This is a genomic window from Mucilaginibacter sp. 22184, assembly GCF_052045695.1.
Taxonomy (GTDB): Bacteria; Bacteroidota; Bacteroidia; order Sphingobacteriales; family Sphingobacteriaceae; genus Mucilaginibacter.
In genome coordinates this window covers 403700-581150 of the sequence record NZ_JBQEPI010000003.1, presented here as the reverse complement: position 1 = coordinate 581150, position 177451 = coordinate 403700, and the positions used below count along the sequence as shown (strand labels likewise).

Annotated in this window: 167 protein-coding genes, 3 tRNA genes, 2 pseudogenes and 1 riboswitch (1 of these 173 only partly in view); of the genes and pseudogenes, 78 read left to right on the top strand and 94 right to left on the bottom strand. The window is 42.4% G+C overall.

The window, feature by feature from the left end:
* Positions 1-298 precede the first annotated feature (298 nt).
* Positions 299-1297 (top strand): annotated as a pseudogene (locus tag ACTJKG_RS10050) (recombinase family protein); the annotation flags it as partial.
* A 538-nt stretch (positions 1298-1835) separates the two neighbouring features.
* Here the strand turns inward: ACTJKG_RS10050 and ACTJKG_RS10045 are convergent.
* From ACTJKG_RS10045 to ACTJKG_RS10035, 3 genes are all read right to left on the bottom strand, one after another.
* Positions 1836-1920: transfer RNA gene (locus tag ACTJKG_RS10045), tRNA-Leu, on the bottom strand.
* 51 nt (positions 1921-1971) lie between these two features.
* Positions 1972-2044 (bottom strand) — tRNA-Gly (locus ACTJKG_RS10040).
* A 68-nt stretch (positions 2045-2112) separates the two neighbouring features.
* Positions 2113-2595, bottom strand: coding sequence for a regulatory protein RecX (locus ACTJKG_RS10035; RefSeq protein WP_172335293.1), 483 nt, complete (start codon positions 2593-2595; stop codon positions 2113-2115).
* A gap of 59 nt (positions 2596-2654) precedes the next feature.
* Here ACTJKG_RS10035 and ACTJKG_RS10030 point away from each other — a divergent pair, with 59 nt between their 5' ends.
* Entirely contained in the window at positions 2655-5117 is a 2463-nt protein-coding gene (locus tag ACTJKG_RS10030; RefSeq protein ID WP_172335292.1) for a bifunctional UDP-N-acetylmuramoyl-tripeptide:D-alanyl-D-alanine ligase/alanine racemase, read from the top strand.
* Positions 5118-5209: 92 nt separating this feature from the next.
* Complete coding sequence (locus ACTJKG_RS10025; RefSeq protein ID WP_172335291.1) at positions 5210-5806, top strand: DUF502 domain-containing protein; 597 nt, start codon at positions 5210-5212, stop codon at positions 5804-5806.
* 10 nt (positions 5807-5816) lie between these two features.
* Here the strand turns inward: ACTJKG_RS10025 and ACTJKG_RS10020 are convergent, their stop codons facing one another.
* The 4 genes from ACTJKG_RS10020 to ACTJKG_RS10005 form a co-directional block, all read right to left on the bottom strand.
* On the bottom strand, positions 5817-7091 hold the full coding sequence (locus tag ACTJKG_RS10020) for a TCR/Tet family MFS transporter (protein ID WP_172335290.1): 1275 nt from the start codon (positions 7089-7091) through the stop codon (positions 5817-5819).
* A 93-nt stretch (positions 7092-7184) separates the two neighbouring features.
* Positions 7185-8447: a TCR/Tet family MFS transporter gene (locus tag ACTJKG_RS10015; protein ID WP_440739101.1), complete on the bottom strand. Its 1263-nt coding sequence runs from the start codon at positions 8445-8447 to the stop codon at positions 7185-7187.
* 642 nt (positions 8448-9089) lie between these two features.
* Positions 9090-9797 carry a TIGR00730 family Rossman fold protein gene (locus ACTJKG_RS10010; protein ID WP_172335287.1) on the bottom strand — a complete coding sequence of 236 codons (708 nt, stop codon included), beginning with the start codon at positions 9795-9797 and terminating at the stop codon, positions 9090-9092.
* Between the two features lie 125 nt (positions 9798-9922).
* The gene (locus ACTJKG_RS10005; RefSeq protein ID WP_172335286.1) at positions 9923-11437 is read right to left on the bottom strand and encodes a sodium:solute symporter; all 1515 of its coding nucleotides are present in this window, start codon (positions 11435-11437) and stop codon (positions 9923-9925) included.
* A 379-nt stretch (positions 11438-11816) separates the two neighbouring features.
* Between ACTJKG_RS10005 and ACTJKG_RS10000 the strand changes: the two genes are divergently transcribed.
* The gene (locus ACTJKG_RS10000) at positions 11817-13250 is read left to right on the top strand and encodes a glycoside hydrolase family 76 protein (RefSeq protein ID WP_440739100.1); all 1434 of its coding nucleotides are present in this window, start codon (positions 11817-11819) and stop codon (positions 13248-13250) included.
* 340 nt (positions 13251-13590) lie between these two features.
* On the opposite strand, the gene ACTJKG_RS09995 is transcribed toward ACTJKG_RS10000, so the two are convergent.
* The gene (locus ACTJKG_RS09995) at positions 13591-14487 is read right to left on the bottom strand and encodes a DMT family transporter (RefSeq protein WP_172335285.1); all 897 of its coding nucleotides are present in this window, start codon (positions 14485-14487) and stop codon (positions 13591-13593) included.
* Between the two features lie 101 nt (positions 14488-14588).
* On the opposite strand from ACTJKG_RS09995, the gene ACTJKG_RS09990 reads away from it, so the two are divergent.
* The 3 genes from ACTJKG_RS09990 (at position 14589) to ACTJKG_RS09980 (ending at position 16834) form a co-directional block, all read left to right on the top strand.
* On the top strand, positions 14589-16001 hold the full coding sequence (locus ACTJKG_RS09990) for a PLP-dependent aminotransferase family protein (protein WP_440739099.1): 1413 nt from the start codon (positions 14589-14591) through the stop codon (positions 15999-16001).
* A 77-nt stretch (positions 16002-16078) separates the two neighbouring features.
* Positions 16079-16624, top strand: coding sequence for a hypothetical protein (locus ACTJKG_RS09985; protein ID WP_440739098.1), 546 nt, complete (start codon positions 16079-16081; stop codon positions 16622-16624).
* A gap of 3 nt (positions 16625-16627) precedes the next feature.
* On the top strand, positions 16628-16834 hold the full coding sequence (locus ACTJKG_RS09980; protein ID WP_090464456.1) for a helix-turn-helix domain-containing protein: 207 nt from the start codon (positions 16628-16630) through the stop codon (positions 16832-16834).
* A 45-nt stretch (positions 16835-16879) separates the two neighbouring features.
* On the opposite strand, the gene ACTJKG_RS09975 is transcribed toward ACTJKG_RS09980, so the two are convergent.
* A complete protein-coding gene (locus tag ACTJKG_RS09975; RefSeq protein WP_440739097.1) occupies positions 16880-17083 on the bottom strand; it encodes a hypothetical protein in 204 nt (67 codons plus the stop codon).
* 257 nt (positions 17084-17340) lie between these two features.
* Between ACTJKG_RS09975 and ACTJKG_RS09970 the strand changes: the two genes are divergently transcribed.
* Positions 17341-17772 carry a hypothetical protein gene (locus ACTJKG_RS09970; RefSeq protein WP_440739096.1) on the top strand — a complete coding sequence of 144 codons (432 nt, stop codon included), beginning with the start codon at positions 17341-17343 and terminating at the stop codon, positions 17770-17772.
* Between the two features lie 75 nt (positions 17773-17847).
* Here the strand turns inward: ACTJKG_RS09970 and ACTJKG_RS09965 are convergent, their stop codons facing one another.
* Both ACTJKG_RS09965 and ACTJKG_RS09960 read right to left on the bottom strand, forming a co-directional pair.
* Complete coding sequence (locus tag ACTJKG_RS09965; RefSeq protein WP_440739095.1) at positions 17848-18486, bottom strand: hypothetical protein; 639 nt, start codon at positions 18484-18486, stop codon at positions 17848-17850.
* Positions 18487-18740: 254 nt separating this feature from the next.
* A complete protein-coding gene (locus ACTJKG_RS09960) occupies positions 18741-19574 on the bottom strand; it encodes an alpha/beta fold hydrolase (protein ID WP_440739094.1) in 834 nt (277 codons plus the stop codon).
* An 87-nt stretch (positions 19575-19661) separates the two neighbouring features.
* On the opposite strand from ACTJKG_RS09960, the gene ACTJKG_RS09955 reads away from it, so the two are divergent.
* The 7 genes from ACTJKG_RS09955 (at position 19662) to ACTJKG_RS09925 (ending at position 25999) form a co-directional block, all read left to right on the top strand.
* On the top strand, positions 19662-20459 hold the full coding sequence (locus ACTJKG_RS09955; protein ID WP_440739093.1) for a helix-turn-helix domain-containing protein: 798 nt from the start codon (positions 19662-19664) through the stop codon (positions 20457-20459).
* Between the two features lie 235 nt (positions 20460-20694).
* Positions 20695-21141, top strand: a complete 447-nt coding sequence (locus ACTJKG_RS09950) for an SRPBCC family protein (protein WP_440739092.1) — start codon at positions 20695-20697, stop codon at positions 21139-21141.
* A 119-nt stretch (positions 21142-21260) separates the two neighbouring features.
* Positions 21261-22262, top strand: a complete 1002-nt coding sequence (locus ACTJKG_RS09945; protein ID WP_440739091.1) for a GlxA family transcriptional regulator — start codon at positions 21261-21263, stop codon at positions 22260-22262.
* Between the two features lie 408 nt (positions 22263-22670).
* Positions 22671-23693: an alpha/beta hydrolase family protein gene (locus ACTJKG_RS09940; RefSeq protein WP_440739090.1), complete on the top strand. Its 1023-nt coding sequence runs from the start codon at positions 22671-22673 to the stop codon at positions 23691-23693.
* A 49-nt stretch (positions 23694-23742) separates the two neighbouring features.
* Positions 23743-24360 (top strand): recombination mediator RecR, encoded by a 618-nt coding sequence (recR, locus tag ACTJKG_RS09935; protein WP_172335275.1) that lies wholly within the window; start codon positions 23743-23745, stop codon positions 24358-24360.
* 3 nt (positions 24361-24363) lie between these two features.
* A complete protein-coding gene (locus ACTJKG_RS09930) occupies positions 24364-25197 on the top strand; it encodes a glycosyltransferase family 2 protein (protein WP_440739089.1) in 834 nt (277 codons plus the stop codon).
* Positions 25184-25999: an SDR family oxidoreductase gene (locus ACTJKG_RS09925; protein WP_440739088.1), complete on the top strand. Its 816-nt coding sequence runs from the start codon at positions 25184-25186 to the stop codon at positions 25997-25999. Before ACTJKG_RS09930 ends, ACTJKG_RS09925 begins: the two co-directional genes overlap by 14 nt.
* A gap of 76 nt (positions 26000-26075) precedes the next feature.
* On the opposite strand, the gene ACTJKG_RS09920 is transcribed toward ACTJKG_RS09925, so the two are convergent.
* Positions 26076-27023, bottom strand: coding sequence for an ion channel (locus ACTJKG_RS09920; RefSeq protein ID WP_440739087.1), 948 nt, complete (start codon positions 27021-27023; stop codon positions 26076-26078).
* A gap of 272 nt (positions 27024-27295) precedes the next feature.
* On the opposite strand from ACTJKG_RS09920, the gene trpD reads away from it, so the two are divergent.
* From trpD to trpA, 4 genes and pseudogenes are all read left to right on the top strand, one after another.
* Entirely contained in the window at positions 27296-28285 is a 990-nt protein-coding gene (trpD, locus tag ACTJKG_RS09915; RefSeq protein ID WP_440739086.1) for an anthranilate phosphoribosyltransferase, read from the top strand.
* A 2-nt stretch (positions 28286-28287) separates the two neighbouring features.
* Positions 28288-28875, top strand: a pseudogene (locus tag ACTJKG_RS09910) (phosphoribosylanthranilate isomerase); the annotation flags it as partial.
* A 39-nt stretch (positions 28876-28914) separates the two neighbouring features.
* A complete protein-coding gene (gene trpB / locus ACTJKG_RS09905; protein ID WP_440739108.1) occupies positions 28915-30096 on the top strand; it encodes a tryptophan synthase subunit beta in 1182 nt (393 codons plus the stop codon).
* Between the two features lie 52 nt (positions 30097-30148).
* The gene (gene trpA, locus ACTJKG_RS09900) at positions 30149-30919 is read left to right on the top strand and encodes a tryptophan synthase subunit alpha (RefSeq protein WP_440739085.1); all 771 of its coding nucleotides are present in this window, start codon (positions 30149-30151) and stop codon (positions 30917-30919) included.
* Positions 30920-31004: 85 nt separating this feature from the next.
* Here the strand turns inward: trpA and ACTJKG_RS09895 are convergent, their stop codons facing one another.
* Positions 31005-31625, bottom strand: a complete 621-nt coding sequence (locus tag ACTJKG_RS09895; protein ID WP_172335268.1) for an L-threonylcarbamoyladenylate synthase — start codon at positions 31623-31625, stop codon at positions 31005-31007.
* Positions 31626-31889: 264 nt separating this feature from the next.
* Positions 31890-32432 (bottom strand): YceI family protein, encoded by a 543-nt coding sequence (locus tag ACTJKG_RS09890; RefSeq protein ID WP_172335267.1) that lies wholly within the window; start codon positions 32430-32432, stop codon positions 31890-31892.
* A 164-nt stretch (positions 32433-32596) separates the two neighbouring features.
* Here ACTJKG_RS09890 and ACTJKG_RS09885 point away from each other — a divergent pair, with 164 nt between their 5' ends.
* Entirely contained in the window at positions 32597-34237 is a 1641-nt protein-coding gene (locus ACTJKG_RS09885; RefSeq protein ID WP_172335266.1) for an FMN-binding glutamate synthase family protein, read from the top strand.
* Positions 34238-34470: 233 nt separating this feature from the next.
* On the opposite strand, the gene mgtE is transcribed toward ACTJKG_RS09885, so the two are convergent.
* Complete coding sequence (gene mgtE, locus ACTJKG_RS09880) at positions 34471-35841, bottom strand: magnesium transporter (RefSeq protein WP_172335265.1); 1371 nt, start codon at positions 35839-35841, stop codon at positions 34471-34473.
* A gap of 201 nt (positions 35842-36042) precedes the next feature.
* Here mgtE and ychF point away from each other — a divergent pair, with 201 nt between their 5' ends.
* Together ychF and ACTJKG_RS09870 are read left to right on the top strand one after the other, a co-directional pair.
* Complete coding sequence (ychF, locus tag ACTJKG_RS09875; RefSeq protein WP_440739084.1) at positions 36043-37146, top strand: redox-regulated ATPase YchF; 1104 nt, start codon at positions 36043-36045, stop codon at positions 37144-37146.
* Between the two features lie 96 nt (positions 37147-37242).
* On the top strand, positions 37243-37638 hold the full coding sequence (locus tag ACTJKG_RS09870; RefSeq protein WP_440739083.1) for a nuclear transport factor 2 family protein: 396 nt from the start codon (positions 37243-37245) through the stop codon (positions 37636-37638).
* A 183-nt stretch (positions 37639-37821) separates the two neighbouring features.
* Here the strand turns inward: ACTJKG_RS09870 and ACTJKG_RS09865 are convergent, their stop codons facing one another.
* Complete coding sequence (locus ACTJKG_RS09865) at positions 37822-39252, bottom strand: MATE family efflux transporter (protein WP_440739082.1); 1431 nt, start codon at positions 39250-39252, stop codon at positions 37822-37824.
* A 355-nt stretch (positions 39253-39607) separates the two neighbouring features.
* Between ACTJKG_RS09865 and ACTJKG_RS09860 the strand changes: the two genes are divergently transcribed.
* Entirely contained in the window at positions 39608-39826 is a 219-nt protein-coding gene (locus tag ACTJKG_RS09860; protein WP_172335261.1) for a hypothetical protein, read from the top strand.
* 53 nt (positions 39827-39879) lie between these two features.
* Here ACTJKG_RS09860 and ACTJKG_RS09855 read toward each other — a convergent pair.
* The 6 genes from ACTJKG_RS09855 to ACTJKG_RS09830 form a co-directional block, all read right to left on the bottom strand.
* Positions 39880-39951: transfer RNA gene (locus ACTJKG_RS09855), tRNA-Arg, on the bottom strand.
* Positions 39952-40056: 105 nt separating this feature from the next.
* Complete coding sequence (locus ACTJKG_RS09850; RefSeq protein ID WP_440739081.1) at positions 40057-40428, bottom strand: DUF1801 domain-containing protein; 372 nt, start codon at positions 40426-40428, stop codon at positions 40057-40059.
* On the bottom strand, positions 40428-40823 hold the full coding sequence (locus ACTJKG_RS09845; protein ID WP_440739080.1) for a hypothetical protein: 396 nt from the start codon (positions 40821-40823) through the stop codon (positions 40428-40430). Before ACTJKG_RS09845 ends, ACTJKG_RS09850 begins: the two co-directional genes overlap by 1 nt.
* A 62-nt stretch (positions 40824-40885) precedes the next feature.
* Positions 40886-41536, bottom strand: coding sequence for a hypothetical protein (locus tag ACTJKG_RS09840; protein ID WP_440739079.1), 651 nt, complete (start codon positions 41534-41536; stop codon positions 40886-40888).
* An 88-nt stretch (positions 41537-41624) separates the two neighbouring features.
* Positions 41625-42428, bottom strand: a complete 804-nt coding sequence (locus ACTJKG_RS09835) for a helix-turn-helix domain-containing protein (RefSeq protein ID WP_440739078.1) — start codon at positions 42426-42428, stop codon at positions 41625-41627.
* A 19-nt stretch (positions 42429-42447) separates the two neighbouring features.
* A complete protein-coding gene (locus tag ACTJKG_RS09830) occupies positions 42448-43260 on the bottom strand; it encodes an oxidoreductase (protein WP_440739077.1) in 813 nt (270 codons plus the stop codon).
* 186 nt (positions 43261-43446) lie between these two features.
* Here ACTJKG_RS09830 and ACTJKG_RS09825 point away from each other — a divergent pair, with 186 nt between their 5' ends.
* On the top strand, positions 43447-44202 hold the full coding sequence (locus ACTJKG_RS09825) for a hypothetical protein (protein ID WP_440739076.1): 756 nt from the start codon (positions 43447-43449) through the stop codon (positions 44200-44202).
* 110 nt (positions 44203-44312) lie between these two features.
* Here the strand turns inward: ACTJKG_RS09825 and ACTJKG_RS09820 are convergent, their stop codons facing one another.
* The 10 genes from ACTJKG_RS09820 to ACTJKG_RS09775 all read right to left on the bottom strand — a co-directional run bounded on the left by ACTJKG_RS09820 (position 44313) and on the right by ACTJKG_RS09775 (position 53929).
* Positions 44313-44711 carry a response regulator gene (locus tag ACTJKG_RS09820; RefSeq protein WP_440739075.1) on the bottom strand — a complete coding sequence of 133 codons (399 nt, stop codon included), beginning with the start codon at positions 44709-44711 and terminating at the stop codon, positions 44313-44315.
* 80 nt (positions 44712-44791) lie between these two features.
* The gene (locus ACTJKG_RS09815; protein ID WP_172335253.1) at positions 44792-45400 is read right to left on the bottom strand and encodes a TetR/AcrR family transcriptional regulator; all 609 of its coding nucleotides are present in this window, start codon (positions 45398-45400) and stop codon (positions 44792-44794) included.
* A gap of 127 nt (positions 45401-45527) precedes the next feature.
* The gene (locus tag ACTJKG_RS09810; protein WP_172335252.1) at positions 45528-46274 is read right to left on the bottom strand and encodes an SDR family oxidoreductase; all 747 of its coding nucleotides are present in this window, start codon (positions 46272-46274) and stop codon (positions 45528-45530) included.
* Positions 46275-46462: 188 nt separating this feature from the next.
* Entirely contained in the window at positions 46463-47056 is a 594-nt protein-coding gene (locus tag ACTJKG_RS09805; protein ID WP_440739074.1) for a LutC/YkgG family protein, read from the bottom strand.
* Positions 47053-48438, bottom strand: coding sequence for a lactate utilization protein B (locus ACTJKG_RS09800; RefSeq protein WP_440739073.1), 1386 nt, complete (start codon positions 48436-48438; stop codon positions 47053-47055). The genes ACTJKG_RS09805 and ACTJKG_RS09800 overlap by 4 nt, the downstream gene beginning before the upstream one ends.
* A complete protein-coding gene (locus ACTJKG_RS09795; protein WP_440739072.1) occupies positions 48431-49171 on the bottom strand; it encodes a (Fe-S)-binding protein in 741 nt (246 codons plus the stop codon). Before ACTJKG_RS09795 ends, ACTJKG_RS09800 begins: the two co-directional genes overlap by 8 nt.
* 296 nt (positions 49172-49467) lie before the next feature.
* Entirely contained in the window at positions 49468-50115 is a 648-nt protein-coding gene (locus tag ACTJKG_RS09790; RefSeq protein WP_440739071.1) for an START domain-containing protein, read from the bottom strand.
* Between the two features lie 131 nt (positions 50116-50246).
* Entirely contained in the window at positions 50247-52925 is a 2679-nt protein-coding gene (locus ACTJKG_RS09785) for a family 78 glycoside hydrolase catalytic domain (protein WP_440739070.1), read from the bottom strand.
* Between the two features lie 266 nt (positions 52926-53191).
* Positions 53192-53746: an arylesterase gene (locus ACTJKG_RS09780; protein ID WP_440739069.1), complete on the bottom strand. Its 555-nt coding sequence runs from the start codon at positions 53744-53746 to the stop codon at positions 53192-53194.
* An 18-nt stretch (positions 53747-53764) separates the two neighbouring features.
* Positions 53765-53929, bottom strand: a complete 165-nt coding sequence (locus ACTJKG_RS09775; protein ID WP_440739068.1) for a hypothetical protein — start codon at positions 53927-53929, stop codon at positions 53765-53767.
* A 376-nt stretch (positions 53930-54305) separates the two neighbouring features.
* Here ACTJKG_RS09775 and ACTJKG_RS09770 point away from each other — a divergent pair, with 376 nt between their 5' ends.
* The 5 genes from ACTJKG_RS09770 to ACTJKG_RS09750 all read left to right on the top strand — a co-directional run bounded on the left by ACTJKG_RS09770 (position 54306) and on the right by ACTJKG_RS09750 (position 58687).
* Positions 54306-55061: a YdcF family protein gene (locus ACTJKG_RS09770; protein ID WP_440739067.1), complete on the top strand. Its 756-nt coding sequence runs from the start codon at positions 54306-54308 to the stop codon at positions 55059-55061.
* Positions 55062-55097: 36 nt separating this feature from the next.
* Positions 55098-55799, top strand: coding sequence for a response regulator transcription factor (locus tag ACTJKG_RS09765; protein WP_172335245.1), 702 nt, complete (start codon positions 55098-55100; stop codon positions 55797-55799).
* Positions 55783-57150, top strand: a complete 1368-nt coding sequence (locus ACTJKG_RS09760; RefSeq protein WP_172335244.1) for a HAMP domain-containing sensor histidine kinase — start codon at positions 55783-55785, stop codon at positions 57148-57150. Before ACTJKG_RS09765 ends, ACTJKG_RS09760 begins: the two co-directional genes overlap by 17 nt.
* Before the next feature lie 105 nt (positions 57151-57255).
* A complete protein-coding gene (locus tag ACTJKG_RS09755; RefSeq protein WP_440739066.1) occupies positions 57256-57735 on the top strand; it encodes a hypothetical protein in 480 nt (159 codons plus the stop codon).
* 25 nt (positions 57736-57760) lie between these two features.
* Positions 57761-58687 (top strand): bestrophin family protein, encoded by a 927-nt coding sequence (locus tag ACTJKG_RS09750; protein WP_172335242.1) that lies wholly within the window; start codon positions 57761-57763, stop codon positions 58685-58687.
* Between the two features lie 166 nt (positions 58688-58853).
* Here the strand turns inward: ACTJKG_RS09750 and ACTJKG_RS09745 are convergent, their stop codons facing one another.
* Positions 58854-59942 carry an acyltransferase family protein gene (locus ACTJKG_RS09745; protein WP_440739065.1) on the bottom strand — a complete coding sequence of 363 codons (1089 nt, stop codon included), beginning with the start codon at positions 59940-59942 and terminating at the stop codon, positions 58854-58856.
* 227 nt (positions 59943-60169) lie between these two features.
* Between ACTJKG_RS09745 and ACTJKG_RS09740 the strand changes: the two genes are divergently transcribed.
* On the top strand, positions 60170-60910 hold the full coding sequence (locus ACTJKG_RS09740; protein WP_172335240.1) for a peptidase: 741 nt from the start codon (positions 60170-60172) through the stop codon (positions 60908-60910).
* A gap of 291 nt (positions 60911-61201) precedes the next feature.
* Positions 61202-61310: riboswitch (SAM riboswitch) on the bottom strand.
* Positions 61311-61442: 132 nt separating this feature from the next.
* Here ACTJKG_RS09740 and ACTJKG_RS09735 read toward each other — a convergent pair.
* On the bottom strand, positions 61443-62798 hold the full coding sequence (locus ACTJKG_RS09735; RefSeq protein ID WP_172335239.1) for a hypothetical protein: 1356 nt from the start codon (positions 62796-62798) through the stop codon (positions 61443-61445).
* 166 nt (positions 62799-62964) lie between these two features.
* On the opposite strand from ACTJKG_RS09735, the gene argH reads away from it, so the two are divergent.
* The 3 genes from argH (at position 62965) to ACTJKG_RS09720 (ending at position 65410) form a co-directional block, all read left to right on the top strand.
* Positions 62965-64299: an argininosuccinate lyase gene (argH, locus tag ACTJKG_RS09730; protein WP_440739064.1), complete on the top strand. Its 1335-nt coding sequence runs from the start codon at positions 62965-62967 to the stop codon at positions 64297-64299.
* 45 nt (positions 64300-64344) lie between these two features.
* Positions 64345-64548 carry a YwbE family protein gene (locus tag ACTJKG_RS09725; protein ID WP_172335237.1) on the top strand — a complete coding sequence of 68 codons (204 nt, stop codon included), beginning with the start codon at positions 64345-64347 and terminating at the stop codon, positions 64546-64548.
* Positions 64549-64714: 166 nt separating this feature from the next.
* Positions 64715-65410, top strand: coding sequence for a DUF1345 domain-containing protein (locus ACTJKG_RS09720; RefSeq protein ID WP_440739063.1), 696 nt, complete (start codon positions 64715-64717; stop codon positions 65408-65410).
* On the opposite strand, the gene ACTJKG_RS09715 is transcribed toward ACTJKG_RS09720, so the two are convergent.
* From ACTJKG_RS09715 to ACTJKG_RS09675, 9 genes are all read right to left on the bottom strand, one after another.
* On the bottom strand, positions 65407-66333 hold the full coding sequence (locus ACTJKG_RS09715) for a DUF72 domain-containing protein (protein WP_440739062.1): 927 nt from the start codon (positions 66331-66333) through the stop codon (positions 65407-65409). The two genes, ACTJKG_RS09720 and ACTJKG_RS09715, sit on opposite strands and share 4 nt — an antisense overlap.
* Before the next feature lie 270 nt (positions 66334-66603).
* On the bottom strand, positions 66604-67362 hold the full coding sequence (locus ACTJKG_RS09710) for an SDR family NAD(P)-dependent oxidoreductase (RefSeq protein WP_440739061.1): 759 nt from the start codon (positions 67360-67362) through the stop codon (positions 66604-66606).
* Between the two features lie 163 nt (positions 67363-67525).
* Positions 67526-67930, bottom strand: a complete 405-nt coding sequence (locus ACTJKG_RS09705; RefSeq protein WP_172335233.1) for a helix-turn-helix domain-containing protein — start codon at positions 67928-67930, stop codon at positions 67526-67528.
* Positions 67931-67941: 11 nt separating this feature from the next.
* Positions 67942-69567, bottom strand: a complete 1626-nt coding sequence (locus tag ACTJKG_RS09700) for an amidase (RefSeq protein WP_440739060.1) — start codon at positions 69565-69567, stop codon at positions 67942-67944.
* Positions 69568-69698: 131 nt separating this feature from the next.
* Positions 69699-70241 (bottom strand): YbhB/YbcL family Raf kinase inhibitor-like protein, encoded by a 543-nt coding sequence (locus tag ACTJKG_RS09695; protein WP_172335231.1) that lies wholly within the window; start codon positions 70239-70241, stop codon positions 69699-69701.
* Positions 70242-70530: 289 nt separating this feature from the next.
* Positions 70531-71376, bottom strand: a complete 846-nt coding sequence (locus tag ACTJKG_RS09690) for a helix-turn-helix domain-containing protein (protein WP_440739059.1) — start codon at positions 71374-71376, stop codon at positions 70531-70533.
* Positions 71377-71393: 17 nt separating this feature from the next.
* A complete protein-coding gene (locus ACTJKG_RS09685; protein ID WP_440739058.1) occupies positions 71394-71903 on the bottom strand; it encodes a hypothetical protein in 510 nt (169 codons plus the stop codon).
* 6 nt (positions 71904-71909) lie between these two features.
* Positions 71910-73178 (bottom strand): alkaline phosphatase family protein, encoded by a 1269-nt coding sequence (locus ACTJKG_RS09680; RefSeq protein WP_440739057.1) that lies wholly within the window; start codon positions 73176-73178, stop codon positions 71910-71912.
* 102 nt (positions 73179-73280) lie between these two features.
* On the bottom strand, positions 73281-74861 hold the full coding sequence (locus ACTJKG_RS09675) for a GDSL-type esterase/lipase family protein (protein WP_440739056.1): 1581 nt from the start codon (positions 74859-74861) through the stop codon (positions 73281-73283).
* A 174-nt stretch (positions 74862-75035) separates the two neighbouring features.
* Between ACTJKG_RS09675 and ACTJKG_RS09670 the strand changes: the two genes are divergently transcribed.
* Positions 75036-75497 carry a hypothetical protein gene (locus ACTJKG_RS09670; protein WP_172335226.1) on the top strand — a complete coding sequence of 154 codons (462 nt, stop codon included), beginning with the start codon at positions 75036-75038 and terminating at the stop codon, positions 75495-75497.
* 175 nt (positions 75498-75672) lie between these two features.
* Here ACTJKG_RS09670 and ACTJKG_RS09665 read toward each other — a convergent pair whose 3' ends face one another.
* The 15 genes from ACTJKG_RS09665 to spt form a co-directional block, all read right to left on the bottom strand.
* A complete protein-coding gene (locus tag ACTJKG_RS09665; protein WP_172335225.1) occupies positions 75673-76098 on the bottom strand; it encodes a BLUF domain-containing protein in 426 nt (141 codons plus the stop codon).
* 144 nt (positions 76099-76242) lie between these two features.
* Complete coding sequence (locus ACTJKG_RS09660) at positions 76243-77004, bottom strand: MBL fold metallo-hydrolase (RefSeq protein WP_440739055.1); 762 nt, start codon at positions 77002-77004, stop codon at positions 76243-76245.
* On the bottom strand, positions 77001-77273 hold the full coding sequence (locus tag ACTJKG_RS09655) for a hypothetical protein (protein ID WP_440739054.1): 273 nt from the start codon (positions 77271-77273) through the stop codon (positions 77001-77003). Before ACTJKG_RS09655 ends, ACTJKG_RS09660 begins: the two co-directional genes overlap by 4 nt.
* A gap of 148 nt (positions 77274-77421) precedes the next feature.
* Positions 77422-77988, bottom strand: coding sequence for a CAP domain-containing protein (locus ACTJKG_RS09650; protein WP_172335222.1), 567 nt, complete (start codon positions 77986-77988; stop codon positions 77422-77424).
* A 169-nt stretch (positions 77989-78157) separates the two neighbouring features.
* Positions 78158-78949: a hypothetical protein gene (locus tag ACTJKG_RS09645; RefSeq protein WP_172335221.1), complete on the bottom strand. Its 792-nt coding sequence runs from the start codon at positions 78947-78949 to the stop codon at positions 78158-78160.
* 332 nt (positions 78950-79281) lie between these two features.
* Entirely contained in the window at positions 79282-80112 is an 831-nt protein-coding gene (locus ACTJKG_RS09640; RefSeq protein ID WP_440739053.1) for a Kelch repeat-containing protein, read from the bottom strand.
* Between the two features lie 149 nt (positions 80113-80261).
* Positions 80262-81269, bottom strand: a complete 1008-nt coding sequence (locus tag ACTJKG_RS09635) for an IPT/TIG domain-containing protein (protein WP_440739052.1) — start codon at positions 81267-81269, stop codon at positions 80262-80264.
* 95 nt (positions 81270-81364) lie between these two features.
* Positions 81365-82303, bottom strand: a complete 939-nt coding sequence (locus tag ACTJKG_RS09630; protein WP_172335219.1) for a phosphatase PAP2 family protein — start codon at positions 82301-82303, stop codon at positions 81365-81367.
* A 2-nt stretch (positions 82304-82305) separates the two neighbouring features.
* Entirely contained in the window at positions 82306-82932 is a 627-nt protein-coding gene (locus ACTJKG_RS09625) for a sterol desaturase family protein (protein ID WP_172335218.1), read from the bottom strand.
* A 237-nt stretch (positions 82933-83169) separates the two neighbouring features.
* Positions 83170-83889 carry a CDP-alcohol phosphatidyltransferase family protein gene (locus ACTJKG_RS09620; RefSeq protein WP_172335217.1) on the bottom strand — a complete coding sequence of 240 codons (720 nt, stop codon included), beginning with the start codon at positions 83887-83889 and terminating at the stop codon, positions 83170-83172.
* Positions 83890-83914: 25 nt separating this feature from the next.
* Positions 83915-86476 (bottom strand): DUF5686 and carboxypeptidase-like regulatory domain-containing protein, encoded by a 2562-nt coding sequence (locus ACTJKG_RS09615; RefSeq protein ID WP_172335216.1) that lies wholly within the window; start codon positions 86474-86476, stop codon positions 83915-83917.
* Between the two features lie 643 nt (positions 86477-87119).
* The gene (locus tag ACTJKG_RS09610; protein WP_440739051.1) at positions 87120-88436 is read right to left on the bottom strand and encodes an inositol-3-phosphate synthase; all 1317 of its coding nucleotides are present in this window, start codon (positions 88434-88436) and stop codon (positions 87120-87122) included.
* A gap of 238 nt (positions 88437-88674) precedes the next feature.
* Positions 88675-89661, bottom strand: coding sequence for an NAD-dependent epimerase/dehydratase family protein (locus ACTJKG_RS09605; protein WP_440739050.1), 987 nt, complete (start codon positions 89659-89661; stop codon positions 88675-88677).
* Complete coding sequence (locus tag ACTJKG_RS09600) at positions 89658-90776, bottom strand: hypothetical protein (protein WP_172335213.1); 1119 nt, start codon at positions 90774-90776, stop codon at positions 89658-89660. The genes ACTJKG_RS09605 and ACTJKG_RS09600 overlap by 4 nt, the downstream gene beginning before the upstream one ends.
* 104 nt (positions 90777-90880) lie before the next feature.
* A complete protein-coding gene (gene spt, locus ACTJKG_RS09595) occupies positions 90881-92092 on the bottom strand; it encodes a serine palmitoyltransferase (RefSeq protein WP_172335212.1) in 1212 nt (403 codons plus the stop codon).
* Between the two features lie 367 nt (positions 92093-92459).
* Here spt and ACTJKG_RS09590 point away from each other — a divergent pair, with 367 nt between their 5' ends.
* The 4 genes from ACTJKG_RS09590 to ACTJKG_RS09575 all read left to right on the top strand — a co-directional run bounded on the left by ACTJKG_RS09590 (position 92460) and on the right by ACTJKG_RS09575 (position 99678).
* Entirely contained in the window at positions 92460-93812 is a 1353-nt protein-coding gene (locus tag ACTJKG_RS09590) for a TolC family protein (RefSeq protein ID WP_172335211.1), read from the top strand.
* Positions 93813-94009: 197 nt separating this feature from the next.
* Positions 94010-95215, top strand: coding sequence for an efflux RND transporter periplasmic adaptor subunit (locus tag ACTJKG_RS09585; protein ID WP_172335210.1), 1206 nt, complete (start codon positions 94010-94012; stop codon positions 95213-95215).
* 27 nt (positions 95216-95242) lie between these two features.
* A complete protein-coding gene (locus ACTJKG_RS09580; RefSeq protein WP_172335209.1) occupies positions 95243-98422 on the top strand; it encodes an efflux RND transporter permease subunit in 3180 nt (1059 codons plus the stop codon).
* A 704-nt stretch (positions 98423-99126) separates the two neighbouring features.
* Complete coding sequence (locus ACTJKG_RS09575) at positions 99127-99678, top strand: hypothetical protein (RefSeq protein ID WP_172335208.1); 552 nt, start codon at positions 99127-99129, stop codon at positions 99676-99678.
* Between the two features lie 144 nt (positions 99679-99822).
* Here ACTJKG_RS09575 and ACTJKG_RS09570 read toward each other — a convergent pair whose 3' ends face one another.
* On the bottom strand, positions 99823-101016 hold the full coding sequence (locus ACTJKG_RS09570; protein ID WP_440739049.1) for a pyridoxal phosphate-dependent aminotransferase: 1194 nt from the start codon (positions 101014-101016) through the stop codon (positions 99823-99825).
* A gap of 90 nt (positions 101017-101106) precedes the next feature.
* Here ACTJKG_RS09570 and ACTJKG_RS09565 point away from each other — a divergent pair, with 90 nt between their 5' ends.
* From ACTJKG_RS09565 to ACTJKG_RS09550, 4 genes are read left to right on the top strand one after another with little or no spacing between them, the layout of a single operon-like run.
* A complete protein-coding gene (locus ACTJKG_RS09565; RefSeq protein ID WP_172335206.1) occupies positions 101107-102081 on the top strand; it encodes a cation diffusion facilitator family transporter in 975 nt (324 codons plus the stop codon).
* Complete coding sequence (locus ACTJKG_RS09560; protein ID WP_440739048.1) at positions 102081-102527, top strand: NUDIX domain-containing protein; 447 nt, start codon at positions 102081-102083, stop codon at positions 102525-102527. The genes ACTJKG_RS09565 and ACTJKG_RS09560 overlap by 1 nt, the downstream gene beginning before the upstream one ends.
* Positions 102524-103789: an adenosylmethionine--8-amino-7-oxononanoate transaminase gene (gene bioA / locus ACTJKG_RS09555; RefSeq protein WP_172335204.1), complete on the top strand. Its 1266-nt coding sequence runs from the start codon at positions 102524-102526 to the stop codon at positions 103787-103789. The genes ACTJKG_RS09560 and bioA overlap by 4 nt, the downstream gene beginning before the upstream one ends.
* 2 nt (positions 103790-103791) lie before the next feature.
* Entirely contained in the window at positions 103792-104394 is a 603-nt protein-coding gene (locus ACTJKG_RS09550; protein ID WP_216650545.1) for a hypothetical protein, read from the top strand.
* Between the two features lie 165 nt (positions 104395-104559).
* Here the strand turns inward: ACTJKG_RS09550 and ACTJKG_RS09545 are convergent, their stop codons facing one another.
* The 4 genes from ACTJKG_RS09545 to ACTJKG_RS09530 form a co-directional block, all read right to left on the bottom strand.
* On the bottom strand, positions 104560-106437 hold the full coding sequence (locus ACTJKG_RS09545; RefSeq protein ID WP_440739047.1) for an LTA synthase family protein: 1878 nt from the start codon (positions 106435-106437) through the stop codon (positions 104560-104562).
* Between the two features lie 210 nt (positions 106438-106647).
* Positions 106648-107292 carry a hypothetical protein gene (locus tag ACTJKG_RS09540; RefSeq protein ID WP_172335202.1) on the bottom strand — a complete coding sequence of 215 codons (645 nt, stop codon included), beginning with the start codon at positions 107290-107292 and terminating at the stop codon, positions 106648-106650.
* Positions 107293-107366: 74 nt separating this feature from the next.
* Positions 107367-109469 (bottom strand): ComEC/Rec2 family competence protein, encoded by a 2103-nt coding sequence (locus ACTJKG_RS09535; protein WP_172335201.1) that lies wholly within the window; start codon positions 109467-109469, stop codon positions 107367-107369.
* A 164-nt stretch (positions 109470-109633) separates the two neighbouring features.
* Positions 109634-109969: a MerR family transcriptional regulator gene (locus tag ACTJKG_RS09530; protein WP_172335200.1), complete on the bottom strand. Its 336-nt coding sequence runs from the start codon at positions 109967-109969 to the stop codon at positions 109634-109636.
* A gap of 198 nt (positions 109970-110167) precedes the next feature.
* Between ACTJKG_RS09530 and ACTJKG_RS09525 the strand changes: the two genes are divergently transcribed.
* Together ACTJKG_RS09525 and alaS are read left to right on the top strand one after the other, a co-directional pair.
* Positions 110168-110788, top strand: coding sequence for a hypothetical protein (locus tag ACTJKG_RS09525; protein ID WP_172335199.1), 621 nt, complete (start codon positions 110168-110170; stop codon positions 110786-110788).
* A gap of 414 nt (positions 110789-111202) precedes the next feature.
* Complete coding sequence (gene alaS, locus ACTJKG_RS09520) at positions 111203-113863, top strand: alanine--tRNA ligase (protein WP_440739046.1); 2661 nt, start codon at positions 111203-111205, stop codon at positions 113861-113863.
* Between the two features lie 286 nt (positions 113864-114149).
* On the opposite strand, the gene ACTJKG_RS09515 is transcribed toward alaS, so the two are convergent.
* Entirely contained in the window at positions 114150-115256 is a 1107-nt protein-coding gene (locus ACTJKG_RS09515; protein ID WP_172335197.1) for a fatty acid desaturase family protein, read from the bottom strand.
* Between the two features lie 358 nt (positions 115257-115614).
* Between ACTJKG_RS09515 and gatB the strand changes: the two genes are divergently transcribed.
* The 3 genes from gatB (at position 115615) to ACTJKG_RS09500 (ending at position 118997) form a co-directional block, all read left to right on the top strand.
* The gene (gene gatB, locus ACTJKG_RS09510; protein WP_440739045.1) at positions 115615-117084 is read left to right on the top strand and encodes an Asp-tRNA(Asn)/Glu-tRNA(Gln) amidotransferase subunit GatB; all 1470 of its coding nucleotides are present in this window, start codon (positions 115615-115617) and stop codon (positions 117082-117084) included.
* A 1-nt stretch (position 117085) separates the two neighbouring features.
* Positions 117086-118210, top strand: coding sequence for a TlpA disulfide reductase family protein (locus tag ACTJKG_RS09505; RefSeq protein WP_172335195.1), 1125 nt, complete (start codon positions 117086-117088; stop codon positions 118208-118210).
* 97 nt (positions 118211-118307) lie between these two features.
* Entirely contained in the window at positions 118308-118997 is a 690-nt protein-coding gene (locus ACTJKG_RS09500; protein ID WP_172335194.1) for a response regulator transcription factor, read from the top strand.
* Between the two features lie 76 nt (positions 118998-119073).
* Here ACTJKG_RS09500 and ACTJKG_RS09495 read toward each other — a convergent pair whose 3' ends face one another.
* Together ACTJKG_RS09495 and ACTJKG_RS09490 are read right to left on the bottom strand one after the other, a co-directional pair.
* A complete protein-coding gene (locus ACTJKG_RS09495) occupies positions 119074-119301 on the bottom strand; it encodes a hypothetical protein (protein WP_172335193.1) in 228 nt (75 codons plus the stop codon).
* Positions 119302-119472: 171 nt separating this feature from the next.
* Complete coding sequence (locus ACTJKG_RS09490) at positions 119473-119934, bottom strand: hypothetical protein (protein WP_172335192.1); 462 nt, start codon at positions 119932-119934, stop codon at positions 119473-119475.
* Between the two features lie 141 nt (positions 119935-120075).
* Here ACTJKG_RS09490 and ACTJKG_RS09485 point away from each other — a divergent pair, with 141 nt between their 5' ends.
* From ACTJKG_RS09485 to ACTJKG_RS09460, 6 genes are all read left to right on the top strand, one after another.
* Positions 120076-120795, top strand: a complete 720-nt coding sequence (locus tag ACTJKG_RS09485; protein ID WP_440739044.1) for an RluA family pseudouridine synthase — start codon at positions 120076-120078, stop codon at positions 120793-120795.
* A gap of 57 nt (positions 120796-120852) precedes the next feature.
* Entirely contained in the window at positions 120853-121770 is a 918-nt protein-coding gene (locus ACTJKG_RS09480; RefSeq protein ID WP_440739043.1) for a hypothetical protein, read from the top strand.
* Between the two features lie 50 nt (positions 121771-121820).
* Complete coding sequence (locus tag ACTJKG_RS09475; RefSeq protein ID WP_440739042.1) at positions 121821-122309, top strand: hypothetical protein; 489 nt, start codon at positions 121821-121823, stop codon at positions 122307-122309.
* Between the two features lie 373 nt (positions 122310-122682).
* On the top strand, positions 122683-123693 hold the full coding sequence (locus ACTJKG_RS09470; RefSeq protein ID WP_172335189.1) for a glutamine synthetase beta-grasp domain-containing protein: 1011 nt from the start codon (positions 122683-122685) through the stop codon (positions 123691-123693).
* Between the two features lie 371 nt (positions 123694-124064).
* Positions 124065-125072, top strand: a complete 1008-nt coding sequence (locus ACTJKG_RS09465) for an NAD(P)-dependent alcohol dehydrogenase (RefSeq protein ID WP_440739041.1) — start codon at positions 124065-124067, stop codon at positions 125070-125072.
* Position 125073: 1 nt separating this feature from the next.
* On the top strand, positions 125074-125712 hold the full coding sequence (locus tag ACTJKG_RS09460; protein ID WP_172335187.1) for a class I SAM-dependent methyltransferase: 639 nt from the start codon (positions 125074-125076) through the stop codon (positions 125710-125712).
* A 15-nt stretch (positions 125713-125727) separates the two neighbouring features.
* On the opposite strand, the gene ACTJKG_RS09455 is transcribed toward ACTJKG_RS09460, so the two are convergent.
* Positions 125728-126126, bottom strand: coding sequence for a gamma-glutamylcyclotransferase family protein (locus ACTJKG_RS09455; protein WP_440739040.1), 399 nt, complete (start codon positions 126124-126126; stop codon positions 125728-125730).
* Between the two features lie 119 nt (positions 126127-126245).
* Here ACTJKG_RS09455 and ACTJKG_RS09450 point away from each other — a divergent pair, with 119 nt between their 5' ends.
* From ACTJKG_RS09450 to ACTJKG_RS09430, 5 genes are all read left to right on the top strand, one after another.
* Complete coding sequence (locus tag ACTJKG_RS09450) at positions 126246-127604, top strand: glutamine synthetase family protein (RefSeq protein WP_172335185.1); 1359 nt, start codon at positions 126246-126248, stop codon at positions 127602-127604.
* A 78-nt stretch (positions 127605-127682) separates the two neighbouring features.
* A complete protein-coding gene (locus ACTJKG_RS09445) occupies positions 127683-128720 on the top strand; it encodes a hypothetical protein (RefSeq protein ID WP_440739039.1) in 1038 nt (345 codons plus the stop codon).
* An 84-nt stretch (positions 128721-128804) separates the two neighbouring features.
* Positions 128805-129674 carry a TIGR01459 family HAD-type hydrolase gene (locus ACTJKG_RS09440; protein WP_172335184.1) on the top strand — a complete coding sequence of 290 codons (870 nt, stop codon included), beginning with the start codon at positions 128805-128807 and terminating at the stop codon, positions 129672-129674.
* A 621-nt stretch (positions 129675-130295) separates the two neighbouring features.
* On the top strand, positions 130296-131351 hold the full coding sequence (locus ACTJKG_RS09435) for a UDP-glucose--hexose-1-phosphate uridylyltransferase (protein WP_172335183.1): 1056 nt from the start codon (positions 130296-130298) through the stop codon (positions 131349-131351).
* Between the two features lie 60 nt (positions 131352-131411).
* Complete coding sequence (locus ACTJKG_RS09430; RefSeq protein ID WP_172335182.1) at positions 131412-132572, top strand: aldose epimerase family protein; 1161 nt, start codon at positions 131412-131414, stop codon at positions 132570-132572.
* Positions 132573-132717: 145 nt separating this feature from the next.
* Here ACTJKG_RS09430 and ACTJKG_RS09425 read toward each other — a convergent pair whose 3' ends face one another.
* Complete coding sequence (locus ACTJKG_RS09425) at positions 132718-133332, bottom strand: nucleotidyltransferase family protein (protein ID WP_440739038.1); 615 nt, start codon at positions 133330-133332, stop codon at positions 132718-132720.
* A gap of 155 nt (positions 133333-133487) precedes the next feature.
* Between ACTJKG_RS09425 and moaA the strand changes: the two genes are divergently transcribed.
* The 5 genes from moaA to ACTJKG_RS09400 all read left to right on the top strand — a co-directional run bounded on the left by moaA (position 133488) and on the right by ACTJKG_RS09400 (position 138568).
* On the top strand, positions 133488-134489 hold the full coding sequence (gene moaA / locus ACTJKG_RS09420; protein WP_440739037.1) for a GTP 3',8-cyclase MoaA: 1002 nt from the start codon (positions 133488-133490) through the stop codon (positions 134487-134489).
* A 100-nt stretch (positions 134490-134589) separates the two neighbouring features.
* Positions 134590-135786: a molybdopterin molybdotransferase MoeA gene (locus ACTJKG_RS09415; protein ID WP_440739036.1), complete on the top strand. Its 1197-nt coding sequence runs from the start codon at positions 134590-134592 to the stop codon at positions 135784-135786.
* Positions 135787-135892: 106 nt separating this feature from the next.
* Positions 135893-136363, top strand: a complete 471-nt coding sequence (gene moaC / locus ACTJKG_RS09410; protein ID WP_440739035.1) for a cyclic pyranopterin monophosphate synthase MoaC — start codon at positions 135893-135895, stop codon at positions 136361-136363.
* On the top strand, positions 136344-137513 hold the full coding sequence (locus ACTJKG_RS09405) for an NTP transferase domain-containing protein (protein ID WP_440739034.1): 1170 nt from the start codon (positions 136344-136346) through the stop codon (positions 137511-137513). The genes moaC and ACTJKG_RS09405 overlap by 20 nt, the downstream gene beginning before the upstream one ends.
* The gene (locus ACTJKG_RS09400) at positions 137513-138568 is read left to right on the top strand and encodes a ThiF family adenylyltransferase (protein ID WP_440739033.1); all 1056 of its coding nucleotides are present in this window, start codon (positions 137513-137515) and stop codon (positions 138566-138568) included. The genes ACTJKG_RS09405 and ACTJKG_RS09400 overlap by 1 nt, the downstream gene beginning before the upstream one ends.
* A gap of 34 nt (positions 138569-138602) precedes the next feature.
* Here the strand turns inward: ACTJKG_RS09400 and ACTJKG_RS09395 are convergent, their stop codons facing one another.
* From ACTJKG_RS09395 to ACTJKG_RS09385, 3 genes are all read right to left on the bottom strand, one after another.
* A complete protein-coding gene (locus ACTJKG_RS09395) occupies positions 138603-139025 on the bottom strand; it encodes a molybdenum cofactor biosynthesis protein MoaE (protein ID WP_440739032.1) in 423 nt (140 codons plus the stop codon).
* Positions 139018-139449, bottom strand: coding sequence for a GNAT family N-acetyltransferase (locus ACTJKG_RS09390; RefSeq protein WP_440739031.1), 432 nt, complete (start codon positions 139447-139449; stop codon positions 139018-139020). Before ACTJKG_RS09390 ends, ACTJKG_RS09395 begins: the two co-directional genes overlap by 8 nt.
* A gap of 118 nt (positions 139450-139567) precedes the next feature.
* Positions 139568-139810 (bottom strand): MoaD/ThiS family protein, encoded by a 243-nt coding sequence (locus ACTJKG_RS09385; protein WP_076373395.1) that lies wholly within the window; start codon positions 139808-139810, stop codon positions 139568-139570.
* Between the two features lie 209 nt (positions 139811-140019).
* Here ACTJKG_RS09385 and fdhD point away from each other — a divergent pair, with 209 nt between their 5' ends.
* From fdhD to ACTJKG_RS09365, 4 genes are all read left to right on the top strand, one after another.
* Positions 140020-140889, top strand: coding sequence for a formate dehydrogenase accessory sulfurtransferase FdhD (fdhD, locus tag ACTJKG_RS09380; RefSeq protein WP_440739030.1), 870 nt, complete (start codon positions 140020-140022; stop codon positions 140887-140889).
* Positions 140873-141229, top strand: coding sequence for a DUF7009 family protein (locus ACTJKG_RS09375; protein WP_440739029.1), 357 nt, complete (start codon positions 140873-140875; stop codon positions 141227-141229). The genes fdhD and ACTJKG_RS09375 overlap by 17 nt, the downstream gene beginning before the upstream one ends.
* A complete protein-coding gene (locus ACTJKG_RS09370; protein ID WP_440739028.1) occupies positions 141226-143550 on the top strand; it encodes an FdhF/YdeP family oxidoreductase in 2325 nt (774 codons plus the stop codon). The genes ACTJKG_RS09375 and ACTJKG_RS09370 overlap by 4 nt, the downstream gene beginning before the upstream one ends.
* 349 nt (positions 143551-143899) lie before the next feature.
* Complete coding sequence (locus ACTJKG_RS09365) at positions 143900-144151, top strand: hypothetical protein (RefSeq protein ID WP_172334893.1); 252 nt, start codon at positions 143900-143902, stop codon at positions 144149-144151.
* Positions 144152-144164: 13 nt separating this feature from the next.
* Here ACTJKG_RS09365 and ACTJKG_RS09360 read toward each other — a convergent pair whose 3' ends face one another.
* The 5 genes from ACTJKG_RS09360 to ACTJKG_RS09340 all read right to left on the bottom strand — a co-directional run bounded on the left by ACTJKG_RS09360 (position 144165) and on the right by ACTJKG_RS09340 (position 146856).
* Positions 144165-144293, bottom strand: coding sequence for a hypothetical protein (locus ACTJKG_RS09360; protein ID WP_440739027.1), 129 nt, complete (start codon positions 144291-144293; stop codon positions 144165-144167).
* A complete protein-coding gene (locus ACTJKG_RS09355; RefSeq protein WP_440739026.1) occupies positions 144266-144880 on the bottom strand; it encodes a hypothetical protein in 615 nt (204 codons plus the stop codon). The genes ACTJKG_RS09360 and ACTJKG_RS09355 overlap by 28 nt, the downstream gene beginning before the upstream one ends.
* A 97-nt stretch (positions 144881-144977) precedes the next feature.
* Entirely contained in the window at positions 144978-145862 is an 885-nt protein-coding gene (locus tag ACTJKG_RS09350; RefSeq protein ID WP_172335170.1) for a hypothetical protein, read from the bottom strand.
* A gap of 2 nt (positions 145863-145864) precedes the next feature.
* Positions 145865-146221: a hypothetical protein gene (locus ACTJKG_RS09345; RefSeq protein WP_440739025.1), complete on the bottom strand. Its 357-nt coding sequence runs from the start codon at positions 146219-146221 to the stop codon at positions 145865-145867.
* Between the two features lie 77 nt (positions 146222-146298).
* Complete coding sequence (locus ACTJKG_RS09340; RefSeq protein ID WP_440739024.1) at positions 146299-146856, bottom strand: Crp/Fnr family transcriptional regulator; 558 nt, start codon at positions 146854-146856, stop codon at positions 146299-146301.
* A gap of 135 nt (positions 146857-146991) precedes the next feature.
* On the opposite strand from ACTJKG_RS09340, the gene ACTJKG_RS09335 reads away from it, so the two are divergent.
* The 6 genes from ACTJKG_RS09335 to ACTJKG_RS09310 all read left to right on the top strand — a co-directional run bounded on the left by ACTJKG_RS09335 (position 146992) and on the right by ACTJKG_RS09310 (position 152726).
* Positions 146992-147306 carry a ferritin family protein gene (locus ACTJKG_RS09335; RefSeq protein ID WP_172335167.1) on the top strand — a complete coding sequence of 105 codons (315 nt, stop codon included), beginning with the start codon at positions 146992-146994 and terminating at the stop codon, positions 147304-147306.
* 12 nt (positions 147307-147318) lie between these two features.
* On the top strand, positions 147319-147840 hold the full coding sequence (locus tag ACTJKG_RS09330; protein ID WP_440739023.1) for an O-acetyl-ADP-ribose deacetylase: 522 nt from the start codon (positions 147319-147321) through the stop codon (positions 147838-147840).
* Between the two features lie 81 nt (positions 147841-147921).
* Positions 147922-148491: a Crp/Fnr family transcriptional regulator gene (locus ACTJKG_RS09325; RefSeq protein ID WP_440739022.1), complete on the top strand. Its 570-nt coding sequence runs from the start codon at positions 147922-147924 to the stop codon at positions 148489-148491.
* Positions 148492-148559: 68 nt separating this feature from the next.
* Complete coding sequence (locus tag ACTJKG_RS09320) at positions 148560-149573, top strand: alpha/beta hydrolase family protein (RefSeq protein WP_440739021.1); 1014 nt, start codon at positions 148560-148562, stop codon at positions 149571-149573.
* A 204-nt stretch (positions 149574-149777) separates the two neighbouring features.
* Entirely contained in the window at positions 149778-152195 is a 2418-nt protein-coding gene (locus ACTJKG_RS09315) for a glycoside hydrolase family 3 N-terminal domain-containing protein (protein ID WP_440739020.1), read from the top strand.
* Between the two features lie 96 nt (positions 152196-152291).
* On the top strand, positions 152292-152726 hold the full coding sequence (locus ACTJKG_RS09310; protein ID WP_172335162.1) for a DUF695 domain-containing protein: 435 nt from the start codon (positions 152292-152294) through the stop codon (positions 152724-152726).
* A 59-nt stretch (positions 152727-152785) separates the two neighbouring features.
* Here the strand turns inward: ACTJKG_RS09310 and ACTJKG_RS09305 are convergent, their stop codons facing one another.
* From ACTJKG_RS09305 to ACTJKG_RS09290, 4 genes are read right to left on the bottom strand one after another with little or no spacing between them, the layout of a single operon-like run.
* Positions 152786-153688 (bottom strand): hypothetical protein, encoded by a 903-nt coding sequence (locus tag ACTJKG_RS09305; RefSeq protein WP_440739019.1) that lies wholly within the window; start codon positions 153686-153688, stop codon positions 152786-152788.
* A gap of 22 nt (positions 153689-153710) precedes the next feature.
* A complete protein-coding gene (locus ACTJKG_RS09300; RefSeq protein ID WP_172335160.1) occupies positions 153711-154595 on the bottom strand; it encodes a hypothetical protein in 885 nt (294 codons plus the stop codon).
* Positions 154596-154638: 43 nt separating this feature from the next.
* Entirely contained in the window at positions 154639-155550 is a 912-nt protein-coding gene (locus ACTJKG_RS09295) for a hypothetical protein (RefSeq protein ID WP_172335159.1), read from the bottom strand.
* Positions 155551-155570: 20 nt separating this feature from the next.
* Positions 155571-156461: a hypothetical protein gene (locus tag ACTJKG_RS09290; protein ID WP_440739018.1), complete on the bottom strand. Its 891-nt coding sequence runs from the start codon at positions 156459-156461 to the stop codon at positions 155571-155573.
* Positions 156462-157208: 747 nt separating this feature from the next.
* On the opposite strand from ACTJKG_RS09290, the gene ACTJKG_RS09285 reads away from it, so the two are divergent.
* The gene (locus tag ACTJKG_RS09285; RefSeq protein ID WP_172335157.1) at positions 157209-158444 is read left to right on the top strand and encodes an ROK family transcriptional regulator; all 1236 of its coding nucleotides are present in this window, start codon (positions 157209-157211) and stop codon (positions 158442-158444) included.
* 110 nt (positions 158445-158554) lie between these two features.
* Here ACTJKG_RS09285 and ACTJKG_RS09280 read toward each other — a convergent pair whose 3' ends face one another.
* From ACTJKG_RS09280 to ACTJKG_RS09250, 7 genes are all read right to left on the bottom strand, one after another.
* Positions 158555-159406 carry a hydroxymethylglutaryl-CoA lyase gene (locus ACTJKG_RS09280; protein ID WP_172335156.1) on the bottom strand — a complete coding sequence of 284 codons (852 nt, stop codon included), beginning with the start codon at positions 159404-159406 and terminating at the stop codon, positions 158555-158557.
* Positions 159407-159508: 102 nt separating this feature from the next.
* The gene (locus ACTJKG_RS09275; RefSeq protein WP_440739017.1) at positions 159509-160822 is read right to left on the bottom strand and encodes an NAD(P)/FAD-dependent oxidoreductase; all 1314 of its coding nucleotides are present in this window, start codon (positions 160820-160822) and stop codon (positions 159509-159511) included.
* 126 nt (positions 160823-160948) lie between these two features.
* Positions 160949-163942 (bottom strand): protein translocase subunit SecDF, encoded by a 2994-nt coding sequence (gene secDF / locus ACTJKG_RS09270; RefSeq protein WP_440739016.1) that lies wholly within the window; start codon positions 163940-163942, stop codon positions 160949-160951.
* 115 nt (positions 163943-164057) lie between these two features.
* Positions 164058-164540 carry a dihydrofolate reductase gene (locus ACTJKG_RS09265; protein ID WP_172335153.1) on the bottom strand — a complete coding sequence of 161 codons (483 nt, stop codon included), beginning with the start codon at positions 164538-164540 and terminating at the stop codon, positions 164058-164060.
* Positions 164541-164586: 46 nt separating this feature from the next.
* Entirely contained in the window at positions 164587-164967 is a 381-nt protein-coding gene (locus ACTJKG_RS09260; RefSeq protein WP_172335152.1) for a type II toxin-antitoxin system death-on-curing family toxin, read from the bottom strand.
* The gene (locus tag ACTJKG_RS09255; protein ID WP_166093936.1) at positions 164964-165152 is read right to left on the bottom strand and encodes a hypothetical protein; all 189 of its coding nucleotides are present in this window, start codon (positions 165150-165152) and stop codon (positions 164964-164966) included. Before ACTJKG_RS09255 ends, ACTJKG_RS09260 begins: the two co-directional genes overlap by 4 nt.
* A 46-nt stretch (positions 165153-165198) precedes the next feature.
* Positions 165199-166020 (bottom strand): thymidylate synthase, encoded by an 822-nt coding sequence (locus ACTJKG_RS09250; RefSeq protein ID WP_440739015.1) that lies wholly within the window; start codon positions 166018-166020, stop codon positions 165199-165201.
* A 187-nt stretch (positions 166021-166207) separates the two neighbouring features.
* On the opposite strand from ACTJKG_RS09250, the gene ispE reads away from it, so the two are divergent.
* Positions 166208-167014, top strand: coding sequence for a 4-(cytidine 5'-diphospho)-2-C-methyl-D-erythritol kinase (gene ispE, locus ACTJKG_RS09245; RefSeq protein WP_440739014.1), 807 nt, complete (start codon positions 166208-166210; stop codon positions 167012-167014).
* A 107-nt stretch (positions 167015-167121) separates the two neighbouring features.
* On the opposite strand, the gene ACTJKG_RS09240 is transcribed toward ispE, so the two are convergent.
* The 5 genes from ACTJKG_RS09240 to tgt all read right to left on the bottom strand — a co-directional run bounded on the left by ACTJKG_RS09240 (position 167122) and on the right by tgt (position 172574).
* A complete protein-coding gene (locus tag ACTJKG_RS09240; protein ID WP_172335149.1) occupies positions 167122-168009 on the bottom strand; it encodes an NAD(P)-dependent oxidoreductase in 888 nt (295 codons plus the stop codon).
* Between the two features lie 16 nt (positions 168010-168025).
* Positions 168026-168304 (bottom strand): hypothetical protein, encoded by a 279-nt coding sequence (locus ACTJKG_RS09235; protein ID WP_440739013.1) that lies wholly within the window; start codon positions 168302-168304, stop codon positions 168026-168028.
* Between the two features lie 1025 nt (positions 168305-169329).
* The gene (locus tag ACTJKG_RS09230; protein ID WP_440739107.1) at positions 169330-170238 is read right to left on the bottom strand and encodes a DMT family transporter; all 909 of its coding nucleotides are present in this window, start codon (positions 170236-170238) and stop codon (positions 169330-169332) included.
* A complete protein-coding gene (locus ACTJKG_RS09225; protein ID WP_440739012.1) occupies positions 170235-171338 on the bottom strand; it encodes an LptF/LptG family permease in 1104 nt (367 codons plus the stop codon). Before ACTJKG_RS09225 ends, ACTJKG_RS09230 begins: the two co-directional genes overlap by 4 nt.
* 105 nt (positions 171339-171443) lie before the next feature.
* Positions 171444-172574 carry a tRNA guanosine(34) transglycosylase Tgt gene (gene tgt / locus ACTJKG_RS09220; protein WP_440739011.1) on the bottom strand — a complete coding sequence of 377 codons (1131 nt, stop codon included), beginning with the start codon at positions 172572-172574 and terminating at the stop codon, positions 171444-171446.
* A gap of 273 nt (positions 172575-172847) precedes the next feature.
* Between tgt and ACTJKG_RS09215 the strand changes: the two genes are divergently transcribed.
* From ACTJKG_RS09215 to rsmG, 3 genes are read left to right on the top strand one after another with little or no spacing between them, the layout of a single operon-like run.
* On the top strand, positions 172848-173966 hold the full coding sequence (locus tag ACTJKG_RS09215; protein ID WP_172335144.1) for a glycosyltransferase: 1119 nt from the start codon (positions 172848-172850) through the stop codon (positions 173964-173966).
* A complete protein-coding gene (locus ACTJKG_RS09210) occupies positions 173957-174562 on the top strand; it encodes an RNA polymerase sigma factor (RefSeq protein ID WP_076375015.1) in 606 nt (201 codons plus the stop codon). The genes ACTJKG_RS09215 and ACTJKG_RS09210 overlap by 10 nt, the downstream gene beginning before the upstream one ends.
* Positions 174552-175178, top strand: a complete 627-nt coding sequence (gene rsmG / locus ACTJKG_RS09205; protein ID WP_172335143.1) for a 16S rRNA (guanine(527)-N(7))-methyltransferase RsmG — start codon at positions 174552-174554, stop codon at positions 175176-175178. The genes ACTJKG_RS09210 and rsmG overlap by 11 nt, the downstream gene beginning before the upstream one ends.
* Positions 175179-175265: 87 nt before the next feature.
* Here the strand turns inward: rsmG and ACTJKG_RS09200 are convergent, their stop codons facing one another.
* Both ACTJKG_RS09200 and ACTJKG_RS09195 read right to left on the bottom strand, forming a co-directional pair.
* On the bottom strand, positions 175266-176786 hold the full coding sequence (locus tag ACTJKG_RS09200) for an energy transducer TonB (RefSeq protein ID WP_440739010.1): 1521 nt from the start codon (positions 176784-176786) through the stop codon (positions 175266-175268).
* Positions 176787-177130: 344 nt separating this feature from the next.
* A protein-coding gene (locus ACTJKG_RS09195; RefSeq protein ID WP_172335141.1) for a BlaI/MecI/CopY family transcriptional regulator crosses the window boundary here: on the bottom strand, positions 177131-177451 show its 3' portion. Its footprint extends 57 nt past the window's final position; only the last 321 of its 378 coding nucleotides appear in the window; its start codon lies beyond the right edge, outside the window — the gene reads right to left on this strand; it ends in the stop codon at positions 177131-177133.

Sequence of the window (177451 nt, the reverse complement as noted above, 5' to 3'; positions counted from 1 at the left end):
GGACAAAAACATCCGCTCCCAGGAGCCTATCTGTACAACAACTTTACTCTCTTTCAAACCCTAACTCAGAGGGGTCACTTTAGATTGGCGAAGAGGGGTCAATATCATTGGTATATCCACTTTAGCGAAGGATGGAACTTATATGAAAGTTGAGAAAAGAGGAGTGACCCCGGAAATGGCGGTTAGAATTTTGGAAAAGCACGGCACAATTGTAACCTTAGAAGAAGCCAGAATGATTTTAGAATTTATGTATAAAATTGGTAAATTATCTGTAAATCAATACGTTAAAATTTAGGAAATGATGCGGATAGCGGATTTGTATATTAGGGTAAGTACCGACGAACAAGCCGATAAAGGGTATTCACAACGAGATCAGGACGAGCGTTTGCACAAGTATTGTGAGATCAATGGAATTACGGTAAGGAAGGTAATCTACGAGGATCATTCGGCCAAAACGTTTAATCGGCCGCAATGGAACAAATATCTTACAGAAATCCGCAGGCAAAAAGGCACGGGTGTTAATCTGGTGCTCTTTACAAAATGGGACCGGTTTAGCCGTAATGCCGGGGATGCCTATCAAATGATCTCTACCCTGCTCAAATTAAGCATTGAACCACAGGCTGTTGAACAGCCGCTTGACCTCGAAATTCCTGAAAATAAAATTATGCTGGCCTTTTACCTGGCTGCCCCGGAGGTTGAAAATGATCGGCGGGCTTTGAATGTTAAACACGGCATGCGCCGGGCGAAGAAGGAGGGCAGGTATATGGGTGTTGCACCTGTTGGCTATGATAATAAGATGCGCGAAGATGGTTCGAAATATATTGCGCCTAATCCCGTTGAAGCGCCTTTTATGCAATGGATTTTTCAAACAATAGGTGATGGCGTATTTGCGCCTGATCAAATCCGCAAAATGGCCAATGCCCAGGGTTTTCCCATCAGTCGGATGAATTTCTATCGGGAGGTAAGAAACCCGGTGTACTGCGGGAAAATTGTCGTAAGCCAATTTAAAGACGAGGATGAACAATGGGTGCAAGGGTTGCATGAACCGCTCATTTCGGAAAGCTTGTTTTATAAAGTTCAAGATATACTTAATGGACGTAAGAGGGTGTTAAGGGTGCAAGCTGTGAAGGTTCACGAGGGCTTGCCCCTACAAGGCTTCCTGGAGTGTGCAACCTGTGAGCGTCAGCTAACCGGTAGCGCGTCTAAAGGTAGGAACGGCTTTTATTATTACTACCATGCACAACACGCCTATGGTTGCGGGTGCAGGTACAAAGCTGATGTACTTAACGAAGCTTTAGAGAAGGAATTAAAAAAGTTTATACCAATCGATGGCATGGCAGAGCTGTATCAGCTGGTCATAATAGATATTTATAAGGCACATAAGGGCAGCACGCGCGACGAACGCAAGAAGATTAATGAACAGATCGTTAAACTTCAAAGTAAATTAGCCAAAGCAAGGGAGATGGTTTTCGATGAAAAACTGGATGCGGAGGACTATGGAATAATGAAGAAAGATTGTGATGAAAAGATTAAAAGGCTGGAAATACAATTGATGGAGGCGAAGGTACAAAAATCGAACACTATCAGTATTGATAGAATGGTTTTAAAGGCCGTAGAGGTACTTTCTAAGCTGGAAATGCTCTATAAAGATGGCGATGTCTTGAAGAAAAGGGAGATAATTGGTTCGATATATCGAGAAAAACTGTGTTTTGACGGAACGGAATATCGAACCGGTAGATTGAATGATGTTGTTAGGCTTATCTTTCAGATTAACAAGAAGTTATGTGTAAATAAAAACGGGAAAGATCGATTGCCAAATCGTCTTTCCCGTCAGGTACTCAGAGCGGGAATCGAACCCGCACTCCGTTTACGGGAACAGGATTTTAAGTCCTGCGTGTCTACCAGTTCCACCATCTGAGCAGGTGTTAACCTTTTAAAAATAAAGCCCATCTTTTTGAAGGAAGGGCTTTGAGCGAAAGACGAGATTCGAACTCGCGACCCCGACCTTGGCAAGGTCGTGCTCTACCAACTGAGCTACTTTCGCGTTGGGAGTGCAAATATAGACAGAAAACCATATTCTGCAAATAGAAAAATTTATTTTTTTAAAGTTTTTTATAAGTCGTTGTTTTTCAAAACTTCAACTATAAGGTCGGCTTCATATCCGCGGCCCATAGCGTATTGTTGTAGTTTGTAACGGCGTTTAAACTCATTTTTTTCGGTTACCGATGTCGCTTTCTTTTCCAGCAAACGAGTCAACGAAGCCATATAATCGTCAAGATCAATGGTTAAGAGTGCCTTTTTGATAAGTACATCCGGAACACGTTTCAGTTTCAGGCCTTGTTTTATTTTGATTTTGCCCCAGGCTTTCTGGCTGAATTTACCTTTTACATAAGCTTTAGCAAAGCGGTCTTCATTCAAAAAGTTTCCTTCTATTAACCGGCTGATGGTTTGTTCAACAGCATCGGGCCAAAGGCCCCATTCATACAGCTTATCACGTACTTCCTGTTGCGAACGTTCCTGGTAGGCGCAAAAATGTTCGGCCTTGGCCAATGCTACTTCCGGGTTGCTTATCTTGATCTTTTTGGGCTCGTCCATTAATGTCAAAATTCGTTAAAAATTCTGCTATTGTTAGATAATATACTCAAATTCGTGGCATGCATAATAATCAATACACCATCACTGAGGTAAAGGTCATCATTAACGCCGAAGGTAATATTGTAAATGACAGTGTTATAAGTACCCTGCTTACCGATAGCCGCAGGATCAATAACGCGGCCGAAGGATTGTTTTTTGCATTGAGTGCCCGCCGCAACGGTCATGAATTTGTGGCCGAAGCTTATGCCGCTGGTGTGCGTAATTTTGTGGTTAAACATGGGCCCGAATTTAACCTGCCCGGGGCCAATTTTTTACGGGTTGATGATCCGCTGACTGCTTTACAGGCGCTGGCTGCTGCTCATAGGTGTCAGTTTAAGTTACAGGTAATAGGCATAACCGGGAGTAATGGCAAAACCATTGTAAAAGAGTGGCTGTACCAATTACTTACCGCCGATAAAAATATTGTACGTAATCCTAAAAGTTACAACTCACAAATTGGCGTGCCACTATCGGTATGGCAAATCAACGGTCGTAACGATCTGGGGATTTTTGAGGCGGGTATTTCCACGGTAAACGAGATGGAAAAACTCTGGGCTATGATCAGGCCACAGATAGGTGTGTTGACACATATTGGTTCGGCCCATGACGAGGGGTTTACCAACAGGCGCCAAAAAGTACTGGAGAAGCTGTTGCTGTTTAAAAAGAGCAAGCAGTTGATCTATCATTACGATGATCTGCTGGATTATCAGAAGGATATCCCGGTAAAAAATACTTTTACCTGGAGCCGCAAGTTCAAGGTGGCCGATCTGTATGTTTTCAGCGAAACCGTGATCTCCAAAAAGTATTACCTGAGGGCCTATTATCAAAAAAAAGAAATTGAATGCCTCATCCCGTTTTCAGATCAGGCTTCGGTAGAAAATGCCATTACCTGCTGGGCCGTTATGCTGGCCATGGGCTATAGTCCGGCCGAGGCTGATAGGCGCATTGAACGCCTTAACCCGGTAAGTATGCGCCTGGAGCTGAAAAACGGCATCAATAATTGTTCGGTTATTGACGATACCTATAACTCCGATCTGCAATCGCTGGAGATAGCGCTCAATTTCCTGGGGCAGCAAAACCAGCATCAGAAAAAAACACTTATCCTGTCGGATATTTTGCAATCGGGCTTGCAGCAGGATGTGCTGTACTGCCAGGTGGCCACGCTCATCGGTACCCAAAAAATAGATAGGTTTATTGGCGTTGGCCCGGCGCTAATGAACAACCAAACCTGCTTTGCACTGCCCGAACAGCATTTTTTTGCTGATACTACTGCATTGGTACAACAGCTCAAGGCGCTTAATTTTAAAGAAGAGACTATCCTTATCAAAGGTTCGCGTAGCTTTGAGTTTGAGCGTATCAGCAGTGCCCTTACGCAAAAGGCGCATGAAACCATCATGGAGATCAACCTGAATACGCTGTTGGGTAACCTCAATTTTTACCGCTCCAAATTAAAGCCGGGTGTAAAAGTGATGGCCATGGTCAAAGCGTTTTCGTACGGCAGCGGCACTTTTGAGGTGGCCAATATGCTGCAATACAACAAAGCCGACTACCTGGCCGTGGCTTATATTGACGAAGGCGTGGCCCTGCGTCAGGCAGGTATTAATCTGCCGTTGGTGGTACTTAATCCGGAGGCATCTGCATTTGATAAACTGGCCGAGCATAAACTGCAGCCAGTGATTTATAGTTTTGGTCTGCTGGATGATTTTGTATCCTATAGCCGTGATCACGGTCTGTCTGGCTATCCGGTACACCTGAAGATCGATACGGGCATGCACCGCCTGGGTTTTGAGGGCTTTGAGATAGATATGCTGTGCGATATGTTGGAGCAAAACCGGTATATCCGGGTCGAATCGGTATTTTCGCACCTGGTAGCCAGTGAGGCGCCGCAACATGATGAATTTAGCAAAACGCAGATCAAACGTTTTGAAAAGGCTTTTAAAGAGATCGAGAAAACATTGGGTTATAAGGTGATCAAACATATCTGCAATACCTCGGGCATTATCCGTTTCCCAGGTGCACACTATGATATGGTGCGATTGGGCATAGGCTTGTACGGTATAGATTCGTCGGTACAGGCTTCGGAGCAGGCTCTGCAGCCTGTTGCCCGCTTAAAAACCAGTGTGGCCCAGGTGAAAAAAATACCAGCAGGAGATACGATTAGTTATGGTCGTAGTGGAAGCTTGCCAAAAGATGGCAAAATAGCCACTGTACGTATTGGCTATGCCGATGGTTACTTACGCGCTTTTGGTAATGGCATTGGTAAAATGCTGGTAAAAGGTACGCTGGTGCCTACTGTTGGTAACATTACCATGGATATGTGTATGCTGGATGTAAGCGGCCTGGATGTAAGCGAAGGCGATGAGGTGATCATTTTTGATGATAAGCACCGCATTGAAGAACTGGCCAAGCAAATAGGCACTATTCCGTACGAAATATTAACTAATGTTTCACAACGGGTAAAAAGAGTGTATTTTTATGAATAGAGTATCAAGTAGATAGTATCAAGTATCAAGATATCTTGCTTCTTCAATGTCAAAAGGAAAAAGTCGTGATACTTGATACTAAAAAAATAGATATGAACAGATTAGCGGGTGCGTTATTAAGGTATTTTGTAAAAGGGTTATTGGTAGTAGTACCTATAGGCGCCGCATTCTTTTTGATTTACTGGGCGGTGTCAACCATTGATAAAGCGCTGAATCTGAGTGATGTGTTGTGGGTTGATAAGGAGGGTAAGCACGTGTACATTCCCGGTTTGGGTATCCTGAACGTGGTGGTAGTGATCCTGATAGCAGGCATATTGGTAACCAATGTGATCACCGATCCTATAAAGCGATGGTTTAACCGCTGGCTTAACCGGTTGCCGCTTATCAAATTCCTGTATTCATCTATTAAAGATCTGACCGAAGCCATTGTAGGGGAGGAGAAGAAGTTTAACGAACCTGTTATTGTGGAGGTGAATGAATTTGGGTTAAAAAAAATAGGCTTCATTGTGCAAAAGGACTTGGAGACACTTGGTTTACCTGGCGAAGTTGCCGTTTACTTTCCATATTCTTACTCCTTTGCCGGGCAGGTGGTGATCATATCGGCCTCCAAAGTAAAACACCTCGACAAAAACGCTGCCGACATGATGAAATTCGTTATCTCAGGCGGAGTAAGCGGTTTGGATCATTAAGCTGAAAACCTTAGGCATTCGACTCTAAACTTTTTTCAAGGTTTTCTGCTTTCGGCTTTAAGCCTTGGGCTCTTTTAAAGCTTCTGATGGCTAAAAATGTGCTGATCAGCATGAGTAAAGCGCCCAGGATATAAGGCGCCCCCGGAAAATAGGTGGCTGTATTGCGATGGGTGAACAGGTGGAAAACCGAGCTCATTAATAAGGGGCCAATGATAACAGCCACACTGGTTAAACTGGTTAAGGAGCCCTGCAATTCGCCCTGTTCTTTGGGCGATACGGTACCGGTGATCAATCCCTGCAATGCCGGGCCGGATATGCCACCCAGGCAATAAGGTATCATATACAAATACATGAGCCAACCATGATTTGCAAAAGCTATCAGTGTTAAACCAAGCGTATAAAAAAGCAGGCCTGCCACAATGTTTTTTTCCTGCCCGAATTTAGGGATGGTATAGCGAATCAATCCGCCTTGTATGGCCACCAGCACTACGCCTATAAAAATACCCAGCGTTCCGATATTGGGCAGTGTCCAGTTAAATTTTTCGATCAGGAAAAAGGATAACACATATTCAACAGCTTTTTGGGCTACATATACCAGTGAAAATGATGCCACCAGACCAATAAGTGCCGGATATTTACCAAGGTTGCGTAAAGAACTGATAGGGTTTGATTTTTTCCACTCAAATCTTCTTCGATTTTTGACGGCCAATGACTCGGGCAGCACAAAATAGCCGTAAGCCGCGTTGATAAGCGCGAAAGCGGCTGCTGCCATAAAAGGGAATTTTACATTGAGCTCTCCCAGGTAAGCACCAAGCCCTATCCCGATGATAAAGCCCAGGCCTGATGCCGCACCCACCAGCCCGAAGTTGGCCGCCCGGTTTTTGCCGGTACTGATGTCGGCTATATAAGCGGTTGCGGTGGAGTTGCTGGCACCCGTGATACCCGCGATGGTACGCCCCACAAAAAGCCAGCCTATGGTAGGTGCAAAAGCCATAAAAATATAATCGATGCCAAAACCAAGTAGCGAGCTTAGCAGCACTGGTCGCCGGCCATACCTGTCGCTCAGGTTACCCAGCACCGATGAAAACAGGAATTGCATGGAAGCGTAGGTGAACGTTAAATAGCCATTGTACTGGGTAGCGGTACTTACGTCAATATGGCCCAATGTTTCCAGTAATTTGGGCATTACCGGTATGATGATCCCCAGACCAAGCACGTCTACAAATAAGGTAACAAATATAAATCCCAGCGCGGCCGAGTGCTTTTTTTTAGGTTTGTCGGTCATTAAAAGTATAAAGCATTAAAAGGGGGTAAAAGTTTTTGCACTGCGCATTTTACACTTTTACCCCGGGTATCTTATTTTAAAAATAGACAAATTTTATGGTATCGATTCTACTTTTAATTCCTCTTCCCCCACTGGTGTGGTTTTAACGTTCCTGAAGCTTCGTATTACCAGTACTGTGCTTAGCAACATCAACACAGCCCCTGCCATAAAAGGTGCCCCGGCAAATTGTACGGGCGCGTTCTTGCTGGTGAAATAAGCAAACAGGGTGGTCATCATCGGTGGTCCAATGATGGTTGTAGCACTCATTAAACTGGTTAAGCCACCCTGCAGCTCTCCCTGTTCGTTGGGAGGCACTTCCTGGCTGATAATGCCCTGTAAAGCCGGACCTGCTATACCACCCAGGCAGTAAGGAACCAATATGGCAAACATCATCCAGCCTTTGGTGGCAAAGGCAAACAGGAACAAGCCGAGGCTATAAAGCAACAGGCCCATCCATATACTTTTTTGCTGACCAAACTTAGGAATGATGATCCGGATAAGCCAGCCCTGTACCAGTGCCGACATCACCCCAACAAAACCCAGTGAATAACCTACCCAAGCCTCGTTCCAGCTGAATTTCTCCATGGTGAAAAACGTCCATGTACTTTGTACAGCCTGGGCTGCAATGTATATCAATATCAACGATACTACCAGCCCGCTAATAGTTGGATATTTTCGTAATTGTATCAGTGAGCCCATAGGGTTGGCTCTTTTCCACTCAAATTCACGGCGATGATCCATTGACAGCGACTCCGGTAGAATGAAAAAGCCGTATAAGGCATTGATCAAAGCCAATACCGCAGCTGCTATAAAAGGCAGCTTGGTGCTGTATTGTCCCAGTATACCACCTAATACCGGACCTATGATAAAGCCCAGGCCAAAGGCTGCGCCAATGAGCCCGAAATTTTGCGCCCGCTTTTCAGGTGTGCTGATATCGGCAATATAAGCCGAGGCGGTAGTAAAACTGGCTCCGGTAATACCGGCAATGAGCCTGCCTACAAAGAGCCAGCCTATAGATGGTGCAAAAGCCAGGAAAGTATAATCGATACTAAAACCCAGTAATGATGCCAGCAACACCGGCCTGCGACCGTATTTGTCACTTAAATTACCCAGCAGCGGGGCACAGATAAATTGCATAATGGCATAAGCAAATGCCAGCCAGCCTCCATAACGCGAAGCATCGCTCAAATTACCGTGAATGAGATGCTGTATCAATTTAGGCAGTACAGGTATGATGATGCCAAAACCAATAATATCTATCAGCAGGGTAACAAAAATAAATCCTAAGGCGGCCTGGGGTTTAACTTTAGTGCTCATGAGTATATGTTTTTGCAAATTGTTTACAGGTCAAATTTACCACCGCATACCCAAAGCTGAAAGGGGCTATTACGACACATTGAGGGGTACATCGTGACATAATGTGATCTTCCGGATAATAAAATCAGTATAGGGGGAGCGGCTTAAAGATAGAAAAGACTCATTAAGGTACTATTTGTTACAAATGATTTTAAAAATAAATGTATTAGCCCCCTTTCCTGGTTAGGTAAATGTGTGCACAGTGATAAATAAATAGCTAATAAATAAAAAGCAGTATTAATTGTTGGATAATATTTGGAAATATTGTTCCTGAATCTTTAAATTAGGATAGTTTACTTATTTCCTGTTACATTTTTAATCACATAATATTTATTAAAAACTTCACAACTATGAAAAAATATGATACAAACAAACTTTCAAGAAAACAAATGAAAGGGGTTATGGGAGGGGTACTTCAGATGGATTGTTACTGTTTAACCAGTCACGGTGAACCGACTTCGACAGGATATGGCTGTGTTACTGTTGATGGTTGTACAGCGACAGCTGCTGAGGTGTGCTCTTCGGGCCAAGCTAAGTGCTTTTCTATAAACCCATCATAAATAAAAAGCCCCGGTTAACCGGGGCTTTTTATGTGCTTGAATATTAAAAGTTCGGTTTCAATACGTACTTGTTGTAGAAACGGGTTATATGTTCTACGGCTTCTTCGGCGGTATCAACTACACGGTACAGGTTCAGATCGTCGGGGTTGATGTTGTGCTGTTCGGCAAGCATTTTTTCTTCTACCCAGTTAAACAGGCCTTTCCAGTATTCCACCCCAACAAAAATGATGGGGAAACGGGCAATTTTACCGGTTTGTATCAGGGTGATGGCCTCAAATGATTCGTCCATAGTACCAAAACCGCCGGGCAAAATGATAAAGCCCTGCGAGTATTTCATGAACATCACCTTGCGGATAAAGAAATAATCAAACTCCAGAATCTTATCCCTGTCGATATATTTGTTATGAAACTGCTCAAACGGCAGTTCGATATTTAAACCTACCGATTTGCCACCCGCTTCATAAGCGCCTTTATTAGCAGCTTCCATAATACCTGGCCCGCCACCTGATATTACGCCGTAACCATGCTCGGTAAGCAGGCGGGCGGTATCCTCGGCCAGTTGATAATACCGGTTATCATTATGGGTGCGTGCCGATCCGAATATGGATACGCAAGGACCTATCTTAGCTAGTTTTTCAAAGCCGTCAACAAATTCGGCCATTATTTTAAATATCTGCCAGGAGTCGGTAACCTTTATTTCCTGCCAGTTCTTGTTCTCAAACGCTTGTCTTATCTTTTCTTCGCCTGTCATTGTTTTTTATTATTAGTCCGGAAGATTGTTTCTTCTATTAGTCCAGAAGATTAATAACGTAAAAATATAATTATGTTTCGCTTTGCAGGATAAATTATTGTTCAAATTGTAGTGCGGTCACTCATTCACGCAGCTATTGGGCTTTTGGGTTTTCTCGGCTTTTTTTTCCTTTGCGGTTTTTCTACCGATGTGATCCAGAGTCCCACAAAAGTAATGAATCCGTTTACAATGATCAGTTCGTTACTGAAAACATAACCCTCTAAAAATTTGGCCGATTCGGTGCTTAAAAAATAGCATATCGCTGGTGATATCAAACAAATAAAAGGCACCAGCTTGTCGCGTACCTGCATATTGCTCATAAACAGGCCAAAGGAATATAAACCCAGCAGTGGCCCGTAGGTATAAGAAGCTACCGCGAATATGGCACTTACCACGGCATCATTATTAATAGCATTAAATATGATAATGGTCAAAAACATGAGCCCCGAAAAGGCGATGTGAACCCCATGCCTGATGCCCACCATTTTTTTGCTGTTAAGGTCGCCCTTTTTATTAAAGTTGAGGAAATCGACACAGAATGAGGTTGTTAATGCGGTGAGAGCCGAATCGGTAGTGGCAAAGGTGGCGGCAGTTAGGCCCAGCATAAACACCATGGCCGGTACTATACCCAGGTATTTGAGGGCGATAGTAGGGTACAGGTAGTCGGTTTTATCTACATGGATACCGTATTTGTTGGCATACAGCCATAGTAAAGCACCCACGCTTAAAAAGAAAATATTGATCACTACAAATACCCCCGTAAAGCTGAACATGTTTTTCTGCGCCTCTTTGATGTTTTTAAGGCTCAGGTTCTTTTGCATCAAATCCTGGTCAAGTCCCGTCATACCTACGGTAATAAACAAACCACCCAGGAAAGCTTTGGTAAAATGGAGCTTGCTGCTCAGAAAATCATTAAAGAAAAATATCTTGGAATAGCTGCTGTCTTTAATAGCATTAGCAGCTTCAAAAATATTCATGTGCAGGCTCTGGCAAATAAAATAGATCGACAGAAATACCGAGAGCACCAGGAAAAAAGTTTGCAAACTATCGGTAATGATAATGGTTTTTAAGCCACCCTTAAACGTGTACGACCAAATAAGCAGCAAACAAATAAGCACTGTGACAGCAAAAGGGATATGATAACTATCAAAAATGAATTTTTGCAGAACGATAACTACCAGGTAAAGCCTGAATGCCGAGCCAATAACCCTGCTGATGAGGAATATGCCTGCCGCAGTTTTATAGCTCCAGGTACCCAGGGCGCCCTCAATATAACTGTAAATAGAGGTGAGTTTGAGCCGGTAATACAACGGCAGCAGCACGGTGGCAATAATGATAAAGCCAGCTGCATTACCCAATACAAATTGAAAGTAAGAGAACTGATCGCCGGATGGGGCACCAACTTTGCCCGGTACCGAAATAAAAGTAACACCACTCAAGGCTGTGCCGATCATCCCGAAAGCCACCAGGTACCACTTGGAATTGCGGTTGGCTACAAAAAAAGTATCGTTATCTGATGATTTTTTGGACGTGAGCCATGATATGATCAGCAATACCAAAAAATAACCAATAATGAATGAAAGTAGAATTCCGGGCGACATATGTTTGTTTTAAGTCTGTAAGACCGAAAGCCGGGGAAGTCCGTGTCTCGGTTTATTCCGAAAGTCGGAAACTTTTTTTACAAAAGATAATTTTGAATTCGGAATTCGGATGTTTGAATTCGGTTGTTTTTGTTTGAACCGGGTTAAAACCTCCCTTGCCTCCCGTTCACTCGTTGCAAACGAGCGCAAGTAGATTGCAAACCGGCTCAGTCAGAAAACATTCACTAAATCAATAATACACTAATTAAACAAAGGTTAACGTCGCGGTTAATAAACGGGTTAACGATTTTTTTATGAGGCTTAACCTCAGTTTAAGTATTGGTTCGCCTTATTATTGTTATCAATAATAACCAATTATTAAACCTTAATACCGAAATCTATGAATGTACAAAAAACTTTCTTTTTTGTGGTTTGGGGCGCGTGCGCCACATTGCTGAGTTGTAGTAAAGCCAGGGTTATCCCTCCAGATACAGCTGGTACCGATGCAATCGGCAAACAGCAACAGGTCAACGTACTCAACCTCGCCAACTCCAATGAATCTATTGCCGACCTGGCTTATTCGGCTTTTGACGCAGCCTGTTTTAACCCCAATACTAACCTGTATTACAGCACCACTAATAAGGATGGTATAGCTGCGATATGGACGCAGGCTATCTATTGGGATATGGCCATGGATGTGTATAACCGCACCCGGAAGCCTGCTCAACTGGCCCGGGTAAACGCCATGTACCAGGGCGGCTTTAACCAGTACGATGGTTATAACTGGAACAATACCACCACCTGGTTTATCTACGATGATATGATGTGGTGGGTAATGGCTCTGGCCCGTGCTCATCAGCTTACCGGTAACCCTGCTTACCTGCAAAATGCCAAGGCTGGTTTCGATCGGGTTTGGGCTGGCTCTTATGATCCGGTTGATGGCGGCATGTTTTGGGATTTTAATCATAGCGGTAAAAATTCCTGCATCAATTTCCCAACCGTTATAGGGGCCATGCGCCTGTACAATATCACGCATGATAAAGCCTATTTAACCAAAGCGCAATCCATTTATACCTGGGCTAAAACCAACCTTACGGATGCCGGCACCGGCCAGGTTTATGATAATAAGATAGGCAGTAACCCTCCGGGTGGACAGGCTTATACTTATAATGCGGGCACTGCCATTGGCGCTGCTTATTTGCTGTACAAACAATCGCATAATGCTGCTTACCTGGCCGATGCCAAAAGATATGCCGATTATGTAAAAAATAACCTGTGTACCGATGGTATACTGCCTGCCGAAGGCGATTTTAACGAGCAGGGTGTTATGAAAGCCATATTTGCCGATTATATGATGCAATTGGTTAACGAAGGAGGTCAAACCCAATACCTGGACTGGATCAAACAAAACTTAACCACCGGTTGGCTCAACCGCGACAGGGCACGCAATCTTACTTACCGCAATTATGCGGTGACCTGTCCAACAGGTTATATCCAATCGTACGAGGCCAGCAGCCTGGTTACCTTTTTGCAGCTGTTCCCTAAAAACGTTTGCCTGTTTCCACCGGGAGTAACATTTTATGCCAATACCATGTATGGTGGCACCGCCACCAAGCCTATCCCGAAGGGCAGTTATACGTTAGCGCAATTGCAACAGTATGGTTTTGTAGATAACTGGGCATCATCTGCAAGCATACCTGATGGCTGGACGGTGACCATGTACAGCGATGATAATTTCCAGGGTACTTCCTGGCAGCTCGATGCCGATACCCCGCATTTTCCGAATCTTTCGCCCACGGCTAATGATGTAGTATCGTCGATTAAAATACAATAACCTTTACTTATTAATCACAAGGCCCCCGTTGCAAAGCGGGGGCTTTTGTTTGATGATGGTTTTCAACCCGCGGTTGGTGCTATCATTGCACCATTAAGGCCACATTTGTATTGTGGGGAGCGATGATAACACTGATCACGGCTGAATAGTGTAAAGAAAGAGAAATACCCCCTATGCGCGAAGCGGAGATAGGGGGCGAGCGTGGTGATGTCGGGGTAAGTCGAATTATTATATTTACATACAACCGTATTTCATATTCAGCACATAGCCAAACTCATGTTTATCAGTAGCGGTAGATATATTTGGTTTTTTATAAATAATGCTTTTGTAGATTAATGAGTTACCTGGCAAATTTTTTTGAACCGGCGACACAAAGGATTACCCCAATGGTAACGCCCACCATACCCAGGCTCACCTTTTCGTGTAGCAAAGTGGCCGCCAGGGCTAAACCAAAAAATGGCTGTAATAGCTGTAGCTGTCCCACGGCGGCTATACCTCCCTGCGCCAGTCCGCGGTACCAGAACACGAAACCAATAAGCATGCTGAACAGGGAAACGTAAGCCAGCCCGGTCCATGCCGCTGTATCAACTCCGGCGAATGATTTGGGCAATAAAAAGAACATCGTAGGTATCACAAAAGGTAACGATAGCACCAGGGCCCAGCAGATCACCTGCCAGCCACCCAATATTTTGGAAAGTTTTGCCCCTTCGGCATAACCAAGTCCGCATAAGATGATGGATAACAGCATCAGGATATCGCCAACGGGCGATGCAGAAAGCCCCTGGATAACCGCGAAGCCTACCACAAACAAACTCCCCAATACCGAGAAGATCCAGAATACCGGCTGAGGTCGCTCACCGCCACGCAATACGCCAAATATGGCTGTAGTGAGCGGTAAAATCCCCAGGAATACGATGGAATGGGCCGAAGTAATATGCTGCAGGGCCAGGGCACTTAATAAAGGGAAGCCGATAACACAGCCTATGGCTACAATAACCAACGAAAAAATATGCCCCCTCGCCGGGCGCTTCTCTTTAAAGATCAGTAGTACACAAAGAGCAAGCAGCCCCGCGATGGTGGCACGGGCAACTGTTAAAAATAAAGGATTAAAACCCAGTACAGCCACCCGTGTTGCAGGCATCGAACCGCTGAATATGAGTATACCGATGAATCCGTTGATCCAACCGCTGTTACTGTTTGCTGCTAATTTGTCGGGTAATGCTTTACTGCTGATCATGATATGATGGTTAATTATTATGGTTACAAAAATAAATAGCACATAATAAAGGTTACAGACTCAGTTTTGTGTATTTTGATGGATACAGTTATATTTACAGCATGAGCAAGGATTTTATTTACAGTGAAATTGCAAACGGAATTGCCGCCCAGATCAGCAGTGGGGTTTTGCAGGCGGGCGACAAACTGCCTTCTGTACGCCTATTATGTAAGGAGCATGGCATCAGCATGAACACCGCCAAGCGGGTTTTTCTGGAGCTGGAAGCACAATCGCTGGTCGATTCCAAACCGCAATCGGGTTATTTTGTGAGCAGCTTGCCTTATCTCAAACTTCCGCTGCCCGAAGTAAGCCGGCCATCGGCCTTGGCTACTAATAGCGAACCTAACGAATTGATCAGCAAGGTATATGGTAATATGGGGAATAGCGGGCTCACGCTTTTTTCCATCAGCGCGCCATCTGGTGATCTGCTGCCGCTGGCCAAGCTGAAAAAGGAAATTGTACATGCCACGCGGGAGCTTAGGGAAGGTGGTACGGCCTACGAGCCCTTACAGGGTAATATAAAACTGCGCAGGATGATAGCCGTCCGTTCCCTGGCCTGGGGAGGGAACTTGCACGAAAATGACCTGGTTACTACCGGTGGCGCCATGAACGCGGTTTCCCTTTGCTTGATGGCCCTCACAAAACCGGGCGATACAGTTGCCGTGGAAAGTCCTTGTTATCCGGGCATTTTGCAACTGGCCATAAGCCTGGGCTGTAAGATACTGGAATTGCCAACACACCCGGTTACTGGCCTGGAGATTGAGGCCTTAAAACAGGCTATCCCCAAAATTGATATCTGTTTGCTGGTGCCCAACTTTAATACACCGCTGGGCAGCTGCATGCCCGATGAACATAAAAAAGAAGTTGTTGAGCTGTTGGCCAGACATCATATTCCGCTGATTGAGGACGACATCTATGGCGATCTATATTTCGGTACGCAGCGACCGAAATGCTGCAAAGCTTTTGACCAGGGAGGCAATGTTTTGTGGTGCGGCTCCGTATCCAAAACCTTGGCGCCGGGTTACCGGGTAGGCTGGGTAGCCCCGGGCAAATACAAGGAAAAATTACTCAAGCTAAAACTCATCCATTCCATATCCTCCTCATCTATTGTACAGGAAGCCGTAGGTAATTTTGTGACCACGGGCAAGTACGAAAATCACCTGCGCCAGCTTCGCCGCGTGATACAGGATAATTATCAGCGTTATATACCGGCCATAGCCCAGTACTTCCCGGAAGGCACCAAAACCAGCCGGCCACAGGGCGGGCTTTCGCTTTGGGTAGAATTCCCCAAAGGAATTGATACTGCCAAACTGTACGATCTGGCTATTAAACAAGGCATCAGCATTGCCCCCGGACGGATGTTTACCCTGCAGGATCAGTTTGAAAACTGTATGCGGCTCTGCATCGGCCTGCGTTGGACGAACGAGCTCCAATTTAAGCTAAAACAGCTGGGCAATTTGGCCAGGATGATTTGATATTTCAATAAAAAATTATTGATTATCAATAAATATTTATCTATAATTGTATTGTTGTTTTTAAAAATGAAACCGTTATGGAAATTACTACCAAACGAACGCTGACAGTATTGCTCGTACTGGCGTGGATAATATTTGTTGGTATATGTATTGAAGCCGGTGGCTTTATAGTAAACGCTTCTTTTGCACTGGTGAATCCGTCTGTGGTGAAACATCTTTGGCATGAGGCTGATCTGTCGGCGCTCCTGGCGTATAATACCTGGTATTTTTTTGCTGCGATGCTGCTGATGAGCGTTGTTGTCATACTGAAAGCCTGGTTGTTTTACCTCATCATCAAAATACTGCACGATAAAAATTTCAATCTGGCCCAGCCTTTTAACGGGGTGCTGAGGCGCTTTATTTTTAATATAGCCTGTATCACCTTTATGATAGGCCTGTTCTCCTGGTGGGGCGTTAAATATACCAGTTGGCTAACGGGGCAGGGGGTAGCTATACCCGATATACAGGATTTACGCCTGGGCGGTGCCGATGTGTGGCTGTTTATGAGTGTTACCCTTTTTGTGATAGGGCAGATATTTAAAAGAGGGGTAGAGATGCAGGCCGAAAACGAATTAACTATATAAGCCATGCCGATCATTGTAAATTTAGATGTGATGATGGCCAAACGGAAAATGTCGTTAAATGAGCTATCAGAAAAAGTTGATCTCACGTTGGCCAATCTTTCTATCCTCAAAACCGGCAAAGCCAAAGCCATCCGTTTCAGTACGCTCGAGGCCATTTGCCAGGCACTCGACTGTCAGCCGGGTGATCTGCTGGAGTATTCGAAAGAATGATTTCGCTCAATTGCCGGTGCACGCGTGCGCCAGGCAGGGAAATGTTTATTTATTTACTCCCCTCAAAATAGAATGATATTCTTCCTCAGGTTTAAGAATATGAGGTAATTCTTTACCTTGTTCCTCTGGTGCATTTTCAGCGTTCTGTGGAGATGATCCACTGTTATTGGTATCCTGGGGAGTATCTTGATTTAGTTTATCCCCTCCATCGTTAGGTGTAGGAACAGCATCTTGGTTTGTTGTGTTCATGAGTAAAAATTTAGTGGTTATGCAACTGATTATTAAGTAATAAAGTTACTATGCCAACTGGAAACAAATCGCAATAACTAAGTATTTTTTTCATTCATTTTTGTGCGAATTAATTATGAAACCATCCGCATTTCCCACCCTTGCAGTAGCGGGATATTCAAAAGAATGAATTCAAGCATTTGCGATTTGGCATAATCTGATAACTTTGTTTTAACCTTTAGTATTCAGTATAAACAAGAACCATTATCACCATAAGCATGGAAAACATTATCAGTATAAAAACATTAAAAAACGCGGAATTGCTGCTGCGCATCACCATGAGCATCACCCTGCTGGTTGCCGGTATCAGTAAATTTTGCAGCCATGGTAATTTTCATAAATATTACCTCAAGCAGTTTACCAACCCCGGCCTGCGCATCAACCTGCCCTCGTCCCTGTTTGATGTTTACTTGAGCCTGATCCCCTTTTTAGAAGTTGGCATAGGCATAGCGCTGATCGCATCCATCAAACGCCGCTTTTTTATCGTGATATGGATCATTTATTTTATTTCCCTGGAAGTAGGCCACTACGTTTTAGAAGAATTTACCTCTGTAGACCTGCTTATCCCCATCATCCTGTTCGGCGTAGCGGCGTATATACTGCCAGGGTATGAGTTTGCTGGTGGGAAGAGTGAAGAAGGGAAGGGTTAGGAGGATGACGTGTGCTTTTATACTGAGCCCACAAGCGGGACGCTTGCGGTAGCAGGGGAATTCGACCTGTAAATTTTAAAAATTTGCTGGTTTACTACGCTTTACTGCAATTTTGGTATAAACACGTTTCATAGGCTTGTTTTGCGCAGCGTTACCAAGTTCATCGGTCACTTTAAAAGCTTTCGTAACTAATTCTGACCATTCCGATGAGTCGTGTAGTATTTCAGTGATCATACCTCCTACCGAGTATGTATCAAGGTTGGTCAATATATGAAATTTGATATAGCCCGGAAGAAGATCGTTGGTATTCTTTCTTTTCATTCGTGCAAAGTGATATTGGGCGGTTGCAACAGCTTCAATAGCGGCAGAACTCAAATCAACCGTATCGCTATCCCCAATATTTTTGCGGGTATTTTTGGAATTAAACGCCCAAACCTTTCCATCAGAGAATGCAACAACAGTTTGCAATACATCAGAAGCATGTATTTCCATTGCCAGTGCAAAAGCAGTTTCTTTATCATTGGGGATGACTATGCTTAAGTCCTCAGGTTTCAGCGCAAATGTTTCATCTCTCATTTCAAGGTATCTCTCGTAACGGTAGTCCGCTATTTCTTCATCTACCTTGTCGGAACGCTTTTTTTGATAGTACAGATATAATAGTCTTCCGAAATGGAAAAATATCAAGGCTCCAAAAAACCAGTAACCTTCTTTCATTTTACAGCTTAGGTTTTACACTCCTAAGCTACAAATTTTTCAATTTTCCTATGGCCAAAAAGTCAGCTGTATCATAAAAACGTTTTTTAAACAGTTACAGTAATTATTGTCCTAAGCCCCTTTTGCCACGGCAAGGGTCGCCTTTGTGGCTATCATGCTAAGCTATACCATTTATGTGTACCACAAGCGGGACGCTTATGAGAGCGGGGAGGAGAACAATGTTTTTAAAAATATATTTAAAATACTCATCTGAGCTATCCTTTCATAAAATCAATGATACGTGCTGCCTGTTCTACCACCACATGCCCCATACCCGGTATGATGGCAGATTGCAATAACGGTATATTCAACTCCAGGCGTTTATTGATAGCGATAACAGATCTGACCACATCTTCAGTTCCACCGATGGAATAAACTGGCATGGTTAATTGCTGTAATTCAGCGTCGGTAAACAGGTATTCCTTTTCAATGCGCGCTTTGAAATGCTCAGCTATCAAGCCCATCAATTGTTTGATCTCTGGCTGAATGACCTGCGTGCCTGCTACCAGTTTATTGATGCGATCTTTCATGCCCAATAAAGAGTAAATGATCGCTTTTAAAATAAAGCCGGGCTTAGTTTTGACGATGCCGCCGGTGGCCAGTAGGGCAATTTTATTTACCCTACGGGGATGTAAAGTAGCAAAACGCAGCGCTGTCCAGCCACCCTGAGAGCTCCCGAGTAGATTTACCTTTTCCAGCTTTAGGTAAATCAAAACATCTTCCAGCCATTCTGCATAACCTGGCCCGTTCCAGGCCAATCTATTAGGTGCACTTTTGCCTGCTTCGCCCGGGATATCCAAAATATAAACCCGGAAAGCGCTGGCATAGGCCTGTATGTCGTGTTTAAAGAATAAGGCATTTGCCGCCGCCCCATGCAGCATAATTAATGGGGGCAAATCAGGACCTCCGCAAACAATAGCAAAGGTATCGCCATGCCTGGTTGGTATCGTTAATTCTTCGTGGTCAACAGGCCAATTGGTCAGTACCTGATCATAACAGACCAATAATTTATTTTTCCCTTCCCCGGTTTTAAATATCAAATTTTTCATGCCTCAAAATTACTTTTGAGGTGCAGGCCATGATTGTAAATAATGGACATCTATTAATAATTCTTATTACATTTATCGGCACTGACAATGCAATCCCAACTATATGATATTGCCGGGGAGTTACAACCTTACTTGCAAAGAATCGGTTATACCGACCTTAGCGGCTACCAGGGATTGCATCCATTTATCCGGTTTTTACCAGACACCTGCGTTGAACTGTTTATCAAACTGGGAAAAAATCCGGTTGCTATTATTAAGCAAAATCAGGAGTATCTTATTTCGGATAGTTTTGTGACTTACCGTATGAATGAGGTGCTCGATCTCCAGTTTCTGCCCGAGGCAGCATGTATCACTATCCAGTTCAAACCAGGTGCGGCACATCACTTTTTTAAGGCACCATTGGAGCAGTTTGCAAATCATATAAGCCAGTTTCAGGCGCTTTGGCCCAATGTGCAAAACGATTTGTTTGATCAATTGGATGTTTTACCATTTATTGATCAGAAAGTAAACTTTATTCAAGAGTTTTTGACCATTGAGCTTAGACGGCATTTTAAAGATAACGAGGATTTCCAGACGGCGCATGCGCAAATCATCAACCAGCGCGGAAATGTTCAAATCAAGTCGCTTGCGGCTGATGTTAAGATCAGTCAGCGTCAATTGGCCCGTAATTTTCATTATTTTACAGGTTTGTCTCCCAAAGCCTACGCAAAGGTATCCAGGTTTATAGCGTGTTTAGCCGAGTTAAAGAGCTCTCCCGGCAAAAGCCTCACCGATATCACTTATGAAGCCGGTTTTTATGATCAGGCGCATTTTATCAATGATTGTAAAAACTATACAGGCTACACCCCTGGCGAATTGCTGGGTGCCAAATATGTCATTTATTAAGAATCATATATTACCGGTAGTATCCTGCTTAGCCACGCTATCCTGAGTCAGGAAGTTTGAATGATGATGCTTTTGCTGCCGCAAGCGGGACGCTTGCGGCAGCGGGGGAATCAAGATATATTGTCCTAATCACCCCCTGGATTTGTCCATATTGCACAGTAGTTTGAACTGCGCCATTCCATATTTTTGTAAAAGAAATTAAACATAATTTTTAATCATAAAGCAACAATAACTTATGGCAGATATTTTGCATAGAATTGGAATCAAATCGTCAAGTATTGATGAGGTTTATAATGCGTTAACTAGTAGAAATGGCCTTGCAGGCTGGTGGACAACTAATACCCAGGGTGATGGCAAACAAGTGGGCAATATTCTCGAATTTCGTTTTGGGGATGGGGGTTTCGATATGAAAGTTATTGATATTATTGCGCCCACCAATGTGCTTTGGGAAGTTATCTCAGGGCACGAAGAGTGGGTTGGTACCACAATCAGTTTTGAATTGAAACATGATAATGATTATGTTATAGTACTTTTCAAACATCAGAATTGGAAAAAGCCAGTAGAGTTTATGCACCATTGCAGCACCAAATGGGCCATATTTCTGATGAGTCTGAAATCGCTTGTGGAAACCGGTAAAGGTGCTCCCGCACCGATTGATGTCAAGATTGATAATTGGAATTAGCACGTGTGGATAACATCGTTAGAACCATCCTGATATAAGCAGTCGCACGGATTTTACTCGGATATTTAACAGGTTGATTCTGAATTAAATTATCCTATATCTTTACCTGAAATTTTATCATGAAGCAGGTAGTTATTATCGTTCCCAGTGGCAACATTGATATTAGCAGTATAACAGGTTCATTCCATGTTCTGAACTGGGCAAATGAGTACTGGCAAAAAATGGGTCACCGGCCAATGATTGAACTACGTTTGGCGGGCGTTGAGCCGGAATTGAAACTGGATATGGCTTTCTTTTCGATTCATCCTTTAAATGTGAACGAAATAGGAAAAACGGATCTGCTGATTGTTCCTTCGATTAACCAGGATTGGGATGCTGTTATCAAAAAAAATAAAACACTCGTCACCTGGATCAAAGAGCAATATGAAGGCGGTGCTGAAATTGCAAGTATTTGCACGGGTGCATTTTTATTGGCTGAAGCCGGGTTACTGGATGGGAAGAGCTGTTCTACACATTGGGATGCGGCAGACAAGCTAAAGCAGCTGTTTCCAACTATTCGCGTTCATACCGACATACTTACTGTGGCAGAAAAGGGCATATACACCAATGGTGGCGGATACTCATTTTTAAATCTGGCTTTGTTCCTGGTGGAAAAATATTTTGGCAGAGAGGTCGCTATTTTGGGTTCCAAAATGTTTCAGATTGACATGGATAGAACATCACAATCACCTTTTGCTATTTTTAAGATGCAAAAGAATCATGGTGATGAAATGGTTTACCAGGCGCAAACTTACATGGAAGAGAATTTGAGAGAAAGAATTTCTTTTGAAGAGCTGGCTTCAAAACTTGCAACCAGCCGGCGAAATTTTGACAGACGTTTTGTTAAAGCTACCGGTAATACACCTATAGAATATTTGCAGCGCGTAAAAGTGGAAGTGGCGAAAAGTGCTTTAGAAAAAGAGAGAAAAACTATTTTTGAGGTAATGAGTGAAGTAGGTTATACAAATGATAAAGCTTTTAGAGCAGTTTTTAAAAGAATAGCAGGCATATCTCCTTTGGAGTACAAAACGAGGTATAACAAGAATATTCCGGACCACCATTTCGACTTCTTGCTGCCATAGGTGCCTCGCTTACCTCATTTCCACATCCCACAAAAGTTTCGTATCTTTATACAAACACCAGCCCGGTTACCCTGCAAAAAGGATAACCGGGCTGTTTAGTTAAGAGCAAAATAGGACAAAAAACCGGCCGTTTGGTATGCAGTTATTTGACATTCAGTTTTTTAATACTTTTTAAAGTTTTCAAAACGCATCAAAAATTTGTTAAAAAGTGTTAAAATGGCGTTAAAATTTAGTTAAAATGGCCAAAAAGCAAACGTTTTTACCCCTGTTTTGACTAAAAAAGTGTTAAAATCCGGGGTTTAAAAAGTCCCCCGGCACCAATTTTAACGATTTTGATTTATTGACTTTTGTCAAACTCAACACCGCCCCGCCACCGGATATTTGCGACAAGTGATAGATTGAAATTCAATGAAAAATATAGTACTTGTTTTATGCCTGCTGGTAGGCGCCCAAATAGCCCTTGCGCAAACCGTCAAAGTTGGCACTACCACCCGTGATTTTGCCGATAACAGCCGGAGCAATTGGCTGGGTACGGGTCCGCGGCCGTTGCGTACGGTGATTTGGTACCCGGCGGGTAGTGGGGGTGTAGCGGAGCAAATTGATGATCCACAGCAGTTTGCATCGCCAGTAGGCGTATACCGTAATGCAGCCATAGCGGATAAGCGTAAGTGTCCGCTCATCATGATCTCGCATGGTGCGCAGGGCAACCCGGTGCAGATGCGCTGGTTGGGCTATTACCTGGCTGCCAGGGGTTTTATAGCGGTCGTGGTGGCCCATAACGGTAGCAACCAGGAAGAACGCCGTACAACAGAAAACAACCGCACACTGTCTGACTTTTGCATGTGGGAGCGTCCCCGGGATATCTCGGTAGTGCTGGATAAGATCCTTGTAGACAGTGAGTTCAAAACACGGATAGATACCAGTAGAATAGCTGTAGCCGGCTTTTCGCTTGGCGGGGCCACGGCCATCTGGCTGGCAGGGCCAATATTCAATATGGACAGCCTGGTAAAAAGCGAACCCCAACCGCCTGCCCAGATCCGTGCAGCCATTGATAGGCTCATCGCCTTGTCTAAAACCGATCCGGTGATAATCCAATCGGCTAAACGTCAGGGAAATTCGTTCCGTGACCGGCGTATCAAAGCTGTTTTCGCGCTGGGGCCGGCGATCGGGCATGCGTTTAGCCGGGAGAGTCTGCAAAGTATAACCGTGCCTGTACAAATTGTAGTTGGGGATGCCGACCTGATAGCTCCCAAAGAGTTGAATGCGGAGTATTATACAGAAAATATTCCCACAGCCAAAAAACTCATCGTTTTGCCCGGCGAGCGTGGGCATTACACCAAACCACAGCTGGCCCATGAACGCCCGGCCGAATTACAGGAGGTTAGCGAGATAGCCTATCAATTTTTTATGAGCACTTTAAAGCTAAATTGAGGGTGTGCCTGGTTTTTCTGAATTGCGGGTTATTCCTTAACTTCGTGCTATGAATTTTTCGTCCAAATTGCTGGAGAATGCCGTAGCGGAGTTTGCCAAACTGCCGGGAGTAGGACAAAAAACCGCCCTGCGCCTGGTGCTGCATTTGTTGAATCAGGATAAGCAAGAGGTAGAGCAGTTTAGCAAGGCTATCAGTAAATTACGCAACGAGATACAGTTTTGCAGTGTGTGCCATAATATTTCCGATCAATCGGTATGTGAGATCTGCTCATCACACAAGCGCGACCATAGCCTGATATGCGTGGTAGAAGATACCCGCGATGTGATGGCTATTGAAAACACCAACCAGTACAATGGCGTATACCATGTGCTGGGCGGTTTGATATCGCCTATGGACGGCATCGGGCCATCTGATCTGCAAGTGGATACTTTAGTGGAACGGTTGAAGGCAAATGAGACCAAAGAGATCATTTTTGCCCTTAGTGCAACCATGGAAGGCGACACAACTTTGTTCTATCTTCATAAAAGAGTAAAAAGTTTCAATATTACTATCTCGACCATTGCCCGTGGCATAGCTTTTGGAGGTGAGTTGGAGTACGTTGATGAGATTACCTTAGGGCGATCCATTGCTACACGTGTTCCGTATGAAAACTCACTGACAAAGTAAAAAATGAAACTATCGGTTATCATTGTTAATTATAATACCTGCAACATGCTTCGCCTGGCGCTTAACTCTGTTGTTAGAGCTGCTCAAGATGTTACGAATGAGGTTTTTGTGGTTGACAATGGTTCGACAGACCGGTCGTTAGCTATGATTCAGGAAGAGTTTCCGGTGGTAAGGGTTATTGCGAATGCCAAAAATGAGGGTATAGCCAGAGCTTATAATCATGCCTTGAAACTGGTTTCGGGAGAGTATGTTTTAATGGTCAATGCGGATACTATTGCAGGCAAAAAGACCATTGAGAAAGCCTTGGAATTTATGGATATGCATGCCGATTCAGGCGGACTTGGCGTACGCATGATTACGCCCGAAGGCCGTTTCCTGAAAGAGTCAAAACATGGTTTTACCAGGCCCTGGGGCATATTTTTTAAAGTGACCGGGCTGGCCAAATATTTTTCAAAATCGCGCCTTACTGATGTACAGCGTAAAGATTGGGTAGAAGAGTTTCAAACCTCCGAAACTGATGTGCTGAATGGTGCTTTTATGCTGTACCGCAAAGAAGCCCTTGACCTGGTTGGCTTACTTGATGAGCGTTTCCATCTGTACGGATATGATATCGATCTGTCATACAGGATAAGGCTTACCGGGTTTAAAAATTACTATTTTCCAAAAACATATATCATCAACTTTAATACAAGGGCTAATGCAAAATTAAGCTTTGCTTACATCAGGGAATTTTATGGTGCTATGATTATATTCGCCACAAAATACTTGTTTAAGGTGCCCGAAATAAAAGTGGAGGGCTTACCGCGGCTTTACCCTCCATCATATGAAGTTGAATAATAAAATCGTTATCATCACCGGCGCCTCATCGGGCATTGGTAAATCATTGGCTATTGAATGTGCTAAACGCGGTGCAAATATAGTATTGGCGGCCCGTCAATACGTTACCCTTTGCGAAATAGCACAGGATCTGGAAAAACAATATAACATTAGAGCCCTTGCCGTGCAATGTGATGTAGCTATCGAGCAAGATTGCGAGCACCTAGTAGGGCAAACAGTAACCACTTTTGGTAAAATTGATGTGCTGATCAACAACGCGGGTATCTCCATGCGGGCGTTGTTCCAGGATGCCGACGTTGAGGTATTAAAGACTGTAATGGACGTTAATTTCTGGGGGACAGTGTACTGCACCAAATACGCCTTGCCTGAGATTTTGAAAACCCAAGGCAGTGTGGTTGGGGTATCGTCCATAGCAGGTTATAAGGGTTTGCCTGGCCGCACGGGCTATTCGGCTTCTAAATTCGCTATGAATGGCTTCCTGGACTCCATCAGGGTAGAAAATTTAAAAACTGGCGTACATGTGTTAACCGCTTGTCCGGGCTTTACTACATCAAACATCCGTAACACCGCCCTTGCGAAAGATGGCAGTCAGCAGGGCGAAAGCTCTATGGACGAAAATAAAATGATGCCCAGCGAAGAAGTAGCCCGGATCATAGCCGATGGTATCGAAAACCGCTCACGCACGCTCATCATGACAGGGCAGGGGAAACTTACCGTATTGCTCAGTAAGTTTGTACCATCATTTTTAGATAAAATGGCGTATAAAGTATTTTCGAAGGAGAAAAATCCGTTGCTGAGATAGATTATTGGTTCATTAGCTCATTTGTTCATTGGTCTGGATTTACTCATTTATATCAATGAACTAATAAACAAATGAACTAATGAACCACCTTCTCAAAATCATTGATCTTATCCAAATGCAATACAACCCGCCCATCCTCATCACGGTCAAAGGTTGGTCTGAATTTGGCATCCCATACCATATCTTTATAGGTATAGGTAGTACGGGAGTGAACGGTTTGTGAAAAGGTATCATCAAATATTCTTAGTAGTACCGAAAAAACTACCTGGGCTTTCTCAAAATCTTCCCGTGAAAAATCCTTCAGTGGGCTATCCTCATCAATAGGATGTACTACCGTCCAGTTAATAGATAATATGCTTACTGCTTTACGTTCCAGTATCAGGGGATAAAATTTGCGCTCTGTTTTGCCATTTACTTCTTCATTATAGGAGAAATTTACTTCTATATGGAGATCGATCAGTACGTTATGCCTGGAGTTGGCCAGCCTGAACATAAGGCCGGTTTTATCGCCCTTATAGGGCGCCACAAGTATATTTTCGCTGTATTTGATCTTGGCGGTAGGTTTTGAAAAACGCCCATAAAGTAAGCCTGTAGCCAAAGCGAATGCCAGTAAACCCATCATGGATTCAAGAGCAGCTACACAATTGGCTGCCATCCCTTGCGGACTAATATGTCCGTAACCAACAGTTGATATGGTTTGTGCCGAAAAAAAGAAGGCATCCATAAAATGATCAAAAAAAGTGCTGCCGCTTTTGCCGTCAAGACTATCGGTTCCGAGGGCAACATATATGCTGGCAAAGGTGAGGTTGGCTACCATGTAACCGCTTAAAACAACCAGCCAGAATTTTGTCCAGCTCATGTTGATGAGGGTTTGATAGCTGTTGAGCCGGTTAAAAAAGGGGAGGCCGGTTCGTTTTACATTGATGGATCCATCTTTATTAATTACCGGCTGACTTTTTATAACTGGCTGTGTGCCAAAGCCAAGATCATCTTCCGGGTTTACTTTTCGATTATTGTGGTTCATTTTTGAGTGTAAGCTTTTCGGCTTTTGCGTAAATTTATCATTCTGTTTGCTTTTAGTAAAAACAATTTCCATATTTGTGGCACAAATGAAAATGATAGTATTAAACAATAACTGGTGGTGGCTTAACGATTAATCGTAAGGCAATTCCGTTTTTTGTTTTTTAACATAATATTCAGAAGGGTTGCCATAAGGTAACCCTTTTTTGTTGCCCTCATTTTTGAGGGATGAATAGAAAAAATTAATCATAAAAATCCCTGTAGGGGATAGGGCTTATGAAACAGATATTAAATCATCTTTTTGAACACAAAACCTTTACCAGGGAAGCATCAAAGAATATTTTGATGAGCATTGCCCAGGGGCAATACAATAACTCGCAAATGGCCGCATTTATGACGGCGTATTGCATGCGCAGCATTACCGTTGAGGAGTTGGAAGGCTTCCGTGATGCGATGCTGGAACTTTGTTTGCCTATCGATCTGGAAACCGGTCAGCTGATAGATCTTTGCGGTACCGGAGGCGATGGTAAGGATACGTTCAATATATCAACCCTGGCATCATTTGTAGTAGCTGGTGCAGGGTATAAAGTGGCCAAACATGGTAATTATGGTGTATCATCGGGCTGCGGCTCATCCAACGTAATCGAGTACCTGGGTTATCAATTTACCAATGATGCCGATAAGCTGAAAACTAGCATTGATAAAGCTAATATTTGTTTTTTACATGCGCCGCTGTTTCACCCGGCTATGAAAACAGTAGCCCCTATACGCAGGGAATTGGGCGTAAAAACGTTTTTCAATATGTTGGGGCCGCTGGTTAACCCGGCCAAGCCCGATAACCAGTTGGTTGGCGTATTCAACCTGGAACTGGCCCGGGTTTATGCCTATCTGTATCAAAAATCTACAACCCAATATACGATAGTGAACGCGCTGGAAGGCTATGATGAGGTATCACTTACCTGTGATTTCAAGACCTTTTCGGCCGAAGGCGAAAAGATCAATACGGTTGAAAGCCTGGGTTTTGAAAAGTTAGATCCTAAAGAGATAACCGGTGGCGACACGGTGGCTGCTTCGGCAAAAATATTTACTGATGTGCTTAGCGGTCAGGGTACATTTGCTCAAAATAACGTGGTGCTATCAAACGCTGCGCTGGCCATTAAAACCATCGGCCCTGAAAAAAGCTTTGCCGATTGTTATTATGAAGCGGAAGAGGCCCTGGTTGGTGGCAAGGCTCTGAACAGTTTTAACGCTTTATTACAGAATTAACGATGAAGATTAAAGTTTGTGGACTGAAGTATCCTGATAACATTGAAGCAGTAGCCGCTTTAAAGCCAGACTATATGGGTTTTATTTGCTACGATCGTACGCCACGTTATATTGATACTTTATCTGCCGATGCGCTGGCAACAATCCCTGCATTCATCCACAAAACAGGGGTTTTTGTAAACGAAACCGCCGAAGTTATTAGCCAACTGATTGATCAATATGGATTTGACACCATACAACTGCACGGTGATGAAAATGCGGAGTTTGCAGCAGCTTTTAAAGGTAGGGTAACTGTTATAAAAGCCTTTGGCGTTGATAACGACTTTGATTTTGACAAACTGAATGCTTATGCCAGTTATGTAGATTATTTCCTGTTCGACACCAAAACCTCCATCTATGGCGGATCAGGTAAGACCTTTAATTGGCGTATCCTGGATAAATATACCCTGAATATCCCTTTCTTTTTATCGGGTGGGATAAGCCTTGATAATATAGGGGAATTGAAAAATATAACACATCCGCAATTTTACGCGGTTGATTTGAACAGCCAGTTTGAAGACGAGCCTGGCTTGAAAAATATCCCGAAGTTGGAAAAAGCATTTGATATCATCAAAAACAGAACATTACAAATGAAATACGGAGTTAACGAACATGGCTACTATGGTGATTTTGGAGGTGCATACATTCCCGAAATGCTGTATCCGAATGTTGAAGAACTAAGACAGCAATACCTCAACATCATTAATGATCCGGATTTTAAAGCGGAATTTAATGATCTGCTGAAAAATTATGTGGGCAGGCCCTCACCGTTGTACCATGCTAAACGGTATTCGGAAAAATATGGCGCTAACATATTTTTTAAACGAGAGGACCTGAACCATACCGGTTCGCATAAGATCAATAACGCCATAGGGCAAATACTACTGGCCAAACGCCTGGGGAAAAAACGTATTATAGCCGAAACCGGCGCGGGCCAGCATGGTGTGGCAACCGCTACCGTTTGCGCCCTCATGGGTATTGAATGTGTGGTGTATATGGGTGAAATTGATATGGCCCGCCAGGCTCCCAACGTATCCCGTATGAAAATGCTGGGCGCTACCGTAAGGCCCGCATCATCGGGTAGCAAAACACTCAAAGATGCCACCAACGAGGCCCTGCGCGACTGGATAGCCAACCCCGTTGATACTCATTATATCATTGGTTCGGTAGTTGGTCCCTATCCATATCCCGATATGGTAGCCCGTTTTCAATCGATCATATCCGAAGAAACTAAAAAACAGCTGGTAGAACATACCGGTAAGGAATTACCCGAATACGTACTGGCCTGCGTCGGTGGCGGCAGTAATGCTATGGGTATGTTCTATCACTTTTTAGATGATGAGCAGGTTAAACTGGTAGCTGTGGAAGCTGCTGGTAAAGGTGTTGATAGCGGCCATTCGGCGGCTACTACTTTCCTGGGTAATGAAGGCGTGCTGCATGGCAGCCGTACCATATTGATGCAAACCCCCGACGGACAGGTGGTTGAACCATACTCCATTTCGGCAGGACTGGATTATCCGGGAATTGGCCCGCAGCACGCGCATCTGTATAAGATTAACCGTGCTCAATATGTGAGCGTTACCGATGACGAGGCTATGAAAGCCGGTTTGCTTTGCTCACAAATGGAGGGCATTATCCCGGCCATCGAGTCGTCACACGCCCTGGCACAGCTGGAAAAAATGAAGTTTAACCCAACAGACAATGTTGTGATCTGCCTTTCGGGTCGTGGCGATAAGGATCTCGATACATTTATTAAATATTTCGGTTATTAATTAGTTCATGGTTAATACCATGAACAGTGAACCATTAACTATAAGCTATACAATGAACCGATTAAACCAACTTTTTGCAGCTAAGAAAGAAAATCTGTTATCAATATATTATACCGCGGGTTACCCCGCTTTGAACACTACGGTTGATATTGCCGAAGCCTTGGAAAAGGCCGGGGCCGATTTCCTGGAAGTAGGTTTTCCGTACTCCGATCCGGTAGCTGACGGGCCGACTATTCAGCATAGTTCAGAGCAGGCGCTGATCAACGGTATGACACTCGATCATCTGTTTGAAGAGTTAACTGAGCTGCGTAAAAGGGTTACCATACCTATACTGCTCATGGGTTACTTTAACCCGATAGTACAATATGGCATCGAGCGTTTTTGCAAAAAAGCAGCCGAATTGGGGGTAGATGGCGTTATTGTACCCGATTTGCCCATGTACGAATACGAAGCTCTGTATTCGGCACATTTTATCAATAATAACCTGAGCAATATATTCCTGGTTACACCCCAAACATCACCAGATAGAATCCGGAAAATTGATGAGTTGAGTAATAGCTTTATTTACCTGCTGTCGTCATCGTCTATAACTGGTGGTAGCCTGCAGCTTACCAATAGCATTGAGGATTATTACAAGCGCATTAAGGCCGTGGAACTTAAAAATCCAACTATTATTGGTTTTGGTATATCAGACAATGCAACCTTCAAAAAAGCCTGCGAATACGCCAATGGCGCCATTGTAGGCAGTAAGTTTGTAAAGCTACTGGCCGAAGATGACTATATGAAAAAGATACCAGCATTTATACAGAATATAAGACCATAGAGTGATCAAGGATTTTTGGATAAAATAGTAAGGATTTTCTTTTCATGCTTTTATCCTTGATCTAAGAATCCTTGTTCCCCAAAAACTACAAATATAATTCCAGATCCCCTTTACCTTCACGGATGATCTCGAAATCGCCTTCGGTACAGTCAACTACGGTTGATGCGATGTTATCCCCGTAACCGCCATCGATCACGATATCAACAAGGTCCTCATATTTTTCATGAATCAGTTCCGGGTCGGTGGAGTATTCTATAATATCGTCATCATCCCTGATAGAGGTAGAGAGAATAGGGTTACCCAAAACCCTCACAATTTCGCGTGCAATCTCATTATCTGGCACCCTGATACCCACCGTTTTTTTGTTGGAACTCAATAGCTTGGGCACCATGTGGCTGGCATTGAATATAAAAGTAAATGGCCCGGGCAAAGCTTTTTTCAGCACCCTGAAGGTGGTATTATCAATAGGTTTGATATAATCTGATATATGGCTCAAATCATAGCATATAAACGAGAAATTAGCCTTTTCGGGTTTGATGTTCCTGATTTTGCAAATAGCCTCAATGGCTTTGTGATTGGTGATATCACAACCCAAACCGTAAACTGTATCTGTTGGGTAAATAATGAGGCCGCCCTTGCGTAATACTTCAGCCACCTGTTCAATGGCTTTAGGGTTTGGATTTTCGGGATATATTTTAATAAGCATGATATACAGACAAATATACCTATAAGTTAGTTTTAATGCGCATGGAAAAGCGCCTGTTACCCAGAGCCTATTGAAGGATTGTACGTAGAGACTTTTTTCAACGATATAAACAAATAAAAAAAGTCACTTGCCAAAGGCAAGTGACTTTCTCATCATCATCATTAGTATATTTTAATCTGCCAGCGTGTTTCAATAAACCGGGTTGCCGCCTGGGCAACAACACCGGCTTTTAAATGTTAAAACACAGCAACAGCATTAAAACAATTAAGCCTGTTTGGTTAACTGTAAGTTGATCAGTAATTTAATGTCTTCACCAACCACAACCGAACCTGCTTCGGTTACGCCATCCCAGGTTAAACCAAATTCTTTACGGTTTATTTTACCGGTGATTTCGAAACCAGCTTTGGTGTTGCCATAAAAATCGGCAGCTGAGCCACCAAATTCAGCGCTAAGTGTTACTGGCTTGGTTACGTTTTTTATGGTCAAATCCCCTTTTAATTCGTACTCATCATCGTCGGTTTTAGTTAATGAGGTTGATTTGAAGCTGATTTTTGGATATTTTTCAGCGTCAAAAAATTCGCCGCCTTTTAAGTGCTCGTCACGTTGAGTTTGGTTGGTATCAATACTGTCAATGTCAAGCGTAAAATCCACTTCGGCATTGTCAAAATCATCTCCTTCGGTAATTACTTCACCACCAAAGCTTTTGAAAAAACCGCTTACGGTTGATATAACTAAGTGTTTTACTTTAAATTGTACTTCTGAATGCATAGGGTCGATAACCCATTTTGTTGCTGTTTCTGTTGCCATGATTTTTTTTATTTGTTTTGTTGAGTCAAAGATAATAATAAAATACATGTTTAAACATGTATTTTTATTTCATTACAATTCACCGACAATCAAGTACAAGTTTAACCATACAATTGCGCTAATGTTTAACTTTAACAGTTATTTTTATATTAAATAATCTATCTATGAAGAAGCTTTTCATTACCTCGTTCATTATCATATTCGCCGCGCTCATCGGGTGGACAATCCTTTGGAAACCCGCAGCATGGTCATTTGTAATCATGGTACCTATATATGCTATAGGCTTTTATGACCTGGCCCAAAAAAAGCACAGCATCGTACGCAACTACCCGGTGTTTGGTCACCTGCGTTTCCTGATGGAAGATCTGCGCCCTAAAATATATCAATACTTTATTGAGAGCGATACCAATGGCACACCCTTTAACCGTCAAAACCGCAGCGTGATATACCAGCGCGCCAAAAAGGTTGATGATACCCGTCCCTTTGGTACCGAACTGGATGTGTATGAAGATGGCTACGAGTGGCTTAATCACAGTATAGCGGCGATTGATCATCACAAGCTTGATCTGTCGCCAAGGGTAAAGGTAGGTGGGCCCGATTGTAAGCAGCCTTATATGGCCAGTGTTTATAATATATCGGCCATGAGTTTTGGTTCGTTGAGCGAGAACGCAATCCTGGCCCTGAACGGTGGCGCCAAGTTGGGCAACTTTGCCCATAATACAGGCGAGGGTGGTTTGAGCGATTATCACCTTAAACCCGGCGGTGATATTATCTGGCAAATTGGTACCGGCTATTTCAGCTGTCGCCATCCGGATGGTACTATTGATTATGATGCCTTTGCCCAGCGCGCTGTGTTGCCGCAGGTAAAAATGATCGAGATCAAACTGTCGCAGGGAGCCAAACCCGGTCATGGCGGGATACTGCCTGCAGCTAAAGTTACCCCCGAAATTGCCAGGATTAGGCTGGTGGAAATGGGGCAGGATGTAGTATCGCCGCCTTACCATACTGCTTTTAATGACCCTATTGGCTTAACCCAGTTTGTCAAAAAACTACGTGAGCTATCGGGTGGTAAACCTATCGGCTTTAAATTGTGCGTGGGGCATAAGAGTGAGTTCCTGGCGATATGTAAAGCCATGGTGAAAACAGGCATCTATCCCGATTTTATTACCGTGGATGGGGGCGAAGGCGGCACAGGCGCCGCTCCGCTGGAATTCTCTAACTCCGTTGGTATGCCCCTGCGCGAGGCCCTGGCCTTTATTTACGATGCGCTGACCGGTTTCGACATAAAAAAATATATCAAGATCATTGCTTCAGGTAAGGTGGCTACCGGGTTCGATCTGGTGAAGAATTTTGCCCTTGGTGCCGATATGTGTAACAGTGCCCGCGGAATGATGTTTGCCCTGGGCTGCATACAAGCGCTGGAATGTAATATGAACACTTGCCCAACCGGTGTAGCCACGCAGGATAAAAGCCTGATGCGCGGTTTGGTGGTTGACGATAAAAAGGTGCGTGTGGCCAATTTTCATAACCAAACGGTTAGTAGTGCAATACAAATGATAGGTGCGGCAGGCCTGGTAAAACCTTGCGACCTGCACCGCATGTTCATTTATCGCCGCATCAACCATAGCCAAATACAAACGTACGGTGAATTGTTCCCTTACATCCCTAAAGGCAGCCTGCTCAATACACCTTATCCATCAAGCTTTGAACTGGATATGGCTATCAGCAACGAGGATAGCTTTGTGCCCGATTATAGTAATGTAACCAATATTGATTATAGCAATGTGAACTCGTATATGAATTAAACCGCTGATTTGGTGAGGGGGATTACGTTGATTGCGCTGATAAATTTTGTTGATTTGTCATCCTGAGAAACGAAGGGGCTATTCTAAACTATGCAAAGTTCAATAATAGATTTTTCACTACGTTCAAGAAACAGTTCCTCGTTCCTCAGGATGACAGCCTTTTGATATAAATATAAAATTCACGCAGTCGCTCGGCTCCAGCCGAGCGACTGCGGAGAATAATTAATCAGCTATTATAGCATCACACCCTTCATGATCATCACGGCGATGGTAAAGTAAATGATGAGGCCGGTAACGTCAACCAGGGTGGCTACAAATGGGGCAGAGGATGTGGCAGGGTCAGCGCCCAATCTTTTCAGAACCAACGGCAGCATGGAGCCGGCCAGTGATCCCCACAGTACCACACCAACCAGTGCGCAGCCTACAGTTAGGCCTACCAATATCCAATGCGGACCGTAAATGGGCGAAAACATCGTCCAGATGTAAATACGCATAAAGCCTATAATGCCCAGTGTAGCGCCCAGCATAAGGCCCGAAACCAGTTCCCGGCGCATTACGCGCCACCAATCGGCAACGGTAACTTCGCCCAGAGCCATGGCTTGTATAATTAAGGTAGATGCCTGCGAACCGCTGTTACCACCGCTTGATATAATGAGCGGGATAAACAGGGCCAGTACAACAGCTTTTTCAATTGATTTTTCAAAAAATCCCATGGCGGTTGCAGTCAGCATTTCGCCCAGGAATAAAATTATCAGCCAGCCAACCCGCTTTTTTACCAGCAGGAACAGGTTAATGTCCAGGTAAGGTTCATCTAATGCTTCGGTACCACCAATTTTCTGGATATCCTCGGTATACTCTTCGTTGGCTATCCACAAAATATCGTCGACAGTTACAATACCCAATAATATATTTTCATTGTCAACCACAGGCAGCGCCACGCGGTTGTTCATCCTGAATATATTGATGGCTTCTTCCTGCGGATCACTGGCGCTGAGGGATATCAGGCGCCCGTCCATCAGGTCGCTTACCTTGGTTTCGGGTTTAACCAATAATATTTCCCGTATCCTGATGTCGTCGAGCAGTACCCCGTTTTCATCTATCACATAAATCACATCAATAGTTTCGGAGTTTTTACCGTAACGGCGTATGTGTGATAGTACCCGGGTAACGTCCCAGTTTTTCTTAACGGCAATATAATCGGGGGTCATCAAACGCCCAACGCTTTCTTCTTCGTAACCTAATAAGGATAAAGCTTCTTTGCGGTCATCAGGCGAGAGGTGCAGGATGAGTGTTTTAACGGCATCGCCATGCAATTCGCTAAAAAGGGCGGTACGGTCATCAGGAGGCAGGGCATTGATCAGATCAGCAACTTTTTGTCCGGATAGTTTTTTGATGATACGCTCCTGCGTAGGTGAGTCCAATATCCGGAAAACGTTAACTGCGCGGTTAAGCGAAAGGGTTTCAATAAACCTGGGTCCATGCTCGGGTAGTTCACCTATGAGTTCCTCGACGTCCGATATATTTAGGTTGTTCAAATATTCCTTCAATTGTTTATTGTTTTCCTGCTCCAGCAACAATTCTATTTGTTCAACCATTTCGTTCATAAGTGTCCCCCTGTTGTTTACATGTTATTATTAATCTGTTTCGCCTTATTTTGACGTTGGCAAAAGTCGTTTATTTTTTCAAATTATAGGCAAATTTTTGTGTTATCTTTGCGCGAATTTTATCGGTAGATAATAGTCGATGGTCGATAGTCCATTGACCATGGTCTATCGACCATCGACAAAAGAATTAATATCTAAAAAATGGGTTTACAATGTGGAATAGTGGGTTTACCAAATGTGGGTAAATCAACACTTTTTAATTGCTTATCAAACGCCAAAGCGCAGGCGGCTAACTTTCCGTTCTGTACTATTGAGCCAAACGTAGGCGTAATTACGGTACCGGATGAGCGTTTAACAAAACTCGTTGATATAGTACAACCCAAAAGTATTGTACCCAATGTTATTGAAATTGTTGATATAGCCGGTTTAGTAAAAGGCGCTAGCAAAGGCGAAGGTTTAGGAAACCAGTTTTTGGGTAATATACGTGCCACCAATGCTATTATACATGTACTGCGTTGCTTTGATAACGATAATGTGATACATGTCGACGGCTCTGTTGATCCGATACGCGACAAAGAGATCATTGATACCGAATTACAACTGAAGGATCTGGAATCGATAGAGAAAAAGATCCAGAAAGTGGAGAAAATGGCTAAAACCGGCGGCGACAAAGAAGCCAAAAAAACCTTTGATGTTTTAACCGTTTACAAAGAGCATATGCTGGCGGGTAAATCGGCCCGTACTGCTCCTGTTGCCGAAGAGGATAAAGAATACGTTGCCGATCTGTGGCTACTTACCGCCAAACCGGTGATGTATGTTTGTAATGTTGACGAAGGCTCGGTAAACACAGGCAATGCCTATGTAGAAAAGGTAAAGGCTGCAGTTAAGGAAGAGAATGCCGAGGTATTGGTGATATCGGCACAGATTGAGTCGGAAATTGCGCAACTGGAAACTTTTGAAGAACGCCAGATGTTCCTGGACGATCTGGGGTTGACAGAATCGGGTGTAAATAAACTGATCAAAGCGGCCTATAAATTGCTTGATCTGGCTACTTATTTTACCGCGGGCGTGCAGGAAGTACGTGCCTGGACAATTACCCAGGGCTTTACAGCGCCGCAAGCCGCAGGCGTTATCCATACCGATTTTGAGAAAGGATTTATTCGCGCCGAGGTGATCAAGTATGACGATTTTGTAAAATTCAACGGATCGGAAGCCGCTATAAAAGAAAACGGTAAATTGGGTATTGAGGGCAAAACCTATATTGTACAGGACGGTGATATTATGCACTTCAGATTTAACGTTTAACAGTATATTTGTTAAAAACCTAATTTGAAAATCCTTATGAAAAGATCTTTTTTATTCAAGGCCCTGCTTTGTTTCGGGGCAGTTTTCCTACTACACATGGATAAACCTTTTGCTCAAAATGCCAAACTGATAAGCGAGGTAACACAAGCCACTGAGCAATTACGTAAAGCCATGGTTGATGCCGATACCGTTACGTTGGATAAATTGACATCCGCCGAATTAACCTACGGTCACTCAAGCGGTAAACTGCAAACTAAAAAAGAATTTATAAGTGATATTGCTACCGGAGCATCTGATTTTGTATCTATCGATTTGACCGAGCAGCAAGTAAAAGTAGTAGGTAATACCGCTACTGTGCGCCATATACTTAGCGCAGCCACCAATGATAAAGGAAAAGGCCCTAGTACGGTGAAGCTTGGTATACTGTTGGTATGGATTAAAAATAAAGGACAATGGCAATTGCTTGCCCGTCAGGCAGTAAAAGTGCCTTAAGAAGTCAGAAAGCCCATAGACCATAGTTGATGGCCCATGGAGTCTGAAAATCTGCAAGTAAAAAAGTCCGAAGATTTGGCGAGTGTAACCCTCCAAATTTTCGGACTTTTTCTTTTGATCTTTATGTTTCTATCTTACAGACGTTACTATCCCATGGTCTATCGACCATCGACTATGAACCTATTAAACCTTGATCTTTTTCCACCTGCCGCGTTTAAACAGAATGTAGGCCCCTAAGGTAAGCCCAACTTCGGCAACAGGGATGGAAACAAACACGCCTGTTGGTCCCATTTCAAAATACTTGGCCAGTAAGTAAGCAAATGGTATCTGGAACACCCAAAAGGTAAATAGGTTGATCTTGGTAGGTGTCCAAGTATCGCCGGCACCATTAAAGGCGCTGGTGAAAATCATACCCATACCATAAATAATAAAGCCTCCGCTTAAAATTTGCAGGGAGCGTGAAGCTACTTTTATAACAGCTGCATCGTTAGTGAAAAATGAGGCGAACAAGTGGCCGCAGGTTAAAAATAATATACTTACAACACCCAGAAACACCATAGTATATTTAATGGTTTGAAATACCGATTTTTCAGCCCTGTCAACCTGGCCTGCGCCCAGATTTTGCCCAACCAGGGTTGCGGCGGCGTTGCTTAGCCCCCAGGCAGGTAACAGGAAGAACATCATTAACCGCAGGGACGTTTGATAGCCCGCTGAGCCAGCTTCGCCGCCGGTGGTAGCCACCAGTTCGGCCAGGAATATCCAGCTGCAACTGGCAATTACAAACTGTAAAATACCGGGTGCTGCAATTTTAACAATGGCTTTGATCTGCTGCCAATCAGGTACAAAATGACTCAAACGTATCTTGAGGATATTTTTACCGTTGAATAAATTGTAAACCTGGTAACTAACACCCAATCCGCGACCGATAGTAGTGGCAATAGCAGCGCCGGTTAAACCAAAAGCCGGGATAGGCCCCAGTCCCCTGATAAAAAGAGGGCATAGGAGGCAGTTGGCTACGTTAGCTATCAACAAGCTTCGCATGGCGATAGCAGCATTACCAGCACCCCTGAAAATACCATTGATCAGGAACAGCATCACAATGATGATACTACCACCCATCATAATGTGTACGAAGTTAGTGCCATGATCGGCAGTTTCGGCAGAAGCGCCCATGATCAGCAGAATATCGCGGGCGTGTAACAGCCCGGTAATGCTGATGACCAAATTAACAATAGCGGCAATAATAATGGTTTGTACGCCAGCTTTGGATGCTGCCGCGGGATCTTTTTCACCTATCCTACGGGCAACTACGGCCGTAGCCGCCATGCTTAGGCCGATAGCCAAAGAGTATATGACGGTTAATACCGACTCGGTTAAACCGACGGTTTGAATAGCGAGGCTGCTGTTTTTCAAGTGCCCAACAAAATACAGATCGACCAGGGCAAATACCGACTCCATAGACATCTCCAGCATCATAGGGATGGCTAACAAAATAATAGCCCTTTTAATGCTGATAGAGGTCAGATCAACTTCGGCGCCTTTGAGTGATTGCTTTAAAACAGAAAAAAAAGAAGATACCTTACTTTTAGGTTTGGGTTGAATTGTCTCTAACATAATTATACAGGATTATAAGGAAAAGGGTAATAGATGTTTAACCATTAATATGAAACCTTTTGGTTACAAATATAAGGAAGGCTTTTGGTTAGGCAAGCATTATTAAAAAATTATAATAGCCCTTACGTTAAAAATGGTTAAAACGATACTGGCCGGCTAATAAACAAGTAGATAGATTAACAATAAATGGGGCTAAAAATATAAGCTTTAAAGCTGTAAAGGCGTTTTATTGTACAAAATGTTAAAAACGCTTTAAATGGTTAAGAAAGTAGAAAAAATAGCGAATACGTATCTAAAACCGAGTAAAAATCGTTAAATTAACAACACCAATTTATACCTTATTTGTCTTACTATTATGGATACATTAGTTACTTATATGTTCCAGATCACGGTAGCCTTTATGATCATACAGGTATGTATACCTATTGTGATCATCGTTAGAAGCAGGCACCAAAACAAAGCAAAGTACAGCGGCCTAACGCAGCTCGAGGTAGAAGAAATGGAACATCAGCATTTTCTCCAGGAGGTAGATGCCATTTTAAATATGAATCATATTTCGCATTGCGAAGATTGAGCAACATAAAGAAAACAAAAAGCCTCTTAAAATAAATTTAAGAGGCTTTTTTGTGCTCCCGACGAGATTCGAACTCATATCGATGGTACCGGAAACCATAATTCTATCCATTGAACTACGGAAGCAGTTGCTGCAAAGATATACATTCAATTGTTTTATTCATGATGGATTGTACAAAAAATAGATTCTGCCTTTAGCAAACTGGTAAGGCGTCTTCCCAACTGCCGCTGTTACCTGGTTTTTATAATCCCTGTCCTGTAAAGATCAAGAGCCTGCTTTAAAATATGTTCGATAGTTTGCACGGGCAGATCTTTATCAGCTTCAAAAAGCATGATCTTCATACGTGATCTTTTTTCGATGATCAAAGCGGGGTGATCAAAGCGTTTACCTTCAACAATGCCAATATAGGGTTGATGATACTTTTTGTGCACCCACAGGTAGCAGAACATTTTACCCATGTAGCAGAAAAACGGCATACCGTATTTCCAATCGGCTGATACGTTTTCGTCTTGCTTCAAAATGATGTCTTTAAGCGCCAATAGACAGCTCCGGATGGGTTCGTCCTTTTGTAGGTAAAAATTATCCAGCTGGGTTAAGGTCATTATGCTTTCTTCACCAGTTTTGACGCGATAAAAGCAAACAGGCCTTGTACCAACCCTGAAGCTATACCAATTACAACGCCAATAACAGTGAGGGCAACTTGTGGCGGTAAATGATAGGGGTTACCATTATACATGGCCGCTTCTGGTGCATGACCGGCTGCATAGTTTTTATAGAAAATAGCGTGTGCTGCTATGATCCATACACAATTAACCAGGCTAAGGCAAAAGCCATGGGTAAAATACATTTGCGTGCAGTTTTTGGCGATAATATAAGCGCAGATAATAAAGATAACCGGCCAGATAGCGCCCTCAATATTACTCGGAATAAAAAACGCGGTGGCAATGCCCATGATCAGGCCAAATATGGAGAGCTTGAGTATCAGGTTCCAGTTCATGTAAAGGATTTTAGGTTTGTTGGTATAAATCTATCCAAAACAAACAGAAAAACAAATAAGATTTAGAACTGGGGAATCAGGAATGACATGCCCAGCATTAATGCCGATAGGAATATCATAAACAACACAAATGTCTTAATATGTTTTAAAGTACGGCCTTCTTTCAGTATTACGCCCCGGAATGGTTCGGATATCAAAAGCGTAAGGCATAGCAGCAGCATAAAAGATAATCCCAGGTGAATACCTATAAACGGAACTTTACTATTCTGAAATGAATGAACTAAATTAGGTAACAACAAGAGGTTCCAGATAACTGCAATAGCTATAGCTGCCGGAATTTTCATAGCGAAGCCACCTTTTTCCTGCATCGCGGTAATCGCAGTATCCTCATAAAAAGGTAAGCGTTCTTTATTATCTAAAAAGCCTGTTTGCTGTATTTGTTGCAGAATGGAATTTGTATTGGTGAACGACTTGAAAATAACAGTTGAGTAGTATCCCTTTACTTTGTGTGTAATACGAATACCGCTTGAAAAGATACTCATTCCCGAGGCGGTTATAGAAATTACATCCTCTGGCCTGAAATATAGGTTTCCTAATAAGGAAATATTAAGTTCGAGTTCATTTTGGTTAACCCGGAGGGTAGCAAAAGGCCAGGTGGCATTTATCATGCCATATGTAGCGCCGCCGGTGAGTTCAAATTCGGTTGAGGTCATTTTTATGGCCTAAATAGGGTAGGCAGCATAAAACTATCAAAACAAATCAGTAAAAAGCAGAATTTGGAAGATAATTTTTAAGCCCCGTTTACACCCGTGACGGCACTATCCCAAAAGCTTTTTTAAAAGTATAAGAAAAGTGAGATAGATTCTCAAAGCCAACGTCGAGATATACTTCTGATGGTTTCTGGCCCTTTTCCTTGATGAGGAAATAGGCCTCATTCAATCGCTTTTGCTGCAGCCATTGGCCTGGCGATGAGCGGAAGATCTTTTCAAAATCTCGCTTAAAGCTAGCGAGGCTGCGTCCGGTGAGTTTGGCGAATTGAGCGGTAGGTACATTGAACATGAAATTTTGATTCATGTAAGCTTCCAAGTCTATCTTATAAGGTTCACTGAAATCAAAAAGAAAATCGTAAAAATCAGGATTGAAATTCAGCAGCAACTCAACCGCTTCTTTGGTTTTTAACTCGGCCATGTTATCGGTGGCTCTTTCCGGGTGATCAAAGTAGGGCATCAAAGAATCAAAATAACCTTTGATGAATGGATCGGGCTTCAGTATATGAATATGATTACCAGTATAGGTTTGGGCTGGCGTAAGTTTATGCTCGGCACTATATCTGCTTAAAAATGGCTGGTCTAAAAATATATTGATCGATTTAAATTCTCCTTCAGGTCCCGGTACTTTTTCTGACTTCACCAGTTGGTTTCTGCGGATGAGCCCGATGGTGCCCGCGCTGAATACACGAATGCCTTCATTGGTTTTCTGATGTGTTTCGCCAGATATGATGTACCCGAAAGCATGTTCGGGTACAAATGATTCGTTAGCGCGTTGTTTTTTATCAACGCAGGAGTATAGCAGGTTGTTGAACAATATATGGCTTTTGTCTTCCATTATCAGTTTAAATATACAATTACTTCAGTTGGGCCAGCAGCATTTTATCAAATGTACGGTCGGGTAGTATTTTGCGCATAAACAATGCCGGGCCAGCCATATAACCGCCATGATAACGTGTTTTAGGTTGTTTGGCCGCTATGGCTTTCCTCACCAGGTCGACAATAATTATCGGGTCTGCATTTTTTTCGTTAGCTTTTTTGGCTATAGCAGAAAATTGTTTGGCTAAATTACCATAAGCGGTATCCCCCGAAATTTTAAGCAGGTTATCCATCGCAATGCTGCTCCATTCAGATTTTACACCACCGGGTTCAATCACCACCACATCAATACCAAATTGTTTTACTTCATTACGCAGGCTATCACTCAAGGCCTCGAGCGCGAATTTACTGGCATGATACCAGCCGCCAAGGGCAGCGGCAAATTTTCCTCCAATAGATGATATATTAATGATCTGGCCAGAGCCTTGCTGGCGCATATGCGGTAATACCAATTGCGTTAAATGAGCTGCCCCAAAAACATTTACTTCCATCTGGTAACGCGCATCGGCAATAGGCACGTCCTCAATGGCTCCATATGAACCAAATCCGGCATTATTGATCAGCACATCAATATGGCCTTCGGCTTTTACTATAGTTTCAATACCAGCGATCATCGATGCTTCATCAGTAACATCCATGGCCAATATCTTTACGCCCGATTGTTTAAGGTCGGCCATTTTTTCTACGCGGCGGGCCGCCCCATAAACCGTATGACCATCCTGTGCCAGGTGCCTGGCCATTTCTTTACCCATACCGGCAGAAGCGCCGGTTATTAATATGATCTTTTTCATTTTTTCTCTTTTCTGTGAATTACAAAACAAAGATGGGGGTAAAAGCAGGGGAGCAGGTTTGCTGTGAAGCTCAACTTTACTTTGGTGTGTGGCTCAAAAACAAGACTTCCTTATTACAAACAGAACAAAGGAAATTATAGAAAAAGACGTTTATATTTAAGTCATACAATTACTACAAATCAAATCATGTGTAAAAGCATTTATCAATCGGCATGGAAAAGCCTTTTGATTGTAATACTAATAGGATTTTTTGCTGGAACAAGTTATGCCCAGGGGAAATTTGGTGGACAGGTATTTGAGAATAATACCAAAATACCGCTTTCGGGAATCAACGTAGAAAACTTAAACTCTCACTTAAAACAAATTTCAGCTGCGGATGGAAGCTTTGCTATCAACGCCAAAATTGGCGACCTGTTGTCTTTTTCATCGCCCTATTATCAACCAGATACTGTTTATATCACAAATTTAAGTTATCTGAAGATCTACCTAAATTTAAAAACTAAAACCCTCAAAGAGGTTCAGGTAACATCTGCCGAACTAAAAACAGGATCGTTAAAAATTGCACCGACAAAGGGGCCATTTAACAGTGAAACGGTACTATATCAAACAGATGCTGCCAGTCGTCCTATCGGGGGCATCAAAATTATGATACACGATTGGAACAAGGATGAAAATAGAAAAATAAGGGGGCAGCAATTTCTGCTCGATGAGGAAAAAAAGACTCAGATTTCAAAAGTCTTTAGTCCAGAAAATATTGAGAGCTATTTGCCCATAAAAGATCAGGAGCTAAAAAACTTCATTACCCTTTATATTCCCAATATTAAGACCTATAGCAGCCCTGAATTTAACCTGGCGGCTTATTTAAACACCTGTTATCAGGCATTTCTCAAAATACCTGCTGGGCAACGGCAGTCGGAAGATTTCTTAAAAATTAATAAATAGCGCTCTTTATTCGTGATACAAATTCAATAGTCATCTATAGAAGTTGATCGGCAAACTTCGTTTTATTTTTTTATGCGGCGAGAATTTTAAAATAGCAGGAGTAGGATCGGCTAAAAATCGCAATCGGCATGTTCAACGTCATTGCCGGCTTTGAGGAAACAAGTTTTGATGGTATCCGTTATATCAGAAAGATTAAAAGGTTTGGCAATAAAGGCGTCTGAACCATAGTTACCTAAGGACTCCAATACCCGGGGATAGGCCGATACCATAATCACGGGAATATGGCACGTTTCGGGTGTGGTTTTTAACAAGTGACAAAGTTCGCCACCGTTTATCCCGAACAGGATGTAATCCAGGATGACCATGTCGGCATTGAAACTGATAGCTGCCTTGCAAATGTCATCGGTAAAATTGGTCACCTGAACTTTGTAGCCCTCCATCTCGAGCGCTTCTTTCATCACGTCAAGTATATCCTCGCTATCATCAAGGATTAAGATTTTTTTAGGCATATTGTTAAATTGGTACTCTATATAACGCTGAGTTAACAACTTTTGTTTTTAGCCCTCAAATTATTGCTGTAATAATTAGGTTACACGCTGGTTTTAAGCTGGGTGATGATGGTATCCACCGTTTTTAATACCTTATCCAGGCTGGCCGGGGTGTTGGTTACCTTGGCTATCATGATGCCTCCTTCAATAAGAGAAATAATAGACAGTGCGGTTTGGGCAACATCAATACCAGATTTAAATTCTCCCGCGGTTATACCACCGTTTATGAGGTTTTCTAATTTTTTCTTCCAGTTGGTGATCACCTGTGCCGCTTTTTCCTTTAATACCGGGTTGGTATCATCGGCATCGACAGCGGTGTTCAATATAGGGCAGCCACCATCCGGGAAACTCAATGTGGCAAACCTATGGTAAACCTGCGCGTAAACCATGAGCTTATCATGGTAGTTTGTTGCTTTACCGATATGGAGGTCGATCTGCGTACGTACTTTTGAGCAGTTATATTCAAACGCGGCTACGGCAACTTCTTCTTTATTTTTAAAATTACCGTATATACTGCCCTTGGTAAGCCCGGTAGCCTCGGTAAGGTCTGACAACGAGGTGCCTGCATATCCTTTTTTATTAAAGATACTCGCGGTTTTTTCTACAATGAACTGTCGTGTGCGTGCGGCTTTTGATAATTCCGTTTCCATAATACAAATGTACCAATTGGTATTTTAATATTATAATTTTGTTTAATGCCTGTAGTATAGCAGTTTGTAAAACCAATAAAAGCATATCAATCGATATGCTTTTATTAGAAATTCATCAGATTGAAGATTACGATTTACGCGCTTGCATGAAATTTAACGCCTCGGTTGGGGATGACAGGTATAGCTGGTAAAGCTGTTCGGTATTTCCTACCCGGATCTCATAATTATCGGTTTCAAGAGCGGCTAAGAACTCATCTGCAACCTGCGATGGCGGGATACCTAAATGACCTCCAATTTCGGTCGAAAATTCAGTATCAACTAAAGGTGGCATCAATTCAAATACTTTAACTGTTGTATCTGTTAATGCAACTCTTAAGGCCTGGGTATAAGAGTGTAATGCAGCTTTACTGGCAGAATAGGTGGCTGTTAACTTACCCGGTACAAAAGCTACTATGGATGATACGTTTACAATAGCAGCATCTGTTTGTTTTTTAAGTAAGGGTAATAATTTTTCGTTAAGCCTGATAATAGACAGGTAGTTGGTTTGCATTTCAATACTGGCTCTTTCAAAGGTATCCGTATTGTTAAGCAGATCACTTAGGCCTGCCGCGGCACCCGCGTTATTGATCAGGATATTAAGCTTTGGAAAATCGTTGATTAAAGTGGTAACAAGCGATTCCACATCGGCAGCGTTGGAAATATCGGCATTGATGGCGGTTACGTTTTGTAATTGAGCGGCAGCTTTTTGCAAACGCTCGGGGTTACGGCCGATAATAATAACATGATTGTTTTTGGCTGATAGTTGTTTGGCTATTTCAAAGCCTATACCAGCGCTTCCGCCGGTTATGAGTACAGTGTTCTGTGAGGTTTTCATTTTGTTTTAATGTTGATGATTAATTTCAACACCACAAAAATATACCAATTGGTATATTTTTACAATATGCAAAATTCATCTTTGTGTCATCATTGTAAAGATGTCTGTTTTTAAGGTAGTGGTAACAAAAAATAAGGCCCGTTATTGGTATTAATAACAGGCCTTTATATAATGTACTTAAGAAGGGGCTAGATGAGGATAAAAACCGACAAACTCCTGGGGCCATGCGCACCTATCACCAATGATTGCTCAATATCGGCGGTTTTTGATGGGCCGGAGATGAACGCGCCATAACCATAATCGGCGTTGCCTATTTGGGCATAGGCTTGCGCCATAGTAGGCACAAAGGCATCTTTACCTATTACCACCGCCAGGTGCTGGCTAATGAATGGCAGTATCCGTATATTCATCTGGTTTTCTGTAAGCCATAAGGCACCATTTTCGGCAACGCCAAGGTTGGATGCCAATATGGTCAGCTCGGCATCGGCAAAGCTGTGTGACGATTCCTGCATTACATTGCCTGCATAAGTATATTCATCCAGACCCTGAATACCTGATATGATCTTTACGCCGGGTTTAAATTCTTTGCGCAGTATGTCTTTTATCGCTTCCAAATCGTTTACCTCATAAACAAAACAACCTCCGGCACTGGCTACACCGGTGTATTGCTGCACCAGGTTATCAGAGGTAGCGGTTAGGGCGCTTAATATTTCCAGATCGGGCAGTGCGGTAGATGTAAATTGATTTTTTTTAACCGCGGCTAATATTTTTTCCCTGCTCATTGTTTTCCTTCCTTTCTTTTGCTGTACCATTCGCCAAATGATTCTTCCGGTGCTTTGGGCATTTCGCGGTGTTTATACCAGGGGTTTAAGCCGTTATTAACTGCGAATGGAGCATATTTAAATACCAGGCGGCCCATTTTGCCACCAGATCTGTATAAACCAGGAGAGGATAGGGTAAAGGCCATGGCTTTCATGGCTATGGTTTTTGAAGCAGGACTATAACCTTCTTTCACAATAACCTGCCGCCATTTATAAAGCTGGTCATGAATATCAATTTTAACCGGGCACACGTTACTGCACGAGCCGCAAAGCGTGGAGGCAAAAGGCAGGTCGGCATATTTTTTCATGTCGAGGTTGGGCGCCAGTATAGAGCCTATTGGCCCGGCAACGGCGGTATGATAGCTATGCCCGCCACTCTTGCGGTATACCGGGCAGGTGTTCATACAGGCACCGCAGCGGATGCATTTTAAAGAATTGCGAAAATCCTCACGCCCTAATTGTATGCTGCGGCCATTATCCACTATGATAATGTGTATAGCTGTACCCTCTTGTGGCTTTTTATAATGACTGGAATAAGTGGTAATTGGCTGACCGGTAGCGCTGCGCGTAAGCAATCTTAAAAAAACACCTAAATGCTTCCTTTCGGGGATGATCTTTTCTATCCCCATCGAGGCGATGTGGATCTCGGCCAAATGGGCACCCATATCGGCATTACCCTCATTGGTACATATCACAAATTCCCCGGTTTCTGCAATAGCGAAGTTGACGCCGGTAAGTGCTGCGCGACGTGTCAAAAACACCTCGCGTAAATGCTGGCGGGCGGTTTCGGTAAGTATCTTAGGATCCGATTCACCTTTGGCCGAGCCTAAATGCTCATGAAAAATATCGCCTATCTCTTCCTTTTTTTTGTGGATACAAGGCAGCACGATATGGCTTGGAGGCTCATTGGCCAATTGTACAATGCGTTCGCCCAGGTCGGAGTCGATCACATCGATGCCCTGTTCCTTGAGGTATTCGTTCAGGTGGCACTCTTCGGTAAGCATGGATTTGCTTTTAACCATGCGGTTGATACCACGCTCCTGTAATAGCTGGTGTACGATTTGATTATGCTCCTTAGCATCGGCTGCCCAATGTACTATGACACCGTTGTTAATGGCATTGGCCTCAAATTGTTCCAGGTATGTACTTAGGTTTGATAATACGTTATTTTTGATCTGCGACGCAGTTTCTCTTAACAGTTCCCACTCTGGCAGTTTATGCGCCTGGACATCGCGTTTTTGGCGTATCCACCATAAGGTTTCGTCGTGCCAGTCAACCCGGGGTTCATCCTGGTTAAATACAGCAGCCAGTTGGGGGTGGCTTTTTCCGGTTGCGTTACTCATGACTGTGATTTAAAATTTCGGCCACATGAATTACTTTAACATCGCTTTTTTGCCGGCGTAAAATGCCTTCCATATGCATAAGGCACGAAAGATCGGCCGAGGTAATGTACTGGGCGCCATGCTCGATGTGATCCTCTACGCGGTCTTTACCCATTTTGGAGGATACGGCTTCTTCTACAACACAAAACGTTCCGCCAAAGCCGCAGCAATCATCCTGGCGGCTTAGGGGCACCAGTTCTAACCCCTGTACCATATCCAGCAGTTGCGCAGGTTTACTGAAAGCGGGAGCAACCAGCTCGCTCATTTGCGATATCCGCAGACCGCGCAACCCGTGGCAGCTTTGGTGCAAACCTACTTTATACGGAAAATGGGATTTTAATTCCTTTACCTGCAATACATCTATCAAAAACTCAGTAAGCTCATAAACCCGTTTACGGATGTCAACAGCTTGTTCTTCTTTTTCGGGCGAATGTAAATGTTCCTTGATATGCAAGGTACAACTACCCGATGGGCATACGATATAATCATAACCCGAAAAATTATCAACAAACAAGCTATTACATCCTGCGGTTAGGTGCTCGTAGCCAGAATTGGCCATAGGCTGCCCGCAGCAGGTTTGATTTTTAGGATAGTGAACCTCAACGCCAAGTTTCTCCAGCAGTTCCAATGTAGCAATAGCCGCTTTGGGGTAAAACTGATCAACATAGCAGGGTACAAATAAAGCTACCTTCATTTTATAGTGTTTACTTTAATTGGTTAAAGCAATATTAGCAGTTATTCACTGTACAACTATCCTGATGCGTCTATCAGGATCAGCGCAATTGGCCTGGTAATTTATTGGTGTATAAATGTAGTTGGTACGGTTACCTGCTAAACAACGAAATTACGGTTATACGAGGCAACTGTTATCAGCTTTTTTTGCAAATGATTGATGGTAATTAGCGTGAATGTTCATTGGTTCATTAGTTCATTTGTTAGAATGCGGGCAATGGAGCCGAAGTTTAAATGGTTTCGAAACCAATAAACTAATTAATCGGTAATGTAAGGAAGCTTGATGTTTTTATAGCTTGGTTTTTGCAGCTGAACTTTCAGCTTTTTAAAGCTTTCTGTAGGGCCCTGGGTAATAAACATGTTGAGTAACCAGGCTGGTACACTGCCACCGGCATCCAGGTGCAGGGTATATTCAATTTTTACATGGCTGCTGTCAATCGGCGTAATGATCCATTTACCTACTGAATGTTCAATGCGCACAATACCATCTTTACGTGGTACCATATCTGCAAGGCAGGGGGCATCAACGGTAACGACCTTGGTTGTTGGGTCCTGGGTTACTTTGATGTGGGCTATGAAGTCGCGGTTATGCAGCGGCCAGGGGATGGATACTTCGGAATAATAATATAGTTCTGAAGGTGATACCTGTTTGATCATGTTAACAGATTTGGTATGATATACCCAATCTATACTGCCTTTTATATCCAGTAATACAGCTACCAATTGAGCTGCCGAAGCATTAAACTCGCATTCTACCTTAATGGCTTTTACTTTTGAATCAGGCACATGCCTGGTATATACTTTAACCCCGTCTTTATTGGTACTTAAAGCCCAGGGCTCTTCGGCATGGGTTATATTGATCAACGAAAATACGAACAGGACTAATAAAGCGACTTTTTTGTACATGATACAGAACCGGTATAATGTAACAAAAGTATATACAAAACAAGCCGGTTGGTGAACCGGCTTGTCAGTAAAAGGTCATTTGGTGTTAAGTAAATGTAAATATGAAATATCTATGGCAATTGAAGTAATGATTATTTCACCTCAAAAACATAGCTTCCGGCAACAGCTTTATAAGTCCCTGAACCAGTGATCAGTTTACCACCCAAGTAAGTTTTACCTGTGGGTAGACTAATGGTAGCAGTTGAATTTGCGGGTACGGTAACTTTGTAGGTTATACCTTGACCAGTACGTTGCCACGCAGATATGAGTTTGCCATACGGCCCATCATGCGTAGCGGTAAATTCATTTAGACCGGCCACAAAGTGTGGTTGCAGCAGGATGTTTTTAAAACCAGGATGATCCGGATCGGGATGGATGCCCGCTATCCCTTTATACAGCCAGGCGCCTATCTCTCCAAACATAATATGGTTGAGTGATATGTCTGATTTGGCATCGATCTTCCAGTTTTCATACAGCGTTGTTGCCCCGTTAACCATCCACCATCCCCAGGAGGGGAAAGTTTCCTGCGATGCTATTTTGTAAGCCACATCCGGATAGCCATTGTCGCTCAAGGCGCTTAAAATGGCCTTGGCTCCAAGGATGCCCACGTCAAGATGATAATTATCAGCGGCTACACGTTGCGCCAGATTGGCGGCTACTTTACTTTTCAGGTTTTGCGGAACCACATCCCAGTAAAGCGGTACGCTCAGTTCGGTCTGCAAGCCCTTGCCATATATACCGGTTTCGGTATTCAGGTATTTGGCATTGATGGCATTTTTGATCTTGGTGGCCAGTGCCGAATATTTTACAAAATCGGCCTGTTTACCCAATATTTTGGCGGCTTTGGCCAGGATGCTGGCATCGGTATAATAATATACCGAAGAGGTGAGTTCAACCGGCGATACGGATTTTACCGGCACCCAATCGCCCAGGCCCCAGGTGGTTAAGCCTGTTGGGTAAAGCTCGTCAATGTGGTTTACATACTTTTCGATGCTGGTATAGCTATCCGCCAGGAGTTTGCTATCGCCATAAAACAAATAAATGTTCCAGGGGATAATGGCGATGGTGCTTGTCCAGTCGGGCCCATTACCCCATTCGTAACCCCAGCCGCCGGTTGGAATAATAGATGGGAGCACACCATTGGGTTGTTGCTCGTCGCGATGATCGGCCAGCCATTTTTCGTAAATGGTGATGGCATCAAAATTATATAAACCCGTTTCGCTGGCAATATGGGCGTCACCTGTCCAACCGTTCTTTTCGCGCTGCGGGCAATCGGTAGGGTAGCCAAACAGGTTGCTGAGATAGGAGTTATTGGTAGCGCTCCAGATTTGGTTGATGGTTTTGTTTGATGATGTAACCGTACCGATAGGCGCTACATCGCTATGCATAAAATAAGCTTTCAGGCTCTCTTTGTTTAATTCCACAGGTTTGCTGCTGCTTACCTCTATGTACTGAAAACCTTTATAATTAAATTTAGGCATAAAAGTTTCTTCGCCTTTACCACTCAAAATAAAAATGTCTGTCTGGAAAGGGTCTTTATCATCTGTAGGGCGATAATGCAGGTCGATGTTTGACTGATCAACATGGCCATTTTTGTTCAGCCGCTCGGCGTGTTTCAGGCGGATTACCGTACCCGAATCACCTTTTACAGTGATCTTACTTACGCCCGATATATTTCTGCCGATATCAAATACCCACAGGTTATTGTCAATTTTGGTGATGCTTTTAGCAGCTATCTCTTCCACATTGCGGATGGGCTGCAGGCTCTGTGCCACAATGTTTTGTGAAGGAGCCGAACGGTTGATGACCTGTTTCCAGACGGTATCTATAAAATTGGGGGTATTCCAGCCGGGTTGTTCTTTGCGGGCATCGTAATGTTCGGCAGTGTAAATGCTGTTAAAAACTACCGGACTTAAGGATGTTTTCCATTGCGTATTGGAGCTTACTGTTTCTACAGAACCATCGTTATATGTGATTCGCAGATCCATACAAAATGCTGGCCTGCCGCGCCATGGCGCCTGGTGAAAATACCATACCGCTGTGCTCTGGTGATTATACCAGCCATTGCCCAGCAATACGCCAATGGCGTTTTTGCCATTTTGTAGTTGCGTGGTTACGTCGTAAGCCACATACAGCGTCCGCCTGTCAAACCGGGTATACATAGGGTCGAGACGGTGATTACCGATCTTTTGGCCATTGATATACAGTTCATAAAGCCCCGCTACAGCGATATAGGCCCGTGCCGAGCGGATCTGTTTAGCTACTTTAAATGTATGCCGAAAGTATGGGGCTGGGTTTACCGCTATGCCTTTATTATCGCTTATCCATGATCCCTGCCAGTTGCGCATATCCATCAGGCCGGTTTCAAAACTGGCTATGGTTGATGATGCGAGCTTTTTACCAGCCTGATCCCACAGCAGCACCCGCCAGTAATATTTGGTAAATGGCTGTAAAGCTTTGCCCTGGTAATTAATCAGATTTACAGCGGATACAACTTTGGCGGTTTGCCAGCTATCGCCTTTACCATTGCCAACGCCAATAGAATCGGTACCAACAATAAGTTGATAAGCTGTTTGAGCAGCGCCTTGCCTTTCATCGGCAAGCAACCAACTTAAACGCGGGTGCCGGGAGTCGATACCAATAGGATTAACCAAGTGCTCGCATTGTAAGCCTGCTGCTTTGCCGGGTGTAGCGGCAAAACTTGTGTTGATGATAAAAAAATGAAATAATAAAGCGATGTAAAGCGCGGGCCTACATAAAAGTTGTTTCATACGATGCAATAAAGCTGTTTATAAAGGTAAGCAAGATAATTTAAGGGCTTATAGCAATGTTAAGCCGATATTTTCGCTTGCGCAACCCCAACTGTCTTGAAGGGGAGGGGGGTAGTCGCGAATACCCGCCCCGACTGAATTGAAAGCGCGTCATTGCGAGGTACGAAGCAATCTCTACATAAGCAGAGCCACTCTGTACAGTATAAAGATTGCTTCGTACAGCAATGACGCCCGGAGAAAAATCTTCCACCGTAGGATGAATTTAGCTACAGCAACTCCCTGATCACCGGCCAAACATTATCCAGCATAACATGGTAGCCTTCGGCAGATGGATGTAGCATATCAGGTAAGTTTAAATGCGGTTTACCGGCCACGCCAGCCGGGTAAAAGGGTACAAAGGTCATGTGATTGGCATCGGCTAATTGACGAAATATGGCTTTGAATTCGGCCGCTAATGTTCCGGAGATAAACGCGGGAATTTCCATTCCCATCAAAGCCAGCTTTACATGAGGGAATTTAAGTTTGACTTTATCAATAATAGCCTGCAGGTTTTTATGTGTTACCTGCGGAGATATGCCCCGGATAATATCGTTGATGCCCAGTTCAAGCACAGATACTTGTATAGGCCTGTTTGTCCAGTAATCCAAACGAAAAAGGCCCCCGGCAGAGGTATCACCACTTAATCCGCCATTAATTACGTGATAAGGCAATTTAGCTGCGTCTATTTTTTGCTGTACCAGGGCCGGGAGCGATTCTGTTTTAACATTTTTTAGGCCATAACCTGCCGTAAGGCTATCGCCGAAAAAAAGAATATTATGCATAGTAATGCAACGACTGTTTTAGAATTTGCTATTGTCTCTGAAGTTGTCTCTGAAATTTTGAGTACGCACGGCTATCTGCTCTAAAGTGAGCTCGCCATATTTTTTTGCACGATCCATCCATTCAGGCCCGTTCTCGGTAAGGTCGTCAATAATCGACTTGCCATTCGGCCCCTTTTTGGTCACATAATTTATGCCGTAAGCAACTGCTGCACCAACGACAAGAAGTTTTAGTAAGCCCATAATTTTATTTTTTATTGTTTGTATGACAATGATGATGCCAGTTTGTTACACACAGGTGTAAAGAGTCGGGATATAAGAATCAGGAGTCAAAAGAATAGTTAAATATCCAGGCAGCCAATAGCAAATTTGTAAAAATCATGGTTTACACATTTTACTGGTATTTTTTCATAAGTTTTTGATTGTTAATTAATTAAATGAATGTAAACCATGTAAACCCACTTTATGCCTGCAAAGAGCAGACGATTATTCCCTGATTTTTCTTGATTCTAATATCCGACTCTAAATTTTAATTACTTTTACGGCTAAAGTATACCAGTATATGTTTTTTATCCTGTCGAAAATATTGGCGTTCTTGCTTTTTCCCTTGCTGTATGTATTTGTGTTACTGCTGATGGCGGCTTTGGCAAAAAATGCAAAGCGTAAACGTAAATACCTGCTATGGGGTATCGGGCTGCTTTATTTCTTTTCCAATTCATTCCTGATCAACCGACTGGCAAAGGCATGGGATATAGCACCCGCACAACTCGAAAAAAACAAAACATACAGCGCAGCTATTGTATTGGGAGGTTTCGCATCGGATGATAAGGATGGTCGCGGTATTTTTGGCCCCTCGGCCGACAGGTTTATACAGGGGGTTTTGCTGCAAAAAACGGGGATGGTAAAATACATTTTAGTTTCGGGAGGCAATGGTAATTTAAACCCCACGGCCTTCCGGGAAGGGGCTTGGGCCAAATACCAGTTGAAGGCCGCGCAGGTGCCTGATAGCTGCATTCTGATCGAAGATCAGTCGCGCAATACTCTGGAGAACGCGTCTTTAACAAAATCCTTGCTTCAAAAACACGGGCAACGCGGGCCTTACTTATTGGTAACCTCGGCTTTTCATATGCGGCGGTCGGCTCGGATATTCAAAAAAATGGGTGTTGATGTAATATCATATCCCTGTAATTATATAGCGGGAACCGGTGACTTTAGCATAACGGAATTTGTGCCCAGTGCCGATGCGCTAAACAAATGGAATATTTATATAAAAGAAATGATCGGCCTTGCCGTTAACCTCATCACCGGACGTGGTTAATAGTTTAGAGGTTAAGATTTATGCAAAATTAATATTATGGGGATATTGTTGGTTGAGGATGAACCTAATGTGGTATCAGTTATCAAACGCGGGCTTGCCGAATTTGGCTACGAGGTAAGCGTAGCGGCTAATGGCGCGACCGGTTTGCAAATGGCGCTCGATCATGATTTCGACCTGGTAATATTAGATGTAATGCTGCCTGTAATGGATGGCATACAGGTTTGTAAGCTCATCAGGCAGCATAAGCAAACTATGCCTGTTATCATGTTAACAGCCCTTGACTCAACCGAAAATATCGTAAACGGCTTGGATAGCGGTGCCGACGATTACCTGGTAAAACCCTTTAAAATTGCCGAACTGGCGGCGCGCCTGCGTACCCTGTTACGCCGTAAAAGCGGCGAACAACAATCGGCCAGTAATATATTTAAGATCGGCGATCTGGAGTTGAACACCGAATCAAAAATAGCATACCGTAACGGCGACACCTTAAAACTTACTGCTACAGAGTATAGATTGTTGGAGTATTTTGTCAGGAATCAGAAAAAAGTGCTGTCACGCATCCAGATACTGGAAAGCGTATGGGATATTGATTTTAATATGGGTACCAACGTGGTTGACGTATATGTAAACTATCTACGCAAAAAGCTGGAAAAAGGTGGAGGTACCAAATTGATACATACGGTTTTTGGCATGGGATATATCATGAAGGAGGGAGAGCCCGATGAAAATACAAAGTAAAATAACCCTGCTGTTCCTGCTGCTCTCCGGTGTAATATTGTTATTGCTCAACATCACTGTTTTTTACCTGGTATACCGGTTTGGTTTCGACGATTTTTTTAAACGGCTGGAGGCTCGGGTTAATATATCGGCCGAGGTTAACATTTTTCCAAGTGAAAGAAGCAGGGCTTACCAGGAAGTCCGAAATAAATACCTGGAGCGACTGGAAGCTGAACGAATGTATTTTTTTAATACCGATACACTAAACAAAGTACACATTGCTGGTGGCATCGATGAAAACAGCAAACTGATCAAACAAATACTCAGCGATAGCGCGGCCCGCTACAAAGTAGATAATACCTTTTATGCCGGTAAGCTATTTACAAAGGGCAACAGCAAATACATTGTTGTTGTTTCGGCTTCAGATCCCGCCGGTTTCCAGGAGTTGAAGGATCTGCAAAAAATATTGATCTACGGCTTTTTAGTAGCTATGATACTGGTGTATTTTGTAGGTAAAATATTCTCTTTTTATACTTTTCAACCTATACGGCGTATCATTAACAACGTTAAAAATATAACGGCCAATAACCTGCATTTCAGGCTGGATGAACTGAGCGGTAAAGATGAGGTAGCCGAACTATCCTACACCTTTAATGACATGCTTAACCGCCTGGAAACAGCTTTTGAAACACAGAATAACTTTGTAAGCAATGCCTCGCACGAGCTGCGCACGCCCCTAACCATCATCAGTTCTGAAGCTGAGCTTGCCCTAAGCAAAAGCGATGCAAGCCCGGATCAGCGTGAGATATTTGACACCATTTATTCGGAGGCCGAGAAGCTGCGCCAGATACTGAATAGTTTATTGGCTCTTGCCCAATCAGGCTTCGACGGTAAAAAACAACGCTGGGAAAGTATCCGTATAGATGAACTCGTGATGGTAGCGTCAGAGTCGATCAAAAAGATCCATACCGAAAGCAAGATACAGATTGATCTGGAAGATATGCCCACCGATGAGCGCCTGCTTTATGTGAGCGGTAACAGCAATTTATTACAGCTGGCCATTACCAACATCATCAGCAACGCCTGTAAATATTCTGATAACCGGCTGGTAACAATAAGGCTGCTGGCCGAAAACAATAAAGTGATCGTCTCCATTACCGATCAGGGCATAGGCATTCCCGAAAGTGAGCTTCAGCATATTTTTGAACCATTTTTCAGAGCCTCCAATACCCATAATTACGAAGGGCATGGTGTTGGCTTGCCATTAACGCTTAACATTATACGCCTGCACAGGGGCAGCATAGGTATCCGCTCGGACGTGGGCAAGGGCACCGAGATCAAAGTTTTTTTGCCGGTGGATGCATCAGCGTAAAACTCTAATCAAATTCTAATAACTTTCTTAGATCATCTTAATTATTGAGGGCTACACTTGTATCAAACAAAATAGTTCAAGTTAAACCATTAAATAATTACGACTATGAAAACGCTGTTCATCCCCACCGATTTTACCTACCAATCGCTTCAAAGCATCCCTAATATAGCCCAGCAATATTATCCGCAAAAAGTGGATATCAGGCTGGTACATATGCTGAAAATTACCGACAATATAGGCGAGCTGCTGATGCTGTCGCGCCGATCAGCCGAGTACAAGCACATTCCTGATAATTTCTATATCCGCTGCCGTGAAATGGAAAAAGATTTCAGCCACCTGATCAACCGTATCCACATCGATATTTTTTACGGCAGTACGGTAGCTGTTTTTAATAACTACCTGGATGCCCATGAAGTGGATGCTATAGTGCCGCCGCACGATAATTACCAATTGCTTTTTAAAAACAGTATAGACCCACAAGTGCTGATTGCAAAATGCGGAACACGGGTATTAGCTAACACAGAAACAGATGGCGTAATAACAAACCTTATTGCCCAGGAACAAGAATTGATTGAACAACAGTAATTAACCCCTTAATTATTAAAATACTATGCTACTAAAAGAAAACATCCCGGCTACGTACGTATTCGGAAAAATAAAAAAAGAACTCATCATGGTGGCCATCTATGCATCGGCTATTTACCTGGTGCATCAGTACTATAACCTGAAAGAGGTGTCCATCCCTTTAACGGTGCCTACTATTTTAGGTACTATCATATCCCTGTTATTGGCTTTTCGGTCAAATCAGGCGTATGACCGCTGGTGGGAAGCCCGTATTTTGTGGGGAGGCATCGTGAATGATTGCCGAACCCTTACCCGCCAGGTACTAACCTTTGTTGACAGCAGTATCGACGGCGAGGAGAAATGGGCCCTCAAGGAACGGATCGTAAAAAGGCAGATGGCCTGGTGCTACAGTTTGAGCCGCCATTTGCGCAAACAGGATGCTAAACAAAACCTGGAAGCATTTTTAAGCGCTGATGACGTCAGGAACATTCGCAACGTAGATCATGTGCCGTTGGCCTTGAATGAGTTACAAGGGCACGATCTGCGCACCTTGTACAAACTAGGCTGGATCAATGAATACCAGCAGGTAACTATGGATGGCACCTTAACCAGTTTTATGAACTCTATGGGTGGCTGCGAGCGGATTAAGAACACCGTATTCCCGGCTACTTATAGTGTGTATATACACTGGTTGGTACTGTTTTTTGTACTGCTGCTGCCTTTTAGCCTGATGGAGTTTTTTGGTATATTACAGGTGCCCCTGGTAATCGCTATTTCGTCGGCATTTTTCCTGATCGAGAAAATGGCCATCCATCTGCAGGATCCATTTGAGAACATGCCGACGGATACGCCAACTACCGCCATTAGCCGTAAAATTGAGCAGGACCTGAAGCAAATGCTAAAGGACGAAATGCCGCAGGTAACCGATATGGTGACCAACACCCAGCAACAAGCGGTGTTCTATATTTTATAATAACCGGTTAAATGAGTTTTAAATATTTGATAAATAGATGATTGTATGTTAAACGGTAGGTTTTTGGCTCTCCTGTTGCCTTAACCAAACAGCCCGGTCTTCCTGAAAAAGGAGCCGGGCTGTCGTTTGATATAAATATACGAAAAGTTAGGGGTATGGTCAATATTTAAACCTGTTTCCTTTTGCTCGTAAGGTATTTCCGTACGGGGATATCATAAATTACCATCACCAAATAAGCTATTCCAACCAGCAATATGACCGATATCGGGATAATAAGCCCCAGTTGCCCCGGACCTGGTTTGTGGGCGGTGTAATAGTTTCCAAACATCCACATCACCGCATAATGGGTCATGTACAAGGGGTATGATACATTTCCGGCGAATACACACAATTTTTTTACGCCTTGCGTTAGCACGGCTCCCGCGCCCAGTGCAATTAAAAGAGGGAAATAAAAAATTACCACCAGCGGTTCGGTAAGCCAGTTCCATTTGGTAGAGAAAGGCATCAGGAAGGCGAGGGCCAGCAACACCGCCAAGCCCAAAAAGCCCAGCTTGTTTTTAATGATCCAATTGAAGCGGTATACCAGCAAACCGGCTAAAAACGAATAGCTGATGCGTGCACCACCGTCCCAAAAATTGCCCTTACCCCAGCCGCCCATCAGGTTGCCGGAGTGCTGCGCTACAAAACAAATACTCAGTGCCGCCAATATAGCAAGCACAAACAATACACGCTTATGAGCCCGGCAAAGCACAAAGGCATAAACAATATTGGCTATATACTCCCAAAACAGCGACCATGCAGGGGCGTTAAAACCGAATTGATTAAAATAACGGTCAGACATCTCTGGGAAAGGGATAAGTAGTATAGACAGTAAAAATAGCAATATCAGCCTGCCTGCGCTGTATAGCTCCGGATGACCACCAAACGGATCAAACAAAAAGGCTAACAAACCTAGTACCGAACCAAAAATAACAAGGGGGTGCAGCCTGATGATCCTCGATTTAAAAAACTCCATGATCCCCATTTTACCAATACGATCATCGTAAGCATAGCCAATTACAAAGCCAGACAGGCAAAAGAAAAAATCGACCGCCAGGAAACCATGGCCTATAAAGTTTTGGCTGTAATCGGAGTAGGCTATTTCCATAAAATGGAAGATCACCACGGCCACAGCCGCTACGCCGCGCAGGCCGTCAAGAATTTCAAAATGCTGTTTGGTTTTAAGGATCCCGGGATTGAGTTTGTGTTCGGTCATTGATGTTTGTTTTATGAGGATGCAGGTACGCCGGGGTAATGCGTAAGGCCAAGAATACCGAATAATAACGATTTAGCCAATTTTTTTAAAATATTCATAGTTGAACTTATACAATTGATTTTTCGGAATTGCCAGTAGCTGGCATCAAATTATCCATGCTCTGCACAATCTCCCAATATTTAATTACTTTGGCTTTTTCGGAATTTTTAACGCATTGCATTTTTAAGATGACCTATTGCCTGGGAATTAAAGTTAAAGAGGGTTTGCTGGCTATTGCTGATACCCGCATTACTTCGGGAACCGATACTACCATAAAAAAGAAGATCACGATAGCGCAAAAAGATCATTTTTCGCTTTTTATCATGACCAGCGGTTTGCGCTCCATACGTGATAAAGCCATCACTTATTTTACCGAGCAGTTGGAAAGCCGGGAGTTTAATAAACTGTATAAGGCAGTAAATGCCTTTGGCGAACAGGTAAAACAGGCTGCCGAGGAAGACAAAGCTGCACTGGAACAGGCTGGTTTCCGGTTCGATCTTAATACTATCATTGGCGGGCAGCTTAAAGATGATGATGAACATAAATTGTTTTTGCTTTATCCCGAAGGTAACTGGGTTGAGCTGGACGAAGGATCGCCCTATGTGGTTATCGGGAATGCTGCTCATGGCAAGGCTATTTTAAACCGTACACTTACCGAAAACTCTAGCTTGAGATTGGCCCTTAAAACAGGTTTCCTGTCGTTTGATTCTACCCGGGTGAGCGCCAACGATGTTGATTTTCCGATTGATGTGGCATTGTATAAAAAAGACAGCTTTGAGCTGGTGGAGCAGCGTTATGAGAAAAAGGATCTGGAGTTTATATCCGCACAATGGGCCGAAGAGCTGAAGAACGCGCTTAATCATGTTTCCGAAACCTGGATGGATATAGCGTTTGATAAACTAAACGAAATTGACCCTAAGAATAGATAAAAGATCGTTGAATCAAAGAACAAAGATCTTTTATCTATGCATTCGTTCATCAAACTAATTGGTACCTGATATAGAACTTACTATCCGGATATGAATAAAACATGCCCCTTATCTCTGATTTTAGACCAGATACAGTGTGAATTTTAAGGAAATAATGAGGGGAAAATTTGACGTCGCGGGCAGATTCGAACTGCCGTAGAAGGTTTTGCAGACCTTAACCTATCCTCTCGGTCACGCGACTTTAAAAAAAAACTATAAATCACTTATGGAAGATTAGAAGGGTAAGATCTTTGTTTATCTTTCTCCTATACGGAGCAGGAATTAGCACCTTTTACATTATGCGGATGTACAGGTTGCTAAGACGTCTTTGGGCCTTTCCCTCAGTCTTTCTTGATAAGCGTAATAAAGAACTATTTGTCGTTGTTGACAGTGCAAATATAAAAACTATTTATATAATTCCTATAGAATTAGTAGAATATTTGTGAACTAATTGTACTTTATATTTATCTGGCTTAATTTCAGCTGATTAAAATTAGTTGGCAGGGGCTATTCGATATACACCATCGGCTCTTACAGATATGATGCTGCCGTCTTGAAACTGATAATCACTCCTTACGGCAAGCGTACTATTACTATCAGCCTGAATAAGTTTTATTTCTTTAGTCTTAAGGTTTAAAGTGTAATAACCGTCTATCTGTACCTGGGTATTGTAGTCGAAACACCTATAAAAAGTTAAAATATCACTTTTTATATTAGCTATCACCGGAAAATAAGTTTGATTTCCGTGCACGTAGGCAGATTGGTATACGAGGGAACCATCTTTATAAATGCTGAAAGCGGTTAACAGATCATTAGCGGAAGTGCCTTTTGCTGAACTCACAAAGGCATAGCCCGATGCGTTATCAATATCAATTATACCTGAGTTTTGATCGAGATTTAGAGGCGTTGATATGGAGCCATTGGCGGTATTGATCAAATTATTAGCACACAGAATATGATTAGTGCTATACTCATTTATGCGTACAAAATCGAAGTTATCCAATGAATATTTCACTTTTGACAGATCGCTAAGATTCACAAGGGAAACCGTTTTATCTTCAAATATGGGGTTAGTTACCAGTACATGATTATTTACCACACGGGATATCCGGCCATAATCGTAAGATACAAAATCAACAAAAGTTGATTTTTGGGTATTGATGTCATACCTGGCCAGCGGCACACGGTCGCTGCCCGGGTCAATGGTTACTTGCGGAACATTGGCCGTACTTTTATCACCGTAAATAAGTAACTCATCATCAGATGCTGCCCTTACAAAGGTGGATGGTAATTTATCGCTGATAACATCCACTGCAAAAGTTTTTAATGATAATCTTTTGGTATAAAGTACATTATTTACATCATCGGTTATAAATAAATAGTTTCTGGATGGCGAGAGGTCGGCTGCCTTAGGCCCCAGGCTTTGTTTCAGATCCAATAGTTTTTTATAACTAAAAGCATGTACAAACTGGTGGGTATAATTATTAATGCTGAATTGACGGATAGTATCTGAAGTAGCAACAGCTTGAACTTTGAAATTATACTTAACACCCGGCTTAAAAGTATAATTAATAACAGCCGAGTAATAGTTGTTGTTTTTGGATATGGTTGCGGTTTGCAAGGTATTGGTATCCTGTTTAAGGATTATTTTTGAAGGGACAGGCTGCTGATCTATCCGCAGAAAAACTTGTACCTGGTTATCGGCCAAAGGAGCTATTTTGAAAGGGATAGTGCCGGAATCTTTGATAACTGCTTTGGCGGGCGGTGGGTAAGATGGCATGTCATTTTTCTTTGAACAGGCACTCAGCAATAAGGCAGCGATAATAATAAGGTAGATGTTGTTTTTCATAAGTACAAAATGATAATCAAGATAGGTTTAAAGTATTAAATAAGATTAAACAGATTGTGAAATGTTCGTATTATTCACGACTTATAAATAGTAAAAAGGTTTAATGTTTGTTTAACGATTATTCATTTTTTAGCGTTTATTTATCATTAATGCACATATTTGCACCATGAGTAAGTTATGGCAAAAAACTACCAATGTAAATGAACTGGTAGAGAACTTTACTGTTGGCCGCGACAGGGAATTTGATGAGCAAATGGCAGCCTTTGATGTATTAGGCTCATTGGCCCACACCCGTATGTTGCAAAGCATAGGATTGATGGACGCTGCCGATCTTGACCTGGTACAACGCGAGTTAAAAGCCATATATGCCGATATTGAAAAAGGCGGTTTTACCATCGAAGATGGGGTAGAGGACGTACACTCGCAGGTAGAGCTGCTGCTTACCCAGCGTATTGGCGATGCCGGTAAAAAAATTCATAGCGGCCGCTCCCGTAATGATCAGGTGCTGGTTGATCTGAAACTATTTTTCCGCAATCAGTTGCAACAGGTGGTTGAAGAAACAGAAGCGCTGTTTAGGCAATTGATCTCTCTTAGCGAAAAACATAAAGATGTTTTATTGCCTGGCTATACGCATTTGCAAATAGCCATGCCATCGTCATTCGGTTTGTGGTTTGGTGCCTATGCCGAAAGCCTGGCCGACGACCTGGAGCTTGTTTTGGCGGCATATCGCATCACCAATAAAAATCCGTTGGGTTCGGCAGCTGGTTATGGCTCGTCCTTTCCGTTAAACCGTACTTTAACCACTCAATTGCTGGGTTTTGATAGCTTAAATTATAACGTGGTATACGCCCAGATGGGTCGCGGCAAAACGGAAAGAATCATTGCCCAAGCTTTATCATCTGTAGCGGCCACGTTGGCTAAAATGGCGATGGATCAGGCTTTATACCTGAGCCAGAATTTTGCTTTTGTAAGCTACCCGGACACACTCACCACCGGCAGCAGCATTATGCCGCATAAAAAGAATCCCGATGTTTGGGAAATTATGCGCGGCAAATGTAATCGCCTGCAGGCACTACCAACCGATGTGGCCATGATGACCACCAACCTGCCATCGGGCTATCACCGCGAGCTGCAATTACTGAAGGAGTTGTTGTTCCCTGCTTTTGCTGATCTGAAAAACTGCCTGCATATGGCCACTTTTATGCTGCAGAACATCAGTGTAAATGCCGATATACTGAAAGATCCCAAATACGCTTACCTCTTCAGCGTGGAAGAAGTGAACCGCATGGTACTAAACGGTACGCCTTTCCGTGATGCCTACAAACAAATAGGCCTGGCTATTGAGCAGGGCGATTTTAACCCCGACAAAACCGTAAGCCATACCCATGAGGGCAGCATTGGTAACCTGGGTAACGAGCAAATTATCGCTGCCTTTGATAAATTGCTAATCAATTTTGATTTTGGAAAAGTTGATACAGCGATAAAAGAACTGGTGAGGTAGGCGACAAATCAACGGAATCATAAAAATCAACATAGATCAACGGTCATGAATGGACAAAACAGAAGCGATATATACCCAGGCCTGGAGGTTGATATTATCCTGAAAAAAGACCAGCGTACAGGAACCCTTACCCGCGGTTTTGTAAAACGATTACTCACCAGCGCCGCTTATCATTCCCGCGGTATCAAGGTGCAGTTAGATGACGGGCAGGTTGGCCGAGTAGCTTGGATAGTAGAAGATGAGGAATAGAAGTAAGAGATGAGAGCCAAGAAGCAAGACAGAAAAACAATCCTTTCTTGCTTCTTGGCTCTTATCTCTTGATTCCTGACTCTATTACCTCAACTCTTGATTCTTTTTTACATAGTTCATTAATTCTACACAATTCATCACCATATTTACGGTATAAACTCGCCTTATGCCTGCAAATAAAATCAAATCAAAAGTGTGGTTCCGGTTGGATGCTCATTACCGGATGCTTATTTCCTTAGGGATAAGTGGCATTGTATTGTTTTTATCCATCGGGCATTTTAGCGCGCCAGCAGTCATATTAACTACCTGGATAGCTTTCGCCTTAGCTATTATCATTATGGATTGGGTGATCATCTTGTCATCCCACCCTATGGAGGTACGCAAAATTGCACGGATAGAAGATTCCAGCCGTACGCTAATATTCTTGTTTGTGATCGTATCTTCGCTGGTGAGCATGCTGGCTATATTTTTCCTGCTAAAATCATCTAAACATCTGTCGGCAGAGGCTGTAACCGGTCATGTTTTGCTGGGGATGGCATCGGTTATTGTTTCCTGGATTTTGGTGCATACTATATTTACGCTGCGTTACGCACACATGTATTATACTACTGATACAGACAATGATGGCAAAAAGAAAACATTAGGCGGACTTGAATTCCCGGGCGATGAAAAGCAGCCTGACTATCTGGACTTTGTTTATTTCTCCTTTGTTATCGGCATGACCTTCCAGGTATCTGATGTGGAGATATCTTCCCGCCAGATCCGGCGCCTGGCCTGGATACATGGCATGATATCCTTCGCATTTAATACCGCTATAGTGGCCTTGAGCATCAATATAATATCGGGCCTGGTGTCTAACTAAAACAGGGTGCTTTGTGCCTCGATGAATTTAGGGCGGATTAATTTCGTGCCTAAAGCCTTGTTTAATTCATCGGTCACATAATCGGCCAGGATGGGCGAGTAACGTTCATCGTGCTGGTGCATAAAAAACCATACCGATCTTAAACCCTGTTGCTGCCATTGTTTAATGCGGGTAACCCATTCATCCAAACGGGCTTTATCTGAATCAAAGTTACCATTCACCAGACCATTACCTACAAACCGGATAAAAGCGTGCGGTGTAGGCAGGTTCATATGCACTACATCGCGCCTCCCGGTAGCATCGGTAATTACCGCGCCGATGTTGAGATCGTGAAAAAGCTTAAATACCTTTTCGCTGTTCTCTGGCACAGCAAACCACTCCTTATGCCTTAGTTCTACAAAAACTGGGACATCTTTAGGTAATTGTTCCAGGTAGGTCTTTAACTCGGGAAAACTTTTGGGGGTATAGTTATCGCTCAGTTGTAAAAACATAGGCCCCAGTTTATCGCCAAAGGCCATAACTCCTTCGTAATAGCTGGTGGTAATATCTTCGGCGTTTTTTAGCCTGCGGATGTGACTGATGCTTTGCGAAAATTTAGGACAGAATTTAAAATCGGGGTTACTCTCGGCTTTGGCTTTCCATTTGGAAATGGTATCGGGCCCGTAGACATTATAAAACGTAGCGTTGAGCTCAATACAATCAAAATGTTTTACATATTCATCCAGAAAATTGGCCTCTTTGGTTTTTAGCGGATAGATTTGGCCAACCCATTCTTTACGCCCCCACTTGGCGCAACCTACACGTACTTGCATAGGTTCACTACCTTTAGCAGAGGCCAGGGTGCTTAATGTAAGCGCTGTATCAGGTGGAAGGGTGAAATCAACAGCAGCTAATTCTTGCGGGGTAACACGGCCAAATTCCATATCGATGTATTATTTTATGCAAGATAGGGTTTTGTTAGGACAGCTGGAATTTATACAAAAGTGGCTGTGCCATAAATCAAATTAACTACCCTTGGTATTGTGTTACCCTTAAATTGAAATTTAGCCGATAATTTTATACAAAAGTGGGTTTACATATTTCTCGGGAAAATATATATAATTCATTGATTATCAATTATTTATTCTCGTTTAAACCCTGAAAAGTGTAAACCGTGTAAACCCACTTTTTGTTAATAGAGGCAAGCCAATCAATTACAAGAACATACCACCCGAAGCTTCAATACGCTGCGCGTTGATCCAACGGGCTTCTTCGGTACATAAAAAGGCTACAATGCCGCCAATATCATCGGGCATACCTGGTCTGCCTAAAGCGGTAATGCTGGAGATCCGGTCATGCATGCCTTCGTGCGAAAATGCCTCTTTGGTAAAATCGGTTTCAATAATGCCAGGAGCAACCACATTGGCCGCGATACCGCGTGGGCCAAGCTCTTTTGCAAGATATTTGGTCAATACCTCAATAGCGCCTTTCATCGAAGCATAAGCGGCATAACCAGGGGTCGAAAATCGGGCCAGGCCGGTTGAAAAGTTGATGATACGACCACCATCGGCAATAACCGGCAAGCTTTTTTGGGTTAAAAAGTAAACGCCTTTAAAGTGTATGTTCATGAGGTTATCAAAATCCTCTTCGGTAGTTTCGGCAAATTTCGATGCCGCGTCGATACCTGCGTTATTGATCAGGAAATCAAAAGTGCCACGGCCCCATTTTTCCTGTAGCAACGCGGTAAGCTGACTGATAAAACCATCAAATGATTTAACCACACTGGTATCCAATTGCAATGCGGCCGCTTTTTGACCCAATTTTTCAATAGATGCCACAACTTCTTCCGCTTCCTCTTTTTTACTGCGATAAGTAAGTATCACATCAATACCTTTTTTGGCCAGGTGCTGGGCCGCGTTTTTGCCTAAGCCACGGCTGCCGCCGGTAATCAAAGCTATTTTATTTGTACTCATTTTATTTTTGTTTATTGTTTATGATACAAAGTTGCAGCTAAATAGTGTTGTAATTATGGTGACTACTTCAGTTTAAATGGTAACTGTTTCAGATTAAATTGTATTCATTTCGTGGTTTAAAAGGTCTGTCCAGTATGGTTCAACAGGCTCACCATGACACCTTTTAATCCACCTGTTCATATTGTTTGATCAATACCTGTTCACGGTATTGTTTGGGTGTAACTCCTTCAAAGCGCTTAAAAAACTTAGTAAAGTTGGATGGGTCAAAAGTAAGTTCCGCAGCAATTTCAGCCACAGATATGTTACTGCTCCGAAGCATATCTTTGGCTATCTTCATGATTCTTTCTTCAAAAAAATCACATGGCGCACGACCAGTGGTTAATTTGATAGTATTGCTTAAATGAGTAGGGTGGATGTGCAGCTGACCGGCAAAATCGCGAATCTCCATCATATCCAAAACTTTGTGTTGCAACAGGTCATCCAGGTGCCTGTCAAGCGCCTTCAAAAAGTCGGCGGTTATTTCGTGCTGCCTGGCCAGTATCTTTTTAGGAACGGGTGTTGTTGCCATGATACACAAAGTTAAGCAAACAGGTCTGGCTTAAAAACAGGTTCGGTCCTTTTTTTCGAGGCCTGTTCATAAGCGTAGCCAAGCGTAACGATGTCGGCCTCTTTATAAGCGGTACTGAAAAACGACAGCCCTACAGGCAACTCATGTACTTTACCCATGGGCACGGTGATATGCGGATAGCCGGCTTTGGCGGCAGGACCTGAGAAGGAGAAGCCGTTATCATAATCGCCATTAACCAGGTCGATGCAGATGGACGGGCCGTTGGTTGGGCCAATGATGGCATCCAGCTTATTATCCGTCAGTATTTTATCAATAGCTTTTCTGGTGCCTTCGCTGGTTTGTTTCAAGGCGTCAAGATACTCCTTGCTGGTGAGGTCGCCTTTGCGTTGGGCAAGTTCCAGCGTTTCCTGTTTAAAAAAGGGCATGGCTTTGGCGTCGTTCTGCTTGTTAAAAGCGATCACATCGGCCAGTGTTTTCATTTTGCTGTTGGCCGTGCTTAGATACTTATTAACGCCGTCTTTAAACTCATAAAGCAATACGGTAAACTCGCCCCGGCTAATGTCTTTCAGGGCTTTGTTCAGTTCTATTTCAACAATGGTAGCGCCTTTGCTTTTCAGGGTATTAATGGCATCAATCAGCAAAGCAACCACTGCTGGATTACCTTCCAGTGCAGATTTCTCTACCCCGAGGCGTTTGCCTTTCAGCCCGTTTGCGTCCAGAAATTTAGTATAGTCGACCGCCACTTTTCCTTTACTGGCGAGGGTATAAGTATCCTGCGGATCGATACCAGCCAGTACACCTAAAACAATAGCGGCATCCTGAACGGTGCGGGCCATTGGTCCGGCGGTATCCTGTGTTTTAGATATAGGGATGATGCCCGATCGGCTCCATAGGCCCACGGTAGGTTTAATGCCCACCAGGCCATTTACTGATGATGGCGATACGATAGAACCATCAGTCTCTGTGCCGATAGCTACAGCGCATAAATTAGCTGCCGCTGCTGTGCCAGAACCGGCGCTTGAACCACTCGGGTTCCGATCCAATATATATGGGCATTTGGTTTGCCCGCCACGGCTGCTCCATGCACTGGTAGAGTGAGTGGAGCGAAAGTTGGCCCATTCGCTTAAATTAGTTTTGCCCAGGATTACCGCGCCTGCTTCGCGCAGTTTGTGTATGATGAAGGCGTCCTGTTTGGCAAAATTATCAGCCAGTGCCAGTGCCCCGGCAGTGGTGTGCATATTATCGCCGGTATTGATATTGTCTTTGATGAGCACGGGTATGCCATGCAAAGGACCACGAACTTTGCCTTGTGCACGTTCTTTATCCATGGCATCGGCCATATTCAACGCATCTTTATTGAGTTCGATAACCGAGTTTAGTTTTGGCCCGTTCTTGTCTATTTTGTCTATACGTTTCAGGTAAAGTTCGGTAATGAGGCGCGAAGTATATTCTTTGGCCTGCATTTTTTGCTGCAGATAGGCGATGGTAACTTCAGATAGTTCAAACAGATCGTCCTTGTTGTTAGCAGCATCATCGATCTTTTTTTCTTCCGCAGGCTGACTGCATGAAGCGGCTACCAAAGTTGATATTGTTAAACCTGCTAATGAGCCTGTTTTCAGGAAGTTTCTTCTGTGCATAAACGGTGGGATTTTAAGCTATTACAAATAACAAAATATTTAGCTAATTAAAAATAGCCAGCCCGATTATGTACCTACAAAATTACATCTGCCCCAAAATTTCGGGGCAGATGCAACAGTTTAGATTTATCTTACCTTTTATAATATACCACCAACGATGCTTTGGATATCACATTTTGATTCAGCATAAAGCCGGTTAAGGCCGCCGAAACTTTGTTATCAACACCAAGTTTGGCTGATTTTAAGGCATAAACCGTGATCACATAGCTGTGGACCGCGTCGTTTTCGGGTGGGCAAGGGCCGCTATAGCCAGGAACGAGCGCATCTGTTAGTCCCTGTATGCTACCAGCCGGTGCTATCCCCGCCGAAGGATTGCCGGCTCCCTGTTTTAATTCGTGTACATTGGCGGGGATATCAAAAATAACCCAATGCCACCAACCACTGCCGGTAGGGGCTTGGGGGTCATATATAGTTACCGCGAAGCTTTGTGTACCAGTCGGGGCGTTTTGCCATTCCAGTTGCGGCGATTTGTTGCTGCCACTACAACCAAATGTATTAGCAACAAATTCGTTAGTGAACTGACCTCCCAGATCTTTGCTTTTAAGGGTAAAGGTTTGTGCATTTACAATGGAACCAAGGCTTACAGCAAACACAAATAAGATGAATGTTTTCATAATCTTTTGGATAATATTTATTTATCCAAAATTGACGATGTTTAATGCCTTGTGGTTATTGGTATAGGTTCAAAAACTATTGAAAACGGCTCAGATCAATAATATTGGCGGCATACAGGACAATAAAAACAGGGTGTCATGGTGAGCTCGTTGAACCATAGTGGGCAGGCCTCTGCGCACGAATCTTCGACAAGCTCAGACTGACAGCCCTTTTTATTATATGTGCTTCTACAATAAATCATGTGGGATCCCGAAATAAATTCGGGATGACGTTTTGGAGTTTGAGTACTTACTGTACGCCGAGTTGATATTGCTTAGGGCTTACCCCAAATTTCTTTTTAAAGGCTGATGAAAAGTTAGACAGATTATCATAACCCAGATCAAGGTATAGGGAGGTCGCATTTTTGCCTTGCGATAATTCCTGCCGCGCTATTTCCAGTTTGCGCTCGCGAATGTATTTACCGGGGGCGATGTGGTACGCTTTTTCAAAATCGCGCTTAAATGATGCCAGGCTTTTGTGGGCCAAAAAGGCCAGCTCTTCGAGCGTAAGGTTATTGAAGAGATTGTTCTCCACTACATTTTTTAACAACAGGGCAGGTGAGGGTGCATTACTCTGTAACAAAGCGATCAATTGCGACTGGTGGCCTTGCAGTAAAACCAGCAGCAGTTCTTCTACTTTGTTCACCGCCAGTTCATAGGACAAATTTTGTCCTTCGTGTATCAGGATCTGCAGGCTTTTAACATAGCCCGCGAGGTAATTGGTCTGCCTGAATTTAATATAATCGGGAGTAGCCGAAGTTTTACTATTTAGCTGATATTTATTTAAGAAACCAATAGCCACGCTCGCTGGAAAAAACACCAGGATGCTGCTGTATTGATATTCATTAAGTGTATGCTCGGCCATGATAGAGTGGCCCTGGGGTATCACAATACCTTCACCGGTGTGTACTACTGTATTATCAGACGGACGATAAATAGCCTTTTCGCCATTGATCACAAAGCTAATGGCATAACAATTAAATACTACCCGGCTATTTTGAAGGCTATCCTGCTCCTGGTAATGCACAAACGAAATATTACCCGCAGTTACCCTGCTTTGGTTTTCGGTAGTTTCAGGTATGTACACGTTTGTCATGCGAATAAAATGCAAATCTAAGGTATCTGCTCAACAGTAGCTTTGGGTATTTGTAAATCAGGATTAATGTTAGGTAATATCAGCTTTAGCTTTTCCCTGCTTGAATTGTTGACATCTAAAAAGGTCCAACTTTTACCGCCATCTTTGCTTATTCCTAATAAGTTACTATGTGATAGTAAACGACCCTGAGGTGTTTTAAATGTTATATTTTCTGGTACCAGACAATGAATTTCGGTACCGGCCTTATAAAATTTGCCAGGAGTACCCATAGAAATTGCATCAAAACTCAGGCCCATGCCCTTCATCTGCTCAATACCTGTACTAATAAGCTGAATCATTTTTTCTTTGCCTCCGGCCATTTGTATGGCTTTAGGATAGGTGTTATTGATAATGGTTGGGTAATCGCCTTTTATCATGGCTTGCGCCAGTAAATTAGCTCTTTGCTTAACCAAGGTGGTATCCTGCGCATTAACATGAATGATGAACAGGCCCATAAAACTGCATAGAAGCAAAAGGATTTTTTTCATCTTTGTTTATTTCTTTTTAACCAGAATGGTGTGCGCCAGTTTATCGGTGCCATCAACCTTGCCCGAATATTTAAGGCCTAATATACTTTTTACGAGGTTAAAAACCGATACATTTTCAAATGATGGAATGGTGGTGTGCTTTTTAAAAGCAGGTCCCCAGGCCAGGAAGGCGGCATGCATATCCTTAACCAAAGTCGGGTCATACCCATGCCAGCCTGGGTGTATTTTTCTGTTGGATAAGTTGAACACTTTAGGGTAGTGGGGTATTAGCAATATGTCGCCAATGCGATTGTGCCAATCATCGGCCTGGCCGTAATGTAATCTGGCCGGGACATTGGTTTTAAGATACACGTCATAATCAACCGATTCCTGTTTTAACTTTTTGTAAGCACCGTCGATATCGGTTTTGTTTTTGGCATACAGTTCCACCAGGATACCATCGCCAGATACTAAAAATTTAGAGGTATCAATAGCCGCGGGAATACCGATGGGGTGTTCTTTGTCGACATAGGTCATGCCATGGTCTGATACAAAAATGAAGTTTGCTTTGATCCCGGTTGTTTTTACAGCTGTGTTTAGCTCATTAACCGCCGAATCCACAAAATGTACCTCATGGGCTGTTTCGGGCGCGTCGGGGCCATACATATGCCCGGCATGGTCAACCTGCGGAAAGTAGAAAGTGATCAGGTGCGGGCGCTCGGCTGGTGGCAGTTTTAGCCATTTTACCACAGCCTCAATACGGTCATGAATAGCTATCTTTTCATTATAAGTATAATAATAGGTTGGGCGGATGTTCTGTATAGCCGCTTCAGAAGCTACCCAATAAAAACTGGCCGAAAGCATGCTCTGCTGTTCTGACAATACCCATAATGGCGAACCGCAATACCAGGAGCCATCAGCAACTTTAGTTTTGGTGCCCATGTAATAGGTATCGTGCCGGTCACGGTCATAAAAAGCGTTATTGACCAGGCCCGAATGCGAAGGATACAGACCGCTTACTAAAGCATAATGATTAGGAAAAGTAACGGATGGGTAGGATGGAACCATCGACGCGGCACTCACACCCTCCTTACTTAAGGCAAGTAGATGGGTAGCCTGGTATTTTTTTGCGTAATCATATCTAAAACCATCCGCCGAAATCAGGATCACGTATGGCTTGTTTTGCTGTCTGATACTGTTTTTACGACCGGGTATGATCTTCTGAACGGTGTCTGCCTGTCCAAATGAGATTACGGCTTGCAAAAAGACTGCAATAAAGAGGATGTACTTTTTCATAGATAACGATATGCGCAAATTTATACCAATAGCATTATCGTTTTGATATGATTGAGTTAAATTACCTCGCTCATGATTTTGAGAGAGGTAATTTAAACGCGCTTACTTGCGTTTTAAAGCCTCAGCAATAGCTTTTTCGGCCAGTGGTTCCATTACTTTGTAACCGGCCAGGTTGGGGTGTACGCCGTCGCCGGATAAAGATTGAGGCAAGCCCTTGCGCTCATCGGCCATAGCCGAAAAATAATCAAGATATACCATGCGGTTTTTATCGGCAAAATCTTTGATCATGGCATTCAGGCGTACTACCTTTTCGGCAGGAGCCATTCCCGGGCGCCAGGGAAAATCAAATGCTGGTAATACCGACGAAAGAACTACCTTAATACCGGCGGCTTTAGCCAGCAGCGCCATGGATTGAATATTGCCAAAAACATCTTCCAATTTGATGGGGCCATTGTTTTCGGCAATATCATTAATGCCTGCCAGTATCACTACCACGCCGGGTTTTAAGTTGATCACATCATCACGGAAACGCACCAGCATCTGAGTGGTAGTTTGCCCGCTGATGCCCCGGTCATGATAAGGCTTGCCTGCAAAAAATGCAGAGTCGCTTCTGATCCAGAAATCAGTGATCGAGTCGCCCATGTAAACCACACTCTTAGGGTTAGCCTCTTGTGCAATTACCTTTTCGTTATCGGCTGCGTAGCGTTTAATATTGGCCCAGTCCTTACGCAGCTGCTCATCATATTTTTTGTGATTGTTTTCCACCTCAGCCAGTTTTTCCTGTGGTGATTTGGCCTTCGGATCTATCGGTTTTAAAAAGCCTTTTAAGCCCAGCCAGTCGTTAAAACGCTCTATCCAGGTATCTGTAGGTATATTTTGTTTACGCATGCCAAAACCATGGCTCCCTTTTGCATACAAATGCAGTTCGGCGCTGTGGTTGGATGCGAGCCATTTAGAATACAGATCGACGCTATGAGGGGCGAGATTCAGGTCATCATCAGTAGCCGCAGTCAGAAACAAAGGTGGCGCATCATCAGGAATGGCAGATTGCAATGCCGCGGGGAAATACGGGTAGATTGGCGCTACAAAGTCGGGCTTGTTAGCGGGCGTGTATTTATAGGCCGACGCCGCAGCCAAAGTTCCGCCGGCCGAAAACCCCATAATACCTATACGTGATGGCGACAAACCATATTCAGAAGCATGTTCGCGTACATAAGTAATGGCTTGCCTTGCATCGGCAATACTTAACGGTATTATTTTGGTAAGACTTTGTTCAAAACCTTTTTTGGCCATGTTGGTAGCAAGCTCCTTCATGGGGTCGTTGGTAAGGCTTTGCGTCAATCGGTATTTTAATACAAAAGCGGCCACGCCATGTTGGTTAAGCCATTTAGCTACATCATTACCTTCGCTGTTGATAGATAATACCTCGAAACCGCCACCCGGGCAAATAACCACGGCGGTGCCGGTAGCGATAGCAGGATCGGGTAAAAATACTTCCAGAGAAGGATGTACAACATTGTAAACCAACTTTACATTAAATAGCTTATTTTCACTTTCGCCTTCGGTCCAGTTCCAGTTTTCGGAACCCGGAGCAGCACCCTGGTATAATTGAATGATTTTTTGCTGTGCTTCTGCTGATGTTATGAAAAACAAAAGCCCTATAAATATTAGTTTCAGTTTCATACAATTGGTTTGATTGATAGCTAAATGTAATGCTTAATTACAATATTATAAAAGCATTTAGCACAGATCAATAATTACTCCTGTTTATTGTGTAATATTAAAGATACTTAGCAAGTATCGCTACTATCCTCACAATGTTTTCGTTATATTCATAAAACTGATTTTTTTGATGTTATGGTATCCGGTAAAATAAATGCGTTGTTCTTCCCTGCCATACTGCTGTTATTACTACTATCGTGCAGCAAACAGCCCAAGGTTTTCGAAAGCAATTGTAATGATGGGATATCCTTTAAAAAGGTTGAGTTTACAGAACTGGTGAGTCACTTGAAAAACTATAATGGTCAGTATGTAGAAGTAACTGGAAAATATGTGGAAGGAGTTGAGCAGTCGGCTTTATTAAATGATAGTCTTTTTGCCGATCACTCCTTTAAAAAAGCGTTGTGGGTTGATTTTAGCCAGGAATGCCCATTATACTTAACTGGTACTCGCGAAGGACTATTTCAATATAATAACGGGACGTTTACCCGGATCAATAAGAGATTTATTACGATAAAAGGTAAAATCAATGTGCGCAACACTGGGCATTTAAATAAATATAAAGGCGCGATAGAAAAGGTGAGTTTTATTAAATTGTGATTGAATTATAAATTTATTAATTTTGTGATAAATTAAATAAGTAATTGTAAATTTATATGTCGTTGTTATTAATTTGCAATAGAAAAAGAATTTTAAGTGTAAAACATTATCTAATAGTTATTGTTTTATCCTTAACTAATGTATTGAAAAGGATAGCTATTATAAAAGTTGGAGGTTAAAAGGAAATATATAGCTTATTATTATCAACAAAATTTTTAAGCATATTAATGGTGATATGTTCAGAGTTCTTGGTTAAACTTAGTTCGGGCGAACTAAGAAATCCTTCAATTTCCTGCAGGGTTTCTGAATTTATAGAGGCAAATCCCATTGACCAGTCTGGGAAGTTTCTTTGTTCGAGTACTCCGGACGCTAGTTTGATGATGTTCTTGTGCCTGATGAAGTCCAATTCGATAGCTCTGTAAATCAGATCCACTGAACTTTCTTCGCCTTCCAGCACTTGCATAAAAGTGCCCTGGCAGTATAGCAGCATGCCTGTAACGCTATACTTTTTATTTTTGGTGCGAGCAATAGTAAGCAAATCTAAAAGCTCTTCTTCAGTCATCAGCCTTACAGCCGTGCTTACATAAACAATATATTTCATCTAATAGGGGCTTGCTATCCGAATAAGTACATATTATGTACCCAAACGGATGCCTACAAATATTGTTTTTTTTTGTGCGAAAATTGTCTTTTTTTCTACTTATTTATTGTAAAATGTTAAACATCAGCGTTGTTGTTAGAGGGCTCAAATAATGAGTTTCATGCCGTCATAGGCCAGTTCAATATTGTCTGGTAATTCCTTTGAAACGTCAAAATGGGTGCCTAAACGATGGCTGATGTGAGTAAGATAAGTTTTCTCGGCATCCATCTCATTGGCGAAATTGACAGCTTCATCAAGCGTAAAATGAGATATATGAGTTTGTTTTTGGAGCGCATTGATCACCAATATTTTTGTCCCTTTTATCTTTTCCTTTTCACTATTGGGTACTGTTTTTGCGTCGGTGATATAAGTAAAATCTTTTACCCTAAAACCCAGTATTGGAAGTTTATAATGCAGTACTTCAATAGGTGTAAAAATATTGTTACCAATTGAAAATGGGCGCAGATCAATAGGGTGTACCATCACCTGCGGTATTCCCGGATAACCTGTTCCGTCAAAAACATATGGAAACTCGCGCACCAGTGCTTTTTGTACTCTTTGATCGGCATATATATCAACGGGGCTGTTTTGTTTGTAGTTAAAAGCCCTGATATCGTCCATACCCGCGATGTGGTCTTTATGCTCGTGAGTGAATACAATGGCATCAAGGTGCTTTACACCGGCTCGTAACATTTGATACCTGAAATCGGGGCCTGAATCAACCACCATGGTTTTATCTTCGGCCTCTATTAAGATGGAGGTCCGTAACCGATTATCCCGGGTATCGGTTGATGTACATACCTCACAGCCGCAGGCAATGACAGGCACGCCCTGTGAAGTTCCGGTTCCTAAAAATGTTATGGTCACAGCTGCAATTTAGTTTGTTTGATCTCCTGCAAAAACGCAACCTGTTTTTCGTCGAGCAGTTTATAATCTATCTCAAGCTCACGCAGTAATTCAACAATGGCCAATATTTTACTTTCCAGGTTTGAAAAACGGTTAACAATAACCATACGACTACTGAGCAATAAACAGGAGCCGGTTTTAAAATTGCCTTTTTCGTACCGCACTTTATATCCGGCCGATTTAAGCAGCATTTCCAGTTTTTCAAGCGTATGATTGTTAGCGGATAGCATTAATTTCAAAATTAGCAAAAGTATGTATAAAAGCACTTTGAATTTAGGGAATTTTGAAAAGCTGACTTTAAGATTGCCTGAATAGAAGCTGTAAATACAGTATATATTAGCTGCAACCATTCAATAATCTGCACCTCCGCACCTAGATCTAATCGTGACCGGTGGACGGCTGTTGCACCATACGGTATTTGCCCGACTTAATGAGCTTTTGCTGCTCGGGCGAAAACGACTCCCGGCCGCCAAAATCCTGCACCCAGTAATTCCGGTACATAGCAACACCTACTTCTTTAAAATCGGGGTTCATGAGATTTTTGCAATGGCCCTCGCTTTTAAACCAGCCGTCCATTACCTCGGCAATACTTTGCTGTCCGGCCGCAATGTTTTCGCCAATGGCAAAGCTTTTATAGCCCTTGAATTTATATCCCGCAGATACGATCCTGTCTTCCATACTTCGGCCATCCCTGCTGGTATGATCAAAATAATTTTGCCGGGCCATATCTTTAGCATGACCTTCGGCGGCATCCTGCAAATCATCATTCCAGGTTAGGGGCGGCGCAGGGTGGTAATATTTCAGGCCACAGTTACAGCCTTTTTGCCTGGTTAAGTTTATACGGTTTAAGAACTCATTTTTAAATTGCCTGCTTTGGCCATAAGCGCCGCAAAATGTAAACAAAGCTGCAAAAGTAAAAATGGTTTTAATGATCAGTTTCCTCATATCATCAGTATGACAATTTTCCTGGCAACGGGTTTAATTAAATTAAAACGGTGATATATGCAACGTTATGATCGTGGTTTTCTTATACGTAAACGCCATATTCCATGTTTGCGGCGTATCGAATAAATGATCACGGCAATGGTCATCAGCGCAAGCAATATAATAAATACTACAATGAGGCTATGCGTTTGACGGAGCTTGTCTTGGAGGGCTTCTTCTTGCCGGCGGGAGGCGTTTTCTTGCTGGAGGCGAGTACTTTTTTTTTGATAATAATCGAGTCTTGTTTTTTAATCCGGAGGGAATCCTGTGTGTTGATGCGTGCCAAACGATCAATTTGGGCCTGGTGTATACTATCATCAATTTCCTCATGCCGTTTTATGGCCAGCGCGGCGTTATCAAAATCTTTCATCTGGCGATATAAACCGGCATAACCAACCTGTACTGCTGATTCTTTTTGCGGATCTTTGTTTTTAACAGACAATGCCAGGGCTTCATTCAAATCGTGCATTGCCCATTTATAATCTTTCATATCGGCCTTTATAGCCGAAAGCTCGATTAACGAAGTAATGATATTAGATACATCTTTTTTCTGGCGGGATATGGCATTGGACTGCAAAATGAACCATTTGGCCTGGATATATCTGTATTGCTGCCGATAAATTTTGGCCAGACTATTATAACAAGTGCGTAAACCCAGCGTATCTGAAATGTTTGAGAAATTATGTAGGGCCAGCATGGTATAGTTTAACGCTTCCGTCTGGTTATAATATTTGAACCGGCGGCTGTGGATAGTGTCGTTTTTTAACAGATACTGATTTGCGATCTCCACATATATGGGACCTTTTAATGAGTCTTTAGTAACCTGAAGTTTTTGTTTCAGGCTGTCCAAATCACCCGCTGCTTGCGCTGATAATCGCAATCCGGCTAAGAGAATAAAAAGGCAGGTAATCAGTTTCTTCATGTAAGGGTTATCGTATCAACAGTTAATTTGAATAATAACCTGTCAAATAGTGTGCCTGTTTCTGATTTATTGATCTGAATATAGGTGATATTAAGCGATTTGTAATTTTTTATAGCCTAAAGATATTTTTGTAATAGAATTTAAACCTGGATGTTACCAGGTAAAAGGAGTTGTATTTTTATGAAGTGATGATGGTATGGAAAATAGTACAGTGTTTGTATTGATCGAATTGTTTTTCTGCTCAAAATTTGGCCCGATGCGGCACACCGGTAGGAATGGAGTATCCGCATAACAATGAGTTTAGATACTGTCGTCACATACCTAATATGCTTTTATTGAATATCGTTTACAAGGGCAGTATATAGTGTGCTTGCGGTTCCATCTGTATTAACTGTCAATACATAAGCTTTTGAACCCAGGCTGAAAGAACTCCTTGTTGATATATAACTTCCGAAACCAACTTTGGTTTTTTGTGTCCAGGTATCCGTTATTGGGTTATATTGAAAACAGTTATTGCTGTAATTATCGGTAGTTACACCGCAAACATAGCCCATATTATTAAGTGTAAAGCCGCTCGCAGTACCGAAGGCATTTACTAAGGGAGTCTTCTTTGTCCAGGTATCGGTTTGCGTGTCGTATTGCTCCAGCCAATTACCGTTGTAGGTTTTATAAACAATATAACCCTTAGTGCCAATAACAAAGCTGCCGGCAATACCGTCAAAATAAGGACTGTTGAATCCACTTATCTTTTTCCAGGAATTTGTTTGAGTATTATAAGCAAAGAAATCGTTAAAGGCACCCACATCAACACCAAAGCCCATGTAAACTGTAGCTCCTGCAGAAAAAAGCGTAGGAACGTTTCTGGCCGCCCCGGGAAATTGTGCTTTGGGGGTTAGCTGTTTGGATGCCGGATCATATTGCCAGAAGGTGCCATTGGCCGCAGCCGAATAAACGTATGCCTTTGAGTTTACTACGGTTACTCCCTGAACATTACCATTGAGTGGAGCTAATTCCTGATACTGCGACCATGTATTTGATTTGGCATCGAATTTAAATACATAGATACGGCCCGTGCCCCCAAGCGGTGCCAGGGTATAAGCTTCGTTATTTATTACAAAATTGGAGTTAACAGGACTTGCGAAGGGCAGGTTATTTGCCATCATGAGCCATTTATCAGTAATAGTTACACTACCGCTGTAATTTACTGTTTGCCCTAATACATTTACAGATATAGAGGCGACGCGGGTTGGATAAGGGGCTTCTGGTATTCGGATTTTAATGCTACTACGTGTTGCTGTAAAAATATCGGCCTTTACGCCGTTACAAACACCTTATTGTAATCATATTGTGCAGACGGAAAGAAATTATTACCGTTGATAACCAGGTTATCTAAGGTATAAGCGTTTGTCGGTACTTGTAAAATTGTGGGACTGGCTAATGAAAATAGGGAAGTGCTTTTAACACTTTGAAATTGAGCAACCACAGTAATGGGTACAGGAGTGTTATAAATAGTAGGAACAATCACTGTCATTTTATTTTTGCTGGTTCCTATAATTTGTGCTTTAACCGTACCAAAATCAACCTCTGTGGTAAAATTACTGATCCTGTCAAAATGATTGCCGATGATTTCCACTGTATCACCCATGAATTTTTTATTGGTAAAAGACGTAATAATGGGTGTGGACAATTGGTAGTTACGATAGGTAGATCTGGTACTATCGCCATCTTTTAGCGTTAAATTGTTACTATAGCGCCCATTCATATAAGGAATTATGCAAGTAATCAGCGAATCCGTAATACTTATCGTTGAAGCTTTATATGAATCAAAATAAGCAGCTGTTTTTTTAATATCAAAGTATTTACCATGTATGATTATGGTATCCCCCATGTCGGCAGTTGCAGGTGTTATACGAGTGATTAGAATTGGCTTGCTGCCTTGTGATATAAATGACAATACGGCACCTTGCTTTTCGGCTCCGTTTAAACTTTTAAACGCTCTGAAAAAATATTTGTGCCCGCTTTTAAGTCCTTCTAAAATATCAGCGTAAAATTTTTCAGTTACCTTTATGCCAAGTGAAATTTTTGCACTCTTTGCGAATAAACTGTCCTCTCCATATTCAAACCCGTAGTCGGTAATCTGGGGATCAGGTGTCAATGAACCAAATAGCCTTACACCTCCACCCTCCATTAAACTGTCCTTTAGGGTAACAATGGTCGGTTTTTGGGTTGGATCAACCTTTTGCTCTTTTTTGCACGATAACACGATGGCCGAAACTACAAACGAGAATAAAAGAAAATAAAAGGTGAATTTATGTAACATTTAATAAGGTTTGGTTTTATAAAAATATAAAGTAATTAAGATCATCGCAAATTATGCGGCCTGTGCTTAATGTAATTTGCCTAAGTAGATAGTTTTCACAATATCACTTGCTCGTATCTATCAGTAGATGTCTGCAACCATTTAACCTTTTTCATTAAAAGGTTAAATAACGATATGCCTAAAATAGCCGTGGTGATACCTGCCAAAACATCCAGCACGTAATGATGACTTGCATAAACAGCGGTAAACCAAATACCCAACATCACAATAGCAAAGAAGATACTGGCCACTTTATAACGGCTTTTTATACCATAGTAAAGCACTATAACCGGGTAAGAGGAATGAAGTGACGGCATAGCCGCAAATACGTTAGAGCCTTTGGTATAGATGGATTTAAAGATGCCGGCATGAAAATACGCGTCGAACTTAGCCAGACCGGCCACGTTACCCGCGGTTAACGGTGTAAAGTGAAATCCATAATACTGAACATACCATGGTGGAGCGGCGGGGAATGTATAATAAACCACAAAACCCAACAGGTTCACCAACACAAATGTGAGCGAGAAATACAGGAATTGCCGTTTATTTTTGAAAAACAAGAAAGCGGCAAAGCCTAAAGGGACTGGTATCCAGCACAGATAAAACAAGCCGGTTACTACATCTATAAATGTTGTGCCGTGGATACGCCAATATTCATTTGGGGTTAATAGTTTATTATGGTCATGTATCCCGAAAATGTGTTTTTCAAAATTGTACAGGTCAGCTATATGAACAGGTGTATAATGGTAGTTCGGGAAGGCCTTCATATAATCAAATATGATCCAGTATACAATGAATATACTAAAGCCTAATATGAATTTGCGCGTAACAGGTGACAGGTAAAAAAGTACATTGAATATACCCACCAATACCAACTCGGATGAGTTGTAACCAATAAGGAAATTGGAAATAACTAAATAAGCTATTGAAAGGAGTGTAACAACCAGTATTGATTTAGCATTTACGGTTACGCTGTTTTGTCTGGTACTATCCACACCTATTTCTTTAAAAAACCTGAACGGAATATTTTATCCCAAAGCGGCGAACTCACACCGTAACCCTTTTCAGGATCCTGGTAGTGATGCAACATATGGTGCTGTTTTATTTTTTTGAAAAGACCGCTTTTGAAGTTAAAATGATGCATGGCATAGTGCGATATATCATAAAACAGATAGCCTAAAATAAAGCCCGGAAAAAAACCAAATATGTAGTTTGCAGGTAACAAAGCTTTAAATAAGAAGTAAAAGCCCGTGGCCAGCGGAATGCTTAATGATGGCGGCAATACCAAACGTTTAGCATCGCTGGGATAGTCATGGTGTACGCCGTGCATAATAAAATGCAGACGTTGGGCCCACTTCCAGTTTTCATTTGGCTGATAATGGAAAACAAAGCGGTGCATGATGTATTCAACAATGGTCCAGATAAATAAACCAGCTAAAAACAAGCCGATATAAAGTAAAAAGTTCATGCCTGCTTCAAAGAAAGCTTCGTATGTACATACCAAGATAACGGGTACAAAAATGTACAGGGGTACGGTATAATGTACCTTTGATAAACCTTCTAAAAAGTCGCTTTTAAACATTCTCACCGACTCCTGAGAATTGGAGACATAATTTTTCTTCATAGCATATCAGGTTTTAAAATTTTAATGATTTCTCTGCCTGTTATTGTCTTTTAATAATATATAAGTTAGCAAAACCTAACCGGGTTCAATTTTAATAAAGATTTACTATTGTGTAAACACCTTTATTTAAAGGTTACGAAGATATGATATTTTAATTATTGAATTACTGAGTTATTGAATTAGTGATTTCTCTTAATTTCAACAAACGTAGTCACTTCAATGTTCTTTAATCAATAATTAGTTATTTTTCTCCGCTTCAATTAAAGCTCTTTTAGCCTCTCTTAACCGGTTAAACGCGGTAATGTTGGTAAGTACGGCCAGTATTACCAATGGAATAGTAAATATAGATATGGTTTCAAATACATGAAACTTAACTCCTGGAATAAATAGTTTGTAATTACCGCCAATGTATTGAGCCACTATACCACTTAAAGCAGCACATAAGCCAATAGTTACTACACGCTCAGGGCGTTGCATCAGTCCGCCTTTAACTTCTACGCCTAAGCCTTCGGCGCGGGCCCTCACATAACTTACCATCATTGAACCAATAAGGGCAATAAACGCGGCAATGGAGCTCAGGAAATAATGGTGAGCAACCAGGTAATAACAAATACCTAAAAACATGATCAGTTCGCTGTAGCGATCAAGTACCGAATCATACAAAGCGCCAAAGGTTGATTTCATATTACCAAGGCGGGCCACCTGTCCATCGAGCATATCAAATAACCCGGCAAACAGAATTAAACCACCGGCCCAGCCTACATAACTCAGATCGCCGCGATTACCCTCTTCCGCACCCAATATAAATATGGCAGCTACGCCCACATTTAACACAAAACCAATTGAGGTCACCGCGTTTGGAGTTAACCCAACCTTGATCAAAATTTTTACAAAAGGATCAATCACCTTATAAATACCTAACTGGAGGTTTGTTCTTAGGGATGTTTGCTGTTCCATTTTTTTGTATTTATGCTGTACAAAATTAAAAATCAAATTTGACACGTACACGGATACCATCACGCGGCACATCCGGATGGTCCAGATAATTGAATCGCCTTACATAATCAACCCGTATAAATTTAAATATATTTTCGACACCAACACTACCTTCCACATAAGGTGTTTTACCCAATGCATAGGTGATCGGTAAGCCATTGGCGTCAATTGGTAATTGATATAATGACGGATGAATATTTGGATTGTTATTATCACTTAAACCACCGTACAACACTTTTGCCGAAAATGTTTCGCGCCATTTTAATCTTTTCAACAAGGGTATTTTATTGAAAAAGAAACCGCCGAAGTGATGGTCAATCCTGAAGCTCGCATACTTATCACTGGCAAACTCCAAAAAGTTCATCAGGTTATAAGAATCGATGTCATAAGCATAAGTTTGGTTGGCTTGGTGAATGGTTAACAACGGAAATGGTACCTGACCAAATATTTTGCCTGCGGAAATACTCAGGTCTGAATATCCCAATTGCGACAGGTATAAACGTTTGTCGATCCTGAAATCAAGTTTTTGATAGTTATACTCACCATTAAATAAACCTTTAACACCTGTGGTATAATCCAATTCAAGGGTAGGGTACGGATTAGGAATAGGTATACGGTAAATTTTACCCTGATAAAATTCCTCATGCGGTGCCCAGCGGATCGTTCCTGTGAGCTCTGTGGTGGTTAAAGAGTTTATCACATTCGGCTGCCCATTTACTACATTATTAAAATATAGCGACCCTGCAGGCGCCTGTTTCCAGTTTTTAAAACCAGCCGCGAATGATAAGTGGTTCTCCAACTCATGCACGTAATCTAACCTGTAATAGTCATTGTACAGATACTTATCATTTGTACCGCGTTTAAATGACAACAAGAAGTTATCCTCCTGTACAAATTGCAGGTTTGCACCGGGTATTTTAGTGTCTTTTTGATAACTGGCCCTGATATAGTTTTGCGGGAATTTATAAATAGACTTATTGTTAAGCGAGTAGGTAGCACTTAAAAAGTATTTCCATTTCTCATCCTTAAAACCATAAGCGGCATAAGTTTCGAAATAATAACGTTTGCTTAGTTCTGGTGTAGTACGACCGCCTAAACGCAGACGTAAACCTTCAACCGGATTAAAGCTGTAAAATGTGTTGGCAGGACCGATCTCAAATTTGCCAAAGCCTTTGTAACCTGCAAGCAATAGGGTAGCAATATCAACCGTACGTTTGTATGATGGCATATTCCTCAAACTGTCTACGTTTTTGTAAACTTTTGATTCGGCTGTGGTAAGTGTATCCAGACGGTTCTTCTCCCAGAATGAAGCGGGCCGTGTTTTAGCTTCATCTTGTGATTCTTCCGATTGTTTGGTATAGGCAGTATCAGGCCGCGGATGATTAACTATATAGTTTTTGTAGGTAATGGTTCGCATACCCAGCAACCCGCTTTTACCCTCCTTTTTGGTGGCTCCAAACTCAGCTATGGTATTGCTCCGGCTCAGGTGGTAACGGTTGTCAGGATTCTGTTCAAAATCCAGATCGACCTCCATAGAGCGTATAAAGTTGATGTTGATATGCTTGTTGATCTTCAATACCGCTTTTTGCACAGCGTAGTTGCCGTCAAGGGTAATGTATATCATCCCTTCAAAAAGTACGTCGTTACTGTTACGTGGTGTAAAGCTCAGCTCAACCAGTTTTTGGTTTTTGGCGTCGGTAATGGTATCGGTAATAAAGAATTTATAGTAGTTAGGCGAATTGTTGGATATCGGACTTAAAAACTGACTGGTGATCAAAAAGATATCATTGTCATAAATATCCACGTTATTGTACAGGTGTTTGAAGTATTGTTTAACACCTTCGTTATCAACCGCAGGACCGAAGTTTACCCCACGCTGGCCAATCACAACTTCGCGTTTCTTTTCGGGATTTTTGCGGTAATAATTCTGCGATAGTTTTTCATCCAGATAAACCGGTAATATCGATTTTCCAGGTAAAATGGTGCTATCGCGGTTATCGATGATGAACTTATATTTTCGGAAAAACTTTCTATCCGAAAACGCTGCAGATACGTTGATAAACCCGAACATCATTTTATCATATTCGCGGTACTCTACATAATCATAAGCTTCGGGGCGGTTTTTGGGTTTGTTTTCGATAACCTGGCGTATCAGTTCAACCGCAGGATTGTCTTTATTGCGGTATTTGGGTTTTTTGCCTGATTTTATCACAACTTCATTCAGTTGTTTGGCCGAAGGATAAAGCTTTACATTGATCACCTGCTCCTTACCCGGTTCAACCGCTAAAAAGGCATCCTTATAACCCAGAAAAGAAATTTTTATTTGCTTAAGTGTAGCGTTTGTGGTCGAAAGTCGGTATTTACCATTATTATCGGTCGCTACGCCAACAGTAGTACCTGTAAATGCAACCGCAACATAAGGAAGGGTTTGTTTATTACTGGCATCCGTAACCGTACCCGTTATAACAGTTGTTTGCGCAAATAATGATGAAGCAGAAAAAAAGAGTATTAAAAAAAATAAACTTTTATAAAAATTTTTAAAATCCATGTACTTTATGCAATTATGCAAATACAAAACTCTTTGTTAATCCTTTACCCTTATTCCTTGTATAAGCTATTTATCACTTTGATATGATAGCCAAATTGTTATGATAACAGAGCACAAATCTCAATTATCCTAATCAATCAAACTGATGTTTTCCTTTACCTTAATTGAGCAGCGTAGATAGTTATATCCGGCCTTATTTGGCCTTGACATAACTATCCCATTAGCTTGTAATTGCGCTTCAAAGGTAGAAAAATTTATTACAGACTAATGTGGTCAAAAAGTCAAATATTCCCTGCACAATGCATCAAAGCCACCTTGCTGCTAAATATTACCATTAAATTATATTACACTGAAAACGGTGCTATGCTTTATATATTATGAGCTGTTTACCGGCAGCCGGTTTTATTGTTTTACCTAAAGTATTGAATTTTAGATTGGTTTAAACAAACAGATATTGGTTGTCATCAGATTTTTATAAAGTTTAACAACCTGATAACAACTATTTTACACAATCAATAAATCAAGGCTTTATGTGTGATAAGGAAATGATCAGTTACCGGTGGCAATTATAAGCAAAAAAATAACCGGTTGTATACAGCATAAGCTGCAAAACAACCGGTTATAGCAGATTTGGTCAAATAAATTATGCTTCGGCGTAAGCTTCTTCGTAATAGTCTAACCCAAGGTGAGTTATCAGATCTTCACCCATCATATAGCGTAAGGTATTTTCCAGCTTGATAAGTTGTTTAAATATATCATTTTCCGGACGAAGGCCTTCCGCTGTTTGAGGCGATTTTAAGTAAAATGATAACCATTCCTGTATACCACTCATATTGGCACGTTTGGCCAGATCGCAGAATAAAGCCAGGTCAAGGGCGATAGGGGCAGCCAGGATAGAGTCGCGGCAAAGGAAATTGATCTTGATCTGCATTTTGTAACCCAACCAGCCAAAAATGTCAATATTATCCCAACTTTCTTTATTATCGCCATGCGGAGGATAATAGTTGATGCGGATCTTGTGATAGATCTCGCCGTAAAGCTCCTGATTTTCCTCAGGTTTAAATATATCTTCCAAAACACCTAATTTAGATACCTCTTTAGTTTTAAAGTTATCCGGATCGTCCAGCACCAAACCGTCGCGGTTACCCAAAATATTGGTCGAGAACCAGCCATGTACACCCAATGAACGTGCAGCCAGGCCTGGCGCCAGGATAGTTTTCATTAAAGTTTGACCTGTTTTGAAATCTTTACCGGCAATAGGGGTCTGGGTTTCTTTTGAAAGCTCAATTAAGGCAGGGATATCCACAGTTAGGTTAGGGGCACCGTTTGCAAAAGGTACACCCAATTTTAAAGCCGCGTAAGCGTAGATCATGCTTGGTGCTATCAGTTTATCATCATCAAGCAAAGCCTGTTCAAAAGCCGCCAAAGTTTGATGTATGGCTGATGCTTCATAATAGATCTCGGTTGAGCCGCACCAAACCAAAACAACCCTGTCCAGTCCGTTTTGCTCTTTAAAGTTTTTGATGTCCTCCATTACCTGTTGTGCAAGCTCATAACGTGTACCTTGTTTTACATGTGTACCGTTCAGGTTTTTGGCGTAATTTTTATCAAAGGCGGCTTTCATCGGCTTGATAGATTCTAACTCAGCTTTAACCGAGTTTAATAATCCCGGCTCAAGTACTTTTGCATTTGCAGCTGCCTCGTATACGTTATCTTCATAAACATCCCAACCGCCAAAAACTATATCTCCAAGATTAGCAAGTGGCACAAACTCCTTAATTTTAGGATTACGGTTCTCCGTTCTTTTACCTAAACGGATATGCCCCATTTGCGTAAGTGAACCTATAGGTTGTGAGATACCTTTTTTTACTGCTTCAACACCGGCAATCAGTGTAGTTGCCACAGCTCCTAAACCTGGGATAAGGATACCCAGTTTGCCTTCGGCGGGTGAAATTTTCATTTTCATTGACTTATTTATTGTTGATTATTGGATTGAGGCGTTGTTTGCCATAGTCCGTGGTTTTTACTCTTTTTTTGCTGTTTTAATCCTTTTTCGCTTTACTTAAACGTTTAAGTAAAGCGAAAAAGGATTAAAATTCTATTTGCTTATTCCGTGTTCAAAAGTAACTTAAACGTTTAAGTTATAAAACAAGGAAAGCGGATTTTTTATTTTCATCATTACATTATTTTAATTGGGATCAAAGCCATTTATTGGCTTTATACCAGGTTAGTGTCTCGGCCAAACCCGTTTTGAGGTTATACACCGGGTAAAAGCCCAGATCTGATTTTGCGCTTTCGTTATCGCAATACCAGTTTACTGCCATGAGCTCATCTATCTTTTCGATATTCACTACAGCGGCTTTATTTCTCAAAGAACTCACTTTTTCTGATATGGCGGCAATTATTTTTACAAAATTTACAGGCAAATGAAATTTAAAGGTAGTTATACCCAATATTTCCTTAGTCAGGTCACCTAATTCATACTTGCTGTAAAAGTTGCCGTCGCTCAGGTTATAGGTTTGCTGATTGCCGCCATGTAGAGCCTTTATGGAGGCCTTTGCCACATCTTTTACGTAGATAAAGCTTAGCTTTTGCTGGCCTTTGCCAATATATGGCTCAAGCCCTTTTACTACTTGCTTAAAGAATATGAAGATGCCGGTATCCCTTGGCCCGTAAACAGCGGTAGGGCGTAGTATGGTATAATTTAAGTTTTCAACCGTGCGCAGTTGTTGCTCTGCCAGTAGCTTGCTGCGGCCATAGGCTGTAACGGGGGCAGGAGGGGTAGCTTCGGTTATGATACCCGTTAATGTGTTAAGCGGACCTATTGCGGCCAGGCTGCCTATCAGTACAAACTTTTGCAAACCAGGACAAGCATCAGCTGCTGCTGTTGCCAGGTTATGCGTGTAGGTAGCGTTAATGTGATTATATTCGGCTTGTGACCGGGCCGATGTAACGCCAGCCGCATGAATGATATAATCGGGCTTAATATCGCTGAGCTGTTGTTTTAACGTTGGCAGATCTTTGTAATTGAGTTCGGCATAGTTAATAGTAAGGTGCTTTAGGTGATCAATATTGCTGCTTTTGCGTATGGCAGCGTAAACTTCCAGATCCTGACTTAACGCTTCTTCAATTAAGTGATACCCAACAAAGCCACTGGCACCGGTTATTAAAACCCGTTGTTTCATATGGCTTTTTCGTATAGCCTGTATTTTTTATAGGGATTGCCGTTTATGGCTTCTATAGCCCGGTTTACCATATCGTTGTGTTCCAGGGTCCAGCCGGCTTCGGCTTGTTTCATGCCTTTACGCCTGTACTCTTTAATAATGGTACCATATAAGCAAGCTTCGATACCCATTTTACGGTAGCCATCAATAACGCCCAGCGCATATATACGCAGGCTTTGTATTTTTTTACGACCGAATAAGAGTTTGAAAATACCCGTAGGTAACAGGCGACCACGCTTAATTCTCTTAAAAATCTCGTTGTAGTTGGGCAGGGCCAGTCCAAAGGCAACTATTTTACCTTCCTGTTCGGCAACCAGTACAAAATCTTTGTCGAGTATTAACTTCAGATCTTTGGCCAGGTAATCAAACTCATCATCACTTAGCGGAACAAAGCCTTCATTATGATCCCAGGCTGAGTTATAAACTTCGCGGAGCTTAATGGACTCCTCTTTGAAGTTTTTGAGGTTTAAAGTGCGGATAATGATATTGTTACGTTTTAAACGCTCCTCCAACGCGCTTAACAAGCGTACCGACTTATCGTCGTAGCTTTTATCGTCCCAGTGCCAGGCAATCAGATCGGCGTTTTTGGTAAAACCATAACCATCTATCAGATCGGCATAGTAGGGGGCGTTATAGGTTTGCATTAAAAACGGCGAACTGTCAAATCCTTCTATTAGTAAACCGCAGGGTTCGTTGGTTGAAAAATTAACAGGGCCAATCAGTTTCTGGGTCACACCTTTTTGTTTGAGCCAATCGGTAACTGTATTAAAAAGTGTTGTTGCTACCTCTTTGTCATTAATGCAATCAAAAAAGCCAAAAAAACCATCATTGGTATTGTTGAACTTGTTATGTGCATTATTGAGTATAGCTGCAATGCGACCTACAATTTTATCGCCATCATAAGCTAAAAAAGTTTGTACGGTATTATGCTTATGAAAAGGATGTATAGTTAACAGATCGCGCTGAGCTATGAACAATTCCGGAACGTAGTATGGATCGTCCTGATACAAATCATGTGGAAAATCAATAAATGACGCTAATTCTTTTTTCGAACTAACAGTTACAATTTTTATCATGAGTGGTATTTATAAAATTGTTGCTTGAGGTATAAAATGAAACGCCCGTGTGCAGGAGCTTGTTTTGATAAAAAAGCTATGAGCACACGGACGTTTTTGTTTATTTAGATATTTTCTTTAACAGAAGCTGCAGATACACCAACTTCTTTAAATGCTTTTGAAAGTTTTTCAACGGCTTCGTCAATTTGAGCAAAGGTGTGCGTAGCCATTAATGAAAAACGCAGCAATGATGAATCTGAAGGTACGGCCGGCGAAACCACCGGGTTAACAAATACACCTGCAGCTTGCAGATATTTGGTTACCAGGAAGGTTTTTTCGTTATCACGTACATAGATAGGTAATATCGGGCTTTCTGTAGGGCCAAGGTCAAAACCTTCATCCAACAAAAGTTTTTGAGCGTAATTGGTATTGTCCCAAAGTTTTTGGATACGCTCAGGTTCAGATTCGATAATATCCAAAGCCGCAATTACACTGGCAACCGAACCCGGAGGCATACTTGCACTAAACATTAATGAACGTGCACGGTGTTTGATATAATCGATAGTGTCCTTATCGGCTGCAATAAAACCACCTAATGATGCCAGTGATTTACTGAATGTACCCATGATCAGGTCAACATCTTCGGTAAGGTTAAAGTGCGATGCGGTACCTGCACCTTTATGGCCAATAACGCCTAAACTGTGGGCATCGTCAACCATAATATTGGCACCAAACTCGTCGGCCAGTTTAACAATCTCCGGCAATTTAACAATATCACCTTCCATGCTGAATATACCATCAACAGCGATAACCTTCACCGCCTCTTCGGGCAAAATGCTCAGTTTACGTTGCAGATCGTCCATATCATTATGGGCGTATTTGATCACTTTTGAAAATGATAGCCTGCTGCCATCAATGATAGACGCATGATCATATTCATCTAATATAAGATAATCATTACGGCCTGTAATGCAGGAAAGCACACCCAGGTTAACCTGGTAACCGGTGCTGAGCAAAACAGTGGCTTCTTTACCTACATAGTCGGCAAGCCTGTTCTCTAATTCGATATGAATATCAAGTGTACCATTCAAAAACCTCGAACCGGCACAGCCTGTGCCGTATTTGTCAATTGCTTTCTTCGAAGCTTCTTTAATCTTTGGGTGATTGGTTAGCCCTAAGTAGGAATTGGAACCAAACATTAACACCCTTTTGTTATCTATTATTACTTCAGTGTCCTGAGCAGACTCAATAGGCCTGAAATAAGGATACAATCCCTTCTCCCGGAGCATATTTGCAACCTGGAACTCGGCGATTTTCCCATGTAGTTTTTTAACCATGTATTAACCCTGCTTAAATTTTGTGTAAAAATACCATGAATAAGCATATAACCTATATGGTAAATGTAATTTTTTAAAAAAATGCTTATTCTGATCTCAAAACAGCGGCAAGCATTCTAAATTATATCACGGCAAATTAATTAATTTTTTTATTTATTTCGCACCACAATTTTTCATTTTTTTGTAAAAAGCCCAAAAACGCATGATTTTGGCATGTTTTTATAAATTTTACGTAAAATTCTTGTTCTTGATTTTAATTTAGTAATATTAATCACATATTAGCGCCGCCCCTGTATAAATCGGTAAAAACCCAGAGATTGATTTTTTGTTGTTTTCACTGATAATTAACATCACCTATAGCCACCTTATGAAAAAAAATAAGTATTTAGTATTTTTCATTACAATCGTCTTAACATTAATTTTACATTCACCAACCTGGTCACAAACCGTCGCTGATAGCATTAACGGGCCTGTTTCTTTAAAGCAATGTGTTGAGTTTGCCCTTCGTAACCAGCCCGCGGTTCGGCAGGCCTCCATCGATGAACAGATCAATGAAAAGGATATCCGGATAGGGCTTTCTGCCTGGTTACCCCAGCTCACCGGATCGGGTATATATAATTACTATTTTAAAGGAACGCCGCAGGCAGGGGCGTCGGGGGCCAACTTTCCGTCAAGCTCGGGCATCCGTAATCTGTCTACACTCGGGTTACAGTTAAATCAGGTGATCTATAATAACGATGTATTACTGGCAGCCAAAACCGCTAAATATTCTCGCCAGTATTATAAACAAAACACGCTGAGCAGCCAGATCAATGTAGTATCTGACGTGAGCAAGGCATTTTTTGATGTGTTGCTTTCTCAAAAACAACTGAACATCACCAACGAAGATATCATCCGCTTACAAAGAAGCCTGAAGGATGCTTATAACAGGTATCAGGCAGGTGTATCTGACAAAACAGATTATAAACAAGCCACTATATCGCTCAACAATTCATTAGCCACACGCAAGCAAACCGAAGAGGCTATTAAAAGTAAAACGGCTTATTTAAAACAGATCATGGGGATCGACGGATCAAAAAATCTGGATCTGGCCTATGATTCATCCCGTTATGAGCAAGCAGCCGTTATTGATACCAATCAGCAGTTGGATTTTAATAACCGCATTGAATACCGTTTGCTGCAAACCACTAAAGTATTGCAAAACGTTAATGTTAATTATTACAGGTTTGGATTTTTACCTTCCTTGTCGGCAGTAGGTAGTTATAACCGGGCTTATTTCAGCCATGATTTTTCAGATCTGTACGACAAGGCATACCCAACGGGCTATGCGGGACTTACTTTAAGCCTTCCGATTTTTCAGGGCACCAGGCGCCTGCAAAACCTAAGCAAAGCTAAGTTGCAGGTTGAGCGTACCGATCTTGACTTGGAAAATAGCAAAAACACCATCAATACCGAATATGTACAGGCACTGGCCGGTTATAAAAGTAATTACACCAGCTACCAGCTGATCAGGCAAAATGTTGATCTGGCTAAGGATGTATACAAGGTGGTAAGCCTGCAATATCGCGAGGGTATTAAAACCTATCTTGATGTTATAGTATCGCAATCAGATCTGCGTACAGCCGAATTAAGCTATTATAATGCGCTGTTTCAATTACTATCCAGCAAGATCGATCTGCAAAAGGCTTTGGGAACGCTTGGCGTAGATACTAATCAATAATTTAAATAATAAGGCACCTGAGCTTAAATAAACGAATAACTGCGCAGCACTCATGAGTACCGCTAAAGAAACAAACAACCAACGAATAACTGCGCAGCACTCATGAGTACCGCTAAAGAAACAAACAACCAACGAATAACTGCGCAGCACTCATGAGTACCGCTAAAGAAACAAACAACCAACGAATAATCACTACGATGAAAAACAGATATATATACTGGTTAGCCCCTGCAGCCTTATTGGCATTAGCTTCTTGCAAAGGTAAAAGCGCACAAAATGCACCATTGCCGCCAACTCCTGTAAATTTAACCGAAGCTAAAAAGGCAGTGGCTATTTATTACGATCAGTTTCAGGGTACGGTTGTATCTATCAACACCACCGAACTCAGGAGCCAGGTACCGGGCTTTGTAACCGGCATATTCTTTAAAGAGGGTGATGTGGTGCAAAAGGGCAAGGTATTGTATGAAATTGATAAACGTAAATATGTGGCCGCTTATCAGCAGGCAGAAGCCAACGTACTAAGCGCGCAGGCCAACCTGGTTAAAGCGCAAAAAGATATCGACCGTTATAATATGCTGTTGAAAAATGATGCAGTAGCCCGCCAAACGGTTGACCAGGCCTCTGCAACTTATGAAACCAGTAAGGCTAATGTAGCTGTAGCCAAGGCTGCATTAGCCTCGGCACGTACCGATCTGTCATACGCTACCATTACGGCGCCCTTTACCGGTCGTATCGGTATATCACAGGTAAGATTGGGTTCGCAGGTTGCCGTAGGTACTACTTTACTGAATACCATATCGGCCGAACACCCAATGGGGGTAGATGTAGTGGTGAATGAACAGGATATTCAACGTTTTTATAAATTACAGCAGGCCAGCAGCGATACCACTTTTAAACTGCAAATGTCTGACGGTTTAACTACCTATAATAAACCGGGCAAAGTTTTGGCTATTGACCGTGGTGTAAATAACCAAACTGGTACCATTAAAGTGAGGATCCAGTTTCCGAATGAGGATGGTGTGTTGAAAGACGGTATGAGCTGTGTACTTAAGGTGCTTAACAATCAATCTGGCGATAGGGTACAGATCCCTTATAAAGCCATCACCGAGCAAATGGGTGAGTTTTTTGTGTTTGTAAGCAAGGATACTTCTTTTGTGGACACTACTAAAAATAACGAAAAAGTTGAAGCGCTCATTGCCAAGCAGCATAAAGTGACATTGGGGCCACGTGTGGGTACCGATGTGGTGATCATGAACGGTGTTGAGCCCGGCGACAAGGTGGTGACCGAAGGTTTCCAGCGTTTACGTGATGGCGGCAAAATTGTATTGGGCGATCCGTCTAAAACACCAGCACCGGGTCAGGGTGGAGCACCAGCACAGGGGAAACAACAAGGAGGCAAGTAACCGGTATTTTTATAAAACACAACCAGAATGATAGCAGATACCTTTATACGAAGACCAGTTACCGCTATAGTTATATCCTTAGTGATAGTAATTGTTGGTATCCTGGCAATAAGTAATTTGGCCATAGGCCAGTATCCAGAAATTACACCGCCTACGGTAAACATCACCGGTACCTATACCGGTGCCGATGCCCTTACAGTGGAGCAAACGGTTGCCACTCCTGTAGAAGTACAGGTGAACGGTACACCAGGCATGACCTACCTGCAAAGTAACAGTACGAGTAATGGTGCCATGAGCATGACCGTTAACTTTGAGGTGGGCACCGATATTAACATTGCCGCTCTTGACGTGCAGAACCGTGTAGGTATCGCCACGCCAACATTGCCGCAGGAGGTACAGCGTTTGGGCTTAACCGTACGTAAGCGTAACCCCAGTATTTTGATGCTGGTGGCTATGTTTGCCCCTAAGGGCTCACATAATGTTACTTTTTTAGATAACTATACCAACGTTTTTGTACGCGACGCGCTTTTACGTGCCAAAGGTGTAGGCGACGTGTTTACCCGTGCCGATGACTTTAGTATGCGTATATGGCTTAAGCCGGATAAGATGGCCGCTTTGGGTATGACCGCGGGCGACGTAACAGCAGCCCTGGCCGAACAAAACGCGCAGGTTGCCGCCGGTTCGGTAGGTTCAACACCGCAGGAAAACGGCCAGCCATTTGAATATACGGTTTTAGTTAAAGGCCGTTTATCCAGCCAGGCAGAGTTTGAAAATATCATCGTTCGTACACAACCCAGCAATGGTGCTATTGTGCATCTGAAAGATGTGGCCCGTGTGGAGTTGGGTAAATTTAACTATGCCGGTAACTCCTTTGTTGATGGCAAACGCGCTTCTTACCTGCTGGTTTACCAGGCGCCGGGTAGTAACGCCATCGAAACTGCCGATAATGTTTACGCTACCATGGAGCAGCTTAAAAAGTCGTTCCCTGCCGATGTGGATTATGTAGTGCCTTTTGAATCTATAACCGTAGTAAAAGTATCCGTTAGCGAAGTAATTGAAACGCTGGTTATAGCGCTGGTGCTGGTTATTGTGGTGGTATTCCTATTTTTACAAAGCTGGCGCACCACGCTTATCCCGGTATTGGCTATCCCGGTATCTATCATTGGTACCTTCATCTTCTTTATACCACTGGGCTTTACCATTAATACATTAACGTTGTTTGGTTTCGTACTGGCCATCGGTATTGTGGTGGATGACGCCATTGTGGTGGTGGAGTCGGTACAGCATTATATGGACGAGGAGGGGATGTCGCCAAAGGAAGCTACTATACATGCCATGCGCGATATATCGGCACCGGTAATTGCCATCGCTTTGATATTAGCTGCGGTGTTTGTACCGGTAGGTTTTGTGCCCGGTATCGTAGGGCGCTTATATCAACAGTTCGCTATCACTATCGCTATATCGGTGTTGATCTCGGCCTTTGTGGCGCTTTCATTAACGCCTGCTCTTTGTACGCTGATATTAAAGCCCCGTAAATTAGACCAGGAATCAAAAGGGCTTGATAAGTTTTTCTTTAAATTTAATGCCTGGTTTGACCGGGTAACCGGCAGATACCGTAACGGCGTTGATAAGAGTATCAAAAACTCTAAATTCATCATCATTATATTGGTGTGTATTATTATAGGTACTATCCTGCTTTTCAGAGGTAAACCAAGCGGTTTTATCCCTACAGAGGATGATGGTCGTATCTATATTACTTACGATCTGCCCGAGGCTTCATCAACACAGCGTACCGTAAAAGTACTGCATGATATGATGAGCACATTGGATAGTATCCCTGAGATAGGGCATTACGCTGCTTTGGGTGGTTTAAACGCGGTAACCTTCGCAACCAAATCAAACAGTGCCACCATATTTGTGCAGCTAAAACCATGGGAGCAACGTAAAGGCGAGCAGCATACTATATTCCCGCTGGTAGCCATGTTACAAAAACGCTTGTCGCGGTTTAAAGAGGCCAGTGTGGTTGTAATTCCACCGCCGGCGATACCTGGTTTGGGTAATACCGCGGGTTTCTCCTTTATATTAGAAGAAAAGCAGGCAGGAGGGGATATCAAGTACTTTGAATCGGTGATGCGTAATTTTATTGCCGAATTAGGTAAACGTAAGGAGATATCCAAAGCGTTCTCTTTCTTCACCGCCCGTACACCAGCCTATCAGTTAACCATCGACAGGGAAAAGACCAAAAGATTGGGTGTGCAACTGTCTGACGTAAATGCGGCCCTGCAAACCTATATGGGTAGTTCATATATTAACGATTTGACGTTGTACGGCCGTACCTTCCGCGTGCTGGCACAGGCCGATACCAACTACCGAACAAACATCCAGAATATAGGGCAGTATTTTGTGCGAAACCAGGCGGGCACCATGGTGCCTTTAAGTACGCTTACTACTTATAAGGTAATCGAAAACGCGCCGTTAATATCGCATTACAACCTTTTCCGTTCGGCTGAGATAGATGGTAACTCCGCACCGGGGTACAGTAGCGGCGACGCGTTGAACGCGCTGGAAGAGGTTGCTGCCAAAACCCTGCCGCAAGGTTATGGCTACGAGTTTTCGGGCTTGAGCCGTGAAGAAAAATTATCAGGATCAAAAACCGTGTACATCTTTATGTTGTCGATTGGTTTCGTATTCCTGTTCCTGGCAGCTTTGTATGAGAGCTGGTCGGTACCATTCTCTGTACTGCTTGCAGTACCGCTCGGCGCTTTTGGGGCGATCCTGTTTTTATCATTCCACTCCAAGTTGGATAATAACGTATACGCGCAGATAGGTTTGATAACACTGATTGGTTTGGCGGCCAAAAACGCCATCCTGATTGTAGAGTTTGCCAAAGAACGTGTGGATAGCGGCATGGAGCTGGAGAAAGCTACCCTGGAAGCTGTACGACTAAGGTTGAGACCAATCATCATGACCTCGTTGGCATTTATATTAGGCGTAGCGCCTTTACTATTTGCAACAGGTGCAGGCGCGGTAGCCCGTCAAACTATCGGTTGGACGGTATTCGGCGGTATGCTTGCGGCCACTTCTTTGGCCATATTCATTGTGCCGGTATTATTCTTTATCATTACCAAATTTGCCTATGGTAAAGAAAAATTGGCCGAGCTGGAGAAAAACTATGACCCGCATAAAGGGCATGAACCCGAAGTTTAAAATATCTTCGGATATAAAACAAAAAAGGAGAGGCATTGCCCCTCCTTTTTTGTTTTAAGATAAATTGGATGGCATGCTGATCGCTGTCGAAGCAGTGTGGGTAGGGGCTCCGCGCGCGAGTCTTCGACAAGCTACCCACAGGACGTCTCTCCATCATGTCATCGCTGCGAGGAGGAACGACGAAGACAACCGACCGAAGGGAGCTCATTAATACCGTTAAAAACAGACACAACATTAATAATCTCGTAGCTATTCTTATCGATAAGAACGCGAGGAGATTGCTTCATGCCTCGCAATTGACATATTTTTATAAAATTGGATCGAGACTTAATTAAGCACATCAATTCATCCTTAGATGCCCCGAATTTTAATACTCGGAGTGATAGTCCTTTTTTGACGATGATTAATCAAAGAAGAACAAAAATTCAGCGTTTACCTACACTTAAATATCCGGATAGCCATCACTGTTTCATGTTTTTTTAATCTGAAATTAAGATTTGTAACTAAGGGTATTGATTTTGAGTTTATGATCAAAATGAACTGATAGTCAGTTATTAATGATGGTTAAAGCCTGTTAGCTATCATGAAGTAAGAATGAAGAGCCGGGTATTGGCACATAAAATTCGTGATAGTGGCAAAGTATTTGTTAAGATGGTGTTAATACAATAAAAATATTGTAGAGTTAGTACTAAAAAAACACAATTATGAAAACAATGACAAAAATTATAGCCGGAGCGTTTACCGCCTTAGCTATATTTATCGGAACAAATGTAAAAGCTCAAACAGTACCAAAAGACGCGCTGCGTTTTGGTGTAGGTGTTGAAGGTCTGTTGCCAACAGGTAACCTGCACGACATCTCAAACGTAGGTATTGGTGGTACAGCGCGTTTACAATACGGAATAGCCAATAACCTGGCATTAACCCTTACATCAGGTTATTACAATTTCTTTGGTAAAAAGATCGGGGACGGTACAGATGTAAAATATCCATCATTGGGTATGGTACCAGTTAAAGCGGGCATCAAAGCCTTCTTTACCAATAATTTATATTTTGGTGCAGAAGTTGGTGCTGGTTTTGAAACCAAAGATTTTTATGCAAACGCCGATGGTTCTAAGAATACCAAGCTTATTTTGGCTCCAGGTATAGGCTATGCATCTAAATCATGGGATGTAGGTGTTCGTTACGAAAACTATTCGGGCCAAAGCAATAACTATGGTACTGTTGGTTTACGTATAGCTTACGGATTTGGCTTGTAATTTTACAAGACCATAAAAGAAAAGCCCCTCAGCATATGCTGAGGGGCTTTTCTTTTATGGTCTGAATCAGGATTTACAGAATTTTAAAATTTACAGAATGCTCAATGTCATTTTGTTAATTCTGTAAATTCTGGGAATTCTGATTCAGACTAATTTACCCAGCGCTTCTTTGATTCTACGCACAGCTTCTATCAGTTTATCTTCGGCAGCAGCGTAAGAGATGCGGATAGATGACGGATCGCCAAAAGAATCGCCACCAACGGTTGCCACGTGGCCTTCTTCCAGCAGGTAAATGCTCAGATCGTCGGCATCTTTAATGGTACGGCCATTATAGCTTTTGCCGAAGAAGGAGGTTACATTCGGAAAAAAGTAAAACGCGCCATCGGGCAGGTTAACCTTAATACCTTCTATCTCACTCAATAATTTATAAACAATGTCGCGGCGTTTTTTGAAAGCGGCACGCATTTCCAGCACACTTTCCAGTCCACCTTCATAGGCGGCAACACCTGCACGTTGTGTAATAGAGCAGGTTCCAGAAGTGATCTGTCCCTGCATCTTGTCGCAGGCAGCTGCGATTTCAGAATTCGAGGCGGTGTAACCAATTCTCCAGCCGGTCATGGCAAAAGCCTTTGACCAGCCGTTGATGATCACTACACGGTCTTTTATATAATCAAACTGCGCAATCGACTCATGTTTATCCACAAAGTTGATGTGCTCATAGATCTCATCGCTCAGGATATATACATGCGGATGTTTTTCAAATACCTTGGCTAGTCCTTCCAACTCATCTTTGCTGTAAACGCTACCGGTAGGGTTACAAGGAGAGGAGAACATAAACAGCTTGGTTTTTGGCGTAATGGCCGCCTCCAACTGTTCAGGGGTTATTTTAAAGTTTTGCTCAACAGTAGTATTAATGAATACGCTTTTACCTTCGGCCAGCTTAACCACTTCTGAGTAAGATACCCAGTAAGGTGTAGGGATGACCACCTCTTCGCCGGGGTTTACCAAACACAATACTGCGTTGGCAATAGCCTGTTTAGCACCGGTTGATACTACAATCTGACTGAAATCATAATCAAGGTTGTTCTCGTTCTTCAGCTTGGCAACCACAGCCTTGCGCAGGTCGGGATAACCAGACACGGGGGTGTAGTAGGTAAAGTTTTTATCCATGGCCTGCTTTGCTGCCTCCTTGATGTGTTCAGGGGTATGAAAGTCAGGTTCGCCAAAGCTAAGGCTGATCACGTCGACACCTTTAGCGGCAAGTTCGCGGCCTAATTTGGCCATCTTAATTGTTGCAGATTCGGACAAGTTATTGATCCGGGTACTTAATGCGCTCATATAAATTATGTTATCGCGGCAAATATAGAAAATAAGTTTACTGCTACTTACGCTTGTTATTTATAAATTTGTCGCCTAATAAAGATTACCTTGAAAGAACAAAAAAGGATCATATTAATTTCGCTGATTACGGGCATTGTGCTGATGCTGGCGAAGTTTGGAGCATACTTTTTAACAGCATCCAATTTTGTACTCACCGATGCCGCCGAAAGCATTGTAAACGTAATTGCCAGTGCTTTTGCCTTCTTCAGCATTTATCTTTCATCGCAACCACGGGATGAGAACCATCCCTACGGGCATGGTAAAGTAGAGTTCTTTTCTGTTTTTATTGAAGGTTCGCTTATTGGTATAGCCGGTGTTATCATTATCGTTAAATCGGTTTACAGTTTACTATATCCTAATGAGATCCATGACCTGCTTACAGGTGCCGCTATTATTGGCGCTACAGGACTGGTCAATGGTGCTTTAGGGTATTACATGATCCAAAAAGGTAAGACATTGCGCTCCATCACCCTGGATGCCGACGGCCGCCACCTAATTGCCGATATGGTAACCAGCATTGGCCTGGTAGCCGGTTTATTGCTCATCAGATTTACCGGGATATTATGGCTCGATAGTGGTTTATCTATCCTGGTGGCCCTATATATTATATATAGCAGTTATAAGCTCATCCGTAAATCGGTAGCGGGTTTAATGGATGAAGCCGATTTTCAGGTAGTAACGGATATCATTAACGTACTGAGTGAAAAACGCCGTGAATCATGGATAGATGTACATAACCTGCGTGCCCAAAAATATGGTAACGAATTGCACATTGATTGCCACATGACGCTGCCCAATTACTTCGATCTGAACAAGGCCCATGCCGAGGTTTCACTGGTTGATAAACTGATCAATAAAGAAGTGGGTATTAAAACGGAATTATTTATCCACTCGGATCCTTGCGTACCCGATTGCTGTCACTACTGCAGCATGCCCAATTGCCCCATACGCTCAGAACCTCAAACTGAAACCATTGCCTGGACGATGGATAAAGTAGTACGCAATAAAAAGCACTTTGAATAATGAAAGAGGAATATTTTAACGTACGGGTATACGGTCTGCTGATCAACGAGAGCAATGAAGTACTCATCAGTGATGAACAGGAATACGGACACCGCTTTATCAAATTCCCGGGTGGCGGGTTGGAGATAGGCGAGGGGCTGATTGATGGGCTGAAACGTGAATTTGTAGAAGAGTGCGAGGTAGAAGTAGAGGTCACCGGTCATTTTTATACTACGGATTTCTTTGTGCGGTCGGCATTTAACAATTCGCAGATCATCAGCGTATATTATAAAGTGAAAAATATTACCCCCATGAATTTCGCCATTAAAACCATCGCTTATGATTTTGATGGCGAGGGCGATGTGCTGCAAGCCTTCCGATGGGTGAAAATATCCGAATTGACAACTGACGATGTTACCTTCCCAACGGATAAACGTGTGGTAGAACTATTAAGAGCAGAACTATGAATTTAACCGAACGCGACCTTAAAGTAATATGGCACCCTTATACCCAAATGAAAACCGCTGCACCACCCATAGGCATTGTACGCGGAGAGGGAGCAGGCTTGTTTGATGAACAAGGAAAAAAATATATCGACGCGGTATCTTCCTGGTGGGTAAACATCCACGGGCATGCGCACCCATACATCGCTAAAAAAGTATCTGAGCAGTTACACAAGCTGGAGCATGTGATATTCGCAGGCTTTACCCACGAAGGCGCCGTTGAACTGGCAGAGCGCTTGTTGGCCATTTTACCCAATAACCAGCAGAAAGCATTTTACTCAGACAACGGATCAACCGCTATTGAGGTGGCCATCAAAATGTGCCTGCAATACTGGCTCAATAAGGGTGATCAGCGTACCAAAATTATGGCGTTTAAAAATGCTTACCACGGTGATACTTTTGGCGCCATGGCTGTAAGCGGCCGCAGCGCGTTCACCGCCGCGTTTGACAGTTTGCTGTTTGAAGTAGAATTTATCGATCTGCCCAATAAAGATAACATAGAAGATCTCAAAGCCCAGATCTCACAGCTCAAATCTGAACTGGCTTGCTTTATATTCGAGCCCTTGGTACAAGGATCGGCCGGAATGATCATGTACGAGGCTGAATACCTGAACCAGCTGATGGCCCATTGTAAACAGGAAAACGTGCTGATGATAGATGATGAGGTATTTACCGGTTTTGGTCGCACAGGGAAACGTTTTGCCTGCGATCATGTGCAGGTGCAGCCAGATATCATGTGTTTCTCTAAAGGGCTTACAGGCGGTACTATGGCATTGGGCCTAACCACTTGTACGCAGCAGATCTACGATGCTTTTTTATCCGACGATAAATTGAAAACCCTCTTTCATGGGCATTCCTTTACCGCTAATCCTATAGCCATAGCATCGGCCCTGGCCAGTCTGGATCTTTTCCTGGAACCGGCCACAACAGCCAACATACAGCGTATCGAAACATCGCACGCCGCTTTTGCCGCCAAAATAAAACACCATCCTAAAATAAAGGCCATAAGGCAAACCGGTACCATTATAGCGATGGAATGGGAGACCGGCGATAATACCTCCTATTTTAGCTCGCTGCGCGATAAATTGTACCAGTATTTTTTGGCCCAAGGCATTATATTGCGGCCGCTGGGCAATGTTATTTATATTTTACCCCCATATTGCATTACTGATGCCGAACTCGGTTATGTTTACAGCAAAATTGAGCAGGCACTTGAAGAAATATAACTATGCTGAATACACTACTACCACAAATAATTGCTGATAACGAATTGCACTCCCGCTGGTTAAACACGCTGTCGCTGATGGAAAACACCGGCGCGCGTAAAATATCAGCCAGCGAAGATCCGCATACCGTTACCTATATCATACTCAAACACGCAGCCGAAGAGCATCGCCATGCGTTTTACCTCAAAAAACAACTGGAAAAAACAGGTGTGGAACTGCCAACCTATGCTGCCGAATATCTGCTGGCACCTGGTTCAAGCAAATACTACCTGAACCAGCTGGATGTTGACGTATGCCGTTACCTGAAAAAAGAATTAGACTTAAGCGGAGGCGAACTGCGCTTTGCGGCCTACCTGCTGGTTACCTATGCGATTGAGGTTCGTGCCGATGAATTGTATCCTATTTATCAGGACGCGCTTGACGAAGCCGGCAGCAAGGTAAACGTAAAGTCCATCATCCTGGAAGAAGAAGGTCACCTGGAAGAAATGCTGAACCAACTGCACAAATTCTCGCCCGATTGGGAACGCCACGCCAACAAGGCCGTGGAGTTTGAAACCAAACTGTTTAACCAGTGGGTGGAGCAACTGGGAAAATCGTTGGGTTAAGTCAAAAGTTAAAATTCAAAAATCAAAAACACCCACCCTGTCATCCTGAACGGAGTGAAGGATCTATTATTGAACTATTCATATCGCAGAATAGATTCTTCGCTACGCTCAGAATGACAAGGGGTTTTTAATCAGCGAAATCACCGAAATCAAATCAATCAACGGTCAATAGCTCATATACTCCGTATACACCACCTGCAAAAAGGCTTTGCCCTGCTGGAGGGCTTTATCGGTAGTAGCCTCACTGGCGTTTTTATTGTCTTTATAAACTATCCTGCGACCAGAATTATCATAAGAGATGCTTTGTTGCGGTGTCATAAAGCCAAAGCCGTTATCCCAGGTAAAAAAGGCAAAATCCTTACTGCCCGGATCGAGCAGATCTTTCGACCAGGTAAACTGCTTGTGCGCTATACCCAGTTGGCTTAGCAGCGTAGCCGCGATATCCGTTTGTCCGCCTAATTTATTGATCTTGGTGCCACGATATTGCGGTTTAATTACATCGCCAAAAAACAACAGCGGGATGTGGTATTTAACCGGGTCATAAGCTTCGGCAACGTTGCGGGGGAGGCGGTGCCCATGATCGGCTACCAAAATAAACAAGGTGTTTTTATACCAGGCTTGTTTTTTTGCCTGTTCAAAATACGCGTTCAGGCATGAGTCGGTAAAGTAAGCCGTACTCCTGAATTGATTGCTGGCATCGCCGTCCTCATCAGCCGGAAAATGCGCTTTTACCGGCAATACAAAAGGCTCATGATTGGTTGATGTTTGCAGATATGAAAAGAAGGGCTGTTTTTGCTGCTGCGCAAATTGTAAATGTTTGTTGAGCAACACATCATCATAAACTCCCCATTTGGTTTGTACCTGCGCAGGGGCGAAGGCGTTCTCATCCGTGATCTGCTCAATGGCATGGCTGTTCATGAAGATATTAAAATCCATGTAACTGCTTTTACCGCCATAAAAATAGGAGGTATGATACCCCGCGTTTTTAAATACCACGGATAGGGCCGGCAATTTCCGCTGCTTCAAAGTATCAGCAATAATGGTGCGGATAGCCTGCGACGGGAAACCGCTCATAATAGATATAATGCCTTTATCGGTACGGTCGGCAGAGGAGTAAATGTTGTTGAACAAGACACCCTGGCTGATGAATTCTTCAAAATTGGGCGCAACTCCTTTATCGCCACCTAAGGATTCGATGATACTTGCCGTATAACTTTCCAGCTGAATAATAACCACATTCGGCCTATCAGTTGTGAGGATTTTTAACGATGAGTCGGATTTAGCCGTATAGGAATCACGCACCAGCTTTTCGGCATCGGCGGGCTCCATAAAAGTATAGGGGTTGTAAGGCTTCCGGAAATTCTCAAATATATTATTGAACAGGTTCCACTCAGTATTCAGTGCCGATTGGTTCAGGATCTCCTTATCAGAAAAATAAGCCGCGTTTTGGTTGATGGGCTCTGTTTGCAAACCACCCCGCATAAACAGGAAGTTGACGAACACCAGCAAACAGATCAAGGCTATTTTAAGACTAGGTTTAGCCGCAGGCTTCCTGAACCTATAATCAATAACGTACCTGGATAATAAAGCACCGGAGCTCAGTAATAGTATACCTATGAAGATACATTTGCCCACCGGCGATGAACCCGACGATGCCAGTGCTTCCGAAGGTGCATGATAAAACGAACTGAATACCCGGAAGGTAACCTTGGTGCCCCATTCTCTGAAAATATTAAAATTGAGTATGGTATTTAAGGAGATGCAGAACAGGATGAGCCCCACATAAATTTTAAGCCAGATGGGTTTGGTATGCCAGGAAGGAATGCACCAGTTAACAATAAAAACCAGCAAAGGGATGGTACAAATATAGGCCGCGGCCGAAGCATCCAGCCTAAAGCCGTAAAAGAAGGTCTGTAAGATTTCGCCGAAACCGGCGCCGCGAATTTTATAAAAAAAGTATAATTCAAACGTAAGCCGCGTAATTACAAAGAACAGCAGCCAGAATATAAAAAATCTGATTATACTAAAAAGGTTTCTTAACATAAAGGGGTACAAAAGTAATACTTTAACCCGCAATGTTAAGAAACCTTTAATGAATTGTTAGTGAAGGGGAAGGAGTAGGAGTATCAAGTAGCTAGTATCAAGTATCTAGACCTTTAAAAGTGATCTTATAATCAAGTTAATCAAAAGTCTTGATACTTGATACTAGCTACTTGATACTAATCTTTATATCGCTGCTTGATACTAATCTGATTATCTTCCTCCGCTCATCGCTTTCAGGTCATCCAGCGATATTTTTTCAAAATCAGCAGGGATACCGAAGGTGCCGGCAGGTGCTTTTTCGTCAACAATGCTTTTAACGGTAACGTCGGTGCTTTGGCCCTGGCTAAATGAAGTGTATTGTACCGGGAAACCACCTATTTCTCTGTAGTATTTTGCAATACCGGTTAATGGAACCTCTACATCATTAGTGATCCAGATATCATAGGTCTTTTTAGTTTTTGAATCGGTAGCTACTACTTTTTTACAGTTAAAGCCCGAGATCTGCTTGGTTTCGGTGCTTGGCGCAAAAGTAAAGGTTGGCATGTCAGCCATAGCCTGATCTACCTCATCCGGCGTAGCGATAGCTGCTTTTTTTATGCTGGCAACAGGTACATCAACCAATATGGCCATTGATTTACCGGCAGCATCAGTTAATATTTTTATGGTAGCTGGTCCTGCAGTAAACGTAAATGCGTTGGAGTCGGCACGGAAATATCCTTTGGCATTAACTTCCTGGCCTCTCATATTGGTAGTGAAGTTTACGGTGCCTTGTGTGTATTTTTTTTGTGCACTGGCGGTCATAGCTGTTGCGGTAAGAGCCAGGCCCAGGGCAACATTAAAAAATTTAATATTCATAGTGTTAGTTTGATTTATACCAATTTACTTGTTTTCGATTAAAAGACAAATTTATTAGTGTTTAGTTTAATTTCTCAGTTAGATACAGCGATCAATGAAATGTTACGCTTTAATATGCTATAATTTATATGCTTTTCCCTGGCTTGCTGTTCAAGCTGGTCAATCAACTTGCCGCTGTTGCTCCCGTCAATTACAAGTGTTTGATAATCATAATTCTTGTTGATCTGGGTCAGATCGGCATATGGGTTGCCGGTAATATATAAATAATCGGTTTTTAATTTTTGGGGTAATTGCCAATGGAGCGTTTGCTTGTCAAACAGCATAATTTTTTGATGGTTGAACTGGATAAGACCACCTTGCTTTTTCAGATAATTTTTGCTGATACCCTGATCAAGATTATACACATCGGCCTTACTTATTTTGCAGCTATCCAGGTAAGGCTGTATGGTATATTTATAGTTTTTATCAGTATCGGTAAGGTTAGTGAGCACAACGGCCTTATTGCCGTTTTTAAACACTATGCCCGTGTTTTTGCGGAGGTTCAGAAAAGCGACGGAGCTGCTGTTATCGGCACGGTATCTTTTAACGCTGATGCTTACACAAAGCAAAAACAGGCAACCCATGCTGAATTTGAGTAGCCACGGCTTTTTATCATACAAAAAATAAAACAGGCCGATGATGAAAGCATAACAGAGCAAATATTCGGCAGTGCTGAACCATATTTTATTAATGCTGGCAAAAGGGGCGTGCTCAATAATGCCCAGGGCTTTATTCATCAGCAGGATCGATTGCTCCAATACCCAGGCCAATGCAGTCGACAGCCAGGGCTCCCAGGCCAGCAGCAGATAGGCTATACCACTATACATAATAACCATGGTAGGGATAATGATGAGCAGGTTGCTGAACAAAAAATAAACCGGGAACTGGTGAAAATAATAAGCGCTTAACGGAAAGGTGATCACCTGCGCCGCTACAGATACCGAACAAAGCGCCCAAAGCTTATCGATCCATTTGTTTTTGAATTGGAACCATTGATATACCATAGGCTGCAACACAATTAAACCGGCTACCGATAAATATGAAAGCTGAAAGCCTACATCGGTTATAAAAAACGGATTGTACAATAATAACAGCAGGGCCGATATAGCCAGGATGTTGAGCATATTGATATGCCTTACAAACGTATTGCCGATAATAACCATACCGATCATGACCGCGGCCCGGCAAACCGCCGGCGAAAAGCCTGTTAGCATAGCATAATAGCTTATCAGCAGTATCATTACCATCATTTTTAAATGCCTGCCGTATTTATAGCGGTTTAAAAAGCCCAGCATCCATTGCATTAAAAGATAAATGATGGCCACATGTGCGCCCGATACCGATAGTACATGGATGGTGCCTGTTTTGGAGTAAGCCTGCAAAACATCATTGCTCAGATCGGTTTTGTAACCCAGTATCAGGGTAGATGCTACTGCTATGGCATCTGGATCATGCATTTTTTGCTTAAATAACACCACCATTTGCTGCCGCAACTTTAAGGCATAGGCAATAAAGGGATTGCCCGTATCGTGCTTTAACAATTTGTATTGCCCCGGGAATAAAAATTCCTGATAGTAAATATTCTGGTGGGCCAGGTATTTTTTATAGTTAAACTCGGCAGGGTTAAAAGGGGGATCGACGGGGGTATAGCTGGCTGGGATCAGCAGTTCATCGCCGTATTGCAGGGATATAGCATCGCTGTCTTTCAGGGTGAGGAGCAGGGTGCCATTGGCCTCAGCGGTTTGCCGTTGATTGATACTTTGCCGAACGGTAGCCGAAAACCTTACCAGGCCATTTTTAAACTGGGGCTCGTTATTGATGCTTACCGCCAGGAATTGCGACTGTATTTTCGAAAAATGCCGGCGGTTATTCAGCTCGTTATAACTGATCACGCTGATCCAGCCAGCCGAAAATAAGATCATAGCCATCAGCAAACCACCAATCCACCGTGCTTTATAAATAGCCCAGCGCCGATAGTTTAAATTCAGCACAATGAATGCTGCAGCTACACCAACAATAGCGATAGCCAGGGCCGGCAGATAAACAGCCGACATAAACTGCATCCCCAAAGCCAATCCTAGCAAAAAAGGCACAAGCAATAGAACAACCGGGATTTCGCCTTTATGATTCGCGAGCATAGATAAAGATATGATTTAGTATCAAGTAGCTAGTATCAAGTATCAAGATTTTTGAAGGTGCGTTATGATTCAATATCGATGACTTAATATCGTGATTTTAGAAGACAGTGTTAAAAACAATCCAGTCTTGATACTTGATACTAGCTACTTGATACTGATCTTCCCTATAGTTCGTCCCTAACTTCGAGCAGAAATTTTTTGATGTTTTCGAGCGAGTCGATCACGCGTTGGTTTTCTTTGGTGTCGCTCATGTTATGCTTCAAATGCTCTTTAGCACCATTGAGGGTATAGCCTTTATCGCGGATGAGGTGAAAGATGATCTTGAAGTTTTCGATATCCTCGGGGGTAAAATAGCGGTTGCCCTTTTTGTTCTTTTTGGGCTGCAGTATATCGAATTCCTTTTCATAAAAACGTATAAGCGATTGATTCACATCAAACATGGCCGATACCTCGCCCATGGTGTAATACATCTTGCTTATTTCGCGGTCTTTATAAGGCATATGCAAAGATAAATTTTATTTTGAATTTATGACTTCGTAAAAATATAAGTGCAGGGAAAAGCCTAAGCCGGTGGTTGCGTATTATCCGTAGGTAAAGCACTTGCGGGAAATACGTAAAATAGCAATGGAGGCAAAATTCTATATACTAATTATCAGTAATTTATTATGTTTGGCAACACATTTTAAATCTTATCTATTATGTTAAACAAAACAATTTTAGCCGCAGCACTAGTTCTCACGCTTGCATCTTGCGGCGATTCCTCTAAAAAAGAAAACGAAGAAAAATCTGGCCTTGGTAAATTAGTAGAAGGCGCCAGCAACCTGGATAAATTTGCCAAATCGGGCGAAAAACTGAAAGACCAAACCGAGAAACTTAAAAAACTTACACCGGCAACTACCGAGGAACTGAAAGCAGTAGTGCCTGAAACTATAGGCGATTTCAAAAGAAAAAGCTACAGCGCAGGCGGCACCGTAGCCGATATTGTTGCTGCCGACGCGGAATACTCAAAAGAAGATAATAAGACGATCCATGTAAGTATTTTAGATGGTGCCGGCGAATCGGGCAGCGCCGTGGTTAGTTTACTGGCCATGGGCTTGAGTATGCAAACCGAATCAGAATCAAATGGTACGGTATCCAAAAACATTGATGTGGATGGCGTACGTTATTCTACAGAAGATACCAAAAGCGCTTCCGGCGTAAGCTCTTCCCTTAAGTTTATATACAAGGAGCGCTATGCCGTTACTTTGCAAGGCGAAGGCTATAGCCTTTCAGAGCTACAGGATTTTTTAAAGAAACTGGATCTGAGCTCACTGAAATAAACCGAAACATTGGGATAGATTTCTGCCCAATATTGCGTATATTTGTACATAACAAAACAGCCCGGTTTTCCTGATAAAAAGGAAAGCCGGGCTGTTTTGTTAAGGAGAAAAACAGAACAAAAATCAATTGTTTTGTATGTAGTTATTTGAATATCAATAATGTAATACTTTTTAAAGTTTTAAAAACGCCACAAAACAGTGTTCAGAATTGTTAAAAAGTGTTAAAATGAGGTTTTTTCGAATATTTTAATCAGTTTTTACCTCGTTTTTGAGCAAAAAAGTGTTGAAATTTAAGCTTTAAAAAGTTTTTTGGAAGCGTTTGAGCTTGCAAGTACTCCCTAATTAATCCCGATCTTTTTACTTTCGGACTTCCGGGCTTTCTGACTTCCGGACTAATAATTACATTTGCAAACTATGACAGCTACCGAAATACGACAGGCTTTTCTTGATTTTTTTGTTTCCAAAGGGCACATCATTGTTCCCTCTGCACCCATCGTCATAAAAAACGACCCCACCCTCATGTTCACCAACGCGGGGATGAACCAGTTTAAAGATATATTTTTAGGCGAAGCACCCGCTAAAGCACCCCGGGCGGCTGATACACAGCGCTGTTTGCGCGTAAGTGGCAAACATAACGACCTGGAAGAGGTGGGTATCGATACCTATCACCATACTATGTTTGAGATGCTGGGCAACTGGAGCTTTGGCGACTATTTTAAAAAAGAAGCTATTGCCTGGGGCTGGGAGCTGCTTACTCAAGTTTATAAACTGCCTAAGGACCGCCTGTACATCACCTACTTTGAAGGTGATGATAAAGAAGGCCTGGAAAAAGATACCGAAAGCCATGAACTATGGAAATCCCTGGTTGCAGAGGATCATATCCTGCGTGGTAATAAAAAAGATAATTTCTGGGAAATGGGCGAAACCGGCCCATGTGGCCCATGTTCAGAGATCCATTATGATAGTCGCCCGGATAGCGAGCGCGCGCTGGTTGATGGTGCCACCTTGGTTAATGCAGATCATGACCAGGTAATTGAAATCTGGAATATTGTATTCATGCAGTTTAACCGCTTAAAAGGTGGTGCCCTGCAGCCGTTACCGGCCAAACACGTGGATACCGGTATGGGCTTTGAGCGTTTGGTGCGTGTACTGCAAGGCAAAACATCCAACTATGATAGTGATGTTTTCCAGCCGATGATCCAGTTCATCGCCGAAAAAAGTGGTAAACCGTACAACAGTAAAGCCAAACCCGGCGATGCCGACTGGAACGAAGCCGTAGCCATGCGCGTACTGGCCGATCATATCCGTGCCATCAGCTTTGCCATTGCCGATGGACAGCTGCCATCCAACAATAAAGCAGGTTATGTGATTCGCAGGATATTACGCCGTGCGGTTAGATATTCATATCAGTACTTAGGTTTCAAAGAACCATTCCTGAATCAACTGGTTCCTTTGTTGGCTGATCAGTTTAAGGGGGTATTTGATAATTTATATAGTCAGAAAGATTTTGTGCAGAAGGTAGTTTTGGAGGAGGAAGTATCTTTCTTGAGGACACTTCAACAAGGAATCACATATTTTGAAAATAACATTGTTGGGGATTTAGTTTGGGGGGATTTAAACAAAACCGGTAAGATTCCGGGAGAAAGTGCATTTCTACTTTCTGATACTTACGGGTTCCCTATAGACTTAACCGAATTGATGGCTCGCGAGAAAGGCTTAACAGTTGATATGGAAGGCTTTGAAAAAGCCCTCCAAGAACAAAAGTCCCGCTCCCGTGCTGCAACCGCTATTGATACCGGCGATTGGGTAGTGTTAAAAGATAATGACAGCGTGGAATTTACCGGTTACGACGAAACCGAAACCGTTGCCCACGTAGTAAAATACCGTAAGGTAACCGCTAAAGGCAAAGAGCAATATCAGATTGTACTGGATAAAACACCTTTTTATGCCGAGAGCGGTGGCCAGGTAGGCGATAGAGGTGAACTGGTTTTCCCTGATGGTGAGATTATCATGGTAACCGATACCAAAAAGGAGAATGGCCTGATTGTGCATTTTGTGGATAAACTGCCCGAGGATATTGACGATGCCTTAACCGCTATTGTTGATCCTGCCCTGCGCAGCCAAACCAACAGCAATCACTCGGCTACGCACCTGCTGCATGCCGCTATGAAACAGGTTTTGGGCAGTCATGTAAATCAGAAAGGCTCATTGGTGAATGCCGATTATCTGCGGTTCGACTTTTCGCACTTCGCCAAGGTAACCGATGAGGAACTGGCGCAGATTGAAGCCATCGTAAACCAAAAGGTACGCGAAAATATCCCCTTGAAAGAAGAACGCAGCGTATTATATGCCGAAGCCATCACCAGCGGCGTAACCGCCCTGTTTGGTGAAAAATATGGCGAATATGTGCGGGTGATCACTTTCGACGATACATTTAGTAAGGAGCTTTGCGGTGGTACGCATGTAAAAGCTACCGGCCAGATTGGTTTCTTTAAAATTGTAGCCGAAAGCGCTGTAGCTGCAGGTGTTCGCCGTATTGAGGCTATTACCGGTGTGGCTGCTGAGGTATATATCACCAACCAAAACCAGCTGATAGATCAATTAAAGGAGTTGCTCAAAAATCCAAAGGACCTGGCTAAAAGTGTAGAGAGCTTGTTGGACGAGAACGCCAAACTGAAAAAGGAGATCGAGAAATCGATCCTGGAGAAATCATCAGGTTTAAAAAATGAACTGGCACAAAAGGTAGAAGCGATTAACGGTATCAATTTCATCGCCCAAAAAGTAGCCCTGCCCAATACCGAAGCGGTTAAAAATCTAGCTTACCAGTTAAAAGATATTGTAACGGATTTGTTTCTGGTACTGGCTGCTGATTTTGACGGCAAACCAAGTCTCACCGTCATGATCGCAGAAAACCTGGTTAAAGAAAAAGGGTTGAACGCCGGCAATATTGTTCGGGAATTGGCCAAAGAGATTAAAGGCGGTGGTGGCGGTCAGCCATTCTTTGCAACTGCTGGTGGTAGCGATGCAAGCGGATTGGATGTAGCTTTGGTAAAGGCTAAAAGTTTTATTGGATAAATATCTAAGAATAAAATAATAAAGATGCAGTCGCTCGGCTCCTGCCGAGTGACTGTTATCACCAGGCCTCCGGCCTACGAAACAAAGCGGCGGGACGCCGGGAAATAGTCGTCACTCGGCAGGGGCTGAGCGACCGCGGGGGTTCTTAGCTGAAAATTGTCCATAACAAAAAAAGACCGCGTAATAGACGGTCTTTTAATTGTTAATATATATTGGGGATATAAATGCTTATTTGTATTGATAGACGGCTTAATATTTAAAAGGTTTAAAGCCCAATCGGATTTTTTTACAGATCGCCGGTAACAAAAAGATTTTCAGCGCTTCCATTTTTTTTAAGCAGGGCAAAGTGTGATCTTATGGCATCCAACAATGGGTACGAACGGTAATTTAGCCGGTACTTCTGCGCATACCGCCTGATGATAGGGGTGATGTATGGATAGTAAGTATGCGCCACCGCAGGGAATAAATGATGAGCCACGTGGTGGTTAAATCCACCAAACAGGAAATTGGCAAACCGGTTTTGGGTGCTGAAATCCTTGGTTTTGCTGATCTGGTACATGGCCCAGGTGGTATTGATCACCCCATTTTCGGGTGGCATCGGGAACTCAGCATCCTCATCGGCATGGGTAGAGAGCAGTGCCGTTACTCCAAAAGCGCTGGCAATAAAGTGCATCACTAAAAAGGCCGTGATGATGTTAACGATAGGGTGCTCGAGTAACAGGGCAGGTATGCCGATCATCATGAACAGATAAAAGAATTTTGCGGCAAACAGTTTGACGTATTCTATTTTAGGTATTATGATCACCCGTTTCACATAATTATCTTTCAATCCGAAGAAGTCCTTAAAATCGCGTATCAGCAACCAGTTAAGAGTATAAAAGAAATACAAAAACCACATATAAATATGCTGGTACCGGTGAAACTGGAGCCATCTGCTACCCGGGAAAATGCGTACAATATCGCTTTGTTTTACGTCAATATCCCATTGTTGCATATTTGGATAGGGGTGGTGCAGCAACAGATGCCGTTTTTTCCAGATAAAGCTGTTGCTGCCAAAAAGCTCCAGTATACAGCTCAATCTTTCATTGCTGGCCCGGGTCCTGAAAACCGCGCCATGTACGGCATCATGAAAGGCATTAAAAAACACCAGGATCATGGTGAGGCCGGTTAAAATGTAAAACAGAAAAAGCAGTTGGGTGTTATTGCCCCACACCAATATACTGGTGTAAAAAGCAAAGTAAAGGGTTATTAAAAAGATGGATTTATAAACTATACGGCGCTGGATGTTTTTGTTAATGAGTACACGGGCTTGAACTTCTTTATGCAGTTCCTTGAAAAAATCATCGTCGCCTGCTTTTTTAAATACAAGTTTGGTCAATTTCTCAGTTTCCATATAAAAACGTTTTATATTTTGCTTAGCACGTAGCCAGGTCTGGCTATAATTTTTAACAAACCGGTAATTGGCTTGGTTTATGTTTTTTATTTTTTAAACTTTTTAATGACAATAATTGGCTCATCGTCAATGTCGTTTGCAATCCGGAGGGGCTTAAAAATTCAGATAGTTAAAAAAAGTTTGGGGACACCATCTTTAAACTATACAAAATCAATAGTTTTACTAAATAATACAGTGGCAATGGCGTAGCTAATATATATCACGTACATTGTTTAAAAGTTAAATGATGTTTTATACTGTATTAACTTTTATATATTTGACCTTACATCAGTAAAATTTATAGCTGAATTTTTATTTTATGACAGTTCTTGCAAACGGGATAAGTGAAAAGTACGAGTTGGTTGTAGGCCTCGAGGTACATGCCCAATTATCCACTTTAAGTAAAGCATTCTCGGCCGATTCTGCAGCCTTTGGTGCCGAACCTAACCATCACATCAGTGCCGTATCCTTGGGGCATCCCGGTACGTTGCCGTTCCTGAATAAAAGGGCGGTTGATTATGCCGTAAAAATGGGGCTTGCCTGTAATTGTACTATCAATTTAAATAACAGCTTTGCCCGTAAAAACTACTTTTACGCTGATTTGCCTAAAGGTTACCAGATCACTCAGGATCAGGCTCCGGTTTGTTTGGGTGGATACGTGCCTGTACGCTTAGCCGAGGGCAAACAAAAAGATATAGCCATTCACCATATTCATATGGAAGAGGATGCCGGTAAAAGTATGCATGATCAGCACCACGCCGACTCACTCATCGACCTGAACAGGGCGGGGGTTCCTTTGCTGGAAATTGTAACCCAACCCGACATCCGTAGCGCCGAAGAGGCCGGTCAGTTTTTGACCGAAACCCGCAAGATACTCCGTTACCTGGATATTTGCGATGGCAATATGGAAGAGGGCAGTATGCGTTGTGATGCCAATATTTCGGTAAGGCTCCATGGTGCAACCGAATACGGTAACCGTTGCGAAGTGAAAAACCTCAATTCTATACGTAACGTACAACGCGCCATTGAGCATGAATTTGTTCGCCAGGTAAATATCATTGAACAAGGCGGCCATATTGATCAGAATACCTTGAATTTTAATGCGGATACCGGCGAAACTTCTGTTCTACGCTCCAAAGAGATGGCTAACGATTACCGTTATTTTCCTGAACCCGATCTGCCGCCATTAAAACTCACCAAAGAATACCTGGAAAACATCCGGAGGAGTTTGCCTGCACTACCAAACCAGTTGTATCATAAATATACTGAAGAATTGGGTCTTTCGGCTTACGATGCTTCTGTAATAACAGCCGAGCGTGACCTGGCTTTATATTTCGAAGAATTGATTAAACATACCGATCATTACAAAGCCGCTGCTAACTGGCTGATGGGGGCTGTAAAATCATACTTGAACGATCATGATGTTGCTATCAGTAACTTTGGCGTTACAGCAAAGCACCTGGCCGGGTTGATCAAACTTGTTGACAGTGGCGTGATAAATAATTCTGTAGCTTCGCACAAATTATTCCCTGCTATGGTCAAAGAGCCAGGTAAAACTCCTGATGATCTGGCTAAGGAACTTAACCTGTTGATCAGCGCGGATACCGATGACGTAAGTCGTTTTATACGCGATGCCATCGCCAAGTATCCGGATAAGGTTAAGGAATACCAGAAAGGAAAAAAGGGCGTTTTAGGCTTGTTCATGGGCGAGATCATGAAAAGCTCCAAAGGCAAGATCGATCCGCAGAAAACAAATCAGCTGTTGATAAAAGAATTAGAATCAAAATAAAATGAAGAACCGCATCATTGCATCAGGTGTATTTTTACTGGCCATTTTCTTATTTTCATGTAAGGATAAATCTTCCTTTACTATTTCGGGAGTTATCAAGAATCCCGCGGCTTTGAAAATGGTATACCTGTTAGAAGCCGATAGCTCGCAGGTAAAAGTCATCGACTCAACCACTTTAAGTGAAAATGGTAAATTTCAGTTCAAGCACCAAACGCTTTATTCCAATTTATATAAACTGCGGGTAAGCGATGCCATATATGACCTGATAGCCAAAAATGGCGATGATATTGATTTTAGTACAGATCTGAAAGATAATACTCACTCTTATATAATTACCGGCTCTGATGATTCTGATAAGATCAAGGAGTTTAACAAGATCAGTAATTTTTACGGCGAAAAAAACAATAAGGTAGTTGCCGAATATCAGGAAAAGTCGCAGGCATTGGGTAAACAATCTGATTCGTTGCTGAAGGTATACATGCCCATATTTCAAAAAAATATGGCCGACTATGGTACCGCGGTGCTCAAATTTGTGAACGACAATAAAAAGTCACTGGCTGGTTTTTACGCTGCTACTTCTCTGGATGTATATAAATATGAACCGCAGTTGGTGGCTTATGCCGATGAGATTAAAGGCAGCTTTCAGGATAATCCGGGGGTACAGCAATTCATCAAACAAATGGAAAAAGCCAAGCCTGTTTCAGTTGGTCATAAAGCACCCGACTTTACAATTGGCGGCATTGATGGTAAACCCATAAAGCTATCTGATTATAAAGGTAAATACGTGATGATTGATTTTTGGGCATCATGGTGTATGCCCTGCCGCCAGGAAAACCCTAATGTGGTAAAGCAGTACAATGCCTTTAAATCAAAAGGATTTAACATTCTGGGTGTATCTTTAGATAAAGAAACACCGGCCTGGAAAAAGGCTATCGATGATGATAAACTGACCTGGGCACACGGCTCGGATCTGAAAGGATTTGAAGGGCCAACAGAAGCGCTGTATCATATTGAGGCTATTCCATCAAATTTTATCATTGATCCACAGGGAAATATAGTTGCAAAGAACATCACAGGCGCCGATCTTGAAGCTTTTTTAAACAAAACATTTAGTAAGCCTCAATAAATCGTTAATATAAGGTAACCTTTAACAATTTGTTAATATTGACTTAACTTTTAGCTTTTGTAAAGCGTATACTTTTATACAAAAAATTTAACGTGCCATGAGCAACTCTTCAAAACAGAAAATACTTATTGTTGATGATGAACCGGACATTTTAGAGCTGATAGAATATAATCTGAAAAAAGAAGGTTATCAGGTGTTTTTGGCCCGCAACGGACAGGAAGCTGTTGCAGAAGCAAAAAAATCTTTACCTGATCTTATTGTGTTGGATATCATGATGCCGAAAATGGATGGCATCGAGGCTTGCCGTATTATGCGTACTATGCCCGAGTTTAAAAATACTTTTATGGTGTTTTTAACTGCCCGTAGCGAGGAATATTCTGAAATTGCTGGTTTTAACGTGGGTGCTGATGATTATATAGCCAAACCAATAAAGCCCCGAGCCTTGGTAAGCCGTATAAACGCCATCCTGCGCCGCAATGCCCCTGCCGAAGATACCCCGGATAACAAACTGGAAATTGGCGACCTGGTTATTGACCGTGAGGCATACCTGGTTTACAAGAATGGTGTTAAGGTGGTATTGGCTAAAAAAGAGTTTGAATTACTTTACCTGTTAGCCTCAAAACCTGGTAAAGTGTATACCCGTGAGGTGATCCTGAAAAATATCTGGGAAGATTCTGTGGTGGTTACTAACCGTACCATAGATGTACACATCCGCAAACTGCGTGAAAAATTAGGCGATGACTGCGTTGCCACAGTAAAAGGTGTAGGCTATAAGTTTGAAGCTTAATACATCGTTTTAATAAAATAAAAAAAGCGACAAGATTATCTTCTTGTCGCTTTTTTTGTAAGGCCACTTTCGCTTTTTAGCCGGTGAATTTGCCGGTAATATCTTTCAATTTGTCGCCTGCTTTGGCTTCTAAATCGTCAACCACGCCTTTTATTTTGTCGCCTGTAAAATCTGAGGCTTTTTCCTTTAGTTCATCAAATTCCTCTTCAACTTTATCCTTGGCGTTTTCCCACAATTCTCCGGCAGATTCTTTGATCTTATCAAAAAAGCCTTTTTCTTCTTCTGGTTCGTTCGGTGTGCTCATGATGTTTTTTTGAATATGAATGATTGATTTTTAGGTATTTTCAAATTAAAGTTAAAATTTATTTTACAATCTATTTAATTATTTATGTTATATATTTTGCTATAAAACATAACAAAAAAAGGCGATGGGATTATTTTCCACCGCCTTAGTTAAAAGCTTTTGCTATGAGCCTTATTTAGCGCTATCAGCTTTTTTCTTAACAGTAGTAGCTGCTTTGGCTGTTTTTGCTGCCACTGCTTTTTTAGCATCAGTAACTTTTGCCTTGGCGGTATCACTTGCTTCCTTTGCTTTTGCCGACACTTTGGCTTTAACATTCGCTACCGTCTTTTTTACGGCAGCTTTCTCATCTTTTACTTTTGCATCGGCTTTAGCTTTTACCTCAGTTGCTGCTGTTTTTACTTTAGTAGCTGCGCTATCTGCTTTTTTGACTACAGCTTTCTTAGCTACAGTTGTTTTTTTAGCAATGGCTGCCTTTTTGTCCGTGGCTTTTTCTTTCAGGGCATCTATTTGGTCTTCGGCTTTATCTTTTAATTCTTCGGCTTTGTCTTTGGTGCTGTCCCAAAATTCTTCAATTGTTTCTTTAACCTTTTCAAAAAATCCTTTTTCGTTGGGTTTTGTTGCGTTATCACTCATGTTGTCTTTTTAAATAGATGATTAAGTAACCACTATAGTTAATGTTTGTTTTACAGTGGATTAACAAATGCTGTTTTATGCTAAACACCCTGAGCCCAGTTTAAATTATAAACCGTATTTTTGTCGGCTATATTTTAAAGTATGAAGTTTCCAAAATTTGCCGACCTGATATTATTTGAGAATGATGATGTGATTGTGGTGAACAAGCCACCTTTTTTGAGTTCGCTTGACGAGCGGGAGGGAGGTGAGATCAATTTATTGCGCTTGGCAAAAGCTTACTCAGATGATGCGCAGATATGTCACCGTTTGGATAAGGAAACTTCAGGAGCGCTTATTATCGCCAAAAATCCCGAAGCTTATCGCTTTGTATCCATGCAGTTTGAAAAGCGCCAGGTAAAAAAAGTTTATCATGCGATTATTGATGGTACCCACATATTTGATAATCTGCTGGTTGATCTGCCTATTTTGAATGTAGGGAAAGGCAACGTGACTATAAGCAGGCAAGATGGCAAAAGGGCTGAAACCTGGTTTCAGTCGTTAAAATACTTTAAGCATTATACTTTGGTAGAATGTCGGCCGGTTACCGGGCGTATGCACCAGATCCGTATACACCTGGCTACACAAAGAGCATCCATTGCCGGTGATGAAATGTACAAAGGCGAGCCGGTTTTTCTGTCGAAAATAAAACGCAAATACCACCTGGGTAAAGATCAGGAAGAACAACCTATCATGAAACGCTTTGCTCTGCATGCCTATGAGGTTACCTTTAAGATAAATCCTGAAACAGAGGTTACCATACATGCTCCGTATCCTAAGGACTTTGAAACACTTTTAAAGCAGCTTGAAAAGTTTGACAGTTAATAAAGGAGCGTTAATTGTTATGAAGTGCGGTTGACTTTATATGAAAATAGCGTTTGCATGATACGAGTACTGCGGTTGGTCTTATTGTTGCTGTTGGGGAGTTATTACTGTCAAAGTTTTGCGCAGGTACACACAGAAAAAGATAGCCTTGTTGATTTTATTCATATAAAAGATGTTATAACCCGTGATCGGAAGATCATGGAGTACATCAAGTACGGGCTTGGGGCATCCCAAACCGAAATTGCGAAAAAGCGGAACATTGTAATTGATTCTCTTTCAAAGTATGATTTTGAGAATAAAAAAGCTTTTCTTTTATTTACTGATGCCATATTCAACGCCAGAGTTTCGAGGTATGACAGGGCCAAAAAATACCTAATTGGAGCTGTTGAAGCTGCTCAGAATACCCCGGATCATTTTTTACTAAGTGCTTTTTATACAAATTTAGCCTTTACACAAACAGATGAGGGTAATCCTATTGAGGCCAGCTACTATTATGAACTGGTTAAACAAGAAGTTCAAAAACTGAACGATCCATCTTTAGAAGTTGCCCTTTATATAAACATTTCTGATTTGTATTGCGCGAACGAGCTTTATATTCAGTCGATATCTTCTTTAGATAAAGCACAGCATATCATTAATGAAAACAAGCTTGATTATCCCATATTTTATACCATCATCAATTTTAACAAGGCCGAAAACTATTTTCGGTTGGAGAATTACGATTCTTTAAAAGTTTATCACAATCGGTTATACAGTCCGGAAAATCAGCATCGTAAGTTATACTCTTTTCAGAAGCGAACAGGTTATTATCTGTTACTACTGGAGCATCGCTATACTGCAACGATATCAGTTATCAATGTTTTATTAAAAGATACAAAATACGTTAAAACCGATTTTGATTTAATGCAATTGACTACAGCTTATATTAAAAACGGACAGCAGACCGGGCAAAAAACATTATCGATCAATTGGTAAAAGAGCAAGAAAAACAAAATCATCCGGGAGTAAAATATCGTCTGTACGAAATGTTAGGTCAAATTGCTCAAATAAGGAATAATCCCACACTGGCCGCCCATAATTTTGAACTGGCGCTGGAGCAATCCAAACAAAATTTAGACGAGGTTACCCAGGTGGGCAATGTATCGGCGCAGGTTAGAGTTAAAGATGTACAGGGTTTGTATTATAAAAACCTGCTTGCTTTTAAACGCGAACAGTTATGGTTGTGGTTTATTATAGCATTGGCAGTTTTAACGGTTATTGTTATAGGTATATTTTATAGAGCGAGCAGGCAGAAACGGCACTATGAAAAGTTATTATACTCTGCCCAAAAGCAAGAGCTTGCTTTTATAAATTCTCACGAAGTACGAAAGCACGTGGCTAATATAATGGGGTTACTTGATTTGATGAAAGATATTACAGACGCGGAGTTTTTGAAATCAAAAAAATATTTATTGTACTCTACCGAACAGCTTGATATTGCGCTCAGAAATGTATCCCCAAAGCTCAGTGATTAAGCCCCCGTTCATTATCGTTATTTCTACTTTATTTTATTAATAACTAATTTTATAATTAGTTACATTGTAATGCCTTTTACCCAGATTGATGCCGTGATTTCATGGTATAAATACGCTATTTTTTGATTTTTTGCATTTTTGATAAAAAACAAGTTGTTTTTGGTTGTGAAAATGCGAAAATGGTAAAATTGACTTTTATTGCGTGTTTTTTTACGTATTTGGCCTGTTAAAATGTGGTTTGTTGAAAAAATTTATAAAAAAATCACAATTTTATAATGATTTTTATAAAAATAATTTAAATTCGCCTTCATAATTAGTCGAATAACAGATAAAACTATTATTAGAACCATAAATTTTACAAACTAACTTAAAAATGGCAACTAAACTTGAGTACATTTGGCTTGATGGGTACAAACCAACACAAAGCCTGCGCAGCAAAACCAAAATTGTTAAAAGCTTCAGCGGTAAAGTTGAAGATTTAGATAACTGGAGCTTTGATGGTTCATCAACTGAACAAGCACCAGGTGGCTCATCTGATTGTATCCTGAAACCAGTTTTTACCGTTCCAGATCCACAAAGAAAAGATGCTTACCTGGTAATGTGCGAAGTGTTGGATTCAACCGGTAAACCTCACGAGTCAAATGGTCGTGCGCTTATTCAGGATGACGATAACGATTTTTGGTTTGGTTTTGAGCAAGAATATTTTTTATGGGATCCTAAAACCGACAAACCACTTGGTTTCCCACAAGGTGGTTACCCAGGCCCGCAAGGCCCATACTATTGTTCAGTAGGTGCTAACAATGCTTTCGGTCGCGAAATTGTTGAAGAGCACTTAGACGTATGTTTAGAAGCTGGTTTAAATGTTGAAGGTATCAACGCCGAAGTAGCTGCAGGTCAGTGGGAATTCCAGATCTTTGCTAAAGGTGCTAAAGAAGCAGGTGACCAGATTTGGGTTGCCCGTTATTTATTAGAAAGAATTGGCGAAAGCTATGGTGTTGCTATCAACTGGCATTGCAAACCATTAGGTCAGTTAGACTGGAATGGTTCTGGTATGCACGCTAACTTCTCAAACACATTATTACGTACAGCAAATAGTAAAGAGAAATTCGAAGCCGTTTGCGAAGCTTTCCGTCCGGCAGTAAAAGAATGTATCGCTGTTTATGGTGCTGATAACGATCAACGTTTAACCGGTAAACATGAAACTGCTTCAATCCATGACTTTAGCTATGGCGTATCTGATCGTGGTGCTTCTATCCGTATTCCACTTTATGCAGTTGATCACAACTGGAGTGGTTACCTGGAAGATCGTCGCCCTAACTCAGCTGCCGATCCATACAAAGTAGCTGCAGTGATCATCAAAACAGTAAAATCTGCTAAAGTTTAAGCCCCTCTTAAATACTTTTAATTATTCTGATCCCCTGGCTCAAAAAGCCTGGGGATTTTTTTTGCTTTCATGTATCCACGCTTTTTGATGGCTTATTATCCTGATAGTCTGATAATCTAAGTTTGTTTATAACTAATGTTCAATTATTCAGGTGTTTAAATATTATGATTACTTTTAAATAAACATGAAAGCCTGTATTTATCATTGTTGTGGTGATGAAGAAGTATCGTTTGATCATTTTATATCGTATAGGCATAAACTTTCAGATGTAATCTTTAATAAAATGAAAAGCGGAGGGGTGCATCAACCGGATAATGATCTTAATTTGGTAGTAAAAGACATCAAAAACCTATGAAATAATCAGTATAGTTATGAGAATCAAAGCATACGGAATTAAAGAAGAGGGTGGAAAGGCAGAGCCATTTTATTATGAAAGAAACGTTGGCAGCAATGAGGTAAGCGTGAAAATTATTTATTGCTCTATTGCAAGGGGAGATGTTCAAATCATCAGTAATGATTGGGGCGATACAAAATTTCCGCTGGTTCCAGGGCACGAAATTGTGGGTATTGTAGAAGAAACCGGGTCCGATGTAACTGCGTTAAAAGTTGGCGATCGCGTTGGAATAGGGTACCAACAAGAAGCTTGTTTTGAGTGTGAGTTCTGTAAATCAGGTAACGAACAATTCTGTGCTCTGCAAAAAGTAATTGGTGTGGATTGCTATGGCGGTTTGGCCGAACATATTGTTGTTGATAACAGATTCGCCTTCAAGCTTCCGCCGGCACTTCACTCTGTAAACTCGGTTCCTTTGCTGTCATCTGGTGTTACTGTATATTCAGGAATTGAAAAAGCGCAGTTGCCTGTAAATTCTGTTGTTGGTGTTCTGGGGGTTGGCGGCCTTGGTCAGCTGGCAATCCGGTTTTTAAAAAAAATGGGGCATCAGGTTTATGCATTTTCTCACTCTCCCCAAAAAAAAGAGATGATTAATCAGTTAGGAGCGGAGTTTATATTGAGCTCAAACTCCGATAGTTTATCAACGTTGAATAAGAAATTTGATTTTATTATTTCTACGTTGAATGCGCCATACGATATGGATGCTTTTTTGAAGCTCCTTAAACCACAGGGAAAGTTTTGCATAGTGGCTTCGCCTTTGATAAAGCAGCCAATTGCCCTTGGCTTACTATATGATTATGCTCAACGAACTATTTATGGAAATTATGTGGGTAGCTGTAAGAACATGACAGATATGCTTGATTTTGCGGCAATGCATCATATAGAGAGTGATGTGGAGGTTATGCCATTCTCTAAAATGAATGAGGCGATAGAAAAGGTAAGGACAGGGGAAGTTAAAATTCGGTTGATATTAGAAAACCAGGAATAATATGAATTCACAGGAAAAAGTATTACACTGTTACAATGCAGTAGCCGACGACTATGCGGCTGATCGCTGGGACGAGCTTTCTAATAAACATTTGGATACGATGTTATTGAAGGAGTTTGCCGCTGCTAATAAAGACAAGGGGCTATGTGCCGACTTTGGCTGTGGACCCGGACAAACAACAAGGTTTCTGTACGACAATGGCTTAACAGATATAGTCGGCATTGATCTGTCGCCGGCGATGGTTAACGCCGCCCGTAAGCTTTCTCCTGAAATTAAATTTGAAACCGGCGACTTATTGAATGTCGGTTATCCGGCGGAGTATCTTGGAAGCGTACTTGCATTTTATGCGATAGTGCATTTTAGTAATGACGAAATCAGAAAATGTTTCGGAGAAATAAACAGGGTGTTAAAAACGGGGGGAGAATTTCTACTTTCGTTTCATGTAGGAGATGAAGTACTTCATTATGATAAAGCTCATGATAAGGAAGTGGATATTGATTTATACTACTTTAAAACAGATGATATCGTAACGTTGCTTTATGAAACAGGTTTTAATGTATTTGAAGCCATAGAAAGACGCCCGCATGACGACGCGAAATTTAAAAGCAAGCGGGGCTATATCTGGGCTGTAAAAAAATGAAGAGTGAGGTAAGTTTCATTGAAGCTTATACCTGCCCGATCTTATCCACAACAAGTCATCAACCGGTAAATTGTAAATATAGACCCAGCATTCAATCGTTTCTGTATCGGTTTCTATAGTGCTTAATTTCCTGATAAATAAATTGGGTTGCTCCTGATCATCCCCAAAACCCTCGTAATCATCAATAAAAGCCAGTATCTTTTTGGGTTCATCCATTAAGTAAATAGAACCATGAACATATTGGTTGGTGTTGGTATCTATAATAGCACCTGGGTATTCCCCCGCGTCATAAAGCCTGCCTTCAAGTTTACCGCTTTTTAGTAAAGTGCAGTGTTGCTGCAGATATGCTCCGTAATGGTTGCCAGTGTCAAGCAAGGTACCATAAACAAATAAATGCGCACAATTAGGTTTCATACTACAAACAAAGGTAAGGGCAAATTCGTATCAAATTGTGTAAACACACTGGGCATTTTTTTATGTTTACATCATTAATGGTTATCTTGCTAAGGTAACCTGCCTTTACAATTTATATCATGAACGAGGAACAGATCAAAGCATATATAGAAGAAAACAATATACAGAAGATAAAATTTGCTTTTGCCGATATTGATGGCATTTTGCGGGGTAAAGTAATTCATACTAAAAAATTTATAGACGGCTTGCAAAGCGGTTATGGCTTTTGCGATGTGGTTTTTGGCTGGGATAGCAGTGATGTATGTTATGATAATGTACAGCTTACCGGTTGGCACACCGGCTATCCGGACAAGCTTTGCCGTATCGATCTGTCCACTTTACGCAATATTCCCTGGCAGGATAATATTCCCTTCTTTTTGGCGGATTATAGTAACCCCAAGGGGAATGATCTGCCCGCCTGCCCACGCAGTCTGCTGAAACATATTACCAAACAATGCGTAGATATGGGCTACCATGCCGAGTTTGCACAGGAGTTTGAATGGTTCAATTTCAGGGAAACGCCGCAATCCATCAACGATAAAAATTTTACCAATATCAATACCCTTACGCCGGGTATGTTTGGTTACTCTATACTGCGTACATCAGAGAACAGTGATTTTTATTATGATCTGTTTAACCTGCTTACCCAGTTCAATATACCTATTGAAGGTCTGCATACCGAAACAGGTCCGGGGGTATACGAGGCTGCCATTGCACATGATGAAGTTTTAAGTGCTGCTGATAAAGCAGTATTATTTAAAACCTCGGTAAAAGAAATTGCCTACAAACATGGCATCACGGCCTCCTTTATGGCCAAATGGAACGAAACTTTACCAGGTTGCAGTGGTCATATACATCAAAGTCTATGGACGAAAGATAAAAGCCAGAACCTATTTCATGATGCCGCCGATGAGTATAAGATGAGCGAATTGCATAAGCAATATCTGGCCGGACAATTGTATTGTCTGCCTCATATACTGCCCATGTATGCGCCAACCATCAATAGTTACAAACGCCTGGTTGAAGGTGCCTGGGCACCAACTACGGTTACCTGGGGAGTGGAGAACCGCACCACAGCACTCCGGGTGATCAATACTACGCCTGCCTATACTCGCCTGGAAACCCGCATACCTGGATCTGATACCAATCCCTACCTGGCTATGGCGGCTGCACTGGCCTCGGGTTTATACGGTATCAAAAACAAACTGAAACTGGATATCCCACAAACTATTGGTAACGGTTATCAGGATAAAAAGAATGGTGTGCTGGCAGCTAATTTACATGATGCATCGGTGATGATGCAAAACTCACCCATAGCCAAGGAGCTTTTTGGCGAAGGCTTTGTTGAACATTTTACGCAAACCCGCCTGTGGGAGCATCGCCAGTACATTAAACATGTAACCGATTGGGAATTGAAAAGATACTTTGAGATTATATAAGTCCGTTTTATACCCGTATAAAAGATGATACAATTTGTTTAATATTGCACCCGCAAATTCCAAATATAAACCATCAGAATGGACTTCTCTTTAATTGTACGCAAAGCCTGGGAAGGCTATGATTCTTCAAAAACCATTAAGCATATTGAGGATATCAGCGCCATGGTATCTACCAACCACGTTTATCGCATCACTTTTGATGATGATGATATCATTATTGCCAAGTTATCCTACTTTGGCAAGTTTGAGCATTTTAAAGAAGATCACCGTATTATTCAAACGCTGGCCAACAACCTGCTTTATCCGTTTGAAAATCTGTTAGCCCGTTCGTTATTAAAAAACAACCGGGTATATATTTATCATTACAAACATGGTAAAACAGATGCCTGGGTAGTATTTTATAATCCTACACGTATTTTGCAGCGCCTGCCGCGCCGCCTTGACGAAAGTCATATCAAAAAGCTGGGCCAGCAGGTAGGTAAGTTTCATAAAGCCTGTTCCCGGGTAAAGAATGTGCTTCCAAAATCGTCAAAAACACTGCGTACAGATATATCCGCATTACAGCATCAATTAGAAGCGGATGAAAAGCAATTCGGTACTGCTATGCAGGCTGATTTTCTGAAATATCATTGCGAAACCTTCCTCAAGAACCGCTCTAAATATAATATGAGCTCGTTCGAGATCATTCCGGTGTTTATTGATTGGAACATCGGCAACTTTTCGGTTACGCCGAACCTGGAGCTTTACTCCCGCTGGGATTATGACTGGTTCAGGATGAGTTACCGGGTGCTGGATTTTTATTTTTTCAGTCGCGTGGTATCTGATATTGGAGATCGTACAGTATTCAGCTATGTGATCAATACCATGATGGAAGACCGTTTTATCATCTTTTTGAAGGAATATCACAAAGTGAATCCTCTCACTGCTGATGAGATACGGTTTATGAAAGAAGCTTACCGCTTTTTTATCCTGAATTATGTAATTAAGGACGGCAAGCACTTTTTTAGCGAGCAATATGCCGAAAAATTACAGGCCGAAGCATTTAATGTTTATCTTCCATCCGTTGACAGGGACTTTGATGCCGAAAAAATCATTGAAGCATTAAAATTGAAGTAATAAATAGTATCAAGTATCAAGATTTTTTCGTGTAAGCTTTTAAAATTGTGATGCTGAATAAATCACTAATTCAATAATTTAACAATGAACAGAATAGATAACTTTAAATCCATTATTGACCGGTATAAAGTTGTTTTTTTTGATGCTTTTGGTGTACTGAAAAATTATAATGGTTTGCTGCCCGGGATAGAGCGAACATTTGCTTACCTGGAAAAGCAGCAAAAGGAATACTATATAGTTACGAACGACGCTTCACGCAGTCCGGCCCAACTGGCCGAATCATACCAGATCAAAGGGTTGCACACCATCACCCCCGATCATATCATATCCTCGGGGATGCTGACCAAGGATTATCTTGATCTGAAGGTAAACGATGGGATAGTGGCCTACCTGGGTACGCTTGATTCGGCGCATTACATCGATAGTTCTGGCTTGCATACGCTTCCTGTTAGCCAGATAGATGCCTCTAATATTGACAAAGTAAACGCCTTGGTGTTTTTGGACGATGAGGGTTTTAACTGGTTTGAGGATCTGAACAAAACCGTCAATATATTACGTAAACGCCCAATTCCTGTTATAGTGGCCAATACCGATAAGGCCTACCCGGTAACCAAGCATGATGTATCCATAGCTATAGGTGGTTTGGCCAGCATGGTGGAGAAGATTGTTGGTAAGGAGTTTATCCGTTTTGGTAAACCCGACTCACAGATGTTTATGTTTGCTTATGATCTGCTGCGCGAGCAGGGGCCTATCAGCAAAAAAGATATTGTGATGGTTGGCGATACCCTGCAAACCGATATCCTGGGAGGTAATAAATTTGGACTGGATACAGTGCTGGTACTCTCTGGTAATACCCAGGCTGCTGACGCTGATAACCGCATTAATGCCACAGGCATAGTGCCAACCTACATCTGCGACTCGGCAGTGGTAGAGTATGGTGAATTGGGCTTTTAAACTAATGTCTTACATAATTATTTATCCTGTCATCTCGACGAGATATGAGGAGAGATCTTATACGCGAAATATACACATCGTATAAGGTTTCTCCCTGCGGTCGAAATGACAAGATGGGGTTTTTGTATCTTCCCTGAACATGCAGAAATTTCTTAAAAAGTGGGTTTACATGGCTTACACTTTTTATGGTTAAAATAGCTTTATTTTGTTGATTGTCAATGTTTTAATTTTAAAATCGGTGAATTTGTGTTAACCCACTTTTTTGCTCATTTAGGCGTCTTCACTTTCTGCTATCCGAGGTCTCTCACTTCGAATAGCATGGGGAGTTGTAACCCCCCCCTCGGGGTTAAAGCTTTGTAGAAAAAGTCAATTCTAATTCAGTGCCTTTGGTACTGCCCTCGGGTTGCATGCCTACGGCATGCTAAATACTTGTGATTTTTTTGCTACAAAGCTTTTACTCCTACCTAGTATCATATCTAATACTAAAAATGTCTATTTGACAAATAAATTTTATTTTTAAATGTAAACTTAACATTTGTTTTTTTACTTTTGGTTCAACAAAGGCATTTAACCCTATGCCGGGTGCCCCAGCACTCAGAAAACCTGAATTAATTAAACGTGATGAACAACGAAAACTTTGATCTGAAAGAACATCCGCATAGCCGTTTGAATATTTTAACCGGCGATTGGATATTGGTATCGCCACACCGCACCAAACGCCCATGGCAGGGTAAAGTAGAGGCAACCCAGGCCGATCAGCGGCCGCCGTATGATCCTAACTGCTATTTATGCCCCGGTAACAAAAGGGCCGACGGCAGCGAAAATCCGGAATACAAAGCCAGCTATGTTTTTACCAATGATTACTCTTCATTACTGCTAAATACGCCAGAAGGTGGTTTGAATGATGATGAGTTACTGGTGGCCAACAGCCAGCGCGGAATATGTCGGGTGATCAGCTTTTCGCCCCGCCACGATCTTACGCTGCCCGAAATGGAAACTGCCGACATCAGGAAGGTAGTGGATGTTTGGCAAACCGAATATCAGGACCTGGCCACTTATCCGTGGATAAAACACATCCAGATATTTGAAAATAAAGGTGATATTATGGGTTGCAGCAACCCGCACCCGCACGGGCAGATTTGGGCGCAAAACAGTATCCCGGTAGAAGTGGCTAAGGAAACTCAACAGCAAAAAACTTATTTCGAGCAAAAAGGCAGGAGTTTGCTTGGCGATTATCTGCAGCTTGAACTGAAAAAGCAGGAACGTATTATTTTTGAAAATGATCATTTTGTGGTTCTGGTGCCTTTTTGGGCGGTTTGGCCTTATGAAGCCATGATCGTGAGCAAAAGACATATCACCAGTTTGCTTTACTTTACCGACGATGAGAAAAGCGCGCTTGCCGATGCTATTAAACGGCTCACGGTTAGGTATGATAATATGTTCGAAACCTCATTCCCGTATTCGGCAGGTATGCACCAATCGCCGGTAAATATGGGCGATCATCCGTACTGGCACTGGCATATGCACTTTTATCCGCCGCTGTTACGCTCGGCTACGGTTAAAAAATTCATGGTAGGGTATGAGATGCTGGCCAACCCTCAGCGCGATATTACCGCCGAATTTGCTGCCGATAGATTACGGAATTTGAGCGAAGTGCATTATAAAGCGAATGGATAAGCAAAAAATATTAATTTAGGCCAACCAAACAAACTGATATAAACCAACTACTTGTAAACTATGAGAAATTTATCAAAGAACCTCTTACTAATCATGTTACCGGCATGTGTATCTTTAGCGGCCTGTAATCAATCATCTGACAAGAAAAAAACTACCATGACGGATAGCACCCAAACACCAGCTTCTGCCTTCGAAAAAACAATCGATGGAAAACAAACGCATTTGTACACGCTTAAAAATAAAAACGGTATCACCGCTACTTTTACCAATTATGGTGGTCGCATAGTGAGTCTGCTGGTTCCGGATAAAACCGGCAAGCTTACCGATGTAGTATTGGGTTTTGAGAGTGTGGAGGGATTTGAAAAATCAACCGAGCCGTATTATGGTGCTACTATCGGTCGTTATGGTAACCGTATTGCCAAAGGCAAATTTAAAATTGATGGTAAAGAATATCAGTCATCTATCAATAATCCGCCAAATACCTTGCATGGTGGTAAAAACGGCTATCAGAGTGTAGTTTGGGAAGGTAAACAGATCGATTCATCAACCGTAGAATTTACCTATCTGTCAAAAGATATGGAAGAAGGATTTCCTGGTAACCTGAACGTAAAAGTTACTTATAGTTTAACAAATGACAACGAGTTTAAAGCAGTTTATGAAGCTACAACTGATAAAAATACGGTTGTTAACCTAACCAACCACGCCTTTTTTAACCTGAATGGCGAAGGCAGTGGTACCATACTTGATCATTTAGTGCAGATTGATGCCGATAATTATGTGCCGGTTGATTCGACTCTGATCCCTTTGGGAAAAATTGAAAGCGTAAAAGGTACACCGTTTGATTTTACCAAGCCCGAAACTATTGGCAAACGCATTAATGATAACAATGTGCAGTTAAAAGATGGCAAAGGGTACGACCATAATTTTGTGCTAAACAAACACGATATCAAAACGCCCATAGCAACTGTAGTTGGCGACAAAAGCGGTATAAAAATGGAAGTATTTACCGAAGAGCCAGGTTTGCAATTTTACAGCGGTAACTTTATGCAGGCCAAAAACGTGATGAAACGCGGTATCAAAGATGAGTTCCGTACTTCATTCGCTATGGAAACACAACATTATCCTGATTCGCCAAACCAGCCTCAGTTCCCTTCAACGGAGCTTAAACCAGGCCAAACCTATAAAACACAATCGTTATATAAATTTTCTGTAGTGAAATAAGCAGAAAAGTATATCATTTTCTCCGCGCGTCATTGCGAGCGCAGCGTGGCAATCCCAAACTCTACCGAGCGACTCTGCTGATCGGAGATTGCCACGCTGCGCTCGCAATGACGTTGTTGGTTAAAGTTAATTGGATAAGAAATTATCAATGCCCATGCAGCCGTTCATAATCCTCAATAGTATCAATATCAATGGCCCCGAGTGGAAAAGCTATTTGTGTTACATCATTCGGAAAAGATTTGATCAGTTTTTTTGCACCTTCCTTGCCTTGCAGCATTAATAACTGGGGAAAGTAGGATGCATCGAACAATACCGGCACACCAAGTGATTCGCGGTAGGCGCAGGCAATGATCCCAAAATCTGTTTCAGCCCTTTTTTCGGTGAGTTGATATAACAACAGGGGATCAACAAAGGGTTGATCGCACAGCATTAATATGGCGCCGGTTATTGAAGGTTGTATATTCAATAATTCGGTAATGCCCAGACGGATGGATGATGCCATACCCTCCTGCCAGAGGGTATTGTAGGCAATGTGTACTAACTCATCAGATATCCCCGGACGTATTACTCCTTCATTGGCCCCTAATACCACCACCACATTTTCATGGCATACCGAAGTAAGCGCGGTTTGGATGGCTCTTTGCAGCAGTGTTTGCCCCCGGTAAACCAGGTTTTGCTTGGGAGTTCCCAAACGACTTGATGAGCCCGCCGCTAATATGATAAGCCCGGTTTGCGCAATATCCTGTTGGTTGTTCACCATGGGTTAACTTTAAGGTAAATATAAATCAAAGTTATTAATAATGTTGTTGTACCTCATACTAACACTTATGCGATCAAAAAATACAATTAAAAAACATAACAGCGGTTTGTAATATTTACTTTTACAGGAGGTGACCTCTGGGGTTACTTTTACATATGAATAATTCATTGCTCATAGATAATCACGGCCGGAAGATTAATTACCTGCGTCTTGCGGTAACAGATAAATGCAATTTACGTTGTTTTTACTGTATGCCCGAGGATGGTTTGCACTGGCTTTCGCGTACGGAGTTGATGAGCTATGAGGAAATGTTGCGTGGCTGTAGTCTGCTGGTGAAAATGGGTATCGAAAAGATCCGGATCACCGGCGGCGAACCCTTTGTACGCAAGGATATTATGCGATTGCTCACGGCCATATCGCGGCTGGAGGGGTTGAAAGAACTGAGCCTGACCACCAACGGTGTATTAACCGCGCCGCATGTTGCCGAACTGAAAGAGATAGGTGTACGATCGGTAAACCTCAGCCTGGATACCCTGGATGCTAATCGCTTTTTTACCATTACCCGCCGGGATGAATTTGCTCACGTAATGGCCACCCTGGAAGCTTTGCTGAAACATGGCATCGAAGTAAAAATAAATGCTGTAGTGATGGATGGTAAAAATACGCAGGATATCATCCCCCTGGTACAAATGACCAAAGATTTGCCGGTAAGCGTACGTTTTATAGAAGAAATGCCCTTTAACGGCGATGGTCATGTTTACAAGGGTTTGCAATGGGACTATATTCGCATATTGGAGGAGATCAAAAGCCGATATCCGCGAATACAAAAACTACCTGATCCATCGTATTCAACCGCTTATAATTATCAGATACCAGGTCATCAGGGTTCGGTAGGTATTATAGCGGCATACTCACGTACGTTTTGCGGCACCTGCAACCGCATCAGGATAACGCCGCAAGGCGAACTGAAAACTTGTTTGTACGATGATGGTGGATTGAATATGAAAGATATGATGCGTGCTGGTACGGGTGATGATGAATTGCAGGCTGTGTTACAAAATGCCATTAATCACCGGGCTAAAGATGGCTGGGAGGCCGAGCGCAAGAGGATTATACATCCTGGTATTCATGAATCTATGGCAACTATTGGAGGATGATTTATAGTTAGTATCAAGTAGCTAGTATCAAGTATCAAGATTTTGAAATGGCGCGGTCATGATACTTGATACTAACTACTTAATACCAAAAAACTTATATATGACCACTGTTGAAGAAGCTGAAAAGCTGATACTGGCGCAATTAAGAGATTATGGTGCTGAAAGTTTGCCGTTTGAGCAGACGGTGGGGCGCATATTGGCCGAACCTATTCATGCCGATCGTGACCTGCCGCCTTTTAACCGGGTAACGATGGATGGCATAGCCGTTAATTATCAGTCTATTATAAGTGGTATTCTTACGTTTAATATCAAAGCTACCCAGGCAGCCGGGGATGAGCCGGCCGCTATTGCTTATCCTGACGAGTGTATCGAGATCATGACGGGTGCAGTATTGCCCGCTTCTGTAGATACAGTGATCCGCTACGAAGATGTGGAGATAACTGATGGCCGGGCTTTGGTAAAAATACAGGATATCAAAAAAGGACAGAACCTGCACTTACAAGGTGCCGATAAAAGGAATGGAGATGTGTTGGCGTCGATTGGGCGAAGAATTACGCCTGCTATTATCGGTTTGGCTGCATCTGTAGGTAAAACACACCTGCTGGTGAAAAAATCACCACAGGTGGTGATCATATCATCGGGCGATGAATTAGTGGATGTTGACCAAACCCCGGCACCATATCAGATCCGGAAATCGAACGGTTATACCATAAAAGGGGCATTGCAGAAACAGGGTCTGGAACCAGACATAATTCATATACCGGACGAACCTGAAATTACCCGGCAGCAGATACAGCATTGTCTGCAAAATTATGATGTATTGCTATTGAGCGGTGGCATATCTATGGGTAAGTTTGATTACATACCACAGGCACTTGAAGACTTGGATGTGAAGAAGATATTTCATAAAGTGGCCCAGCGCCCCGGCAAGCCTTTTTGGTTTGGTGCACATGGAAATGGGAGCCTTGTATTCGCTTTTCCTGGTAATCCTGTAGCTACCTTTATGTGCCTGCACAAATATTTTTTAAACTGGCTAAGCGCTACTTTAAATCTGGCAGAACAATCAGCTGTTTACGCGGTTTTAGCAAAGGATTTTCAGTTTCAGCCTGCTTTACAATATTTTTTACAGGTAAAACTACAAAGTAACCCGCAGGGACAACTGATAGCTTTGCCAATTGAAGGAAATGGTTCAGGTGATTTTGCTAACTTAGCAGATACCGACGCCTTTTTAGAATTACCCCTGGAAAGAACTGATTTTAAAGCAGGGGAGGTGTATAGGGTATTAAGATTTGTCTGAACCATGATCTATAGGATTAAGGGATTATCTTGATTCTAATCTGATAGGAAAAATCCTTAAATCTTAAAATCAGGTAAATCAAGGTTCAGGAAAAAGAGATTATAAAATGTTAAGCCATTTAGATAAACAAGGCAACCCAAACATGGTTGATGTAAGCGAGAAGCAGGTTACCCACCGCACCGCCACGGCGCGCAGTGTGGTTGTTTTGCCTGCTGAGGTATTGCAACATTTAACCAATGGCGATGTGGTGAGCAAAAAAGGCCCGGTATTTCAAACGGCTATAATAGCCGGTATTATGGCAGCCAAAAAAACTGGCGACCTGATACCGCTTTGCCATCCCCTGGGTATGGATAACTGTAATATTACCATTCAGGTTAATGAACAGCAGGAGATTGTGATTGATTGTACCGCCAGCATTACAGCTAAAACCGGTATCGAGATGGAGGCCCTGGTTGGCGCATCTATAGCGGCACTCACTATTTATGATATGTGTAAGGCCCTGAGCCATGATATTATAATTAAAGAAACCAAACTGATAGCAAAAACAGGAGGTAAACGTGACTTTAAACGAGCATAAAAAACACGCTAAACTGGCTAAACCTGCCTCTGGTAACTACGGTCGTAATGAATGGTCTATTGTAGGTGGGCCATGTACAGTGATCAAATTGCTGGCCCATGATGTGATCGGGGCGCTATCCGGGGTATATAAATGCGCTTATGCCGATACGTCGCATAATGATGACATCACCCTGGTACCCGGCAGGCTCACTAACGGCGCCGTGTTGGATTATACCGATCAGATCAATTATCAGCAGTTCAATTTTCAGAATCCGGTTTGGCCCTATCAGGTCAAACAACAATTTGCTAATGCTGATCTGGTATTGGTAAACGGCAACCATCAATTGGCCAAAGCACAGGTGGTCATCATCGATATCAACAAAAGGGCGTCATTACAAAAAAGAGTGGAGCAGTTAACCAATGTACAGTTGTTTTTACTGGCCGATAACAGCGACGAGATCTTTGATTTTATCCAGGAAGCCATTCCGTATTGGCAGGATATACCTGTTTACCGGCTATCGAATAGAGAACGGATCATCGGTTTCTTTGAAACCAATCTGAAACTGTCGCGCCCGGTTTTAAACGGATTGGTATTGGCAGGCGGTAAAAGCGAGCGGATGGGTTTTGACAAGGGCAATATGAACTGGCATGGCAAACCGCAACGGTTTCACATGGCCGATATGCTCAAGTCTTTCTGTAACGAGGTTTTTATTTCCCGCAGACCCGGACAACATAACAATGAGGCAGAAGCTGAATACCCCGTTTTAGAAGATACCTTTACTGGTCTTGGTCCATTTGGGGCTATTCTATCAGCATTTCGCGAAAGACCTGATAATGCCTGGCTCGTGATAGCCTGCGACCTGCCGTTGATGGATGAGGCCACGCTGCGTAACCTTGCCGCCTGGCGAAACAGTTCGGCAGTAGCGACAGCTTACCATAGTCCGGTAACCAATTTTCCGGAGCCATTGGTTGCCATATGGGAGCCTAAAAGTTACCCTGTGCTATTGTCCTTTCTGGCGCAGGGATATTCGTGCCCGCGCAAGGTTTTGATCAATAGCGAGATCAATTTGCTCAACGCGCCGGATCCCGAAGCTTTAACCAATGTGAATACACCTGATGAATTGGAAAAAGTAAAAAGGGTTCTTCACCAAAAAACAGCTACAAACTAATGACACCCGATATTTTAAAATATAGTTGCCAAATGGTCCTGCCTGGTTTCAGCGAGCAGGCGCAAATTCTATTGCAGCAAGCCAGGGTATTGATAGTAGGCGCAGGGGGACTTGGCTGCCCCGCTGCGCAGTATTTAACTTCAAGTGGTATAGGTACTTTAGGCATTGCAGATTATGATGTGGTATCTATTAGTAACCTGCACAGGCAAATACTATACTCACCTGCCGATGTGGGCCAAAATAAGGTAGCCGTTGCTATAAAGCGTCTACAGCAGCAAAATCCCGATGCCAAACTGGTTCCCCATGCCGAAAAGATCAACTCTGATAACGTGTTGAACATTATACAGCATTATGATATTGTAATTGATGGTACTGATAACTTTGAAACCCGCTATTTGCTGAATGATGCCTGCGTAATGACCGGTAAACCCCTGGTTTATGGTGCAATTTACCAGTTTGAGGGACAGGTAGCTGTTTGGAACGTGGTTTATGACGAAAATACACGGTCGCCCAATTACCGCGACCTTTTTCCGAAAGTTGACCCTACCCAGATACCCAATTGTACTGAGGGTGGCGTAATACCTACGCTGGCTGGTATTATTGGTTGTATGCAGGCCAATGAGGTGATCAAATATATTACTAAAACAGGCGATCTGCTGGTGGGGAAAATATTGATATTTGACGCCCAAAGTATGCAGAGCCGCATTATTAAAATAGGCACCACTTCAAAAACACCGGTAAGGAGCCTGGCCGCAACAATAACTATTCCCGTAATATCGGCACTGGAATTGAAAGAACATATGGAGGATGATTCAATCGACCTGGTAGATGTACGTACCGAGCAGGAACGCGATGCTTTTGATATTGGTGGTATCCATATTCCACTTGATGAACTGGAAGGTTACCTGGCCTATTTTACTGATCCCAAAGCCAAAGTCCTTTACTGTGCAACGGGCAACCGCAGCGAAGAAGCCGTAAAAATGATCCTGAAACGGATTCCCGATGCTAATATTTTTTCGTTGGAGGGTGGTTTGAGAGCGTATTTGGGGAAATGATTTGGGAAATCGAACATCCGAATTCCGAAATCTCTCAGGGATGCGCTGCCACCCAAACCTCACCATCCTCAAAAGCTTCTTTTTTCCAGATGGGCACGGTTTGTTTCAGCGTATCGATGATGTAGCGGCAGGCTTCAAAAGCGGCATCACGATGGGCTGCAGAAACGGCGATGATCACAGGGACTTCGCCAACCTGTAAAGTGCCCGTGCGATGATGGATCAGTGCTTTTTGTACCGGCCATTTTTCAAAGGCTTGCCTGGATATCTTCTCCATTTCGCTGATAGCCATGGGTTCATAAGCCTCAAAATCAAGTTTCAGCACCGGCTTGCCTTTGGTGGCATTACGCACCGTGCCAATAAACACATCAATCCCGCCAGATTCGGGTGACATGATCCAATCGATACAAGACTGAATGTTCAGCGTTTTGGCCGAAAGCAGGATCTGGGTATTATTCATGATGCAGCATTTTTACAAAATATTTTGGAGATTCTTCATAACCCTGGCGCTCATAAAAGCGGTGAGCGGCAGTCCTTCGTGAGTGGCAGTGAACTTCTATCCGGTCGCACTTTCTTTCGGTGGCTAATTGCGTAAAATGCTCTTCGAGCGCATTACCGATGCCCTTGCTCCGGGCGTTTTCATCAACGGCAAAACAGCTTATACGGGCATAATCCCCCCTGGTGGTGAGCTGCGGAATAAAATCAAAAGCGATGAAACCGGCAACAGCACCATCCAGTTCATAAACCAATACAGTTGATAAGGGCTGACTGAGCATCACCTCCAGGTTTCCAAGTAAATAACTTTCAGCTCCCGGGTAGCCCAGTTGTTCCAACAGTTTACATATCGCCGGATGATCGGCCAGAATAGCTTTTCTAATAACCATGCTTGTTTGATTAGATTAAGGATTTTTTGTGGAGTAAGGATAAAAGGAACAAAGATTAAGGATTTTTTGTCCTCAAGTCCAACAATCCCCCAATCCAATGGTCCCAAAGTCCCCTAAATCAACCCCCGCTTACCGGCGGTATAATGGCAATTTCATCACGCTCATGTATGGTATCGCCGGGTAGGGCATATTCATTGTTGACGGCTACCATGTATGATGCCAGTTGTTTCAAGCGCGGATATTGCTGCTCCAGCAAGTATTTTAAATTATAAATAGTAGCATCGTTTGTCAATTCAAGGCTAACCTGCGAATTTCCAAATATCTCCTTTGCCACTCCAAATGCCAGCACATTAATCTTCATATCTCAAAATTAGGGCAAAATAGTTTAGAAAGGAAATGTGGAGTGAGGATTTGGAGACTTTTGGACTTTGGGATTTTTGGAGCAAAGACTTTGGTCCTCTTATCTTTGATCAAAAGAAATCCTTGCTCCCCAGTGCCACAAATCCCAAAGTCCCCAATCCTTGCTCCCAAAAAGAAACAAAGCCGCCACGTAAATTGTATATTTGATGTATGGCTGCCAATTCTACACATCATATGCGCGTTATCAAGGTAAACGCTGCCGAAATAGCTTCGGCTACAGATGCGCTTGCTATTGAGGAACCGCTGGAGATCAGGCTGGAATATGGTCCCGAAGGACAACGGCAGGTGCAGAATATCTCTGTTACCATGCGTACACCCGGCCATGATGCCGAGCTGGCTACCGGCTTTTTATTTACCGAAGGCATCATCAAAAATCCGGAAGATATCGCTTCAACCCAGCATTGTTTTATTGCCTGTGCCGAGAATAAGGAAAACGTGATACAGGTAAGCCTGGCGCCTGGCGTTGTGCCCCATCTGCAAAATACCGAGCGCAATTTTTATACAACTTCCAGCTGCGGAGTTTGTGGCAAAGGCTCTATCGATGCTATTCGCACAGTAAGCGGTTTTGCCGGTGAGCAAGAAGATACAGATACCATACAGGCCCCCATTTTATACCAATTACCTGTGATACTCCGCAAGCACCAGCGGGTATTTGAAGATACCGGTGGACTGCATGCCTCGGCTTTGTTCAGCACACAGGGCGAGTTATTGCTTCTGCGCGAAGATGTAGGGCGGCATAACGCGTTGGATAAGCTGATAGGCGCTGCTTTAAGCTATAACTGGCTGCCGCTGAAACAGACGGTGCTGTTGCTAAGCGGCCGGGCAAGTTTTGAACTGGTGCAAAAAGCGGCTATGGCCGGTATTAATATCATTGCGGCAGTGGGCGCACCCTCAAGTTTGGCTGTAGAGTTGGCCAATGAATTTAACATCACCCTCATCGGTTTTTTGCGCGATGAGCGTTTTAATGTATATACCGCGGCACACCGCGTACAGATACCCCGTTATGAAGATACGTATTAAAGGCAATTCATTAAGATACAGGCTCACCCGTACCGACACTTCGCTTTTGGCAAAGGACGGTCATCTGCGTGAAGTGGTTGATTTTGGCACACAGCAGCTGTTTTATGCTTTGCGGGTAGTGGATGATGAACAATTATCCGCCGCATTTAAAGATAATGTAATTACTGTATACGTACCTAAACAACTGATACAGGAATTTGCCGATACAGATAAGGTTGGTTTTGAAGGCACGCACGGTAACCTGCACCTGTTGGTAGAGAAAGACTTTACCTGTTTGGATAACGTGGCCGAAGATCAGAGCGATAATTACCCCAACCCCTTATCAGCGAAAAAGTTATGAGCAAGGCATTGAAAGAGCAGGAACAGCCCGCGGCAGAAAATCCGGAGGAGCTGCTGGATCTGAAATTAACAGAACAGAAACAGTGGGCGGCGGGTATTCCCGCAGTAAAAGTCGCTATGGTTGATATTATACAGGAAGCCGGTTTTGTAAGGGGTATGGAAGGCTTGTTTAAAATGAACAAGAAAGGTGGTTTCGATTGTTCTGGCTGTGCCTGGCCCGATCCGGACGACGATCGTTCGCCGGTTGCGGAGTATTGCGAGAACGGCGCCAAAGCCCTGGCCGAAGAAGCTACGACAAAAAAACTAACCGCCGATTTCTTTGCTCAAAATTCCGTGTTCGATCTGGCCAAATTGAATGATTATGAAATAGGGAAGAAGGGGCGTATTGCCCAGCCTGTTTATCTGCCCAAGGGGGCTACACATTACCAACCTATTAGCTGGGAGGATGCCTTTAAAAAAATAGGCGACAAGCTCAATAGTCTGGCTTCGCCCAATGAGGCGGCATTTTATACATCGGGTCGCACCAGTAATGAGGCATCTTTTACCTACCAACTGTTTATACGCGAGTACGGCACCAATAACCTGCCCGACTGCTCCAATATGTGCCACGAATCAAGTGGTGTGGCCCTTACCGAAACCATAGGTATAGGCAAAGGAACCGTTACCCTGAATGATTTTTATGATACTGATGTGATCATGATCATGGGGCAAAATCCGGGTACCAACCACCCAAGGATGCTCAGCGCATTACAAAAGGGTAAAGGGCGAGGTGCAAAGATCATAGCTGTAAACCCGCTGCACGAAGCCGGACTCATGGGTTTTAAAAACCCGCAAACGGTTAAGGGTATCCTGGGGATCGATTCGCACCTGGCCGACCTTTACCTGCAGGTAAAAATAAACGGCGATATGGCATTGCTTAAAGCTATCGAAAAGCTGTTATACAAGGCCGAACTGGAAAACCCAGGCAGGGTATTTGATCATGAGTTTATCCAGAATAGTACCGAAGGGTATGGGGCTTTTTTAACCAATTTAAACCGGTACAACCTGGATGAACTGGCCCAGGAAGCCGGTGTGCCTTTAGCCCAGATTGAGCAGGCTGCCGAAATGCTCAAAGATAAAAAACGCATTATTGTGTGCTGGGCCATGGGCATTACCCAGCATAAAAATGGGGTAGATACCATTAAGGAGATCGTTAATCTTTGCGCCCTAAAAGGTGCCATTGGCAAACCCGGTGCCGGCTTATGCCCGGTGCGTGGGCACAGCAATGTACAGGGCAACCGTACCATGCTCATATTTGATAAACCATCGCCTAAACAATTGGATAAACTGAAAGAGGTGTTTGGCTTTGAACCGCCCCGTGAGCATGGTTATGATGTGGTAGAGTCGATACAGGCGATGCATGAGGGCAAGCTGAAAGTATTTTTTGCCATGGGCGGGAACTTCCTTTCGGCTACGCCGGATACGCTTTATACGGCTGAAGCCATGCGCAAGCTCGAAATGTCGGTACATGTATCTACCAAGCTCAACCGCAGTCACCTGGTGCACGGGGATGAGGCTTTGATATTACCAACGCTCTCCCGTAGTGATAAGGATGTGGTTAATGGCGCGGCTCAGTTTATCAGCTGCGAAAATTCGATGGGGGTAGTGCAAATGTCAAAAGGGATGCTAAAGCCTATCTCCGACGATCTGATGAACGAGAACCAGATTGTTTGTAACCTGGCCAAAGCCACTTTAGGTAATCGCTCGGTGATCAATTGGGATAAGTATGCCATGAGCTATGATGCGGTGCGCGATGATATTGCCCGGGTGATCCCTGGTTTTGAAGATTATAATCAGCGGGTGCGAATCCCCGGCGGTTTTTACCTGCCCAATGCTCCACGCACGGGTAAATTTGAAAATAAATTCAACGGTACTAAAATAGGCTTTGCCATAACCGAACTACCCAAACATGATATAGCCGCCGATGAATACCGCATGGGTACTATCCGCAGCCACGACCAGTTTAACACCACTTTATACGGCCTTGATGATCGTTATCGCGGCATTCATAACGAGCGCCGGGTAATATTCATGAACGAACAAGACATGTTTAAGGCAGGCTTCAAATCGGGCCAAAAGGTTGACCTGTTTAATTATTATGGAGGTGTTGAGCGTGTAGCCCGCCTGTTTGTGGTAGTGCCGTACAATATCCCCGAAGGAAACACATCAACCTATTATCCCGAAGCCAATGTGCTGATACCGATAGACAGCGTTGCAGAAAAGAGCAATACGCCTACATCGAAACTGGTGTTTATTAAGATTAAAAAGCACGAGGAAAAATAAGATAGTCACAATTTGTCATTTCGAACGAGGTACGAGGAGAAATCTTACACGATCGGATATTGCGTGCAGATATTGGCGCAAGTCTTGTGTGTTAGATTGTGTGTAAAGCTGACTTGTGACCATACAGAGCACAAGTCCACAACCCGCCGGCAATCGTACAAGACGCGCTAAAAATGAAATTTTTTGAAATATTCTCTACGATTAGGCAAAGCGTAAAAGATTTCTCCCTTCGGTCGAGAGATAGTTTCTCCTCGTACCTCGTTCGAAATGACATTTTTTTAAATTTTAATCGTCTTATTAATTATATTGCCTTAAACATACCCAATCTAAAACTTAAAGCAATATAGTTATGAAAACAGATCTGTACACCAAAATTGTATTAACCATTATCGCTGTAGCCTTAACCGTAAACCTGCTGAAAGGCAGCGCCACACCAGCACAAGCCGATGGCAAACACTACGTAAGCGTACCCCTTAACCCCGATGGCAGTCTGAATGTGACCATCAAAAATACCCAGGAAGTAATGAAAGTAAGTATCAGCGATATTGCTCCTTACGCTTTCAGGAACGTGACACCTTTGGAGGTTAAAGTCAGAAACTAACAGCTATCAGTATCTATGGTAATTCCTTGCGCGATACATAAATCACTGCAGGGGTATTACCCTCGTTGAAGGTAAACGCATCTTTATCCTGATTGTAAATACCACCCGAAGCGGCTACATACAAGCGGTCCTTACTGTCCATATACAAATTCCGAATCCGGACTTTAAACGGAAGTTCGAGGGCGTTACCGTCGCGGAGTATGGTTGTAGGGTCATGGATATAGGACGTACTATTGGCCGAAGCTGGCTTGGATTATATTTTAACTGGTAGGTTGTTTTGTTTTGTGCCGATTGCACAATACCAATGGGCATAATGATCTTTTGTGCCCGTTGATAATTTAAGTACCGGTTCCAGCTTTTGCCCATATCAAGGCTATAAAATTGTGCTACGGAAGCCTTCAGGGTGCCTTCCAATCCCAAACCTCCGGCAAGTAATAGCGACATTACGGTATCTTTATTGGTGTACAGGCCTTGTATCGGCCCGTTGAAGTTTTTTGATTCCTGCCAGGTTTTACCCTGATCGGCAGTGAAATAAGCTTTGGTCCAGGTGGTAACCAATAAAGTGTCATCAATATTACCGGCAACGGCATAGGCCGCTTTACCATTGGGTATTTCCAGCCTGATCCAGTTGGGATCTGGTTGATTGGTTACGACAGGCGATTTATTATCTTTTTTGCAGGAAACAACAATAAAGGCAATAGCAGTGATGATAAGGGTTAATTTTTTCATAAAGCAGGATTTGTTAAAATAATAATACCATACTATAGCAATAATATGATATTATTGTTATGACCTGCAATTTATAATTTGGTTTAATAATAAAAAATTAATCAGCCAGTTTTAAACGCCAGGTTGCACGTACGCGTCCCACACCGCGCATATTTTCCAACTGCTCCCGGGTGGCGTTTGCCAAAAGATATTTTAACGAGCCCGAGTCACGATGCCCTGCTTCGGCTTCTTTATCGATGATAAAACCTTCAGAGTTAAAAAATGCTTCGGCCTCTTCAAAGCTGTTGAATTTATTTTCCTCAATGCGATGCTCCCTGAAAAACTCCTGTAGTTTATCTTTCATTTGAAAACCCGGGAAGCGATTAGGAGATTTTACATAGATATCGGCCGTGATCCAGTAGCCGCCCCGTTGCCGGAGCACCTCACGGATGTTGTGGCATAGTTTTCGTTTTTCGTCCATATCCAGGTAAACCAGCAAGCCCTCATTTACTACAATCACTTCTCCTGCGGGGAAATGATCAGTAGTAGCTGTAAAAGCAGCTTCATCAAGCGCGTTGAGCGCTAAAGTTTCCAGTTTGCCTTTAGGTATCTGCTGATGCAACAGGTCATCCAGTAAACTTTGCTTAGTTGTAATTACCTCGGGCAGATCGGTATCGATATAATACACCTCTTTGTTCATTACCGAGCTTAATCCCCGGAATGAGAACCCGGAAGAGATCTCCAGAATATTTCGCGCAGGTAAGCCTGCCAGTAACTGATCAATACTCGTATACCGCGATTCAAAGTGAAGCACACGTCCCCAGAAAGCAAGCTCTTGAATACTAAAATCTGGTTGGTAATGATCGGGCCTGCTGATCAGCTTAGCCGCTTCCAACGCAAATGGAATATCAGTAAAGCCTTTAAGCAATAGTAATGCACGCGCCGATGGGCTAATACTGCTATAATCCCTATCTTTTGAAAGTAATTCTTCGTTGCTGTTCATGGTTAAATAGCTTGTTGAATAATAATACAAACGGTTGTTTCATCCAATACCGCGAATTCTCTCAAACCCCAGGGCTGGTTCTTGATTACCTTTAAATTAGGGTGCAATATTTCCGGATGTTTGGAACTGATCTCGGCATAATAACCTTCAATATCGTCGGTATCTATTCGCATTTCGGGGCGGTCATATACATGGAAATCTTCTTCGCTGGCCACTAACTGAATAGTAACACCCTCGCGCGCCATAATGTAAAATCCTTCTTCGGAGTATTTGGTTTCAAAACCAAGCGCGGCGAAGAGGTTTACACCTATTTGAACATCTTTATAAATGATCTTTGGGATTATTTTTAGCAAACTCATAACCTGTTGTATTTGATTACAACAAATCTCTGCAGTTTTAGCCGCGTATCATTTAACAAAAGATAAATAATGCCGGCTCATTTAATTTTGTTACGGATGCGGCTCAGGGATACCTGCGTAATACCCAGGTAGGAGGCGATGTGCTGCAGAGGCACCCGCCGGATCACTTCGGGTTTTTGCCGCAGCAGGTTTTCGTAGCGCTGGGTAGGGCTATCTTTTAAGTATGAAAAGAAATGCTGCATAAATTCGGCTTGCTTATCGCCAGCTTGTTCAATGATAAACTGATATAGTACGGGATCTTTCCGCACTTTTTCCATATCGCCTGCATCCAGCCAGCGTATGGTGGATGGCTCCAGTGTTTCGATACTGAACGGACTTGGTATATGTTTACGCATGCTTTGCGGGGATGAAACCACATCACCCTCAAAAAAAAACTGAAAGCTGATCTCTTTGCCATCATGATAAAACCAGGTGCGGATACTACCCTTTTCAATTAAAAAAGCCTTGCGACTGATATCACCCTCTTTTAAAAGCAGATGCCTGGCCGGAACTTCTGCATGCTTCCATAAGTGGCGATATTTTTTCCAGGCCAATCTGATGGCGGGTTGTGCTAGTAATGGTTCTTCCTGTTTCATGTGCGATTTAAGGACGCCTGATGTTTTCTTAGTTAACGTTGGTTTCAGCATCCTGGTTTTAATCTGTATCCTTTCTAAATATCGGTATATCAAAACAAAAGCAGAGTGCTATACCTTTTCAAAATAAAAAATATTATGTCATTTGATCAATATCACGAACCAGCCAACGAGCTATCCGCCCAAACCAGGACTTTTGCGCGGATGATCGTATCCTTAACCGAAGAGGCCGAGGCCATCAACTGGTATGAACAACGCATATCTGTTGAAACCGACAAGGCGGCCAAAGCTATTATGCAAAACGCCCAGCAGGAAGAGTTTAAACACTTTGGTATGGATCTGGAATTCCTGCTGCGTAAAAAGCCGGTATGGCGTAAAACCCTGCAGGCTATATTATTTCAAAAAGGCGATATTGTAAAGCTGGGTACCAAAGGTGAGGAAGCGGCAGAGTAGTATATTTGCTTCATGAATAATAGCCGTATTACACTGGTCAAAGGCGATATTACCAGGATTAAAGCTGATGCTATTGTGAATGCAGCCAATACCTCCTTGTTGGGTGGCGGTGGCGTTGATGGCGCTATACACCGTGCCGGAGGTAAAGCTATATTAGAAGAGTGTGTTCAAATCCGCAACAGGCAGGGTGGTTGTAAAACAGGTGAAGCGGTGATCACAACAGCTGGGAATTTGCCTGCCACCTATGTGATCCACGCCGTTGGACCTGTCTACAATAATGGGAATAGCGGCGAGGAAGTACTGTTGGCATCTGCTTATTTAAACAGCCTGAAACAGGCCGTACAAAACAACGTAACAACTATTGCTTTCCCTAATATCAGCACCGGAATTTATCATTTCCCTAAGCAAAAGGCGGCGGAAATAGCTGTCCATACTGTAAAGCATTTTTTAGCCGGAAATGGTAGTATACAGCAGGTGATATTTGTTTGCTTTGACGACGAGAATTATGAGATATATAAGCATTTGCTTCACTAATAGGCGGTCAATAAGCAACACGTCAAAAAGCACCCCCTTCCGGGGGGTTGGGGGGCTAATAAATAATGCTTATGTTAGCGTATGCACCCCGCGTTACAACAACAACTGGAAGGAAAAATTACCCTCACTACCGAACAGGAACAGCTGGTTAATAGCTGTTATAAACCGAGGCTTACCAAACGCGGGGAAATCCTGCTTGAAAAAGGAAATGTAGCCCGGTACTTGTTTTTTGTAGTGAAAGGTTGCCTGCGTGTTTTTTTAACCAAGGATGATGGAAGCGAATGGACACGTTTTTTGATATTTGAAAATCATTTTGGTACTGCCTTTCCCAGTTTTGTACAGCAAAAACCATCGGTGGCGGCTATACAAAGTATGGAGGCTTCTGAGCTATTGATGATCAGTCGGCAGGATTCACAAATGCTGATGCGGGAAATACCCGGTTGGGAAACCATGATGCGCATGGGTTTGGAGCTGGATTATATAGCCTCCATTGAGCGTATCGAAAGCCTGATAACCTTGGATGCCAAAGAGCGTTACAATATCCTGATGCAAACACAACCCGGATTGATACAGCGTTTACCCAACAAAATTATTGCCGACTACCTGGGCATATCGCAGGAAACACTGAGCCGCCTTAAATCAAAAAAATGATTTATTGACTATTGTCAATCTTTTTACAAGGTATATGGGCTTGTTTTGTATTTCAATCAGATAATCCTATGCACCGCTCAATTTACATTACGCTCCTCATTGCCCTGTTCAACCACACTATTTGCGCACAAACGCTTATTGGCGAACGAACTGTTCATTTTAAGGACGAAAAACGTAACCGCCCACTGGTTACCGAAATTTGGTACCCCACAACCGATACCTTAAAACAAAGTGATAAGGCATTTTCGCCCTTTACCCGGGCCTATACCGTGCGCGATGGTAAATTGCCCACCGCTAAGCTGCCCTTGATCATGATCTCGCATGGCACGGGAGGCAGTCGGCTTTCATTGGAATGGCTGGCCGATGCTTTGGTGCAAAAAGGGTTCATTGTAGCCGCGGTTGATCATTGGGGTAATACCTATGACCATAAGATTGCCCTGGAATTTTTAAAACCCTGGGAGCGCCCGCGGGATATCAGCTTTGTGATCGGTAGTTTATTAACCCAACCGGATATAAAGGATATGATCGACCCCGGTAAAATTGGTATGGCCGGTTTTTCATTCGGTGGTTATACAGCTATAGCTCTGGCCGGAGGGAAGTTTGATTTCTTGTCGCTGCTCAATTATTATAAAACCATCGGAAGAAATGAAATTAACGTACCTGAATTTCCCGGTATCAGCAAATATCTTGACGATAAAGATCTGCTGGCCGTAGCCAAAAATCCCCCGCCGTTGTATGATAAGCGGATCAGGGCCTTCTTTGCCATTTCACCTGCATTGGGGCCAGGCTTTGTTACGGATAAGGATATCACCGCCCCGGTTTATATTGTTGGTTCGCAAAGCGATAGCATGGCCCCGGTAAAAACCAATGCGCTGCGTTACCATCAGCTCATCAAAGGTTCACTGTATTACATCAACCCGGGTAAAATCGGTCATTATGTAATGCTGCAGGAAGCCATCGATGATGTAAAAAAAGAAGCCCCAACTTATTTTACCGATGATGCTTCCGTGAGCAGGCACCAGGTGCATTTAAAGATGGATAGTTTGGCGGTAGGGTTTTTTGTAAAGAATTTGAAGGAATGATAATTTTAAACAGGGTGTCATACTGAGCTCCGTCGAAGTATGGTGGGCGGGGCCTTTACGCGCGTCCTTCGACAAGCTCAGGATGACAGGCCTGCAGGGCTAATCAATCCTTCCGAAAACGTTTTCGTAACTTCTGTAAGGTGTGTATAAGCCAGCAGAACTCTTAAAACATATATTTGGCGTAGTAACCCCAATTATATCTGCATGAGAAAAAAGTACTCCCTGTGCCGCGCAGGCATGGCTTCCGCGCTGATTGCCGGATTAGCCCTATCCGCATCGGCACAACAAAAAAACATTTACCATAAAGGCTGGGTTGATTTTAACAAGAACGGCAAAATGGACGTTTTTGAAGACCCCTCGCAAACCGTTGATAAACGCGTTGCGGACTTGCTAAGCCAGATGACCGTTGAAGAGAAAACCTGCCAAATGGCCACCCTTTATGGCTACAAACGGGTTTTAAAAGAAGAAATGCCAGCCGAGTCATGGAAAAACGAGGTTTGGAAAGATGGGATTGCCAATATCGACGAGGAGCTAAACAATTTGGTTTCCACAACCGACAGGGCGTACACCGAATATTCTTTCCCCTACAGCAAACATGCTTCGGCCATTAATACCATCCAAAAATGGTTTGTAGAAGAAACCCGGCTGGGTATCCCGGTTGATTTTACCAATGAAGGGATTCACGGCCTCAATCATGACCGGGCCACACCTTTGCCTGCGCCCATATCCATAGGCAGTACCTTTGATAAACAACTGGTGCGCCAGGCCGGCCAAACTGTAGGTCGTGAGGCTAAAGCACTGGGATATACCAATGTTTACGCACCCATTCTTGATCCCGCCCGCGACCAGCGCTGGGGCCGTGTAGTGGAGTGTTATGGCGAAAACCCTTTTCACATTGCCGAACTGGGTAAACAAATGGTGCTGGGTATCCAAGAGGAAGGCGTAGCCTCAACCCTGAAACATTTCGCGGTATACAGCGTGCCTAAGGGTGGTCGCGACGGCAGCGCCCGTACCGATCCGCATGTGGCCCCGCGCGAGATGTACCAGATCTACCTGTACCCATTTCGCCGGGTAATACAGGAGGCGCACCCTATGGGCGTTATGAGCAGTTATAACGATTGGGACGGCGTGCCCATTACCGGCAGTTATTACTTCTTAACCGAGCTGCTTCGCCAGAAATTTGGCTTCAACGGCTATGTGGTATCCGACAGTGAGGCGGTGGAATACCTTTACTCCAAACATCACGTTGCAGGTGATTATAAAGAAGCAGTAAGACAGGCCGTAGAAGCCGGACTAAACGTGCGCACCAACTTCACCATGCCTCAAACTTATATTATGCCCCTGCGCGAGCTGATCAAAGAAAACAAGCTTTCTATGAAAGTAGTTGACTCCCGGGTTGGTGATGTGCTGCGGGTAAAATTCCGCCTGGGTTTGTTTGATGACCCGTATGTAAAAGATCCAAAATCATCCGACAAGAAAGTGCATACGGCGGCTGATAATGCTATGTCGTTGCAAATGAATCGTGAATCGATGGTATTGTTGAAGAACCAGGGCGATCTGTTGCCTTTGGATAAAAGCAAATTGAAAAACATACTGGTGACTGGTCCGCTGGCTGCCGAAAAAAACTATGCAACCAGCCGTTACGGCCCGTCGCACAACCCGGTTACCAATGTGTTGGACGGGATTAAAAATTATGTGGGTAAGGATGTAAATGTTACCTATGCCAAAGGCTGTAACGTAGTGGATGCCACCTGGCCCGAAAGTGAGATCATTGAAACACCGCTTACGGCGCAGGAGCAAGCCGGTATTGATTCGGCGGTAACACAAGCCAAACAGGCCGACGTAGTAATAGCTGTGGTAGGCGAAGACTTTGAAAGGGTAGGCGAGAGCCTGTCCCGTACAGGACTAAATTTACCCGGCAGGCAGTTAAAACTGATCCAGGCACTACAGGCTACCGGCAAACCGGTAGTGATGGTGATGATCAACGGGCAACCGCTCACCATCAACTGGGAAAATAAATTTGTACCGGCCATACTCGAAGCCTGGTTCCCCGGCCCCGAAAGCGGTAAGGTTGTTGCCGAAACCCTGTTTGGCGATAATAACCCAGGTGGCAGACTACCTATAACCTTCCCAAAAACTACCGGACAAATTGAGTTTAACTTTCCGTTTAAGCCAGCCTCACAGGCCAGCCAGGGCGGCGAAAACAGCTGGGGCAAAACCAGTGTGAACGGCGCATTGTATCCTTACGGCTATGGCTTAAGCTATACCAAGTTTGAATACAGCAACCTGCAGGTATCGCCCGAGAAAGAAAACTCACAAGGCGATGTACAGGTGAGCGTAGACGTAACCAACACAGGCAGCCGCAAGGGCGATGAGGTGGTACAATTGTACCTCAAAGACGAAGTAAGCAGCGTAACCACTTACGAGTATGATCTGCGCGGCTTTGAACGCGTAAACCTTGCCCCCGGCGAAAAGAAAACCGTGCAATTCACCCTGCACCCTGACGACCTGGCCATACTGGATAAAAACATGAACTGGACGGTTGAACCCGGCAAATTCCAGGTGATGATCGGCAGCTCATCGGTGGATATTAAACTGAAAAAAGAGTTTGAAGTACAATAAGGCTTAAAGCCAAAGGCGGAAAATTTAAAGCTAAATAGCTGGAAAAGACTTCCGAAGTTTAGGAAACTTCGGAAGTCTTTTTTGTATTATTGGGATATGAAATTAGATGATTCATGGGTTGGTATTGATTTTGTAACCGACGACGAAATACCCGGATTGGTCAGGTACAGGCCTAACCTTCAGGATTTTATAGAATCGGGTTTATACCCACGTCGGATGGACATTATCTGGACTTACGAAAGTTTTGATGATTCTTTGCTCCCGACGCAGAAAGATATGGATCTGATGGCCAGTGTTGAGGATGCGCTTGTGGATGCTTTTGAGGGAGATAACCAAACCATACTGGCTTTTGTTTTTACCTGTGATAACGAAAGATGGTGGGCATTTTATACCACTGATATTAACATGGCCGGCCAAAGGTTGAACGAAGCTTTGGCAATTTTTGATCCATTACCTATCGACATCAGCGTTGACGATGACCCCAATTGGGACGAATATTTTGGGGTTATAGAAGATTTTGGCGGAGAGTAATCATCTGTTTAAAAAAAACGTGGAGGGGCCATCTGCCCATCCTCCACGTATTAAATTATTTAGAATCCCTGGCTAAGATTGCCGCTGTAATTTGAATCAAATGATACGGCAAACCCTCCGGGGCTACCATCATTCGAAAATACATTACCGGTTAATATGGTCCTGACGTTTGGCTGAAGCGTTACGTTATTAATCGTTTTGAAAGCTACGTCTGTGCCATTAGGAGATATGGCATCAATAAGGATAGTCACTGTTGATGTATTATTGAATAAACGTGTTACGGGACTTAATGGAAAATTGGTTGTACGTACATTAGCATTGGTTACGGGCGTAGACGATGTTCCGCCGGTATTTGATCCTGTAGACTTTCCATCCAAATAAGTACATGCTTGATATGCACCTAAAACAGTTATATTAATCCGGGATACCCCTGATGGAATGGCATCCTTAATAACTACCTGTATCTCGGAATTTAATCGTTTTAAAACTGAATTCTGTTGTACGGATGTATTGCCAACGGTAAAGTGAACATTGCTATAAAATGTTTCCGGAAAGTAAGCATAAGTACGGTAATTAAAAATGAGTCCAGTATCTCCGAAGTCAGCAGGAATAGTATCGGTTAAACCAACAAATGCGGCCGTATAAGTGCCTGCTACAAGGCTATCTGCAATTGTTCCGAAGTTGGGTGCCCCTTTATTAATAATTAGCGTTTTTTTGAGTGAGTTATTAGAATCAAAAAGTTTATATATCAATTTAACAACTGTACTTGCCGAAGGATCGACAGTGTTTACCTTGATCTTACTATTTTGCTCAATGGGGTCGATTGTCGACGTGAAGCCCGATAAGCTAAAAGAAACGGGATAAAGTTTACCTGTAGGGTTAGTTTTTGTATGGTTATCTTTTTTGCATGATAACAATGTAACACCAAGCAAGGTAAAATATATAAATAAAGCCTTTTTCATATCTGGAAAGAATTAAGTAAAATTAAAAACTAACGTTTACCGGTGCCCCCCAATCCTGATCAATCGCTAATACAAATTGAGCGTTGCCCTGGGTAAATAAATTTCCGGAGAGTGTAGTGATGTAATTAGTTTTACAAACTACATTTTTAATGGTTTTTGTACCCAGTGGCCCGGATGGATTAGCTCCATAATAATCTATAGTTACATCAAAAGGCTTAATATTATTTAGCGTATTCATAACAATAGTATAATTTGTAGTGCCAACATCTGCTGTAGTAATAGTTTTTGTAGTTGTATTGATGGCTTGGAAGTGATGTAACCCGTCGGATCCTATGGCGGATGTGTCTTGAAATTTTACCACTATTTTTGATGTGCCTGTTGGTATGGCATCCTTCAACACTATAGCTAATCGCGCTGTTGCCCTGGAAAGTGTAACTGATTGATTTATGCCTGTATTGGTTACAGTAAAAGGGATCAACTTAAAAAAAGTGTCATCCCAATAAGCCGGGCCTCCCTCAATATCTGGTCGGGTAATATAAGTGAAGAATGTTCTGTAAGCCAGTAAATTATTTGATCCCCCACAAAATACAGCCTTATAATTTCCTGCAGGCACATTTTCGTTAAACTGACCAAAGTTAGCATCACCTTTCTTAACATTTCTGGCAGAAACTAATAACCCGTCACTATTGTATAGGCTATAATACAATAATTGCACAGGCACTGTATCTGTGGCCTGCGTGCCGAGGGAATTTGTTTTTGTTTTACTATCTAAAGGCACTGCGCTTTGCGAAAAGCCAGATACTTTAAAAGTGATAGGGTAAAGTTTGGTATCGGGCGCTTTTTTATCCTTTTTACAGGCAAAAAGCAATAGAACGCAGATGCCGCAAAGTAAAATTTTCTGTTTCATCAATTTTGGGTTTTGAATATTTTATGAATTGATAGCCGTTCATTTAAAAACTCTGATTAATATCAGTGGTATTGTAATCTGGATTGAATGTTACGGCAAGTCCTCCGGTGCCAGCGCTATTAGTAAATACGTTACCGGTTAATATAGTTCTGGTATTTGGCTGAAGTGTTACATTGCCAATTGTTTTTTGCACCATGATGGTACCATCAGCTGCTTTAGCCGTAATTGAAACTGTAACGGGTGTAGTATTATTAAATACGCTCCTTGGGCCTAACTGGAAATTAGTTGTGCCTATATTGCTACTGGTAATAGCAACTGTGGCAATCCCTGCTGATATGGAACCTGACGATTTTCCATCAAGATAAGAGCATACAAAATTTCCGGTGATATCTATTGTAATGCTGGCTGTTTTAGGAGGGATAGCATCCTTAATGATAACTAATACTTCTGAATTTAATCTTTGCAAAACAATACTCTGCTGTACAGGGGCATTACCAACAGTGAAGCTGGCATTGCTGTAAAATGTTTCCGGAAATGCAATGCCAGTAGCATAATAATAAGAAAAACGGGTTGGGTCACCCGCGTAAGTACCTATGTAATTGGCGGAGTCCTTTAGCCCAAGAAATACTGCTTTATAACTACCGGCAGGGATACTGTCTGTAAATGTTCCAAAATTGGGAGCGCCCTTTTTGATGAATACTGTTTTTTTAAGTACGTTGTTAGAATCGAATAATTTATAAACCAGTTTAACGATACTGGTTGCCGAAGGATCAACAGCATTTATTTTGATTTTGCTGTTTTGGTTGTCAGGAACGTTTACCTGACTAAAGCTTGAAATATTAAAGGAAACCGGATACAGTTTACCTGTAGGCTCAGTTGTTTGAGTATGATGGTCTTTTTTACACGATAATAGTGCTATGCTTATTAAAGTGAAGCAAATTAAAGCTCTTTTCATTTGGATTAGATTTAAGACAATTAAAAATTAACATTTACAGGTGGATTCCAATCCTGATTAACCGTTATCGTAAACTGGCCATTATCCTGGGTAAATAAGTATCCGGAAAGTATGGTTCTGGTATTGGGTTTACATACCACGTTTTTGATGATTTTTGTACCCAGGGGCCCAACTGGGTTGGGGCCGTAATAATCAACTGTTACATCAAATGGCCTGGTATCATTTAGGGTATTCATGCTAAAAGTATAATTTGTTTTACCCGCATCTGTCGCATTAATAACCTGGGTGGTTTGATTGGTAACTAAAGAAGCGGGTGGATAATAGGGCTTTATTGAAGATGAATCAGAAAAATGTACCACTATTTTTGAGGTTCCGGTTGGTATGGCATCTTTTATTACTAAAGATAATTTTGCAGTTCTCCGGGGTATAACAACCGATTGGTTTACAGGCCCGGAAGTTACCGTAAAAGGTACAACTTTATAAAAGGTATCGTCCCATGTATGGGTATTATAATAGAAGGCTACATTAGGAATGTCAAATGTTAAGTTATTTGATCCGCCACAAAACAAGGCTTGATAAGTCCCCGCTGGCAGATTATCTTTAAACTGGCCAAAGTTTTGATCGCCTTTCAAAACGCGTCTGTAAGTCACCAAAGGCCCATGACCATATAGCGGCCCACGATCCACATATACCGCATAATACAAAGATTGTACAGGTATGGTATCCGTAGCCTGTATGGTGAGGGAATTTGTTTTTGCCTTATCTGCAGTAGGTACATTGGTTTGCGAAAAGCCCGATACATTAAAGCTTATGGGGTATAGCTTAGTATCAGGGTCGGGTGTCTTTTTGTCCTTTTTACAGGCAAAAAACAGGCATAAACAAATACTGTAGAGTATAATTTTCTGTTTCATTTGGTTTAGATTTTAGTGCATAAATGTACTAATTATTAACTGTTTGGAAAAAAAGTGAAGTTTTTCAAGGGAGTATGAAAGTAACCCATAAAACAGATTTTGGTTTTAACTGTTTGTGATTTTTTTTTCTTGCCGACCATGGTCTGTCAGACAGTTGTAGAACAGGTATTTAATACAGTAATTATTGATCATAACCAGAGTGATCATCACGTAAATTCATTTTTAGTTATCAGGAATTTTTGATATATTTACGTACCAAACAGCCCGGAACTTTGTCAAAGTTCCGGGCTGTTTGGTTAAGGAGAAAAACAATACAAAAACCGATCTTTTTGTATTTCGTTATTTGAAAATCAATGTATTGATACTTTTTAAACCTTTTAAAATAGGCTAAAAATTTGTTAAAAAGTGTTAAAATGGCCTTAAAGTTTTGTTAAAACGGGCAATTATCGAGTCTTTTTACCTCATTTTTGACCAAAAAAATGTTAAAATCATAGGTTTAAAAAGTTTTTTGCCAAGTATAAACTCATGGGATGAAAATCGCCCACTGGAATTTTGGTACAATATCTCAATACCTGTATGCAATAACTTTTTTTACTTTCTGTAGGCAATTGTTTCATTAATTTTGTCAATTATACAGGTATTCGCTAAGTGTAATAATAACAGTTGTAGTTATATACTTTATTTATATTTTTATACAATTCAAAACACTAAGGCATTGCCTTTTATAAACCCAATTTAAATTATTTAATGGAACTGGAGAACAAAGGTGTAAAGGGCGGTAGGCTAAAAAACATGATCATTAAAACGCTTTACTTTAATAAGGCGATGTCATGCGCGGAGCTGAGCGAATTATTTGACAAAAGTATACCATCGATTGCCAAAGCTGTAAATGAGTTAATGGATGAAGGTTTTGTTGTTGAAGATGGTTATGCCCCTTCAAGCGGTGGCCGCAGGCCATTGATGTATTCGGTAAAAGCCAATACCATGTATATTCTGGCTATAGCACTTGATCAGCTTACAGCACGTATCCAGCTTTTTGATCTGTTGAATAACGCGGTAGCCGATATGGTTACTTTTGAACTTAAACTTTTGAACAATCCTGATGCCCTGGGCAAGTTAACCGCAGAGATCAATAACTATATTAAAGGATCGCGTGTAGCCAAAGAAAAGATAGCCGGAATAGGTATCGGGATGCCGGGCTTTATCAACGTTACCGAAGGGATCAATTATACCTATCTTGATGCTGGCGGCGAAAGCCTGACCGCTTATTTGACCGCTAAAACGGGTATCACTACGTATATAGATAACGACTCCAGCCTGATAGCCCTGGCCGAACAGAAGTTTGGTATAGCTAAATCACAAAACGAAGTTATGGTGATCAACCTGGGATGGGGTATAGGTTTGGGGATGATTGTGAATGGTAAATTGTTCCGCGGTTATAATGGTTTTGCCGGCGAACTAAGCCATATACCCTTATCGGAAGATGGGGCGCTTTGCGAATGCGGTAAGCGCGGCTGTTTGGAAGCGGAAGCATCCATGCTGGTAGTAGCCCGGAAGGCCATTGCGGGCATTCAGCAGGGGCGTATCACGAGTTTAAAATATAACAGTAACGATAATGACCATTCTAAGCTTATGGGTGATGCTGTACTGGAAGCTGCTAATAATGGTGATCAGTTTGCCATTGAGCTGCTATCAGACGCGGGTTATAAAATAGGGAAGGCCCTGGCTATCCTTATTCACATCATGAACCCCGCTAATATTGTGCTGAGCGGCAGAGGAGCTAAAGTTGCCAAGATACTGATGGCGCCAATACAGCAGGCATTGCACAAATATTGTATCCCGAGATTGGCCGGTGGTACCGAGCTACTGGTATCCGAACTTGGTTTTGATGCCGAACTGATTGGTGCAGCCGTGCTCGTAATGGAGAATTTTGACAAAAACTTAAAAGCCAAAATGAGCAAAGCGGCTAAGGCTTTGGCGTAATAGATATGTGGATAAGATCAGATGTGCAGATTTCAAATGTGCGGATGTACTGATTAAAAAATCAAATTATCCTTAAATCATTTCATTTGCACATCCGAGTATCTGCACATTTACCCAAAAACTTTTCCTGAATAATCTATAGCCTCCTGAAATTTGGCTAAATCAAGCCCCAGGAGCTCATGTTGTGATTGAAGGTATCTGATTAGGTTTTCGGTAGCGATATTGCCTGTGAGGTCGTCTGCGGCCATTGGGCAGCCTCCATATCCTTTCAGTGCAACGTCAAAGCGTTTGCAGCCGCTTTCATAGGCTGCGGCTATCTTGGGCTGCCAGGTATCGGGCGTAGAATGTAGGTGGATGCCGAACTCTGTTTCCGGGAATTTACGGCACAAATCGGGATAAATACTACCGATTTGCTCTGCCTGGGCAATGCCAATGGTATCTGCAAGGGCTATGTTTTTGATGCCCAAATCAACAATCTGTTCTGTCCAGTGTTCAATAATGCCGGTATTCCATTCGTCGCCATATGGATTGCCGAAGCCCATAGACAGGTAAACCAACAACTTTTTACCGCTGTTATGGCATAACCCGTTGATCCTTTTTACATTTTCAAAAGCCTGAGGTAATTTGGTATTGGTATTACGGATCTGGAAAGTTTCGGATATGGAAAAAGGGTAGCCCAGGTAGGTGATCTCCTCGTGTTTAACCGCGTCCTCAGCACCGCGATAGTTGGCGATGATGGCCAATAGCTTTGATTGAGTGTTGCTCGTATCCAGCTTTTTTAATACTTCGGCGGTATCCTGGAGCTGAGGTATGGCCTTTGCCGATACAAAGCTGCCAAAGTCGATGGTATCAAAGCCCACTTGTAACAGCAGGTTGATATAAGCCGCTTTGATATCGGTAGGTACAAAATCATGCAGGCCCTGCATGGCATCGCGGGGGCATTCGGTTATTTTTATGCTCATTTCAAATGCTAAGTCTGAGGTCTATAGTCCAAAGTTAGCTTTTAAGTCTGAAACTTTGGGACTACTTAAAGACTTTTGACTTTCGGCTTAAGACTTAATAAATCAATCAACTGTATTGGGTAAATGTTCATCTTCGGTAAGACCCTCGCGTTCAAACTTGCGGATTATGAGCCTTGTACCACCGTTATAAGTGATATAGCTGGATACCCAGTTAATAAATACGATAACCTTGTTGCGGCCGCCTAAAAGCGATATCAGATGGACGAACAGCCATACCAGCCAGGCAAAAAATCCCTGAAATTTTATTTTACCCAGATCGGCCACGGCTTTGTTCCGACCGATAGTAGCTAATGAGCCTTTGTCGAAATATTTAAAGGGTACCGTTGGTTCATGGTTGATCAGCTGTGCGATGGTTTTGGCTACATGTTGGCCCATTTGTATGGCCACCTGCGCCACACCAGGATGTCCTTTAGGAGTTTCGTCAGTTATCATGGCGGCTACATCGCCGATGGCAAATATGTTCTGGGTTCCTATTACACGACAAACGCTATCCGTCCTGATCCGGTTGCCACGCTCAATAAAATTAGGGTCGATGCCTTCAGGGACAACACCCATAACGCCGGCACTCCAGATCACGGTTTTGGTGCGGATAGTTTTACCGCCTTCAAATTTGATTTCCTCGCCATCGTAGCTATCTACTTTTACACCTAAAAGTACTTCCACGCCCATTTTGGTTAAAAACTCCTTGGTGGCGGCAGAGGCTTCCTCAGAAAAAGGCCCGAGTACTTTGGGCAGAAAATCAACCAGGTACACTTTCATATCCTCTTTTTTGAGTTCGGGATAATCTTTGGCCAGGATATGGTTGCGTAATTCGGCCAGTGCTCCGGATAGTTCCACACCGGTTGGACCGGCACCTACCAGAACAAAGGTGAGATAAGGGTCGCGTTCTTCTTTGGTGGGTTTTAGTAAGGCTTCCTCAATATTTTGCAGAATGGCATATCGCAGGTTAAGCGCCTCAGGAACTGATTTCATGGGCATCGAAAACTTTTCAATATCCTTATTTCCAAAAAAGTTGGTGGTTGATCCTGTGGCTATCACCAGGTAATCATAGACTATTTGGCCAATAGTGGTATCAATGGTGTTCTTTTTCGCATTTACCTTGGTTACCTCGGCAATCCTGAACCTAAAGTTTTTTTGGCTGGCAAAGTTCTTACGTAATGAAAAAGCGATGGATTCCGATTCAAGACTACCTGTGGCCACCTGGTATAAAAGCGGCTGAAAAGTGTGGTAATTATGTTTATCGAGCATTAAGACCTCAACGGGCTTATCCTTGAGATGCTTGGCTACCTGGAGCCCGCCAAAGCCCCCGCCCACAATAACTACCAGTGGAAATTTTGAGCTGTCTGTTAAGTTCATAGCACGGGTGTTTTAACCTCCTTTAAATCTCCCCCGATGGAGGAGGGTTTGGGTGAGGTGTTTTTTATATAACAAAAAAGGCCCCAAAAGTTCTTTGGGGCCTTGCAAATAAATTTATGGAGTTTATTATCTCAGATCTTTTTTACCAAAGTCAACTATAACCGGTGTGGCTACGCAGATAGATGAGTATGTTCCGAAGATCACACCGATCAATAACGCGAACGAGAATCCTTTGATCACATCGCCGCCAAATATGAACAACACGATCAATACGAATACCACAGTTAAAGCGGTAATGATGGTACGGCTTAGCGTACTGTTGATAGCCTGGTTGATTACTTCTTCAGGATCATCTGTTTTGGCATGGTGAAGTTCCAGGAACTCGCGGATCCTGTCAAATACTACCACCGTATCGTTAATAGAGTAGCCGATAACTGTTAGTATAGCTGCGATGAATGCCTGGTCAATATCCAGGGAGAATGGAAGTAATCCTCTGAATAAAGAGAAGAATGATAGTACCAGCAAGGCATCGTGAGCTGTAGCCACCATCGCACCTAAGCTGAACTGCCATTTGCGGAAACGAATCAGGATGTAAGCCGAGATCACAAATATGGCGAACAATACGGTATAGATAGCTGATGTTTTTAATTCATCGGCAACAGTGGCACTTACTTTTGAGAAACCAACGATATCTTTATCGGTTATACGGGTGGCTTCTTTTGAACCCAAAGCCTGGATCAATGTATTCCTTACTTTAGCGTCGGTAGCTGCATTGTTATCCCGGATCAATAAGTTGGTAGTGATGCTCATTTTATCGGCACCAAATGTTTTAACCTCAGTACTACGACCCAATGTAGCGTCAACGGCATCATGAATAGCTTCTGTTGTAACAGCTTTGTTAGGGAAGGTAACAATATAATTACGGCCACCCTCAAAATCCACACCGTAGCTAAATCCGCGTGTAAAGATGGATATTAAACCTGCTAATATGAATATGCCCGAAAAAGCGTAAAACTTGAAACGGTTTTTAACGAATTTAAAATTTGCGTTTTTGAAGGTATGTGAGCTCCATGGGTTTGAGAATTTGATATCCCATCCTTTGTCAAGCATCCACTCAAATATAACCCTTGAGATCAGTAGTGAACAGAACAATGAGGTAATGATACCGATCATCAATGTGGTAGCGAAACCCTGGATTGGGCCCGAACCAAAGATAAACAGGATCACACCGGTTAAGAATGTACTGATCTGTGAATCGAGGATAGATGGTAAAGCGTGTTTGAAACCATCAGCTACAGCTATTCTTAATGATTTGCCTAAGCCCAGTTCTTCACGAACGCGTTCATAAACCAGTACGTTGGCATCAACCGCAATACCCAATGTGAGCACGATACCGGCAATACCAGGCAAGGTTAATACCGCGCCTAAGCTGGTTAATACGCCCATCAGGAAAAATATGTTGATGACAACCGCTACTACCGCTACAGTACCTGCACGATTGTAATAAGCAATCATAAATATCAATACAACAACCAAGCCTAATATACTTGAAGTAACACCGGCATTGATAGCTTCCTGACCTAATGACGGACCTACTACCGATTCTGATATGATATGCGCAGGAGCAGGTAAACGACCAGCTTTTAAAACGTTGGCCAAATCCTTGGTATCCTCAATAGTAAAGTTTCCAGAGATAGAAGATACACCACCAGAGATCTCGTTCTGTACGTTTGGAGCAGAGTATACGTTATCATCCAATACAATGGCTACCGCTTTTTTGTTGGTACCTGACGATGCCTCGGCTGTAACAGTACGCCATTTCTGGGCACCCTCTGAGTTCATGATCATCACAACCTCTGGATTCCCTTTTGGATCGTTATCGGCACGGGCGTCAGTGATCACGTCGCCTGATAATACCGGGCCATTGTCGGCGCCTGTTAATTTGATGGCGTATAGAGCAAATGCTTTGTCCTTGTTATTTTTTAATGGCTTTACCTCCCAAAGAAATTTCAGGTTGCGTGGTATTACCGCTTGTACATCGGTGCTATGGAGGTAAGCGTTAACTTTGGCGGTATCTCTTTGTGGTGAATAACCAACAACAGGACCCTGACCTAATTGCTGCTGACCGCTGGCATCCTGGCCAATGTTTGGAGATAACACAGAAAATAGTGGGTGTAACGCCGTAAATTGTGTTTTATTAGCCAATGCTGCTGCGGACGTATCTTTAGCGGCATTTTTTTGAACCTTGCTCAATAACGAACCTGCTTTGGCAGCGGTATCAGTTTTAGCAGCAGCTGTTGTTGCGGTAGCTTTAGCTTTTGATGAATCAGCTTTAGCTGTTTTGTTTTTTGCAGCCAGTAAGTTGTCAATATTGATCAGGTATTGATAAGCTTCGGTGTTGTCATAAGTTTCATAGAATTCCAACTTAGCAGAACCTTGTAACAATTTACGAACACGCTCCGGCTCTTTTACACCTGGTAACTCAACCAAGATACGGTTTGAGCTTTGCTCAAGCTGAATGTTAGGTTGTGTAACACCAAACTGGTTGATACGGGTATTTAAAACCGTGTATGATTGTTTTACCGCTGTATTAGCCTGATCTTTCAAATAAGCTGTAACCTCGCTGTTTGTTGCGTTAAACTTTAAATGATCTTGGTTATCCTTTGTTGAAAAGATAGCGGCCAGCTTACCGTTCGGATTTAGTTTCTCGTACTCACTAACAAAAAGTGTGATGAAATCCTTTTGAGTGGTTTGGGCGTTCGCCTGTAATTTGTCGGCATTAGCCAAAGCTTGATTAAACGCAACATCAGGATTGTTGTTGGCAATTTTCTTCACCAACTCATCGAGCGAAATTTGCATGGTAACGTTCATCCCGCCTTTAAGGTCAAGGCCCAATGCAAGTTCTCTTTGCAGTACGTATTGATAATTGTGTTTAAACACCGGATATACCGGTTGTGTTGACATAGAATCCAGATACGCTGTTTCTCTCGCAGGGTCACCCTTTGAATATACCTTGGCATCACTTTGAACTTTGCGCGCCACCCACGTGAAAGATAGCTGGTATAAGCATACTACAGCCAGCAGAATGGCGAAAAATTTAATAACCCCTTTACCTTGCATCGAATTATAATATGTAATTAATTAGTTTATAAGCTTTTTTTAAATAAGACGGCAAATCTAATAAAATTTCGCAAGCATGAAATTTTAAATTAAAACAATTTGATGACAAAAAATGTTAGCCGCGTTCCAGCGTGATGAAGGAGTAGCTGTACTTGTTTTTTTCGTCGGGCTCAAAGTTTTCCCGTTCTGTCTCTTTCCATTCCTGCGGATCCAGCTCCGGGAAAAAAGTATCCCCATCAAAATCCTGATCGATCACGGTTAAATAGATACGATCGGTAAGCGGAATAGCTTGCCGGTAAATTTGGGCGCCACCAACAATAAATACCTCATCCTCGCCGGCGCAAAGCTCCAGGGCATCTTCTATAGAGCCTGCAACTTCACAGCCTTCAATAGTGATGGACTGCTGGGTTACTACTATGTTACGGCGTTTGGGTAATGGCTTGCCAACAGACTCATAGGTTTTACGCCCCATGATCACGGTATGCCCGGTGGTGACATCTTTAAAATGTTTCAGATCGTTGGGCAAATACCAAAGTAATTTATTGTCTTTGCCTATAGCGTGGTTTTTGGCTGTGGCAACTATGATGGATGTAGTCATTGGTTCATTAGTGTTATTAGTTCAGTAGTTCATTAGCCTTGGCAGCTTAATTTATTTTCTTAACTTTTTCAGTCAGCCATAATTTTATACCGTCGAAATTTAATTCTCCTTTACTTGCTGATATTGTCATATCATACTTTTCATCTTCAGTGGCAGTGAGATCAATTTCAAATTCAAGAAGTGTTAGCCTGAGTAAAGCATAAGCAGTTCTTTTGTTGCCATCAAGAAAAGGATGATTGATGATAATGCTTTCAAAAATAGCAGCAGCTTTGTCGATGGCTTCCGGGTACAGATCCTGTCCGTCAAAGGTTGCATTGGGGCGAGCTATAGCAGCCTCTAATCCCCCCTGGTCTCTTATTCCTTTAACGCCTCCAAACTTTTCAATTAAAATATTGTGGATTAAAAGGGTTGTTTGAATGTCGATCATTGAGCAAGTCTTTGCAATAAGCCTTTATCTTCAGAAAGGATTTTTCTTAAATTATTAGCAAGCTTGATTTGTTCGGGTGATTGTGTTTGTAATTCTTTTACAAAATCTAAAATATCCTGCAATACAGTTTCAGGTACCTGGTCAAGTACCTTTTGTATCTCGTTTTTTATTTGAACCGAAGTCATAGTCAAATTTACAAATTTTTAAAGTAACGGCAAGCAGTGCCCTAATCTACACTGCCACCTCAGCCTTGATGTGCGGCCACGGATCATAATTCTCTAAAGCGAAATCTTCAAACTTAAAGGCGAAGATGTCTTTCACTTCAGGATTGATCTTCATGGTTGGCAGGGGACGAGGTTCACGGCTCAACTGCAGGCGGGCCTGATCCATGTGGTTATTGTACAGGTGAGCATCGCCAAAGGTATGAATGAAGTCGCCATAATCCAGATCGCAAACCTGTGCCATCATCATCGTGAGCAATGCATAGGATGCGATGTTAAATGGTACACCCAAAAATATATCGGCACTGCGCTGATACAATTGGCATGAAAGTTTGCCTTTTGTTTCGCCCTTGTCCTGGTTGGGGGGCTCCACGTAAAACTGAAACAAACTATGACAAGGCGGTAAGGCCATCTGATTAACGTCGGCCACGTTCCATGCCGATACGATCATACGGCGCGAATCGGGATTGTTTTTAATTTGGTTTACCACCTGGGTTATCTGGTCAATGTGACCTCCATCTGGTTTTGGCCACGAACGCCATTGGTATCCGTACACCGGTCCGAGATTGCCTTCGGCGTCGGCCCACTCATCCCAGATGCGTACGCCGTTTTGTTTAAGGTAGCTGATATTGGTATCACCGCTCAAAAACCAGATCAGTTCATGGATGATAGATTTGAGGTGCAGTTTTTTGGTGGTCACCATCGGGAAACCATCCTTAAGGTTGAAACGCATCTGGTAGCCAAACACACTTACCGTACCGGTTCCTGTCCTGTCATGCTTCTGCGCTCCGGTTTCCATCACATGGCTCATCAAATCGAGATACTGTTTCATTTTTGTAGGTTGATTAAGTTACTTGTTGATTAGGTGAGTGGTTGGATTGGGTTGATTAAGTTAGAAGAACTTAATCAACTCATGAACCAGTGAACTAATGAACAATTTTAAAAGGCAAAGAAAAATAATCTAATTTTGACATCCTAACCGATGTGCAAAAATACACGCGGTGTTAGTCTTTTTTTCTATGATCCTTTTTCCCAACGCAAAAATAAACATTGGCCTTAACATTACCGAACGCCGGCCCGACGGCTATCATAATCTGGAAACCATTTTTTATCCTATCAACATCAAAGATGCGCTTGAAGTTGTAGAGAGTGATCAATTGAGCTTTGAATCCTCTGGTTTGGATATCCCGGGCAGGGCCGAAGATAATCTTTGCATCAAGGGGTATCATCTTTTGAAAAATGATCACAACCTACCGCCGGTGAGTATCCACCTGCATAAAAGTATCCCGATAGGGGCTGGTCTGGGTGGAGGCTCGGCTGATGCCGCTTATTTTATCAGGCTGATGAACCAGCAATTTGAACTTGGGCTGTCTGTGGAGGAAATGACGGGATATGCCCGCAAGCTTGGCGCCGACTGTGCTTTCTTTATCGAGAATAAACCGGTGTTCGCCTTTGAGAAGGGCGACGAGTTTGAATCGATCAAATTGGATCTGTCCAAATATAAAATTGCCCTGGTCATGCCGGATGTTCACATATCAACCGCCGAAGCTTACCGGGGGGTAAAACCTGCGCTGGTAAAAGAATCACTGTTTGATCTGATTGCAGAGCAGCCCATCACCGAATGGAAAAGATATATCAAAAATGATTTCGAGCTATCAATTTTCAAAAACCACGCAGAGATACGGGGCGTAAAAGCGGCCTTGTACGAAGCTGGTGCTATATACGCCAGCATGAGCGGGAGCGGTGCCTCGGTGTTTGGTATATTTGAGCAAACGCCCGATCTGCAGCATCTGGAAGCAGATAATGAAGTGTTTTATGATGTGTAGTTGAATTTCGAATTTGGGATGTTCGATTTCGGATTTAGAGCGTATAAGTTTAACGATAGTAAAATTTTCAAATCCGAAATCGAACATCCCAAATCCGAAATAAAAAATCACACTCCCGCATCTTCGCTCACGCCGCGTCCAACAGCCTCTGCCCAGTCAGTCTCGCTCCAGCCTTTTGCCATGGCGCTTAATAAGCGGCTGTGTAAGGTGTTTACAATCGGCATGGGTGTCTGGCTTGCCTGGGATAGTTTAAATGCCAGACGCGCGTCCTTATAGCCTAATTTCGACTTGAAACCTACCGGCTCATATTGCTTGTTGGCGATGACCCGGCCATAGTTTTGAAAAATGGGAACGTTGAATAGCGTCGATCCAAAAAAGTTGGCCACCTGCTCCCTGTCTAGTCCGTTCTTCTCGGCAAGGGTATATGCCTCTGCCATCATCTCCATCGAGGCCATGATCATAAAGTTGCCCGCAATTTTTACCACGTTTGCTCCGCCTGCAGATTCTCCGAAATCTATCACACCCTGACCAAGGCAATCCAGTACGGGCCTGGCCGTATCCTTGGAATGCTGATCGCCCGATACACAGATCCAGAGTTTGCGGGCAGCGGCTGCTTCAGTCCGGCCAAAAACGGGAGCTGCCAGGTAGTGGCTGCCCGCCTCCTCATGAAGCTGGGCAAGCTGCTCTGAGGTTTCGGGCGAGACAGTACTCATGGAAATATGGAGAGCATGCTCGGGTAACTTCTCCAGGATGCCCCGCGTGCTCAAAGTTATTTCTTTCAGTACTTCGTCATCTGAAACTACGGTGATCACGATGTGGGCACCTTCGGATGCATCGGCAGGCGTTTGGCATTTGGTGACGTAGTCAGGATCGAGCTCATCTGTTTTTGAATGGGTACGATTATAAACCTGTAAGTGATAACCCGACTGGATAAGATTTTGGGCTATGGGCATGCCGATGTTACCAAGGCCGATAAAGCCGATTTTTTTTTCCATGGTTGTTAGGTGGATGTTAGCTGATGTACTCTCTGTCCTCGTCGCTTAGTGTATTGGGATCGTCTTTCTTATGGATATTGTCATGATAGGCTCCGATATCAAATTTTGCTTTTTTTGGTCGGCCGACAAGCCAGCCTAAAATAAAAGCCACGACAGCTACTACCGCCATCATCATTAATTTGGAAACATAAAAATTCGCGAATAAAAAAGCGAACGGAACCTTGTCTGTGTTTTGCGCCAATGCTGCTGTAAGCAAAATGGTGACGACTATTATGGTGATTGTTTTAATACTCATGATAAGTTGATTTAACAGTTTATACAATATCCGGTTTTTAAATCTTTATTAAAAATCAATTTCATTTAGTGCTTTGTAAAAACTGAAAAACATGGCGGGAGCGGATGATTAAAAGTAGGGTTCCTGGAAAAGTGATTTTTAATTTTCGTGAAGGATTGAAATGGATTTTTGATGGGGCCAAATTTTAATCCTGGTAAAAAAAAGTGAACGGGCGAAAACTTCAATTTTAAGAAATTCATGATCGCCAAATGGAGGCCTCATTCCATGAGTTATGGTTCTTCTGTTTTTTGGCTTTTTCTGCCTCTTATATTATCAAGTCCTGGGTCGAAAATCAACCATCGCTGCTCAGCCGAGAGTCCGAAAAATTTCATGGGATTTAGTTTTTTGTATACAAGTGGGAGGGATGTGCCTGTTTTATTTCATCCTGTATTTTAAGGTTCATAACACTATCATTAGATACCCGTTCTGAATTCATTATGTTTAGTATTTATTTATATAGTACTTTATATTTATCTGAATATGAAATATATGTATACTGTATTTAAGGGTTGTAATTTTAATTACTAACATTTTTAGTTTTTTGATGTTTTAGTTAGCTCAATTTTGTTTAATTTTTACTTTTGGTAAACTATATAAATATTTCATTATTAAATTATTATAAAATCTACTTAATCTTTATTTTTAAAATTTAATGATAAAATTAAAAGCTAAAAAGTGGACAAGATAAAAACTTCATGTAATTGCTATGATTTTTATTTGGTACACTAACTAAAAAATGAATTTTGCGCCTGTTGTGTGAGGTGATGTTTAAACGGTGCTAAACCCGTTAAAAAATAATAATGCCTTACAGGGCTTAAAAATGGCCTTTAGAATTGTGGGATTTCTATCCCCTATCGGGGTAGGTCTGTCTCAAAAACAGAAGGAATTGAGGACGATTTTGTCGCGATGCAGAGGACAGTATAGGGGGATAAATAACCTGGCAATTGACAGGAAGGATGTTGTCTCAGGGAGTGAAAAAGAAAAAATTAAGATCTTGCTTTTCGTTTGGCGATTTGCTTTTGAGCCACTGGATATAGGAATATTGTGGACAAAATAATGACCGCACCGGCCCAAAAACCAAGTGTCATTTTGTTCATGTCACCAAAAAAAATGAAAGACATCAGGATGCCATAAACGGGTTCGAGGTTGGTGATGAGGGCTACTTTGAATGCCGAAAGTTCGCGCATGACAGATACCCCGGCAACGTAGGCAAGTGAGGTGCAGATGGTGCCAAGCAGTATCAGATAGCCAATGTCTTTAGGTTTTAAAATGAGCGATTGGTTGAATCCGCCAGTCAATAAAAGGTATATCGATATCCAAAAAAAAGCTCCGGTTAGCTCATGAAAAGCAATGATCGGGGCTTCGTGTTTTTTTATGAATTTGGAATTAATGATCGAAAAAAGGCTTGCGCAAACCGCGCTTGCGAGGCCCGTTATGATACCCTTAGTGTAATGTGATTCAAATTTAAATATCAAAACGATGCCTGTTATGATCAGTAATCCAGCCAGGATCTCTAGTTTGGAGATCTTTGTTTTATTCAATAGAGGCTCAAATATGGCCGTAAATAAAGTGATGCTGGAGAGGCAAACCAGCGTCACCGGAACCGTAGATAATTTGATCGACGCGAAAAAAAGCACCCAATGACCGCCCACTAAAGCACCTGTTGATGCCATTTTCAGGAACGTTTTTCGATCAACCCTGATGGTTGTTTTGCTAAAATTGAAGTATAAAAACAACGAAATAACAGCAATAAGCACCCTATACCAAACCAATTGTACAGCAGAAATGGTTATCAAATTACCCAAAATGCCGGTAAATCCCCAGATAAAAACAGTAAAATGGAGTATGAGCAGGTTCTTGTTGAGGCTTTCTTTGTTGCTTTTTGTAACCACTATTTAGGCGCTTTTAGGAGTAAATAATAGCCGAGCAAACCAAATGTAGTATTAGGAATAAAGACCGTAAAGATGGGCGGAACGCCACCTTTTATAGAAAATACAATAGCAAAACGCTCTACAATAATGTAGGTAAAACAGAGTATAATGCCAATTCCCAAGGGTAAACCAACACCGCCCCGCACCTTACGTGACGACAAAGCTACGCCCACAACGGTTAAAACGTAGGCAGATAAAGGGTATATAAACCGGTGGTATTTTTCGTAGTAAAGGTTGTTTAGCACCTCTGGCCGGCGTAGTTTTTCTTTATCTATATTCTTATTCAGGTCTTTTAAAGACATGGCCGCGTATACATTATCATATACAACAAAGTCGGTAGGGTGCATATCAAGCACTGTATCTTTTTGCGGAACGTTATTAAAAAATTGCTCTTTTAAGCCATTTATGTATTTAACTGAGAAGTTTTTTAATGACCAGATTCTTTTAACCGAATCATAAGTAACCTGGTTGGCAATCAATTTTTCGCGAAGCGTATCGCCGTTAAACTTCTCCATAATAAACTGATAGCCAGTATGTACGGTGGGGTCGTAGTTTTGCAGATAAACAAAGGTGTGCTTATCTATCTGCATATGTACCTCAATTTTGGTAGGGTCGTTATCGGTTATGCCATTGGCGTTCTCAAAGTCGTTTTTTAGGTGATTGGTATACGGAATGAGGTATACATTGGCAAAAAAGGATACCACAAATATAATGGTGGAGGCTATAAAATATGGCCTTAAAAAGCGGTTAAAACTAGCCTTACCACTCAAAATAGGTACAATCTCTGTTTGATTTGCCATCTTAGCAGTAAAGAAAATTACGGCTAAAAAATTAATCAAAGGCGATAGCATATTCAGGTAAAAGGGCACGAATCCGGCATAGTACTGGAATATGATATCGTGTAGCGACGCATGTTTATTGGTAAAATTATCCAACTTTTCAGACACATCAAACACAACAGATACCGCTGCGAAAATACCCATGGTAAACACAAAAGTGCCCAGGTATTTACCCATAATAAACCTGTCAATAACTTTCAGATGCCGGTGAATAAATGCCTTCATTTTTTGTTTATTAGTTCATTGGCTCATTGGTTCATTGGTTTCATGTGAGCTGTTATTAATGTGGTTAAGACTAATAAACAAATGAACCGATGAACTGGTGAACGGCTATAATCGTTGGCCAAGTTGCTTAACCATGCTATTTTTCCAGTTATAAAACTCGCCGGATATGATCTTTTTACGTGCTTCTTTAACCAGCCAAAGGTAAAAATGGAGGTTATGCAAGGTAGCGATCTGCGCTCCAAGCATCTCGCCCGAATGTATTAAATGGCGTAAATAGGCTTTGGTGTAATTCTTATCAGCAAAGAGATCACTATCACTTTCAATAGCCGAAAAATCATTTTTCCACTTCTCGTTTTTGATATTAATGATACCATTTTTAGTAAAAAGCATGCCATTTCGGGCGTTACGGGTAGGCATAACGCAATCAAACATATCAATTCCTAAGGCTATATTTTCCAATATATTAACAGGTGTACCTACACCCATTAGATAACGTGGTTTTTGCTCTGGTAATATATTACACACAATTTCTGTCATGGCATACATTTCTTCGGCTGGCTCGCCTACCGAAAGTCCGCCTATAGCATTGCCCTCACGTTCAAAAGAAGCAATAACTTCTGCCGATTTTACGCGCAAATCTTTATAAACAGATCCTTGTACTATAGGGAAAAGTGTTTGGCTATAGCCGTATTTAGGCTCCGTATTATCAAAGCGGTCGCAGCAACGTTTTAGCCAGCGGTGGGTCATGTCGATAGATCGCCTGGCATAATTATAATCGCAGGGATAGGGGGTGCATTCATCAAAAGCCATGATGATATCAGCACCTATAATCCGCTGAATATCCATCACATTTTCTGGTGTGAACAGGTGTTTTGAACCATCAATGTGCGAACGAAACGTAACACCTTCCTCCTTAATTTTACGTACTTCGGTTAAAGAATATACCTGATAACCACCGCTGTCGGTTAAAATGGGTCCGTCCCAGCCATTAAATTTATGCAATCCTCCTGCCTGTTCAAGCGTATTAAGGCCCGGTCTGAGGTATAAATGATAGGTATTGCCTAAAATAATCTGAGCCTCTATGTCATTTTTAAGTTCGTGCTGATGCACTGCCTTTACTGTGCCGGCAGTACCAACAGGCATAAATATAGGGGTTTGTATGGTGCCGTGGTCGGTGGTAATTTCACCTGCGCGCGCTTTCGAAAGCGAATCGTGTGCTGTTAAATTAAATTTCATTTTGAGGTTGCAAAATTAACAAATAAAGCGGATAAAGGACGAAAGGATAAAGAGGCAAGGATTAACAAACAAAAGATAAAAATTTGACAGGTTTACGTTTCATGTGTATTATCTTTTTTCATCGTTTATAATCCTTAATCTTTGTTCCTTTATCGTTACTCCGCCCCAGTGTGGAAAAAAACAGGCGAGTGTGTGTAATAATCACGAAATAAACCTATGTTGACCACTTTTATTCCGGCGATTTTTAACAAATTTGCCTGATATTAAAACTGATTGGAAACTTATATTCACAACGCCCTCTTCATTCTTTTTCAGCTGTGTTTTATCGTTCAGCTGTATTACCTGATAAGTAACCATAGCCGCCTTTCACGATATAAACCAGCGGATAAGTTACCCGAGGTATTGATACCTGTTTCGGTAATTATAAGCGCACGAAATGAAGCCAAAAATCTGCAGGAAAACCTGCCTTTTATACTCAAGCAAAACTATCCGGATTTTGAGGTAGTGGTGATCAATGATTGCTCTTATGATTCATCAAATGATGTTTTGGATGATATGCAGCGGGAGTATCCACATTTAAAAGTGGTAACCATAACCGAGCACGATCGCTTTAAAACCGGGAAAAAATTTGCTCTTACTTTGGGAATAAAAGCCGCCAAAAATGAATATATGCTGTTTACAGATGCCGATTGCAAACCCGCCTCTGAAAACTGGATAACACGGATGGCGGTTAATTTTAGCACCAAGGCTCAAATCGTGTTAGGGTACTCTCCTTATTATAAAACCCGTAATTTCTTAAATCCGTTTGTGCGTTTTGAGACTATTAAAACTGCAATAAACTATTTATCAGGAGCACTCAACGGAGATCCGTATATGGGCATTGGGCGTAATTTGGGCTATACTAAAACCTTGTTTTTTAGTCAAAAAGGCTTTGCTTCGCACATGCATGTGATCTCCGGAGATGATGACCTGTTTGTAAATCAGCATGCTACGGCCGATAATACGATTATTGAGATACACCCCGATGCGTTTACTTATACCAGCGCGAAAACAACTTTAACCTCCTGGTACAGGCAAAAAAAACGACACATGGGAGTAGGTAAATTGTACAAAAACAAACACAGGCGAATGCTCAGTTTTGATGCTATGAGTGGATTTCTGTTTTATATTTTACTTATAATATCTTTTGTTCTTAAATATGAACCTCTACTGGCACTAGGTTTGTTTGGTTTCAGGCTGATATTGCAGCTTGTTATATATAGTAAGATATTTAAAAAGCTTGATGGCAAAGATTTGATATGGTATTTGCCATTTTTTGATATTATATATTATATGTATTTAAATGTTTTTGGGCTGATCGGGACATTTTTAAAAACAACCCAATGGAAATAAACGCCAACTTTACCGATAACGCGAAGAATGATTTTCACCTGGTAGTTAGGGCTCGCGAAGGCGATCAAAAGGCCTATGCCGATTTGATGCACCGGTACAAGGACTCTATTTATTTTATGGTTTTAAAAATGGTTAACAATAAGGAAGATGCTATGGATCTTACTGTTGAAACCTTTGCCAAAGCTTTTGAAAAATTGGATAAATACCAACCCGATTATGCCTTTAGTACCTGGTTATTTAGGGTGGCTACCAATAACTGTATCGATTTTATCCGTAAAAAGAAACTGAATACCCAGTCTATCCACGGGATGACAGACGATGATGGGGATGAAAAACCGTTGCAAATAAAAGCTGATGTGTTGAATCCCGAGGAAACATCGATCAAAAAACAACAAACGCAGGAGCTTAAATTATTAATCGAAAGCTTACCGCATCGTTACAGAAATCTGATCACTCTGCGTTATTTTGATGAGTTATCATATGAGGAAATAGCACAGCAACTCGATCTGCCGCTGGGGACAGTTAAAGCACAATTGTTTAGAGCCAGGTATTTACTGGGTAACATTATTAATCGTTTTAACAGGGATGACATCTGATATCGTATTCAAATATTTTCCGGAACTGACCGATAGACAATGCTCTCAAATTGAACAATTGCCGGAGTTGTATAACCTATGGAATAGCCAGATCAATGTGATATCACGTAAAGATATCGACCTTTTGTATGAGCGCCACGTATTGCACTCGCTCGGAATAGCTAAAATAATGTCCTTTTTACCGGGTGAAAATGTATTGGATGTAGGCACAGGAGGCGGTTTCCCAGGTATCCCGCTAGCTATTTTATTTCCCGGAACCCGGTTCCATTTGGTTGATTCTATTGGTAAAAAGATAAAAGTAGTACAAGAGGTAGCTAAAGCTTTGGGTTTAAGCAATGTGAAAGCGTCGCATCTGCGGGCCGAGCAACTGAATGAAAGGTTTGATTTTGTAGTATCTCGTGCGGTTACTCAACTTAAAGATTTTTATCCCTGGGTGAGGGGTAAATTCAATAAAGACTCAAAAAATACTTTGCCTAACGGAATCCTGTATCTAAAAGGTGGTGACCTGCTGCAGGAAATCAAGGAGTCGGGCCTGAAAGTGCAACAATATCATCTTAAAGACTATTTTACCGAAGAGTTTTTTGAAACCAAACAGGTTATCTATGTGAAGGGATAGGACTATAATGCCTTTACATGGAAAAATGCCGAAGCGGTTTTAGCCGTTCAGCAATTTGTTTAAAGGGTGCAATATACCTGGGCTGGCTTATTGTTTTGTAGTTACATAGCCAGTTACAACAATTTGATTCATAGATGATTTTGGCGAGTGGTCTTTGTCAACATAGTCATCTTTGTTTTTTAGCGTATAGTTTTCAGGTGCGTGCGCTACTTGGTTGTCATGCTCATCAAGAAGCGTAAATGCAACAGGCAAACTATAATATCCAGATTTTATACCTAATGGGCCATCATAATTTTTAAGCACTCTTATAACTTCTGCATCAGTTTCATTGGTTAGCGACCTTGCAAGTTTTACATCGTCTATTTTTCCATTGTTAATAGTAACTGCGAGTATAACGCGACCTCCTATCCGATTATCATGCGCAACTTTCGGATATCTTACATGTCTTGCGATGTATTTATACAGACTATCAAATGGGCTTTGTGGCGGCGGTGGTGGCGGCATAAGTTTGGCATCCACCATTTTAGCCGGTTTTGTAGGCGCAGCAGGTGGTGGTGGCGGTGTTTTTTTATCTATTATATAAGTAGGTTTTTTTACCGCCGGAGGCGTTTTACCTAATCGAGGGGCAGGTGGTGGGGGAGGCGGAACGGTGTATCCAAGGGCCCCTATCACGAAGGTATTAATTTCGACGCCTGATTTTTGTATATCGGCTTCATATTTAGGTGCTTGGGCATAATAATCGGTAAAAAAGCTGATGGCAAATTTGTGTTCACCGGCTTTGTCGGTAACTGAACCGTTAAATGATTTGAATGACGCTAGTACCACTTCGCTAAAAGCGTTGCCGGTACTTTTTACGATACGTGTGTTGGATATTTTATGGTCTGAACCTACATTAAATGCTACGATAACCAAGCCTGGTTGTTTGTTTTTTAGCTCTGCTTTAGGGTACTTTTCAGTCTTATTCAAGTGAGCAAAAAGATCATCGTATCCATTTTTTACCATGATAGGCGGCGGTAGATACTGCATTTTTGATTGCTTTACCATGGCCGATGAGTCGACAGCATAGCGCTGTGGTGCCAGATCAACCAGTGCATAAGTTTTGCTGAAACCCAGCGTGGAGGCGCAAAGGGCCGCCGTACAGATGGGCACTGCTACGAGGTATTTTAGCCTGGCTAAATTCCCCGAACGTTTTTGGTTTAACATAATGATCCTCTTTTTTAGTAGATTATAATTGAAAAATGAATGTGTAACTGACGAGCCATTTAGGCCATAGGCATTATTTACCAGGAACGAAGAATAGGAAAGAGTATCACTTTCAAAAGCCGCGGTTTGTTCATCCGCGATGTATTCATGTACCGTTTTTAGGCTATTTTGAAGCAGGTAAACAAAAGGATTGAACCAATTAATGATCTTGATGAACTCCAGAAACAGCACATCCAGCGTATGTTTTTGACGGATATGCACCATTTCATGCCTGATAATGATGTCGGTGCCTTTCATTTTTGAACCAATAAACAGGTAATTAAAAAAGGAAAATGCAGTATTGGAATCCTCAATAGGCACAATTTTATACTTGTCGTCGGCTATTTTATTAGCTGTTCGGGTCATTTGCGCCAGTTTATATAATTTGAAGATGAGTATTGTTATCAATACAATAACGCCAAGGCAATAGGCATAAATCATTAGATCCTGGAAAGTAACTGAAAAGCTTGATACTTGATTTATAGTTGGTTTTAATCCACTTGGTACAATATAAACCGCGCTAACTGACCCTTGCTCTACTGGCTTTAGCCTACCTATTTGAATTAATGGCAAGACAAAAGATATAATACAACTTAGTAACAGATAAATCCTGTTTAGTGTATAATAGGTTTCTTTATTCAGAAATATGCAGTACCCTGCATAAAATACAGCAAGGTAGATGTTTGCTTCGAGCAGATAATGCAGCCAATTCATGATTTTTGGTTTTTAAGTTGATCAATCAGGGAAGTTAATTCGTCAAGCTCTTTTAAACCCAGCTTTTTTTCATCAACAATAAATGATACCAGGCTTTGGTATGAATTGCTGAAGTAGTTCTTCATCATCTTATCAAATGTGAACTTTTTGTATTGATCTTCGGTGATAAGGGGGTAATAAACATGTGAGTTACCGTAGGCTTTATGGTCAATAAAACCCTTTCCCTCCAACACCCTTACCACCGTTGATACCGTATTATAAGCGGGTTTGGGATCAGGCATTTGCTCAATAATATCTTTCACAATCGCTTCTTTAAG

Bases quoted from the DNA above. Each gene is read 5' to 3' on its own strand.
- ACTJKG_RS10035 (WP_172335293.1), bottom strand. From the start codon at position 2,595: ATGGACGAGCCCAAAAAGATCAAGATAAGCAACCCGGAAGTAGCATTG.
- ACTJKG_RS10030 (WP_172335292.1), top strand. From the start codon at position 2,655: ATGCATAATAATCAATACACCATCACTGAGGTAAAGGTCATCATTAAC.
- ACTJKG_RS10025 (WP_172335291.1), top strand. From the start codon at position 5,210: ATGAACAGATTAGCGGGTGCGTTATTAAGGTATTTTGTAAAAGGGTTA.
- ACTJKG_RS10020 (WP_172335290.1), bottom strand. From the start codon at position 7,091: ATGACCGACAAACCTAAAAAAAAGCACTCGGCCGCGCTGGGATTTATA.
- ACTJKG_RS10015 (WP_440739101.1), bottom strand. From the start codon at position 8,447: ATGAGCACTAAAGTTAAACCCCAGGCCGCCTTAGGATTTATTTTTGTT.
- ACTJKG_RS10010 (WP_172335287.1), bottom strand. From the start codon at position 9,797: ATGACAGGCGAAGAAAAGATAAGACAAGCGTTTGAGAACAAGAACTGG.
- ACTJKG_RS10005 (WP_172335286.1), bottom strand. From the start codon at position 11,437: ATGTCGCCCGGAATTCTACTTTCATTCATTATTGGTTATTTTTTGGTA.
- ACTJKG_RS10000 (WP_440739100.1), top strand. From the start codon at position 11,817: ATGAATGTACAAAAAACTTTCTTTTTTGTGGTTTGGGGCGCGTGCGCC.
- ACTJKG_RS09995 (WP_172335285.1), bottom strand. From the start codon at position 14,487: ATGATCAGCAGTAAAGCATTACCCGACAAATTAGCAGCAAACAGTAAC.
- ACTJKG_RS09990 (WP_440739099.1), top strand. From the start codon at position 14,589: ATGAGCAAGGATTTTATTTACAGTGAAATTGCAAACGGAATTGCCGCC.
- ACTJKG_RS09985 (WP_440739098.1), top strand. From the start codon at position 16,079: ATGGAAATTACTACCAAACGAACGCTGACAGTATTGCTCGTACTGGCG.
- ACTJKG_RS09980 (WP_090464456.1), top strand. From the start codon at position 16,628: ATGCCGATCATTGTAAATTTAGATGTGATGATGGCCAAACGGAAAATG.
- ACTJKG_RS09975 (WP_440739097.1), bottom strand. From the start codon at position 17,083: ATGAACACAACAAACCAAGATGCTGTTCCTACACCTAACGATGGAGGG.
- ACTJKG_RS09970 (WP_440739096.1), top strand. From the start codon at position 17,341: ATGGAAAACATTATCAGTATAAAAACATTAAAAAACGCGGAATTGCTG.
- ACTJKG_RS09965 (WP_440739095.1), bottom strand. From the start codon at position 18,486: ATGAAAGAAGGTTACTGGTTTTTTGGAGCCTTGATATTTTTCCATTTC.
- ACTJKG_RS09960 (WP_440739094.1), bottom strand. From the start codon at position 19,574: ATGAAAAATTTGATATTTAAAACCGGGGAAGGGAAAAATAAATTATTG.
- ACTJKG_RS09955 (WP_440739093.1), top strand. From the start codon at position 19,662: ATGCAATCCCAACTATATGATATTGCCGGGGAGTTACAACCTTACTTG.
- ACTJKG_RS09950 (WP_440739092.1), top strand. From the start codon at position 20,695: ATGGCAGATATTTTGCATAGAATTGGAATCAAATCGTCAAGTATTGAT.
- ACTJKG_RS09945 (WP_440739091.1), top strand. From the start codon at position 21,261: ATGAAGCAGGTAGTTATTATCGTTCCCAGTGGCAACATTGATATTAGC.
- ACTJKG_RS09940 (WP_440739090.1), top strand. From the start codon at position 22,671: ATGAAAAATATAGTACTTGTTTTATGCCTGCTGGTAGGCGCCCAAATA.
- recR (WP_172335275.1), top strand. From the start codon at position 23,743: ATGAATTTTTCGTCCAAATTGCTGGAGAATGCCGTAGCGGAGTTTGCC.
- ACTJKG_RS09930 (WP_440739089.1), top strand. From the start codon at position 24,364: ATGAAACTATCGGTTATCATTGTTAATTATAATACCTGCAACATGCTT.
- ACTJKG_RS09925 (WP_440739088.1), top strand. From the start codon at position 25,184: ATGAAGTTGAATAATAAAATCGTTATCATCACCGGCGCCTCATCGGGC.
- ACTJKG_RS09920 (WP_440739087.1), bottom strand. From the start codon at position 27,023: ATGAACCACAATAATCGAAAAGTAAACCCGGAAGATGATCTTGGCTTT.
- trpD (WP_440739086.1), top strand. From the start codon at position 27,296: ATGAAACAGATATTAAATCATCTTTTTGAACACAAAACCTTTACCAGG.
- trpB (WP_440739108.1), top strand. From the start codon at position 28,915: ATGAAATACGGAGTTAACGAACATGGCTACTATGGTGATTTTGGAGGT.
- trpA (WP_440739085.1), top strand. From the start codon at position 30,149: ATGAACCGATTAAACCAACTTTTTGCAGCTAAGAAAGAAAATCTGTTA.
- ACTJKG_RS09895 (WP_172335268.1), bottom strand. From the start codon at position 31,625: ATGCTTATTAAAATATATCCCGAAAATCCAAACCCTAAAGCCATTGAA.
- ACTJKG_RS09890 (WP_172335267.1), bottom strand. From the start codon at position 32,432: ATGGCAACAGAAACAGCAACAAAATGGGTTATCGACCCTATGCATTCA.
- ACTJKG_RS09885 (WP_172335266.1), top strand. From the start codon at position 32,597: ATGAAGAAGCTTTTCATTACCTCGTTCATTATCATATTCGCCGCGCTC.
- mgtE (WP_172335265.1), bottom strand. From the start codon at position 35,841: ATGAACGAAATGGTTGAACAAATAGAATTGTTGCTGGAGCAGGAAAAC.
- ychF (WP_440739084.1), top strand. From the start codon at position 36,043: ATGGGTTTACAATGTGGAATAGTGGGTTTACCAAATGTGGGTAAATCA.
- ACTJKG_RS09870 (WP_440739083.1), top strand. From the start codon at position 37,243: ATGGATAAACCTTTTGCTCAAAATGCCAAACTGATAAGCGAGGTAACA.
- ACTJKG_RS09865 (WP_440739082.1), bottom strand. From the start codon at position 39,252: ATGTTAGAGACAATTCAACCCAAACCTAAAAGTAAGGTATCTTCTTTT.
- ACTJKG_RS09860 (WP_172335261.1), top strand. From the start codon at position 39,608: ATGGATACATTAGTTACTTATATGTTCCAGATCACGGTAGCCTTTATG.
- ACTJKG_RS09850 (WP_440739081.1), bottom strand. From the start codon at position 40,428: ATGACCTTAACCCAGCTGGATAATTTTTACCTACAAAAGGACGAACCC.
- ACTJKG_RS09845 (WP_440739080.1), bottom strand. From the start codon at position 40,823: ATGAACTGGAACCTGATACTCAAGCTCTCCATATTTGGCCTGATCATG.
- ACTJKG_RS09840 (WP_440739079.1), bottom strand. From the start codon at position 41,536: ATGACCTCAACCGAATTTGAACTCACCGGCGGCGCTACATATGGCATG.
- ACTJKG_RS09835 (WP_440739078.1), bottom strand. From the start codon at position 42,428: ATGGAAGACAAAAGCCATATATTGTTCAACAACCTGCTATACTCCTGC.
- ACTJKG_RS09830 (WP_440739077.1), bottom strand. From the start codon at position 43,260: ATGAAAAAGATCATATTAATAACCGGCGCTTCTGCCGGTATGGGTAAA.
- ACTJKG_RS09825 (WP_440739076.1), top strand. From the start codon at position 43,447: ATGTGTAAAAGCATTTATCAATCGGCATGGAAAAGCCTTTTGATTGTA.
- ACTJKG_RS09820 (WP_440739075.1), bottom strand. From the start codon at position 44,711: ATGCCTAAAAAAATCTTAATCCTTGATGATAGCGAGGATATACTTGAC.
- ACTJKG_RS09815 (WP_172335253.1), bottom strand. From the start codon at position 45,400: ATGGAAACGGAATTATCAAAAGCCGCACGCACACGACAGTTCATTGTA.
- ACTJKG_RS09810 (WP_172335252.1), bottom strand. From the start codon at position 46,274: ATGAAAACCTCACAGAACACTGTACTCATAACCGGCGGAAGCGCTGGT.
- ACTJKG_RS09805 (WP_440739074.1), bottom strand. From the start codon at position 47,056: ATGAGCAGGGAAAAAATATTAGCCGCGGTTAAAAAAAATCAATTTACA.
- ACTJKG_RS09800 (WP_440739073.1), bottom strand. From the start codon at position 48,438: ATGAGTAACGCAACCGGAAAAAGCCACCCCCAACTGGCTGCTGTATTT.
- ACTJKG_RS09795 (WP_440739072.1), bottom strand. From the start codon at position 49,171: ATGAAGGTAGCTTTATTTGTACCCTGCTATGTTGATCAGTTTTACCCC.
- ACTJKG_RS09790 (WP_440739071.1), bottom strand. From the start codon at position 50,115: ATGTACAAAAAAGTCGCTTTATTAGTCCTGTTCGTATTTTCGTTGATC.
- ACTJKG_RS09785 (WP_440739070.1), bottom strand. From the start codon at position 52,925: ATGAAACAACTTTTATGTAGGCCCGCGCTTTACATCGCTTTATTATTT.
- ACTJKG_RS09780 (WP_440739069.1), bottom strand. From the start codon at position 53,746: ATGCATAATATTCTTTTTTTCGGCGATAGCCTTACGGCAGGTTATGGC.
- ACTJKG_RS09770 (WP_440739067.1), top strand. From the start codon at position 54,306: ATGTTTTTTATCCTGTCGAAAATATTGGCGTTCTTGCTTTTTCCCTTG.
- ACTJKG_RS09765 (WP_172335245.1), top strand. From the start codon at position 55,098: ATGGGGATATTGTTGGTTGAGGATGAACCTAATGTGGTATCAGTTATC.
- ACTJKG_RS09760 (WP_172335244.1), top strand. From the start codon at position 55,783: ATGAAAATACAAAGTAAAATAACCCTGCTGTTCCTGCTGCTCTCCGGT.
- ACTJKG_RS09755 (WP_440739066.1), top strand. From the start codon at position 57,256: ATGAAAACGCTGTTCATCCCCACCGATTTTACCTACCAATCGCTTCAA.
- ACTJKG_RS09750 (WP_172335242.1), top strand. From the start codon at position 57,761: ATGCTACTAAAAGAAAACATCCCGGCTACGTACGTATTCGGAAAAATA.
- ACTJKG_RS09745 (WP_440739065.1), bottom strand. From the start codon at position 59,942: ATGACCGAACACAAACTCAATCCCGGGATCCTTAAAACCAAACAGCAT.
- ACTJKG_RS09740 (WP_172335240.1), top strand. From the start codon at position 60,170: ATGACCTATTGCCTGGGAATTAAAGTTAAAGAGGGTTTGCTGGCTATT.
- ACTJKG_RS09735 (WP_172335239.1), bottom strand. From the start codon at position 62,798: ATGAAAAACAACATCTACCTTATTATTATCGCTGCCTTATTGCTGAGT.
- argH (WP_440739064.1), top strand. From the start codon at position 62,965: ATGAGTAAGTTATGGCAAAAAACTACCAATGTAAATGAACTGGTAGAG.
- ACTJKG_RS09725 (WP_172335237.1), top strand. From the start codon at position 64,345: ATGAATGGACAAAACAGAAGCGATATATACCCAGGCCTGGAGGTTGAT.
- ACTJKG_RS09720 (WP_440739063.1), top strand. From the start codon at position 64,715: ATGCCTGCAAATAAAATCAAATCAAAAGTGTGGTTCCGGTTGGATGCT.
- ACTJKG_RS09715 (WP_440739062.1), bottom strand. From the start codon at position 66,333: ATGGAATTTGGCCGTGTTACCCCGCAAGAATTAGCTGCTGTTGATTTC.
- ACTJKG_RS09710 (WP_440739061.1), bottom strand. From the start codon at position 67,362: ATGAGTACAAATAAAATAGCTTTGATTACCGGCGGCAGCCGTGGCTTA.
- ACTJKG_RS09705 (WP_172335233.1), bottom strand. From the start codon at position 67,930: ATGGCAACAACACCCGTTCCTAAAAAGATACTGGCCAGGCAGCACGAA.
- ACTJKG_RS09700 (WP_440739060.1), bottom strand. From the start codon at position 69,567: ATGCACAGAAGAAACTTCCTGAAAACAGGCTCATTAGCAGGTTTAACA.
- ACTJKG_RS09695 (WP_172335231.1), bottom strand. From the start codon at position 70,241: ATGAAAACATTCATCTTATTTGTGTTTGCTGTAAGCCTTGGTTCCATT.
- ACTJKG_RS09690 (WP_440739059.1), bottom strand. From the start codon at position 71,376: ATGACAAACGTGTACATACCTGAAACTACCGAAAACCAAAGCAGGGTA.
- ACTJKG_RS09685 (WP_440739058.1), bottom strand. From the start codon at position 71,903: ATGAAAAAAATCCTTTTGCTTCTATGCAGTTTTATGGGCCTGTTCATC.
- ACTJKG_RS09680 (WP_440739057.1), bottom strand. From the start codon at position 73,178: ATGAAAAAGTACATCCTCTTTATTGCAGTCTTTTTGCAAGCCGTAATC.
- ACTJKG_RS09675 (WP_440739056.1), bottom strand. From the start codon at position 74,861: ATGAAACTGAAACTAATATTTATAGGGCTTTTGTTTTTCATAACATCA.
- ACTJKG_RS09670 (WP_172335226.1), top strand. From the start codon at position 75,036: ATGGTATCCGGTAAAATAAATGCGTTGTTCTTCCCTGCCATACTGCTG.
- ACTJKG_RS09665 (WP_172335225.1), bottom strand. From the start codon at position 76,098: ATGAAATATATTGTTTATGTAAGCACGGCTGTAAGGCTGATGACTGAA.
- ACTJKG_RS09655 (WP_440739054.1), bottom strand. From the start codon at position 77,273: ATGCTATCCGCTAACAATCATACGCTTGAAAAACTGGAAATGCTGCTT.
- ACTJKG_RS09650 (WP_172335222.1), bottom strand. From the start codon at position 77,988: ATGAGGAAACTGATCATTAAAACCATTTTTACTTTTGCAGCTTTGTTT.
- ACTJKG_RS09645 (WP_172335221.1), bottom strand. From the start codon at position 78,949: ATGAAGAAACTGATTACCTGCCTTTTTATTCTCTTAGCCGGATTGCGA.
- ACTJKG_RS09640 (WP_440739053.1), bottom strand. From the start codon at position 80,112: ATGATGGCAAATAACCTGCCCTTCGCAAGTCCTGTTAACTCCAATTTT.
- ACTJKG_RS09635 (WP_440739052.1), bottom strand. From the start codon at position 81,269: ATGTTACATAAATTCACCTTTTATTTTCTTTTATTCTCGTTTGTAGTT.
- ACTJKG_RS09625 (WP_172335218.1), bottom strand. From the start codon at position 82,932: ATGAAGAAAAATTATGTCTCCAATTCTCAGGAGTCGGTGAGAATGTTT.
- ACTJKG_RS09620 (WP_172335217.1), bottom strand. From the start codon at position 83,889: ATGGAACAGCAAACATCCCTAAGAACAAACCTCCAGTTAGGTATTTAT.
- ACTJKG_RS09615 (WP_172335216.1), bottom strand. From the start codon at position 86,476: ATGGATTTTAAAAATTTTTATAAAAGTTTATTTTTTTTAATACTCTTT.
- ACTJKG_RS09610 (WP_440739051.1), bottom strand. From the start codon at position 88,436: ATGAAAATTTCACCCGCCGAAGGCAAACTGGGTATCCTTATCCCAGGT.
- ACTJKG_RS09605 (WP_440739050.1), bottom strand. From the start codon at position 89,661: ATGAAACAACGGGTTTTAATAACCGGTGCCAGTGGCTTTGTTGGGTAT.
- ACTJKG_RS09600 (WP_172335213.1), bottom strand. From the start codon at position 90,776: ATGATAAAAATTGTAACTGTTAGTTCGAAAAAAGAATTAGCGTCATTT.
- spt (WP_172335212.1), bottom strand. From the start codon at position 92,092: ATGGTTAAAAAACTACATGGGAAAATCGCCGAGTTCCAGGTTGCAAAT.
- ACTJKG_RS09590 (WP_172335211.1), top strand. From the start codon at position 92,460: ATGAAAAAAAATAAGTATTTAGTATTTTTCATTACAATCGTCTTAACA.
- ACTJKG_RS09585 (WP_172335210.1), top strand. From the start codon at position 94,010: ATGAAAAACAGATATATATACTGGTTAGCCCCTGCAGCCTTATTGGCA.
- ACTJKG_RS09580 (WP_172335209.1), top strand. From the start codon at position 95,243: ATGATAGCAGATACCTTTATACGAAGACCAGTTACCGCTATAGTTATA.
- ACTJKG_RS09575 (WP_172335208.1), top strand. From the start codon at position 99,127: ATGAAAACAATGACAAAAATTATAGCCGGAGCGTTTACCGCCTTAGCT.
- ACTJKG_RS09570 (WP_440739049.1), bottom strand. From the start codon at position 101,016: ATGAGCGCATTAAGTACCCGGATCAATAACTTGTCCGAATCTGCAACA.
- ACTJKG_RS09560 (WP_440739048.1), top strand. From the start codon at position 102,081: ATGAAAGAGGAATATTTTAACGTACGGGTATACGGTCTGCTGATCAAC.
- bioA (WP_172335204.1), top strand. From the start codon at position 102,524: ATGAATTTAACCGAACGCGACCTTAAAGTAATATGGCACCCTTATACC.
- ACTJKG_RS09550 (WP_216650545.1), top strand. From the start codon at position 103,792: ATGCTGAATACACTACTACCACAAATAATTGCTGATAACGAATTGCAC.
- ACTJKG_RS09545 (WP_440739047.1), bottom strand. From the start codon at position 106,437: ATGTTAAGAAACCTTTTTAGTATAATCAGATTTTTTATATTCTGGCTG.
- ACTJKG_RS09540 (WP_172335202.1), bottom strand. From the start codon at position 107,292: ATGAATATTAAATTTTTTAATGTTGCCCTGGGCCTGGCTCTTACCGCA.
- ACTJKG_RS09535 (WP_172335201.1), bottom strand. From the start codon at position 109,469: ATGCTCGCGAATCATAAAGGCGAAATCCCGGTTGTTCTATTGCTTGTG.
- ACTJKG_RS09530 (WP_172335200.1), bottom strand. From the start codon at position 109,969: ATGCCTTATAAAGACCGCGAAATAAGCAAGATGTATTACACCATGGGC.
- ACTJKG_RS09525 (WP_172335199.1), top strand. From the start codon at position 110,168: ATGTTAAACAAAACAATTTTAGCCGCAGCACTAGTTCTCACGCTTGCA.
- alaS (WP_440739046.1), top strand. From the start codon at position 111,203: ATGACAGCTACCGAAATACGACAGGCTTTTCTTGATTTTTTTGTTTCC.
- ACTJKG_RS09515 (WP_172335197.1), bottom strand. From the start codon at position 115,256: ATGGAAACTGAGAAATTGACCAAACTTGTATTTAAAAAAGCAGGCGAC.
- gatB (WP_440739045.1), top strand. From the start codon at position 115,615: ATGACAGTTCTTGCAAACGGGATAAGTGAAAAGTACGAGTTGGTTGTA.
- ACTJKG_RS09505 (WP_172335195.1), top strand. From the start codon at position 117,086: ATGAAGAACCGCATCATTGCATCAGGTGTATTTTTACTGGCCATTTTC.
- ACTJKG_RS09500 (WP_172335194.1), top strand. From the start codon at position 118,308: ATGAGCAACTCTTCAAAACAGAAAATACTTATTGTTGATGATGAACCG.
- ACTJKG_RS09495 (WP_172335193.1), bottom strand. From the start codon at position 119,301: ATGAGCACACCGAACGAACCAGAAGAAGAAAAAGGCTTTTTTGATAAG.
- ACTJKG_RS09490 (WP_172335192.1), bottom strand. From the start codon at position 119,934: ATGAGTGATAACGCAACAAAACCCAACGAAAAAGGATTTTTTGAAAAG.
- ACTJKG_RS09485 (WP_440739044.1), top strand. From the start codon at position 120,076: ATGAAGTTTCCAAAATTTGCCGACCTGATATTATTTGAGAATGATGAT.
- ACTJKG_RS09480 (WP_440739043.1), top strand. From the start codon at position 120,853: ATGATACGAGTACTGCGGTTGGTCTTATTGTTGCTGTTGGGGAGTTAT.
- ACTJKG_RS09475 (WP_440739042.1), top strand. From the start codon at position 121,821: ATGTTAGGTCAAATTGCTCAAATAAGGAATAATCCCACACTGGCCGCC.
- ACTJKG_RS09470 (WP_172335189.1), top strand. From the start codon at position 122,683: ATGGCAACTAAACTTGAGTACATTTGGCTTGATGGGTACAAACCAACA.
- ACTJKG_RS09465 (WP_440739041.1), top strand. From the start codon at position 124,065: ATGAGAATCAAAGCATACGGAATTAAAGAAGAGGGTGGAAAGGCAGAG.
- ACTJKG_RS09460 (WP_172335187.1), top strand. From the start codon at position 125,074: ATGAATTCACAGGAAAAAGTATTACACTGTTACAATGCAGTAGCCGAC.
- ACTJKG_RS09455 (WP_440739040.1), bottom strand. From the start codon at position 126,126: ATGAAACCTAATTGTGCGCATTTATTTGTTTATGGTACCTTGCTTGAC.
- ACTJKG_RS09450 (WP_172335185.1), top strand. From the start codon at position 126,246: ATGAACGAGGAACAGATCAAAGCATATATAGAAGAAAACAATATACAG.
- ACTJKG_RS09445 (WP_440739039.1), top strand. From the start codon at position 127,683: ATGGACTTCTCTTTAATTGTACGCAAAGCCTGGGAAGGCTATGATTCT.
- ACTJKG_RS09440 (WP_172335184.1), top strand. From the start codon at position 128,805: ATGAACAGAATAGATAACTTTAAATCCATTATTGACCGGTATAAAGTT.
- ACTJKG_RS09435 (WP_172335183.1), top strand. From the start codon at position 130,296: ATGAACAACGAAAACTTTGATCTGAAAGAACATCCGCATAGCCGTTTG.
- ACTJKG_RS09430 (WP_172335182.1), top strand. From the start codon at position 131,412: ATGAGAAATTTATCAAAGAACCTCTTACTAATCATGTTACCGGCATGT.
- ACTJKG_RS09425 (WP_440739038.1), bottom strand. From the start codon at position 133,332: ATGGTGAACAACCAACAGGATATTGCGCAAACCGGGCTTATCATATTA.
- moaA (WP_440739037.1), top strand. From the start codon at position 133,488: ATGAATAATTCATTGCTCATAGATAATCACGGCCGGAAGATTAATTAC.
- ACTJKG_RS09415 (WP_440739036.1), top strand. From the start codon at position 134,590: ATGACCACTGTTGAAGAAGCTGAAAAGCTGATACTGGCGCAATTAAGA.
- moaC (WP_440739035.1), top strand. From the start codon at position 135,893: ATGTTAAGCCATTTAGATAAACAAGGCAACCCAAACATGGTTGATGTA.
- ACTJKG_RS09400 (WP_440739033.1), top strand. From the start codon at position 137,513: ATGACACCCGATATTTTAAAATATAGTTGCCAAATGGTCCTGCCTGGT.
- ACTJKG_RS09395 (WP_440739032.1), bottom strand. From the start codon at position 139,025: ATGAATAATACCCAGATCCTGCTTTCGGCCAAAACGCTGAACATTCAG.
- ACTJKG_RS09390 (WP_440739031.1), bottom strand. From the start codon at position 139,449: ATGGTTATTAGAAAAGCTATTCTGGCCGATCATCCGGCGATATGTAAA.
- ACTJKG_RS09385 (WP_076373395.1), bottom strand. From the start codon at position 139,810: ATGAAGATTAATGTGCTGGCATTTGGAGTGGCAAAGGAGATATTTGGA.
- fdhD (WP_440739030.1), top strand. From the start codon at position 140,020: ATGGCTGCCAATTCTACACATCATATGCGCGTTATCAAGGTAAACGCT.
- ACTJKG_RS09375 (WP_440739029.1), top strand. From the start codon at position 140,873: ATGAAGATACGTATTAAAGGCAATTCATTAAGATACAGGCTCACCCGT.
- ACTJKG_RS09370 (WP_440739028.1), top strand. From the start codon at position 141,226: ATGAGCAAGGCATTGAAAGAGCAGGAACAGCCCGCGGCAGAAAATCCG.
- ACTJKG_RS09365 (WP_172334893.1), top strand. From the start codon at position 143,900: ATGAAAACAGATCTGTACACCAAAATTGTATTAACCATTATCGCTGTA.
- ACTJKG_RS09360 (WP_440739027.1), bottom strand. From the start codon at position 144,293: ATGGACAGTAAGGACCGCTTGTATGTAGCCGCTTCGGGTGGTATTTAC.
- ACTJKG_RS09355 (WP_440739026.1), bottom strand. From the start codon at position 144,880: ATGAAAAAATTAACCCTTATCATCACTGCTATTGCCTTTATTGTTGTT.
- ACTJKG_RS09350 (WP_172335170.1), bottom strand. From the start codon at position 145,862: ATGAACAGCAACGAAGAATTACTTTCAAAAGATAGGGATTATAGCAGT.
- ACTJKG_RS09345 (WP_440739025.1), bottom strand. From the start codon at position 146,221: ATGAGTTTGCTAAAAATAATCCCAAAGATCATTTATAAAGATGTTCAA.
- ACTJKG_RS09340 (WP_440739024.1), bottom strand. From the start codon at position 146,856: ATGAAACAGGAAGAACCATTACTAGCACAACCCGCCATCAGATTGGCC.
- ACTJKG_RS09335 (WP_172335167.1), top strand. From the start codon at position 146,992: ATGTCATTTGATCAATATCACGAACCAGCCAACGAGCTATCCGCCCAA.
- ACTJKG_RS09330 (WP_440739023.1), top strand. From the start codon at position 147,319: ATGAATAATAGCCGTATTACACTGGTCAAAGGCGATATTACCAGGATT.
- ACTJKG_RS09325 (WP_440739022.1), top strand. From the start codon at position 147,922: ATGCACCCCGCGTTACAACAACAACTGGAAGGAAAAATTACCCTCACT.
- ACTJKG_RS09320 (WP_440739021.1), top strand. From the start codon at position 148,560: ATGCACCGCTCAATTTACATTACGCTCCTCATTGCCCTGTTCAACCAC.
- ACTJKG_RS09315 (WP_440739020.1), top strand. From the start codon at position 149,778: ATGAGAAAAAAGTACTCCCTGTGCCGCGCAGGCATGGCTTCCGCGCTG.
- ACTJKG_RS09310 (WP_172335162.1), top strand. From the start codon at position 152,292: ATGAAATTAGATGATTCATGGGTTGGTATTGATTTTGTAACCGACGAC.
- ACTJKG_RS09305 (WP_440739019.1), bottom strand. From the start codon at position 153,688: ATGAAAAAGGCTTTATTTATATATTTTACCTTGCTTGGTGTTACATTG.
- ACTJKG_RS09300 (WP_172335160.1), bottom strand. From the start codon at position 154,595: ATGAAACAGAAAATTTTACTTTGCGGCATCTGCGTTCTATTGCTTTTT.
- ACTJKG_RS09295 (WP_172335159.1), bottom strand. From the start codon at position 155,550: ATGAAAAGAGCTTTAATTTGCTTCACTTTAATAAGCATAGCACTATTA.
- ACTJKG_RS09290 (WP_440739018.1), bottom strand. From the start codon at position 156,461: ATGAAACAGAAAATTATACTCTACAGTATTTGTTTATGCCTGTTTTTT.
- ACTJKG_RS09285 (WP_172335157.1), top strand. From the start codon at position 157,209: ATGGAACTGGAGAACAAAGGTGTAAAGGGCGGTAGGCTAAAAAACATG.
- ACTJKG_RS09280 (WP_172335156.1), bottom strand. From the start codon at position 159,406: ATGAGCATAAAAATAACCGAATGCCCCCGCGATGCCATGCAGGGCCTG.
- ACTJKG_RS09275 (WP_440739017.1), bottom strand. From the start codon at position 160,822: ATGAACTTAACAGACAGCTCAAAATTTCCACTGGTAGTTATTGTGGGC.
- secDF (WP_440739016.1), bottom strand. From the start codon at position 163,942: ATGCAAGGTAAAGGGGTTATTAAATTTTTCGCCATTCTGCTGGCTGTA.
- ACTJKG_RS09265 (WP_172335153.1), bottom strand. From the start codon at position 164,540: ATGACTACATCCATCATAGTTGCCACAGCCAAAAACCACGCTATAGGC.
- ACTJKG_RS09260 (WP_172335152.1), bottom strand. From the start codon at position 164,967: ATGATCGACATTCAAACAACCCTTTTAATCCACAATATTTTAATTGAA.
- ACTJKG_RS09255 (WP_166093936.1), bottom strand. From the start codon at position 165,152: ATGACTTCGGTTCAAATAAAAAACGAGATACAAAAGGTACTTGACCAG.
- ACTJKG_RS09250 (WP_440739015.1), bottom strand. From the start codon at position 166,020: ATGAAACAGTATCTCGATTTGATGAGCCATGTGATGGAAACCGGAGCG.
- ispE (WP_440739014.1), top strand. From the start codon at position 166,208: ATGATCCTTTTTCCCAACGCAAAAATAAACATTGGCCTTAACATTACC.
- ACTJKG_RS09240 (WP_172335149.1), bottom strand. From the start codon at position 168,009: ATGGAAAAAAAAATCGGCTTTATCGGCCTTGGTAACATCGGCATGCCC.
- ACTJKG_RS09235 (WP_440739013.1), bottom strand. From the start codon at position 168,304: ATGAGTATTAAAACAATCACCATAATAGTCGTCACCATTTTGCTTACA.
- ACTJKG_RS09225 (WP_440739012.1), bottom strand. From the start codon at position 171,338: ATGAAGGCATTTATTCACCGGCATCTGAAAGTTATTGACAGGTTTATT.
- tgt (WP_440739011.1), bottom strand. From the start codon at position 172,574: ATGAAATTTAATTTAACAGCACACGATTCGCTTTCGAAAGCGCGCGCA.
- ACTJKG_RS09210 (WP_076375015.1), top strand. From the start codon at position 173,957: ATGGAAATAAACGCCAACTTTACCGATAACGCGAAGAATGATTTTCAC.
- rsmG (WP_172335143.1), top strand. From the start codon at position 174,552: ATGACATCTGATATCGTATTCAAATATTTTCCGGAACTGACCGATAGA.
- ACTJKG_RS09200 (WP_440739010.1), bottom strand. From the start codon at position 176,786: ATGACCCGAACAGCTAATAAAATAGCCGACGACAAGTATAAAATTGTG.